Below are 230686 nucleotides of genomic sequence, written 5' to 3'. Positions count from 1 at the left end.
GCGGTGCGCTAGCGCTTGTTGTGGCACACTACTGCCTCTGCAAAATAAAGAGGTAGTCCCATGTCCCGCCGCAACGCCAATCCGATCAAGTCGCCCGAACAAATCGTCATGGCGCGCGTCGCCGCCCAGCTGGCGGCCGACGTGCTGACCATGATCGCGCCGCACGTCAAGCCCGGCGTCAGCACGGCCTACCTCGACAAGCTGTGCAACGACTACATCGTCAACGTGCAGCAGGCGATCCCGGCCAACGTCGGCTACGGCGGCTTCCCGGCCACCGTGTGCAGCTCGGTCAACCACGTGGTGTGCCACGGCATTCCGTCGGAAGCGCTGATCCTCAAGGAAGGCGACATCATCAACATCGACGTCGCCGTCATCAAGGATGGCTGGCACGGCGACACCAGCCGCATGTACTACGTCGGCGAGCCGTCGAAGTCGGCGCGCAAGCTGGTCGAGACCACCTATGCGGCGATGTGGGCCGGCATCCGTGCCGTCAAGCCGCGCGCGACCTTGGGCGATGTGGGCTTCGCGATCCAGACCGTGGCCGAGAAGGCCGGCTACAGCGTGGTGCTGGATTACTGCGGCCACGGCATCGGCATGGTCTACCACGAAGAGCCGCAGGTGACGCACTATGGCCGTCCGGGCCAGGGCATCGTGCTGAAGCCGGGCATGCTGTTCACGATCGAGCCGATGATCAACGCCGGCAAGGCGGCGACCAGGGAATTGAGCGACGGCTGGACCGTCGAGACGCGCGACAAATCGCTGTCGGCGCAATGGGAGCACATGGTGGCGGTGACCGAAACCGGCTTCGAGGTGCTGACGCTGGCGCCCGGCGAGACCGGCGCCAGGTCGCAGATCCCGAACGCCGTGCCGGCCGGCACCGCCCCGGTTAGCGCAGCGTAAGCTTCAGGGCCGGCTTCTCGCCGTAGTCGTCATAGCGCTCGTTGATGCCGGCCACGCAGTAGGTCACCTCTTCCAGGATGTCGGGGACGGCGGCCTTCATGGCCCCGGCATCCTTGATGACGATCTCCAGCACCTCGTTCGGCTTCAGGCGGAACTGGCTCATGCCGTCTTCGTCGCGCAGGTAGCTCAGGCAATCGACCCAGGCGTCCATGGTGTTGCCGTACGTTTCAGGGAAGCCAAGCGCCGCCTTGCAGGCCGCGTGGAAGGTGGTGAAATCGGTGATCGCCGCGCCGTTCAATTCTGCGGTTGCCATATTATTTTTTCTCCCTGGGATCGGTGACGAAGCCCAATTTCGTTAATCCATGCGCCTGCGCCGCCGCCATCACCTGGGCCACCACTTCATAGCGGGTGTCCTTGTCGGCGCGCAGTTGCAGTTCCGGCTGCGGGTCCAGTTTAGCCGCATCGACCAGCCGCGCTTCCAGCGCGTCCCGCTCGACCGGATCGTTATTCCAGAAGATCTTGCCCTTGCCGTCGATCGACAGCGTGACCGTGGCGGCCGGCTGCGCCGGCGCGCTTTGCGCCTGCGCCTTCGGCAGCTCCAGCTGGACCGCGCTGGTGAACATCGGCGCGCTGAGGATGAAGATCACCAGCAGCACCAGCATCACGTCCACCATCGGCGTGACGTTGATGTCGGCCATCGGGCCCGGATTGCGGTGGTGGTTGAATGCGCCAAAGCTCATGCTTGCTCCCGGCAGTGATTTACTTACTCAGTTACTTGGTCAGATACGCGTGCAGGTCGTGCGCGAAGGCGTCCAGCTCGGACAAGGTCAGCCGGTTGACGCGGTTGAAACCGTTATACGCCAGCACGGCGGGTATCGCCACCGCCAGGCCGATGGCGGTCATGATCAGCGCCTCGCCCACCGGGCCGGCCACCTTGTCGATCTGCACCGTGCCGTGCGCCGACACGTTGGCCAGCGCGTGGTAAATGCCCCAGACCGTGCCCAGCAGGCCGACGAAGGGCGCGGTGGCGCCGATCGACGCCAGCAGCGTCAGGCCGCCTTCGAGGCGGTTGGTCGACGCCTGGATCGCCACGCGCAACACGCGCGTGACTTGCGCCGCGTGGTTCATTTCGCCGCCCAGCGACGGCCGGTCCGCCACCTTCAGCTGGGCCGCGCCCTGCTGCGCCAATGGCGTGTAAATTTGCTCGGGATCGGCCAGCGACAGCGCGGCGACGCCGTCCTGCATGGTCGGCGCCTCCCAGAAGGCCTGCACCGCCGGCGCGCTGCGGCGGATGCGCCAGGCCGCGTAGGCCTTGGCCAGGATGAAGAACCAGCTCACCAACGACATCGCCAACAGTATGAAAGCCACGGCGTGGCTGATGCTGTCGCCCTGCTCCCAGAAACGGGACAGGGTGAATTGGCTGTCGAGGACGGGATTCATCAGTTGTTCAGCCCCAGCACGTCATACATATCGAACAGGCCGGCCGGCTTGTCGGCCAGGAAGCGGCAGGCGCGCAGCGCGCCGTGCGCGTAGGTCACGCGGCTGCTGGACTTGTGGCTGATCTCGATGCGCTCGCCGATGCCGGCGAACAGCACGGTGTGGTCGCCGACGATGTCGCCGCCGCGGATGGTGGCGAAGCCGATCGACGAAGGATCGCGTTCGCCGGTCACGCCTTCGCGCGCGTAGACGGCACAGTCCTTCAGGTCGCGGCCGAGCGCACCGGCGATCACTTCGCCCATTTTCAGCGCGGTGCCGGACGGGGCGTCGACCTTGAAGCGGTGGTGCGCTTCGATCACTTCGATATCGTAGCCGGTGGACAGCGCCCTGGCGGCCTGCTCCAGCAGCTTCATCGTGACGTTGACGCCGACGCTGAAGTTGGGCGAGAACACGATCGCGGTCTTCTTGGCCGCTTCGGCGATGGCGGCCTTGCCGGCGTCGTCGAAACCGGTGGTGCCGATCACCAGCTTGATGCCGTGTTCGGCGCAGTAGGCCAGGTGCTGCAAGGTCGCTTCCGGACGGGTGAAGTCGATCAGGTAGCGGGCGCCGGCCAGGCCCTTGGCCAGGTCGGACTCGACCGGCACGCCGGCCGGCTTGCCGAGGAAGGCGGCGGCGTCGGCCGCTTCACTGCCTGCGCGGTCGAGGGCGCCGGACAGGCGCGCGTCGTCGGCGTTCTGCACCGCTTCGATCAGGATGCGGCCCATGCGGCCGCCGGCGCCGGCGATGGCGATGTTCAGTTCGGTCATACGTACTTCCTTGTTATTTCTTGTCGTTGGTCACCGTCACGCCCACCGGGGAAGCGGCGGCGTTGTCGCTGCCGGCCGGGATAGGCGAGGTATTGCCCACCGGCTTGGCGTCCGGCACGCTCAGGTCCTTCTTCACTTTCGGCGCCGGGCCGGCGATGCGGGCGATGTATTCTTTTTCGGTCGGCAGGTTGCCGCCTTCCCAGCGCGCCACCTTGCCTTCCTTGTCGAAGAACACGATCACGCGGCTGGTGGTGATTTCGCCGTTGCCCTTGGCCAGGCGGAAGGCGTAGTCCCAGCGGTCGCCGTGGAACGGGTCGGCCAGCAGCGCGGTGCCGAAGATGAAGCGGACCTGGTCGCGCGTCATGCCGGCTTTCAGTTGCGACAACATTTCTTCGGAAACAAAGTTACCTTGCTGAATGTCCGGACGGTATGGCGAGAAGAACCACATGAACTTCTGCAGCGGCGTGATGGTGGTGGTTTGCGCGCCCTTGTTGGCGTCCAGCGTGGTACCGGTTTCCTTCACTTCGGTCGATTTCTCGCCCAGGGTGGTATTGGAGGCACAGCCGCCCAGCGCCAGCGCGACGCACACAGCGCCAGCGACGGGAGTAAAACGGTGCAACAAAGACTGCGATAAAGCCTGGGTGACGCGCATAAGTGTCCTCAATCTGGTCGAGCGGAAGTGCCGAAAAACGCTATATCATAAAGCACAAGGTACGAAGCAGGGCATTATCCCGTAAAACCGCCGATATGTCCTTGTTTTACAAAGCACAAATGTAAAACATTGCAAAGCCCGGCGGGCGGGCACAGGGAGAATAGGAGGTGCGGCGCTCCCCGGAGTGCGTTAAACTGTGGGCTAGCTACCGCCAACTACATCTAAGAGTCTCCAATATGGGTAACAATCCGACCGATCTGAAGGCCAGCGGCCTGAAAGCCACGCTGCCACGCCTCAAAATCCTGGACATCTTCCAGAACAGCGAAGTGCGCCACCTGACCGCGGAGGATGTCTACAAGATCCTGCTGGCGGATAATATGGACGTCGGCCTGGCCACCGTCTACCGCGTGCTGACCCAGTTTGAACAGGCCGGCCTGCTGAACCGCAACCACTTCGAAACCGGCAAGGCCATCTTCGAGCTGAACGAGGGTTCGCACCACGACCACCTGGTCTGCCTCGATTGCGGCCGCGTGGAAGAATTCTTCGACGAGGAAATCGAAACCCGCCAGCAGATGGTGGCCAAGGAGCGCGGCTTCAAGATCGCCGAGCACGCGCTGGCCATCTACGGCAACTGCACCAAGACGGCCTGCCCGCACCGGCCATAAAAGCAATCCGGGGTCAGGTCCAAAAAACGGACACGGGCTCTACCGTAGCAGCCGCTACGGTAGAGCCCGTGTCCGTTTTTTGGACCTGACCCCGGAGTTTAGTTGTGGCTTAGCGCATTCGACAGCAGCTTGGCGGTGATGTCGACGATCGGTATCACCCGCTCATACGCCATGCGCGTCGGGCCGATCACCCCCAGCGTGCCGACGATCTTGCCGTTGGCCGTGTACGGCGCGGTGACCACGCTCATCTCGTCCATCGGCACCAGGCTCGACTCGCCGCCGATATAGATCTGCACCCCGCTGGCCTTGCTCGAGACGTCGAGCAGCTGCATCAGCCCCGTCTTCTGCTCGAACATGTCGAACATCTGCCGCAGCGACGTCATGTTCGACGACAGGTCGCTGACCGACAGCAGGTTGCGCTCGCCGGAAATGACCATGTCCTCCGAATTGTCGGCCATCGCCTCGCTGCCCGCCTCCACCGCCGCCTGCATCAGCCGGCCCATGTCGTCGCGCAGCTGGCGCACTTCGTTCTGCAGGCGCGTGTGCACCTCGTCGAAGGCCAGGCCGCCGTAGTTCTGGTTGATATAGTTGGCCGACTGGATCAGCTGCGCCGGGCTGTAATCGACATCGGTCAGCAGCAGGCGGTTCTGCACGTCGCCGGTCGGGCCGACGATCACCAGCAGGATGCGCTTCTCGCCCAGCCGCAGGAACTCGATCTGCTGGAACACCGATTCGCGCCGCGGGCTCAGGACCACGCCGGCGAACTGCGACAGCGACGACAGCATCTGCGCCGCGTTGGAAATCATCTTCTGCGGCTGCGGGGCCTGCAGGCGCATGCGGCCTTCGACCGATTGCTCATCCAGGTGCTGCACCGTCAGCAGCGTATCGACGAAGATGCGGTAGCCGCGCGGCGTCGGCACGCGGCCGGCCGAGGTGTGCGGACTGGCGACGTAGCCCAGTTCCTCCAGGTCGGCCATGATGTTGCGGATGGTGGCCGGCGACAGGTCGAGGCCGGAGATCTTGGAAAGCGCGCGCGAGCCTACCGGCTGGCCGTCCGCGATATAGCGTTCCACCAGGGCTTTGAGCAGGGTTTGGGCGCGAGTGTCGAGTTGCATTGCTGTGTGGGTAGCGCTGTTGATTTCTGCTTATTATGCACGCTCCGCGCCCGCCGGGGGCCGCCGCGTGGCCTCAATGCCGCAATTGCTCTTTTATCCAGGCCAAAAGTTCGTCAAATGTCGTGCAGATCGCGTCCGGCGCCACGCCGGCCGCCAGGTGGGCGTCGCTGCCGTTGCGGTTCATCCAGACCGCGCGCAGGCCGGCGCCCTGGGCGCCCTGCACGTCCAGCCGCAGGTCGTCGCCGACATACACGGCGTCCCGCGGTGCCACCCCCATCGCTTCGCAGGCGGCCAGGAAGATGGCCGGGTCGGGCTTGGCGCGGCCGAACGTGGCCGACGCCAGCGCATAGTCGAAATGGTGGTGCAGGCCGATGACTTCAAGATCGGCATTGCCGTTGGTGATGACGCCCAGCCGCAGCATGCCCTGCAGCAACGGCAGCACCGGCAGCACGTCGGCAAACGGCGTGACGGCGTTGCGCAGCACGTGGAAGTGCTGCATGGCGCCGTCAATGTGGGCCGGATCCTCGCCGGTTTCGGCGAACACCGCCTCCAGCGCCACGCGGCGCAGCTTGTACAGGTCCGCCACCAGCTCGGGCCGCTGCTCCAGCAGCGCCATGCGGCGGGCTCGCAGCTCGGCGACGCTGAACCGCTGCGCCACCCCGGGCGCATGCTCGGCCAGCCAGGCGTGCCAGCTGAGCTCAGCCGCCGCGATCACCGGGCCGATCGGCCACAGGGTATCGTCAAGGTCGAACAGCAGGGCGAGCGGGCGGCGTGGGGTCATGGCGGTCGGGGAAAATGTGGAATCCCTGTATTGTCGCACCGATCGCCTTGCCATGACGGCATGGTAAATTATCGGATTCCCCTGCTGGAGCTCCTGTGCTATCGACTAATTCTTGCCGTTGGGCCGCGCTGGCCGCCCTGCTGGCCGGCTGCGCCACCGCCCCGTCCGGCCCGCCGCCCGCCTTTGCCTCCTTCGTCGTGCTGGGCGAGAACGGCGCCGCCGTCGCCCGGGTGCTGATCGACGCCCCCGCCTGCCCGGCCATCGAGATCGACCAGCGCAGCCAGGCCATGACCCTGCGCGCGCCGGCCGCGACGATCCCACTGCGCGGCACGCCGTCCGCGCCGGCCGACTCCAAGCCGGCCGCCTTCCCGTTGCTGACCTGCGAAGCGCCGCTGCCGGCCGGCGCCGCCAGCGCCTCGGTGCTGGGCCGTGCGCTGCCGCTGCCCAAGGCCGAGCCACAGCGCATCGTCGTCATCGGCGACACCGGCTGCCGCCTGCAAAAGAGCAGCAACAGCTACCAGCCCTGCAACGACCCGGCCCAATATCCGTTCGCCACCGTCGCCGAGCAGGCCGCCGCATGGCAGCCCGACCTGGTGATCCACGTCGGCGACTACCATTACCGCGAGAATCTCTGCCCCGAAAGCAACACCGGTTGCGCCGGCAGCCCCTGGGGCTACGGCTGGGACGCCTGGGACGCCGATTTCTTCGCCCCCGGCGCCCGGCTGCTGCAGGCGGCGCCGTGGATCATGGCGCGCGGCAACCATGAAAGCTGCACGCGCGGCGGCCAGGGCTACTGGCGTTTCCTCGACCCGCGCCCGCTGCGGGCCGGGCGCGACTGCAATGCCGACGCCGACGACGCCACCGGCAACTACAGCGATCCCTACGCGGTGCCGATCGGCCAGGCCACCCAGCTGCTCGTAATGGATACCGCCGCCACCACCTGGAAAGGCTTGCAGCCGGGCGACCTGGGCTACGACAAGTACCGCGACCTGTACCGCAAGCTCGATGCGCTGTCGCAGCAGGCGCCGCGCAACATCGGCGTGGTCCACCACCCGCTGCTGGGCATGGGCGCCGACCGCAAGAACGGCGGCCCGATCGTGCTGCTGCCGGGCGACGCCGGCCTGCAAGCCAGTTTCGGCTCGCTCAATCCGCAGTTGCTGCCGGCCGCCGTCCAGACCGTGCTGTCCGGCCATGTACATCTGTGGGAGCAGGTCAGCTTCTCCAGCGGCCATCCGAGCCAGTTCATCGCCGGCTTTTCCGGCACCGCCGAGGATACCGTGCCGCTGCCCGAGCGCCTGCCGCCGGGCGCGACGCCGGCGCCCGGCGCGGTGGTCGACAGTTTCAGCTCCTGGGTCGACGGCTTCGGCTTCATGACCATGGAACGGCGCGGGCCGGAGCAATGGCACGTGCTGGTGCACGACCTGCAGGGCAAGGTCCGCAACAGTTGCCGCATCGACGGCCGCCGCTCGTCATGCATCATGCCGCAGGTCAAATAAGCGGGACGGACACAAGCTGTTACATCGCTCAGCGGCCCACAGGTTGCAAATGCACTAAAATACGGCCGACACCGTGTATCATGCTGGACCCGCGCGTGCAGCCGGCCCTATTCGTTTTGGAGAGAGATTTTTATGAAAAGTTTGTATCTGCGTTCGGGCCTCGCCCTGCTGTGTGCCGTCATTCTCAGCGCCTGCGGCGGCGGCGACGGCAGCCTGCAGCTGACCGTCAGCCTGAGCGGCGTGACCAAGGACGGCCTGGTCCTGACCAACACCAACACTGGCGAACTGCTGCCGGTGCCGATCGGCACCAGCATCATCGCCTTCACCAAGCTGGCCGGCACGGATGAGCAATTCAACATCCAGATCAAGACCCCGCCGGCCAATGCCACTTGCACGCTGACGGACAACACCGGCAAGGCCAACGCCTATACCGCCTACCGCATCGTGGTCAGCTGCACCAACGACCCCTACACCCTGGGCGGCGTGGTCTACGGCCTCAAGAGCAACGGCCTGGTCCTGGCCAACGGCCCGGACACGGTCGGCGTGGTGGCGAACGGCGGCGCCGACGTGGCCTACACCTTCCCGACCAAGGTACCGAATGGCTCGCCGTTCGGCGTCACCGTGCTGTCCCAGCCGGCCGGCCAGACCTGCACCGTCGATCCCACCAAGGCGGTCGGCAACATGCCAGCCACCGACGCGCTGCAAATGTATGTCACTTGCAAATAATCGCGTACGTCCGGTTTAATTTTTGGAGAAATACATGAAATTTTCGTATGCAAGCGCCGGTGCGGCGATGGCGCTGGCGGCAGCGCTGGCAGGTTGCGGCGGCAAGGCCCAGTTCACCGTGCAAGGTCTTGTGAGCGGCCTGAACAACTCCGGCCTGGTGCTGGCCAACGGCGGCAACACCGTGACCGTGCCGGTCGGCGCGACCACTTTCGCCTTCGCGCAGCAGATCGACTACGGCACCGAGTACAACATCACGGTGCAGACTAATCCGGCCCACATGACCTGCAGCGTGGTCAACGGCAGCGGCTCGGCCGGCCATACGGTCACCATCCAGGCAGGGGTGACTTGCAGCCAAAACACCTACACGCTGGGCGGCCAGTTCACCGGCCTGACGGCCGACAGCGCCGGCGTCGCGCGTGCCGTGACCCTGCTCAACGGCACCGCCGGCGGTGCGGTGACGATCAGCAGCGCCAACGCCACCACCGCCGCCACCGGCACCGGCGACTTCACGCTCGGCACCGTGGCCGATGGCCAGGCTTACGGCGTGACGGTGCAGTCGCAGCCGACCGGCCTGACTTGCACTATCGCCAACGGCACCGGCGTGATGCACGAAGCCGCAGTCAGCAACCTGGTGCTCACCTGCGTGCCGACACCTGCCACGCCGTAACAGGCCAGACCGCCGCGCGCCGCCACGGCAAGCGGCGGGTAGTGGAGAGATATTCGATATCGAAATGATCGATATTGGAAAAATAAAGTGGCGTTATATGCCGCGACGCAGCATACTGCACTTGTCTCCTCCACTTCTTGCAAGAGAATTGGATTTAGCCCGCTTTAACCAGCGGGCTTTTTTTTGCCTATGCGCTTGGGGGCACGGCTTTGAGCAGGTTCGCCAGCGCGACGTACTGGGCCAGGCCGACGGCTTCCGGGCGGTCGGTCGGGTCGATGCCGGCGGCGACGATCTGCTCTTCGGTGAACATGCCGGCCAGGCAGTTGCGGATCACCTTGCGGCGCTGCGAGAACGCTTTCAGCACCACCGCTTCCAGCGTCGGGCCGTCGCACGGCAGCGGGTTGGCGACCGGGATCATGCGCACGATCGCCGATTCCACCTTCGGCGGCGGATCGAACGCTTCCGGCGGCACCACGAACAGCAGCGACATATCGTAGCGCCATTGCAGCATCACCGACAGGCGGCCGTAGGTCTTGCTGCCCGGCCCGGCCACCATGCGCTCCACCACCTCTTTTTGCAGCATGAAGTGCTGGTCCCGCACCTGCGGCGCGAACGTCGCCAGGTGGAACAGCAGCGGGCTGGAGATGTTGTACGGCAGGTTGCCGACGATACGCAGCTTCTGGCCGGCCGGCACGGGAATCGTGCCGAAGTCGAACTTCAGCGCGTCGCCGGCGTGGATGGTCAGCTTGGCCGGGTTGTAGGTCTTTTCCAGGCGCGCCACCAGGTCGCGGTCCAGTTCGACCACGTGCATCATCTTCAGCGTGCGCATCAGCTGCTCGGTCATGGCGCCCAGGCCGGGGCCGATTTCGACCATGGCGTCGTCCGGCGCCGGATCGATGGCTTCGGTGATGCTGGAGAGGACGTATTTATCGTGCAGGAAGTTTTGGCCGAAGCGTTTGCGGGCGACGTGTTTCATGGTTGTTCTTGTTTGAGAGGGTAATTAGGAGGCGGCGCGGCTGGCGGCATCGGCCATGGCGACGGCGGTGTCGATCGCCGTTTCCATGCTGCCGCAGTCGGCCAGACCCAGGCCTTGGGCGGCCAGGTCCAGCGCCGTGCCGTGGTCGACCGAGGTGCGTATCAGCGGCAGGCCCAGCGTGATGTTGACGCCCTGGCCGAAGGTGGCGTACTTCAGCACCGGCAAGCCCTGGTCGTGGTACATGGCCAGCACGCAGTCGGCGTCTTTCAGGTATTTGGGCTGGAACAGCGTGTCGGCCGGATACGGGCCGCGGGCATCGATGCCGCGCGCCTGCGCCGCCGCGATGGCCGGGGCGATGACATCGATGTCCTCGCGTCCGAGGTAGCCGCCCTCGCCCGCGTGCGGGTTCAGGCCGCACAGCAGGATGCGCGGCGCGGCGATGCCGAACTTGGTTTTCAGGTCGCGGTCGATGATGTCGAGCACGCGCGCCAGTCCATCCTGGCTGAGCGCGGCGGCGACGTCCTTCAGCGCCAGGTGGGTGGTCGCCAGCGCCACCCGCAGCGGCGGCGCCCCCGGCGGCGAGGCCGGCTGGCCGGCCAGCATCATCACCACTTGCGGGGTTTGCGTCTGGTCGGCGAAGTATTCGGTGTGGCCGGAGAATTTGACGCCGGCATCGTTGATGGTGCTCTTTTGCAGCGGCGCGGTGACCACGGCCTCGAACCAGCCGGCCCGCACGCCTTCGATGGCAGCGTCCAGCGTGGCCAGCACGCTGCGGCCGTTTTCCTGGTCCAGCTTGCCGGGCACCACGTGCGCGGCCAGCGGCACGTCGATCACGCTGATGCGGCCCGGGCCGAAATGCGGCAGGCCGCCGTTGCGCACCGCCTGCAGCGACAGCGCCGACAGCTTGATCTCGGGGTCGATGTAGCCGGCCGTCATGGCCAGGAAGGCGGCGTCGCCCAGCAGCACGCAATTGACGTCGTTGCGGCGCGCCCAGGCGGCGCGGATCGCGATTTCCGGGCCGATGCCGGCCGGCTCGCCGACGGTGACGGCGATGGCGGGGCGCACTCCTGTGCGCCGGGTTGTCAGATTGGCGCTCATGAATGCTCCCCTGTCCGCTTACTTGGTGGCGTTGACGCCGTCGTCGGTACGGTACTCGACGTAGGCGCGGTCGCGCACTTCGCGCTGCCAGCTCTCGGTCGCTTCTTCCATCTTGCGTTCGCGGATGGCCTGGCGCGCGTTGTTGCGCTCGCGCTCCTTCGAGACGTCGTCGCTCTTACGCTCCAGCACTTCGATCAGGTGCACGCCGAAGCTGGTTTCCACCGGCTGGCTCACTTCGCCGATCTTCAGGTTGTTCATCGCCGCCTCGAATTCCGGCATGGTGTCGCCCGGATACAGCCAGCCCAGGTCGCCGCCCTTGGAGGCCGAACCGTCGTTCGACACCAGGCGCGCCAGGTCTTCGAACTTGGCGGCGTTGTTGTCCAGGCGTTCCTTCAGCTCCATCAGCTTGCGCTTGGCGTCGGCCGCGCTCATGGTCGGCGTCACCTTGATCAGGATGTGGCGCGCGTGGGTCTGCTGCACGGCGGCCACGGCTTGCGCCTCGGCCAGGCTGCGGCGGTCGACCACCTTCAGGATGTGGAAGGCGCCGGTGCTCTTGATGATCGGCGTGACCTGGCCGGCCTTAAGCTTGGCCAGCGCTTCGGCGAACACCGGCGGCAGGCGCTCGGGCTGGCGCCAGCCGACCACGCCGCCCTGCAGCGCGTCGGAAGCGTCGGAATAGGTGCCGGCCATCTTGGCGAAGTCGGCGCCGGTGCGCAGCTGGCGCATCACTTCCTCGGCGCGCGCGCGGCGCTGGGCGATCACTTCGGCGGTGGCGTTGTCCGGAATGCGCACCATGATCTGCGAGATGTTCACTTCGAACTGCTCGGCGGCGGCGGCTTTTTCGGCGGCCATGAAGCTGTCCACCTCGGCCTCCGAGATCTGCAGCTTGGCGTCGACCTCATGCTCGCGCAGGCGCTGCATGATGATCTCTTCGCGGATTTCCTCGCGGAAGGCGGCGAAGGTGGTGCCGTCCTTTTCCATCTGGTTGCGCAGGTCCTGCACGCTGAGTTTTTGCGCTTCGGCGATGCGGGCGATGGCGCGGTCCAGTTGCAGGTCGTCGACGCGCACGCCCATTTCCTTGGCCATCTGCAGTTGCGAGCGCTCGACGATCATGCGTTCGAGCAGCTGGCGGCGCAGGTCGGCCGCTTCCGGCATCTGCACGTTCTGCGCCTTCATGCGGGCGATGGCGGCCTTGATGCGGTTGGCCAGCTCGCGCTGGGTGATGACCTCGTCGTTGACGACGACGACGATGGAATCGATGGCGACGTTGCCGCTTTCGCCTGGCGGCAGGAAGCCGGCGCCGTCGGCCTTGGGCTTGGCCGGCGCCGCCGGGGTGGTGTTCAAGGCGGCGGCAGCGGGCGCCACCGCGGGCGCCGGCTCAGGTTTCTTTTTCGACGAGAACAGGCTGCAACCGCCCAGGGCGGCCGTGCACAACAGGACTGCGAGGATTTTCATTTGGAATTTCATCTGATACATACTGGCATTACGCATGGTAGAACGCTCTTGAGTCAGGTGTAAAAAAATCAAAAAACGCCCGCTGCCGGTGTTGCGCGGCGGACGCCAGGATGCCTTGCTTTAGCGGGCGTAGCCCTCGTTCAAACGCTGATAACCGGGAATGCTGCTCTTCATCGCTTCCAGCGGGCTGCCCACGCCCAGGTGCGACAGGCCGTTCAGTTCCAGCTGGAAGAAGATCTGCGTCGACGCCTTGGTCGAGGTGGTCACGAAGCGCTGCGCGCCGGTGCGGAACACCCAGCAGTCGGCGTTGTATTCGAGGCCGAGCAGGCTTTCGAGGATCTTCTTGTCCTGCACCGAGTAGCTGACCCGGCCGACGCCGTACCAGCGCTGGAAGATCGGCCACTGGCTCGACAGCTCGATATTCTTGAAACTGTCGCGCAGGTAGCGGTAGCCCAGGTTCAGCACCTTCTTCGAGCCCGGCACCCATTGCGCGGTATAGCTTTCCGACACCACCCGGCTCAGGCTCGGGTTGTACTGCACCGCGCTGTCGAAGGTCCAGGTCTCCGAGATGCGGCCGGTGGCGGCCAGCAAGATGTCCGAATGGGCGTCCACCACCGGCGTCGACGAATCGAGCTGCACCTTCTGGTCGCGGAAGTAGAAGCGCTGGCCGAACGCCAGGCGCAGCGCCTCGGCGCCGTTGGCGTCGAGGAAGCGCGAGGTCAGCGCGGCGGTCAGCTGGTTGGCGTCGCCGATGCGGTCCGAGCCGACGAAGCGGTTTTCGCTGAAGATCTGGCTGAAGTTGAAGGTGGCGGCGTCGGTGTCGAAGGTCGGGAACTTGCTCTGGTCGCGGTACGGCGTGTTCACGTAGAACAGGCGCGGCTCCAGCGTCTGCGTCATGGCCTTGCCGCCCCACTTGATGTCGCGCTCGAACACCAGGCCCGAGTCCAGCGAGAAGGTCGGGACCGCGCGCGACAGGTTGCCGGACGGATCGGTTCCAAACGCGTCCATCTGGTAGCTGGCCATGTTGACCATCACCTTGGGCGTGATGAAATAGCTCGGCCCGATGATCGGATAGCTCAGCTGCGGTATCGCCACCAGCCGGGTGCCGGTGATCAGCGTCGGGTGGTAGAAGCGCGTCAGTTCGCTGTCGAAGGCCCAGTCGAAGCCGCCGGCCACGTCGTACTGGGCGGCGTGGAAATTGATCGCCGGCAGGCGGTCATACGGGCGGGTCACCGTCAGCGACGGATCGACCACCGATTCCGGATCCTGCAGCACCTGGTACTTTTGCACGCGGGCGGTCAGCGTCCAGTAGTCGCCGTGGTAGTCGGTGCGCAGCTCGCGCAGCAGCTGGCGCTCGGTCGAGCTCGACACGGTCTTGGAGAAATCGTTGGGGTAGTTGTCATCCGACGCCGCGCGGATGCTCCAGCCGTACGACCAGTCCTTGCTCAGGTCCTGGGTATGGTTGCTCTTGATCATCCAACGGTCGCTCTTGACGTCCGGGTTGGCCTTGGCGTACTCGCGGTCGTGCGGCAGGTACTCCAGGTACGTTTCGCCCTGGTACAGGCCGCCGTCGGTCTCGCCCAGGTAGCGGGCGTTGGCGCCGATCTGGATGCCGCGGTTGGCGATGATCTTCGGGTACAGCGTCAGGTCGCGGTTGGGCGCGATGTTGAAGTAGTACGGCACCACCAGCTCGGCGCCGTTCTTGGAGCCGAAGCCCGGCGTCGGCGACAGCCAGCCGGAGCGGCGCGCGCCCGACAGCGAGAACGACAGCGCCGGCGTGCCCAGGATCGGCACGTCCTTGAAATAGATGATGGTGGTGCCGGCGGTGCCGACGTCGCGGCCGGAATCGAGGTTCAGCGTGCTCGAGCGCAGATACCAGTCCGGGTCGTAGCCCTGGCAGGTGCTGTAGGTGCCGTTGACCACCACCGCCTCGTCTTCATTGATGAAGTTGATGCGCTCGGCCTTGCCCTGGCCGCTGTTCGCTTCCAGCTTGTAGGTCGGGTTGAGCATGTAGCCCTTGCCGGTGTCCAGGTTCAGTTTCAGCTCGTCGCCGGTGAAATAGTCGCCGAAGCGCCAGATTTTCACATTGCCCTTGGCCTCGACCTCGTCCTCGACCTGGCGGTAGCAGGCCGTGTCGGCGTTGATCTTGGTCTTGTCCTTGACCAGCTCGGCGTCCCGCTCCAGCGTCACTTCACGCTCGGGACGGCCACCGATGTCCTCGGCCTTGACCGTGGTGACGGCGTTCTTGTCCTCCACGCGCGGCGGGCGCTGCTTGAGCTGGCTCTGGGCGTGGGCGGGCACTGCCGAAACAGTGACGATGGCAGTCAGGGCGTACGCCCAGCTTTGCGTGGTGGTGGGGGGGGCCAGAAGCCAGCGCATGCGACTCATGAAAAGAAGGGAGGAAACACCATGAAAGGCGATTTTTTAATTTGAATCCCTTATTATATGGGAATCTTCACCTCACACCGGTTTCCAAGGCCCGCATCAATGTCTTTATTACAGAATTTAACTTCAGATACATCTCCCGCGCAGTCGGCGGACCTGCGGCTGGCGCTGCTCACCGGCTGGCTGTCCACCCTCGACGTGGTCGATGTGGCAAGTGCGCGCCCGGCTTCGGCCGACGCCAGCTTCCGCCGTTACTTCCGTGTCAACGTTTTGCCTGAGCATCAAACCAGCCTGGGCGAGACCCTGATCGTCATGGACGCGCCGCCCGAGCGCGAAAACGTGCTGGCCTACGTCAAGCTGGACGAAATGCTCACGCATGCCGGCGTCTCGGTGCCGCGCATCGTCGCCACCGACTACGAGCGCGGCTTCATGCTGATGTCCGACCTCGGCGTCACCACCTATCTGCAGGTGCTGGACCACGACAACGCCTCGACCATGTACGCCGAGGCGCTGGAGGCGCTGGTCAAGTTCCAGGCCACCAGCCAGCCGGACGTGCTGCCCGAATACGACCGCGCCTTCCTGCTGCGCGAAATGAACCTGTTCCCCGAGTGGTACATCGGCAAGCACCTGAACGCCACGCTGAGCGACAAGCAGGCCGCCGAGCTGCAGGCCGTGTTCGACGCCATCCTGGCCAACGTCACGGCCCAGCAGCAGGTGTATGTGCACCGCGACTTCCATTCCCGCAACCTGATGTGGATGGACGCCGGCAACCCGGGCGTGCTCGATTTCCAGGACGCGCTGTACGGCCCCGTGACCTACGACCTGGCCTCGCTGCTGCGGGACGCCTACGTGCAGTGGGACGAGGAGCTGGTGCTGGACTGGGCCATCCGCTACTGGCAGCACGCCAAGTCGGCCGGCCTGCCGGTCAACCAGGACATCGACGCCTTCTACAAGGACTTCGAATACATGGGCCTGCAGCGCCACCTGAAGATCCTCGGCCTGTTCTGCCGCCTCAACTACCGCGACGGCAAGGCCCAGTACCTGGACGACCTGCCGACCGTGATGGACTACGTGCGCAAGACCGCCGGCCGCTACAAGGACCTGAAGCCGCTGGTGCGCCTGCTGGACTTGCTGGAAGACAAGAAGCCGCAAGTCGGCTACACCTTCTGAACGGGGCCGCAGCCATGAAAGCCATGATCTTCGCCGCCGGACGCGGCGAGCGGATGCGTCCCTTGACCGACACCACGCCCAAGCCGCTGCTCAAGGTGCGCGGCCGGCCGCTGATCGTCTGGCACATCCTCAACCTGGTGCGGGCCGGCATCACCGAGATCGTCATCAACCACGCGCACCTGGGCGACCAGATTGAAGCGGCGCTGGGCGACGGCAGCCAGTTCGGCGCCCGGCTGATGTACTCGCGCGAGGAAACCGGGCTGGAAACGGCCGGCGGCATCGCCACCGCGCGCCACCTGCTGGGCGAGGAGCCGTTCGTCGCGGTCTCGGGCGACATCTATGTGCCCTACTTCGACTTCGAGCAGGTCAAGGATGTGTTGCACGACAAGGATATGTGGGGCAATCCCTACCCGGCCGACCAGCGCGACATCTGCTGGCTGTACCTGGTGCCGAATCCCGACTTCCATCCGGACGGCGATTTCGGGCTGACCATGTACTCGGTGAGCAACGAGGGCGCGCCGAAATGGACCTTCGGCAACATCGGCGTCTACCGCATGGAAATGTTCGACGGCATCGCGCCCGGCGCATACGCCAAGCTGGGGCCGCTGATCCGCCAGTACGCCGACAGGAAACAGGTTGGCGGCGAAGTCTACGAAGGCGAGTGGCACAACCTCGGCACCGTGCGGCAGCTCGACCTGCTGAACGCGCCGCCGGCCTCGCGCCTGGCGGCCGCCAAGGGCGTGCAGTGATGTCGGCCTACGCCGCGCGGCGCGCGCGCCTGCTGGCGCAGATGCCGCCGGGCGCGGTGGCGGTGCTGCCGACCGCGCCGGAAGTGGCGCGCAACAGCGACAGCGACTACCTGTACCGGCACGACAGCTATTTCTACTACCTGACCGGCTTCACGGAACCGGACAGCACGCTGGTGCTGGTGGCGGCGCGCGGCGATGCGCCGGCGCGCGCCATCCTGTTCTGCCGCCAGAAAAACCCCGAGCGCGAAATCTGGGAAGGCTTCCGCCACGGCCCGGACGGCGCGCGCGCGGCCTTCGGCTTCGACGCCGCCTACGCCATCGAAGAACTGGACGGCGAAATCAGCAAGCTGCTGGCCGACGCGCCGGCGCTGTACTACGCGCTGGGCAGCAACGCCGCGCTCGACGCCCAGGTCAAGCTCTGGCTGGGCAATGTGCGGCGCCTGGCGCGCAGCGGCGTGACACCGCCGGCGTCCGCCGTCGACCTGCTGCCGCTGATCGATGAAATGCGCGTGATCAAGGACGACGGCGAGCAGGCGCTGATGCTGCGCGCCGCCGCCATCTCGTCGCAGGCGCACGCGCGGGCCATGCGCGCCGCGCGGCCCGGCATGTTCGAATACGAGCTGGAAGCGGAACTGCTGTACGACTTCCGCCGCAACGGCGCACAGGCGCCGGCCTACAATTCCATCGTCGCGGCCGGCGCCAACGCCTGCGTGCTGCACTACAGCGCCAACAACGCCCGCTGCAAGGACGGCGAGCTGGTGCTGATCGACGCCGGCTGCGAGTTCGACGGCTATGCCTCCGACATCACGCGCACCTGGCCGGTCAACGGCCGCTTCAGCGCGCCGCAAAAGCGCTTGTACGAACTGGTGCTGGCGGCGCAGTCGGCCGCGCTCAAGGCCATCGCCCCCGGCCTGCCCTACGCCGGCGCCCACGAGGCGGCCGTGCAGGTGCTGGCGCAGGGCATGCTGGACCTGGGCCTGCTCGACAGGAACAAGCACGGCAATGCGGCCGACGCCATCGCCGACAAGCGCCACCTGCAGTTCTACATGCACGGCACCGGCCACTGGCTGGGCATGGACGTGCACGACGTCGGCCAGTACCGCGACACGGCCGCCGCCGGCAAGCCCTCGCGCGCGCTGCAGCCGGGCATGGTGGTGACGGTGGAGCCGGGCATCTACGTGCGCCCGGCCGAAGGCGTGCCCGAGGAATATTGGAACACCGGCATCCGCATCGAAGACGATGTGCTGATCACCGCCGGCGGCCACACGATACTGAGCACCGCGCCCAAGACCGTGGCCGACATCGAACAACTGATGCAATGACAGAAACGACTCATTTCGACGTCGCCATCTGCGGCGCCGGTCCGGCCGGCATGGCGCTGGCCGCGCTGCTGGCCAGGCGCGGCGTGCCGGCCGCCCGCATCGCGCTGGTCGACGCCAAGACGCTGGCGCAGGCAGGCAAGGACCCGCGCTCGATCGCGCTGTCCTGGGGCAGCCGCCAGATACTGGAAGACATCGGCGCCTGGCCGGTGGCCGCGACCGCCATTCATGAAATCCACGTCTCGCGCCGCGGCCAGTTCGGCCGCAGCCTGATCACGCGCGACGAGCACCGGCTGCCGGCGCTCGGCTACGTCACCCGCTACGGCGACCTGGTGGCGGCGCTGGGCGCGGTGTGCGAACGCGCCGGCGTCGCGATGCTGCGGCCGGCCCGCGTGGCGGCGCTCGACGAGCTGGCCGACGCAGTCGCGCTGACCACGGCCGGCGACGCGCCGCGTGTGCTGCACGCCGCCATCGTGGTGCAGGCCGAAGGCGGCCTGTTCAGCGATCAGGAAAGCAAAGCCCAGCGCCGCGACTACCAGCAGACCGCGATCATCGCCCAAGTGCGCGGCAGCCGCGCCATCGCGCACCGCGCGTTTGAACGCTTTACCGAGCAGGGCCCGCTGGCGCTGCTGCCGCAAGGCGAGGAATATTCGCTGGTGTGGTGCGTGCGGCCCGACACGGCCGCGCATCTGCTGTCGCTGGACGATGCGGCCTTCCTGCAGGAACTGGGCGCCGCTTTCGGCGAGCGCGTCGGCCGTTTCACGCACGCCAGCGCGCGCCTGGCCTTCTCGCTGGGATTGAATGCCGATCCGCGCAGCACCGCGCGCACCGTCGCCATCGGCAACGCCGCGCAAACGCTGCATCCGGTCGCCGGCCAGGGCCTGAACCTCGGCCTGCGCGACGCCACCGTGCTGGCGCGCCTGCTGGCGCAAGGCGCCACGCCCGCCATGCTGGCGCAATTCACCGCCTTGCGCGCGCAGGATCGCGGCACCACGGTACGCCTGACCGACACCATGGCGCGCGTGTTCGCCAACGATTCCCCCGCGCAAGCGCTGCTGGGCCTGTCGCTGGCCGCGATCGACATGATCGGCCCGGCCCGCGGCGTGCTGGCCGAGCTGATGATGTACGGCCGCCGCTAGCCCGCATCAAGTCCGCGTGATCGACGCGCCGCCGTCGACCAGCGACGCGGTGCCGGTGACGAAGGACGCATCGTCCGACGCCAGGTACAGCACCGAGCGCGCCAGTTCTTCCGGTTGCGCCACGCGTTTCAGCGCATGCAGGTTGGTGACGAAGGACGCCGATTCCGGCGTGTTGTTCATGTCGCGGTACATCGCGGTGTCGACAGCGCCCGGCAGCACCGCGTTCACGCGCACGCCTTGCGGGCCGTATTCCGCCGCCAGCGCCTGCGTCAAGCCGATCAGGCCGGCCTTGCTGGCTGCGTAGGCGGCCACGCCCGGGAAGGCGAAGCTGTAGCCGACAAAGGTCGAGGTGAAGATCACCGAACCGCCGCCATGCTTGATCATTTCAGGGACTTGATGCTTGGCGCCGAGGAAGGCGCTGGTCAGGTTGGCGGCCAGCGTGTCGTTCCAGCCCTGCTCGGAGACGCCGCTGGTCGCGCCCATTTCGCCCAGCGTGCCGGCGTTGTTGTAGGCGATGTCCAGGCGGCCGTAGGCTTCGACGGCCGCCGCAACCAGTTGCGCATTGAACGCTTCGGACGTGACGTCGCCGGACAGCGCGATGGCCTTGCCGCCGTCGGCGACGATCTCGGCGACCAGCGTATCGAGCTCGGCCTGGCGGCGCGCGGCGACCACGACCTTGGCGCCTTCAGCGGCGAACAGTTTGGCGGTGGCGCGGCCGATGCCGGAAGATGCGCCAGTGACGATTGCAACTTTGTTTTGTAAGCGGTTCATGGTGAGGCTCCTTGTGTGGGTGAGTGCAGCCATCTTATGCTTCACCAACACCACCGACAATCGGCCCAAACCTAATGTGACATTCACAAATTGTGAATTGTATTGATGCCTGAGGCGGCCCCCTTCCCTTCCGTGGCTACCAAAAATGTAGCCTCAGGCGCGAAATCCATGCCACTTTGACACGCAACAAGGTCGAGATACCCTGCTCGCGTACATTCGTCCGTGCGCTGCACGCGCATCCCCCTTGTTCGATCACGACCGGACCGACGTCCCGCCGACACTATGCGCATGCTCCCTATCCTCCATCTGAATTCCCGGCCGCAGAACGCGGCCACTCCTCCGCATTTCCCCCCCATTCTTTTCCTCGCCAGGGGCGCGCCATGAAGATCCTGTGGATCGGATCCCGCCTCTGGGGTTCCGCGCAGCGCGCAAATGCCTGCGTCAGGCTGGGGCACCAGGTGGAACTGCTCGATCCCCGGCAACTGCTGCCGCGTTCCCCTTGGGTCGATCGCGTCGCCTGGAACATCGGCGGCGAACTGTTCGACGCCACGGTCAGGCAACGCCTGCTGCGCCGCATCGGCGAGGCGCGCTACGATCTCTGCATCGTGGACCAGGGCGAGCTGATCGGGCCGGTCACCGTGTCCGCCCTGAAAAAAAATTGCGCCAAGGTCATTTCTTACGTGAATGATGATCCCTTCGGCGGCCGCGACAAGGGCCGCTTCAGGCTCTATCTGCGGGCCTTGCCGGAATACGACATCAACGTCGTGATACGGGAAGTGAATGTCGCCGAGGCCTATGCCGGCGGCGCCAGATCGGTTTTCCTGACCTGCCTCTCGTCGGACGAGGTCGCGCATGCGCCGCTGCCGCTTAGCGACCTCGACCGGCAGAAATGGGCTTCCGAGATCGTCTTTGTCGGCACCTGGATGGAGCAGCGCGGCGCCTTCCTGGCCGCGCTGGTGGAGGGCGGTTTGCCGCTGTCGATTTACGGCAACCGCTGGCACAGGGCGCCGGAATGGCCGCGCCTGCGGCAGGCCTGGCGCGGCCCCGGCCTGGAGGGCGAGGACTACGCCAAGGCCATCCAGTGCGCCAGGATCAGCCTGGGGCTGCTGTCGAAAGGAAACCGCGATCTCTGGACCAACCGCTCGGCGGAAATTCCGGCGCTGGCGGGATTGCTGTGCGCGGAGCGGACCAGCGTCCACCAGCGTTTCTACGTGGAGGGCGAAGAGGCGATCTTCTGGCGCGACGCCGACGAATGCATCGAGCAATGCAAGCGCCTGCTGGGCGACGAGGCCAGGCGCCTGGCGATCGCCGAACGGGGCCGGCTGCGCGGTCAGCGCAACGCCATCACCAATGAAAAGGTCATGCATTCCATCATCGCGGCGGCGACCGGCTCGGACAGCGCCGCCCGCCATGCATATCCGGCCGACTTTGCCCGCAATCGCCTAGACAGCCATCCCCAACATTAAGCCTCCCCGCTCCACCAGCCCGGACAATTCTTTCACCGCACGCAAACAAGGAGAATGCGATGTCGTTAGTGAGCCTATTGAAATTCATTACCAGCCATCCCCTGAATCAGGATGCAAAGCTCGAGGCGATTGTTCGCTTTGGGAAATGGCAGTTGGGTAGCCGCCTGATCGATAGCGAGATCGTTTATGAGTGGGTCAACGATTCGAAATTTCTGGTGCGCACGGGTGAAACCGGGCTCACCGGAAATATTTACACGGGACTGCATGATTTTCCCGATATGGGCTTCCTGCTCCACGTGCTCAGGGATGACGATCTATTTATCGATATCGGCGCCAATTCGGGGTCGTACACCATACTCGCGTGCTCCGCCGTAGGCGCCAGCGGCTACGCCTTCGAGCCCATCCCGGCGACCTTCGCCAAGCTGGTGAACAATATCCGGCTCAATCACCTGGGCAGCCGCGTCACATGCCTCAATGTCGGACTTGGCAGCGAAAAGGGAACCATCGAATTCACCAGCGATATGGACACCGTCAACCATGTGGTCGCGCAAAGCGAAAAACATGGCAATACCATCGCCGTGGATTTATTGACTCTGGATTCGGTGCTTGAAAACGAAGCGCCGACGCTTATTAAGATCGACGTCGAAGGCTATGAAACGCCGGTCTTGGGCGGCGCGGTCGAGACATTAAAAAAACCCAGTCTTCATTCCGTGATTCTCGAATTAAATGGAAGCGGCAACAGATATCGCTACGATGAGTCGCGCATATTGGAAATGATGTTCGACCACGGTTTTAAAACATATTCCTACGATCCATTCCGGCGCAGCCTCACCAATCTCAATGGAAAGAATCTAAGCTCAGGCAATACCTTATTCATCAGGAACGAAGCCGCAGTGATGGAAAAGATCAGGAACTCCCCTCTGGTGACCGTGCACGGCAAGCAGTTCTAAGCCCCTCCCCGGCCTCCCGGACCCGGAATCGCCATCCGGGTGCTGGCTAGCGCCACAGCTCGCCTGAATAAAACAATCAGTTACCATATCAATAAAAACAGTAATCTCATTGAAAATATTTTCATATATCCATGGAGAATTTGCACCGCGTCGCAAATACTCATAAATTCACGGAAAAATAAATTTCTTAGCGTAAATTTTTTTATTCGCGATTATATAAGAAGATAAAGATTATTGTTATTCCATGGAAATTTCACAATGCGAAATTTCTCTTGAATATTCAAAATTTAAAACCTAGAATCCCCTACTCGTTTTGGATAGAGATATTTTGATTCAACTCAATGCCACTTCATTAACAGAGGGATTCAATGGATAACTTTATATTTTATAATTCGACATGTGCCAGCATATTACTCGCCGGCGTATTGGCGGCGCTGACAGCCTGCGGCGGGGGCGATAAGGCGGGCAAAAACCAGATCAGCGCGGAAAAGACGGCGTTGCTGGCGGCGGCCGTCACCGCCGCTGACACCACCACATGGACGCCTTGCGCCTCGGAGGGCGGAACCTGCACCTTCTCCGGCACCCGGCAAGTACGCTATGGCAACAATGGCACTTACTTCACCAAGACCGCGACCGGATCGATAGCGTGCACCAATGCCGTATTCGGCGACCCCTTGCCGACCCTCACGAAGTCCTGCTCCTACGGCCCGGAGATCGCGCCGGCGCCGGCGCCTACCCTGACCTGGACACAGTGCGCGTCCGAGGGCGGCGTGTGCTCCTTCTCGGGCACCCAGCAAGTGCGCTATGGCAACAACGGCACTTACAACACCAAGACCGCGACCGGCAGCATCGCTTGCACCAACGCGGTATTCGGCGACCCCTTGCCGACGCTGGCAAAGTATTGCTGGTATGCGTCGGCGGCGACGCCTCCAACGCCCACCTGGACGGTGTGCGCGACGGAAGGCGGACAGTGCAACTTCCCCGGCACCCAGCAAGTACGCTACGGCAACAACGGCACCTACTTCACCAAGGTCGCCACCAACACCATCGCCTGCACCAACGCGGTCTTCGGCGATCCCCTGCCGACGCTGGCGAAGTCGTGCTCCTACTCGGCGGTAACGACCAGTCCCACGCCACCGCCGCCACCGCCCCCTTCCGGCGGCGTTCCCGCCGTGGCATCGGCCGCGGGCTTCAACCAGCTGATTTTCTCGGATGAATTCAATACGGCGAATATCAGCCCCGACGGCGGCGGCACCTATCGCTGGTACAACGGCATCTGGTATGAATCGCCATCGCCCATGTCCCGCTACACGGTCGCCAATTCGGTCTTGACGGCGACGGTGCTGCCGACCGACGAACACGAATCCTGGCTGACCACGCTCAACCGCAAGGGCGGACCCCACACCTTGTTCAACCTCGGCTATTTCGAGGCGCGCATCAAATGGAATAACGTGATGGACAATTTCTCCGCCTGGTGGCTGGAAAGCAGCGAACACGCCCTGGTCAACGAGAACAACTTCTGCGAAATCGATATCTTCGAGGCCTATCCGAACTACGGTTCGGTGTTCGCCGGCTCGGTGGTCGATTGGCGCTGGCCCGACAGGACCATCAACAGCAACAATGTCGACCAGACGCCCGGTGTTGATTACTCGCAGTGGCATACCTATGGCTTGCTCTGGACCACCAACACCATCACCTGGTATCTCGACGGCAAGGCCATGCACTCGTGGCCGACCCCGAACGTCTGCAAAACCCAGAAGCTGTTCATGATCATCGGCGCGCAGCAGCACGGCCACACCCAGCAGGTCAATGTGGACGTCGACTACATCCGCGTCTATCGATAAGCGCGCGGAGAACCACGCCGCTTGACGAAAAAAAGGCCGGCCCGCTGTAGCGGGGCCGGCCTTTTTCACTTGGCGAAGGCGGTTTATTCGACCGCTTTGACCATGTCCTCGATGACCTTCTTGGCGTCGCCGAACACCATCATGGTGTTGGCCTGGTAGAACAGCTCATTGTCCAGGCCGGCATAGCCGGAAGCCATCGAGCGCTTGTTGACGATGATGCTCTTGGCCTTGTACGCCTCCAGGATCGGCATGCCGGCGATCGGCGATTTCGGATCCTTGGCGGCCGGGTTGACCACGTCGTTGGCGCCCAGGATCAGCACCACGTCGGTCTGGCCGAACTCGCCGTTGATGTCCTCCATCTCGAACACCTGGTCGTACGGCACCTCGGCCTCGGCCAGCAGCACGTTCATGTGGCCCGGCATGCGGCCCGCCACCGGGTGGATCGCGTACTTCACGGTCACGCCCTTGTGCGTCAGCTTCTCGACCAGTTCCTTCAGCGAGTGCTGCGCGCGCGCCACGGCCAGGCCGTAGCCCGGCACGATGATCACGCTTTCGGCATTGGCCATGATGAACGAGGCATCGTCGGCCGAACCGGACTTGACCGGGCGCTGCTCCTTCGAGCCGCCGCCGGCCGCTTCCGCCGGGGCGCCGCCGAAGCCGCCCAGGATCACGTTGAAGAACGAACGGTTCATCGCCTTGCACATGATGTACGACAGGATCGCGCCGGACGAACCGACCAGCGAACCGGCGATGATCAGCATCGAGTTGTTCAGCGAGAAGCCGATGCCCGCCGCCGCCCAGCCGGAGTAGGAGTTCAGCATCGACACCACCACCGGCATGTCGGCGCCGCCGATCGGGATGATGATCAGCACGCCCAGCACGAAGGCGATCGCGGTCATGATCAGGAACGGCGTCCATGCCGGCTCGGTGCCGCCGGCGAAGCAGAACACCAGGCCGAGGCCGACCATGACGATGGCCAGGATCAGGTTCAGCATGTGCTGGCCGGCGAAGCTGACCGGCGCGCCCTGGAACAGGCGGAACTTGTACTTGCCCGACAGCTTGCCGAACGCGATCACCGAACCGGAGAACGTGATCGCGCCGACGAAGGTACCGATGAACAGTTCGATGCGGTTGCCGAACGGCAGCGCCTCGCCGGCGGCGGCGATGCCGAAGGCGTGCGGCTCCGACACCGCCGCCACCGCGATACACACGGCGGCCAGGCCGATCAGCGAGTGCATCGCCGCGACCAGTTCCGGCATCTTGGTCATCTCGACCTTTTTCGCCAGCACCGCGCCGATGCCGCCGCCGACGATCACGCCCACGGCCACCAGCGCCAGCCCCATGCCGCCGCCGGTGCCGGCGGCCGCCGCTTCCGACTTCAGCTTCAGGATCAGGGCGATGGTGGTGACGAACGCGATCGCCATGCCCGACATGCCGAAGGCATTACCGGTACGCGCCGTGCCCGGCGACGACAGCCCTTTCAAGGCCTGGATAAAGCACACCGATGCGATGAGGTACATCATCGTCACCAGGTTCAGGGAGATGAAATTCATGCTTCCTCCCCCGCCAGCTTGGCCGCCGCCGCAGGCTTGGCCTTCGGTTCTTTTTTCCTGAACATCTCCAGCATGCGCTGCGTGACCAGGAATCCGCCGAACACATTGACGGCGGCCAGCGCCACCGCGACGGTGCCGGCGATCTGGCCGACCGGTCCTTCGGTCAGCGAAGCGGCCAGCATGGCGCCGACGATGATGATCGCCGAGATGGCGTTGGTGACGGCCATCAGCGGCGTATGCAGCGCCGGCGTGACGGTCCAGACCACGTGGTAGCCGACGTAGATGGCCAGCACGAAGATGATGAGGTTGATGATGGTGTGGCTGATTTCCATGATGTTCTCCTTCTTATTTTCTTAAGAGCTCGCCGCCGGTGCACAGCAGCGTGGCCTTGATGATGTCATCTTCGCGGTCGATCACCAGCTTGTCTTCCTTGTCGATGATCAGCTTGAGGAAGTCCAGCACGTTGCGCGCATACAGCGCCGACGCGTCGGCCGCCACCAGGGTCGCCAGGTCCGGCTCGCCGACGATGTGCACGCCGTGCTTGACCACGGTTTTGTTCAGTTCCGACAGCGGGCAGTTGCCGCCCTGCGACACGGCCAGGTCGACGATCACGGAGCCCGGCTTCATCGCCTTCACCGTCTCTTCGGAAATCAGCACCGGCGCCGGACGACCCGGGATCAGCGCGGTGGTGATGATGATGTCGGCCAGCTTGGCGCGCTCGTGCACCAGCTCGGATTGGCGGCGCATCCAGTCGGCCGGCATCGGCCGCGCGTAGCCGCCCACGCCCTGCGCGATTTCCTTTTCTTCATCGGTGATGAAGGGTACGTCGATGAACTTGGCGCCCAGCGACTCCACCTGCTCCTTCACCGGCGGCCGCACGTCGGACGCCTCGATCACCGCGCCTAGGCGCTTGGCGGTCGCGATCGCCTGCAGGCCGGCCACGCCGACGCCCATGATCAGCACGCGCGCGGCCTTGACGGTGCCGGCCGCCGTCATCAGCATCGGCATGAAACGTTGATAGGTGTTGGCCGCCACCATCACCGCCTTGTAGCCGGCGATGTTGGCCTGCGACGACAGCACGTCCATCGACTGCGCGCGCGTGATGCGCGGCACGGCTTCCAGCGCGAAGGCTTGCAGCCCGGCCGCCGCCATGGCCGCGTTGTTTTCCGCATCAAATGGATTGAGCATGCCGATCACCACCGTGCCCGGCTTGATCTGCGCGCGTTCTTCCGCATTCGGGGCACGCACCTTAAGAATGACATCGGCGCTCCAGGCTTCCGCCGCCGCGACGATCTGGGCCCCGGCCGCCGCGTAAGCCTCGTCGGTGACGGAGGCCGTCACGCCGGCGCCCGACTGCACCACCACCTGGTGCTTGGCGGCGAGCTTCTTGACGGTCTCGGGCGTTGCCGCCACCCGGGTCTCTCCCGGCCTGGTCTCGGCCGGTATGCTTATTCTCATGTTGCCTCCAAATGATTGATAAACTGACTAGAATCTAACACGGAAATGCTGGGCCTGAACCGCCCCTCGTTGGCCCCATCATACTTAATACTTATTTATCAATAAATAGCGGTTTTATCACTACAACTATTACTATTTATCATCAATTGGCATTTAAAGTGCTGCGCTAGCGCAATGTGGCCTGCTGGTTTCAAACCAAATGGCTGGAACAGGCTAAAATGTCGGCTCTTTCAAGGATGACTCATGCCGCGTATCTGGAAACCCTCTGTTACTGTTGCCGCCATCGTCGAAAAGGATGGCAAGTTTTTGCTGATCGAAGAAGAAACCAGCGACGGCATCCGCATTAACCAGCCCGCCGGCCACCTGGACCCGCACGAATCGCTGGAACAGGCCGTGATCCGCGAAACGCTGGAGGAGACCGCCTACGACTTCACGCCGACCGCGCTGGTGGGCATGTATATGTCGCGCTACACCTCCAACCGCACCGGCGAGGAAGTGACGTATCTGCGCTTCACCTTCTGCGGCGTGCCGGGCGCCCTGCACGACCGTCCGCTGGATGAGGGGATTTTGCGCACCATGTGGCTGACGCGCGACGAATTGGCCGCCTGTGCCGACCGTCACCGCAGCCCGACCGTGCTGCAATGCGTGGACGAATACCTGGCCGGGCGCCGCGCCCCGCTGGAACTGATACAAACACACGCTTCCGTCTTCAAGGAGGCGGTGAGCACCGCCAATGGATAGAAGATAGGAAAAGTAATGGGCAAGAAAAAAGTCGTGATCGGTATGTCGGGCGGGGTCGATTCCTCGGTCGCGGCGTGGATGCTCAAGGAGCAGGGCTACGACGTGGTCGGCCTGTTCATGAAGAACTGGGAAGACGACGACGATTCCGAATACTGCTCGACGCGCCAGGACTGGATCGACGCCGCCAGCGTGGCCGACGTCATCGGCGTCGACATCGAGGCGGTCAACTTCGCCAGCGAATACAAGGACCGCGTGTTCGCCGACTTCCTGCGCGAATACCAGGCCGGCCGCACGCCGAACCCGGACGTGCTGTGCAACGCCGAGATCAAGTTCAAGGCCTTCCTCGACCACGCCATGCACCTGGGCGCCGACCTGATCGCCACCGGCCACTATGCGCGCGTGCGCCGGAACGGCGACCGGCACGAACTGCTCAAAGCCGTCGACCACACCAAGGACCAGAGCTACTTCCTGCACCGCCTGAACCAGGCGCAGTTGTCGAAGACGCTGTTCCCGCTGGGCGAGATCCCGAAGACCGAAGTGCGCCAGATCGCTGAAAAGCTGAAGCTGCCGAACGCGGCCAAGAAGGACTCGACCGGCATCTGCTTCATCGGCGAGCGGCCGTTCCGCGAATTCCTGAACCGCTACCTGTCGTACAAGCCGGGCCCGATGAAGACGCCGGACGGCAAGGTGGTCGGCGAGCACGTCGGCCTGTCGTTCTACACGCTGGGCCAGCGCAAGGGCATCGGCGTCGGCGGCATGAAGGCGTACAAGAACCCGGACGGCAGCAGCGACGCCTGGTATGTGGCGAAGAAGGACGTGGCCGAGAACACGCTGTACATCGTGCAGGGCCACGAACACCCGTGGCTGCTGTCGTCGACCTTGCGCGCCGACCAGGCCAGCTGGGTCGCCGGCGAAGCGCCGTCGCCGCGCGCGATGGCGGCCAAGACCCGCTACCGCCAAGCCGACGTGGCGTGCGAGATCGCGCCGGAAGGCGATTCCGATTTCGCGCTGAAGTTCATGGATGCCCAATGGGCGGTGACGCCGGGCCAGTCGGCCGTGCTGTACGACGGCGACGTCTGCCTGGGCGGCGGCATCATCGACAGCTCGACCTTCGTCGCTGGCTGATCTTATGTGAGCGCTTAGTCGGCGGCGGATTCTCCGTCGCCGCCTTCCGGCGCATCGGTTGCGCCGTTCTCCTTGGCCATGGCCGCGCGCTGGCGCTTGACCATCGCGATCACCACGTTGCGTATCGTATTGAGCACGGTGTCGGCCTTGAACGGCTTGACGATGAAACCGCTCACGCCCATCGCGTGCGCCTGCTGGATGGTGGTGGCGTCGAATTCGCTGGAGACCATGAAGATCAGGGTCTTCGGCCAGTTGGTCTTGATTTCGCGCACCACGTCCTCGCCGCTCTCCATCTGCTCGCGGGCGATGCAGACGATGTGCGGCTGGTACTTGATCAGCAGCGCCATGCCGTTGGCGCAGGTGTGGGCCTGGCCCACCACGTCATAACCGCCGTCGATCAGCACGGTGTTGAGCAGGCCGCGGGCGACAGCGCTGGAATCGATAATGACCGCTTTTAACATCTTGCAAACCTTGTATCAGTGGCGCGCGCTTATTTTTCCCAAGCCAGCATGTTCCAGGTCACGCCGACCCGCACGTCCGTTTTTAATTGCACCAATTGTCGAGAAAGATACAGCATTTCGCGTTCTTTTCGTAGTGTTTCGCCCAGCGTATCCTTCAGAATGCCGGCGCCGGCCATGATCCCGTCCAGAGTGCCGTATGTACGCAACAGTCGGGCGGCGGTTTTCACGCCGACCTTGGAGACGCCCGGTATCGAGTCGGTGACGTCGCCCATCAGCGCCAGCAGGTCCGGCAGCTGGTCCGGCGGCACGCCCCATTTCCGCTCGACCCAGGCCTGGTCGTGCCATTCGCTCTTGAAGTGGTCCCACACGCGCGCGCCCTGCGCGATCAGGCCGTGCAGGTCCTTGTCGGTGCTGGCGACGGTGGCTTCGCCGCGGCCGTCGGCCAGCCAGCGCAGCACCACGGTGCCGATCACGTCGTCGGCCTCGACCTCGGGCAGCGACACCACGTGCAGGCCGAGGCCGCGCAGCTTGTCATAGAAATCGGGCAGCGCCTCGCGCAGCGGCGACGGCATCGGCGCGCGGCCTTCGCGGTAGCCGGCGTACAGCGCGTGGCGCCAGGTGCGGCCGCCGAAATCGAAGGCAGGCAGCACATGGGTCGGTTCGTGGTCGTTGACCAGTTTGCGGAAGGAGGACAGCGCGTGGCGCAGCGCGATCTCGGCCTTTTCAGGGCTATCGGGTTCGGGGCTGGCTTCGTAGACGCGGCGCACGATATTGAGGCCGTCGATGGCAAGGAGTCTACCCATGTTCAACAATCATCCGGGCTTGTTCAAGCCGCCATTCTACCCGACCTGCCTCAAGTCTTGGCTGAATCGGCATGGCATCCGCGGCGTGATACTGAACGAAGGCGACATCGTCGCCCCCTACCTGGTAACGGCCGATTACTGGCCGGCGCCGCCGGGGAACAGCTGGTCGACCAATTCGCGGATCTTGTGGTCGGCGTTGATGAATTTTCCGGTGTTCATGCCGGCGCGGTTGGCGTCGTAGATGGCTTCGCCGATCGGCTTGCCGCCGTTGTAGACCTTGATGTTCGCGTAGGTCATGTACATTGCCAGGTCCCAGCGCCAGTTGGCCGTGTAGGTCGACGTGATCGGGCATTCGACGATGGACGCACTGGCAGGCATCTGCTGCGCCACATACCCTTTCGATTCGAGCGCCTGCTTATAGGAGACCATGAAACCTTCCTTCACCGCCGGGTTGTCGATGATGCAGACCTTCTTGTCGGTAAAGCGCTCGACCGGCTTGACGGTCTGCTGGATCGCACAACCCGTAAACAACATGGAGAAAACAGCGAGCAACGCGAGACGCTTGAGCATGGGCAAACCTTCAGATGTTTATGATTAGATAAACATCTTACCTCGTCAGAATGCTTCCAGGAAATTATTTCAGCAACTCGTAGGGACCGCCGCGCTCCAGCGCGCGCTGGAAGGCCGGGCGGCTGTGGATGCGCTTGAGGAAGGCGGTCAGGTTCGGGCGGTTCGCGTCCAGGCCGCCGCGCGCGGACGCCGCCTCCAGCGGAAAGCTCATCTGGATGTCGGCCGCGGTGAACTCGGCGCCGGCAAACCACGGCGTCTTGCTCAACTCGGACTCCAGGTAATTCAAATGCGCCTCGATCTGCGGCAGGATATAACTGCCCTTGACCTTTTGCGCGATGCCGCGCGCGATCGGCTTGACGAAGAACGGCGCCGGGCTGGTCTCCACACGGTCGAAAATCAGTTTCATCAACAGCGGCGCCATCGCCGAGCCTTCCGCGTAATGCAGGAAATAGGTCCAGCGGCGGCGCTCCGCCGTGCCGGCCGGCGGCACCAAGCGGCCATTGCCGTAAGTCTCGATCAGGTACTCGACGATCGCGCCCGACTCGGCCACCACGATCCCGCCGTCGCTGATCACCGGCGACTTGCCCAGCGGGTGGATCGCCCGCAACTCCGGCGGCGCCAGCATGGTCTTCTTGTCGCGCTGGTAGCGCACGATCTCGTATTCCAGGCCCAGCTCCTCCAGCAGCCAGAGCACACGCTGCGAACGCGAATTATTGAGATGGTGGACAACGATCATGTGGATATCCCGAAAAAAGAACGGCCGTGCGCCGCAATCCCGCTAGCTTAGCATTGTTGCCCCTGTTGCGTGGCCTCCCGACAGACTGATGGATTCCATAAGGAAACAGCAGTACACTCATCCCCAGCCTGCCGCCAACCGGAGTGTCCATGAACTTGTTTTCACCGCGTTACCTCACCTTTATCGCCGCCGTCGTCACCTTGCTGGCCTCGCTGGTCCTGGCCGCCCCCTGGTGGATACCGGTGATCGCCGGCGCGCTGACCATCGTCGGCATCACCGACCTGCTGCAAACCAAGCGCGCCCTGCGCCGCAACTACCCGATCCTGGCGCACTTCCGCTTCTTCTTCGAATCGATCCGCCCGGAGATCCGCCAATACCTGCTGGAGGACGACACCGTGGCCGCGCCGTTCTCGCGCAACCAGCGCAGCATCGTCTACCAGCGCGCCAAGATGGACACCGACAAGCGTCCCTTCGGCACCCAGCTCGACGTCTACGCGGCCGGCTACGAATGGATCAACCACTCGATCAGCCCGGCGGCCGAACAGAACCACGACTTCCGCATCGAGATCGGCAACCACCCGGACTGCCCGCGCGCGCAACCGTATTCGGCCAGCGTGTTCAACATCTCGGCGATGAGCTTTGGCGCGCTGTCGGCCAACGCCATCCTGGCGCTCAACGGCGGCGCCAAGGCCGGCGGCTTCATGCACGACACCGGCGAAGGCAGCATCAGCCCCTACCACCGCCAGAACGGCGGCGACCTGGTGTGGGAGATCGGCTCCGGCTACTTCGGCTGCCGCAACGCCGACGGCTCGTTCTCGGAAGCGAACTTCATCGCCAACGCCACCACGCCGCAAGTCAAGATGATCGAACTGAAGCTGTCGCAGGGCGCCAAGCCCGGCCACGGCGGCGTGCTGCCGGGCGCCAAGGTCACGATCGAGATCGCCACCACGCGCGGCGTCACGCTCGGCCAGGACTGCATCTCGCCGTCGACCCACTCGGCCTTCAGCACGCCGCTGGAAATGCTGGCCTTCATCGACAGGCTGCGCACCCTGTCCGGCGGCAAGCCGACCGGCTTCAAACTGGCCATCGGCCACCCGTGGGAATTCTTCGGCATCGTCAAGGCCATGCTGGCGACCGGCATCACGCCGGACTTCATCGTGGTCGACGGCGGCGAAGGCGGCACCGGCGCGGCGCCGGTCGAGTTCACCGACCATATCGGCACGCCGCTGCAGGAAGCGCTGCTGCTGGTGCACAACACGCTGGTCGGCGCCAACCTGCGCGACAAGGTCAAGATCGGCGCCTCGGGCAAGATCATCACCGCCTTCGACATCGCGCGCACCATCGCGCTCGGCGCCGACTGGTGCAACTCGGCGCGCGGCTTCATGTTCGCGCTGGGCTGCATCCAGTCGCAAAGCTGCCACACCGACCACTGCCCGACCGGCGTCGCCACCCAGGACAAGAACCGCCAGCGCGCGCTGGTGGTGCCGGACAAGACGCGGCGCGTGGCCAACTTCCATGAAAACACCTTGAAGGCGCTGGCGCAGCTGATCGCCGCCGCCGGGCTGACGCATCCGTCGCAACTGAAGCCGCGCCACCTGGTGCGGCGCATCTCGGCCAACCAGGTCAAGCTGGCGTCGGCGCTGCTGCCGTATCTGGAGCCGGGCGAGCTGCTCGACCCGAGCCAGCTCGCGCGCCTGCCGCCGGTGTTCGGCCTGTACTGGCCGATGGCGCAGGCGGAGTCGTTCAATCCGCTGTGTTAGTCAGGGAAAGGCAGGTAGCCGCGGCGAATGGCCCACTCTCGCAGTACGGCGTTCATGCCGACTTCCCAACCCTCGCCGGTGCTCTTGAAGACGTCGATCAGATCCGCGTCGTAGTCGATCGTCAGCGATACTTTCGGCGATCCCGGTGGCGGTAGCAGCCGCAAGCGCCAAGGTCGGAACTGCGCCAATTGCTCCTCGGTCAACGGCTGCGCATCGGGGTCGGATAACGCCGCAGCAGTGATTGCCGCGTCCTCTTCCGGCGTCACCAAAATAATTTTACTTTTGTCCAACATAACGAAACTCCTCGACAGCGTTCGCCTTGCGTAGACTAATGATGCGCCGTTTATTTCCATGATCAACGAAAGTCACGTGATACAAGCGATATCCAATAAGACCTATCGCGCACTCACGAAGTTCTGAATAGTGATAACGCTGATCTGGCCAGATCACCGCAGCATCCCATTGAAACGCGGCTGCGGCGGACAGCGGGATCCCGTGCTTCTGCCGGTTGATCTTGTCTTTCTTGGGATCAAAGCTGATCTCCATAATTAATCTTATCCGCAGAAATTGAAAAATCAATCATCCGCAGAAAAGACTAAACGAGCTGGAGGTCGCGGCTTAGCGCCGCCGCAGGGATCAGCGCTGCACGTGCAGCTTGATGACGCGCTTGAGCGGCGCGTTGGCGTCGGAGGATGGCGCGGCGGCCGGCGTGGTTCCGCACGAGCCGCAGCTGCCGCAGCCGTCGCCGCAGCTCGATTTCGTGTTAAACAGTTTCGCTGTTTTCTTCTCGTCGAAGCCGCGCTGGGCCAGGAAATAGACGATCTGCCGGCGCCACGCCGCCGGCAGATACTTGGTGCAGAAGTGCAGCACCGCCGCCGCCACAATCACCGCCACGATCACTTGCTGCCACATATCAGCCTCCCATCGCCAGCGCGACGCGGTACGTCAGGAACGACGCCGCGTAGGCCAGCGCAAACATATAACCGGCCATCAGCAGCGGATAGCGCATGCTGTTGGTCTCGCGGCGCACCACCGACAAGGTCGACATGCACTGCGGCGCAAACACATACCAGGCCAGCAGCGACAAGGCGGTCGGCAGCGCCCAGGTCGAGGCGATGATGGGCGTCAGCGACTGCGCCAGTTCGTCGCCGCTCTGCGACAGCGCGTACACCGTGCCCAGCGCGCCAACCGCCACTTCGCGCGCGGCCAGGCCCGGCACCAGCGCGATGCAGATCTGCCAGTTGAAGCCGATCGGCGCGAACACGTATTCCAGGCCGCGGCCCAGGATGCCCGCCATGCTGTAATAGATGGGCGGATGCGTGGCGCCTTCCGGCGCGCCCGGGAAGGTGCTGAGGAACCACAGCAGTATCATCAAGGTCAGGATGATGGTGCCGACGCGCGACAGGAAGATCTTGCAACGCTCCCACAGGCCCAGCGCCAGGTTCCGCAGGTGCGGCCAGTGATAGGCCGGCAGTTCCAGCATCAGCGGCTGCTGGTGCCTGGAGCCCAGCGTGCGCTTGAAGAACCAGGCCACCGCCATGGCCGAGGCGATGCCGGCGAAGTACAGCGCGAACAGCACCAGGCCCTGCAGGCTCAGGAAGCCGCCCACCTCGCGCTCGGGAATGAAGGCGGCGATGATCAGCGCATACACCGGCAGGCGCGCCGAGCAGGTCATCAGCGGCGCGATCATGATGGTCACCAGGCGGTCGCGCGGGTTCTGGATGGTGCGCGCCGCCATGATGCCGGGAATCGCGCAGGCAAAGCTGGACAGCAGCGGAATGAAGGCGCGGCCCGACAGGCCGACGCCGCCCATCAGGCGATCCAGCAGGAAGGCCGCGCGCGGCAGGTAGCCGCAGTCTTCCAGCACCAGGATGAAGAAGAACAGGATCAGGATCTGCGGCAGGAACACCAGCACGCTGCCGGCGCCGCCCAGCACGCCCTCCACCAGCAGGCTGCGCAGCAGGCCGTCGGCCATCGCGCCCTTGACCAGCTGGCCGACGCCGTCGACGCCGTCCTTGATCATGTCCATCGGCACATTGGCCCAGCTGAACACCGCCTGGAACACCAGGAACATCAGCACCGCCAGGATGACCGGGCCGACCACCGGATGCAGCACCACGTTGTCGATCTTTTCGGTCAGGTTGCCGGTATCGTTGGCGTCGCTGCTGACCAGCGCCAGGATGCGGCGCACTTCGCGCTGCGTCTCTTCCACGCCGACCGCGTCGATCGCCGACAGCGGGTTCGGCTGGGCCACATGCAGCGGCCACATGCCGTCCAGCGCGCGCAGCAGCGACTTCTCGCCGCCGGCCTGCACCGCCACGGTTTCCACCACCGGCATGCCCAGCTCCTGGGCCAGGCGGTCGGCGTCGATCGTGATGCCGCGCTTCTTGGCGACGTCGACCATGTTCAGCGCCAGTATCATCGGCAGGCCCAGGCGCTTGATCTCCAGCACCAGGCGCAGGTTCAGGCGCAGGTTGGTGGCGTTGACCACGCACACCACCAGGTCCGGCGCCGCGTCGCCGGGGCGCAGCCCGGCCACCACGTCACGCGTGATTTCCTCGTCCGGCGTATGCGCCGACAGGCTATAGGCACCCGGCAGGTCCAGTACGCGGAAGCTGTGGCCGTCCGGCGAGTGGAACGAGCCTTCCTTGCGCTCGATGGTCACGCCGGCGTAGTTGGCCACCTTCTGGCGCGCGCCCGTCAGGCGGTTGAATAGGGCGGTCTTGCCGCAATTCGGATTGCCCAGCAAGGCCACCATCGGCGTCTTGGATTGGACTGGCGCCTCCGGCACCGCTTTTTCTACTGCACCCATTATTTATTCCGGTTGAATCGAGATCAGCGCCGCTTCGAAGCGGCGCAATGCGAAAGTGGAGTTGCCGACTTTGATCGCCAGCGGCTCGCCGCCCGGCATGCCGCGCTTGAGCATGCGGATTTTTTCGCCGGGCACAAAACCCAGTTCCATCAGGCGGCGCGCCAGGGCGGCGCCGTCATCTGCGACGTCGCCCGGCGAGACGCGCACCACGGTGGCGTAGGCGCCGACGTTGAGGGCGTCCAGGGTAATCAGGGGAACAGCATGCGTCATGAGCAAATCCGGTCAGAGCCGGCGAACTGCAAGAGCGCGTTCTCGCCGGAAATAAGATACTAGCATTATAAACGGTAATGCGAATTACTTCTATTTGCGCTTGCATCCCGCCCAAAAATCGGGCAGTATACAAATAATGATAATGATTCGCATTAAGTAGCAGGCAATCATGTCATTCAGACTTGTAGTCTCTTTTATCAGCCTAGCCAGAAGGTGCATCAATGATTGTTTGTGTTTGCAACAACATCTCTGATCGTGAAATCCGTCAAGCCATGGAATTGGGATCGACGACGATGGAAGAACTGCGCCGCGACTTGGGCGTTGCGACCTGCTGCGGTCAATGTTTTTCCTGCGCGGAAGACATCCTCAACGAGCACCTGGCCGCCATCGCGGCGAGCGCCGAACTGAAAGCCACCGAGCTGAAACGCCCGGTCTTCACCAGCTAATATGAACACAATGACCTACGGCCGGACAGCCGCCGCGCTGTCCGACGACGATCGCGGCCTGGCCCGCAAGCTCACCGCGCAATGGCGCAGCAACGGCCGCAGGTTTGCGCCGTTTGCGGCAATCGTCCTGGGTCATGCCGTGCTGTTTTACCTGATCAACTCCGGCATGCTGCGCAACGTCACGCACGCGATCCTGCCGCAAGTGGTCAACATCACCTTTGTCGCCTCGCCGGAACCGCTGAAGCAAACGCCGCCACCGCCGCCGAAGACCGTGCCGGTGGTGCAGAAGACGCCGACCTTCGTGCCGCCGCTGCCGCAGCTGAACATCGTCCAGACCGAACCGACCATCACGCTGCCGCCGCCGACGCCGCGCACCGCCGACGCCACGCCGTCGACCGCCGCACCGTCGCCGGTCGCGCCGCCGGCGCCGCCCGCGCCTTCGTCGCCGAAGACCGTCTCTGGCGTGGAATACATCCGCGCGCCGCAACCGGTGTACCCGAGCATCGCCCGCCGCATGGGCGAAACCGGCACCGTCACGCTGCGCGTGCTGATTGGTGAAAAAGGATTGGCCGAACAGGTGGTGGTGCAGAAGTCGTCCGGCTCCGCCAACCTGGACGAAGCCGGCCGCCAGGCCGTGCTGCGCGCGCTGTACAAACCGCACATCGAAGATGGCAAGCCGGTCGCCGTGTACGCGCTGGTGCCGATCAATTTCCAGCTGGGTTAAAGGCTCACCAGCCTCACAGGTCCAGCCTGCCCTCGATGGAGTCGTCCATCGTCTTGCCGATCACGGCGCCGATCAGCATCTTGACGCTGGCCACCGCGCGGCCATGCTTGGTATCCCAGTAGTAGCCGTAGGTCGGCGCGAACTTGATCACCGTGATGCGCGGATCGTCCTCGCCGCCGGTGAACCAGGTCTTCATCGTAAAACTCCACAATTCCTTGATCTTGACCGGATCGCGCGTCACCGTGGCGATGCCTTCCAGGTGCATGAACTCCGCGTGCGCCGAGCCCTGGAAGTACAAGGTCGCCGACGGATCGGCCGCCAGCTCCTGGTTCTTCAAGCTGTCGCCGGCGCTGATGAACCACAGGTTGCCCAGTGCGTCGACCTGCAGCGCCGTCATCGGCCGCGCGTCGCCGGGGCCGCCCGCCGCATCGCTGGTGCAAAAGAAGCAGCCGGGCGTACTGTCGACGAACTCCTTGATTTTCTTGACGGCGTCTTCGCCGATAAGATCCTGGTGATGGGTTTCTGTCTGCTGGGCGTTGATCGAATCCATGGCGGGCTCCTGTAGGGTGAACTGCCATCCTAGTCCCGCCGGCCTCCACGCTCAGTGGGTTGCCTCACACAGGCGGCGGCAAGGAGTGATGCGAACGTTAATTGTTTTCATTTGCACCACTCGTCTCAGTCCGGGGATATTGGTACGCTTTGGACGGAATTCCGCTGCAATCGCTACACGTTGCCGTCCTGTTCGTGGCAAAATGCGGCTATTCCCGCAACCATTGTAGAAAGCCTCCCATGAAGGGCGACCAAGAAGTTATCCGCTTGCTGAATGCTCAGCTGACCAACGAACTCACCGCTATCAACCAGTACTTCCTCCACTCGCGCATGTACCGCCACTGGGGTCTGGAAAAGATCGCCAAGAAGGAATACGAAGAATCGATCGGCGAAATGAAGCACGCCGACAAACTGATCGACCGCATCCTGATGCTGGACGGCCTGCCTAACCTGCAAGCCATGCACAAGATCATGATCGGCGAGAACACCGAAGAAATGATCGGCTGCGACCTGAAGCTGGAAAAAGGCGCGCAGATCACCGTCAAGGAAGGCATCGCCGCCGCCGAGAAGGCAGCCGACTACGTGTCGCGCGACCTGCTGCTGATGATCCTGGAAGACACCGAAGAGCACATCGACTGGCTGGAAACCCAGCTGGACCTGATCGGCAAGATCGGCATCCAGAACTATCTGCAAAGCCAGATGAACGAAGGCTAAGCCATTAGCCAGGAATCACGTTGCAATGCGCCGGGCCCAGCCCGGCGTTTTTTTTATGGAGTTGCATGGAAAAGTTGACGATGGTGGAGATTCCGCCCGGGACCATCGCCATGCGCGATGACCGGACCGGCGCGGCATGGGTGGTGGAATTGCAGCGCTATGCCATGGCCAGCCACCCGGTCACGCAGGCGCAATTTGCGGCACTGGCTGGGCAATGGCCGTCGCCGTCGCGGGCCGGCGACCATCCGGTGGTCAACGTGTCATGGCTGGACGCCGTCACATTCTGCAACCTGCTGTCGGCGGCGAGCGGCCTGACCGCCTGCTACCGCCTCGATCCCGGCCAGGATGACGCCGCGCCCATCCCGGCCGGCACCGGGTACCGCCTGCCGACCGAAGCCGAGTGGGAATACGCCTGCCGCGCCGGCAGCCAGGGCGCGCGATACGGCGACCTTGAGCAGATCGCCTGGTATCGCGACAACGCCGGTGAGGGAACGCGGCCGGTCGGCCTGAAGCAGGCCAATGACTGGGGTTTGCACGACATGCTCGGCAACGTCTGGGAGTGGTGCCACGACCAGTACGACCCCGCCGTGTATGGCAGCTACCGGATCTTTCGCGGCGGCGGCTGGTCCGATACGGAACGCGGCTGCCTGGCCACCAACCGCCGCCGCAGCCACCCGACATTCGCGATCGACGATCTTGGTTTTCGGGTGGTCAGGTCAGCCGGCGATCATGGCGCTGAAACAGCCGCTGGCTGAACGGCCGCCGCCTGCGGCCTTTTTATCCTCACCATCAGCACGGCCACCGCGCCGCAGATCATCAGGCCGCCGGCCAGGCGGATCACGTTTTCCGGATTCCCGCCCAGCAGGCTGCGGTAGTACAGCGGCAGCGTGAAGATCTGGATGATCATCGGGATCACGATGAACATATTGAAGATGCCCATGTAGACGCCGGTGCGTTCGGGTGGAATGCAGCCCGCCAGCATCACATACGGATTGCCCATGATGCTGGCCCAAGCCAGGCCGATGCCCACCATCGGCACGAACAGCAGCGCCGGCGTGTGGATCAGCGGGATGCTCAGCATGGCGGCGCCGGCCAGCGCCAGGCAGGCGCTGTGCGTCAGCTTGGGACCGTAGCGGCGCGTGAACGGCACCAGCGCCAGCGCGCCGATGAACGCGATGAAGTTGTAGAAGGCGCCCACCTGCCCCGCCAGCAGGCCGGCGTCGCGGAAGCCCTGCGACGCCTGGTCGGTGGTGCCGTACAGGGTGGTCGACAGCGACAGCATGATGTACTGCCAATAGCAGAACATCGCATACCACTGGAACAGCTTGACCCACGCCAGTTGGCGCATGGTCGGCGGCATCTCGCGCACCGCGCTGGCGATGTCGCCCAGCGTGTGGCGCCAGCCGGCCGGCCGCGCGCGGATCTCGCGCAGCTCTTCGGCGCCGAGCGGATTTTCCGGCGTGGTCTTCAGCGTCCACAGCACGGAGCTGATCGAGAACACCGCGCCGATCAGGAAGGCGACGATGACGATGTGCGGAATATGGCTGCCGTTGACGGCGTCCTTGTTCATGCCCAGCCAGACCAGCAGCGACGGCGTCAGGTAGGCCAGCGTCTGCCCCAGTCCCGTGAAGGCGCTCTGCGTCAGGAAGCCGACCGAATGCTGCCTGGGCGCCAGCTTGTCGCTGACGAAGGCGCGGTACGGCTCCATCGTCACGTTGTTGGCCGCGTCCAGTATCCACAGCAGGCTGGCGGCCATCCACAGCGTGGGGCTGAACGGCATCGCCAGCAGCCCGAGGCTGCACAGGATGGCGCCGATCAGGAAGTACGGCGTGCGCCGGCCCCAGCGCGTCACCGTGCGGTCGCTCATGGCGCCGATCAACGGCTGCACCAGCAGGCCGGTCATCGGCCCCGCCAGCCACAGGTAAGGCAGGCTGGCCTCGTCCGCGCCCAGGTACTTGTAGATGGGGCTCATGCTGCTCTGCTGCAGGCCGAAACTGAACTGGATGCCGAAGAATCCGATGTTCATGTTGACGATCTGCCAGAACGACAGATGCGGTTTCATGACGCGGCTCCCGGCAGCACGCCACCCGCCCGCCAGCAGGCGAGCCACGGCGCGTAGAACGCCACGTCGTCCGGCACCGCGCCGGACACGCCGCAGATGGCGCCGGCAAAGGCGTTGGCGCGCGCCAGCGTCAGCGCCAACGGCCAGTCCAGCGCTTGACCGAGCAGGAACACGGCGGAGAAGGCGTCGCCCGCGCCGACCGTGTCGACGATGCGCGCGGGCGTGTGGCATGCGTGGTTCGCGGTGACCGTGCCGTCGGCGGCGAAGTGCAGCGCGCCGCGCTCGCCCAGCGTGACGATCAGGCCTTGCAGCGAGAAGATGCGCATCAGCGTCAGGCAGGCGTCGGCCATCGCCGGGTCGCCGGCAGCCGCGGTATCCGGCTTGGTGTGGGTGTACCAGCTGAACAGGTCTTGCAGCTCGTCCTCGTTGACCTTGACCACATCGGCCAGGTGCAGCGATTCGTGGGCGATGCGCTCGGTGACCTGGCCGTCGCGCACATTCAGGTCCAGATAGCGCTGCGCGGTGGACGCCTCCAGCATCGCGCGCAAGCTGCCGCGCGAACGCTCGTGACGCTGCGCCATGGTGCCGAAGTAGATCACGCCCGGTTGCGCGGCGGCCAGCGCCGCCAGCGCGGGCGCGGTCTCCACATAGTCGTAGGCCTGGTCGGGCAGGATGATGAAGCGATGGCCGTCGGCGTTGCGCTCGACCACCACGCGGCCGGTGGCTTCGCGCGGATCGATCTGCAGGCCGGCCTCGCTCATGCCGAAGCGTTCGAACTCGCCGCGCATCAGCGCACCGTTCTTGTCCTCGCCGACGCGCGTGACCATCAGCGTGGCGACGCCGAACGCCGCCAGGTTGCGCGCCACGTTGAACGGCGCGCCGCCGACCACCTGTTCGGTGATGAAATCGTCCACCAGCGCTTCGCCGAATACGGCGATGGTTTGTTCGCTCATGCTGTCGCTCCACGTTCCAGCCAGTGCATCGCATACGGCGCCAGCGTCACCAGCCCTTCCAGTATGCGGCTGTCTGTGCAATCAGTCCAGCGGCCTTGCAACGCATACGATTGCGGCTGGCCGGAGAAATTCATCAAGGTCAAAAAGCGCTCGCCGCGCGCCAGCGCCAGCATGCCGTCGGGCGCATCGGCCAGCAAGGTGCGCGGCGCGTCGGCGGCCAGCGCCTCGTGCTGCCGGCGGATGCGCAGCAGTTGCGCCAGCCGCTGGTGCATCTGCCCGGCCACGCTGCCGGCGTAGTCGCGTTCTTTCCAGCGCGCGCGGTCGAATGCCGGGCGTTGCAGCCAGCGGCTGTCCATCGCATGCTGCGGGCGGTGCAGATAGCTGTAGTCGTTTTCCATCGCCAGCTCGTCGCCCATGTACAGCACCGGCAGCGCGCCGAAGCTCAGCGCCAGGCCGTGCAGCAGCAGCATGCGGCGCAGCGCCAGCGCGCGCTCCTCCTCGGTGTCGGCCGTCTGCAGGCCGGTCAGCGATGCCGCCATGCCGTTGCTGCCGTGCGCAGCGTTCGGGTCGCTGCTCTGGAAAGCGGCGCCGGACGCATAACTGCCTTCGGCGCCGCTGAAGAAGCGCGCCACGCGCGCCAGCCGCGCGGCGCTGTCCCGGCCATCAGCGGAGGCTTCCGCGCGCAATACGTTCCAGCCGATGTCGTCATGGCAGCGCACATAGCTCAGCCACGTCGCGGCGGGCGGCAGTTGCGGCGTGTTGCGGATCACCTCGCGCAGCACGCCCGTGCCCTGCTCCGCCAGCGCCACCCAGCCGGCCGCCATCAGACTGCTGTGATAGGCGATGTGGCATTCCGGCGCGTCGGCGCTGCCCAGGTAGGCCGGCAGCTCGCGCGTCGGCACGATGGCTTCCGCCTTCAGCAGCACGCCCGGCGCGACGATGTCGACGATCGCGCGCAAGGCTTGCAGGATCTGGTGCGCCTCCGGCTGGTTCATGCTGTTGCTGCCTTCGCGCTTCCACAGGAAGGCGGTGGAGTCGAGGCGGAATACTTCGATGCCGCGATTGGCCAGGCGCAGCAGCGCGGCGGCCATCTCGGCGAACACCGCCGGGTTGGCGTAGTTCAGGTCCCACTGGTAGGGATAGAAGGTGGTCCACACCCAGCTGTCCAGCGCTTCGACAAAACTGAAATTGCCCGGCGCGACCTGGGGAAACACCTGGCCCAGCGTGCGCTCATGGCGGTCCGGCATGGCGCGGTCGGGGAAGGTCAGGAACATCGCCTTCGCCTGCGCATCGCCGGCCTTGGCGGCCAGCGCCCAGGCGTGATCGTCGGCAACGTGGTTGAGGATGAAGTCCGAGCACAGGCTGACGCCCGCCGCGCGCAACTCCGTCGTCAAGGCGTCGAGATCGGCGTTGCTGCCCAGCGCGGGTTCGACGTCGTCGAAACTGGAGACGGCGAAGCCGCCGTCGTTCTCGCCGGCCCGCGCACGCAGGAACGGCAGCAGGTGCAGATAGCTGACCCCCAGCTCCCGCAGGTACGGAATGCGCGCCGCCACGCCGTTCAAGTCGCCGCCGAAGTTCTGCACATAGGCGCAATAGCCCAGCATGCGCTGGCTGAGGAACCACTCCGGCTGCGCCGCGCGCTGTTCATCCAGCGCGCGCAGCTCCGCCGGCCGCGCCGAATACAGCGCGCCCAGCGACGCCATCAGCTCGCCCAGCCACGCGTCGAAATCGGCGCGCCCGCCATACAGGCCGGCCAGCAGCCGGCGCAGCACCGGCTCATGGATCGCCAGGCGCCGCGCGGCTTGCGGCCGCAGGGCATCGGAAAGGACCGCGAGCATACGGTCCGACATGACTTTAGAAGGCATAGGACAGGCTGACTTTGGCGGCACGGCCGGTGATGGAGCGCGCGGCGTGGCCGTCGCCTTCCACCTCGGTGTAGCCGATCTTGTTGAACAGATTATTCACGCTCAGCGACACGGTGGCTTTCTCCGTGAGCTGGTAATTGGCGAAGGCGTTCACCACCGCATAGGAAGGCAGCACGATGGTGTGCGCATCGTCGCCCCACGACTTGCCGGTGCCGATCAGGCTGGCGCCGATCGTGGCGTCGCCGAAGCTGTAGGTCGGCGCGATCTGGTAGATCACCTTGGCCTGGCGGCGCGGCGTCTTACCGATATTGGCCACGTCCGCGGCGGCCGTGCCGGTGATCTTGGCGTCGGTGTAGGTCATGCCGCCGGTGACGCGGAAGCCGCCGGCATTGTAGGCGCCTTCCAGCTCGACGCCCTTGGCGTCGTACTTGTTGGAGGTGCTGCGCTGCGTGGTCGCTTCGTAGTTGCTCTCGTCGGTCTTGGCCTGGAACAGCGTCACGAAGGTGCTGACGCCGCCGCTGCGCCATTTGACGCCGCCCTCGATCTGCTTTACGGTGTTGATGTTGATCGGCGCGCTGCCGTCCAGCGGGGTGCCGAACAGGATGCGGTCGGCGTTGAAGGAGACGCCGTCGCTGACGCGCGCAAACGCCGCCAGGTTGCTGGTCACGCGGTAGTTGCCGCCCACCGAATACGAGGTGTGGTTGATCTTGTAGTCGACCAGTTGCTCGGTGGCCGGATCGTAGCGCAGCGTGCCGCCGCTGCTGCTGGCGATATTGGCCGTGCCGCTGGCTTGCTGGCGGTCCTGGCGGATGCTGGCGTCCAGGTTCAGCGGACCGGCTTCATAGCCCAGGTTCAGGTAAGGCGAGGTCAGTTTGTATTCCATGTCGACCGCACGCGAACAGCAGCCGCCGAAAGCCGGGCCGACCAGGCCGGGCGTGGCGCTCGCCGTCTGCAGCAGCGCCGGTTTGTCGCCGGTGGCCTGCATCAGGTACTCGTTGAAGTTCCAGGTCAGCGCCAGCTTCTGCGTCGACAGGTACAGCCCTGCGGTGGTGGTCAGCTTGGCGCCGTCGGCCAGCTTGAAGGTCTTGGCCAGCTTGGTGTCGTTCAGCGTATTGCCGGCATCGTCGATCGAGGTGTTGAACACCACGGCGGAGAAGGCGCGGCCGTTGTAGGCCTTGCCCTTGTTCGGACCGGTCGCGAACACATAGCTGCCGACCGTGCCGTTGTTACCGGCGAAGACGCCGGTGAAGCGGCCGCTGTTGTCGGAAGTACGGAACTTGTCGCTCAGGTTCCAGCCGTCGCCCAGGTCGAACGAGCCTTCCAGGCCGATCGAATCGCTCTTCACGCGCAGGCCGTCGTTGACGTTGGTGGAGACCGGCGTGTTGTTCTTGCCCAGCGTGACATCGCGCACCCAGTACGGCGAATAGAACGTCACCTTGCGCGGATCGATGCCGGGGATTTCCTGGATCTGCTGGTTTACCACCTGTACCGGCACCGGCAGCGCGGTCGGCGACTGGTCGTCCAGGTGCTTGAACGACAAACGGATAAAGCCATTGTCCAGTTGATGCGTCAGATTGCCGCGGATCTGGCCGCCGCTCTCGGTGCTCATGCCGGTATCGCGCACGCCTTCGCCGGTGCGGTAGCTGCCGCCGATGAAGAAACGGGTCTTGTCCGAGATCGGCGCGCCGTAGTCGAAGTCGTAGCGCGTCTGGTCGTAGCCCAGGCCACGGCTGATGCCGACATGGCCGCCCTTCTCTTCGCCTGTCTTGGTGATGAAGTTGACGATGCCGCCCGGCGCGTTGGTGGCCAGCGTCGACGCCGAACCGCCGCGCACCACTTCCAGGTGGTCCAGCGTGCCGTCGATCTTCACATAGCTGTCCGGCGTGATGAAGTTGAAATCACCCGATTGCAGCACCGGCAGGCCGTCCTCCTGGATTTGCACGTAGCGCGCGCCGCCGGCCGAAATCGGCACGCCGCGCACCGTGATGTTGGCGTTGCCCTCGCCGCCCGACGATTCCGAGCGCACGCCCGGCACCGAGCGCAGCACTTCGGCCGCGCTCATCGGCGCGCTGTTCTTGATCACGTCGCCGTCCAGCGTGCTGATGGAGACGCTGGATTTCATTTTCGACGAGCCGCCGGTGCTGCCGGTGACCACCACGCGTTCCATGTTGAGGCCGTCGGCCGGCGGGGTTTCCTGCGCTGCGGCGCCGCCCATGTGCAGGATTGCCGATGCGACGGCGGCAGCGATGCCGCCCAGTTTGATGGTGCGATATTCCATTGTCGTCTCCAGATTATTGTCGTTTTGAACTGCTCTTTTATTGAGCAGATGCGCCATTATTCACTGAAAACACATTTAATGCAATCGATTGCATAACTTTGCAAAAAGACTTTACATTGCTCTCTATGAGCCAAATGCAAACGGTTGCATAAATCAGACAGAACTGGCGCGGACGATCAGCTGGGTAGGGAGTTGCAGCGAAGGCGCGGGACGGCCTTCGGTCAATCCAAGCAGGGAGGCCACCAGCGCCCGGCCGGCCTCGCGGATGGGCTGCCGCACGGTGCTCAGCGGCGGATGGAAGTAGCTGGCCAGCTCGATATCGTCATAGCCGACCACCGCCACCCGGCCGGGCACGTCCATGCCGAGCTGGCGCAGGGTGTTGATGGCGGTCATGGCCATCAGGTCGCTGCCGGCGAAGACGGCGTCGAACGGGACGTCGCGGCGCAGCAGTTCCTGCACGGCCTCGCGGCCGCCCTCCGGCAGGAAGGACACGGAAACCTGCAGGCGCGGATCGACGCCGATGCCGGCCGCCGTCAGCGCCTTGCAAAGGCCGGCGTAGCGCTGGCCCACTTCCGGCAGGTTGATGTCGCCGAAGAAGGCGATGTTCTTGCGGCCCTGCGCGATCAGGTGCGCGCCGGCCAGCTCGCCGCCGGCCAGGTTGTCGCCGCCGACGGTGCAATACAGCTGCTGCGGCAATTGCGCGCCCCACACCACGATCGGCACATGGCGCGCCGCCAGCTGGTTCAGTTGTTCATGGTGGCGCCACTGGCCGATCAGCACGATGCCGATCACGCGGCCCGTATCGAAGGGCGCGGCGGCCGCGTCCAGCTCCTCGGCGTCGACCCGCGAGACCAGCATGTCGAAACCCTGCTCGGTCAGCGCATCGGCCAGGCTGCCCAGCATGGACAGGAAGAACGGATCGGACAGGTGCTGGCGCGTGGCCGAATCGTAGGGCACCACCACGCCGACCGTGCGGTTCTGCTTCATGCGCAGGTTTTGCGCGCCGATATTGATGTTGTACTTGAGCGAACGCGCCAGCTCCATGATGCGCACGCGCGTCTCTTCGCTGATCAGCTTGCTGCCCGCCAGCGCCCGCGACACGGTCGAGGTGGAGACCCCGGCCAGCCGCGCGATGTCGGCCATCTGCAAGCGCCGCTGCTGGGCGGAGCTATCCGCGTCGGGCGGCGTGGTCTTGGGCATCGGCTTACGCGGACGGAACGGTGTCCTTGAACGACTGGCGTTCGGACAGCTTGTCGTACAGGCGCGCCAGGTTGGCGTAATCGTCGCGCCAGGTGATTTCCGGGAAGCGGAACGACAGCCAGCCCAGCGTGCAGCCCACCGCCACGTCGGCCAGCGAGTAGTGCACGCCGGCGCAGTATGGCTGCTCGCCCAGCTTGGCCGACAGCGCGGCCAGGCCCAGCTGCACCTTGCGCATCTGGCGCGCCATCCATTCTTCGCTTTGCTTCTCGACCGGGCGCATGACGCGCTCCAGGCGCACGCTGACGGCGGCGTCCAGCATGCCGTCGGCCAGCGCTTCCCAGCACTTGATGTCGGCGCGGTCGCGGCCGTTCGGCGGCAGCAGCTTGCAGACCGGCGTCAGCGTATCGAGATATTCGACCATGACACGCGAATCGATCATCACGTTGCCGTCTTCCATGATCAGGCTGGGCACCTTGCCCAGCGGGTTGAGCTGATCGATCGTGGTATCCGCAGCCCACACGTTTTCCAATTCAAACTGGTAGTCGAGCTTTTTTTCCGCCAGGACAACGCGAACTTTACGGACATAAGGACTGGCGAGGGAACCGATGAGTTTCATAGAGACTTATAGAGGAAGAACAGGCCACAGTATAACATCGGCGGGTCGGCGGCCCGCCAATGGTAAAATCTACCTTTGCGCAATTTTAACCCTGCCCTCTTCCCATCATGACCACTACTCCTTACTCCACGCTGTCGGCGCTGTCGCCGCTGGACGGCCGCTACGCCGGTAAAACCGACCTGCTGCGTCCCATCCTGTCCGAATCGGGCTTCATGCACCACCGCGTCAAAGTAGAAATCTCCTGGCTGCAGGCGCTGTCGCTGGCCGGTTTCGCTGAAATCAAGCCGTTCTCGGCCGCCGGCTCCGCCCTGCTGGACAAGATCGCCAGCGACTTCACCGAACAAGACGCCGCCCGCATCAAGGAAATCGAAGCCGTCACCAACCACGACGTCAAGGCCGTGGAGTACTGGCTCAAGGAGCAGGTCAAGGACGTGCCGGAACTGGTGGCCGCGTCGGAATTCATCCACTTCGCCTGCACCTCGGAAGACATCAACAACACTTCGCACGGCATGATGCTGAAGGCGGCCCGCGACAGCGTCATGCTGCCGTCGCTGCGCAACGTCATCGCCAAGCTGACCGAGATCGCCCACGCCAACGCCGACCTGCCGATGCTGTCGCGCACCCACGGCCAGACCGCCAGCCCGACCACCCTGGGCAAGGAAATGGCCAACGTCGTCGCCCGCCTGCAGCGCGCCATCAAGCGCATCGAGCAGGTCGAGATCCTCGGCAAGATGAACGGCGCGGTCGGCAACTACAACGCCCACCTGTCGGCCTACCCGTCGTTCGACTGGGCGGCGTTCTCGCAGAAGGTCATCGAGCAGCGCCTGGGCCTGGTGTTCAACCCGTACACCATCCAGATCGAACCGCACGACTACATGGCCGAGCTGTTCGACGCCTTCGCCCGCGTCAACACCATCCTGCTGGACCTGAACCGCGACATCTGGAGCTACGTCTCGCTGGGCTACTTCAAGCAAAAGCTGAAGGCCGGCGAAATCGGTTCGTCGACCATGCCGCACAAGGTCAACCCGATCGACTTCGAAAACTCCGAAGGCAACCTGGGCCTGGCCAACGCCGTGCTGAAGCACCTGTCGGAAAAACTGCCGGTCTCGCGCCTGCAGCGCGACCTGACCGACTCGACCGTGCTGCGCAACATCGGCGTCGGCTTCGGCTACACGCTGCTGGCCTACGACAGCTGCCTGCGCGGCCTGAACAAGCTGGAAGTCAATCCGGCCCGCCTGGCGGCCGACCTCGACGCCAACTGGGAAGTGCTGGCCGAGCCGGTGCAGACCGTGATGCGCCGCTACGGCATCGAGAACCCGTACGAGCAGCTGAAAGAGCTGACCCGCGGCAAAGGCATCTCGAAAGACGCGCTGCGCGACTTCATCACCGGCCTCAGCATTCCGCAAGACGCCAAGGACTTGCTGCTGGACATGACCCCGGCCAACTACATCGGCATCGCCGCGTCTCTGGCAAAAGCCATCTGATGTAAAAAAGCAATCTCGCTTACACTAGCCCCCGACGACGCCAGTCCCGGGGGCTTTTTTTCGCCCGGCAAGCAAGCCTTACATTTCTTTGGTATATTAGTCCTAACACGTACTATTTTTCCGGAGCCGCTTTATGCCACGCTATACCAAAACCGCGATGTTGCTGCACTGGCTGACCGCCGTGCTGATCATCGCCACCTTCTGTCTCGGGCTGACCATGGTCGGCATCCCCGGCTTCTCGCCGACCAAGCTCAAGTACTTTTCCTGGCACAAATGGCTGGGCGTGACGATACTGGGCATCGCCGTGCTGCGGGTGCTGTGGCGCCTCACCCATAAGCCGCCGCCGGCGCTGGTCAGCATTCCGCCGCTGCAGCACAAGCTGGCCGAGGGCATGCACTACCTGCTGTACTTCCTGATCTTCGCGGTGCCGGTCTCCGGCTACCTGTACAGCTATGCGGCCGGCGTGCCGGTGGTCTACCTGGGCCTGTTCCAGATGCCGGCGCCGTTCGAGCCGAACACCGAGCTTAAGCCCATCTTAAAAACCGTTCATTATGTTCTCAACATGACGATGGCAGCCGCAGTGGTCGCCCACGCGCTGGCGGCACTCAAGCATCACTTTATCGACCGCGACGTCACGCTCAAACGCATGCTGCCGCTGTAATCACCCACTGGAGCCCACCATGAACAATATGAAAAAAATCGCCCTCGTATCGCTGCTGGGTGTCGCCTTTGCCGCCAGCGCCGCCGCCCTGAAGACCGATCCGGCCAAGAGCACCGTCTCGGCCACCTTCAAGCAAATGAACGTGCCGATCGAATCCAAGTTCAAGAAATACACGGTCGCCATCGACTACGACGCCGCCAAGCCGGACGCCTCCAAGGCCAGCGTCGAAGTGGACACCGCCAGCCTGGACATGGGCGATCCGGAGTACAACAAGGAAGTCGCCAAGAAGGAATGGTTCAACTCGGCGCAATTCCCGAAAGCCACCTTCGTCTCGACCGCGATCAAGAGCGCCGGCGCCGGCAAGCTGACCGTCACCGGCAAGCTGACCATCAAGGGCAAGAGCGCCGACATCACCTTCCCGCTGGCGGTCAAGACCGAAGGCGGCAAGCAAGTGTTTGACGGCGCGCTGCCGATCAAGCGCCTGGCCTACAACATCGGCGAAGGCGAATGGAAAGACACCAGCATGGTGGCCGACGACGTCACCATCAAGTTCCACGTAGTAGCAGGCCAATAAACCACAAGGGAGACCCACGAATGAAACTGCAGATCCTGATCGCAACGCTGCTGGCCGCCTCGGCCACGTCCGCCATCGCCGCCACCTACAACGTCGATCCGACGCACACCTACCCGAGCTTCGAGGCCGACCACATGGGCCTGTCGGTATGGCGCGGCAAGTTCGACAAGACCAGCGGCACCGTCACCATGGACCGCGCCGCCAAGACCGGCGCGCTGGACCTGGCCATCGACCCGGCCTCGATCGACTTCGGCTTCGACAAGATGAACAGCCACGCCAAGGGCCCGGACATGTTCAACGTCGAGAAATTCCCGACCATCACCTACAAGAGCAAGTCGTTCAAGTTCGAGGGTGACAAGCTGGTCGCTGTCGACGGCGAGCTGACGATGCTGGGCGTGACCAAGCCGGTCGCGCTCAAGGTCGACAAGTTCAACTGCATCATGCATCCGCGCTACAAGAAGGAAGTCTGCGGCGCCAACGCCACGGCCGAATTCAAGCGCACCGACTTCGGCCTGAACTACGGCACCCCGGCCTTCGCCCCCGAAGTCAAGCTGGCGATCCAGATCGAAGCCATCAAAGCCGACTAAGCCCCTCCCGCCTCGCCCCGAACTCCGGGGTCAGGTCCAGAACGCGGACACGAGCTCAACTGCCAATAGCAGAGCCTGTGTCCGCGTTCTGGACCTGACCCCGGATTTTTTTATTGCTATACTCCTCGGCGCTGTTCCCCTCACTACCACGAGAGACAATACAAAAATGCATAAGACACTGATCGCGCTCGCCATCCTGAGCACCGCAGCCCATGCCGATGAAGGCATGTGGATGCCACAACAGCTGCCACAAGTAGCCAAGCAATTGAAAGCCGCCGGCCTGAAGCTGGATCCCGCCACGCTGACCAAGCTGACCGAGTTCCCGGCCGGCGCCATCGTCAGCCTGGGCGGCTGCTCGGCTTCCTTTGTGTCGCCGCTGGGCCTGGTCGCCACCAACCACCACTGCGTCTACGGCAGCGTGGCGCACAATTCCACGCCGGAGCGCGACCTGCTGGCCAACGGCTTCCTGGCGCATAACCTGGCCGAGGAGCTGCCGGCAGCGCCGGGCAGCCGCATCTTCGTGACCAAGGCCGTGACCGATGTCAGCAAGCAGGTCATCACCCCGGAGGTCGCCAAGCTGACCGGCAAGAAGCGCAGCGACGCGATCGAGAAGAACCAGAAATCCATCCAGGCCGAGTGCGAAAAAGACGCCGGCCACCGCTGCACCGTGTCGTCGTTCTACGGCGGCCTGGAGTTCTACCTCAGCAAGCAGCTGGAAATCCGCGACGTGCGCCTGGTGCACGCGCCGCCTGAAGGCGTGGGCAAGTTCGGCGGCGACACCGATAACTGGATGTGGCCGCGCCACACCGGCGATTACGGCTTCTACCGCGCCTACGTCAGCAAGGACGGCAAGGCCGCCGACTACAGCAAGGACAACGTCCCCTACGTGCCGCAGCACTTCCTGAAGCTGGCCAAGGAAGGCGTCAAGGAGGGCGACTTCATCATGGCGCTGGGCTACCCCGGCCGCACCAACCGCCACCGCCTGCCGTCGGAAGTGGCGTTCACCTTCGACTGGAACTATCCGGCCTTCGTCAAGGCATCGGGCGAGAGCCTGGCCATCATCGCCGAGGCCACCAGGGACAACAAGGACACCGCGCTGAAGTACGCTTCGCAAGTGGCCAGCATCAACAACTACTACAAGAACCGCCAGGGCATGCTGGACTCGTACGCCGGCAGCGACCTGCTGGCGCGCAAGACCGCCGAGCATGAGGCGCTGAAGACCTGGATCAACGCCGACGCCAAACGCAAGGCCGAGTACGCCGCCGACATCGAGGCGGTGGAAAAGCTGATCGCCCAGCGTGATGCCGACGTCAAGCGCGATTTCGACCTGGATCGCTCCAAGCCGCGCCTGCTGAACACCGCGCGCATGCTGTACCGCCTGGCCAACGAAAACACCAAGCCTGACGTCGAGCGCAAGTCCGGCTACCAGGTGCGCGACGTGCCGCGCATCAAGTCCTCCGTGGCCGCGCTGGTGCGCAACTACGACGAAAAAGTCGACAAGGCGCTGGTGCTGAACTTCCTGGCCAAGTACGCGGCGCAGCCTGCCGCCTCGCGCAACGCCGCCTTTGACGCCGTGGTCGGCATCAAGGATGGCATGGGCAAGGCCGACCTGCAGTCGGCACTGGATAAGCTGTACGCCGGCAGCAAGCTGGGCGACGCCGCCGAACGCAACAGCTGGATCGAGCGCAAGCCGGAAGACTTCAAGGCCAGCAACGACAGCTTCATCAAGGCCGCCGTCGCGCTGTACGAGGCAGACCTGAAGTCGGAAGCGGAAGAGGAAGAACTGGGCGGCAAGCTGCAGCAAGCCTACGGCAGCTATATGAAAGCCAAGATCGCCTACATGCACGGCAAGGGCCAGGCCGTCTACCCTGACGCCAACAGCACCCTGCGCGTGACCTTCGGCCAGATCGCCGGCCGCGATCCGGGCGCCGACGGCACCACCTGGAAGGCCTTCACCACCGTGGCCGGCGTCGCCGCCAAAGCCACCGGCCAGGGCGAGTTCAACGCCCCGGCCGCGCAGCTGAAAGCGATCAAGGCCAAGGACTTCGGCAAGTACGCCGATCCTAAGCTGAAGTCGGTGCCGGTGGCCTACCTGGCCACGCTGGACATCACCGGCGGCAACTCCGGCTCGGCCGCGCTGAACGCCAAGGGCGAGTGGATCGGCCTGGCCTTCGACGGCACGCTGGACTCCATCATCTCTGACTGGGACTTCAACAAGGCCATGACCCGCGACATCCAGGTCGACCTGCGCTACATCCTGTGGAATATGAAACACGTCGACCACGCCGACAACCTGCTGAAGGAAATGAACGCCGAATAAGCGTTCATCGCCTCTGCCAAAAGGCCATGCCCCGGAAACGCGGCGTGGCTTTTTTCATGGATCGGTTACATTAACGTTTCCGCTCAACCACCGTAAGGAGTTGTCATGCCCGCCAAGAAAATCGCCGTAGTGATCGGCAGCCTGCGCAAGGATTCGCTCAACCGCAAATTCGCCCACGAACTGATCGCGCTGGCGCCGCCGTCGCTGACCTTCGAAATCGTCGAGATCGGCGAGCTGGCCCTGTACAACCAGGACCTGGAGGAAAACGGCGCCATCGCGCCGCAGGCGTGGACCCATTTCCGCCAGCGCATCAAGGATGCCGACGGCGTGCTGTTCTTCACGCCGGAATACAACCGCTCCGTGCCGGCGCCGCTGAAGAACGCCATCGACGTCGGCTCGCGCCCCTACGGCAGCAGCGCCTGGAGCGGCAAGCCGGCCGCCATCGTCAGCGTCTCGCCGGGCGCGACCGGCGGTTTCGGCGCCAACCACCACCTGCGCCAGTCGATGGTGTTCCTCGACATGCCGTTGCTGCAGCAGCCGGAAGCGTATATCGGCGGCGCCGCCAACCTGCTCGGCGCCGACGGCAAGCTCAACAACGATAGCACCAGGCAGTATCTGAAGAAATTCGCCGACGCCTTCGCCGCCTGGGTGGAAACCAACGCCAGGAAGTAAGCGGTGCGGGGGAAGCGGGCGCGCGGCCGGCAGCCAGCGCCGCTCAAAAATCGGGCACGAATGATACAATTCCGCCCTCGACAGCGCACTTACCCAGTGCGCCATTCCCCCCAATTCCCTCTGAGATCCAGACCGCCATGCACCCAGACATGCCAACGCCTTATGAAAAAGGCAATCAAAATCAAACCACCCTGTGGACCGAATGCATCGCGTTCTACCAGGAGCTGGCGCAGCGCTTCCCGCAGGTGCTGCGTTTTGAGCAGATCGGCGTGTCCGACGGCGGCATCCCGGTGCACGCCGGCGTGGTCAGCCCGGACGGCGTGTTCGACCGCGCCCAGATCAAGGCCGAGGGCCGCACCGTCTTCTTCAACAACAACGGCATCCACCCCGGCGAACCCGAAGGCGTGGATGCCTGCATGGCCATCGTGCGCGACCTGTGCTTCGATCCGGCCCGCCTGGCGGCGCTCGGCGACACCGTGCTGCTGTTCGTCCCGCTGTACAACGTCGACGGCGCGCTGAACCGCGCCGACACCTCGCGCGTCAACCAGGACGGCCCGGAGCAGTTCGGCTTCCGCGGCAACAGCCGCCACCTGGACCTGAACCGCGACTTCATCAAGTGCGACACGCTCAACGCGCAAATGTTCAACCAGCTGGTGACCAGCTGGGATCCGGACGTGATGGTCGACACCCACACCTCGAACGGCGCCGACTACCCGTACACGATGACCCTGATCCACACGCAGGCGGACAAGCTGGGCTACGGCCTCGGCCCCTTCCTGCGCGAGACCATGCTGCCGCACATCTACGCGCAGATGGAAGCGAAAGGCTGGCCGACCTGCCCTTACGTCAACCCGGTGCGGGACACGCCGGACGACGGCATCGCCGAGTTCCTGGAAGTGCCGCGCTTCTCGACCGGCTTCGCGGCGCTGCACCACGTGATCGGCTTCATGCCGGAGACGCACATGCTCAAGCCCTTCAAGGACCGCTACGACTCGATGCGCGCGCTGCTGGACGTGACGATGGCCTTCACCGTCGCGCACGGCGGGCAAATCCGGAAGCTGCGCGCCGAGGCCAAAGAGCAAGCCGCCAGCGCCACCGAGTGGGCCGTGAACTGGAAGATGGATGAAGCCAATCCGTCGACCTTCCGCTTCAAGGGCTACGCCGCCAAGCGCAGCGCCAGCCTGCTGGGCAACTATCAGCGCCTGTCCTACGACCGTTCGCAGCCGTGGGAAAAGGACATCGCCTACTACAACAGCTTCGTGCCGTCCGTGACAGTGCGCGCCCCGAAAGGCTATATCGTGCCGCAAGCCTGGCGCGAAGCGATCGAGCGCCTGCAGTGGAACGGCGTCGAGATGGCCCGCTTCGACGAAGCCTCGACCGTCGAAGCCCAGTACTATCACATCGCCGCCGTCACCTCGCGCCCGAACGCCTACGAAGGCCATATGTACCACGACGTGGTGGAACTGGAGGCGCGCACCGCCAGCTTCACCGTGCAGCCGGGCGACTATTTCATCCCGCTCAAGCAGGCCAATGCCCGCTACGCCGTCGAGACGCTGGAACCGCAAGGCCATGACTCCTTCTTCCGCTGGGGCTTCTTCAACAGCGTGCTGGAAAAGAAGGAAGCCTTCTCCGACTACGTGTTCGAAGACCTGGCGATGGAGATGCTGGAAACCGAGCCTGAGCTGAAAGCGAAGTTCGACGCCTGGAAGGCCGCCAATCCCGCGCTGCTGTCGGACCAGGAAAAGGTACTGGGCTTCATCTTCGAAAACGGCAAGCGCCACGCCGAGCCGGAATGGCGCCGCTATCCGGTGCTGTCGGTCTTCTAAAAAAGTAAAAACTGCGTTACCCACATGCCTGCCTCGGCGATCCCGAAGCAGGCATGCCAGCTTGCCCACAAGGTCACAGCCATGCACTACGCGCTCAATCCGCGAACCTTCTTTTACAGCCACTACTTCTACCTTGGCCTGCGCTTTGCCGCGGGCCTGGTCGGCGTCACCGTCATCACGCTGCAATTCTCCGGCATGGCCACCGCCATGACGGTCTGCATCGGCGCGCTCTGCACCGCGCTGATGGACATGCCCAGCCCACTGCGCCACAAGTTCAACGAGATGAGCGCCTCGGTACTGCTGTGCAGCGCCGTCACGCTGCTCATCAGCTTGTCCGCGCAGCTGCATTGGCTGCTGATGACGATGCTGGTGGTGATCAGCTTCCTGGCCTGCATGATGGTCGTCTACGGCAAGAAGTCGATGCCGCTGCAACTGGCCACGCTGTTCATCATGACCATGTCGATGGAACACGATATGTCGGTGCGCGAGTCCTTCATCCACACCGGCCTGTTCACGCTGGGCGCCGTGGCCTACCTGGCCTACGCGATGGGGATCTCGTGGATACTGCGCCACCGCATCAAGCAGCAGGTGCTGGCGGAGGCCCTGTTCGAGCTGGCCGCCTACATCGACATCAAGGCCGACTTCTACGACACGCGCTACAACCTGAGCGAACAATTCAACAAGCTGATACGCCATCAAAGCCTGCTGGCCGACCGCCAGCAGGCCTCGCGCGACCTGATCCTGCGCGCGCACCAGAACAGCAAGGACGCGATCGTGGTGCAGGTCCACGTCTGCATGCTGGACCTGTATGAACTGATCCTCTCGACCCACACCGACTACGCGCAGCTGCGCATGCACCTGGCCGATTCGCCGGTGCTGAAAACGCTGCACGACCTGGCCTACAAGGCCGCGCGCGATATCGAATCGGTGGCCTACGACGTCACGCGCAAGAAGGCCTCCTACGCCGAGATCACCTACGAGCCGGAACTGGACGCCATCGAGGCGGAGCTGGCCGCGATCCAGCTGCGCATCGCCGAAGGCAAGCCGCAACAGGAAGCGCTGGCCGTGCTGCGCGCGCAGCGCAACAAGATCCGCGCCATCATCAAGATGATCGGCGAGCTGCACCAGGCCAGCCAGAAGGCCTACGACACCACGCCGTTCTGGATCGACGCCGACATGGGTCCCTTCCTGTCGCAGCAGAAGTACGAGCTGCGCATGATCCTGTCGCACCTGCGCATGGATTCGCCGATCTTCCGCTTCTCGCTGCGGGTGGCGATGGCGATCTCGGTCGGCCTGGCGGTGGCGGCCTGGCTGCCGTATGCGGCGCACAGCTACTGGATCGTGCTGACCATCGTGATCATCCTCAAGCCCAGCTTCAGCATGACCAAGCAGCGCCGCAGCGACCGCATCATCGGCACCATCATCGGCTGCGTGATCACGGCGCTGATCATCAAGTTCCTCAACTACCCGGCGGTGATACTGGGCTTCCTGATCTTGTCGACGGTGGCCACGCCGACCTTCATCTACCTGCGCTACCGCTACGCGGCGATCGCGGTCAGCATCATGATCCTGCTGCAGATGCACCTGATCGCGCCGGGCAACCAGGACCTGATCATGGAGCGCCTGATCGATACCTTCATCGGCGCGGCCGTGGCGACCGCGTTCAGCTTCGTGCTGGCCAGCTGGGAGTACCAGACCTTGCCGCGCCTGATACGCGAAGTGCTGGACGTGAACCTGCGCTACATGCAGGCCAGCTTCGATCTGCTGCAAGGCAAAGGCAAGGACGATTTCGCCTACCGCATCGAACGCAAGCGCCTGATGGACAGCCTGGCCTCGCTCAGTTCCGCGCTGGTGCGCATGCTGGACGAACCGGCCCGCAAGCAGCGCGCGGTGGAGGACATCAACCTGTTCATCGTGCAGAACTACCTGCTGGTGGCCCACGTGGCGGCCCTGCGCGCAATCCTGCGCCGCCATGCGAAGGAGTTGCCGGCCGGTCCGGTCAACGCCATGCTGGGCGAGAGCCACGACCAGGTGGTCGGCATCCTGACGCAGGCGCTGGCGCCCCAGGCCGCGCTGGCGCGCCAGACTGGTGCCGGCACGCTGGCCGCGGCTACGGCTACGGCCCCGCAGGCCGCCGCTGCGGCAGCCGATGCCGCCAGCGTGCCGTGGTCCGGCTGGCCGCTGGTCCAGCGCCGCATCCGCCTGCTGCAGGCGGACGCCGTCAAGATCATCGTCCACAGCGAGGCCATCGTCCGCGACGTCGCATAGCCTGATACCATAGCCGGCATGAGCGCAAACACCTCTCCCGCCGGCTTCACCACACGCGACCTGGTCTCCGCCCTGTTCGTCGTCGTGATCTGGGGCACCAACTTCGTCGCGATGAAAGTCGGCCTGCGCAACCTGACGCCGTTCCAGATGGGCGCCGCGCGCTACGTGTTCGCCGTGCTGCCGCTGATTATCTTCATCCGCCCGCCCAAGCTGCCGCTCAAATGGCTGGTCGCCTACGGCCTGTGCCAGGGCGTCGGCCAGTTCGGATTGCTGTTCCTGTCGCTGAAGGTCGGCATGTCTGCCTCGCTGGCCTCGGTGATCCTGCAGACGCAGGTTTTCTTCACCGCCTTCTTCGGCTTCGTGCTGCTGCACGAACGCGCCAGCCGCGCCTTGCAGGCGGGCTTGCTGCTGGCCGCCGCCGGCCTGGTCTGCTTCGGCATGAACTATGTGGAGCCCGGCCACGCGGGCGGCACCACGGCCGGCGGCTTTGTGCTGTGCCTCGCCGGCGCCGCCATGTGGGCCGCGTCGAATATCGTGGTGCGCCGCGCGCAGCAGGCCACGCCGCAATTCGACGTGATCAGCTTCATGGTGTGGTGCAGCCTGGTGCCCGTCATCCCGTTCATCCTGCTGTCGCTGGCGTTCGACGATCCGTCCACGCGCTGGCAATGGACCGCCGCACCCTTCACCACCTGGGTCGCCGTCGCCTACCTGGGCTGGATGGCCACCATCCTCGGCTACGCCATGTGGACGCGGCTGTTGAAGCGCCACCCGGTCAACCGCGTCGCGCCGTTCAGCCTCGGCGTGCCGGTGGTCGGCATCAGCGCCGGCATGCTGGTACTGGGCGACACCATCACCGGCTGGCAGTGGGCCGGCATCGCGCTGATCGTGCTCTCGCTGATGTGCACCATGTTCGGCGGCCGCTGGCTGGACCGCAAGTAATCAGACGAAGCAGACGCGGTTGCGGCCTGTCTGTTTGGCGCGGTACAGCATCGCATCGGCCTTCTGCAGCATCGCCTCGGCCGTGCCGGCGGCGAGATCGGCGTACACGCCCATGCTCATCGTCACCTTCAGGTCGGGATGCAACTGGTGCCAGGGGAAGCCCTCGATCATCGCCCGCAGCTTGTCGCACAGCGCGGCCGCTTGCGGCAGCTCGGTCTCGGGGAAGGCGATGACGAACTCCTCGCCGCCGTAGCGCGCCACCAGGTCGCTCAAGCGCATATGGCTGCGCAGGATCTCGCCGACCTGGCGCAGCACCAGGTCGCCGGTGGCGTGCGAGAACTGGTCGTTGATGCGCTTGAAGAAATCGATATCGCCGATCACCACGCTGAAGGGCCGCTTGTGGCGCACCGCATGGCTGAACAGCGTGCTGGCCTGCTCGTCGAAGTGGCGGCGGTTGTGCAGCTTGGTCAGCGCATCGCGCACGCTCAGCTCCCGCATCTGCTCGGCCTGCGCCAGGATGGTCTGGTGCGATTCGTTCAATTCCTCGTGGCTGCGCGCCAGCTTCTCGCTCATGTCGTTGAAGGCGATGGCCAGCGCCGCCACTTCGTCCTTGCCCTCGACCGGCACGCGCTGCAGCAGCGAGCCGCCGTGCATGGCGCGCACCGCGCTGGTCAGGTGGCTCAATGTGCGGCTCAAGCCTCGGCTCAATAGAAAGCCCAGTGCCAGCGCGACCACCGCCGCGCCGGTCACGCCGGCCAGCAGCGCATCGCGCATCGCGTCCAGGTATTGCTGCTCCTGCTTGCTCGGCGTGAGCACGCCCTCGGGAGAGACATAGGCGACGATGCGGCCGCCGACCGTCACCGGGCGCGCTTCCTTGCGCGCGGCCTCCGGCAGCACCTCGTCGTGACGATAGACGCCGGCGCCCAGCAGCACACGGTAGTTCTGGTCGGCCAGGATGAAGCGGAACGGCGGCTCGCCGCCCGGACCCGGTCCCGGCGGCGGTGGGCGATGGCCCTCGCCTCGCGGTGGCGGCGGCGGACGGTCGTTGCCCCTGCGGGCGCTCATGAATTGATCGAACGGCTCCGCGTCCTGCCCGGCGCGCCAGTTGCCGTACTTTTGCAGGTAATCGGTGACGGCGCTGTGGAAATGCTCGGCCGCCATCTCGCGCCGGATGGTGTCGACCTTCTTGGTCATGCCGGCGTAGGCCAGCCCGCCCACCATGGCCACCGCAGCCAATCCGGTCAACAGCAAAGCCAGCATGAATTTCGTGCGCAGGGACATCCGGACTCCATTAAATCATTGCTAAATGGACAGCGATCATACCTGAATGATGCTATCCGGTAAAAAATATCCGGCCCAAATAGTTGCCTTAAAGAACTGCGACTTCATAGGGGAAACACTCAGTTATATAAAAAACTTATGGCACGTATCATAAATCAAAAGTTTTCTTATTACTGAAATCCGCGCATACTGCAACGCAACAAACAAACATTTATGGAGCTTCTGATGAGCGCAACGAACAACCTGACCTACAACGACTTCGCTACCCCTAGCTACGCAAGCAATGTTGCCACCGCTGTCCGCCAGCTGGTCGCCGCACTGTTCGCCGTCAAGCCACAAACGGCTGTTGCCGCCGAGCCAGTTGTATCGCAGCGCAACAAAGAAGAAACCATCTGGTGGCTGAATCGCCTGGCAAATGACTGCGAGCGCCACTCGCCTAGTCTGTCCGCCGAATTGCGCTTCTTCGCATCCCGCGGTTAATTGAATTTCACTTACTGGAGATCACCATGCTGACCATCATCGAAAACCTGCCTGCCGCCATCGCCCTGTCCGGCCTCGTCCTGCGTCTGTACCTGGGCGCCAAGCCTGAAAAAGACGAAGCATAAGCTGCACAGTCACAGAGCAAAATGGCAAAAAAGCCCCGGCGCGCGCAAGCGGCCGGGGCTTTTTTTACCTCCGAAACTGCTTACTGCGCCTGGTTCAGCCGCGAATTGCGCATGCCGTACAGGAAGTAAGTCAGGATCGCGGCGCTCATCCAGATGATGAAGATGGTGTAGGTCGTCATCGACAGGCCAAACATCAAATACAGGCAGGCGCCGATACTCAGGCCCGGCACGAAGTAGGGACCGAACGGCACGCGGAAACCTTTGACACCGGAAGCGCCTTCCTTGTGGCGCATCACCGGCACCGCCAGCGACACCACGATGAACGCCGTCAGCGTACCCATGCTGACCATATCCCACAGGAAGGTCGCGTCCACGAAGCCGGCGACCAGGCCGACCACGATCGACACGATCAGCGTGTTCTGCACCGGCGAGGCGGTACGCGCGTTCACTTTACGGAACGCCGGCGAGATCAGGCCGTCTTTCGAGATCGCGTACAGGATGCGGGTCTGGCCGTAGATCGTCACCAGCGTCACGCTGAACACCGAAATCACCGCGCCCGCCGCCAGCACCAGCGCGGGCCAGGTCTTGCCGGTGACGTTTTGCAGGATCACGGCCAGGCCGGCTTCCTGCCCGGCGAACTTGGACGCCGGCTGCGCGCCCATCGCGGCCACCGCCACCAGCATGTAGAACAGCGTCACGATACCCAGCGCGGCAAGAATGCCGATCGGCACGTTGCGGGTCGGGTTGCGGACTTCTTCGCCGGCGGTGGCCACGGTGTCCAGGCCGATGAAGGAGAAGAACACGGTCGCCGCCGCCGCCGTCACGCCGGCCATGCCGGTGATGTGCGCGCCGTTGTCCGGGCTGAAGAACGGATGGAAGTTGTTGATGTCGAAGCCGGAGAAGGCGATCACCACGAAGAAGATCAGGATCGCCAGCTTGATCAGCACCATGACGGCGTTGGTGGTGGCCGATTCCTTGGTGCCGCGGATCAGCAGCAGGCAGCACAGGCACACCAGCAGGATGGGCGGCAGGTTGACGTGGCCGCCGCGGATCTCGATGCCGTGCGCGGTCGACACGATCATCGGCGAGCGCAGCATCTCGGGGATGTGCCAGCCGAAGGCGTTGTTGAGGAAGTTGTTCAGGTAGTCGGACCAGCCGATCGCTGTCGCGCTGGCGGCCAGGCCGTATTCCAGCAGCAGGCAGGCGGCCATGATGAAGGCCAGGAATTCGCCGACGGTCGCGTACGCGAACGAATACGAGGAGCCGGACGCCGGAATGCGGAACGACAGCTCGGCGTAGCACAGCGCGGTCAGGCCGGCGGTGATGGCGGCGATCAGGAACGACAGGATCACGGATGGACCGGCTTTTGGCACGGCTTCAACCATCGTGAAAAAGATGCCGGTGCCGATCGTGGCGCCGACGCCTATCATGGTCAGGGGAAACAGGCCTATCGAGCGGTGCAGGCCATTGCTGCTGGGAGCTTGTTCTACTGTATTAACGACCGGCTTGGTACGGGTCAGTTTCTGGACCAGCGTTTGGTTCACAGGCTATCCTTGTGGGAAATTGTTCGGGCAAAAACACAGGGATTATAGGGCTTTCCAGCCCATCGCCATAAAGTAATTTTGTGCCAGAAAAACAACTCGGAAGCCAAGCCCCGTAAGGGCTGCGTTACAGTTGCTTACTTTTGATACAGCGGCGTGTATAGATGGCAAAGACCCAACAAGATACTCTTGAGGCAAGTGTTACTTACAGCCAAGAAGGAGCCCGCCATGCCGATCAAAAAAATCCCCACCGTATCCCGCCGTTTTCATCCCGCAGTGGCGGGCGCCGCTGTGATCCTGATCGGCCTGGCGGCAACCATCACCGCCCTGATGGTGCGCGCTTAAGCGGCGAACGGCCCGAGATAGTCGCGCTTGCCGACCGGCACGCCCTGATTGCGCAGGATGTCGTGGGCGGTGACGATGTGAAAGTAGAAGTTCGGCAGCGCGAAGGTCAGCAGATATTCGTCGCCCTTGAACTCGGGCGCGAACGAACCAAAATTAAGTTGGATCGCGCGCGCCTCGCTGCCGTCGAACCGCGCGGCGTCGACGCTGTTGAGATAGGCGATGGTATTGGCGATGCGTTCCTGCAGCTGATCGAAGGACGTCTCGTTATCTTCGAACCTGGGCGCCGGCACGCCGCTGAGGCGCTCCACCGACATCTTCGACGTATCGCTGGCGCGCTGCACCTGCGCCGACAGCGGCAGCATATCGTCGGCCAGCCGCGCCGAGATCATGGCATCCGGCACCGAGCCATGCTGCTCGACATAGGCCTCCGCCTTCTTCAGCAAATCCGCCAGCACATTCAACCCGCGCACAAACACGGGCACCGAAACCTGATGCATCGATAGCGACATCGCAAACTCCAAACGGTTAGGAACAGAACTGCGAGTGTAGCGCAAGCGCGATCAAGCCATCGGCTGATACTCGAAACCGTTGCCGATGATGGTCGCCAGCGCAGCGTGGTTCTCCGGGCTTTCGGAGAAGTAGGCCAGCGCCGCCGCGCGCGTGGTGTCGCTGGCCAGGTGCCCGGTCCAGAACTTCATGCCGTCGGCATCCGGCGCGCGATGCAGCACGTTGGCGTACAACTTGGTCACGAACTCCTGGTCGGTCGTGACGCCATACTTGGCGACGAACTCCGGGCTGTTCAGGAAGAACGCCGCGGCCTGGTTCAGGGTCGTGTCCGTATCCATGTGCGAGATCCAGAAGCCCAGTCCGCCCTGGTCCGGGGCGCGGTCGAACGCGGCCTGGTACAGGCGGTAAGCCTGGCCGGCGACGCCGTCGACATCCAGCGCCATGGTCGCGTCGCTGAAGACCAGGCGTTCGACGTTGACCAGCTTGTCGCTGCCCAGCACGCCGCTGTTGTCCTTGACGGTAAAGGTCGTGCCGCTGTGGCTTAGCGTGAAATCGGCGCGCTTGCCGGCGTAGCTCACCGTGTCGACGCCGCCCTGGCCGTCGAAGGTGTCGTAGCCGCTGCTATTGGCGGTGAACTTGTCGGCGCCGGCCGTGCCGCCCAACTGCAGGTCGGCGCTGCGGGTTTTCAGCTCGAAGCTGCCCGAGGCGGCCAGCGGATTGCCGGCCAGGTCCTTCACCAGCCCTTCGGGAATCTCCAGCGTGAAATCGGAATCGGGATCCAGCGTATCCGGCATGTGCCAGGTCAGGACATTGCCGTCCACCGAGAGATTCGTGTAGCCCGGACCGTAGCTGCGGAAGTGGGTGCCGTCGTAGAGTATCATGCCGCCGATCTCGGCCCTGATGGCTTCATTGAAGGAGATGACGATGTCGCTGCCCGGCTGCCAGAAGCCGCCTTCCGTCGCAATCTTGACGGAGACCAGTTTCGGCGCCGTCGTCTCCGGCTCGATCGTCTGCGCCGACAGGCTGTATTTCCCGGTCGAGCCGTCGGTGCTGGCGAGCTGCACGAAAAGCGTGCCGGATTTCTGCGCGGTGTAGATCACCTGCCCCGTGTCGTCGGCGGACCGCACCGAGGTGCTCTGGCCATGGTAGTCGCTGTCGTACACGGTCATGAAGGCATGGCCGGCATCCTTCAGCGAGATCAGGTACTGCTGCCCCGCCTGCACCTCCATCCTGAAGGCGTCGACGTCGCCTGGATGGCCAAGCGTCCCCTTCAGCGTGGCGCCGACCGCCAGCCTGGCCGCCTGTTCATTCAGGTCGCCGGCATAATCGTCGACCGGCACCTCGGTCACCCTGACCGTATAGCTGCCGCCTTGATCATGGAGCCAGTCCATGCTTTCCACATCCACGATATAGTCGCCGCTGGCCGCGGCGGTAACGTACAGGGTCGGATTGCCTTGGGGGCTGCCCACGCTGCCGATGCTGCCAAGATCGGCCTGCGCCGGCGAGAACAGCTGCAAGTAGAGCGCGTCGTTCGGCCCCAGTGTGCCGCCGCCGCCCTCCTTGCCCAGCAATTCGATGATGTAGCTGTGCCCTTTCTGCAGCGTGGTCTTGAACCAGTCGATATCAAGCCCTGTTTGCAGCGTACCGGTGGCCTGGCCGTTGACCGCGATCTTGCCGCTGGTGGCGACCGTGTTGGGATAGTCGTCGGTCATGCCGTGAACCGCCTTCACCGCATAATTTCCGACATTGGCGCCCATGACGTCGCTGACGTCCAGGTAGTAATCGCCGGCCGATGGCGCGGTGAAGTTGAAATACCGCGTGTGCGTAAACACCGAGTGCGCGCCGACGTTGGAGGCGACCGCGTTGCCGGCATAGTCATACAGGACCAGCGATGCGTTGCCCGACTGCGTAGACAAATCATCCGGGCCCCTGTCGCCGCTGTTCAGGTAGAAGCTGTATGTTTGCCCGGTGATCAGGGTGACCTTGAGCCAGTCATGATCGCCGAAAGTGTCTATCCGTCCCGGCACATAGCCACCGTCGACCACCAGCGTGCCGGTGGTCGTGGAGTTGTTTGGGAAGTCGTCGTTCGTGGTGGCCATGGTCGGTCTGCGTATCGAAAAAAATTAACGGCGCAAGCCTACCTTGTGTTTGCCAATTTTACAAGCCTAGCCGATGCGGACGACCATCAGGCCGGCGCGCAGGCCGACGCGGACGTCGGGATTGGGAAACACCACCAGCTCCTCGGGATGCTGGACTGTATAGATGGTGTCGCCGTCGCGGGCGATTTCCTCGCCCTGCTTGAGGGCGGTGAAGTTGTGCGTGTCCTTGCCGAAGGCCATCTGGAACTGGTCGCTCAACTTGATGATCTGGCGCGCGGTGCTGAAGACGTGCGGCGATTGCATCGCTTCGCGCCTGGGCGCGCCGCGCAGCAGATCGTCCAGCGCCAGCGACGCGTCGGCAAATTGCGACAGGTCGTTCTGGCCCAGCGTGCCGATGCGGCCCAGCTCCACCGTGGTGCCGGCGGCGGCGTGATGTTCGGCGGAGTAGTAGCTGTAGGTGCCGACCGACGCCGGATTCATGATCACCGCGCCGATGCCGGCCAAGCCGAGCCACTCGATCAGCGTCCGGCGCGGCGCGTCGGCGATGATCTCGGGGACGATGGCAAACATCGGATACACGGACGGCCGGATCGCCGTATGCAGGTCCAGATGCCAGCGCACCGGCCCCGCGTCCGCGAAGAAGGCGGCGGTCGCCGCGATCATCGCATCGGCGCGCGCCGCCTCGGCGGCGCCGGCCAGCGTGCCCCGCTCAACGCGGAACATGCGGTTCAGGTCCGCATCGATGAAGCGCTTGCCGGCGCGGATCGCGCCGATATTGCCGACGCAAAGCATCAGGTTGACCGCCAGCGCGGACGCCTGGCGCGACAAGGCGTCCAGCAGGTACGCGACCATCTCGATCGGTCCCGTCTCGTCGCCATGCACGCCGACCGAAATCAGCACGCTGGAACGATCGCCCGCAGCCTTGATGGTGAGAATACCGTCGGCCGGCTGCGTCACCGCAAAACCGGCCGCCGTAAAGCGCGCCGCGACGGCGCTGAAATCCGCTTCGGCGAGTGCGCGTACCTCTTCCGGCAAAGCTGCAGGCAACTGGCTCACAGGATCATCCCGTCAAGCCGCCAGCGGCGCGGTGCCGGCGCTGGTCGCCTCGGACAAGGCCCAGACATCCAGCATCGCCTGCTCCAGGTCCGTCGCCGCCGCATAGCCCGACAGGCCCAGCGTGTTGGCGACGACTTCCACCGCTTCCGCCGCCGTATGGCCGCCGGTCGCATGCTGCAGCACCTGCGACAGCAGGCGTTGCTGCGTGCGGCGCAGCGCGTTCTGCGCGTAGCTGCGCAACTGCTCCTGCGAACGGCTGGTGGCCGGCAGTTTCAGGCCGCGCTCCAGCGTATCGATGCCGACTTGCGCGCGCAGCGCCAGGCCGACTTGCAGGAAGGCCGGCAAATCCATGCCTTGAGGACGCGATACCGACAAGGCGGCAAACACAAACGCCGCCACCGATTCGATCGCGTCGACCGCTTTCCACGCCTGGCCGAATGCAGCGCGCAGGCCGGCGGTGATGTCCGCATCCGACTGGCCGTCGGCCGGCGTCAGTTGCGCCAGCGTCTCCGGCTTGGCGAACAGGCGGGTCAACTCGCCCACGCCGTTGTTCAGCTGCTCGGCAGGCACCGACAGCGCGCCTTCGATGACCGCCTTCTGCAGCACGCGGGTGCGGCCGTCGACCTTGATCGATACGGCGCGCGGCACTTTCAATGCATCGGCATCCAGCGCGGTGAAGATCGGCGCCAGGTTCAGCGCCGACCAGGCCTGGCCCCACGCCAGGATCACATCCGATTCATCGACGCCATGTTCGCCGGCCAGCTGGCGCAGCATCAACGGACCGCAGCGGTTGACCGATTCATTGGCCAGCACGGTCGCCAGGATGGCGTTGGCCAGCGGGTGCGCCAGCGCGGGACGGGTCGCCACCAGCAGGTCCGGGAAGTACGGCTTCAGCACCGACTCGGCCCAGCTGTTCTCCGTCAGTGGCAGCGCCGACAGGATGCGCTTGTAGCGGTTCTTGACGTTGGCGATGACCACCGCCAGTTCCGGCGTGGTCAGGGCGCGGCCGTCGGCCTTGCGGCGCGCCAGCTCGGCCACCGACGGCAGCTGCTCCAGTTCGCGCGACAGCGCACCCTCTTCTTCCAGGAAGGCGATCAGCGAGGCGTAGCCGTCTTGCACGGCGGCGTCGGTCTGCGCCTGCGCTTCGCGCACCAGCAGCTGCGTTTGCAGCGTGTTGTCGCGCAGGACCAGGCGTTCGATGTCGGCGGTCATTTCGTTCAGCACGCGGTTGCGGTCCGCTTCGCTCAGCTGGCCGGCGTTCATTTCCACGTCCAGCCACATCTTCGCATTCACTTCATGGTCGGAGCAATCCACGCCGGCCGAGTTGTCGATCGCATCGGTGAAGATGCGGCCGCCCGACAGCGCGAACTCGATACGGCCGGCCTGGGTCGCGCCCAGGTTGCCGCCTTCCGCCACGACCTTGCAGCGCAACTGGTTGCCGTCGACGCGGATGTTGTCGTTGGCGCGGTCCTTGACCTGCGCGTGCGATTCGGTCGAGGCCTTGATGTAGGTGCCGATACCGCCGTTGTAGAACAGGTCCACCGGCGCCAGCAGGATGCGGTGCATCAGTTCCTCCGGCGGCAGCGAGGTTTCCTCGATGTCCAGCGCGGCGCGGATCTGCGGCGACAGTTCGATGCTGCGTGCGGTACGCGGATACACGCCGCCGCCGGCCGAGATCAGTTCCTTGTTGTAGTCGTCCCACGAGGAGCGCGGCAGCGCGAACATGCGCTCGCGTTCAACGAAGGATTTTTCCATGTCCGGATTCGGATCGAGGAAGATATGGCGGTGATCGAAGGCCGCGACGATCTTCAGTTTGCGCGACAGCAGCGCGCCGTTGCCGAACACGTCGCCCGACATATCGCCCACGCCCACCATGGTCACCGGCGTGGCGTGGATATCGTGGTCCATTTCGTAGAAGTGGCGCTTGACGGCCTCGAACGCGCCCTTGGCGGTGATGCCCATCTTCTTGTGGTCGTAGCCGTTCGAGCCGCCCGATGCGAACGCGTCGCCCAGCCAGAAGCCGCGCTGCACGGCGATGCCGTTGGCGATGTCGGAGAAGGTCGCGGTGCCCTTGTCGGCGGCCACCACCAGGTACGGGTCGCTGCCGTCGTAGCAGATGGTGTCCGCCGGCGAAACGATCTTGCCCAGCACGCGGTTGTCGGTCAGTTCCAGCAGGCTGGCGATGAACAGGCGGTAGACTGCTTCGCCTTCGGCAGCGATGGTTTCGCGCACGGCGTCCTTCGGCATCTGCTTGCAAACGAAGCCGCCCTTGGCGCCGGCCGGCACGATGACGGCGTTTTTCACCATTTGCGCCTTCACCAGGCCGAGGACTTCGGTGCGGTAGTCTTCCATGCGGTCCGACCAGCGCAGGCCGCCACGGGCGACCGGGCCGCCGCGCAGGTGCACGCCCTCGAAGCGGCGCGAGAACACGAAGATCTCGCGGAACGGACGCGGCTCCGGCACCAGCGACAGATTGCTGGTGTCGAACTTGAAGATGATCTTGTCGCCCTTCTGGTCGTTCTGGAAGTAGTTGGTGCGCAGCGTTGCGGCGATCAGGTCGATCATCGCGCCCAGCACTTCTTCACTGTCGGCGTGATTGATTTCCGGCAGGCGGTTCTTGATGCCGGCCAGCGTATCCAGCGCGGCGGCGCGGGTGGCGTCGTCCAGCGCAGGGTTGAAGCGCTGCAGGAACGCGTCCACCAGCTCCTTGACGATCACCGGCTGCTTGCGCAGCGTCTCGGCGATGTAGCGCACCGAGAAGCGGGTGCCGGTCTGGCGCCAGTAGCTCATGTAGGCGCGTACCAGCTGCACTTCGCGCACGCTCAGGCCGCCCTCGATGACCAGGCCGTTCAGGCGGCCGTCTTCGGCTTCGTTGTTGAACAGCGCGGCAAACAGTTCCTGCGCGACCGGCACGATTTCCGGCTTGGCCAGGTTGGCGCCGCTGGCGGTGTCCACCGACAGGCTGGTGACAAAGTGACGCTGGCCGTCCATGCGGATCGAGTGCGCCTGCTCGCGGTCGATGGAAACACCGGCGTTGTGCAGCGCCGGCAGGATGGTCGACAGCGACGGCACGCGGTCGACGGAATACAAGCGGATCGTGGTGGCGTCGGCCACGGTTTCCACACGCACGTCCACGCGCGATGGATCGGTGTTGGCCAGGATCGCCTGCAGGTCGTGGAAGGCGGCCTGCGGCGCGGTCGAGGCGACATAGTCGGTCGGCAGCGTGGCGCACATGCGGCGCAGATGCGCGCGCACCGGCACGTTCGGCACGGCGTCGGCCAGTTCGGAGAATTGCGTGTGCCAGCCGTCCAGTACGGAGGTCAGTGGTTGCTGGATGTCGGTTTCCAGGTCCAGCGGATAGCGCGCGCCGTGGGCGATCAGGTAGACGCGGGCCAGCGGGCCGTCGGCCACCAGCGTTTGCGAACTGACGTGCTGCGCGCCGGAGCTGGCTTGCAGCGTCTTGGCCAGCGCGGAGGCGACGCTTGCGCTGTAACGTTCGCGCGACAGATAAACCAACACGTTCAGGTGGCGCGCATAAACGTCGCGGCGGGCGAACACCTTGGTGCGCGGCTGCTTGTAGAGCGACACGACGGCGCCGCAGACTTCGGCCAGCCATTCAGGTTCCGCTTCCAGCGCTTCGGTGCGCGGCAGCGACTCCAGGATCTCGATGAATTTCTCGGCACGGAAACCTTCCTGGCGCACGCCGGCGATGCTCAGCACCTTGGCGACGCGGCCGCGCGCGAACGGCAGGCGGTTCAGCGGCGTGGCGGTGGCGGCCCGGGTGAACAGGCCGACAAAGCAGTATTCGCCGAGGATCGCGCCTTGCGCGTCGGTGTGGCGCACGCCGACAAAGTCCAGCTGCTGGTCGCGGTGCAAGGTGCCTTCGACGTCGGCCTTGACAATGGACAGCGTGTGGGCGCGTTTGGACAGCGTGTCGAAATCGCCGGGGATGTTGGCCAGGCAGGTGCCGTAGACCGGGTGCGAGGTATCCTGCAGCACGCCGATGCGGCTAGGGATGTCGCGTTCCAGCTCGCGCACGCCCGGCTTGACTTGATAGTAGGCGTAGCCGAACGGCTCGAAGCCTTCGGTCTTGGCCCATTCCAGGAAAGCGGCGACTTCCTTGCCTTCTTCGCCATGCGTGGCGGCTTCGGCGCCGATGCGGCTGAAGTGCGCCTGCATCGCTGCCTTGTCGCGGCGGACCACGGCGGCGTCGCGCGAGACCATCTCGATACGCTCAACCAGCATGCCCAGCTCGGAGTCCTGCAAGTCTTCGGACAGCAGGCACAGGACGTAGGATTCGAGCTTGTCGCCGGCGTTGCCGACCGCGGTGACCACGCCGTCCGCATTGCGCGCGACCGGCAGCACCGAGTTCAATACGCCGTTGGCGGAAACGTGCAGCTTGCGCATGGCCATGACGATGGAGTCGACCAGGTAAGGCGCGTCGTCGTTCAGGATCAGCAGCGCGGTGGCCATGCCGCCGCGGCCGTCCGCGTAGCGCAGCTTGGCGATCTGCGCGCCGGAGCCGGTGCGCTTGGAAGCAAAGGTGAAACCGTCCCACAATACCGGCGCCAGGCTATCGGGCGAGGTGCCCGCCAGGTCCTCGTCGTCCAGGGAACCGAGCCAGGCGCTGATCAGCGCCGCGACCTGGGTGCCGTCGCTGGCGGGCTTGCTTGCGTTGACCAAATCCAGCGTCTGTTTGCGCAGGTCTTGTGGCATTTGTTTCATCTTTGCTTCTCCAATACGTTATGAGTATTTTATGTTGCAGCGCCGCGCCGGCTTGTGGCTACGCGGCGGAGGTCGAGTGTTATTAGACACCAAATCGCCAGATGGGGGCGAAAATCCGGATTACAAATCGTACAGGCCGGGCAGGCCCAAAATGCGGCTCAAATCTTCCAGCGCGGTGTGGACTTCGATCGCCAGCGCGGGATCGGCCAGGTCGGACGGTTCCAGCCGGTCGCGGTAGTGTTTTTCCACCCACGCCACCAGCGTGTGATACAGCGCCTCGGTCATCACCACGCCTTGATGCATGGCTGCCGCTTCGGCGTCGGTCAGCGCCACGCGCAGGCGCAGGCACGCGGGGCCGCCACCGTTGCGCATCGACTGGCGCAGGTCGAAGTGAATCAGTTCGTCGACCGCGTCGCCGCTGGCGACCAGGCCTTGCAGGTAAGCCTCCACCGCGGCGTTCTCCTGGCATTCCTGCGGAATCACGAGCGCCATCTTGCCGTTGTCCTTGGACAGCAGCTGGCTGTTGAACAGGTAGCTGGCCACCGCATCGGCCACCGACACCGCCGACGTATCGACGCGGATCGCATTCAACTCCGCACCGACGCCGCCCATCGCGCGGCGCAGCTGATCGAGGCCGCCCGCTTCGTCGGCGAACGCCTGCTCATGATAGAACAGCACATCGCCGTTGCCGACAGCGATGACGTCGTTGTGGAACACACCCTGGTCGATCACGTCCGGATTCTGCTGGATGTAGACGGTGCGCTCGGCCGACAGGCCATGCAGGCGGGCCACGGCCTGCGACGCTTCCAGCGTCTGGCGGGCCGGGTATTTTTTCGGCGCGGAAGCCGACGCATCGAACTCGGTGCGGCCGTAGACGAACATCTCGACGGCGGCGCTGCCATGGTCCTTGCACAAGCGCGTGTGATTGGCGGCGCCCTCGTCGCCGAACGCCGGCGTGCCTGGCAGCGCATCGTGCACGGCGAAGTGTTTCTCGTCCTTGAAGATGGCGCGCAGCGAACGTGCCGACTGCGCGTGCTCGAAAGCGCGGTGCAGCTTGTTATTCAGGTTGGCGGCGGTGAAGTGCGCGCGGCCGTCGGCGCTGTCGGCGGACGGGCTGACCGTCGCCGCGTTCGCGGTCCACATCGGCGAAGCCGAATACGCGCACGCCAGGATCACCGGCGCTTCCCTGGCGGCCTTGGCCAGCACTTCGGCGTCGCTGCCGGTAAAGCCGATGCTGCGCAGCAGACGGAAATTCGGACGATCCTGCGGCGGCAACAGCGCCTGGCCGAAGCCGCGCGCAGCCAGCGCGCGCATCTTGGCCAGGCCTTGCAGCGCGGCCAGCTTCGGATTGGACGCGCTCTTGACGTTGCTGAACGAGGCCACGTTACCGAACGACAGGCCGGCGTAGTTGTGCGATGGGCCGACCAGGCCGTCGAAGTTGAATTCGCGTGCGCGCATGAAGCTATTCCTTAGAAGTGCATGCCCGGCGAAAGCTTCGCAGGCATTTCAAGTACGTTGTTTTCAATCGATGCGACCGGGTAGGCGCAGTAGTCCGCAGCGTAGTAGGCGCTCGGGCGGTGGTTGCCCGATTTGCCCACGCCGCCGAACGGCGCGCTGCTGGCGGCGCCGGTGGTGGGACGGTTCCAGTTGACGATGCCGGCGCGTGCGCGCACCTGGAAGATCTTCCACAGGTTTTCGTCGTTGGAGATCAGCGCCGAGGCCAGGCCGAACTCGGTGGCGTTGGCGGCCTTGATCGCGCTGTCGAAATCGGCGACGCGTATCACCTGCAGCAACGGGCCGAACCACTCCTCGTCCGGGATGCCCTTGGCGTTCGTGACATCGACGATGCCGGCGGAGACGAAGCCGCTATTGACCTCCAGGTGACGCATCTCCAGCAGGCTCTTGCCGCCCTTGGCGATCATGTCGGCTTGCGCCTGCACCAGACGCTTGGCCACGGCGGACGAAACCACAGGGCCCATGAACGGCGCGGGTTCCGCAGCCGACGCGCCGATGGTCAGGCGGCTGGCCACATCGACCAGGCGCTTGACGATCGCATCGCCCTCGGCGCCTTCGCGCACGATCAGGCGGCGCGCGCAGGTGCAGCGCTGGCCGGCCGAGATGAAGGCCGACGAAATCGCCATGAACACGGCGGCGTCGATATCCTTGACGTCCCACACCACCAACGGATTGTTCCCGCCCATCTCCAGCGCCAGCATCTTGCCCGGCTGGCCGCCGAACTGCTTGTGCAGCGCGGAGCCGGTCTGGCAGCTGCCGGTGAACAGCACGCCGTCCAGCAGCGCGTTCTGGCCCAGCGCGACGCCCGCGTCGCGGCCGCCGTTGATCAGGTTGATCACGCCCTTGGGCAGGCCAGCCTTCTCCCACAGCTGCACGGTCTTGACGGCGGTGCGCGGCGCGTACTCGCTCGGCTTGAAGATCACGGTGTTCCCGGCGATCAGCGCCGGCACGATATGACCGTTCGGCAGGTGGCCCGGGAAGTTGTACGGGCCAAACACGCCGAACACGCCATGCGGACGATGGCGCAGCACGGCCTCGCCGTCGGCCACTTTGTTCTGCGTCTCGCCGGTGCGCGCGCCGTAGGCCTGGACCGAGATATCGATCTTGTTGGCCATGGTCGTGACTTCGGTGCGTGCCTCCCACAGCGGCTTGCCCACTTCTTCGGAGATCAGCAGCGCCAGCTCCTCAGCATCCTGCTTCAGCAGGTCGCGGAAGCGGGTGCAGACGGCGATACGGTCGGCCAGCGGCATCAAGGCCCAGGCTTCGAACGCGTCGCGCGCGGCTTCGCATGCGCGACCCACGTCCTGCGCGGTCGATTCCTTGCTGGCCCAGGTCTGCTTGCCGTTCGATGGATCGATGGTCACCAGTTCGGCGCCGCTGCCGGCGAGCCATTCGCCGTTGATGAAGTTACTGTGAACGTTAGACATGGGGATTCTTCCTCAGATTGAGAGTCAAGGTGCGCACGGTGTCGCCGGTGTGGCAACGCAGGAGCTGCTGCTCCGCCTCCGGCAGCGCGACGGTGCCGTTGACCGGCACCGACTGCGACAGGATCATGCGAAAATCTTTCAGCACGGTGTTCGACACCAGCATCGGCTCGGCGGCCACCGTCTCCGGCGCGCAGGCAGAATCCCAGTCGGTGGCCGGGCCGATCTCGGCCAGCGTGCTGTCGCGCATGGCGCGCAGTTCGGACACGCGGGCTTGCAGCACCGGGCCGGCGTCGAAGATATCGACATAGCCTTCGAAGTACATGCCTTCCTGCTCCAGCAGGCGGCGCGCCGGCGCGGTCGAGGTGTGGACCTTGCCGATCACCTGCTGCGCATCGTCCGGCAGGTAAGCCACGTACAGCGGCTGGCGCGGCATCAGCTCGGCGATGAAGGACTTCTTGCCGACCGCGGTCAGGTCGTCGACGTGGTCGAAATCCATCTTGAAGAAATGGCGGCCCAGGCCTTCATAGAACGGCGAACGTCCGCCCTCCTCCTGATAGCCGCGCATTTCCGCGATCAGCTTCTCGGTGAACAGGTGCGGGAACTGCGCGATGAACAGGAAGCGGCTCTTGGACAACAGCTTGCCGTTGTTGCCGGTGCGGTAGTCGGGATGCAGGAACAGCGAGCACAGTTCGGTGCTGCCGGTCAGGTCGTTCGACAGGTACAGCGTTTCCATGCGCGTGAACACATCGAGCTCGCGGCTGGAGTGCACCAGCGTGCCGATGCGGTAATTGTAGAACGGCTCCGTCAGGCCGACCGCGCCCTTGATGGCGCACACGCCGGCCAGGCGCCCCGTGTCGGTATCCTCCATCACGAACATATAGTCGCGCTTTTCCGGCGCGATGGTTTCGGCGAACGAGGCGACGGCGATGGCGACGCGGTCGCCCATCATCTTCATGTCCGGCTTGAGGGTGGTCATGCCGCTGCCGACCTGCGTGGCCATCACATAGAGGGCGTCGAGGTCATCGGCTTTGATTGCGCGTACTACTAGCATAGGTTGTCCACTCTTAGATTCTGACGCAGATGACGGTGTCGCCTTCGGCGACTTGCAGCGCTTCCTGCACGTCGACAGGCAGCGCCGCGCTGAGTTGCGATTCCAGCGACGGGCAATGCGTGATCACCGCGCGGAAGTTGTGTTCGGAGCCGGACGACACGGCGTAGCGCAGTTGCGGCTCGCGGCCGCGGTCCGGCTGCTCCACCGACGTCGCCACGCGGCGCTGCAGCGCGCCGGTGAAGGTGCGCAGCGAATTCTTGTGCGCCTGCAGGATCGGGCCGCCGTCGAAGATGTCGATGTAGTCGTCGGCTTCGAAGCCTTCGGCCGTCAGCAGGTTGAACGCCAGCTCGCCCGATGGATGGATCTGGCCCATCGCCGCCTGCGCGTCGCCCGGCAGCAGCGGCACGTAGACCGGATAGTGCGGCATCAGCTCGACGATCAGCGTGCGGTTGCGCGCGCCGCCGATGACGCGCTCGGCGTCGAGGAAATCCATCTGGAAGAACTTGCGGCCCAGCGCGTCCCAGAACGGCGAGCCGCCGTCGCCGTCGGTCACGCCGGCCAGTGGTACGAAGAAGCGGTCGGCGAAGCGGTGCGGCGCCAGCACGGCGAACATCAGGCGCGCGCGCGACAGCAGCGCCGCTTCCGGCGTGCCGTGTTCGCGTTCGCCGACGTAGAAGCTGGACAGCTGCGAATAGCCGGTCAGCTCGGAGCACAGCGTCAGCGCGTGCACGCTGTGGCTGATGTTCAGGTCGCGCGAGACCTGCTGGATCACGTCGTTGCGGAAGGAGAAATAGGTGCCGTTGGAACCGGCGGCGGCGAACATCGCGGCGGTGCCGACGATGGTTTTGTCGGCCGGCGATTCGAGCACCAGCACGTAGGCTTCCTCGCTGGGGATATCGACGTGCGCGGCGAACGACGCGATCGAACGCTCGATCATGGCGAGGATCTTCTCGCGCGTCTTCGGCAGGGTATGCACTCCCGGCATGGGCACTGCGGCCAGCGCTTCGAGGGCAGCAATATCCGCAAGTTCAACCGGACGGACTACATACATGAGAACTCCTTGAGAATGCGAACTGGCCCGGCGCCTATGCTTCGATATGCGCGGGCCGAAATGAAAGGCGGCGGATCGTATCCGCCGCCGGGTGCTTCTTAGGCCGCCTTGATCATGCCGTCCAGCGACAGGCGCAGGATGCGGTCGGCTTCGGCGATCTGCGCGTCGGTCACGATCAGCGCAGGCGCCAGGCGCACCACGTCCATGCCGGCGATCAGCACCATCATGCCGTTGGCTTCAGCGGCTTTCTGGATATCCTTCGAACGGCCTTTCCAGGCGTCGGTCACGACCATGCCCAGCAGCAGGCCGGCGCCGCGCACTTGCGTGAACACTTGCGGGTAGTCGGCGATCAGCTTTTCCATGGTCGAACGCAGCTTGGCGCCGGCTTCCTTCACGCGGGCCAGGAAGGCCGGCTGGTTGATGGTGTCCAGCACGGCCAGCGCCACGCTCGTGGCCAGCGGGTTGCCGCCGTAGGTGGTGCCGTGCGAACCGACGCCCAGCGTCGCGCCCAGTTCGTGGGTGGTCAGCATGGCGCCGATCGGATAGCCGTTGCCCAGCGCCTTGGCCGAGGTCAGCACGTCCGGGGTGATGCCGTAGGTCATGTAGTGGAACAGGTCGCCGGTGCGGCCCATGCCGCACTGCACTTCGTCGAAGATCAGCAAGGCGCCGGTCTTGTCGCACAGGTCGCGCAGCTCTTGCAGGAAGGCCTTGTCGCCCGGCACCACGCCGCCCTCGCCTTGCAGCGGTTCGACGATCACGGCGCAGACGTCGTCGCCGATGGCGGCGCGCGCGGACTCAATATCGTTATAGGTGATGTGGTCGATCGACGGCGGCAGCGGCTCGAAGCCTTCGGTGTACTTCGACTGGCCGCCGACGGACACGGTGAACAGCGTGCGGCCGTGGAACGACTGGTAGCACGACACGATGCGCGACTTGTGCGCGCCGAACTTGGTGTGGGCGTACTTGCGCGCCAGCTTCAGCGCCGCTTCGTTGGCTTCGGCGCCGGAGTTGCAGAAGAAGGCGCGGTCGGCGAAGGTCGCTTCGGTCAGCGCCAGGCCCAGGCGCAGCACCGGCTCGTTGGTGTAGCCATTGCCCAGGTGCCACAGGGTGTTGGCCTGGCGGGTCAGCGCCTCGACGATGATCGGGTTGCAATGGCCCAGCGCGGCGACCGCGATGCCGGAGGTGAAGTCCAGGTAATGCTTGCCACTCTGGTCCCACAGGTCCAGGCCAGCGCCTCGGACTGGAACCATGGCCGCAGGTGCGTAAGTAGGCACCAGGACTTCATCAAAGGTCTGACGAGTCACAGGACGGGTGGTTACGGTCGTATCGAGCTTGGCGTTCATGGCATTCCCTATCAATGTTGGGTACGGTGCGGCACAGCGCCGCGTAGACCCATTATAAAAAGCGGCATGCTAAAACTCTTTTCTAATGGCGACAAGGATTTTCACTTTTAGCCGCAAAGTAAGCTTGTCGAAAACATCAGAAGGTGTGCAGGATACCCATCTGGACGCCACGGAGGTCGCCGCCCGGCAGCGGCGAGCGGATTTGGGCGCCGGGCGCCACCACCGCCGCGCCCACCAGCGCGAAACTGTTGCGCCGGCCCTGCTGGTTGAGATGGGCCAGCGCGCCATACAAGGTGGTGCGGGTCGACAGCAGGTACAGGTACAGCGCGCTCAACTGGTCGGCATCGCCGTGGCCGGGGCCGGCCAGGCGGTCGCGCAGGCCGGCCCAGCCTACCGACACCGAGTGGGGTCCGGCGGCCCGGTAGCGCAGCGAGAGCGAATACACGGCGCTATGCTGGCTGGCGTCGGAGCGGGTTTCGCGTCCGGCCGCGGCAAACAGGGTCCAGCCATGGCCTGCATCCCACGAACCGCCCATGCTGCTACGGCGCGCGCTGTAGGGCAGGCCGGCATTCTTCACCAGTTGATAGTTGGCGCCCCAGTACCAGCCCTCGCCCACGGCTTCGGCGGCCAGGTGCGTGCTCTGGTTGGCCGCCACCTCGGCGGCGGGAGCCGCGCCGCCGCTGGCGCCGCGCGCCACCAGCGCCTGCAAGGTCAAGCCATGCCAGGCGGGGGAGAAATAGCCGATCGCATTGTCGATCCGGGGCGGCGCGCCGAACAGATTGTTCCAGCCCGAAGCCTGGGTGGCGCTGGTGAAGGCGTCAAACTTGCCATTCATGTAAAACTGCGGGGTGTTCTGCCGTCCCAGGCGCAACTCGCCCGGCGCTCCCGCCAGGCCCAGCCAGGCCTGCCGGTTGAACAGGCGGTTGCTGTCGGCCTGGCCGCCGACATCGCCGTCCAGTCCCGCTTCCAGCAGGAACTGGCCACGCCAGCCGCCGCCCAGCTCCTCGCGCCCGCGCAGGCCGATCCGGCTGGCCAACAGGCCGCTGGCGTCGAGGCGGACCACCGGTTCCAGGCCGTCGGCATGCAGGCGGGTGGCAAAGGTATCGAGCACGCCGAACACGGTCAGCTGGGCCTGTGCCGGCAGCGGCAACAGCGCCGCACCCACGACGGCCAGGCAGGCGGCCCGGCGCCATCGTCCATCGGTGAAGATACGCATAGGTCCCCGCTCGGCGGCGCAGTCATCGGCTAGCTGCAACTATTCTCTGACTGCAAACTCAGTTATGCTTGGATGAAACGCTTTGCAACCTCCAAGGTTACCCGCTAAATGCCCTACGCGACAGCATTGCTGACCGCCCTTTGCACCACTGTCGCGCTGTGCTGCGTCCTGCCCGTGTGTGCGCAGCCGGCATCGGCCGGCCCCCATGTGGCACTGACGCAACAGGAACAGGACTGGCTGCAAGCCCATCCGGTGCTGAACATGGCCCTGGACCAGCACAACCCGCCCATGATCTTCCGCCGCGCCGATGCCGACGGCGCCTCCTATGCCGGCGCCTGCTTCGAGTATGCGGAGCTGGTAGCGCGCTACACCGGCCTGCGCTTCCGCTATGAGGGCTCGAGCTGGAACGAGGCGCTGACCAAGGGCATGGAACACAAGGTCGACGGCGTGCTGTGCGCGCGCGACCGGCCCGAACGCAGGGGCCAGCTGAATTTCTCGGCGCCCTATCTCGAATTGCCCATCGCCATGGCAACCCGCAGCGACCATGCCGACGTCCATAGCCTGAGCAGCCTGGGCACGCAGCGCGTGGCCGTGGTGCGCGGCACGGTGCGGGTGCCGGTGCTGCGGGCGCGCTGTCCGAGCTGCACGGTGATCGAGGTCGACAACCCGCAGCAGGGCATGGAGCGCTTGCTGCAGGGCCAGGCCGATGGTTATTTCGACGACCTGCCGGTGGTGCAGCGGGCGCTGGGCACGGCGAGCGCGCCGCTGAAGATCGCGCTGCTGTACTACGATTCGGAGGCGGCCACGATCCGCCTGGCGTTGCGCAACGATGCGCCGGAACTGCTGTCCATCGTCAACAAGGGCGTGGCCGCCATTCCGGCCGCCGACCATGAACGGATACGGGCGCGCTGGCTGGGCGGCGCCGAGGGCGCCAGCGTGCAGCGCGAACTGGCGCTGACGCCGGCCCAGCGCAGCTGGCTGGCGGCCCACCCGGTGATACGGGTCGGGGTCGATATCGGCCGCGCCCCGGTTGAATTCCTGGGCGAGGATGGCAAGCCGGGCGGCATCGCGATCGAGTTCCTGCGCCGCGTGGAGGAAATGCTGGGCGTGCACTTCACGCTGGTGCAGGGCAAGAGCGTGGCCGAACTGGTCGGCCAGGTCGAGCGGCGCGACGTCGACATGATGTCGGCGATTTCCCAGACCCCGAACCGCCAGCGCTTCATGCTGGTGACCGAGCCTTACCTGAGCACGCCCGTGGTGCTGTACACCGTGGGCGGCGCCATGGCCACGGGCGGCCTGAGCGCATTGGCCGGCAAGCGGGTCGCGGTCAGCTCGCGCGCCAGCATCGTCGAGGCCATGCAGCGCGACTGGCCGACGATACAGGCGGTCCCGACCGATAACTTCCGCGAAGCGACCAAGCTGCTGCGCCAGGGCCAGGTCAGCGCCGTGGCCGGGCCGCTGCTGACCGGCGCCCACCAGTTGGTCGAGCTGGGCAGCGGCGATATCCGCGTGTCCGGCGAAACCGACTATACCTACCGCATCGGCATGGGCGTGCGCAGCGACTGGGCCGAGCTGCTGCCGATCCTGAACCAGGCGCTGGCCGCGATACCGAAAAGCGAGCGTGACGGATTCCGCCAGAAATGGGCCGTGGTGCGCTACGACCATGAGACCGACTACCGGCCGCTGTACGCGCTGGGGCTGGCGATGCTGTTCGCGCTGCTGTTCATCTTGCAGCTGCGGCGGATGGTCAAGCGCCGCACCGCCGAGCTGCACGGCGAGGTGCAGATGCGCCGCGCGCGCGAGGAGGAAATCCAGCAGCTGAACGCGGCGCTGGAACTGCGGGTCCGGCAGCGCACCGCCGAACTGCAGCAGGCCAACGAGGATTTGCGCACCGCCGCCGACCAGCTGGTGCAGACGGAAAAAGTGGCGTCGCTGGGACGGCTGGTGGCCGGCATCGCGCACGAGCTGAATACACCGCTGGGCAGCACGCTGACCGCGTCCACCACCCTGAAGGCACACCTGACAGCGTTCCGCCATGGCTTGTCGGCCGGCACGCTGAAGCGTTCCAGCGCCGACGATTTCATCGGCCAATGCCTGCAGGCCTGCGACATCATCGAGCGCAACGCCTACCGCGCGGCCGGGCTGATCGACAATTTCAAGGAACTGGCGGTGGACCAGGCCAGCGCGCGGCGGCGCCGTTTCCCGCTGCGGCGCACGGTGGAGGAAGTGATCGCCACCCACCACAACGCCTGGAAAAGCACGGCCCACCGTATCGAACTGGAGATCGACGACAGCCTGGCGCTGGACAGCTTCCCCGGCCCGCTGGCGCAAGTCGTCTCCAACCTGCTGGAGAACACGCTGGTGCACGGCTTCGCCGGCACCGCGAACGGGACGGTGCGGATACAGGCCCGGTTGCACGGCGACCGCATCGAGCTGCACTATGCCGACGACGGCGCCGGCATCCCGGCCGAATTCCGCAACAAGATCTACGATCCCTTCTTCACCACCCGGCTCGGCCAGGGCGGCTCGGGACTCGGCCTGTACATCGTGCAAACCCTGGTGACCGGCGTGCTGGGCGGCCATATCGTGGTGCATAGCGACGCCGGCCAGGGCACCGCTTTCCACATGACGCTGCCGGTGTGCGCGCCCGACCTGACCGACAGCACGGCGGTCGCCGCGCACGGCATGGTGCCGGTGCGGGAACACGCCGCGCTGGCCCATGCCGAGGTCCCGCTGCCGCCGCAGTAGTCAGCCGGCCGGCGGCATCAGCTTGCGCTGGCGTTCCTCGCGCGGCGTATTGCCGAACAGCGCGCCGAAGGCGGTGGAAAAATGCGAGCCGGACGAGAAGCCGCACATCAGCCCCACCTGCACGATCGAATGATTCGTCTCCAGCAGCAGCTGGCGCGCGCGCTGCAGGCGCAGCTCCAGGTAGTAGCGCGACGGCAGGCTGCCGAGGTATTGCTTGAACAAGCGCTCCAGCTGGCGGCGCGACAGGCCGACCAGGTTGGCGATGTCGTCGGTGGACAGCGGTTCCTCGATATTGGTTTCCATCAGCGTCACCGCCTCGGACAGGCGCGGCTGCAAGGCGCCGAAGCGGGCCTGCAGGGCGACCCGCTGACGCTCCTCGTGGCCACGCACACGCTCGATGCACAGGCTCTCCTTGATGGCCGCCTGCGCGGTGGCGCCGAACAGGCTCTCGATCAAGGTCAGCGAGAAATCGATGGAGGCGGCGCCGCCGCAGCAGCTCAGGTGGCGGCCGTCCAGCTCGAACAAATGCGGGGTCAGGATGGCGCGTTCGCTGATGCCCTCGGTATCGGCGTACAAGGCCCACGGCAGCGCGATGCGCACGCCGGCCATCAGCCCGGCGGCGGCCAGCCACAGCACGCCGGCGCCGACGCCGCCCCAGTAGTCGGCCGAGCGGCAGCGCTCGATGACGGCGCGGCTCAGCTCGGGCGCCAGCGGCGCCTGTTCCTCGTCGGCCACCAGCAAGGCCAGATGCCAGCCCGGCTGGGCCAGCACCACTTGCGCGGGGGTCATGGTTTGCAGCTGCAGCACATCGCGGCCCAGCGTGGCGGCGGCCAGGCGCAGCGGCTGCACCAGGCCGGCCCAGGTGATCGCGTCCGCCTCGCCCGCGTTCACCAGCAGCACGCGCAAAGGCCGCTGCTGGGCAAGACCGGAAAGATTAGCGAAGGACATCGGGCGACAAAGGCATCTTTATAGTTAAGTGCGGCCCGGCTACTCCGGCGCCAGGGCGGCGGCGGGACGTTCGGTGCTCCACTGGCTCACTATCATACCGGAGATCAGCAGCGCCGCGCCGAGCAGGCCGTTCCATGCCAGCGTCTCGCCCAGCCAGAAATAGGCGAAGATCGCCGCGCAGCCCGGCTCGAAGGCGTAGATCACGGCCGCCTCGTTGGCGCTGCTGCGGCTCTGGCCCCAGGTTTGCAGCGAGATGATGGCCGCTGTCGCGATCACGCCGAGGTAGATCAGGTTGACGCTGTACATCTGCAAGCCCTTGGAAATGTAGGCGATGTAATCCGGCAGATCCTGGCTGCGCTCGGCCACGCCCAGCGGCACCTCGCGTATCAGCAGCCAGCCGGCGGCGCACAGCGCCACCGTGACGATCTGCGAGGCGGTCAGCACCATCAGTTTCTCGACCTTGCGGGTGGTGGTTTCCATCAGCTTGACGTAGATGCCGAAGAACAGCGCGCACAGCAGCGCCAGCGTATCGCCGCGGCCCCAGGTGAAACTGCCCTCCCAGCACAGCGCGAACAGGCCGGCCAGCGCCAGCACCAGCGCGTAGAGGATGCGGCGCTCCAGCTTCGCCCCCAGCAGGACGCCCAGCAGCGGCGGCACCAGCACGTTGAGGCCGGTAACGAAGGCGTTGCGGTTGGAGCTGGTCAGCGCCAGCCCTTCGATCTGGAAGACGTAGCACAGGAACAACACAAAGCCGGCCGCGGCGCCCCAGCGCAGGTCGCGCCAGCGGGCGCGCCACAGGAAAGGCAGCAGCAACAGGCTGGCCAGCGCGAAGCGGCACAGCACGATCCAGCTGGCCGACAGATAGCCGGTCATGTCCTTCATGGCGGGGAAAGTCGTGCCCCAGACCAGGGTCACGATCAGCAGTGCGGCGATGCCGCGCAAGTGTTGAGGCATGGGTTTTCTTGTCAATATTGTAGTCCGGCATATCTTACCTCGCCGGGGGCCGCTAGTGCGAACCGGCTATAATCACGGTCTATGGGTGAACGATTCTTGAAAAGTATCCGGCTGCTGGCCGAATGCATGCAGGGCTATGAACGGCTCTCCGGCGAATACGTGCGCCGGAGCGGCTTGACGCACGCCCAGTTCGACATCATCGCCACGCTGGGCAATACGCCCGGCATGTCTTACAAGGAATTGGGCGACAAGACGCTGATCACCAAGGGGACGCTGACCGGCGTGATCGAGCGGCTGGAACAAAAAGGCCTGGTGGAACGTCAGCGCAGCGACTGCGACAAACGTTCCTTCTTTGTCCGTTTGACCCGCGAAGGCGAGCAGGTGTTTTGCACGGTGTTCCCTCACGTCATCGCGGAAAGCGGCAAAGCGTTTGCGCAATATAGCGACGACGACTTCGCCGACCTTGAAAAAAGCCTGTCCAAGCTCAAAACTGTGATTATGAACGGCGGACCCGGATGCCCGTCCACCCTCGACTCAACCAAGGAAATCATTTGAAAACGACTCTGCTCGAAGGCAAAAAGCCTGCCAAGTTCGACAAACACATTATCGGCAACCTGCTGCTCAACGTCGCCACCCCGGACGAAGTGCGCCAGGAAAAACTGCTCATCGGCGTCCGCAATGAAGCCGGTGAAATCTATCGCCTGATCGGCGCGACCAAGCACAACAGCTTCATGAACGCCATCGAAGAGCTGTTCGACCTGGGCCTGGTCGACGAATTGCAAGACACCGACGCCACCCAGGACGGCTGCGACGCCATCTTCAGCGAGCAGTAAAAACCCGCCGAAGGCGCGCGTTGCGTCGCAGAAAAGTATTTTCAGAAAAAGTGCCTATGGGCAATATTCGAGAGTATAATTTTTTTGCATGGACAGACTCGACGCCTTCAAGACTATCGCTGCTCAGGCGAGCCGGGGGGAACTGACGTTCCCGGCCAACGTCAACGCTTCGCTGCGCCTGCAGCAGGCGCTGAGCGATCCCGACTGCCATTTTGAAGCGGCGGCCAAGCTGATCCAGGCAGACCCGTTGCTGGCGGCGCGCAGCGTCGCCATCGCCAACTCGGTCGCCTACAACCGTTCCGGTACTGAAATTTCCAGCGTGCGCGCGGCGGTGCAGCGGCTCGGCGTGCGCACCTTGCAATCGCTGGTCGCGGCGCTGATCGTGCGCCAGATCGGCAACCAGGTCACCGATCCCAAGCTGCTCGCCAAGGTCAACCAATTGTGGGAGCACACCGCGCATGTGGCGGCGCTGTCGCAGGTGATCGCGCGCCGCGTCACCCACGTCGATCCGGATACCGCGCTGTTCGCCGGCATCGTGCACGAGGTGGCGGGCTTCTACATGCTGTCCTGCGCCGGCGAGTATCCGGAAGTGATGGAAGGCGAACCGGAGGATTGGGTCGAGCATGGCGAGGTCGAGATCGGCCGCGGCGTGCTGACCAAGCTGGGCGTACCGGACGGCGTCTACAAGTCCCTTGAGGCGATGTGGGTCGGCCTGCGGGCGCTGCCGCCGGAAACGCTGGGCGACACGCTGCTGCTGGCCAACGACCTGGCGCCGGTCCATTCTCCGCTGCACCAGCGTCCCGGCGCCACCACGCTGCAGGGTGCGCGCACCATCGACTTCGTGGTCGGCGAAGGCACGCTGCACGCCATCATGACCGAATCGGCGCTGGAAGTGCAGTCGCTGTACTCGGTGCTGATGCTGTAGGCAAAAAAAAGCCCGCTAGGCAGCGGGCGAAGTCCAAAACTAGGGATCTCCTCCAGAGGAGACAAGTCCAGAATACCCGCCCTGCCCCGTCCGCTCTGTGCGCCAGTTCACATAACTGCATCTTTTTTTCAACATTACCAAACCGGCACGGTTTGCTTCCATGCGTCCAGTTGCTGGATGCGGCCATACCACGCCATCAGCTTCGGGTACTGAGTGACCGGCAACTTAGCTTGCTCGGTGTACATCAGCGATGCGGCCACCGCGAAATCGGCCAGACTGAGCTGGTCGCCGACCAGCCAGTCGCGGCCGGCAAGGTGCTGCTCCAGCACGGCGGCAAACTGCGCCACCTGGCGGCCGGCGCGATCGATCTCCTGCTGATCGGGACCGCCGTTGCCGGTCAAGCCCTTCCAGATGTTTTCATAGACGATGACGCCCAGCGCCGGCGAGAAATGCTGGCAGGTCCACAACATCCAGCGGTTGATGTCGGCACGCACCAGGATGTTGTCGGGATACAGCTTCTGGCCGTGGGTGCGGTCGGCCAGGTACTGCATGATGGCGCAGGATTCCCACAGCGTGAACTCGCCGTCCTGCAGCACCGGCACCTTGCTGTTGGGATTGAGCGCTACCAGCCGGCGGCGGTCTTCCTGGTTCATCAGGTTGACTTCAGTCAGCTCCAGTTGCGAGCCCATATGGATGGCGGCCAGCATCACGCGGCGGCCGTTGGAAGAAGCGGGGTGGTGATATAAGCGCATGTGAAGTCTCCGATGAGTGGGTTGAGGACTTCATCGTAAGACCAGGCCGCGACAGTTTTTGTCAGTAGTCTTCGCGGATATTGTGTTCCTTGCGCCAAGTCTTCAACAGATCGTGCCGACGCGCCGGATAGCGCTGCCCCAGCGACTCCACGGAGGCGATGCGGTCGATGCGGAAGTGGCGGAACGCCATGCGCATCTCGCACCACGCGGCCAGCAAGCGCTTGCCCTCCAGGAAAGCCAGCGCGAACGGCCAGACGATACGGTCCGACGGCTTGCCGTGTTCATCCTGGTAGGCCATGCGCAGCCGGTGCTGGTAGCGGATCGCCTCGCGCACCGGGCGCACGTGGACGTCGCTCGGCGCCGACTGGTCCATTCCCATCGGCACCCACAAGCTGGTTTCCGCCATGTCGTCGCGCAGGTCTTTCGGCGTCGCGGCGGCGATCTTGGCCAGGGCGCTGTTGGCGGCGACGGCCAGCGATTCATCGCCCTGTCTTCGCACCCAGCGCGCGCCCAGCACCAGCGCCTCCAGTTCGTCGGCGCCGAACATCAGCGGCGGCAGGAAGAAGCCCGCCTTCAGCATGTAGCCCACGCCCGCTTCGCCTTCCAGCGGTGCGCCAAGGCCGGTCAGGGTCTGGATGTCGCGGTAGATGGTGCGTTCGGAGACGCCCAGCTGTTCGGCCAGGCGGGCGGCGGTGACGGGACGGCGGTAGCCGCGCATCGCGTCCATCAATAGGAAAAGTCGGCCGGTGCGGCTCATCGTTAAGGTCTCACTCCAACAGGAAGTTGCGCGGTGGCGCCTCCAGTTGGGCGCTCTCGTCTGCAGTTTCGTCCTTCAGCGCGACGCCGGAGAGCTGGCGTTTGCGCGACTCGGACAACAGGTAGTGAAGCTTGAACGCTGCGGCCTCGCAGGTCAAGCCCGCCGGCCGCACATTCGAGATGCAATTGCGGCTGGCGTCGGTGAGGCCGGGGCGCGGCGCCCAGGTCAGATAGAGGCCCATGCTGTCCGGCGAGCTGAGGCCGGGGCGTTCGCCGATCAGGACGACGACGGCGCGTGCCCCCAGCAAATGCGCGACCTCGTCGCCAACCGCGACGCGGCCTTGCCGCACGATGGCCAGCGGCGCGATGTTCCACTGCTCGGCCGACAGGCGGACCATCAGCGCGCGCAGCAAGGGCAGCGCGTTCTGTTCGATGGCCAGCGCCGACAGGCCGTCTGCTACGACAAGTGCGAGGTCGTAGCCCGGCAACGGCGACCCGGCGGGCGCGGAGACGAGCAGAGGGCCAGGCGCGGCGGCGCTCGCGCACTGCAATGCCTCCAACGTTTGCCGCGACGCGTCGTCGAGCTTGCGGCCCAGGTCAGGGCGCTGCAGGTAGACGTGGCGGTTCTCAGCAGCGCTGTGCAGGCTCACGCAAGGCTGGCCGCATGCCTCGCTCAGCTTCGCCGCCAGCGCCTTGTGATCGAGCGCCAGATGCACAGCGTCGCGCGCACGCGCATGCGCCAGCTGGAACGCCAGTTGCGACGCGGTCGGCTGGCTCACGCCACTGCGTCCCAGCGCGATGCGCGCCGCCGTAAAGCGCCGCAGCGGCAGCCAGGGATTCTCCGTCACGCCCAGCGCCGCAGGTCCGTCCGCGCGTCCGCCCGCCGGCAGATCGCTACTCATGTGCCTTCAACCGCAGCAAGGCATTGCTGAACGCCGCTGGCAGCTTGCCGCTCGGCCGATCGCCTTCGAAGATGTCCATCGCCTGCAGCCACGCCTCAAACTCCGGCGCCGGCTTCAAGCCCAGCACGCGCCGCGCATACAGCGCGTCATGGAACGACGTGGTCTGGTAATTGAGCATGATGTCGTCCGCGCCCGGCACGCCCATCACGAACGTGCAGCCCGCCGCGCCGAGCATGGTCAGCAGCACGTCCATGTCGTCCTGGTCCGCCTCGGCGTGATTGGTGTAGCAGACATCGCAGCCCATCGGCAGGCCAAGCAGCTTGGCGCAAAAATGATCCTCCAGCCCGGCCCGCGTGATCTGCTTGCCGTCGTACAGATACTCCGGCCCGATGAAGCCCACCACCGAATTCACCAGCAGCGGCTGGAAGCGCCGCGCCACCGCGTAGGCGCGCGCCTCGCAGGTCTGCTGGTCGACGCCGTGGTGCGCATTGGCAGACAGCGCGCTGCCCTGCCCCGTCTCGAAATACATCACGTTATCGCCGACCGTGCCGCGCTTCAGGGACAGCGCCGCCTGCCGCGCCTCGGCCAGCAGCGACAGCGTCACCCCGAAGCCCGCGTTGGCCGCCTCGGTGCCCGCGATCGACTGGAACACCAGATCCACCGGCGCGCCGCGCTCGATGGCGGCAATGGTGTTGGTCACATGGGTCAACACGCAGGACTGCGTGGGGATGTCGTAGCGCGCGATGATCTCGTCCAGCATGGAGACGATCCTGATCACCTGCGGCACATTGTCGGTGGCCGGATTGATGCCGATGACGGCGTCGCCGCTGCCGTACAGCAGGCCGTCGAGCAGGCTGGCCGCGATGCCGGTCGCATCGTCGGTCGGATGGTTGGGCTGCAGGCGCGTGGACATCCGCCCCGGCAGACCGATGGTATTGCGGAAGCGCGTCGTCACGCTGCACTTCCTGGCCACCAGCACCAGGTCCTGCACGCGCATGATCTTGGACACGGCCGCCGCCATCTCCGGCGTGATCCCCGGCGACAGCGCCATCAGCGCTGCGGTGTCGGTCTCGTCGCTTAGCAGCCAGTTGCGGAAATCGCCCACGGCCAGATGCGCAATGGGCGCGAAGGCGGCCGCATCATGCGTATCGACGATCAGCCGCGTCACCTCGTCCTGCTCGTAAGGAATCACCGATTCATTGACAAAGGTGGTCAGCGGCAGCGTGGCCAGCGTCATCTGCGCCGCCACGCGCTCCTCGGCGCTGGCCGCGCCGAGGCCGGCGAGATAGTCGCCCGAACGCGCCGGCGTCGCCTTGGCCAGCAAGTCCTTCAGATCGCGGAACTGATACGTCCTGCTGCCGACCGTGTGCGAAAAGCTGCCCATCGCTCCCCTTTCGATTACGCTGCCGCGCGCTCCAGGCGTTTGGCTTTTGTGGTCAGGAAGAAACCATAACCACAGGCCAGGAAGATCGCGAACAAGCCGAATATCAGGGGATTGTAATAGATCATGGTCGCCATGCAGACAATCGCGCCCACCAGTGCGAACGCCGGAAACACCGGATAGAACGGCGCCCGGAACGGCCGCGCCATGTCCGGCTCAGCGCGGCGCAGCTTGAAGAGGCTCAGCATGCTGATGATGTACATCGTAATCGCGCCGAACACCGACATCGTCACGATATTCGCGGTCAGCGTCTGGCCGCCGATCTTGATCAGCTCATCGCTGTAGATCGCCGCGATGCCGACCACGCCGCCGGCCAGGATGGCGCGATGCGGCGTCTTGAAGCGCGGGTGTATCTTCGCGAAATACGACGGCAGGTAAGCCTCGCGCGCCAGCGCATAGATCTGCCGCGAGTAGCCGAGGATGATGCCGTGGAAGGATGCGATCAGGCCGAACAGCCCGAGCCACACCAGCATGTGCAGCCAGTTGCTGTTTTCGCCGACGATGGCCTTCATCGCCTGCGGCAGCGGGTCGTTGATGTTGGACAGCCTGGTCCAGTCGCCCGCGCCGCCGGCAAACACCATCACGCCGACCGCCAGCAGCACCAGCGTGATGATGCCGGCGATGTAGGCGATCGGAATGGAGCGCTGCGGATCCTTGGCCTCCTCCGCCGCCATCGCCACGCCCTCGATCGCCAGGAAGAACCAGATCGCAAACGGAATCGCCGCGAACATGCCCGGTATCGCGGCCATGCTGAAATGATCCTGTCCCGCCCAGCCGCCCTTGACGAAGTTCGCCGCCGAGAAGCCCGGCGACACCACGCCCATGAACACCAGCAGCTCGAAGATCGCCAGCAGGGTCACCAGCAATTCAAACGTGGCCGCGACCTGCACACCGAGGATATTCAGCGCCATGAAGACCAGGTAGGCGCCGACCGCCGCCAGCTTGGGATCGACCGTTGGAAACTGCACGTTCAGGTAGGCGCCGATGGCCAGCGCGATCGCCGGCGGCGCGAACACAAACTCGATCAGCGTCGCCGCCCCGGCCAGGTAGCCGCCGGCCGGCCCGAACGCCCGCTTGCTGTAGGCGAATGGTCCGCCGGCGTGCGGAATCGACGTGGTCAGTTCGGTGAAGCTGAAGATGAAAGTCGCGTACATCGCGGCGATGAACAGCGCCGTGACGGTAAAGCCCAGCGTACCGGCCGAAGCCCAGCCGTAGCTCCAGCCGAAATATTCGCCCGAAATCACCAGCCCGACCGCGATGCCCCACAGTTGAAACGTGCCCAGCGTTTGCTGCAAAGTTGGTTTCATAGTTCGCTCCTCCGAAGTATTAACCATTATGCAAGCAACATGCCAGCAGGCGCCAGGGCAGAGTCCTGCAGCGCCGCACGCGAATGGTGCGGCAAGGACTACGGTTGCGCCATCCCCAGCGCGGCGCCTGCGGCGATCAGCAGCACGGGATTCAATTTGGTGCGCAACAGGATCACGGCGGACACGACGGTCAGCAGGCCCGCGCGCCAATCCGCGTTGGACATCTGCGCAAACAGCCAGCCGGTGGCGGCCAGAAAGCCTATCGATATAGGAGCGAACGCGCTGCTCAACGCCGCCGACAGGCGGCCGCTGATGCGCGCGGTATTCATGCGAACCGCCGTCAGCGTGAGCAGCGTCGATGGCACCAGCACCGCCAGCGTGGTCATGATCGCACCGGACCAGCCGGCGACCAGCCAGCCGACCAGCGAAATGAACAGCAGGTTGGGCCCCGGGGCCGCCTGCGCGATCGCATATGCGGCGGCAAACTGTTCGTTGGTCAGCCAATGCTGGCCTTCGACGACGTAGTGGCCGACCTGCGGGCCGAGCAGCACCACGCCGCCGCCCACCGCCGTCAGCGACATCACCGCGATGTGCAGCGACAGTTGGCCAACCGGAGATTGCTCATTCATTTTTTTCTCCCATCAGATATGCGGCCGCCGTGCCCAAGGGCGCCAGCAGGCAAAAGACAACGAGCAGCTTCCACTGCAGCAGCCCCAGGCCGATAAAGGCCAGCACCAGCAACGCCGCCTTCAGGCGATAGCGGCGGTCATGCCAGTCGGCCTTGGCGAACAAGGACATCGCCATTTTTGCCGCCGTCGCCAGGATCAGTCCCGACGCCACCGCAGCCATGCCGCCGATGGCGTGCCGGAACAGCGGCAACTCGCCGAAGCGCTGGTACACGATGCCCAGCCCGAGCACAATGAAGAACGGTCCGATGATCAGGCCGCTGATCGCGGCCAGCGCGCCGGCGATACCCGCATAGCGGTTGCCCACCATCAGGGAGACGTTGCAGATGCTGGGCCCCGGCAGCATCTGGCTCACGGCGAGGTAATGTGCAAACTCCTCCGCCGTCAGCCATTTTTGCTGTTCGACCAGTGCGCGGTAGGCGAACGGCATCACGCCGCCAAAGCCCATCAGCGCCAGTTTGGAGAAGACCAGGAAGATGGTCGGTAAGGTTGGCTTGTTCACGGGACGAATTTTCGTCCCTGGTGAAATATAAGTAAAATGAGTTTATTTAGACTATTCATTCATTTTACTAATGAAAATCGACATACTCGGCGTGCAGGCATTTGTCGCGATTGCGGACCAGGGCGGCTTCCAGAAAGCGGCGGAAACGCTGCACGTCACGCAAACCGCCGTCACGCAACGCCTGCGCAACCTGGAGGATTTCCTCGGCGTCAAGCTGGTCGAGCGCACCACGCGCTCGATCGCGCTGACCAGCATCGGCAAGGATTTCCTGCCGCAGGCGCGGCGCCTGCTGCAGGAACTGTCGTCGACGCTGAACGAAATCCGCGAGACCGGCAAGGCCCGGCGCGGCGACGTGACGATCGCCTGCGTGCCGACGGTGGGCATACAATACCTGCCGCAGATCATCCAGGAATACTCGGCGCGCTTCCCCGACAACCGCATCAAGATTCTCGACCACGCCTCATCGCGGGTGGCCGAGACGGTGCTGCGCAGGGAGGCGGAATTCGGCATCAACCTGGCCGGCTCCAATCACCCGGAACTGACCTCGGTGCCGCTGCTGGAAGACCAGTTCGTGCTGGTGTGCCGCGACGATCATCCGCTGGCGCGGCGCCGCGCGCTGACCTGGGCGCAGATCCAACCCTATCCGCTGATCTTCTCCGGCGACGTCAACGGCAACCGCGCCGTGCTGGACAGCTACCTGGGCAGCAAGAGCCTGAACCTGACGCTGCACTTCCAATATGAGGTCCAGCGCAGTTCCACCGCCGTCGGCCTGGTGGCGTCGGGCATCTCGGCCGCCATCGTGCCCAATCTCGGCATACAAAAGGGCAGCTATCCGCGCCTGCGCATCATCAAGCTGAAAGACCCTGTCATCTCGCGCCAGCTGGCGCTCATCACGCGCAAGGCCGGCCACCTGTCGCCGGCGGCGCAGGCGCTGTACGACATGGTCGTGCGCACCAAATAAAGAAAAATCCCTCCCGGGCGCGAACGCCGGGGAGGGATTTTTTTGCGAAGCCGGAGATGCTTAGACTACAGCGCCATCCGTTTCGTCTTTTTCCTTGATCGGCTTGATCAGGTCTTCGCGCTTCACGCCCAGCCACATGGCCACTGCGGCAGCCACGAACACCGACGAGTAGATACCGAAGCAGATACCGATGGTCAGCGCCATCGCGAAGTAGTGCAGCGTCGGACCGCCCAGGAACAGCATCGACAGCACCATCATCTGCGTGCAGCCGTGGGTGATGATGGTACGCGAGATGGTCGAGGTGATCGCGTTGTCGATCACTTCATGCACCGACGCCTTGCGCTGCTTGCGGAAGTTTTCGCGGATACGGTCGAAGATCACCACCGATTCGTTGACCGAGTAGCCCAGCACCGCCAGCACACCGGCCAGCACCGTCAGCGAGAACTCCCACTGGAAGAAGGCGAAGAAGCCCAGGATGATGACCACGTCGTGCAAGTTCGCGATAATCGCCGCCACTGCGAATTTCCATTCGAAGCGCACGGCCAGATAGATCATCACGCCGATGATCACCATCACCAGCGCATTCAGGCCGTTCTGCGTCAGCTCGTCGCCGACCTGCGGGCCGACGAATTCCACTTTCTGCAGCGACACCAGTTCAGCGCCGGCAGCATCGCTGCACGATTGCTTGACCACGTGCTCGCCCTTGGCGGTCACGTTGTCGACCTGCTTCAGCGCGCCGCTTTCGGCCTTGCACAGCGCATCGAACACCAGCGCCGAAGCATCCTTGGAGGTGATGTTCTTGACCACCGGCAGACGCAACATCACGTCGTGCGCGGTGCCGAAACCGGTGGCTTCAGGCTGCTCGTAGCCGATGGTCTCCAGCGTGTGGCGTATCTTTTCCAGATTCGCCGCCTGTTGGTACTTCAGCTCCATCACGGTGCCGCCGGTGAATTCCACCGAGAAATGCAGCCCGCGATGCAGCAGGAAGAACACGGCCGCCACGAAGGTCAACGCCGAAATGACGTTGAACACCAGCGCGTGGCGCATGAACGGTATGTCTTTTTTAATGCGGAAAAATTCCATGTCGTGAGCCTCTGAGTTATTTCGTCAGGCCAGGCACCCAGACGGTGCCGATAGCGATCGATTGCAGCTTCTTCTTACGGCCGTACCAGAGGTTGACCACGCCGCGCGAGATAAACACAGCGGAGAACATCGACGTCAGGATACCCAGCGTGTGCACCACGGCGAAGCCGCGGATCGGACCCGAGCCGAACACCCACAGCGCCACGCCGACGATCAGCGTGGTGACGTTGGAGTCGATGATGGTGGCCCATGCGCGGTCGAAGCCGGCGGCGATCGCGCCCTGCGGCGTGGCGCCTGCGCGCAGCTCTTCGCGGATACGCTCGTTGATCAGCACGTTGGAGTCGATCGCCATACCCAGCGCCAGCGCGATAGCGGCCATGCCCGGCAGGGTCAGGGTCGCCTGCATCAGCGACAGCAGCGCCACCAGCAGCAACAGGTTGCAGGCCAGCGCCAGCACGCTGAAGAAGCCGAACATCATGTAGTAGGCGATCATGAAGATCGCGATCGCGGCGAAGCCGTACATGGTCGAATGCAGGCCCTTGTCGATGTTTTCGGCGCCCAGTTGCGGGCCGATGGTGCGTTCCTCGATCACTTCCATCGGCGCGGCCAGCGCGCCGGAGCGCAGCAGCAGCGCCAGTTCGGCCGAGTTCTCCGCATTGCCCATGCCGGTGATCTGGAAGCGGCTACCCAGTTCGCTCTGGATGGTGGCAACCGACAGCACTTCCGGCTTGCCCTTTTCCTTCAGCACGATGGCCATTTTCTTGCCCACGCGTTCGCGGGTGGCGTCGCGCATGCGTCGGCCGCCGTCGCCGTTCAGGTCGATACCGACGGCAGGCTGACCATTCTGGTCCAGGCTGGCGGTGGCGCTGGAGATGTAATCGCCGGTCAGCACCACATCCTTGGTCAGCACGACCGGCACGCCTTTGCCGACGGTGAACAGCTCGGAGTTAAATGGAATCGCTGCCGACAATTCGGTGCCCGGGGTCACCGATTCGTCGACCATGCGCACTTCCAGGGTCGCGGTGCGGCCGATCACGGCGCGCGCGCGGGCCACGTCCTGCACGCCAGGCAGTTGGACCACGATGCGGTCGGGGCCTTGCTGCTGGATGATAGGCTCTGCCACGCCCAGCTCGTTGACGCGCTTGGACAGGGTGGAGATGTTCTGCTTGACGCCCTCATCGACGGTCTGCTTCAGCGCGACAGGCTTGAGGCTGACGACGGTCTTGAGCGCGTCGCCGCTGCCGGAATCGACGAACAACAGGTCGGAAACCTGGCCGGCCAGCACATCCTTGGCCTTCTGGCGGGTGGCATCGTCGCGGAATTTGATTTCGATGGTGTCGCCGACCAGGTCGATGCCGGCGTGGCGCACGTTCTTGTCGCGCAGCGAGCTGCGGGCCGCGGCCTGGATGCCCTGCACGCGCTTGGTCAGCACGGCCTTGGCGTCCACCTGCATCAGGAAGTGCACGCCGCCGCGCAAGTCGAGGCCGAGGTACATCGGCAGCGCATGCAGGCTTTGCATCCATTTAGGGGTGTCCGATTGCAGGTTCAACGCCACCAGGTAGGTCGGATCGGCCGGATCGGCGTTCAGGCCTTTTTCCAGCACGGACTTGGCGCGGAACTGGATGTCGGGCGTGGCGAAACGGGCGCGCACGGAAGCGTAGGTGCCGCTGCCGTCGAAGGCGATGCCGTTGTTGGCGATGCCTTCCTTGGTCAGCACGTCGGCCACCTTGGCCGCCATGTCGGACGTCATCTTGACGGTCGACTTGCCGCTCGTGACCTGCACCGCCGGCGATTCGCCGAAGTAGTTAGGCGCGGTAAACAGCGCGCCCAGCAGGATGGCTACGGCGATAAGGATGTATTTCCAGACTGGATAGCGATTCATATTGTTCTAGCGTTCGATAGCAGACGTCGGAGGGCCCGCGCGGACGCGGGCCGGCGGGATTACAGCGTCTTCAGGGTGCCCTTAGGCAGGACCAGGGTGATCGAGTTCTTCTGAACCACCAGTTCCGCACCGCTGGAGATTTCCAGGGTGATGTACAGGTCGGCGATCTTGGTGATCTTGCCCAGCACGCCGCCGGCGGTCACCACTTCGTCGCCCTTGGCCAGCGCTTCCATCATGGCCTTTTGTTCCTTGGCGCGCTTCTGCTGAGGACGGATCATCAGGAAGTACATCGCCACGAACATCAGAATCAGGAAACCATACTGGCCCAGGAAGCCGCCGGCGCCGCCGAGCGCTTCGAGTGGATTGGATTGGGCATAAGCATTGGAAATGAACACAGGTGACTCCGATAGGTATAGTTTGAAAAAACAGCGCTGTATTCTAGCACTGGCAAGAAGCCGTTAGGACTTTTACACCCCACGTGCCCTCTCTGCGTGAAATTGCAAGGTCCAGGCGTGAAAACGGTCCTCATCCAGCGCCTCGCGCATCTGGCGCATGATGTCCAGGTAGTAGTGCAGGTTGTGGATGGTGTTCAGGCGCGCGCCCAGGATTTCCTGGGTACGGTTCAGGTGGTGCAGGTAGGCGCGCGAGAAGTTGCGGCAGGCATAGCAGGAGCAGGTGCTGTCCAGCGGTTCCTTGTCTTCCTTATAACGGGCGTTCTTGATCTTGACGTCGCCGAAGCGGGTGAATATCCAGCCGTTGCGGGCGTTACGGGTCGGCATCACGCAGTCGAACATGTCGACGCCGTTGGAGACGCCGGCCACCAGGTCTTCCGGCGTGCCGACGCCCATCAGGTAGTGCGGCTTGTTGGCCGGCAGGCGCGGACCGACGTGCTGCAGCATGCGCATCATGTCTTCCTTCGGCTCGCCCACCGACAGGCCGCCGATGGCGATGCCGGGGAAGTCGATCTCCTCCAGGCCGGCCAGCGATTCGTCGCGCAGGTTTTCGAACATGCCGCCCTGGACGATGCCGAACAGCGCGTTCGGGTTCTCGCCGCGATGGAACTCGTCATGCGACCGTTGCGCCCAGCGCAAGGACATGCGCATCGACCTTGCCGCCTCATCAAGAGTGGCCGGGCGGCCATCGATTTCGTACGGGGTACATTCGTCGAACTGCATGACGATGTCGGAATTCAGCACGCGCTGGATCTGCATCGACACTTCCGGCGACAGGAACAGCTTGTCGCCGTTGATCGGCGAATTGAAATGCACGCCCTCTTCGGTGATCTTGCGCATCGCGCCCAGCGAAAACACCTGGAAACCGCCGGAATCGGTCAGGATGGGCTTGTCCCAGCCCATGAAATCGTGCAGGCCGCCGAACTTGGCCATGACATCGTTGCCCGGGCGCAGCCACAGGTGGAAGGTATTGCCCAGGATGATCTGCGCATCGATTTCCTTCAGTTCCAGCGGCGACATCGCCTTGACCGAACCGTAGGTGCCGACCGGCATGAAAATCGGGGTCTGGACCACGCCGTGGTTCAGTTTCACCTCGCCGCGGCGCGCCTTGGTCAGGCCGCTGCTATCGGTCTTGTGTAATGTAAATTCCAGCATGTAGTTCCTTATTTTGCTCGTGCTTGCGTCGTCAGCAGCATGGCGTCGCCATAGCTGAAGAAGCGGTATTCATGGTCGATCGCGTGGGCGTAGGCCTTGCGGATCTCTTCAAAACCGGCGAAGGCCGACACCAGCATCAGCAGCGTCGATTTAGGCAGGTGGAAATTGGTGATCAGGCGGGTCACCGTCTTGAACTGGTAGCCGGGCGTGATGAACAGCGCGGTATCGGCGCTGCCCGCCTCCAGCTGGCCGCTCTGCGAGGCCGACTCCAGCGCGCGCAGGCTGGTGGTGCCGACCGCCACCACGTCGCGGCCGGCGGCGCGGGTGGCGCGCACGGCGTCCACGGTTTCCTGCGGCATGGTGTACCACTCGGTATGCATCTTGTGCTCGGCCAGCACCTCGGCGCGCACCGGCTGGAAGGTGCCGGCGCCGACGTGCAGCGTGACGTAGGCGAAGTTGACGCCCTTGGCCTTCAGCTCGGCCAGCAGCTTCTCGTCGAAGTGCAGGCCGGCGGTCGGCGCGGCCACCGCGCCCGGCACCTTGTTGAAGACGGTTTGGTAGCGGGTCTCGTCGAACGAATCGGCGTCATGCTCGATGTAGGGCGGCAGCGGCAAACGGCCGTGCGCCTCGATCAGGTCGAACACGTCGGCATCGAAGTGCAGCGTGAAGAACTCGCCGGCGCGCGCGCCGACCGTGACGTCGAAGGCATCGGCCAGGCGGATCTTCACGCCCGGTCCCGGCGACTTCGAGGCGCGCACCTGGGCCAGCACGGTGCGGTTGTCCAGCACGCGCTCGACCAGTGCCTCGATCTTGCCGCCGCTGTCCTTCACGCCGAAGAACCGCGCTTTCAGCACGCGGGTATCGTTCATCACCAGCAGATCGCCGGCCTGCAGCAGGCCGACGATATCGGCGAACTGGCGGTCGATGATCCGCTCGCCGTCCAGATGCAGCAGGCGGGAGGCGCTGCGGTCCGGCAGCGGGAATTGCGCAATGCGTTCTTGCGGCAAGTTAAAATCAAAATCGGAGAGCGAATACATGGCTAACTTCTAAATACTGTTTAAAAACCCAGTTGAGGGCCTAAAGCCTTACAATACCGGCGTTGCTGCCGTCGCTTAATCGCGGCCAACCCTCTATTTTACGCTAGTGCTCGAAAAACGCTCCAATATGCCCGTTTCAACGCCGAAAACCGTTAAAAAGACCGTCAGTCCCGAAGCCAAGCTGGCCAAGCTCGGGCTGCACACGGACATGGACCTGGTGCTGCACCTGCCGATGCGCTACGAGGATGAGACGCAAGTCATCACCATCGAGGAAGCGCGCCTGCACGGCGGCGACACCTCGCAGGTCGAGGGCGTGGTCATCAAGAACGAGATCACCTACAAGCCGCGCAAGCAGCTGCTGGTGCATATCGCCGATGAGACGGGGGACTTGCAGCTGCGCTTCATGAACTTCTACGGCAGCCAGGTCAAGCAGCTGGCCGAGGGTACGCGGGTGCGCGCGCGCGGCGAGCTGAAACACGGCTTCTTCGGCGCCGAGATGGTGCACCCGGCCTACAAGGTGGTCAACGAAGGCGCGCCGTTGCCGACCTCATTGACGCCGGTGTATCCGGCGGGCGAAGGGCTGTCGCAGCCGATACTGCGGCGCGCCATCGGCGACGCGATGAAGCGTGTCGACTGGACCGACACGCTGCCGGCGGAGTTGCGCGCTTCGATGCAGCTGTCGGACTTCGAACCGGCGGTGAAGCTGCTGCACTACCCGCCGCAGCAAGTGGACGAACACGCGCTGGCCGACCGCTCGCATCCGGCGTGGACGCGGGTGAAATTCGACGAGCTGCTGGCGCAGCAGTTGTCGTTGAAGCGCGCACAGCGCGCGCGCCGCTCCAAGGGTGCGGCGGCGTTGAAGGTGGTCGGCGCGCTGTCGGAGAAATTCCAGGCGGCGCTGCCGTTCCAGCTGACCGGCGCGCAGCAGCGCGTACTGACCGAAATCCGCGCCGACCTGCGCCATCCGTATCCGATGCAGCGGCTGCTGCAGGGCGACGTCGGCAGCGGCAAGACCGTGGTCTCGGCGCTGGCCGCCGCGCAGGCGATCGACAGCGGCTTCCAGGCAGCGCTGATGGCGCCGACCGAAATCCTCGCCGACCAGCATTTCCGCAAGATCGCCGCGTGGATGGAGCCGCTGGGCGTCAAGGTCGCGTGGCTGACGGGCAGCTTGAAGAAAAAGGACAAGCTGACCGCCTACGCGCTGATCGAATCGGGCGAAGCGCAGCTGGTGATCGGCACGCACGCGCTGATCCAGGAAGCGGTGATCTTCGCCAACCTCGGCCTGGTCATCGTCGATGAGCAGCACCGCTTCGGCGTCGGCCAGCGCCTGACCTTGCGCAACAAGGGCAACGAAGGCGCGGTCCCGCACCAGCTGATGATGTCGGCCACGCCGATCCCGCGCACGCTGGCGATGACTTATTACGCCGACCTGGAAGTGTCGGTGATCGACGAGCTTCCACCGGGCCGCACGCCGATCGTCACGCGCGCCATCGACCAGAACCGCCGCGACGAAGTGATCGAGCGCGTGCACGCCGCAGCGCTGGAAGGCAAGCAGATTTACTGGGTCTGTCCGCTGATCGAAGAATCGGAAGCGCTGCAGCTGCAAACCGCGACCGACACGCACGCCCTGCTGGCCGAAGCCCTGCCCGACCTTAACGTCGGCCTGGTGCACGGCCGCCTCAAGCCGGCGGAAAAGCAAACGGTAATGGACGCCTTCAGCGCCAACGAAATGCAGGTGCTGGTCGCGACGACGGTGATCGAAGTCGGCGTCGACGTGCCGAATGCGTCGCTGATGGTGATCGAACATGCGGAGCGTTTCGGGCTATCGCAACTGCACCAGCTGCGCGGCCGCGTGGGCCGGGGCTCGGCGGCCAGCGTGTGCCTGCTGCTGTATCAAAGCCCATTGGGCGGTATCGCCAAGCAGCGCCTGATGACGATGCGCGAAACCACGGACGGTTTTGAAATCGCGCGTCGCGACCTGGAAATCCGCGGCCCCGGTGAATTCCTCGGCGCCCGCCAGTCGGGCCAGGCCATGCTGCGCTTCGCCGACCTGGAAACGGACGGCTGGCTGGTCGACCAGGCGCGCGACGTCGCCCACGACCTGCTGCACGCCGACAGCCCCGAAAAAGCCGCCACCGTCGAAGCCCACCTCGCCCGCTGGCTAGGCGGCCGCGAAGAGTTCCTCAAAGTCTAAACTCCGGGGTCAGGTCCAGAATCCGGACACAGGCTCAGCCGTTATCGAGATAGTGCAGAGCTCGTGTCCGGGTTCTGGACCTGACCCCGGATTTAAAAGCACATGTAGAAGCGGTTGGCCAGGTCGACCAGGAAGTCGGGCTGCAGATAGCCTGTGAACGCCAGCGCCAGCACCAGGGCGCCGGCCGCTCGCAGCAGCCAGGTTTTCATGATCATGCCGCCTTCAGTTCGCCGCGCACCAGCGCGCGTTCGTTGATCGGCAGGTTGACCAGCCCCGCCATCACACCCAGCGCAATCGCGATGCCCCAGACGATGTCATAGCTGCCTTGCTGCGCATACAGATACCCGCCCAGCCACACGCCGAGGAAGCTGCCCAACTGGTGCGAGAAGAAGACGATCCCCGCCAGCATCGACATGTGCTTGACGCCGAACACCCCGGCGATGATCCCGTTCGTCAGCGGCACCGTCGACAGCCACAGCACGCCCATCGCCGCCGCAAACACATAGACCGAGAACGGCGTCAACGGCGCCAGCAGGAACAGGCTGATGACCACCGCGCGCGAGAAGTAGATCGACGACAGCAGGTAGCGCTTGGGCAAACGCCCGCCCAGCTTGCCAGCGTAGTAGGAGCCGAAGATGTTGAACAAGCCGATCAACGCCAGCGCCAGCACGGCGACGCTTGGATTGATGATGCCCTTGTCCTTGAGGTAGGCCGGCAGGTGCACGCCGATGAACACCACCTGGAAGCCGCAGACGAAATAACCCGCCACCAGCAGCAGGAAGGAGCGGTTGCCCAACGCCTCGCTGGCCGCCTCGCGGATGCTTTGCTGCGGGCCATGGCCATGCTCGACCGCCGGTTCACGCAGGTAGAAGGCCATCGGCACCATCAGCAGCACCAGCAATCCGCCCAGCACGAAGAAGGCGTTCTCCCAGCCGACCGCCGAGATCAGCTTCTGCTCGACCGGCATCATCATGAACTGGCCGAAGGAGCTGGCCGCGCCCGAGATGCCGAATGCCCACGAGCGCTTTTCCGCCGGCGCCACGCGGCCGATGATGCCGCTGACCGCGCCGAACGCGGTGCACGCCAGGCCTAGGCCGATGAAGATGCCGGAGCCCACCACGAACAATGTCGGGTTGGTCATCGTCGCCATCCACACCAGCCCGACCGCGTAGCTTGCCGCGCCGACCAGCACCACGCGCATGGTGCCGAAGCGGTCCGCCGCCATGCCGGCGAACGGGCCGATGGCGCCCCACATCAGGTTTTGCATCGCCTGCGCCAGCGAATAGGTTTCGCGCGTCCAGCCGTTGGCGGTGGAGATGGGTTGCATCCAGAAGCCGAAGCCGTGGCGCACGCCCATGGCCAGCGTCAGGACGACGCCGGTGGCGATCAGCACGGTTTTCAGAGAGGGTGCGCGGGTGGCGACGAACATGGTGTATCCCTGGTTATTAGAATGATATCCGACGATTTTAACCAGTTCCGCGCACCCGCGCTTGGCGCGGCTTAGTTGTCGGCGCTGTAGCGCAGGCCGATCTGTGCGCGGATCTCGTCCAGCGTGCCCATGATGGACAGCGTTTCCCCGTGCGGCATGACCGGGCTTTCGATCAGGCCGGCGCGGATGCAACGGCCGACTTCCTGCGCTTCGTGCGTGTAGCCGTTGCCGCTGCGCGGCAGCGTCAGCGTGCGTTCATTGCGCGCGGCGCCGTCCACCACCGTGACCGTGATGGTCTCGGTATTGTGGAAGCGGTCGTGCAGGCGCACGAAGCCTTTGGAACCGGAGATCGTCAGCTCGGTCGGCGTGCGCGAACGCAGGCTGCAGGCACACGACGATACGCCGCCGTCCTTGTGCGACAGCGTGAACGCGGTCTGCATGTCGACGCCGGTCGGCCCCATCTCGGCCTGCGCCTTCACGGCGGTGACCGGGCCGAGGAAGAACGACGACATCGACAGCGGGTAAATGCCGAGGTCCAGCAGCGCGCCGCCGCCCAGCTCCGGCGCGAACAGGCGGTGCTCGGGACCGGCATCCGAGGTGAAGCCGAAATCGGCGGTGACGTTGGCCGGCACGCCGATCTCGCCACTGTCGACGATACGCTTGGCTTCGACCACGGCCGGCATGAAGCGCGTCCACATCGCCTCCATGACGAACAGCTTCTTCTGGCGCGCCAGGTTGATGATGTCCTCGGCCTGGCGGCGGTTCATGGTGAACGATTTCTCCACCAGCACGGCCTTGCCGCCGTTGAGGCACATCAGCGCGTTCTCGTGGTGCATGGGGTGCGGCGTGCCGATGTAGATGACATCGACCTCGGGATCGTCGGCCAGCGCCTGGTAGCTGCCGTGGAAGCGCTCGGCGCCGTACTCCTGGCCGAATTTGGTAGCGCTATCCACAGTGCGCGAGGCAACGGCAGCCAGTTTTGCGTCAGGCGTATCTTTCAGTGCGGCGGCGAAGGCCTTGGCGATCTTGCCCGTACCCAGAATACCCCAGCGAATTACCTGCGTCATGGCGTGCTCTTTCTGCCGCGTCGGCGGCCAATTGGTTGAAATCGAAGCTGTTATTTTACTGCGGACACCCGCTTTGGGCGGAACACCGTTGCATCGTTGTAGAAATCGTCGTCCTGGCCGGGCCACCAGCCCGGCACGCCCAGCACCTGCATCGGCGTGAAGTCGGCTGTGCTTAAACCATGCGTCGCCAGCCCCTGCGCGACCGTCTGGTCCAGCCATGCAAGCCGCTCATCGTGACCCAGCGCGAAGAAATCGTCGCCAGCCACCACCACGCGGGTATGCGCGGTGATCGCCTTGCGCGGCGCGACCAGCTTTTCCATCAGCGCGTGGCCGAACAGCCAGACCTGGGCATCAGGACCGAAGCTGGCGCGCCGGCCGACAAAGGCCTCATGCCATTGGTGATCGCGCAGCGCCTCCGTCAGCATATGGCCTGCGGCGCAGTCGCGCACCACCAGCAAGGCGGCGTTTTCGTCGAAGATGGTGGCGCCATCGCGCGCGGGACCGCGCGACTTGCCGACGCCGTCCAGCGCGATCTGCGCCGCCTGCAAGGCGTTCAGCTGCACCTTGATGCGCGGGAAGCTGAGCCACACCAGGCCATTGAAGAAGTCGTGCAGGTTGTCGCGGGTAGGCACGCCGCCGGTGGCGCCGATGAAGGCTTCGTAGGCTGTGCCTTCAGGAAGGGCTTCCTGCGGCACGAAAGACAGCGGCAGGCCTTGGTGATTGCGCAGGCCCAGTGCGGCGGCCTGCGTATTGAAATCATCGCGGAAGTGGACATCCGCTGACAACTGGCCGGCCGCGGTCCGCACAGACTCGTACCACGGGTGCGACCAGTCTATCGTTTGCAGCACTGCTTATACCATTTTCCAGTTGATGGTTTCGCCGGCGTTGAGCGGCACCACCTGCTGGTCCGCCAGCGGCAGTGTTTCCGGCAGCGTCCACTGCTCGCGCTTGAGGGTGATGGTGCCCTCGTTGCGCGGCAGGCCGTAGAAAGCCGGGCCGTTGAAGCTGGCGAAGGCTTCCAGCTTGTCCAGCGCGCCGGCGCGCTCGAAGGCTTCGGCATACAGCTCCATCGCGTGCAGCGCGGTGTAGCAGCCGGCGCAGCCGCAAGCGGCTTCCTTGGCGCCCTGTGCATGCGGCGCGGAGTCGGTGCCGAGGAAGAAGCGTTCGTCGCCGCTGGTGGCGGCGGTGACCAGCGCCAGGCGGTGTTCTTCGCGCTTCAGCACCGGCAGGCAGTAGTAGTGAGGACGGATGCCGCCCTTGAAGATGTCGTTGCGGTTGTACAGCAGGTGATGCGCGGTGATGGTCGCGGCGATCGGGCCTTCGGCTTCCGCCACGTACTGCGCGGCGTGCTTGGTGGTGATGTGTTCGAAGACGATGTTCAGCGCCGGGAAGTCGCGGCGCAGCGGGCGCATTACGCGCTCGATGAAGACGGCTTCACGGTCGAACAGGTCGATGTCCTGGTCGGTAACTTCGCCGTGGACCAGGAAAGGCATGCCCACTTCCTGCATCATCTCCAGCGTCTTGTAGCAGTTGGAGAGGTCGGTCACGCCGGCGTCCGAATTGGTGGTGGCGCCGGCCGGATACAGCTTGACCGCGTGGACGATGCCGCTTTCCTGCGCACGCAGGATTTCGTCCGGCGGCGTGTTGTTGGTCAGGTACAGCGTCATCAGCGGCTCGAACTTCATACCAGCCGGCAGCGCGGCCAGGATGCGGTTGCGATACGCTTCGGCGGCGGCGGTGGTGGTGACCGGCGGTTTCAAATTTGGCATCACGATGGCGCGGCCGAACTGGCGGGCGCTGTGCGGCAGCACGCTGGCCAGCGTCGCGCCGTCGCGCAAATGCAGGTGCCAGTCGTCCGGGCGGGCGATGGTGATGCTGTCGGGAGTTTGTTCGATGTCGGACATGGCTGCAGGCTTTCAAAGGTCGAATACCGGCATTTTACCCTTTTGCGCCGGTCGCTTGACTGCTCGTACGCAAAAGCGTACGTTTAAATCACCATTCTCAGGGAGCCGTCATGGATACCATCTCCGCCAGCGATGCGCGCGCACAACTTCATAATCTGATCGACGAGACTGCGGCCAGCCACGTACCTGTGACCATCACCGGCAAGCGCAATAACGCCGTTCTCGTATCGGCAGAAGACTGGTCAGCGATTCAGGAAACTTTATACCTGTTGTCTGCTGGATATCCTGGTCAACGATCCATTCACCCGCCCACCGCCATTTGAAAAACTGGTTGGCGATATGGCGGGCACCTATTCACGCAGGATCAACATACATCACCGCCTCGTCTACGAGGTTTTCCCGGATCAGCATATCGTTCGCATTCTGCGCATGTGGTCTCACCACGAATAGTTATGGCGCGGTCGTCTGCGCAGCCCAGGCCTTGGTTTCGGCCAGCATCTTGTCGAGATGCGCGCGGTCGTAGACGGTGCCGCGGCTGACGACGGTGCGGATCTTGCGCGTGGCGGCGATGTCTTGCAGCGGGTTCGCGTCCAGCACCAGCAGGTCGGCCGACTTGCCGGCCTCCAGGCTGCCGTAGCGATCCAGCTTGCCGAGGAAGCGCGGGCCATTGACCACCGCCGTTTGCAGCGCCTGCACCGGCGTCAGGCCGTACTGCACGTACAGGCCGATTTCATCGTGCAGCGCCTGGCCCGGATAGTCGTACGAATTCAAGAAGCCCGCGTCCGTGCCGGCAATGATGCTGACGCCTTCCGACGCCAGTATCGGCAGCAGCGACGCGGATTTCTCGAACACCGCCTTGCGCTGCGCGATCGCCGCGGCATCGTCCTGCGCCGCGCGCTGCACGCGCCATTCGTAGGTCGCGCGCAGGCCTTTGCCGATGTACTGCAAGGCCGGATCCTTCGAATGATCGTCGCGGTCCAGGTAGGCCACCACACGCGACACCGACAGCGTCGGCACTACCGCAGTCCCCTTGGAGGCCATATAGCGGAACGATGCGCGCGCGGTCGCCTCGTCATAGCTTGCGAGGCTCTGCTTCATCGCTTCCTTGCCGGTCAGCGTGCCGGCAGCCACCTGTTCGGTCAGCGCTTTTTCCTTGGGCGTCGAGGAACGCAGCAGATACGACTGATGCTCCACCGTGCCCAGCCCCGCATCGAACATCTGCGCCAGTGTCAGCTGCACCGGGATGTGGCCGGATGTGCGCATGCCGCGCTCCTTGGCCTGGCGCAGCGCTTCCAGGTAGATCTCCGGCTTCAGCGTGTTTTCGGTGATCTTCACAAAGTCCACCTTCTGCGCCTGCAGGCCATCCAGCGCCTTGCTCACCTCTTCAGGCGTGCCGACTTCGATGGTCCCCTTCCACAGCGGCTTATAGCCTTCCAGCTTGGCGCCCGAGGTGAAGATGGTTGGGCCTTCCAGCTGGCCGTTCTTGATCTGGTCGCGCCATTGCAGCACGGTGTCCGGCAAATCGCCCGCGCAATCGCGCACGGAGGTGATGCCGTTGGCCAGGTACAGCGCCAGCAGATGCTTGTTCTCTTCGATCAGCGCGGGACCTCCGCCGAAGTGCACATGCGTATCCCACAGGCCCGGCATCAGGTACTTGCCCGGCAGGCGGATGGTTTTCCTGGCCGAGTAATCGGACAACTTGCGGTCGTCGACCACGGCGATGATGGTGTCGCCCTTGAGCACGACGGACTTGCCCTTGACGGCCTTGCCGCCCGCGACGTCGATCAGCGTCGCTTGCGTCAGCACCAGGTCCGCGGCGATTTTGTCGGCGGCGTGCACGCCGGAGAGGAGGCCAAGCGCCAGCATGGCGCCTGCTATTTTTTTCATGGATGGCATGCGATGTCCCCGTGTGAATTATTCGGTGGCGAGGATACTATCAGAGTCTAGCGCACGATGGCGACACGCTTTTGCAGCTGCCTTGCCAGCCATGAAAGCAAGCAGCACAACACAAAGTAAACCAGCGCCACAAAGGTGTACATTTCCACAAGCCGGCCGTCGCGCTGCGCCACTTTGCTGGCCGCGCCGACGAAATCCGGCACCGACAGCACATACACCAGCGACACGTCCTGGAACAGCACGATGGTCTGCGTCAGCAGCACCGGCAGCATGTTGCGGAAGGCTTGCGGCAGCACGATGCGGCCCATCACCTGCCAGTAGTTCAGGCCCAGCGCCTGTGCCGCCAGCACTTGCCCGCGCGGGATGGACTGTATGCCGCCGCGCATGATCTCGCAGTAGTACGCCGCCTGGAACAACGTGAAGGTAATCAGCGCCGACCAGAACGTGCCGACCTTGACCGGCTCCGCCGCGCCGATCACCCACGCAGCCAGATACGGCACCAGGAAATAGAACCAGAAGATCACCAGCACCAGCGGCACCGCGCGTATCAGGTTGACGTAGGCGGCGGCCACCAGCGCCAGCGGCCTGAAGCTAGACATGCGGCCCAGCGCCAGCAAGGTCCCCAGCGCCACGCCGCCGATCATGGCCAGCACCGTCAGCTCCAGCGTGAACGCCATGCCGACCTGGAACAGGTAGACCCACGAGCGGCCGATGACGTCGAAGTCGAAGTGCGTGAACATCAGCGCGCTCCCAAGGTGCCGGGCAGCGCCAGCCGCCGCTCCAGCAGGCGCATGGCGGCGATCACCACCAGGTTGGCCAGCACGTAGATCAGCGTGGCGGCGGAAAACGCCTCGAACACCTGGAACGAAAACTCCTGGATCGCGCGCGCGCTGGCGGTCAGCTCCATCAGGCCGATGGTCAGCGCGACGGAACTGTTCTTGATGATGTTGAGGAACTCGCTGGTCAGCGGTGGCAGGATGATGCGCAGCGCCAGCGGCAGCAGCACGAAACGATAGGTCTGCGGCAGGTCCAGCCCCAGCGCCAGCGCGGCAAGACGCTGTCCGCCGGCCAGCGCCTGTATGCCGGCCGTCACCTGCACCGCCACCCGCGCCGACGTGAAGAATCCGAGGCACACCACCGCCGTGACGAAAGGCGCGTTCGGCAACGCCTTCAGCCAGTCGCCCGCCGCCTGCGGCAGCAGCTCGGGCGCGACGAAGAACCACAGGAACATCTGCACCAGCAGCGGCACGTTGCGGAACAATTCAACATAGGCGGTGCCCAGCAACGGCAGAACGCGCCCCGGCAGCGTGCGCAGCGCGCCGACGGCGAATCCCAGCACCAGCGCCATCACCCAGCCGGCCAGCGAGGTCGCCAGCGTCCACGCCAGGCCGGACATCAGCGTGTCCCAGTAGGTATGAACACCGTCCGGCGACAGCTCGCCGAAGATGCGCCAGTTCCAGTGATAGTTCATCGCGCCGCGGTGCTTGCGGAATACGCGGCCGGATCAGGCGAATCGGTGGGCTTGGCGATGACGGCCTTGAGCTGCTCCGGCATCGGGAAGTTAAGGTTGATGCCCTTCGGCGGAATGGGGCTCTGGAACCACTTCTGGTAAAGCTTGGGAAACTCGGCCGACTGGTAGACCTGCACCAGCGCCGCATCCACCACCGCCTTGAAGGCCGGATCGCCGCGCCGCATCATGATCCCGTAAGGCTCGACCGACAACGCCTCCTTGCCGATCACGTACTCGCCCGGATTGCGCGCGCTGGCGACCTGGCTGGCCAGCAGGATATCGTCGTTGGCCTCGGCGGCGGCGCGGCCGGTTTCCATCATCAAGAACGATTCCGGATGGTCCTTGCCTACCACGATGTTCATGCCCAGTTTTTTCTCGGCGTTCAGCATGGTCATCTGCTTGAGGGTGGTGGTGCCGGCGGTCGCCACCAGGGTCTTGCCCTTCATGTCGGCCAGGCTGCTGATGTTGGACGATTTCTTCGACAGCAGCCGGCTGCCGATCACGAACATGGTGGGCGCGAACGCCACCTGCTTCTGGCGCTCGGCGTTGTTGGTGGTGGAGCCGCATTCGAGGTCGATGGTGCCGTTGGCCATCAGCGGGATGCGGTTGGCGGAGGTGACCGGATTCATCGCCACCTTCACCGTGGTGCCGAGGTGCTTCTGCACCGCCGCCACGATCTTCATGCACAGGTCGACCGAGTAGCCCTGGTACTGCTGCTTGTCGTCGAGGTAGGAGAAGGGAATCGAGCCGTCGCGCACGCCGAGCGTGATGGCGCCGGTGCGCTTGATCTTGGCCAGCGTGCCGCCGGCGTCCTGCGCTGCGGCCTGGCCGCCGAGACAGGCCAGGATCAGAAGAATGAGTACTCGCGGTAATGACATGATTCCTCCCTAAGCAGAAAAAATGCACCGAGCGCCAAGCTACTACATTGCTAGTGGATGATCCTCGCCAGGAAATCGCGCGCGCGCTCGGAACGCGGGGCGCCGAAGAATTCATCCTTGCCGCAGTCCTCCAGGATACTGCCCTTGTCCATGAAGACCACCCGGTTCGCCACTTTCTTTGCGAAGCCCATTTCGTGCGTCACCACCATCATGGTCATGCCTTCTTGCGCCAGGCCGACCATCACATCCAGCACCTCGTTGATCATCTCCGGATCCAGCGCAGACGTCGGTTCGTCGAACAACATCGCAATCGGATCCATCGACAGCGCGCGGGCGATCGCCACGCGCTGCTGCTGGCCGCCTGACAGCTGGTTCGGATACTTGTCCTGCTGCGCCAGCAGGCCGACCCGGTCCAGGTACTGCAGGCCGCGCGCGTTGGCCTCGTCTTCGCTGCGGCCCAGCACCTTGGTCTGGCCCAGCGTCAGGTTCTGCCGCACCGACAGATGCGGGAACAGCTCGAAGTTCTGGAACACCATGCCGATGCGCGCCCGCAGCTTGGGCAGATCCGTGCCCTTCGCGCCGACCGAGACGCCGTCGACCAGTATCTCGCCCTGCTGGAACGGCTCCAGCCCGTTGACGGTCTTGATCAGCGTCGACTTGCCCGAGCCGGACGGACCGCAAATCACCATGACGTCGCCCTTGGCCACGTTGGTGTTGCAATCAGCCAATACCTGAAACTGGCCGTACCATTTATTAAGATTTTTTATCGCGATCATATATACTGCGGAACTTGCTTAATGTTTCATCAGCTTACAAGGCTAACATTGGCAGGATCATACCCCCACATAGATGGGAAATGACATTATTTTGTACCAGATTGCGCTACCGCAGACTACCCTGCGTCAGCCTGCGTCCAAAGAGACACTACCACGGGAATTCAGAACATGCAGAAAAAAAGCCGATTGACCACTTACATCCTCCTGGGCCTGGCGCTGGGTATCATTACCGGCTACTTCGCCCATGACCATCTGGCCAACCCGGTCGGCTTTGCAGAGACCCTGTCGCTGGTCACCACGCTGTTCCTGCGACTGATCAAGATGATTATCGCACCGCTGGTGTTCTCGACGCTGGTGGTCGGCATCGCCCGCATGGGCGACGCTTCCGAAGTGGGCCGCATCGGCATCAAGACTCTGGGCTGGTTCTTCCTGGCCTCGCTAATGTCGCTGAGCCTGGGCCTGATCCTGGTCAACCTGTTCCGTCCTGGCGACGCGCTGCTGGGCCACATGGCCGCCACCGCCGCCAAGGCCGACCTGGCCACCTCCAGCCTGAGCCTGAAGGACTTCGTCACCCACCTGGTGCCGTCCTCCATCGTCGACGGCATGGCCAAGAACGAGATCCTGCAGATCGTCATCTTCTCGCTGTTCTTCGGTTCGGCCGCCGCCGCGGTCGGCGCCAAGGCCAACCCGCTGGTCGAAGCGCTGGACGGCGTGGCCCACGTGATGCTGAAAGTAACCGGCTACGTGATGAAGTTCGCGCCGATCGCCGTGTTCGCGGCAGTGGCCGGCGTGATCGCCAAGAGCGGCCTGGGCGTGCTGTCCACCTACGGCGTCTTCATGGCCGAGTTCTACTTCGGCATCGCGCTGCTGTGGTCGCTGCTGGTGTTCATCGGTTTCCTGTTCCTCAAGGGCCGCGTGTTCGGCCTGATGAAGGAGATGCGCGGCCCGGCGCTGCTGGCGTTCTCCACCGCATCGAGCGAAGCGGCGTATCCGAAGACGCTGGAAGGCCTGGAGCGTTTCGGCGTGCGCAACCGCATCGCCGCGTTCGTGCTGCCGATAGGCTACTCGTTCAACCTCGACGGCTCGATGATGTACTGCACCTTCGCCACCGTGTTCATCGCGCAGGCTTACGGCATCGAGATGTCGCTGGGCCAGCAGATGACCATGATGATGGTGTTGATGCTGACCTCCAAGGGCATGGCCGGTGTGCCGCGCGCCTCGCTGGTGGTGATCGCCGCGACGCTGAGCCAGTTCAACATTCCGGAAGCGGGCATGCTGCTGTTGCTGGGCATCGACCATTTCCTGGACATGGCGCGCTCCGCCACCAACGTCATCGGCAATGGCGTCGCCACTGCGGTCGTCGCCAAGTGGGAGGGTGAGCTGGTCGATCCGCTCAAGGTCGAAGAACTGGCGGACGCACCGCTACCGTAAGCGGCGCCACCAAACAGAAGGCCACCTCGCGGTGGCCTTTTTTTCGTCACAACCAAGTGCGCTTGCCCTCCGGCTTGGCCCCCATCTCACGCAACCTGCGCCGCAAACGCGCGTTGTCCACAAGGACTGACACCAGTGTCACCAATATGATGACGTTGAAAGCCTCGTTGCCGAAAAACCTGAAGAACAGCGCTGCGCCCCCCGCGCAAAGCAAGCCCGTAATCAGTAGCAGTAACCCATCCTTCACTTTCATCTCCCCGCCTGCGCGATGCGGCGCTTCCTGTAAATCTCGGGATGACGGATCATGACGGCAGGTAGCCAAGGGCGATGCAGATGATTCATCTGTGCGTTAAGCAGGACATCGGAGAGAGAAGTTCCTCCTGACAGACTGCGCCCCGTAGCAACAGCGATACTCCCGATCACAGCGCCGACGTAATAGGAAGCGCTCATCGCCCCAATAACCATCAACTTAATCTGAATAGTCATGATGCGCCTTGCGCCACCTCACGGCAAGCAACCGCAGCCGTAATTGTGTGGAATCATTATTCGGATTGGTGAGTTTCATAATTGCATGGCCCTGCACGACGGGGCACCATTTGCGTCATCAAACTTATACGCGGGGACACAATGAAATCAACACGGCGCACTGCGCTGAAGACGCTACTGTCGGGCGCCGCACTGGCGCCGCTGGCGGCCCACGCCAAGCCCACCTGGGGACGCGGCATCGAAGGCCAGCGCAAGGCGGACCTCGGCAACGGCACTTTCCTCAACCCGATCCTGTCGGGCGACCATCCCGATCCGACCATCCTCAAGGACGGCGACGATTACTACATGACGTTTTCGTCCTTCCTGTCCTACCCCGGCGCCATCATCTGGCACTCGCGCGACCTGGTGAACTGGGTGCCGGTCGGACCGGCGCTGACCAAACCGATCGGCAGCGTCTGGGCCATGGACCTGGTCAAGCACAACGGTCGTTATTTCATCTACATCCCCGCCACGCCGAATGGCAAAGGCACCATCTTCGTGATCTGGGCCGACAACATCAAAGGCCCGTGGAGCGAGCCGATCGACCTGCATATCGACGCCATCGATCCCGGCCACGCGGTCGGCGAGGACGGCAAGCGCTACCTGTTCGTCAACGGCGTGCGCCGCATCGGCCTGACCGACGACGGCCTGGCGACTGTCGGCACGCTGGAGAAAGTCTACGAACCATGGCGCTATCCGTCCGACTGGGTGGTGGAAATGTTCGCGCCCGAGGGACCGAAGCTGTTGCGGCGCAACGGCTGGTTCTACCTGGTGCTGGCGGTCGGCGGCACCTCCGGCCCGCCGACCAGCCACATGGTGATCGCCGCGCGCTCGCGCTCCATCCACGGCCCGTGGGAGAACTGCCCGCAAAATCCGCTGGTGCGCACTAAAAGCGCCGACGAGATGTGGTGGTCGCGCGGCCACGCCACGCTGGTAGAAGGGCCTGCCGGCGATTGGTGGATGGTCTATCACGGCTATGAAAACGGCTATCGCACGCTGGGCCGCCAATGCCTGCTCGAACCGATCGAATGGACGGCGGACGGCTGGTTCAAGCCCAAGGGCGGCGACCTGTCCTCGCCGTTGCCGATGCCGAAGAAAGGTGTCGCCGGGCCGGCAGGCTTCGCCAAATCGGGCGCGCTAACGAAAGAAAAATTCGGCGTGCAATGGTGCTTCTTCAATCCGGGACCGGACGAGATGAAACGCGTGCGTTTCGAGAAGGGCTCAGCGAGCATCACCGGCAAAGGCACGTCGCCCGCGGACAGTTCGCCGCTGTCCTGCATCGTCGGCGACCGCAGCTACGAAGCGACCGTCACGCTGGAGATCAGCGGCGCAGGCCACGGCGGCCTGCTGCTGCACTACAACGAGCATATGTTCGTCGGCGTCGGCTTCAGCACCACGCATATGCTGACCTATCACTACGCGAGGGAGCAAAGCTGGATGCGCGAAGCAGTGAAAGCCTCCACGGTGCGCATCCGCGTCAGGAACGACCAGCACATCGTGACGTTCTTCTACGCGCTGGACGACGGCAAATGGATCCAGCACCCGTGGCAGATGGAAACCTCCGGCATGCACCACAACGTCTTCGGCGGCTTCCTCAGCCTGCAGCCGGCGGTGTACAGCGCCGGTGAAGGCGCTGTACGCGTGCTGGACTTCCAGTACCGCGCGCTGGCCTAGATCTGCTCGGCGTAGGTCTTGACCAGGTCGTGCAGGAAGATGCGGCCTTCCATCAGCGACTGCACGCCGATGTATTCGTTCAGGCCGTGGATATTGCCCAGGTCCGGCGTCAGGAAGATGCCGCTGATGCCGTAGGTCGGAATGCCGGCCGCGTTCAGGAACTGGCCGTCGGTGGCGCCTGACTGCAGGATAGGCATCACCGGCACGCCTGGCCACATCTTCGCGGTCAGCTTCTCGACCGGCTCCAGGATCGCCTTGGTCAGCTCGGGCGGCGCCGAGTTTTCGCCGCGAATCTCCAGCGTTTCCACCTTCACCGCCGGATCGTTGATCGCCTTGGCCAGCGCCTCGCGCACGGTCTCCTGCGTCACGCCCGGGAAGATGCGGCAGTTGACGTTGGCGCGGGCGCGCTGCGGCAGCGCGTTGGTGGCATGGCCGGCATCCAGCATGGTCGCCACGCAGGTGGTGTGCAGCATCGCCGCCCAGCTAGGATCGCTGGACGACACCAGCGCCACCGCCTTGGTGTCGGCCGGATCCTTCACCACCGCCAGCATCGCATCGGCGATATCCTTGTGGCCCGCCGCGGCCTGGATCTTCGACATGCCCTTCAGGTAGCCGCGGCTGCCGTCGGCCAGCTGGATCGGGAACTCGAACGCCTCGATATTCTTCAAGGCGCCGGCCAGGTGGTAGATGGCGTTGTCCTTCATCGGACGCGAGCTGTGGCCGCCGCGATTGATCACTTCCAGGCGATAGTTCTGCGCCACCTTCTCGCCCGCCTGCACCGTCATCGAGACGCGCTTGCCGGCCGCATTCAGTTCGCCGCCCGCGCCTTCGTTCAGCGCATAGCCGGCGTCGATCAGTTCGCGGCGGTTCTTGGTCAGCCACTCGGCGCCGTTGAAGGCGCCGGCGGTCTCCTCGCCGCAGGTCAGCGCCATCTTCAGCGTATGGCGCGGCTTGTAGCCTTCCTGCTTGAAGCGCACGAAGCTGTCGGCCCAGATGGCCGCCTGCGCCTTGTCGTCCAATGCGCCGCGCGCGTAGAACTTGCCGTCTTCCTCGACCAGCGTGAACGGATCGCGCACCCAGTCTTCGCGCTTGGCTTCGACCACGTCGATGTGCGCCAGCAGCAGGATGGCCTTGGCCTTCGGATCGCGGCCCGGCAGGATCGCGACCAGGCCGCCCTCCTTCGGATGCGCCGGATCGGCGAACGGATGCAGGTCCGCGTCCGGGAAGCCTGCCGCCTTCAAGCGCGTGGCGATGCGCTCGGCGGCCAGCGTGCAGCTGCCGGCGGACAAGGTGGTATTGGTTTCGACCAGCTCTTTGTAGAGGGAGCGGAACTGCTGTTCAGTAGGATCGGCGGCGTAGGCGCTTTGCACGCAGGCCATCAAGGCGGTAACGGCACCCAGGACAAAACGAGACTTCATGGTCGATTCCTTATGTGGAAAGATATTGGAAATTAAACTGCATTCATCACTTCATCTTCGTCAGCCTTGGCTTGCTGGCGTTCCCACATTTGAGCATACAAGCCGTCCGCTGCCAACAGCGATTGATGCGTGCCGCGTTCGACGATGCGGCCGTGATCGAGCACGATGATCTGCTGCGCGTCGGCCACCGTGGACAGGCGGTGCGCGATCACCATCGTGGTGCGGCTCTTGGCGATTTCCTTCAACTGCGCCTGGATCGCCTGCTCGGCCTTGGAGTCCAGCGCCGACGTGGCTTCGTCGAAGATCAGGATGGCGGGATTCTTCAGCAGCGTGCGGGCGATCGCCACGCGCTGCTTCTCGCCGCCGGACAGCTTCAAACCGCGCTCGCCGACCATGGTGGCGTAGCCGTCCGGCAGGCTGTCGATGAAATCGTGGATCGACGCGGCGCGCGCGACGGCGACGATCTCCTCGTGCGTGGCGCCCGGCTTGCCGTAGGCGATGTTGTATTCGATGGTGTCGTTGAACAGCACCGTATCCTGCGGCACGATGCCGATCGCGTGGCGCACCGAATCCTGGGTCAGCGAGCGCAGATCCTGGCCGTCGATGGTGATGCCGCCGGCGTTGACTTCGTAGAAGCGGAACAGCAAGCGCGACAAGGTCGACTTGCCCGAACCGCTATGTCCCACTACCGCCGTCGTGGTGCCCGGCGCGATGGTGAAGTCGACGTCGAACAGGATCTGGCGCTTGGATTCGTAGCTGAAGTCGACGCGGTTGAAGCGCACCTGCGCGCCATGCGTGACCAGCGGCTGCGCGTCCGGCGCGTCGGCGATTTCCTTGTTCTGGTCCAGCAGCGCGAACAGCTTCTCCATGTCGGCCAGGCTTTGCTTGATCTCGCGGTAGATCACGCCGAGGAAGTTGAGCGGAATGTACAGCTGGATCATGAAGGAGTTCACCAGCACCAGGTCGCCCAGCGTCATCTGGCCGGCGATCACGCCCACCGTGGCGCGCCACAGGATCAGCGTCACGGCGACCGCGATGATCATCGACTGCCCGGTATTCAGCAGCGACAGCGACGTCTGCGATTTGACGGCGGCGCTCTCATAGCTCTGCAAGCCCTCGTCGTAGCGCTTGGCCTCGTAATCCTCGTTGCCGAAGTATTTGACGGTCTCGTAGTTGATCAGCGAATCGATGGCCTTGGTGTTGGCCTTGGAATCCAGCTCGTTCATGGTGCGGCGGAAGTGCGTACGCCAGTTGGTGATGACGATGGTGAACGTGATGTAGGACACCAGCGCCACGAAGGTAATCACCGAGAACCAGATATCGTAGTGCGTGACGAGGTAGCCCAGCACCAGCGTGATCTCCACCAGCGTCGGCAGGATGTTGAACAGCGTGTAGGAGATCAGCGAGCCGACCGCGCGCGTGCCGCGTTCGATATCGCGCGTCATGCCGCCGGTCTGGCGGTTCAGGTGGAAGCGCAGCGACAGCGCATGCAGATGGCGGAACACCTGCAGCGCGATGGTGCGCACGGCGCGCTGGGTCACGCGCGCGAACAGGAACTCGCGCAGCTCCGTGAACAGCGTGGTCGACACGCGCAGCACGCCGTACGCCACCAGCGCGGCCAGCGGCAGCACCAGCAGCGCCTGCGGATGGGACGGCGAGATGGTCAGCGAGTCGATCAGCCGCTTCATCACCACCGGCACGCCGACGTTGGCCAGCTTGGCGCCGACCAGGCAAGCCAGCGCCAGCAGCACGCGCCACTTGTAGACCCACAGGTAGGGGATCAGGGTTTTCAGGGTGGCGGTATCGCTGCGGGTGGGGGCGGACGGTGCAGTGCCGGCGGAGGCGGGCGGGGAGTTCGGGTAACGGCGCATGGCGGATATCGGCTTTTTATGGTTCAATCCCGGTAATTGTAGCCCCTGAAGAGAATTCACGATGACCACGCCCGAAAATCCAACGCCAATCGCCATCAATACCGTCAACCGCGGCCTGCCGGCCGGGAAAATGCCGGAACTGCGCATGATGCCGTCGCCGTCCGACGCCAATGTGTATGGCGACGTGTTCGGCGGCTGGATCATGGCCCAGGTCGACATCGCCGGTTCGCTGCCGGCCACGCGCCGCGCCAATGGCCGCGTCGCCACCATCTCGGTGAACTCCTTCGTGTTCAAGAACCCGGTGTTCGTCGGCGACCTGCTGTCGTTCTATGCTGATATTGTCAAGGTTGGCAATACGTCCATCACCGTCAACGTCGAGGTGTACGCCGAGCGCAACCGCCTGCAGGCCGATACCGTCAAGGTGACCGAGGCCACGCTGACCTATGTCGCCACCGATTCCGACCGCAAGCCGCGCAAGGTGCCGCCGATCGAAACGCTGATGAATACCTGATCCGCCGCGGCCCGCCCGGATGGACGACCAGCGCCGCATCTTCCTCGCCACCGCCGCACGCCTGGGCGCGCTGGCTGCGTTCACCAGCGCCAGCAACAGCGCCCTCGCGCAGAAGGCCGGCGCGACGTATCCGTTCAGCCTCGGCGTCGCCTCGGGCTCGCCGCTGTCGGACGCGGTCGTCATCTGGACCCGCATCCTGCCCGATCCGCTCAACGCCGCCGCCATGCCGCAACTGGCCTACAGCGTGCGCTGGGAGATGGCCGAGGACGAGCGCTTCAGCCGCATCGCCGCCAAGGGCACGGCCAGCGCGCCGCCCGAACTGGCGCACAGCGTCCACGTCGACATCACCGGCCTCAAGCCGGACCGCTGGTACTGGTACCGCTTCATGCTGGGCGACGCCGTCAGCCCGGTCGGCCGCACCCGCACCGCGCCCGCCGACAACGTCATGCCGGAGCGCCTCAAGCTGGCCGTGGCCTCCTGCCAGCACTGGGAATTCGGCACCTATGCCGCCCACCGCCACATCGCCGCCGCCGCGCCCGACCTGGTGGCCTTCCTGGGCGACTACATCTACGAGTGGGGGCCGTACCAGCTGCAGCACCCGAAAGGCGCCGTACGGACCGCTGAAAGCTTCACGCTGGCCGATTACCGCGCCCGTTACGCCCAGTACAAGACCGATCGCGATTTGCAGGCCGCCCACCTGGCCGCGCCGTGGATCGTCACCTGGGACGACCACGAAGTGGCCAACGACTACGCCAACGACCGCGACGAGCGCCTCGACCCGCAATTCCTGCAGCGCCGCGCGGCCGCCTACCAGGCCTTCTACGAACATATGCCGCTGCGGCTGTCCGTGCCCAGGGCCGGCGACTTCGCCCGCATGCGCATCTACCAGCGATACGACTGGGGCCGGCTGGCGCGCTTCCACGTGCTGGACGACCGCCAGTACCGCGCCTACGAAGCCTGCTCGCCTGCCGCGCGGGGCGGCTCCAGCTCGGTCATGCTGCGCGACTGCCCCACGCTGCGCGACGCCGGCCGCAGCATGCTCGGCAACGAGCAGCAGCAATGGCTGGCGCAGGGACTGTCGTCATCGCAGGCGCGCTGGAACATCCTGGCCCAGCAGACGCTGATGGCGCAGAACAGCCAGTTGCCCATCCTCAAGCCGGGCGACGGCCGTTTCTGGACCGATGGCTGGGACGGCTATCCCATGGCGCGCCAGCAGCTGTTCGATGCGCTGCACACCAGCCGCGCCAGCAACCCGCTGGTGCTGTCCGGTGACGTGCACAGCTTCTTCGCCTGCGAGCTGAACCGCAATCCCACGCGGCCGAGCTCGCCCACCAATCCAGTGCTGGCGACGGAATTCTGCGGCACCTCGGTGACCTCGCCGTCGCGTCCTCAGGCCCGCACCGAGCAATATGTATCGATGAACCACGGCATCAAGTATGGCCGCAGCGACAAGCGCGGCTTCATGTTGCTCGATATCACGCCTGCCGAGACCACGACGCTGTTCCTGGCGCTGGACGATGTCCATGACAACGCCAGCGCGATCGCCACCGCCGCCAGTTTTGTGGTCCGCGACGGCAAGCCAGGCTTGAATTGAACGGACCGCAGCCTATACTGGATTGGCAACATCAAACAGGAGGCGCTCCATGTTGAAAGTCACAGAGAGTGAGATTGCGCAGGAGCTCGATAGCTATCTGCATCGCGCGCTGACGCAAACCATCGTCGTGGAAAAGCCTGACCATGGGCAGGTGGTCATGCTGTCGCTGGCCGAGTTCGAGCGGCTGCAGGAAGTGGACGACGAGCACTGGGCAGCTTGTGCCCGCCGCGCCAACAAGGAAGGTTATCTCGACCACGATCACGAAGTACGGCAGCGGCTGGCCGCCGCGCTGCGGCAAAAGCGGCTGGCCTGCGCACAAAAAAAATCGCCTGGCTAGCAGGCGATTTTTTATACCGGGCTGTTGACCCCGCTTTGATCAGGCGGCGGCTTTTTCGTCGCGCAGCTGGCGGCGCAGGATCTTGCCGACGTTGGTCTTCGGCAGCTCGTCGCGGAACTCGATGTACTTCGGCTTCTTGTATGCCGTCAGCTCGTGCTTGCAGAAGTCCAGGATCTGCTCGGCCGTCAGGTTCGGATCCTTGCGCACCACGAACAGCTTGACCGCTTCGCCGGAGTTCTTGTCCGGCACGCCGATGCACGCCACTTCCAGCACGCCAGGGTGCGCCGCCACCACGCCTTCGACTTCGTTCGGATAGACGTTGAAGCCGGAGACGATGATCATGTCCTTCTTGCGGTCGACGATCTTGGTGTAGCCGCGCTGGTCCATGATGCCGACGTCGCCGGTCTTGAAGAAGCCGTCTGTCGTCATCGATTTGGCGGTCTCGTCCGGACGGTTCCAGTAGCCGGCCATCACCTGCGGGCCGCGGATCGCGATCTCGCCGGTCGAACCCAGCGGCAGCGGATTGCCGTCGTCGTCCAGGATCGCCACTTCGGTCGACGGGATCGGCAGGCCGATGGTGCCGGTGAATTCCTTGATGTCCACACGATTGGCGGTGGCCACAGGCGACGTCTCCGACAGGCCGTAGCCTTCGATGATCGGCGTGCCGGTGATCTTCAGCCAGCGGTCGGCCACGGCCTGCTGCACGGCCATGCCGCCGCCGTTGCAAATCTTGTAGCTGGAGAAGTCCAGCTTCGGGAAGTCCGGATTGTTCAGCAGCGCGTTGTACAGCGTGTTCACGGCCGGGAACACCGCCACCTTGTACTTGGCCAGTTCCTTGACGAAGCCCGGAATGTCGCGCGGATTCGGCACCAGCAGGTTCAGGCCGCCCATGCGCATGCCCATGAAGGCGCTGATGGTCAGCGAGTAGATGTGGTACAGCGGCAGCGCGCACACGAACACGACCTGGTCGGCCTGCGGCTTCATCTGCAGCCAGGCTTCGTTTTGCAGCACGTTGGCGATCACATTGCGATGCAGCAGGATCGCGCCCTTGGACACGCCCGTGGTGCCGCCCGTGTATTGCAGGAAGGCGATATCGTCGTGGCCCTGCTTGGCCGGCTGCAAGGTCATGCCCGCGCCTTCGGCGATCACCTGCTTGAAGGACACCGAGCCAGGCAGCGAGAACGCCGGCACCATCTTCTTGACCTTGCGCACCACCAGGTTGACGATCGCGCCTTTCAGCATGCCCAGCATGTCGCCCATGGTGGCCACGATCACGTGCTTGACCTGGGTCTGCGCCACCACCTGCTCCACCGTGGTGGCGAAGTTTTCCAGCACGATGATGGCTTCCGAGCCGGAGTCCACCAGCTGGTGCTGCAACTCGCGCGGCGTATACAGTGGGTTGACGTTGACCACCGTGTAGCCGGCGCGCAGGATGGCCGCCATCGCCACCGGATATTGCAGCACGTTCGGCAGCATGATCGCCACGCGCGCGCCCGGCTGCAGGCCCTTGCTCTGCAGCCAGGCGCCCATCTTCTGCGACAGTTGATCCAGCTCGCCGTAGGTCAGGAACTTGTCCATGCACACGAAGGCGTTGCGGTCGGCGAACTTGCGGAAGGACTCTTCCAGCAAGTGCGTGACCGAACGATATTGCGTGCTATCGATTTCCGTGGGGACGCCTTCGGGGTACGACTTCAGCCAAATCTTTTCCATCTTTATGCAGCCTTTTTCTTATCGCCGGGTTGTTCGTCGCGCAGCATGCGGCGCAGGATTTTCCCGACATTGGTTTTTGGTAATTCCTCGCGGAACTCGATATATTTCGGCTTTTTATAGCCGGTGAATTGTTCCTTGCAATACGCCATCAGCTGCTCGACGGTCAGGTTCGGATCCTTGCGGACCACGAACACCTTGACGGCCTCGCCCGAATGCTCGTCCGGCACGCCGATACACGCGCACTCCAGCACGCCCGGGTGGGCCGCGATCACGCCCTCCAGCTCGTTCGGATAGACGTTAAAGCCGGACACCAGGATCATGTCCTTCTTGCGGTCGACGATCTTGACGAAGCCGCTGGCGTCCATCACGCCGACGTCGCCGGATTTGAAGTAGCCGTCCGGCGTCATCACCTTGGCCGTCTCGTCCGGCCGGTTCCAGTAGCCGGCCATCACCTGCGGGCCGCGGATCGCGATCTCGCCCGGTTCGCCCAGCGCCACTTCGTTGCCGTCGTCATCCAGGATGGCGATGTCGGTCGACGGCACCGGCAAGCCGATGGTGGCCGTGAACGTCTTGTTGTCGGCGCGGTTGCAGGTGGCCACCGGCGAGGTTTCGGACAAGCCATAGCCTTCGATGATGGACACGCCGGTGACCTTCAGCCACTTGTCGTTGACGGCCTGCTGCACCGCCATGCCGCCGCCGTTGCAGATCTTCAGCTGCGAGAAATCCAGATGGACGAAATCCGCATGGTTCAGCAACGCGTTGTACAGCGTGTTCACCGCCGGCAGCATGTTGAACTTGTACTTCGCCAGCTCCTTGATGAAGCCGCCGATGTCGCGCGGATTCGGGATCAGGATATTCAACGCGCCGACCCGGGTGCCCCACATCGCGCAACAGGTCAGCGCGAAGATGTGATACAGCGGCAGCGCGCAGACGATGGTGGTCTGCTCGCTCGATCCGCCCAGCGCCGGCTGCGACCACGCCTCGCTCTGCAGCAGGTTGGCGACGATGTTCTTGTGCGTCAGCGTCGCGCCTTTCGAGACGCCGGTCGTGCCGCCCGTGTACTGCAGGAAGGCGGGATCGGCCTCGTTCAGTTCCACCGGCGTCAACTTCATCGCGCCGCCCTGCGACAGTGCATCCTTGAAGCGCACCGCGTTCGGCAGCGAGAACGGCGGCACCATCTTCTTGACGTTGCGCACCACGAAATTGACCAGCGGGCCCTTCAGGCCGCCGAGCATCTCGCCCATGCTGGCCACCACGATGTGCTTGACCTGGGTCTTGCCCAGCACCTGCTCCAGCGTCGTCGCAAAGTTCTCCAGGATCAGGATCGCCTCGCTGCCCGAATCGTTCAGCTGGTGCTCCAGCTCGCGCGGCGTGTACAGCGGATTGATGTTGACCACCGTGTAGCCGGCGCGCAGGATGGCCGCGATCGCGATCGGGTACTGCAGCACGTTCGGCATCATGATGGCCACGCGCGCGCCCTTCTTCAGCCCGCGGCTTTGCAACCAGGCGCCGAGCCGCTTGGAATACGCGTCGACCTCGGCATAGGTGAGGAATTTGTCCATGCAGACGTAGGCGTTGCGGTCTGCAAACTTGTGGAAGGACTCTTCCAGCAGCTGCACCAGCGAGCGGTACTGACTAGTATCGATCTCGGTTTGCATGCCGGGCGGATACGACTTCAACCAGATTTTCTCCATCCTGTGCCTCTTTGTCTCGAATATTATCGTTGTAAGGTCCGGCGCACAGTGCCGGTTCAGGGTGCGGTCTTTCGTCTATGCGAAGGATCCTAGCCTACTTATGATGCGATGCTATCGGGCAGCAAGCTCGGACGCAAGCGCATTTAACCATATTTAGAACGCCCCTTCTAACGGGTTTTTATGCTGCGCCGCAGCATCAATGCGTGCCTTCCGCCGGCGCCACCGCTTCCTTGCCGGTCTCCGCGTTGAGCATTACCGGGCGACCCAGTTGATCCAACTGCTGCCGACGTTGAACTAGATCAAGAGTTGCTATTTTTTGCACTGCACCATAAAATCGCACGAACGTTCGTTCTTGCTTTAGCAGCGCGCGGAAGGCAGGCAAATAATCGTGGTAAGTTGCCACAGCACTGAGGTGAGCGTTGGTTAAGGGCTCGGCAAACCAACGGTCGTAGCCGGCGTAGCCGCCCCAGCTTTCCTTGAGTTTGGCGTAGTCCGATTTCAGGTGGGCAAAGATGCGCACCTTTTCCGCCCGCTTGTGGCGGGTGCTGGTCTTGCCGGCGTACAGGTCGGCCAGCATCTTGCGGTGGCGCACCAGCAGCTCGAGGAAATCCTGGCGCCGCGCGTTGTAGCGGATATAGCCCTCGCGCATCGGATCGGTGCCGTACAACTCCAGCCAGCGCGCCACGCCGGCCTCCTCCACCGCCGTCGCGAAGCCTTCGTTGAATTGCGAATCGCCCTGCACATACACCACCTGGTGCGCCAGCTCGTGGAACACCATGCGCGCCAGTTCGGCGTCGGAATAATTGATGAAGGTCGACAGCAGCGGATCGCTGAACCAGCCCAGCGTCGAATACGCCGGCACGCCGCCCACCTGCACGTCGTTGCCCTCCTTGCGCAGTTCATCGGCATAGGCCATCGCGTCGTCCTTGCTGTAGTAGCCGCGATAACTGACGCAGCCGGCGATCGGGAAACACCACTGGATCGGCCGCAGCGACAGTTCCGGCGTCGCCACCACGTTCCACAGCACGAAGGGCCGCGACAGGGCGGCGTAGTTCTTGTAGCTGGCGTTATCGGGCAGGCCCAGTTCCTTGACCGCGAACTTGCGTATCAACAGGGCCTTCTCCAGGCGGGCCTTGAGCTGGGGATCGGTGCTTGGATCGCCCAGCCAGTCGTCAATCGGACGGGCGTCCGACCACAGCGCATACTGGCCTTGCGCGGCCTGCATGTAGTACCTCAATTGCGCGCAACCCGCCAGCAGTAATACTGCACAGCCCGCCGCCAGCCAGTACCTGGCGCGGATGATACTGCGGACAAGATTGCGCATACATTACCTTCAAGCAGCGACTCTTTCGACTTGTACCAGTGTATCGTAAAAAGTTGGGGCGCGGCCCATATCGGTTAACTGTTGGCTGGTGACCTCATTGGCGTTCTTGCCATCCCTGGCCAGCTTTTTCCACCACACCGACAAGCCGACCACCAGCCCCGCGCGCGCCTTGTCCGTCACGCGCGCCTTGGCGATGAAGGTGCCGCGGTCATTGAAGATACGCACCATGTCGCCGTCGGCGATGGCGCGCGCCGAGGCATCGTCCGGATGGATGTCCAGGTGCGGCTCGCCCTCGGCCGAACGCAGGCTCTTGACGTTGACGAAGGTGGAGTTGAGGAAGTTGCGCGCCGGCGGAGAAATCATCGCCAGCGGATAGCGCGACGCCAGCTCCGGATTGCTGGCCACCGATTCATACGGCGGCAGATAGGTCGGCAGCGGATCGAGTCCGTCGGCTTGCATCTGCGCGGAATAGAACTCGCACTTGCCGGACGGCGTAGGGAAGCCGCCCTGCGCGAACGGCGCGTCCGGCATCGCCAGTTTTTGCCAGCCCTTGAGCTTCAGCGATTCCCAATCGAAGTGGATCGCGCGCGCGTCCTGCTTGTTGAAGGCGATGGCGGCCAGCTGGTCGTCGCTGTCCTTGAAGCACGGATCGTCGAAGCCCATCGCCGCCGCCAACAGGCGGAAGATCTCGGTGTTGGCCTTGGCCTCGCCCATCGGCGCGATGGCGGCGTTGTTGGCCATCATGTACAGGTGGCCGTAGGAGGTGTGGGCGTCGACGTGCTCCAGCTGCGTGGTGGCCGGCAGCACGATGTCGGCATAGTCGGCGGTGTCGGTCTGGAACTGCTCCAGCACCACCGTGAACAAATCCTCGCGCGCAAAGCCGGCCATCACCTTCGACGAATCGGGCGCGATCGCCACCGGGTTGGCGTTGTAGACGATCACCGCCTCGACCTCCGGCCCGAACTCCGGCGAGCTGGCGCGCAGCAGGTCGTCGCCGATGGTGGTCATGTTGATGGTGCGCGGCAGTTTCTTCAGCAGGTCGGGTCGCTGCAGGGCCGCCTTCTGGGTCGGGAAGGAACCGCTGGACGACAGCTGGATGCCGCCGGCCGCGTGGCGCCAGGCGCCCACCAGCGCCGGCAGGCAGGCGATATTGCGCACCGACATGCCGCCGCCGCGCACGCGCTGCACGCCGTAGTTGGTGCGGATCGCCACCGGCTCGCCGGCCTTGGCCATGCCGCCGTACAGGCGCGCCAGGTCGACCACTTCGGCCACCGTGATGCCGCAGGTGTCGGCGGTGCGTTCCGGGGTCCATTCGGCCGCGCGCTGTTTCAATTCCTCGAAGCCCAGCGTGTAGCTGGCGATGTAGTCGTGGTCCAGCAGGTCCTCGGCGATCAGCACATGCATCATGCCCAGCGCCAGCGCGGCGTCGGTGCCCGGCAGCAGCGCGATGTGCTGGTGGCATTTCTCCGCCGTCAGCGAACGATAGGGATCGATGGCGATCAGCCGGGCGCCGTTGCGCTTGGCTTCCTGCGCGCGGGTCCAGAAGTGCAGGTTGGAAGCGATCGGGTTGCCGCCCCAGATCAGGATCAGCCTGGCGTTCTGGAACTGCTCCATGTCGGTGCCGACCGAGCCGCCGATGGTGTACTTGTAGCCGGTGAAACCGGCCGTCGCGCAGATGGTGCGGTCCAGCAGCGAGGCGCCGATCTTGTTGAAGAAGCGCGACGACATCGACTCGCCCTGCACCAGCCCCATCGTGCCGCAGTAGCTGTATGGCAGGATCGCTTCCGGCGCCCGTTCGGCGATCGACTTGAGCCTGGCGGCGACGGTGGCCAGCGCCTCCTCCCAGCTGATGCGCTCGAAGTTGCCCTCGCCCTTTTTGCCGACGCGGCGCAGCGGGTGCAGCAAACGGTCTGCGTGGTAGGTGCGCTCGGTGTAGCGCGACACCTTGGTGCACAACACGCCGGCCGTGGTCGGGTGGTCGGGGTCGCCCTTGACGGCGGTGGCCACGCCATCCTCGACCGTCACCAGCAGCGCGCAGGTATCGGGACAGTCGAGCGGACAGGTCGCGCGAACTTGTGTGGTTGTCATCTCTCGGATCCAAAAAGCATTTACTGAAGACCGTATCGTAAACGATTCCGATCAAGCGTACTGCGCTGGCTTAACTTGTACGACAAGGGCTACAATGGCTATTCTCGATGCTTAAAAAGCAAGCGAACCCAATACTGGAGAAGCAGCATGAAACTGGTAGATCCTATTATTGCATTTCAATCCGAATTGCAGCAGATCAGGCGCGACCTGCACGCCCACCCCGAACTTTGCTACGAAGAACAGCGTACCTCCGACGTCGTCGCCGACAAGCTCAGCGAATGGGGCATCCCCGTCATTCGCGGCCTCGGCCTGACGGGCGTAGTCGGCATCATCAAGAACGGCAAGTCGCCGCGCGCCATCGGCCTGCGCGCCGACATGGACGCGCTGCCCATGCAGGAAATCAATACCTTCCCGCACGCTTCGCGCCATCCCGGCAAGATGCACGCCTGCGGCCATGACGGCCACACCGCGATGCTGCTGGGCGCGGCCAAGCACCTGGCGGAAAACCGCAACTTCGACGGCACCGTCTACCTGGTGTTCCAGCCGGCCGAGGAAGGCGGCGCCGGCGCCAAGCGCATGATCGAGGACGGCCTGTTCGAGCAATGCCCGATGGACGCCATCTACGGCATGCACAACTGGCCCGGCATCCCGGCCGGCCACATGAGCGTGGTCGAGGGGCCGATGATGGCTTCCAGTAACGAGTTCTATGTCACCGTCAAGGGCAAGGGCGCACACGCGGCCCAGCCGCACAAGGGCATCGATCCGGTGATGACGGCGGTGCAGATCGCGCAAAGCTGGCAGACCATCATCAGCCGCCAGAAGAGTCCGCTGGATACCGCCGTGCTGTCGATCACGCAGATCCATGCCGGCAGCGCCACCAACGTGATTCCCGACGAAGCGAAAATGGTCGGCACCGTGCGCACCTTCACCACGACGGTGCTGGACCTGATCGAACAGCGCATGGAAGAAATCGCCACGCACACGGCGGCCGCGTTCGGCGCCGAAGTGGAATTCAAGTTCCGCCGCAACTATCCGCCGCTGGTCAACCATCCGAAGGAAACGAAATTCGCGGTCGAGGTGATGAAGGCCGTGGTCGGCGCCGACAAGGTCGACGACAACGTCGAGCCGACCATGGGCGCGGAAGACTTCGCTTACTTCCTGCAAGCCAAGCCGGGCTGCTACATCTTCATCGGCAATGGCGAAGGCGACCACCGCGACGGCGGCCACGGCCTCGGCCCGTGCGTGCTGCATAACGGCAGCTACGACTTCAACGACAACCTGCTGCCGGTCGGCGCCAGCTTCTGGGTGCGGCTGGTGGAAACCAGCCTGCCGCAGGGTTAAGCCAGACGGTCCGGGGCGGCGCCCACGCGCTGCCCGGGATTCAGCTGCTCCAGCCCCAGCAGCGCCGCCGAATGATCGGCTTGCGGAATGGTCTTCGCCAGCGTCTGGTAGCGCGCCGTCACCAGTTCCGTCAGCGGCAAGGTCACGCCGGCCGCATCGGCCGCCGCCAGGATATTGCGCTGATCCTTCAGTTGCGTCGCCACCTTGCCGCCGGCGACGAAATTCCGCTCCAGCATGCGCTGTCCATGCACCTCCAGGATCTTGCTCTCCGCGAAACCGCCGCGTATCGCCGCGCGCATCGCCGCCGGATCCGCGCCCGCGGCCTGCGCCAGCAGCATCGCCTCGGCCACGATATTGATGGTGGCGCCGACGATCAACTGATTGCACAGCTTGGCCACCTGGCCGCTGCCGGCCGGGCCGACCAGGGTCGCGCGGCCCATCGCCGCCAGCACCGGTTCCGCCTCGGCGAAATCAGCCGCGCCGCCGCCCGCCATGATCGCCAGCGTGCCCGCCGCCGCGCCGCCGACGCCGCCGGACACCGGCGCATCGACAAAGCGCCGGCCCTGGTCCGCCAGCAGCGCATGGAAGGCCTGCGCCTCGGCCTGCTGCGTCGAGCTCATGTCCACCCATAGCGCGTCGGGCGCCAGCGCCGGCAAGGCGTCCCGCAGCACTTGGCCGACGGTGGGGCCGGCCTCCAGCATCGAAATGACGATCCGCGCATCGCGCACCGCCTCGCCCAGCGCGGCCACCGGCTGCGCGCCGGCCGCCGCCAGTGCTTCGGCCTTGGCAAAGGTACGGTTCCATACCGTCACAGGAAAACCGGCGGCCAGCAACCGGCGCACCATCGGCTCCCCCATCAAGCCAATACCCAGAAAAGCGATTCGCGTAGACAATTCCTGCTCCTGACATAATCAATTAACAGCCCGCCGGAATTTTTTCAAGAACCCCGGTACAATCTCGGCAGCCGTATAAAACTGAGATATACAGCACTAACATTGCAAGGATACTATGTTCAATAAAAAAATGATTGCGGCAGCCGCCGCGCTGCTGGCCACCCAGGTTGCGTTTGCCGATGACAAACTGGTCGACTCCGTATCGGTCGACGTCGCCGCCGGCGAACACGTGCAAATGGTGCGCTTCAGCGCCGCCAAGGATTGGGATACCAAATGGTTCCAGTCGAACGGTACCAATCTGAGCGGCTACTGGGAAGCCAGCACCGGCATCTGGCAGGAAAACCGCTACATGAACCAGCTGGGCGTAGAACACAAGCTGTGGGATATCGGCTTCACCCCGGTGTTCCGCTTCCAGAACGACAACAAGAAGGGCATCTACTACGAAGGCGGCATCGGCGTGCACCTGCTGTCCAAGCTGTACAACAACAGCGACAACCGCCTGTCGACCCACTTCCAGTTCGGCGACCACATCGCCATGGGCTATGTGTTCGACAACAACTGGGAAGCCGCGGTCAAGCTGCAGCACTTCTCGAACGGCGGCTACAAAAAGCCGAACTCGGGCGTGAACTTCCTCGAACTCAAAGTGGCCTACCACTTCTAAGAACTCCGGGGTCAGGCCTGACCCCGTTTTTTAGACGTTCGATTCGGCGACGATCTTCCAGTTCTTGCCTTCCTTGGCCCAGTACTGTTTCTTGCGCACCGCGTGGCGGTATTTGCCGACCACGGTCTGTTGCGTGAAATTGCTGACGATGACTTCTTCCTGGCTAGGCTGGCGGAAATAACTGGTATCGCTGACCTTCACCACGATCTTCTTCGCACCCGGCAGGAATTGATTCTTGGCCAGCCAGGTCGCCACATCCTCATCGGCCGCCGACTTGAAGCGCGGCGAATACAGCGCCTTCAGGCTGGCGTCGTCGCGGTTCTCGACATCGCGCCGCCAGGACTCCACCAGCGAGCTGGCCACGCGCAGGTCGCGCTCCATCTGCTCCTTGCTGACAAACTCCACCTGGTCGCCGATCAGGATCGGCGTCTTGCCGATCTCCACCGTGCGGGTCAGGAAGTTCAGGTCGTCATTGCTGACCACCACGCAGCCGTCGGTCGACAGCGGCGGACGGCTGAAGGTTTCCGGCGGCGTGCCGTGCACCCAGATGCCGGAACCGCTGCGGCCCTGCACCTTGTCCCAGTCGTTCGGATAATCCAGCGGCAGCGCGCCCTTGCCATACATGTCGGGCAGCTTGATGCCGGGCAGATGGCCGATGATGTAGTACACGCCGACCGGCGTGCGCATATCGCCTTCCTTGAGCTTGTTGATGCCCAGCTTGCCCTGGCTGACGTAGAAGTCCTGCAGCAGGCGCAGCTGGTCGTTGCGGTTCTCGTACAAATACAGGCGCGAATGCTTGGCGTCGACGATCAGCGCATGCCGCTGGTCCTTGCGCATCTGCAGCAGCGCGCGCGGCAACAGCGCCTCGGAGGGACGGCCGGGCTCTGCCTGCAAGCGCACCGCCGCCTCGCGGCGCAGGTCCGCCAGCTTGCCGTCCGAGCCCGGCGGCACGGCGGCGCCCAGCATCGTCACCGAGCGGGTATGCATCAGCAGGATGTCGCCGCGCACCAGGTGACCCAGGCGGAAACTCGGATAGGCCTCGACCAACGCATCGGCCTTTTTCTGGGCCACGCGCAGGTTGTTCTGCGACAGCTCTTTGTAGATGTCGGAGAGTTGCTCCTCCGGGCCGGCTTTACGGACGGCTTGCGCCCGTACCGGCTTTTTTGCGGCGTAACTGGCCTCCCCTCCCAATAAACTGAGAAGAACCGCGCACAGCACGCTGCCGGCGCGCCATCGTTGCATAAATCTAAAGTATGACATCAGCTACCCGAGGACTCCTGCTTGATCTGCCATTTTCCACCATTTCTGATCAGCACGAGCGTCTTCCGGCTTCTGGCCGTCAGGCGGTCCGACTCATAGGTCTGGCGGAAAGTCACTTTCGCCGTGTTCCCGTTCACCACCACTTCAGGCGAGCCCACTTCCACGCGGATGCGGCCCTTGCCTTCGATACGGGCGCGACGTTCGTCCGCCCACGCCTTGCGCGACAAGCCCTTCGGCGGCTCGAACTGCTGGCTGTAGTAGCCCAGGTAGGAATCGACGTTTTGGGCGGTCCAGGCCTTGGCCCAGCCGTTTACTTGCGCCATGACCTCATCGCGCTCGGACGTGTCCGGCTTGGCCGGCTTAGGCGGCTCCACCTTGACTGGTTTCGCCGGCTCGGCCTTGGCGACGACAACCGGCGCCGGCTTGGCCGGTGCGGCGGCGACCGGCGCTGGCGCAGGAACGGGCGCAGGCGCGACCTTGACCGGTGCGGGCACAGGCGCCGGCACGGGCGCTGCGGCAATCTTGACTGGCGCTGGCGCGGGTGCCGGAACCGGCGTCGGCAGCGGCTTGGCCGCCAGCGGCGCTGGCGTTGGCGCAGCTACGGGCGCAGCTGCCAATTTAGGCGGAGCGGGCGGCGGCGGCGATACCGACAGTGCCGGGATGCGTTGCGGCGCATTCGGTTGTGCGGAGGCCGGCGGAATCTTCGAAATCAAAGGCGGTTGCGTGCTGGCGACAGCCGGACGGGCGGGCACCGATGCAGCCACCGCAGCCACCGAGGTCTCCGGCGCGGCGCTCTTGGCGCCGGTGCTGCTGGAGAACGTACGCAGCAAGGTCAGCTTGGACTGCGCCGGCGCATTGTTGGCACCCAGCGCCAACGCCTTGTCATACGCCTGGCTGGCCATCTTGCCGTAGATGTCGCCCAGGTTCTCGTAGGCGGTCATATAGCTCGGATTCGTACGGATGGCTTTTTCCAGCGTCACCCGCGCCTTGTCGTAATCACCCTTGGCCGCATACAGCACGGCCAGGTTGTTATACGGTTCCGGCAAATCCTTGTAATCTTCGGTCAGCTTGCTGAAGATGGCGATGGCCTCTTCCGACTTGCCCTGCTCCGCCAACAACACGCCCCTCATGAAGCGCATCTGCGGATCGGCCGGGTGTTTGGCCAGGTACTCATTGGTTTTGTTCAGTGCTTCGACCACCTTGCCGGACTTGGCCAGCTTGCTGACGTCGGCCAGTTCATCGGCACGGGCCGGCGACCAGATCAGGATGGATGCAACGACGCCCGCGGACGCCAGGGCGCGATACAGCATTGGTTGGGCTGTTTTATTTTTCATTGAGGTTTGAAGCATGCGCGAAAGGACACATGGTACACCTTTAGTTTCCACAGATCAAAAGCAAAGGTGTATCTAAAATGTCGCGTAGCTTTTTGATACTGCAAATAAATTTTAGACGCAAAAAAGCCCCGACCGGATCACCGGAAGGGGCTTTTTCTAATAACTAGCTTGACGATAACCTACTTTCACACTGGTTGCAGCACTATCATCGGCGCAGAGTTGTTTCACGGTCCTGTTCGGGATGGGAAGGGGTGGGACCAACTTGCTATGGTCATCAAGCTTTGACTTGTACAGGCGTCGCGTCTTTTTCCGCGCCGCCAAGAATCTGGAGGAAGTATTATAAACGATTTATATCGTTTATGCAGTAAATTTGTTTGGTAATGAAGTTGTATCAACGAACGTTCCAACGTACTTCTCATTCTCTATACCCTGCTAAGGTTATAGGGACAAGCCGTACGGGCAATTAGTATCAGTTAGCTTAATGCATTACTGCACTTCCACACCTGACCTATCAACGTCCTGGTCTCGAACGACCCTTCAAAGAGCTCAAGGCTCTGGGAAATCTCATCTCAAGGCAAGTTTCCCGCTTAGATGCTTTCAGCGGTTATCTCTTCCAGACTTAGCTACCCGGCAATGCCACTGGCGTGACAACCGGTACACCAGAGGTCTGTCCACTCCGGTCCTCTCGTACTAGGAGCAGCCCCCTTCAAATTTCCAACGCCCACGGCAGATAGGGACCAAACTGTCTCACGACGTTTTAAACCCAGCTCACGTACCACTTTAAATGGCGAACAGCCATACCCTTGGGACCGGCTACAGCCCCAGGATGTGATGAGCCGACATCGAGGTGCCAAACTCCCCCGTCGATATGAACTCTTGGGAGGAATCAGCCTGTTATCCCCAGAGTACCTTTTATCCGTTGAGCGATGGCCCTTCCATACAGAACCACCGGATCACTATGTCCTACTTTCGTACCTGCTCGACTTGTCAGTCTCGCAGTTAAGCACGCTTATGCCATTGCACTATTAGCACGATGTCCGACCGTACCTAGCGTACCTTCGAACTCCTCCGTTACACTTTAGGAGGAGACCGCCCCAGTCAAACTGCCTACCATGCACTGTCCCCGACCCGGATAACGGGCCAAGGTTAGAACCTCAAATGAACCAGGGTGGTATTTCAAGGTTGGCTCCACGAGAACTGGCGTCCCCGCTTCAAAGCCTCCCACCTATCCTACACAGATTGATTCAAAGTCCAATGCAAAGCTACAGTAAAGGTTCATGGGGTCTTTCCGTCTAGCCGCGGGTAGATTGCATCATCACAAACACTTCAACTTCGCTGAGTCTCGGGAGGAGACAGTGTGGCCATCGTTACGCCATTCGTGCAGGTCGGAACTTACCCGACAAGGAATTTCGCTACCTTAGGACCGTTATAGTTACGGCCGCCGTTTACTGGGACTTCAATCAAGAGCTTGCACCCCATCATTTAATCTTCCAGCACCGGGCAGGCGTCACACCCTATACGTCCACTTTCGTGTTTGCAGAGTGCTGTGTTTTTATTAAACAGTCGCAGCCACCAGTTTATTGCAACCCGTTCACCCTTCTGGCGCAAGCCAGTCAAGCTACAAGGGCGTACCTTTTCCCGAAGTTACGGTACCAATTTGCCGAGTTCCTTCTCCCGAGTTCTCTCAAGCGCCTTAGAATACTCATCTCGCCCACCTGTGTCGGTTTGCGGTACGGTCTCGTATGACTGAAGCTTAGAGGCTTTTCTTGGAACCACTTCCGATTGCTTCAGCACCTAAGTGCCTCGTCCCAGTCCCTTGAATCCCGCGCCCGGATTTGCCTAAGCGCCTTCTATGAACCAGAAACTGCCTATTCCAACAGGCAGACAACCTTCCGCGATCCGTCCCCCCATCGCATCATACGACGGTGCAGGAATATTAACCTGCTTCCCATCAGCTACGCATCTCTGCCTCGCCTTAGGGGCCGACTCACCCTGCTCCGATGAACGTTGAACAGGAAACCTTGGGCTTACGGCGTGGGGGCTTTTCACCCCCATTATCGCTACTCATGTCAGCATTCGCACTTCTGATACCTCCAGCATCCTTTACAAGACACCTTCGCAGGCTTACAGAACGCTCTCCTACCATATGCTTACGCATATCCGCAGCTTCGGTGACTGGCTTAGCCCCGTTACATCTTCCGCGCAGGACGACTCGATCAGTGAGCTATTACGCTTTCTTTAAATGATGGCTGCTTCTAAGCCAACATCCTGACTGTTTTAGCCTTCCCACTTCGTTTTCCACTTAGCCAATCTTTGGGACCTTAGCTGGCGGTCTGGGTTGTTTCCCTCTTGACGCCGGACGTTAGCACCCGACGTCTGTCTCCCAAGCTCGCACTCATCGGTATTCGGAGTTTGCAATGGTTTGGTAAGTCGCGATGACCCCCTAGCCATAACAGTGCTCTACCCCCGATGGTGATACTTGAGGCACTACCTAAATAGTTTTCGGAGAGAACCAGCTATTTCCAAGTTTGTTTAGCCTTTCACCCCTACCCACAGCTCATCCCCTAATTTTTCAACATTAGTGGGTTCGGACCTCCAGTGCGTGTTACCGCACCTTCATCCTGGCCATGAGTAGATCACTTGGTTTCGGGTCTACACCCAGCGACTATCGCCCTGTTCGGACTCGATTTCTCTACGGCTTCCCTATATGGTTAACCTTGCCACTGAATGTAAGTCGCTGACCCATTATACAAAAGGTACGCAGTCACGGAACAAGTCCGCTCCTACTGTTTGTATGCACACGGTTTCAGGATCTATTTCACTCCCCTCCCGGGGTTCTTTTCGCCTTTCCCTCACGGTACTGGTTCACTATCGGTCGATTACGAGTATTTAGCCTTGGAGGATGGTCCCCCCATATTCAGACAGGATTTCTCGTGTCCCGCCCTACTTGTCGTACGCTTAGTTCCACACATCGCATTTCACATACGGGGCTATCACCCGCTATGGCTCCAATTTCCAGTGGATTCTGTTATGCGTCATGCTAAAACGTACAGGCTCTTCCCATTTCGCTCGCCACTACTTTGGGAATCTCGGTTGATTTATTTTCCTGCAGCTACTTAGATGTTTCAGTTCGCCGCGTTCGCTTTGCATGCCTATGTATTCAGCATGCAATGACCCAAAGGGCCGGGTTTCCCCATTCGGAAATCTGCGGATCAAAGCTTGTTTGCTAGCTCCCCGCAGCTTATCGCAAGCTACTACGTCCTTCATCGCCTGTAATCGCCAAGGCATCCACCATGTGCACTTATTCACTTGTCCCTATAACGTTAGCCCCTGCGACTAAACAAGGAGCGTTTATAGGAATAAGAAGTACTACGTTGTTGCGTTTGTTGATACATACAATCATTACCCATCGCACCACCTGTCGGTGTTGCGATCAATAAAAATTTACTTACTTCTTCCAGATTGTTAAAGAACGAGAACTGCTCTTACCTAAACCTGATCGGCTTACGTAAAAGCATTTGGTGGAGGATGACGGGATCGAACCGACGACCCCCTGCTTGCAAAGCAGGTGCTCTCCCAGCTGAGCTAATCCCCCCAATGGGTACCACTGGTAGGGCTGGTTGGACTCGAACCAACGACCCCCGCGTTATCAACACGGTGCTCTAACCAGCTGAGCTACAGCCCCAATATTGCTGTTCTCTTCTATATTGACAGTCGATAAGTGTGAACGCTTGATGAATGATGATTTGCATCATCGTGCGACTCTAGAAAGGAGGTGATCCAGCCGCACCTTCCGATACGGCTACCTTGTTACGACTTCACCCCAGTCACGAATCCTACCGTGGTAAGCGCCCTCCTTGCGGTTAAGCTACCTACTTCTGGTAAAACCCGCTCCCATGGTGTGACGGGCGGTGTGTACAAGACCCGGGAACGTATTCACCGCGACATGCTGATCCGCGATTACTAGCGATTCCAACTTCATGCAGTCGAGTTGCAGACTACAATCCGGACTACGATACACTTTCTGGGATTAGCTCCCCCTCGCGGGTTGGCGGCCCTCTGTATGTACCATTGTATGACGTGTGAAGCCCTACCCATAAGGGCCATGAGGACTTGACGTCATCCCCACCTTCCTCCGGTTTGTCACCGGCAGTCTCATTAGAGTGCCCTTTCGTAGCAACTAATGACAAGGGTTGCGCTCGTTGCGGGACTTAACCCAACATCTCACGACACGAGCTGACGACAGCCATGCAGCACCTGTGTAATGGTTCCCTTTCGGGCACTCCCCAATCTCTCGGGGATTCCATCCATGTCAAGGGTAGGTAAGGTTTTTCGCGTTGCATCGAATTAATCCACATCATCCACCGCTTGTGCGGGTCCCCGTCAATTCCTTTGAGTTTTAATCTTGCGACCGTACTCCCCAGGCGGTCTACTTCACGCGTTAGCTGCGTTACCAAGTCAATTAAGACCCGACAACTAGTAGACATCGTTTAGGGCGTGGACTACCAGGGTATCTAATCCTGTTTGCTCCCCACGCTTTCGTGCATGAGCGTCAGTTTTGACCCAGGGGGCTGCCTTCGCCATCGGTGTTCCTCCACATATCTACGCATTTCACTGCTACACGTGGAATTCTACCCCCCTCTGCCAAACTCTAGCCTTGCAGTCTCCATCGCCATTCCCAGGTTGAGCCCGGGGATTTCACGACAGACTTACAAAACCGCCTGCGCACGCTTTACGCCCAGTAATTCCGATTAACGCTTGCACCCTACGTATTACCGCGGCTGCTGGCACGTAGTTAGCCGGTGCTTATTCTTCAGGTACCGTCATTAGCAGGGGATATTAGCCCCCACCGTTTCTTCCCTGACAAAAGAGCTTTACAACCCGAAGGCCTTCTTCACTCACGCGGCATTGCTGGATCAGGCTTGCGCCCATTGTCCAAAATTCCCCACTGCTGCCTCCCGTAGGAGTCTGGACCGTGTCTCAGTTCCAGTGTGGCTGGTCGTCCTCTCAGACCAGCTACTGATCGATGCCTTGGTGGGCCTTTACCCCACCAACTAGCTAATCAGATATCGGCCGCTCCAGGAGCACAAGGCCCGAAGGTCCCCTGCTTTCATCCTTAGATCGTATGCGGTATTAGCGTAACTTTCGCTACGTTATCCCCCACTCCAGGGTACGTTCCGATATATTACTCACCCGTTCGCCACTCGCCGCCAGGTTGCCCCGCGCTGCCGTTCGACTTGCATGTGTAAGGCATGCCGCCAGCGTTCAATCTGAGCCAGGATCAAACTCTTCAGTTTAATCTCTGTTTATTTGACACTTTCGTGTCACCGTCTTTCGACGGGTCGCTCACTCAAAATACTGACAGGCCACTACTTGCGTAGCGCCTATTTCATTACTTCTTGTGAACATTTGATATTTTAAGTATCGCGGAACCGAAGCTCCGCGTGCACTCTCATCAAACGTCCACACTTATCGACTGTTAATTTTTAAAGAACTCAATTCGGTACTGCTTGCTGAAGAAGCGTTGTGTTCATCAGCGAAGAGGCAAGATTATGAGGCGTTTCGTACATCTCGTCAAGCTCTTCTTTTTCCTCGCTCACTTCGCATTTGCATGCACCGTTTTGCGGGGAGGCGAACTATAGCAAAGGCCCATCGATATCCGCAAGGCTTATTTTCGAACTGCTACAATCGCGCCCTTTCGATCCACCAGGAAGCAGCAATGAGTAACATCACAATCAAGCGGGGAGGCTTTAGTTCCAGCTTCGGCGTGCTGGCGGCGACGCTGGGTTCGGCCGTCGGCCTCGGTAATATCTGGAAGTTCCCGTATCTGACGGGCGCCAATGGCGGCGCCGGTTTCCTGCTGATTTATCTGCTGGCCACATTGCTCATCGGCCTGCCCGTCATGATTGCGGAGATCACATTGGGTCGTACCGCCAAAGCTAATCCCATCACCGCGCTGCAAAACCTCGCACCGAAAAAATCGTTGCCGTGGTGGCTGGTCGGCGTCGCCGGCATGGCCGCCGCCTTCCTGATCCTGTCCTTCTATTCCGAAGTCGTGGCCTGGGTCTTTGCGTATGTATTCAAGGCCATTGGCGGCTCCATCCTCAGCAGCGATCGCCACGTCACAGAAAGCGCATTCGGCACGCTGATCAGCGACCCGCTGCAATCGCTGCTGTGGCAATGGGCGGTGCTGGTATTCATCGGCGGCATCCTGCTGATGGGGGTGACCAAAGGCATCGAGGGCATCGCCAAGAAACTGATGCCCGTCCTGTTCCTGCTGTTGCTGCTGCTGTGCGCCGTCAGCCTGTCGCTGGACAAGGCGGCCGACGGCCTGGCCTTCCTGTTCCGTCCCGACTTCAGCAAGATCACGTCCGGCGTCATCCTCACCGCGATGGGCCTGGCCTTCTTCAAGCTATCGCTAGGCATGGGCACGATGATGACTTACGGCTCCTACTTCCGCGACGATCAGAACATCCCGCAAACCACGGTGCGCGTGATGGCCGCCGACCTGTGCGTCTCCATGCTGGCCGGCATCGCCATCTTCCCGGCGGTGTTCACCTTCGGCTTCGAACCTGCTGCCGGTCCCGCGCTGGTGTTCATCACCATCCCCGCCGTGTTCTCGCAGATCCCCGGCGGCCAGCTGCTGATGATCGCCTTCTTTGTGCTGGCCTCGGTCGCCGCCACCGGCGCCATGCTGTCGCTGATGGAAGTGCCGGTCGTGATCCTGCACGAGCGCCTGGGCATGAGCCGCGCAAAGGCGACGCTGATGACCATCGCCGGCCTGATGCTGCTGGGCTCGACCTGCGCGCTGACCAACAACGTGCTGGCCGGCTTCAAGCTGTTCAACATGAATATGTTCGACCTGTTCGACTTTGTCTCGTCCAACGTGCTGCTGCCACTGGGTGGCATTTTGCTAGCCGCGTTTGTGAGCTGGGTATGGGGCGCCGACCAGTTCATCCGCGCCGTCTCCAACAACGGCACGCTGGCCAATGCCGGCACCGCGCGTGTAGTGCTCTTCCTGCTGCGCTATGTGTCGCCGCTGCTGATCCTGGCGGTCATGCTCAAGGGCCTGGGGCTGTTCTAAAAGACAACGCTGCCGCTGCTTTTTTCACCACGTGCCGGACAGTATGAATATACTGTCTCCACCGTGAAAAGCTCGGGTGCGCGATGAATCATAGAGATGTCCCCGCTGTGCCGATGCCGACGATCCTGATCGTCGATGACTCCCTGTCATATCTGGCGGCGCTGCTGGATAGACTGGAACGGCACGGCTTTCTGATCGTGCTGGCGCAGACCGCGGCCGAAGGCCTGATGCGCGCAGAGTTCGCCGAGCCGGACCTGATACTGCTTGACGTCGTCATGCCCGGCATCGACGGCTTCGAAGCCTGCCGCCGCCTCAAGGCCGGCAAGACCACCAAGGATATCCCGGTCATCTTCATGACCGGCCTCACCGATCCCAAGCAGAAAGTCACCGGCTTCGACGCCGGCGGGGTCGACTACATCACCAAGCCGTTTCAAATCGAAGAAGTGCTCGCGCGGATCAACACGCATCTGGCGCTGCGCCGCGCCAACCGCGAACTGCAGGACATGATCGCGACGCTGGCGAAGGCGCGCGAAGACCTGGTGCGCAACGAGAAGCTGGCGGGCCTGGGCGCGCTGGTGGCCGGCATCGCGCACGAACTCAACACGCCGATCGGCAACAGCCTGATGGCGGCCACCACCTTTGAAATGCAGACCGAGGATATCGGCCAGCACCTGGGCACCGAGCGCGGCGTGACGCGCAAGGAGTTCGAGCACTACATCGAGAACGCGCGCCTGTCGGTCGACATCCTGAGCCGCAACCTCCATCGCGCGGCCGACATCGTCACCAACTTCAAGCAGGTCGCGGTCGACCAGACCAGCTCGCAGCGGCGCAGCTTCTTGCTGACCGAAGTCATCGCCGGCAATCTGCTGACGCTGCAGCCGACCATCAAGCGCACGCCGTTTGTGATCCAGCAGCGGGTGCCGGCCGATCTGATGATGGAGAGTTATCCTGGTCCGCTGGGACAGGTCGTCACCAACCTGATTAACAATGCCATCCTGCATGGCTATGAAGGACGCAGCGAGGGCTTGATCGCGGTGGCGGCGCAGCTGTCGGCGCAAGGGTGGGTGACGCTGAGCGTGGAAGACCACGGCGTCGGCATTGCGCCCGACGATGTGCCGCGCATCTTCGATCCCTTCTTCACCACCAAGATGGGGGTCGGCGGCTCCGGTCTCGGCCTGAACATCGTCCACAACATCGTCACGGAAATTCTCGGCGGCAGCATCAACGTCAGCAGCGAAGTGGGTGGCGGCACCCGCTTCACGCTGACGCTGCCGATGGCCGCGCCGCTCAAATAGACGCCGCGCTTATTCCTGCGCCCAGACGGCGATCACGCCGTCGCTCACCGCCGTCAGATGATTACCCAGATGCTGGACGATGGCGTAGCCCACCGTGCTGTCGGCGCGGGTGTAACGGTAGGCGGAAAACACCAGGTACTTGCCGGTGGACACATCCACCAGCACCTGGCCGTTCAGCGCGGCGGTCACGGACTTGGCGTCAAAGGTCAGTGTTCCAGACGCGGAAGTGAACGTGCCATTGCCGGCGGCGTCGAACACGAAGGACTGCACATGGCTGCCGCCGGTGACGCAATCTTCGCGATAGACGGACAGCGTCTGGCTGGCCAGTTGCGTGGCGTCGAGCAGTTGGGTGGCATAACGCGAGACCAACACATCCGTCGACTTGGTCACGCTGCCATTGGCGCCTGGCACCGCCGTGCACAGCATGGTAAGCGTTGGCGGAAAAGCCGTCGCCGGCAGGTTGACGCTGGCGACGACGGGCGCGGCGAAAGTCAGCACGCGCGCAACAGGGTCGCGCGACCAGGTGACCGTTTGCGGCGTCACGCCGTAGGTCAGCTTGCCGTTGTTGGCCGGCCCCACAATACCGCCCGAGCTATAGCTGAAGCTGGCGGCGTAAGCCGGTGCGTTGCTCATGTCCTGCAGATAGTGGTAGCCGACGTAGCGCGTTACGGCCGGGAATGGAAAGTCGCTGCCGCCCAACGACGCGATGAACGCATCGATGTCGGCACGGAAGGCCGCCATGTCGGTGGTCGCTGTGATGGTACCGAGCAGCGCGCGCGCCGCCTCGTTCATCTGATCACCGCTGTAGTTGTGGATTATCAACTCAGTGTTAAGCAAGGACGTCAATGTCGTGGCGGCCTGTACTTTTTTGAGCCCCACAACGGCATCGTCATTCTGTCCGCCGCCCAGTATCCAGAGCACCGCCTGGGCGCGGGAAATCTCGCTGCGATCCAGGAAGCCAGACCAGAATTCACGACCGCCCGCTTCGGCGTTCCGGTTAAAGATATTCAAGTACACGGCGTTGATAAACGATGCATTATTGGCGACATACAGTCCCTTCGATTCCGCGCTGTTGGCAAAGGAATCGACGACGGTTCGGATATCCGCATTACTGGAATAGCCGGCGAGTAGTTCAGGGATCGTCGCTGGTAAATTCTTGTTCTTGAGCGCGGTGACCCAGAAGGTCAATCCTGGAGAATCGGCTGGGCGCCCAAAAAAACCGACATAAAGACTTTGCACAACGGCCACATAGGAAGCGTCCGACGCAGTGGTCGCGGCACTACGCATTGCTTGCGGAGGGCTCTTCAGCGCCGGCGATTCGGTATTCGAGCCGCCGCAGGCGGCGAGCAGCACAGCCAGGGAGCAGAGAGATGCAGCTTGCAAGGTAGTTTTCATTGCCATCCTCGATTACAAAGAAGACAATAATACATTCTTTATAAGCGTTTGAACGCAAAAAAGCCCCGACCGGATCACCGGAAGGGGCTTTTTCTAATAACTAGCTTGACGATAACCTACTTTCACACTGGTTGCAGCACTATCATCGGCGCAGAGTTGTTTCACGGTCCTGTTCGGGATGGGAAGGGGTGGGACCAACTTGCTATGGTCATCAAGCTTTGACTTGTAAGAGCGGCGCGTGGCGCCATCTCGGAATCTGGGAGAAGCAAGTAAATGGGTAATGAAGTTGTATCAACGAACGTTCCAACATACTTCTCATTCTCTACACCCTGCTAAGGTTATAGGGACAAGCCGTACGGGCAATTAGTATCAGTTAGCTTAATGCATTACTGCACTTCCACACCTGACCTATCAACGTCCTGGTCTCGAACGACCCTTCAAAGAGCTCAAGGCTCTGGGAAATCTCATCTCAAGGCAAGTTTCCCGCTTAGATGCTTTCAGCGGTTATCTCTTCCAGACTTAGCTACCCGGCAATGCCACTGGCGTGACAACCGGTACACCAGAGGTCTGTCCACTCCGGTCCTCTCGTACTAGGAGCAGCCCCCTTCAAATTTCCAACGCCCACGGCAGATAGGGACCAAACTGTCTCACGACGTTTTAAACCCAGCTCACGTACCACTTTAAATGGCGAACAGCCATACCCTTGGGACCGGCTACAGCCCCAGGATGTGATGAGCCGACATCGAGGTGCCAAACTCCCCCGTCGATATGAACTCTTGGGAGGAATCAGCCTGTTATCCCCAGAGTACCTTTTATCCGTTGAGCGATGGCCCTTCCATACAGAACCACCGGATCACTATGTCCTACTTTCGTACCTGCTCGACTTGTCAGTCTCGCAGTTAAGCACGCTTATGCCATTGCACTATTAGCACGATGTCCGACCGTACCTAGCGTACCTTCGAACTCCTCCGTTACACTTTAGGAGGAGACCGCCCCAGTCAAACTGCCTACCATGCACTGTCCCCGACCCGGATAACGGGCCAAGGTTAGAACCTCAAATGAACCAGGGTGGTATTTCAAGGTTGGCTCCACGAGAACTGGCGTCCCCGCTTCAAAGCCTCCCACCTATCCTACACAGATTGATTCAAAGTCCAATGCAAAGCTACAGTAAAGGTTCATGGGGTCTTTCCGTCTAGCCGCGGGTAGATTGCATCATCACAAACACTTCAACTTCGCTGAGTCTCGGGAGGAGACAGTGTGGCCATCGTTACGCCATTCGTGCAGGTCGGAACTTACCCGACAAGGAATTTCGCTACCTTAGGACCGTTATAGTTACGGCCGCCGTTTACTGGGACTTCAATCAAGAGCTTGCACCCCATCATTTAATCTTCCAGCACCGGGCAGGCGTCACACCCTATACGTCCACTTTCGTGTTTGCAGAGTGCTGTGTTTTTATTAAACAGTCGCAGCCACCAGTTTATTGCAACCCGTTCACCCTTCCGGCGCAAGCCGGTCAAGCTACAAGGGCGTACCTTTTCCCGAAGTTACGGTACCAATTTGCCGAGTTCCTTCTCCCGAGTTCTCTCAAGCGCCTTAGAATACTCATCTCGCCCACCTGTGTCGGTTTGCGGTACGGTCTCGTATGACTGAAGCTTAGAGGCTTTTCTTGGAACCACTTCCGATTGCTTCAGCACCTAAGTGCCTCGTCCCAGTCCCTTGAATTCCGCGCCCGGATTTGCCTAAGCGCCTTCTATGAACCAGAAACTGCCTATTCCAACAGGCAGACAACCTTCCGCGATCCGTCCCCCCATCGCATCATACGACGGTGCAGGAATATTAACCTGCTTCCCATCAGCTACGCATCTCTGCCTCGCCTTAGGGGCCGACTCACCCTGCTCCGATGAACGTTGAACAGGAAACCTTGGGCTTACGGCGTGGGGGCTTTTCACCCCCATTATCGCTACTCATGTCAGCATTCGCACTTCTGATACCTCCAGCATCCTTTACAAGACACCTTCGCAGGCTTACAGAACGCTCTCCTACCATATCCTTACGGATATCCGCAGCTTCGGTGACTGGCTTAGCCCCGTTACATCTTCCGCGCAGGACGACTCGATCAGTGAGCTATTACGCTTTCTTTAAATGATGGCTGCTTCTAAGCCAACATCCTGACTGTTTTAGCCTTCCCACTTCGTTTTCCACTTAGCCAATCTTTGGGACCTTAGCTGGCGGTCTGGGTTGTTTCCCTCTTGACGCCGGACGTTAGCACCCGACGTCTGTCTCCCAAGCTCGCACTCATCGGTATTCGGAGTTTGCAATGGTTTGGTAAGTCGCGATGACCCCCTAGCCATAACAGTGCTCTACCCCCGATGGTGATACTTGAGGCACTACCTAAATAGTTTTCGGAGAGAACCAGCTATTTCCAAGTTTGTTTAGCCTTTCACCCCTACCCACAGCTCATCCCCTAATTTTTCAACATTAGTGGGTTCGGACCTCCAGTGCGTGTTACCGCACCTTCATCCTGGCCATGAGTAGATCACTTGGTTTCGGGTCTACACCCAGCGACTATCGCCCTGTTCGGACTCGATTTCTCTACGGCTTCCCTATATGGTTAACCTTGCCACTGAATGTAAGTCGCTGACCCATTATACAAAAGGTACGCAGTCACGGAACAAGTCCGCTCCTACTGTTTGTATGCACACGGTTTCAGGATCTATTTCACTCCCCTCCCGGGGTTCTTTTCGCCTTTCCCTCACGGTACTGGTTCACTATCGGTCGATTACGAGTATTTAGCCTTGGAGGATGGTCCCCCCATATTCAGACAGGATTTCTCGTGTCCCGCCCTACTTGTCGTACGCTTAGTTCCACACATCGCATTTCACATACGGGACTATCACCCGCTATGGTTCCTATTTCCAGAGGATTCTGTTATGCGTCATGCTAAAACGTACAGGCTCTTCCCATTTCGCTCGCCACTACTTTGGGAATCTCGGTTGATTTATTTTCCTGCAGCTACTTAGATGTTTCAGTTCGCCGCGTTCGCTTTGCATGCCTATGTATTCAGCATGCAATGACCTAAAAGGCCGGGTTTCCCCATTCGGAAATCTGCGGATCAAAGCTTGTTTGCTAGCTCCCCGCAGCTTATCGCAAGCTACTACGTCCTTCATCGCCTGTAATCGCCAAGGCATCCACCATGTGCACTTATTCACTTGTCCCTATAACGTTAGCCCCTGCGACTAAACAAGGAGCGTTTATAGGAATAAGAAGTACTACGTTGTTGCGTTTGTTGATACATACAATCATTACCCATCGCACCACCTGTCGGTGTTGCGATCAATAAAAATTTACTTACTTCTTCCAGATTGTTAAAGAACGAGAACTGCTCTTACCTAAACCTGATCGGCTTACGTAAAAGCATTTGGTGGAGGATGACGGGATCGAACCGACGACCCCCTGCTTGCAAAGCAGGTGCTCTCCCAGCTGAGCTAATCCCCCAATGGGTACCACTGGTAGGGCTGGTTGGACTCGAACCAACGACCCCCGCGTTATCAACACGGTGCTCTAACCAGCTGAGCTACAGCCCCAATATTGCTGTTCTCTTCTATATTGACAGTCGATAAGTGTGAACGCTTGATGAGCTGGTCATTGCTGACCGTGCCACTCTAGAAAGGAGGTGATCCAGCCGCACCTTCCGATACGGCTACCTTGTTACGACTTCACCCCAGTCACGAATCCTACCGTGGTAAGCGCCCTCCTTGCGGTTAAGCTACCTACTTCTGGTAAAACCCGCTCCCATGGTGTGACGGGCGGTGTGTACAAGACCCGGGAACGTATTCACCGCGACATGCTGATCCGCGATTACTAGCGATTCCAACTTCATGCAGTCGAGTTGCAGACTACAATCCGGACTACGATACACTTTCTGGGATTAGCTCCCCCTCGCGGGTTGGCGGCCCTCTGTATGTACCATTGTATGACGTGTGAAGCCCTACCCATAAGGGCCATGAGGACTTGACGTCATCCCCACCTTCCTCCGGTTTGTCACCGGCAGTCTCATTAGAGTGCCCTTTCGTAGCAACTAATGACAAGGGTTGCGCTCGTTGCGGGACTTAACCCAACATCTCACGACACGAGCTGACGACAGCCATGCAGCACCTGTGTAATGGTTCCCTTTCGGGCACTCCCCAATCTCTCGGGGATTCCATCCATGTCAAGGGTAGGTAAGGTTTTTCGCGTTGCATCGAATTAATCCACATCATCCACCGCTTGTGCGGGTCCCCGTCAATTCCTTTGAGTTTTAATCTTGCGACCGTACTCCCCAGGCGGTCTACTTCACGCGTTAGCTGCGTTACCAAGTCAATTAAGACCCGACAACTAGTAGACATCGTTTAGGGCGTGGACTACCAGGGTATCTAATCCTGTTTGCTCCCCACGCTTTCGTGCATGAGCGTCAGTTTTGACCCAGGGGGCTGCCTTCGCCATCGGTGTTCCTCCACATATCTACGCATTTCACTGCTACACGTGGAATTCTACCCCCCTCTGCCAAACTCTAGCCTTGCAGTCTCCATCGCCATTCCCAGGTTGAGCCCGGGGATTTCACGACAGACTTACAAAACCGCCTGCGCACGCTTTACGCCCAGTAATTCCGATTAACGCTTGCACCCTACGTATTACCGCGGCTGCTGGCACGTAGTTAGCCGGTGCTTATTCTTCAGGTACCGTCATTAGCAGGGGATATTAGCCCCCACCGTTTCTTCCCTGACAAAAGAGCTTTACAACCCGAAGGCCTTCTTCACTCACGCGGCATTGCTGGATCAGGCTTGCGCCCATTGTCCAAAATTCCCCACTGCTGCCTCCCGTAGGAGTCTGGACCGTGTCTCAGTTCCAGTGTGGCTGGTCGTCCTCTCAGACCAGCTACTGATCGATGCCTTGGTGGGCCTTTACCCCACCAACTAGCTAATCAGATATCGGCCGCTCCAGGAGCACAAGGCCCGAAGGTCCCCTGCTTTCATCCTTAGATCGTATGCGGTATTAGCGTAACTTTCGCTACGTTATCCCCCACTCCAGGGTACGTTCCGATATATTACTCACCCGTTCGCCACTCGCCGCCAGGTTGCCCCGCGCTGCCGTTCGACTTGCATGTGTAAGGCATGCCGCCAGCGTTCAATCTGAGCCAGGATCAAACTCTTCAGTTTAATCTCTGTTTATTTGACACTTTCGTGTCACCGTCTTTCGACGGGTCGCTCACTCAAAATACTGACAGGCCACTATTTTCATAGCGCCTATTTCATTACTTCTTGTGAACATTTGATATTTTAAGTATCGCGGAACCGAAGCTCCGCGTGCACTCTCATCAAACGTCCACACTTATCGACTGTTAATTTTTAAAGAACTCAATTCGGTACTGCTTGCTGAAGAAGCGTTGTGTTCATCAGCGAAGAGGCAAGATTATGAGGCGTTTCGCACATCTCGTCAAGCTCTTCTTTTTCCTCGCTCACTTCGCATTTGCATGCTCCGTTTTGCGGGGAGGCGAACTATAGCAAAGGCCCTGTGAGCTGGCAAGGGTAAAATAGCCGCTTCATCGATTTTATTAAGCAGCCCATGTTTATTCCAACAACCGATAACCCGGCGCTCAGCGCCCTGCTCGACAAAGCCATTAATAATAAGACCAAGCCATTGGGCAGCCTGGGCGTATTGGAATCATTGGCTAAACAGATAGGCTTAATACAGAACACGCGCGACGTCGCATTGATCCAGCCTGCCATCCTGGTCTTCGCCGCCGATCACGGCATCGTCGCGGAAGGCGTCTCCGCCTATCCACAGGATGTGACCTGGCAGATGGTCGAGAATTTCCTCGCAGGCGGCGCCGCTATTAATGTCTTCGCCGCCCAGAACCATTGCGAGCTGCGCGTGATCGACGCCGGCGTCAATCACGACTTCGGCCCGCGCGACGGCCTGACCGACCGCAAGCTGGCAAACGGCACACAGAACTTCGCACAGCAACCGGCCATGAGCCGCGCCACCTGCGAAGCCGCGCTGGCTGCCGGGATGGCGCTGGCTGCTGAACTGGATGGCAACGTGGTCGGCTTCGGCGAGATGGGCATCGGTAATACTACCGCCGCCGCCGCGCTGATGCACAAGCTGACCGGCATCCCGGTTGCGCAATGCGTGGGCGCCGGCACCGGCCTTTCCGCCGACGGCATCCTGCACAAGCAGCGCGTGATCGAGGCCGCCGTCGCCCGGCACGTCGACATCAGCGAGCCACTGGACGTGCTGGCCACCTTCGGCGGATTGGAAATCGCGATGATGGCCGGCGCCATGCTGAAAGCGGCCGAGCTGCGCAAGGTGCTGCTGATCGATGGCTTCATCGTCACCAGCGCGCTGCTGGTTGCGGCGCGTATGCAGCCGGCCATCCTCGACTACTGCGTGTTCTCGCACTGTTCCGACGAGAGCGGCCACAAACAGATGCTGGCCGCGCTGGGCGCCAAGCCGCTGCTGCAACTGGGCCTGCGCCTCGGCGAAGGCACCGGCTGCGCGCTGGCACTGCCGCTGCTGCACGCGTCGGTCAACTTCCTGAACCAGATGGCCACGTTCGAGTCGGCCCAGGTCAGCGAAAAGTCCGAGTAAGTCCCATGCACCAGCTCCGCCTGTTCTTCACCGCGCTGCAGTTCTTTACCCGCCTGCCGATACCGGGCTGGGTGGGCTTCGATCCCGCGTGGCTGAACCAGGCGTCGCGCTACTTCCCGCTGGTCGGGTTGGTGGTCGCCGTCATCACCGGCGCAACGTATGCGGCGGCGGCGTGGTTCCTGCCGGCGCCGGTCGCCGTCATCCTCTCCACCGCCGCCGGCATCTACGCCACCGGCGCCTTCCATGAAGACGGCTTTGCCGATATGTGCGACGGCTTCGGCGGCGGCATGACGCCGGAGCGGGTGCTGGAGATCATGAAGGATTCGCGCATCGGCGCCTATGGAGCGATCGGCACCATCTGCCTGCTCGCGCTCAAGCTGGCCACGTTGTCCATGCTGCCTCCGCTGGCCGCCATCGGTGCGCTGTTCGTCGCACATCCGCTGTCCCGGCTGATGGCGACCGCGCTGATCTGGCGCCTCGACTACGCCCGCGCAGAAGGCAAGGCCAAGCCGCTGGCGCAACAAATGAGTAACGCCGAGTTCTCGATCGCCGCCATCACCGCCGCCATTCCCGCGCTGGCCATGGTGTCGATGCGTTGGCTGACCTGGAATGCGTTGATCGCCGGCGTGATCGTCGCCGCCATCGCCACCATCTGGCTGGCCCGCAAGTTCGTCCGCCGCATCGGCGGATATACGGGTGACTGCCTGGGCGCCGTACAGCAGGTCAGCGAGGCGATGTTCTACCTGTGCGCGCTGGCCAGCCTGCACCACAGTGCGCTGCCGATATAAACCATGCAGCTGATACTGGTCCGCCATCCGCAGCCGCTGGTCGCATCGGGCGTGTGCTACGGCCGCACCGATCTCGCCGTCGCGCCGGCACAACTGGAGCAGACCCTGGCCGCACTGCGCGTCTCGCTGCCGCCCGGACTGCCGCTCTACGCCAGCCCCCTGCGCCGCTGCGCCGAACTGGCCGACCGCCTCTCTTCCGCACCTATATACGACGCCCGCCTGGTCGAAATGGATTTCGGCACATGGGAGATGCAGCCGTGGGACGCCATTCCACGCGCCGGCATCGACGCCTGGGCCGAGGACGTCGTCCACTACCAGCCCGGCGGCGGCGAGAGCGTACTGCAAATGGCGGTCCGCATCGCAGCCTTTCACGCCGACCTCCAGCGCCAGCTGGGCGAACGCAGCGCCATCGTCGTCTGCCACGCGGGAGCCATGCGCTTGCTATCCGCCTGCCACAGCGGCCTGGCGCCGGTCGAAATGGCCCTGCATGCGGCGCAGGCCGCCCACAACATCCCATACGGGTCGACGCTGATCCTGCCACACTAAGCACACCGCAAACCCGTATAATGGCGTCGTTTTGGTGCCCGCGCGTCTGTCCAGACGCGCAGTTAAACGGGAAACACGAAGCCTCCGACTCAATAGAGGGCCCACGTGTGCTGCCCCCGCAACGGTAAGCAAGTGTCGCCGATCACGCGACAAACCACCTCTGACAACCACTGTGCTTTGCATGGGAAGGTGAGGCGGTCTAACTTGCCAGCCCGGATACCGGCCAAATCAGGTGGAAGTGAGCGAACGGGATGTGCGCGACACGGACCAGCGGGCCGACAGGCGCCGCCCCGGTTCTGCGTCCCTCCCTGTTTTCCGCTTCTGTTCACAATTGGCCTACGGGGACGTCGGCCGGTTGCTACTTACAGAAAAATGATCATGACCCTTCGTATCTCCCGTCCGGCGGCCTTGTCGTCGCTGGCGCTGGCCTTGGCCGCCTGCTACGCCCACGCTGAACCAACCACCTCCGGCACCGTGCTGGTCACCGCCACCCGCTCGCCGCAGCCGCTGGCCGATGTCATCAGCGACAGCGTCACCATCAGCGCTGAACAGATCTCGCAATCCGGCGCTGGCTCGATCATCGACCTGCTGCAGCGCCAGCGCGGCATCGAGATCGCCCGCAACGGCGGCGCAGGCACCTCGTCCAGCGTCTACATCCGCGGCGCCAACAGCAACCAGAACATCGTGCTGGTCGACGGCGTGCGTATCGGCTCGTCCACCACCGGCGCCGCCAACTGGAGCGCCATCCCGCTGACCGCCATCGACCATATCGAGATCGTCTACGGCCCATTGAGCTCCCTGTACGGCGCCGACGCCATCGGCGGCGTGATCCAGATCTTCACCAAGAAGGGCCAGGGAGCGCCTGCGGTAACCGCCTTCGCCGGCTACGGCAGCGACAAGACCCGCGAAGCCGACGCCACGCTGTCCGGCGCCACCGGCGGTGCGCACAGCTTCAGCTACGCCATCAGCGCAGGCAAGGAAAAATCGGACGGCTTCTCGGCCACCCGGCCGGGCAGTTCCTCGTACAACGCGGACCGCGACGGCTACGACAAGGAAAACGTCTCCGGCCAATTCAGCCTGCAACTGGCCCAAGGCTACGAAGCCGGCGCGCTTTTCCTGCACAGCAAACTCGATTCGCAGTACGACGGCGGCGCTTCCGCCTACGACGTGCGCAGCGAAGCCAAGATCGAGAACGCCTCGATCTACGGCAAGGCGCAGTTCCTGCCGTTCGTGAACACGCTGTTGCAGTACTCGCAAAGCAAGGACGAAGGCGCCAACTACAGCAGCGCCGCCGCATCGGGCTATTCGCAGATCAACACCAAGCAGACCGACATCACGCTGCAGAACGACGTGCAGATCGGCGACGACGTGCTGCAACTGCTGTACGACCACCGCAAGGAAGAAGTCCAGACCAATGGCTCCATCGCCTTGAACCGCGATCGCACCACCAACTCCTTCGCCGCCTCGTACAACGCCCGCCGCGGCGCCAACCTGTTCAACGCCAGCGTGCGCCGCGACAAATCGGTGTACGGCTCGAAGAACACCGGTTCGCTGGGCTACGGCTACAACTTCACGCAGCAGCTGCGCGCCACCGCCAGCTACGGCACCAGCTTCCGCGCGCCGACCTACAATGAGTTGTACTACCCGGCATACGGCAACCCGGCCAACAAGCCGGAGCTGGGCAAGAACGCGGAAATCGGCCTGCGCTACGACAACGGCGTCAACGCGCTGAGCGCCAGCTACTATCACAACCGCCTGACCGACCTGCTGGTCAACACCACGCCCTGCCCGTTCGGCACGGTGGACTACAAGAACGGCTGCGCCTACAACGTCAACCACGCGCTGCTGGAAGGCCTGACCATCGGCGGCGCCACCAAGCTGGCCGGCGTCAACCTGACCGCCAGCATCGACCTGCAGGATCCAAAGGATGAAACCACCAACAAGCGCCTGGCCCGCCGTTCGAAAAAGCACGGCAACCTCACCGCCGATTACGGCATCGGCGCGCTGAAGGCCGGCGTGGAGCTGGAACTGTCCGGCGACCGTTTTGACGACGCCGCCAACAAGAACCGCCTGGGCGGCTACGGCCTGGTGAACCTGTACGCAACCTACGCCTTCACACGCGACTGGTCGGCGCTGGTCCGCTGGAACAACGTCGGCGACAAGCAGTACGACCTGGCGCGCAACTACGCCACGCCGGGATCCAAGGTATTTGCCGGGATCCGCTACGGCTACAAGTAAGAGTATGGTGTAACCTGCCGGAAGTGGACTTTCCCGCTTCCGGCGGATTTTTTTGAAAGTAGTGCATGCATTCTTTCTCACGCAACCTGCGACAGCGCGCCACCGTCACCCTGACCGGGTTGGTCCTGTTCGCGCTTGCCAGCCTGGTTTTCTCGGGCATGACCGGTTCGGTCTCGATTCCGTTTTCCGATATTCCCGCAGCAGTCAATGACCTGCTGCATGGCCAGTCCTCATCGCTGGCCTCCACCTTGGTCGAGCTGCGCATCAGCCGCGCCACCACCGCCTTCGTCACCGGCGCCGCCCTGTCGCTGGCCGGCGTGATGATGCAGGCGCTGCTGCGCAACCCGCTGGCCGACCCCTACGTGCTGGGCATCTCCGGCGGCGCCTCGGTCGGCGCGCTGGCCGCGCTGATGTTCATGTGCGCCGCCTGGGTGGTCGACGCCTCCGCCTTCGCCGGCGCGGTGATCGTCTCGATGATGCTGTACATGCTGGCCCGGCGCGACCTGCGCGGCGGCACCGCCGCCGAAGGCGGCGCATCCCTGTTGTTGTTGACCGGAGCGATCCTGCTGTCCGCCTGCATGGCGCTGGTGACGCTGATGCTGTCGATCGCGCCGGAAAGCCGTTTGCGCAGCATGGTGTTCTGGATGATCGGCGACCTGTCCGGCGCGCCGCTGCGCTGGCTGCCGTGGGTGGTGCTGGGTGCCGCCATGGCCTTCGCGCTGCGCAGCGCGCGCGCCATGAACGTCATGGCCTTGCACGCCGAAGCCGCCTCCACGCTGGGCATCCGCGTCGGCGCCTTGCGCAAGGGACTGTTCTTCACGTCCGGCCTGCTGACCGCCAGCGCCGTCACCAGCGCCGGCAGCATCGGCTTCGTCGGCCTTATCGTGCCGCACGCCTGCCGCTTCGCGGTCGGCCCGGATCACCGCGTACTGATTCCTGCTGCGGCGCTGGCCGGCGGCACCTTCCTGCTGCTGGCCGACACGCTGGCCCGCACCATCATCGCGCCGCAGCAGCTGCCGGTGGGCGTGGTCACGGCGCTGATCGGCGCGCCGGTCTTCCTGTATCAACTACATCGGCTGCGCAAATAATGATCGCCACTCATCACCTCTCCCTGAAAATCGGCCAGCGCCAGCTGATCGCGGACCTGAACTGGCAAGTGCGGGATGGCGAATGCTGGAGCGTCATCGGCCGCAACGGCGCCGGCAAGAGCACCTTGCTGCGCGCCCTGGCAGGCCTGCGCGCGCCGGACGGCGGCCACATCGAGATCGGAAAACGCCCGTTGGCCGAATGGCCGCTGGCCGAGCTGGCGCGCCAGCGAGCCTTCCTGGCGCAGAGCCGCAGCGACGCCTTCGCCTACAGCGTGATCGAGACCGTGCTGTCGGCGCGCCATCCGTACCACAGCAACCGCTATTGGGAAGACAGCGACGACCATGCCATCGCCGTCAAGGCGCTGGAGGCGATGGAAGTCTCAGACCTGGCCGAACGCGACGTGCGTACCCTGTCCGGTGGCGAGCGCCAGCGCGTGGCGATTGCAGCCATGCTGGCGCAGGACACGCCGCTGCTGCTGCTCGACGAACCGGCCAACGCGCTGGACCTGGCGCACCAGGTCAGCGTCATGGGCCTGCTCGCGCGCCTGTGCCGCCAGCAGGGCAAGACCGCCGTCATGGTCGGCCACGACCTGACGCTTGCGCACAGCGTCTCCACCCACGCGCTGCTGCTGATGGGCGATGGCCGCTGGCTGGCGGGAACCACCGAAGAAGTCATGCGGGCCGGGATCCTGAGCGAGTACCTCGGCCATCCTATCGACATCATCCGGCACGGCAAGCGCAGCATCTTTATTCCCACCGAGGACACCGCATGAACGACCTGAATCCAGAAGAACAGAATGCACTCAATGCCCTGAACGAACGGCACCGCGTGCGCATGGAACGCAAGAAAGCCATCATCGACGCCAAGATCGCCGCCGCCGACAAGCAGATCGGCATCATCATCGTCAATACCGGCAACGGCAAGGGCAAGAGCTCCAGCGGCTTCGGCATGGCGATCCGCGCGATGGGCCATGGCATGAAGGTCGGCGTGGTGCAGTTCATCAAGGGCGCGATGCAGACCGGCGAAGAGAAATTCCTGCGCCGCTTCCCGGACGAGATCAGCTTCCACGCGATGGGCGAAGGCTATACCTGGGAGACCCAGAACCGCGAACGCGATATCGCCAAGGCGCAGCTGGCATGGGAACAGGCGAAGAAGTTCCTGGCCGATCCCGAAGTCGGCCTGGTGCTGTTCGATGAACTGAACATCGCGCTGAAGTACCGCTACCTGGATGTGGAGACCGTCATCAACGACCTGCTGGCGCGTCCGCCGATGCAGCACGTCGTCATCACCGGCCGTGGCGCGCCGCCGGAACTGATCGCCATCGCCGATACCGTCACCGAAATGGAAGTCGTCAAGCACGCCTTCAAGTCCGGCATCGTCGCGCAAGCGGGGACCGAGTGGTAATGGCGACGCACGTTGAAGTGAAAGCATTGCTGGTGGCGGCCGTGGCTTCAGGCCAGGGCAAGACCACCGTGACGGCGGCGCTGGCGCGCAAACTGGTCCGCATGGGCAAGCGCGTGCGCGTGTTCAAGTGCGGTCCGGATTTCATCGACCCCATGCTGCTGGAACGCGCCAGCGGCGCGCCGGTGCGTTCGCTGGACCTTTGGATGGTCGGCAAGGACCTGTGCCGCGACCAGCTGGCGCAAGCCGCCGCCGAAACGGACGTGATCCTGCTCGAAGGCGTGATGGGACTGTATGACGGCACGCCGTCGTCAGCCGACCTTGCGCGCGAGTTCGGCGTGCCGGTGATGGCGGTGATCGACGCTTCCGCGATGGCGCAAACCGCCGGTGCGCTGGTGCACGGCCTGCGCGACTACGGCCCGGTCGAGATGGCGGGTGTGATCGCCAACCGCGTCGCCAGCGAAGGCCACGCGAAAATGGTCGCCGCCTCGCTGCGCGATATTCCGCTGTTTGCCACGCTGCCGCGTCAGGCCAGGTCGCTGCCGGAACGGCATCTGGGCCTGGTGCTGCCGGGAGAAGTCAGCGATATCGATGCACTGCTCGACAACCTGGCCGACCAGCTGGTATTCGACGAGGCGGCCTGGGAGCAGCTTCGTCCCGTGCGCATCGAGATCCCTCCAGCGCCAGCCGCGCCAGCACCGCTGCTGGCCGGGAAAACCATCGCCGTCGCGCGCGACCCGGCGTTCATGTTCATCTATCCGGCCAACCTGGACACGCTGCGCTCGCTCGGCGCGACGCTGAAATTCTTTTCGCCGCTGGCCGACGAAGCGCTGCCTGCGGAAGCCGACGCCGTCTACCTGCCGGGCGGCTATCCCGAACTGCATGCGGAGGCGCTGTCGCGGGCCGCCGCATGGCGGTCGTCCATCCGTTCCGCACACGCCGAAGGCATGCCCATCGTCGCCGAATGCGGCGGCATGATGGCGCTGGCCGATACGCTGGCCGACCAATCCGGCGCCGTATGGGACATGGCCGGCCTGCTGCAAGGCGCGGTGGCGATGCAGCCGCGCCTTGCCGGCCTCGGCTCGCAAGGACTGCCGACGGAGCAAGGCATCTTGCGCGGCCACACCTTTCACTATTCGAAGCTGGAGACGGCGGTCGCGCCGGCGGCACACACCGTCAAGCATCCCTCCGCTATACAGGGAGAGGCCTGGTATCGCGTCGGCTCGTTGACGGCTTCGTATTTTCACGCTTACTTTCCATCCAACCCGGCGGCGGTCGCCGCCTTGTTCTCAAGGAGTGGGTCATGACACGTACACTGGTTCTGGGCGGTGCGCGCTCGGGCAAAAGCGCCTATGCCGAGCGGCTCGCCGCCGAATCCGGCAAGGAAGTCGTCTACATCGCCACGGCCACCGCCGGCGACAGCGAGATGGCGGCGCGCATCGCGCATCACCGCGCCGGCCGGCCGCCGGAATGGATCACCGTCGAGGAACCGCTGGCACTGGGCAACCAGCTGCTGCGCTGGTCCTCGCCGGACCGCGTCATCATGGTCGACTGCCTGACGCTCTGGCTCAGCAACCTGTTGTTCAGCGGCGGCGAGGAGTACCCCGATGTCGGCGAGATCGTGCTGCCCGCATTGTTCCACGAACAGCATGACATGCTGGCCAGCGCGCTGACCAAGTGCGCCAGCGACGTGATACTGGTATCGAACGAAGTCGGCCTGGGCATCATGCCGATGGGGGCCGTATCGCGCTGCTTCATGGATGAACAGGGGCGATTGAATCAATCGGTCGCGGCGATCTGCGACCGCGCCGTGTTTGTCGCCGCCGGCCTGCCGCTGGTTCTCAAAGGCGCGCCGTGCTGAGTGACTTGAGCTTTTTCGCGATCGCCTGGCTGATGGTCGCCGGCGTGCTGCTTGACCTGATGTTGGGCGAAGCGCGGCGCTGGCATCCGCTGGTCGGCTTCGGCAACCTGGCCATCGCGCTGGAAAAACGCCTCAATCGCGGCAAGCTGCGTTTCTGGCGCGGCGCGCTGGCGTGGATGCTGGCCGTGCTGCCGCTGACTGCATTGTCGGCACTGGTGGTCTGGATGCTGGCCCGGCTTGTGCCCGGCCTTGCCGCGCAAGCCGCCGCCCATGCCGTCATGCTGTACTTCTGCCTCGGCCTGCGCAGCCTGCGCGACCACAACCTGCCGATCGCCGATGCGCTCGCGCAGAACGACCTCCCCAACGCCCGCCTGCTGACCGCCCGCATCGTCAGCCGCGACACCACCAGCGCCAGCGAAGTCGAACTGACCAAGGCCAGCGCCGAATCCCTGCTGGAAAACGGCAACGACGCCGTCTTCGGCACGCTGTGCTGGTTCATCGTCGCCGGCGGTCCCGGCGCGGTGCTGTTCCGCATGGCGAACACGCTCGACGCGATGTGGGGCTACCGCACTGCGCGCCTGCTGCAATTCGGCTGCACCTCCGCCCGTGTCGACGATGCCCTCAACTATATTCCCGCGCGCCTGACCGCACTATCCTACGTACTGCTGGCGCCTGGCCTCGAAGGCAAGCGCCGCGCATGGCAATGCTGGCGCGCGCAAGCGCCGGCATGGAGCAGCCCCAACGCCGGTCCGGTCATGTCCAGCGGCGCCGGCGCGCTCGGCGTGCAACTGGGCGGCGCCGCCATCTACGACGGCGAGGTCGAACACCGTCCACCGTTGGGAGCAGGCCTGCCTGCCACCGGTGCGGACATCCGCCGCGCATGGCATCTGGTGGTCCACACCACCACGCTATGGCTGGCGGTGGCCTGCGCCTGCGCGGCACTGGCGAGGTATACCCATGCTTGAACACGGCGGCAACCTGCGCGACGCCGCACAGCGCTTCGGCCGCGACGACTGGCTCGACCTGTCGACCGGCATCAACCCGCACTGGTATCCGGCGCCCGCGCTGCCGGGCAACGCCTGGCACCGGCTGCCGGAACCCGATCCCGAACTGGCGGCAGCCGCTGCCGCCTACTACGGCGCGCCGCTGATGCTGCCCGTGGCCGGCACGCAGGCGGCGATACAAGCCCTGCCCCGGCTGCGCAAGCCATCGCGCGTGACGGTCTCCGCGCCATCGTATGCGGAACACGCGCACCACTGGAGCAGCCACGGTCACACGCTGACGCAAACGCCCTACCCGGAACTGGATGCGGCGGTCGCCCACAGCGACGTCATGGTGGTTATCAATCCCAACAATCCTACCGGCGCCGTGGTGCCGGCAGCGCAACTGCTGCAATGGGCCGAACAACTGGCGGCGCGCGGCGGCTGGCTGGTGGTCGACGAAGCCTTCGGCGACACGGAGCAGCACAACAGCATCGCCGCGTACAGCAACCGTCCCGGCCTGATCGTGCTGCGCTCTGTCGGCAAGTTCTTCGGCCTGGCCGGCATCCGCCTCGGCTTTGTCGCGGCACATGCCGATCTGCTGCACGCCCTGGCCGACCAGCTGGGTCCCTGGACCATCAGCGGCCCGGCCCAGCACATCGCGCTGGCCGCGCTACGCGACGAGGCATGGCAGGCCGATACGCGCCGCCAGCTGCATGCCGGCGGCGAACGGCTGCAAGCGCTATTGGCCGCGCACGGCATCCTATCGACCGGCACGCCGCTGTTCCAGTGGTGGGCGGAGCCGCGCGCAGAGGAATTCTGGCGGCACATGGCCGAACGCGGTATCTGGATCCGGCTTTTCAAACACGCGGCACGCGGCGTCCGGCTTGGACTGCCGCCCGACGAAGCAGGCTGGCAGCGCCTGCGAACAGCACTCACTGAATGGACCGACAAATGAATAAACTGACGATCATGAAACTGGCCGCGTGCGCAGCCATCGCGACGGCTGCGACAACGGCCAGCGCCGCCATCACCGTGCGCGATGACGACGGCAACACCATCACGCTGCAAAAGCCTGCCCAGCGCGTCCTGGCGATGGCGCCCCATGTGACGGAACTGCTTTTCGCGGCGGGCGGCGCAGACAAGATCGTCGGCGCGGTCACCTACAGCGACTACCCTGAAGCGGCGAAAAAAATCCCGCGCGTGGGCGACAACCGCCAGATCGACATGGAGCGCGTGATCGCCATGAAGCCGGACCTGATCGTCATCTGGATGCATGGCAGCGCCGAGCGGCAAATCGAGATGCTGCGCCAGCTCGGCATACCGATCTACCACAGCGAGCCGCTCAAGCTTGACGGCATTTCCGAGAACCTGGTGCGACTAGGCCAGTTGATGGGAACCGAAAAAGTGGCGCAACCCGCCGCCGACGAAATCCGCAGGCAATTCGCGGCGCTGGCCAAGCAGTACTCGGCGCGCCCACCGGTAAAGCTGTTCTATCAGGTATGGGACAAGCCGCTTTACACGCTCAGTAACAAATCCATCGTCAGCGACGCCATCCGGCTGTGCGGCGGAGTCAACATCTTCGGCGACCTGAAAGTGACTGCGCCGGTGGTCAGCGTGGAAGCCGTGCTGCAAGCGGACCCGGAAGCGATCTTCGGCACCAGCGAAAAAGACTACGGCAGCATCGACCTGTGGCGGCCCTACCCCAATATGCTGGCGGTCAAGAACGACAACCTGTTCCGGCTGGACGGCGAGCTGCTGAACCGCGCCGGCCCGCGCATGGTCGCCGGCGCCACGGCCCTGTGCCAGAAACTCGAACAGGCGCGCCAGCACCGCAAGAACTGATATGCGCTTTCCCTACTCCACCCTGATGGTACAGGGCACCACCTCCGACGCCGGCAAGAGCACCGTGGTCGCGGCCCTGTGCCGCCTGCTTAAACGGCAGGGCGTGCGCGTGGCGCCGTTCAAGCCGCAGAACATGGCGCTCAACAGCGCCGTCACCGCCGACGGCGGCGAGATCGGCCGCGCGCAGGCGCTGCAGGCGATCGCCGCCGGCCTGGCGCCGCACACCGACATGAATCCGATCCTGCTCAAGCCATCGAGCGACATCGGCGCGCAAGTCATCATCCACGGCAAGGTGCGCGCCGAGATGAACGCGCGCGACTATCATCAATACAAAACCGTGGCGATGCAAGCCGTGCTGGAATCGCATGACCGCCTGCTGGCGCAATACGACAGCATCATCGTCGAAGGCGCCGGCAGCCCGGCGGAGATCAACCTGCGCGACCGCGACATCGCCAATATGGGCTTCGCCGAAAAAGTCGACTGTCCCGTGATACTGGTGGCGGACATCGACCGTGGCGGCGTGTTCGCCCACATCGTCGGCACCTTGTCCTGCCTGTCGGATAGCGAGCGCGCACGCACCATCGGCTTTGTCATCAACCGCTTCCGTGGCGACATCAAGCTGCTGGAGCCGGGACTGGAATGGCTGGAACAGCAAACCGGCAAGCCGGTGCTGGCGGTGCTGCCCTACCTGCACGGCCTGTTCCTCGATGCGGAAGACGCGGTGCAGCCGGTGCAGGCCGAGCGCGGCGCTTTCCGCGTGGTGGTCCCGAGCCTGCCGCGCATGAGCAACCACACCGACTTCGACGCCTTGCGCGCGCATCCCGACGTCGACCTGCATTTCGTGCGCCAGGGCGAACCTATCCCCGCCGCCGACCTGATCATCCTCCCCGGCAGCAAGAACACTCGCGGCGACCTCGATTGGCTGCGCGTCCAGGGCTGGCCGGAAGCGATCAGCCGCCACCTGCGCTACGGCGGCAAGGTGATCGGCGTGTGCGGTGGCTTCCAGATGCTGGGCCGCAGCGTCACCGACCCGCTGGGCATGGAAGGCAAGGCCGGCGTCTCACCGGCCCTCGGCCTGCTCGACATGACAACCGAAATGACCGCCGACAAGCGGCTGGTGCAAGTGCACGGCAGTTGCGCCTTCGACGCTGACGGCGCCGCCGTCAGCGGCTACGAAATCCATATGGGTATCTCCACCGGCAGCGCGCTCGCAGCGCCCGCCTTCGTCATCGACGGCCGGCCGGAGGGCGCGCTTTCGGCCGACGGCCAGATCCTCGGCACTTACCTGCACGGCCTGTTCGACACGCCGCAAGCCTGCAGCGCGCTGCTGCGCTGGGCCGGCCTGAACACGCACAACACCGTCGACACCAGCGCGCTGCGCGAAGCCAGCCTGGATCGCATCGCCGACGCCACCCAGCCGCTGCTGGACGCACTGGTCGCACTGAAGAGTAAAAAATGAATCCGCACGCCTTTACCGACGCCGAAATAGCAGGCGTCTACCGCGCCATCCGCGAGCGCCGCGATGTCCGCCATTTCAAACCCGGCCCGCTGGCGCCGGGTCAGCTGCAGCGCTTCATCGAAGCCGCCCACAACGGTCCCAGCGTCGGCTTGATGCAGCCGTGGCGTTTCATCCGCATCGCCGATGCGGCACTCCGCACGCGCATCCACCAGCATGTCAACGCAGAACGCATCAAGACCGCCGAAGCGCTGGGCAAGCGCGCCGAGGAATTCATGCAACTCAAGGTCGAAGGCATACTCGCCTGCGCGGAGGTGCTGGTGGTCGGCCTGGTCGACAAGCGCGACCAGTACGTCTTCGGCCGCCGCACCATGCCGGAGATGGACCTGGCCTCGGCCTCCTGCGCGCTGCAAAACTTCTGGCTGGCCGCGCGCGCGGAAGGCATCGGCGCCGGCTGGGTATCGATGTTCGATCCGCAGCAGCTGCGCGAGATCTGCGGCATGCCCGATGGCAGCCAGCCCATCGCCGTGCTGTGCGTCGGCCAGGTACACGAGTTCTACACCGCGCCGATGCTGGAACTGGAAAAGTGGGACCAGCGCCGCCCGCTTAGCGACATCCTGTTCGAAGACCACTGGGACCATCCCGCCGCGACGCTCTAAGCGCCGGCGCACTCCTCTATCCTGCGGTTGCCCGGCCCCGGCAAGGTGCGCAGGCTGCGCTCCGTCGCCGCCGTGAATTCGTGCTTGAGGACCGTATCCACAAACCGCCAGTCGCAGCGCACCTGCTCATGGCTGGCGGTGACGATCATGTAGCCACGCTTGCTGGTCTGCGCGTAGTACAGCGGCGCGATCAGGTCGACCATCATGTTGGCCACATCCTCCGGATCGCGGTCCGGGTATGAACCTTCCATGCCCGGCGACGACACCGACGCCGTCGCGAACTCCACGCCGACCTGCCGGCCCTGCGCATCATGCAGGTCGCTGGCCCAGGCGTTGTGCGTATCGCCCGCCAGCACGACCAGGTTTTTGCGGTGCTTCCGCATCATCTCGAAAACCTGCTCGCGGTCGCTCTGGTAGCCGTCCCACGAATCCAGGTAGCAGGGCAAGGTCGGCGCGGCCAGCCACCGCTTCTCTTTGTCGTTGATGCAGGATGGATCCGCGGCCGCGCGCTGCTTCAGCGCGGAGTAGTCGGTGCAGTTGCACTCGCCCATGACCACGGCGGTCGGATACTCCATGCGCGCCATCAGCACCTGCTGGCCCAGCATCTGCCAGCGCGCGCTGGAGCTCTCGACCCGGTTCTCCAGCCACGCCATCTGCTCGCGGCCTATCATCTGGCGGCGCGGCGAGCACACATCCTGCTTGTACTTCTCCACGTCGAAATGCTTGTTCTCGTCGTAGTAGGAGGACATCATCAGCTGCTGGTCGCGCGCGATCAGGCGCGTATCCAGCATATGCAGCGATACCACGCCACCGAAGTCGAACGAGCGATAGATCTTGTCCGGCGTCGACGCATCCGGCACGCGGATCGGCATCCACTCGTGATAGGCGGTCAGCGCCGCCAGCTTGCGCAGCTCGAAGGGACCGAACACGCCGGCCTTGTGGTCGACCGAGCCGTCGCGCCAGGTGTCGTCGGCAAATTCGTGGTCGTCCCACACGGTGATGAAGGGCATGGCGGCGTGCACCGCCTGCAGGTCGGGATCGGAGCGGTACTGCGCGTAGCGGCGGCGGTAGTCGTCCAACCGCAGCAGCAGCTCGCGCGGCTCCGACACGCGCCCCAACGCCTCCGCATTGCCGCAGGCGTAGCCGGTGCTTTCGTATTCATAGATGTAGTCGCCGATGTGCAGCGCGGCGTCGATATCGTCCTGGCGCGCGGCATCGGCGTAGACGTTGAAGTACCCGGACGGATAGTTCGAGCAGGAGAACACGGCCAGTCGCACCTGGCGCGCATCGGCGCGCGCCAGCGTCTTGGTGCGGCCCACCACCGACTTCCCGCCGTCGATCGAAAACTGGTAGTAGTACACATGCCCCGGCAGCAGGCCCGCCGCATCGACCTTGACGGTGTAATCCTTGCTCGCCGACGTCGCCAGGCTGCCGCTGGCCACCACCATCTGCATCGCCGGGTCGGTCGCCATCTGCCAGCGCACCGCGATGTCGGCCGTCTCGTCGTTGCGGCGCGGCGTCACGCGGGTCCACAGGATCACGCGGTCGCTCAGTGGATCGCCGCTGGCCACGCCATGGTGAAAACCGAAAGCGGCACCGTCCCCCATGCCGGCGGCGGTGCTGGTGCAGCCGCCCAGGCCCGCCGCACCGGCGCCCAGCAGCGCGGTGGAAGCGGCCATACGGCGGATAAAGGTGCGGCGTCCCGGCGGCATAGGCGGAACAGGTGGTTTAGCATCCATGTCAACTCCCATCGGCCATATCGATGTGCGCAACTTACGCCCGGTAGATGACGCCCATATGACCGTCCCATATCTTTTGTGTGACAATCACGGGTATGAACCCATCCGCCGCCAAGAGCTACCTGCCCTGGGTAGTCGCCACCGCGCTCTTCATGGAGCAGCTGGACTCCACGATCGTCAACACGGCGATCCCCGCGATGGCGGCCAGCCTGCATGTCACGCCGCTCAGTTTGAAAGCCGTGGTCACCAGCTACATCCTCAGCCTCGCCGTCGCGATCCCGGTCAGCGGCTGGATGGCGGACCGCTTCGGCACGCGGCGCGTGTTCATGAGCGCCATCGCGATCTTCACCTTCGCCTCCGTGCTGTGCGGCCTGTCGGTCAACTCGCCGATGCTGGTCGCCTCGCGGCTGCTGCAGGGCGTCGGCGCGGCGATGATGATGCCGGTCGGACGCCTGACCATCATCCGCACCTTCCCCAGGAACGAACTGCTGGCGGCGATGAACTTCGTCATCATCCCCGCCCTGATCGGCCCCCTGCTCGGCCCCACGGTCGGCGGCCTGATCGTGCACTGGCTGTCGTGGCGCGAGATCTTCTTCGTCAACGTGCCGGTGGGGCTGGCGGCGATGTTCCTGGCCCACCGCTACATGCCGGACTATCGCGGCGACAGCGTCCGGCCGCTGGACCTGATCGGCCTCGTATTGTTCGGCACCGGCATCGCGCTGCTGTCATGGCTGCTGGAGGTATTCGGCGAACACAAACTCGACGTGACCTCGGCCTCGGTGCTGCTGCTGATCTCCTGCTGCCTGCTGGCCGCCTATGTATGGCATGCGAAGGAGGCGCCATTCCCCTTGCTGCGCCTGGCCTTGTTCAAAATCCGCACCTTCCGCGTGTCGGTCGCGGGCGGCTTCATCACGCGCATCGGCGTCGGCGGCCTGCCCTTCCTGCTGCCGCTGTTGTACCAGCTGGGTCTCGGCCTGCCGGCCTGGCAATCGGGCTTGCTGATGATGCCCGCCGCCGCCGCCGCGATGGGCATGAAGTTCATCTCGGTGCGGGTGCTGGCGCGCTTCGGCTACCGCCAGGTCCTGACCATCAACACGCTGCTGATCGGCCTGACCATCGGCCTGTACGCCTTCGTCGGGCAAGGCACGCCGATCTATGTGATCGTGATGATCGGATTGTGCCTGGGCTTCTTCAACTCGCTGCAGTTCTCCAGCATGAACAGCATCGCCTACGCCGACGTCGAGAACGCCGATTCCAGCATGGCCAGCACCATCGCCAGTTCGATGCAGCAGCTGTCAGCCAGCTTCGGCCTGGCCGCTGGCTCGCTGATCACCGGCTGGTTCCTCGGCGACCTGCCGCAGTCGGACCGCCTGGCGCTGACCTCGGCCCTGCACCATGCCTTCATCGCGCTGGCGATACTGACCCTGCTGTCGTCGCTGACTTTCTGGACCCTGCGCAAGGAAGACGGAGAATCGATCAGCAAAGGCAAGGCTAGCCCGCCTGTCGAACGATCAGACGGTTGACGTAACGGTCCAGCGCCAGCGGCCCGTCATAGGATTCCGGCGCATAGCGGTAGGCATAGCTGGGCAGCAGCGAATACTGGATCTGCAACATCAGCCGGGGCTGGCGCGACGGCGCCGTTCCCTTGTGGATGCCGGCGGTGTCGACCGCGAAGCAAAAGCCGCACTTGCCGATCGCCGTCAACAGCTTGTCCGCACCATAGGTGTCGGCAATTTCGCGGTCGCTATAAAACCGCAAGCGCACCGGTGCCCGCGTCAAATGACTGCCATGCAGGTACACATGCGGCCCGGCATGGTCGTCGACATCGGTCAGGTAGACCAGCACCTTCAGGTAGCGCCAATCTTCCGAGTCGCGGTGAAACGCCTGCAGGACGCTGCTCTCGCTCAGTTGTGGAAACGACCAGCGCAAGCCCAGCGCGGAAATCGTCGGCTTGCACGCCATGTAGCGCGCGGCCAGGCCCAGCAACGGTGGACTGTTGGCCAGCGCCAGGACATGCGGACAGGCGACCACGTCGCGCAAATGGTAATCGGCCACGCGCACGCCGTCGGGCGCCTGCGCCAGCCGGAAGCCTTTGCGCACGCGGTCGCGGTCGAACAGCGGCTTGTCGTCGAGAAAGGCGCGGATATCGCCGCACTGCCCGGGGTCGAGCAGGTTGCCCAGTGGAGCGTAGCCGGTCCGGCTCAGGTCCAGCAGGGAGGCGTCTTCGGCGGCGGTGGCGGCCCACAAGTCTTTTCCCGATCCCTGACGCAGCCGCAGCGCGCCGCTCAGCGCACGCACCACCAGCCGGCGCACCGACGGTTGGGTGACGATGCGCTGGCTGTAGTACAACAAGCTATGGAGGGGGGCAAAACGGCGGCCAGGTGTCAGCTGGGCATATTCCATCGGTAGTTCCTTCCAAGGTCATCCCTGAGAAGGTAGCAACCCGGCAGAACAACCGCCTTGACGTGCGCTAAACAATGCGGCGGCGGCGCATGATCGCCGCCACCAGGCCGAGGCCCGCAAACAACATCGCATAGGTGGCAGGCTCAGGTACTGCGGCCGCCACCGCGCTGACGGCGGTGTAGGTGCCGTCAAAGCTGTAGCGGGCCGACAGGCCGTCGATATGGGTGGAACCGAGCAGCAGCAGGAAGGCGGCGTCCGACGAATAATCGCCCAGCAGGCGGAAGGCGTAAGCGCCCGAGGCCGCTTCAGTGAACGACAGCGTCTTGCCGCCGACGATGGCGCCCAGCGCGCCGAAGGTCAGAGACGAGCCGCCCAGCAGCACCGAGGAATCGTCGGTCAGCGACAGGCTGGCGAAACCCTGGCCGTTGGCGCCGCCGGCGTTGGTCAGGCGCAGCGTGCCGCCGTTCAGCAGCAGCGCGCTGTCGGCGGACAAGCGGTTGGCGCCGTCCAGCGTCAGCACGCCGCCGCTCAGCTGCGTCGCGCCGGAGTAGCTGCTCACGCCGGACAGGGCCACGTCGCCGCTCGCGATCTCGACCTTGCTGAAGTTGGAAATCGAGCCGGCGTAGGCAAAGCTGTTGCCCGCGCCCGGATTGACCACCATGGTGTTCGCGCCGCCGCTGCCGCCGTTGATGCTGCCGGTGATGCTGCCGCCGGTGATGGTCAGGCTGTTGACGCCGCTGCCCATCTCGATCGCCTTGCCGCTGCTGGCGCCGTTGATGATGCCGGCGGTGACGATGACGGTATTGTCGGCGCCGGTCTTGATGGCGGCGTTGGCCGCGCCGCCGCCCTGGATGGTGGCGCCGGCGTTGTTATTGATGGTGACCTTGTAGCCGCTGGCTGCGCCGACGGTGACGATGGCCGAATCGCTCTGGCCGCGGATCAGGCCGCCGGCCTGGTTGGTGATGGTGGCGTTGGCGTACAAGCCTTCGCGCGTGCCGTTGCTCAGGTCGTTGCCGGCCAGCGTGATGCCACGTCCGACCGCGTTGTTGTTGCCGGCCTTGACCAGTCCCTCGATCGTGCCCGAGTTGACGATGGTGCCGCCGCCGACGCTGATGCCTTCGCTGTATGCCAGGCCGTCGGCCAGCGCGCTGTAGGCGTTGACCGAGCGGATGATGCCGGTATTGGTGATGTTGGCGATGCCGTCCACATCGAGGCCATCGCCGTCGCCGGTCACGCCCTCGCCGGAGATCGTGCCGTGGTTGACGATGGTGGCCGACTGCTTGCCATTGAAACCGTCCAGGTTGATGCCGGAACCGTTGATGCCGCGAATAATGCCGCCGGCATTGTTGGTCACGCTGATGGCAAAGTACGACGAGGCATCCAGCTGGCCGCCGGTGATGCCGTGACGGCCGCCTTCGATCAAGCCGGTGGCGCCGTTGACGATCTGCGCGCCGGAATTGTTTTGCGCGTCGATGGCGTCGCTGCTGTTGCCGGTGGTGGTGACGGACCGGATGGTGCCCAGGTTATTCACCACGCCGTTCACGCCGGTGCGCACGGCATCCGCCTCGGTGGCCTTCAGCACGCCGCCGGCGTAGTTGTTGACGATGTTCGCGCCCGAAGTGATCGCCGCGAAATCCACCGCCTGCGCGCCGCCCGCGCTGGCGTTCACGGAAATCAGCGAACCATAGTTGTTCAGCGTGACGCTGGCGCTAGCCTTGTTCATCTGGATCACGTCGGCGTCGGCCGCCTGCATCAGCGCGGTGGCGTTGACGGTGCTGCCATTGTTGATGACCAGGTTGCTCACGCCGGTATTGTCGCGGACCACGCGGCCGGTGCCGGTCTGCTTGATCGCGCCCAGGTTGTTCAGCGTCGCGCCATTGCCGGTGATCGTGACCGCCACCTTGTCGCCGCCGATGGTCAGCGTGCCGCCGCTGGCGACGGTGCCGGTCTGGCCGGCCGCCAGCGTTTGCACCTTGGTGTTGGCATCGCTGATCGTGCCCGGGAAATCCGCTGCGGAGGCCGCCATCGGCAGTGTTGCCGCGAGCAACAGGAATTGAATGGCGGAAGAAGATTTCGGCGAGGCGATCGGCATGGTTTGTCCCGTTTGTTATGTGAGCAAACTTTCAATATCTCATAAAATTATTACAAGCTTGTGACGCTGTTGCCTGGCTGTCGCGTGCCTGTGCGCGGCGCCGGGAAGCTGATAAGCTGCCGGGCACTTTGATCATCGGGGAGTCTTCATGCAGAAAATAGCGGCCGCCATCACGGCCATCAGCAGCGTGGTCATTGCCGCCGCCGCGTGCAGCATCGCGTTCGGCCACAAGGCGCCGGAACTGGACACGCCGTACCAGGCGGTGGCGCTGGCAAACGGCCAGATGTTTTACGGCCGCATGGAAGGGAGCGGCAGCGACTATGTGACACTGCGCGATGTGTTCTATATCCAGGGACGGCAGAATCCGGAGACCAAGGCAGTCACCAGCGTGCTGATCAAGCGCGGCGGCGAGGCGCACAACCCGGACCGCATGCAGATCAACCGCCAGCAGGTGCTGCTGATCGAACCGGTGAAGACCGATTCGCAGATCGCCAGGCTGATCGCCGAGCAGAACGCGACGACGCGCTAGTCGTCATTCCCGCGCAGGCGGGAATCCATGCCGCCGCTGCTTGCCTGCGGCGTATGGATCCCCGCCTGCGCGGGGACGACGGCTCAGAACGAAGTCAGCGCCTTGGTGAACTTGATCAGCCACAGGCGGCTAGGACGCTCAAGGTCCGTGCCGCGTGCGACGCGTATCGTGTTCCCCGCCGTGCAGCCCGCGCTGCTGCTGGTGATGATGGCGCCGCTCGCATCGATATTGCACTTGGTGACATCGGCATCCTCCACCGCCACGCCGGCGGCGGTATAGACCTTGGTCTTCAAGCCGAAGTCGTTGTCATTCGCCAGTGCCAGCGTATTGCCATCGACGATGGTCAGGCCCTCGGCCTTTTCCGCCAGCCAGCCGATCGCGTTCAGATCCAGCAGCAGGGTTTTCTTCAGCGTCGTCACCGACTTCCAATCGGCGCCGTTCACCGCCACGCCGCCCATGCTGCTTTTCTCCAGGTCGGAGGTGGTCACGTTGTAGGCGGCGCCGGCGATATCGGTCGCCGTGCCGATCTCCACCAGCATCAGCTTGTTGAACACCTTGCCGCCAGGCGCCGCGCCCTGCTCGATCACGATGAACTTGCCATTGCCCAGCGCGACCACATCGCCCAGCTTGGCGTTGCCGGTGCGGCCGTCCTGGTAGTCGGCGGCGTCCAACGGATACGCGTACATCTTGCCGGAGGTGCCGGTGCTGGGATCGAATTCCACCCAGCGTGTGAAGCGCGCAAAGCGTTCGACCGCCTCGCTCTTGCCGGTCACCGAATAATTCGCGTTACCGTCGGTCAGCGGGCTTTGCAGGAAGCCATGCAGCTTGTCGGTCGTGGTGTCCAGCGCCAGGCCTTCCATGCCGCGGTTGGCGCGGCGCTTCAGGAAGATGTCCGGCAGGCCGCTGCCCGGTGCGTACTTGTTCAGGATGATGCCGGTGGCCGGATCGATCTTGACGATGAACGGGCCGTATTCGTCGGACACCCACAGCACGTTGCGCTTCTTGTCGACCACGATGGCTTCGCTGTCGATGCCGCCGGCGTTGAAGGTCGCCTTGCTGGTGGCATCGTATTTCATCGTATCCATCACCGGCAACTCGGACGAATTGCCGACCGCGCCAGGCGCCACCGGCAGGCCGGACGCGTTGACCGTGGCCGAGACCTTGATCGGCGTCGACGCAGTCAGCACCGCGCCGTTCTTGCCGACCGTGATCACGCCGAAGGCCGGAGCAAAGCTCGGCGACGGGAAGATCTTGGCGCCGGTGACGCCGCTGCCGCTCAGCGCCGGCAGGTTCGGGCCGTCGCCGTTAGGGCCACGGTCGGTCAGGCCGTAGAACTCCAGGTCGCCGTTGGCGTTGGTGCCCTTGAAAGCGATCGACGAACCGTAGGATGGCAGGAAGCCCAGCGGGAAATCTTCCTTCACCTTGGCGTTCGTACCTTCGTATGGAATGTAGTAGCTGTTCGCCGCCTGCATCTGGTAGCGCGTCACGGTGACGGCGACGGCGCCCAGCGGCGTGGTCTGGCTGAAGGTCTCGTTGACCGGCGTGCCGACCTTGGAGGCCAGCGTATCTTCAAAGTGTTCACGCACCAGCGCGCGGCGGCTGTCGTCCACGGTGCGGGCGGCGTACTTGGCGCCGGCGGCGGCCAGGTTGCCGCTCATCGCGGTGTTGAAGGTGGCGGCGGCGGCGTTGAAGTCGGCGCTCTTGGCGGCCAACGCGGTTTTCACATCGGCGGTCAGCTTGATGCCGTTAGCCGGGTCGCTGTCGTCATCCAGCAGTTGCAGGGCAAGCAGGCGGTTGACCACTTTGGCATCCTTGACGTCGGTAACGCCGGCCAGCTGCAGCGGCGTGATGGTGGCGGCGCAAGCGGCGCTGCCCAGCGCAATGCCGCCGACGCTAAAGGTGACGGTGTCGCCAGCGTAGCATGTGAACTCGCCCTTGGCATTTGTGCTGGCCTTCGCGGCGGTGCCGGCGACATAGTCCAGATTCTCCACCGCGCCGTCCAGGAATACACCGGTCATCGGCGTCTTGGCGGCTTCGGCCGGCGCATTGTCGCTGCTGCCGCACCCGGCGAGAACCGAGAATACAGCCAGCGACACCAAGGAAAGTTTTTTCATGTTATCAAGTCCCCAATTAGAAATTGGGCAAGTCTAGCGACAACACGTTACATGCTTGTGACAGACGCAAAAAAGCCCCGACCGGATCACCGGAAGGGGCTTCTTTATATAACTAGCTTGACGATAACCTACTTTCACACTGGTTGCAGCACTATCATCGGCGCAGAGTTGTTTCACGGTCCTGTTCGGGATGGGAAGGGGTGGGACCAACTTGCTATGGTCATCAAGCTTTGACTTGTAAGAGCGGCGCGTGGCGCCATCTCGGAATCTGGAGAAGCAAGTAAATGGGTAATGAAGTTGTATCAACGAACGTTCCAACGTACTCCTCATTCTCTACACCCTGCTAAGGTTATAGGGACAAGCCGTACGGGCAATTAGTATCAGTTAGCTTAATGCATTACTGCACTTCCACACCTGACCTATCAACGTCCTGGTCTCGAACGACCCTTCAAAGAGCTCAAGGCTCTGGGAAATCTCATCTCAAGGCAAGTTTCCCGCTTAGATGCTTTCAGCGGTTATCTCTTCCAGACTTAGCTACCCGGCAATGCCACTGGCGTGACAACCGGTACACCAGAGGTCTGTCCACTCCGGTCCTCTCGTACTAGGAGCAGCCCCCTTCAAATTTCCAACGCCCACGGCAGATAGGGACCAAACTGTCTCACGACGTTTTAAACCCAGCTCACGTACCACTTTAAATGGCGAACAGCCATACCCTTGGGACCGGCTACAGCCCCAGGATGTGATGAGCCGACATCGAGGTGCCAAACTCCCCCGTCGATATGAACTCTTGGGAGGAATCAGCCTGTTATCCCCAGAGTACCTTTTATCCGTTGAGCGATGGCCCTTCCATACAGAACCACCGGATCACTATGTCCTACTTTCGTACCTGCTCGACTTGTCAGTCTCGCAGTTAAGCACGCTTATGCCATTGCACTATTAGCACGATGTCCGACCGTACCTAGCGTACCTTCGAACTCCTCCGTTACACTTTAGGAGGAGACCGCCCCAGTCAAACTGCCTACCATGCACTGTCCCCGACCCGGATAACGGGCCAAGGTTAGAACCTCAAATGAACCAGGGTGGTATTTCAAGGTTGGCTCCACGAGAACTGGCGTCCCCGCTTCAAAGCCTCCCACCTATCCTACACAGATTGATTCAAAGTCCAATGCAAAGCTACAGTAAAGGTTCATGGGGTCTTTCCGTCTAGCCGCGGGTAGATTGCATCATCACAAACACTTCAACTTCGCTGAGTCTCGGGAGGAGACAGTGTGGCCATCGTTACGCCATTCGTGCAGGTCGGAACTTACCCGACAAGGAATTTCGCTACCTTAGGACCGTTATAGTTACGGCCGCCGTTTACTGGGACTTCAATCAAGAGCTTGCACCCCATCATTTAATCTTCCAGCACCGGGCAGGCGTCACACCCTATACGTCCACTTTCGTGTTTGCAGAGTGCTGTGTTTTTATTAAACAGTCGCAGCCACCAGTTTATTGCAACCCGTTCACCCTTCTGGCGCAAGCCAGTCAAGCTACAAGGGCGTACCTTTTCCCGAAGTTACGGTACCAATTTGCCGAGTTCCTTCTCCCGAGTTCTCTCAAGCGCCTTAGAATACTCATCTCGCCCACCTGTGTCGGTTTGCGGTACGGTCTCGTATGACTGAAGCTTAGAGGCTTTTCTTGGAACCACTTCCGATTGCTTCAGCACCTAAGTGCCTCGTCCCAGTCCCTTGAATCCCGCGCCCGGATTTGCCTAAGCGCCTTCTATGAACCAGAAACTGCCTATTCCAACAGGCAGACAACCTTCCGCGATCCGTCCCCCCATCGCATCATACGACGGTGCAGGAATATTAACCTGCTTCCCATCAGCTACGCATCTCTGCCTCGCCTTAGGGGCCGACTCACCCTGCTCCGATGAACGTTGAACAGGAAACCTTGGGCTTACGGCGTGGGGGCTTTTCACCCCCATTATCGCTACTCATGTCAGCATTCGCACTTCTGATACCTCCAGCATCCTTTACAAGACACCTTCGCAGGCTTACAGAACGCTCTCCTACCATATGCTTACGCATATCCGCAGCTTCGGTGACTGGCTTAGCCCCGTTACATCTTCCGCGCAGGACGACTCGATCAGTGAGCTATTACGCTTTCTTTAAATGATGGCTGCTTCTAAGCCAACATCCTGACTGTTTTAGCCTTCCCACTTCGTTTTCCACTTAGCCAATCTTTGGGACCTTAGCTGGCGGTCTGGGTTGTTTCCCTCTTGACGCCGGACGTTAGCACCCGACGTCTGTCTCCCAAGCTCGCACTCATCGGTATTCGGAGTTTGCAATGGTTTGGTAAGTCGCGATGACCCCCTAGCCATAACAGTGCTCTACCCCCGATGGTGATACTTGAGGCACTACCTAAATAGTTTTCGGAGAGAACCAGCTATTTCCAAGTTTGTTTAGCCTTTCACCCCTACCCACAGCTCATCCCCTAATTTTTCAACATTAGTGGGTTCGGACCTCCAGTGCGTGTTACCGCACCTTCATCCTGGCCATGAGTAGATCACTTGGTTTCGGGTCTACACCCAGCGACTATCGCCCTGTTCGGACTCGATTTCTCTACGGCTTCCCTATATGGTTAACCTTGCCACTGAATGTAAGTCGCTGACCCATTATACAAAAGGTACGCAGTCACGGAACAAGTCCGCTCCTACTGTTTGTATGCACACGGTTTCAGGATCTATTTCACTCCCCTCCCGGGGTTCTTTTCGCCTTTCCCTCACGGTACTGGTTCACTATCGGTCGATTACGAGTATTTAGCCTTGGAGGATGGTCCCCCCATATTCAGACAGGATTTCTCGTGTCCCGCCCTACTTGTCGTACGCTTAGTTCCACACATCGCATTTCACATACGGGGCTATCACCCGCTATGGCTCCAATTTCCAGTGGATTCTGTTATGCGTCATGCTAAAACGTACAGGCTCTTCCCATTTCGCTCGCCACTACTTTGGGAATCTCGGTTGATTTATTTTCCTGCAGCTACTTAGATGTTTCAGTTCGCCGCGTTCGCTTTGCATGCCTATGTATTCAGCATGCAATGACCCAAAGGGCCGGGTTTCCCCATTCGGAAATCTGCGGATCAAAGCTTGTTTGCTAGCTCCCCGCAGCTTATCGCAAGCTACTACGTCCTTCATCGCCTGTAATCGCCAAGGCATCCACCATGTGCACTTATTCACTTGTCCCTATAACGTTAGCCCCTGCGACTAAACAAGGAGCGTTTATAGGAATAAGAAGTACTACGTTGTTGCGTTTGTTGATACATACAATCATTACCCATCGCACCACCTGTCGGTGTTGCGATCAATAAAAATTTACTTACTTCTTCCAGATTGTTAAAGAACGAGAACTGCTCTTACCTAAACCTGATCGGCTTACGTAAAAGCATTTGGTGGAGGATGACGGGATCGAACCGACGACCCCCTGCTTGCAAAGCAGGTGCTCTCCCAACTGAGCTAATCCCCCCAATGGGTACCACTGGTAGGGCTGGTTGGACTCGAACCAACGACCCCCGCGTTATCAACACGGTGCTCTAACCAGCTGAGCTACAGCCCCAATATTGCTGTTCTCTATCTATTGACAGTCGATAAGTGTGAACGCTTGATGAGCTGGTCATTGCTGACCGTGCCACTCTAGAAAGGAGGTGATCCAGCCGCACCTTCCGATACGGCTACCTTGTTACGACTTCACCCCAGTCACGAATCCTACCGTGGTAAGCGCCCTCCTTGCGGTTAAGCTACCTACTTCTGGTAAAACCCGCTCCCATGGTGTGACGGGCGGTGTGTACAAGACCCGGGAACGTATTCACCGCGACATGCTGATCCGCGATTACTAGCGATTCCAACTTCATGCAGTCGAGTTGCAGACTACAATCCGGACTACGATACACTTTCTGGGATTAGCTCCCCCTCGCGGGTTGGCGGCCCTCTGTATGTACCATTGTATGACGTGTGAAGCCCTACCCATAAGGGCCATGAGGACTTGACGTCATCCCCACCTTCCTCCGGTTTGTCACCGGCAGTCTCATTAGAGTGCCCTTTCGTAGCAACTAATGACAAGGGTTGCGCTCGTTGCGGGACTTAACCCAACATCTCACGACACGAGCTGACGACAGCCATGCAGCACCTGTGTAATGGTTCCCTTTCGGGCACTCCTCAATCTCTCAAGGATTCCATCCATGTCAAGGGTAGGTAAGGTTTTTCGCGTTGCATCGAATTAATCCACATCATCCACCGCTTGTGCGGGTCCCCGTCAATTCCTTTGAGTTTTAATCTTGCGACCGTACTCCCCAGGCGGTCTACTTCACGCGTTAGCTGCGTTACCAAGTCAATTAAGACCCGACAACTAGTAGACATCGTTTAGGGCGTGGACTACCAGGGTATCTAATCCTGTTTGCTCCCCACGCTTTCGTGCATGAGCGTCAGTTTTGACCCAGGGGGCTGCCTTCGCCATCGGTGTTCCTCCACATATCTACGCATTTCACTGCTACACGTGGAATTCTACCCCCCTCTGCCAAACTCTAGCCTTGCAGTCTCCATCGCCATTCCCAGGTTGAGCCCGGGGATTTCACGACAGACTTACAAAACCGCCTGCGCACGCTTTACGCCCAGTAATTCCGATTAACGCTTGCACCCTACGTATTACCGCGGCTGCTGGCACGTAGTTAGCCGGTGCTTATTCTTCAGGTACCGTCATTAGCAAGGGATATTAGCCCCCACCGTTTCTTCCCTGACAAAAGAGCTTTACAACCCGAAGGCCTTCTTCACTCACGCGGCATTGCTGGATCAGGCTTGCGCCCATTGTCCAAAATTCCCCACTGCTGCCTCCCGTAGGAGTCTGGACCGTGTCTCAGTTCCAGTGTGGCTGGTCGTCCTCTCAGACCAGCTACTGATCGATGCCTTGGTGGGCCTTTACCCCACCAACTAGCTAATCAGATATCGGCCGCTCCAGGAGCACAAGGCCTTGCGGTCCCCTGCTTTCATCCTTAGATCGTATGCGGTATTAGCGTAACTTTCGCTACGTTATCCCCCACTCCAGGGTACGTTCCGATATATTACTCACCCGTTCGCCACTCGCCGCCAGGTTGCCCCGCGCTGCCGTTCGACTTGCATGTGTAAGGCATGCCGCCAGCGTTCAATCTGAGCCAGGATCAAACTCTTCAGTTTAATCTCTGTTTATTTGACACTTTCGTGTCACCGTCTTTCGACGGGTCGCTCACTCAAAATACTGACAGGCCACTATTTTCATAGCGCCTATTTCATTACTTCTTGTGAACATTTGATATTTTAAGTATCGCGGAACCGAAGTTCCGCGTGCACTCTCATCAAACGTCCACACTTATCGACTGTTAATTTTTAAAGAACTTCAATTCGGTGTTGCCTGCTGAAGAAGCGTTGTGTTCATCAGCACAGAAGCGAGATTATGAAGTGTTTCGTTTATCTCGTCAACCCCTCGCTTTACTTCACATTTCGATGCGTTGTTCTGCGAGGGGCCGAACTATAGCAAACCCACTGACGAACACGCAAGAAGTTTTTAATTGTAGGTAAACTACATCAAACAAAACGGTAAACATTGACTTAAAAATACCACAAGCGTAGATTCTACCTACTCACCTTGCTATCCGAGTGACTATCAAGGTAGCTGAAGTACACCACTGGACACATCCCCTCTTTGTTTTGAATCGCACCGGTCCGCGAGGCGCAGCTACGCCTATCCAATTTTGTTGTGCGCAGTACTTATGTAGTCAAAACTAAAAAGGAGATATGGACCATGCAACTTCGTAAAAAACCGCTGGCGCTCTGCCTCGCGGGCTTGTTTGCCACCGGCTTCCCCGGCCTGGCGTCGTCCGGCACCATTCCGGCGGCCCATGTGTATCACAACCATATGCCGAACTTCTGGCCGTTCTATGCGGTCGACGTCACGGCCAAGTACAACGGCACCGCCGTCGGCGCGCCGATCCGCTATACCTATGACGGCGAAGTCATCAACCTGAAGACCAATCCGCCGTCCGGCTACAGCTATTACCTGCCGGCCTCGCTGGGCGGCGGCATCATGCCGCACGACGACCTGGTGACTTATTACACGCCGGACGCCAAGACCGGCGCCTACCAGTACTGGCCCATGCAGGTGGCCAACGAGATGCAGAGCTGGTCCGGCGCCAAGGGCCAGGTGCACGTGACCATGTCCGGCGCCGTGATCAACAACGTGCAGAGCCTGGCGACGCTGCAGAACGTGCCCGGCTACAGCAACCCGTCCTGGGGACAGTCGTGGGCCAATACCTTCAGCACGCTCAAGACCACCAATAACTACCGCACACTCGATACGGTCCACTTCACCGGCCACCACACGATGGGACCGCTGGTCGGACCGGACTACTTCCTCAAGGATCTGATCTACCAGAACGCCACGCTGGCCCAACCGTATTTCCTCGGCGGGAACTTCGTCTCGTCCAAGGGCTTCTTCCCCACCGAGCTGGGATTCTCCGAGCGCCTGATCCCGACGCTGGCCAAGCTGGGCGTGCAATGGTCGGTGCTGGGCAATAACCACTACTCGCGCACGCTGAAGGATTATCCGTACGCCACCTACGACGCGACCGGCGACACCATCGTCTCGCCGCCCAACCGCGCCGACCTGCAAAACACCTCCACCACCGGCAGCTGGGTCGCGGCCGGCATGGCGCATGAGCAGCAGGTCATCGTCAACAAATTCCCGTTCGCCTCGACGCCGCACTGGGTGCGCGCGGTCGATCCCGCCACCGGCGCGGTCAGCAAGATCGCCGGCATCCCGGTCAGCCAGAACGGCTCCTGGCTGGAAGGCTGGGAAGGCTCGACCACGGTCGACGAGATCGCGCCCTATGCGGCACTGGAGCCGCGCCAGTTCTTCGTGGTCGCGCACGACGGCGACAATTCCGGCGGCCGCGCCGGCGCGCTGTCGACCTGGCAGGCGGGCCACAACACCACCTGCTCCGGCAACGGCTACTGCCTGGGCATCGACGAATACCTGAAAGCCAAGCCGATTCCGGCCAGCGACGTACAGCACGTGCAGGACGGCTCCTGGGTCGACACGCGCGACTCCTCGTCGGATCCGACCTGGTATCACTGGCGGCTGCCGTTCCTGATCTGGAAAGGCCAGTTCGCCGATTTCAACCGCGTCAATGGCCTGAGCCTCGCGCCCAAGGTCAACCTGAAGGGCCTGCAGGAAGGCGCCACCGTATCGTTCGAATATGGCTGGCACTATTTGGAGCGTAACTTCGCGCTGCTGCAGGCGTCCATGAACTACGCCAAAACCGCCGAGCAAATCTGGCTGGACGGCCACCCGAATCATTGGTCGCCAAGCACCACGCTGGACAACCAGGTCACCTATCCTGGCAACCAGCTCAATCCGTGGATGATGTCCTATCCGGTCAAGGGCAATGCCGCCGCCGACTATGCGGGCGGCGCCAATCCGGCCGAACTGGCGTGGTACTTCCTGCTGCCGGCGATGGATTCCGGCTTCGGCTACTACGACGAGAACAAGGACGACAGCGTCAAGCCTACGCTGGCCTTCAACAACTCGCTGGCCTTCTCCAAGCCGTATGTGCAGGCGAACCTGGCGCAGGACCATACCGGGCCATCGGTGTGGTGGCCGCAACGCTATCCGTACAATCCCGGCTCGGTCAACGCTTCCAAGGCGGAAGGCTGGACCATCCAGCACTACAGCAACGACTTCGCCATCTACACCTATGCCTATGACGTCTCCGGCATCAGCAGCGCCAAGGTCAAGGTGCGGGTCCACAGCAGCAACACCATCAATGCCAGCGACGACACCTACAAGGTCTACGATCCGGCCGCGATGGCGGGCGTAGCCGGCCTGTCCATCGCGCCCGGCAATGTCGGCGCATGGGACGAGTACAACATGCAGGTGCGCGACCTGCAGGCCGACATGAACGGCGTGGCCTGGAACGCCACCACCAAGGACACGCTGGCCGTGCTGCCGGCGCAGGAGATCGGCGACCTGTATTACACCTACCTGTCGAACTACCGCAACCAGCTGCTGGACTACTACGTCGAGGCGACCGACAGCAAGGGCAATGTCACGCGCTCGGAAATCCAGCAGGTCTACGTCGGCGCCGGCAAGTACACGCCGACCACCACCGGCTCGGGCTTCGTGGAAGACGCCAACGGCACAGTGGCCGGCGTGTATCCATTCCTGGTGATCGACTCGACCGCGCCTGGCGCGCCGGGCGCGATCACGGCGTCCACCATTACCGACCGTTCGGTCACGCTGGCCTGGCCGGCCGCCACCGACAACGTCGGCGTCACCGGCTACAAGATCTTCCGTAACAGCGTGCAGGTCGGCACCAGCGCCACCGCCAGCTATACCGACAGCGGCCTGGCGCCTTCCACCGCCTATACCTACGCGGTGGTGGCGTATGACGCGGCAGGCAACCAGTCCAGCGCCAGCCCGAACAAGGCCGTCACCACGCAGGCGGCCGACACCGTCGCACCTGGCGCACCGGGCACGCCGGCCGCCTCCGCCATCACGTCCAGCAGCCTGACGCTGGCGTGGGCCGCCGCGACCGACAACTACGGCGTGGCGCAGTACCAGGTGTTCCGCAACGGCGTGCAGGTCGGCGTCAGCGGCGGCACGAGCTTTGCCGACAGCGGCCTGACGCCGGCCACCGCCTACAGCTACACGGTCAAGGCGCTGGACGCGGCGGGCAACGTCTCGGCGGCATCGGCCGCGGCATCGGTCACGACGGCCGCCGGCAATATCGCCAAGGTCTACTACCGCCTGCCGACCGGCTGGACCACCGCCAATATGCACTACGCGCCGACCGGCGGCACCTGGACCACGGTCCCCGGCGTCGCCATGGCGCTGGCCTGCACCGGCTGGACCACCTACACCGCCAACCTGGCCAGCGCCACCGGCCTGACGGCGACCTTCAACAACGGCTCCGGCACCTGGGACAACAACGGCGGCAAGAACTACACACTGGGCACCGGCATCGTCGACGTGGAGAACGGCGCGGTCACCAGCGGCGTCAATCCCTGCGTCGCCGACACCACGGCGCCAGCCGCTCCGGCCGGCCTGGCTTCCAGCGCGGTGGGCGCCAACAGCGTCACGCTGAGCTGGACGGCGGCCACCGACAACGTCGGCGTCACCGGCTACTATGTCTTCCGCAACGGCACGCAGATCGCCAGCGTGGCCAGCGGCGCCAGCTACACCGACGCCACCGTCGCGGCATCGACCACCTACAGCTACACGGTCAAGGCCTTCGACGCGGCGGCCAATGTCTCCGCGGCCAGCACGGCGCTGAGCGTGACCACCACGGCGATCGTCAACAACAGCGCCACGGTCTACTACAAGAACAACGCCAACTGGAGCGCGGTCTACCTGCACTACGCGCCGACCGGCGGAACCTGGACCGTCTCGCCCGGCGTGGCGATGGACAGCGCCTGCACCGGCTGGAAGTCGAAAGTGGTATCGCTGGGCGCCGCCGCTGGGCTGGCGGCGACCTTCAACAACGGCTCCGGCACCTGGGACAACAACGGCGGCGGCAACTACGCGCTGGCCGCCGGTGTAGCGGCCGTGAACGCGGGCGCGATCACCACCACCAACCCGTGCGCCGGCGTCGAGAACGCCGCGCCGACGGTGCCGGATGGCCTGGCGGCCAGCAACGTCACCGCGTCCTCGCTCACGCTGTCGTGGACCGCGTCGACCGACAATGTCGGCGTCACCGGCTACAAGGTGCTGCGCAACGGCGCGCAAGTGGGCACCAGCAGCAGCACCAGCTACGCCGATACCGGCCTGGCCGCGTCGACCACCTACAGCTACACGGTGCAGGCCTATGACGCGGCGGGCAATATCTCGGCGGCCAGCGCGGCGCTCAGCGTGCCGACGCCGGCGGCGAGCGGCTGCCAGGTCAAGTTCACCATCGCCAATGCCAGCACGGTGACCGGCCAGAACCTGTACCTGGTCGGCAGCCAGGCGGCGATCGGCAACTGGACCCCGGCCAGCGGCTTCGCGCTGGCGATCCAGGGCAGCGGCGCCAACGTGCCATGGAGCGGCACGGTGACGCTGCCGGCCGGCACGGCGGTGCAGTACAAGTACGTCAAGTGGAACGGCAGCACGGCGGCCTGGGAGAGCAACCAGGTCACGTCCTCGGGCAACCGCGAGCTGACCACACCGGCCACCTGCAGTGGCGTAACCGACCGTAACGACGGCAACTTCAAGCTGTAAAACCACGGCGCGACGGGGGACAGGCGTAAAATACGTCCTTTGCCTGTCCCCCACGCCGTGCCATGACCATCCTGCTGACCACCCTCAACGCCCGCTACACCCACGCTTCGCTGGGGCTGCGCTATCTACTAGCGAATATGGGATCGCTGCAGGAACAGACGCGCCTGCAGGAATTCGTCATCGGCGCCAAGACCACCGAAATCGTCGAACGCATCCTGGCGCATGCGCCGAAGATCGTCGGCTTCGGCATCTATATATGGAACGTCGAGGAAACCACCAAGGTCGTCGCCATGCTGAAGCGCGTCGCGCCGCAGGTGACGGTGGTGCTGGGCGGGCCGGAGGTGTCCTACGAATCGAACGAGCAGGAAATCGTCAAGCTGGCCGACTACCTGATCACCGGCTGGGGCGATGTGACCTTCCCCAAGCTGTGCGGCGAGATCCTCAACGGCCCCAAGCCGCTGATGAAGATCCACGCCGGCGTTCAGCCGCCGATGGCCGAGATCAAGCTGCCCTACTCGCTGTACAGCGACGACGATATCAAGAACCGCACGATCTATGTGGAGGCTTCGCGCGGCTGCCCGTTCAAGTGCGAGTTCTGCCTGTCCGCCCTGGACAAGACGGCGTGGCCGTTCGCGCTGGAGAGCTTCCTGGCGGAGATGGAATCGCTGCATGCGCGCGGCGCGCGGCTGTTCAAGTTCGTCGATCGCACGTTTAACCTGAACATCAAGACCAGCCTGAAGATCATGCAGTTCTTCCTCGATAAGCTGGAGGCCAATCCGGACGATCCGGTGTACGCCCACTTCGAGCTGGTGCCGGACCATCTGCCGGACGCACTAAAAGAGGGCATCAGCAAATTCCCGCACGGCGCGCTGCAGTTCGAGATCGGCATCCAGAGCTTCAACCCGGAAGTGCAGACGCTGGTCAGCCGCAAGCAGGATAACCAGAAGGCGGCCGACAATATCCGCTGGCTGACCGAGCAATCCAACGCGCACATGCACGTGGACCTGATCGCCGGCCTGCCGGGTGAGACGGTGGAGAGCTTCGCCATCGGCTTCAACAAGCTGTGGGCGCTGAATCCGCACGAGATCCAGTTCGGCATCCTGAAGCGGCTGCGCGGCACGCCGATCATCCGCCATACGCAGGAGTTCGGACTGGTGTTCGAGCCGTATGCGCCGTACACCATCCTGGCCAACCGCGACATCGACTTCCCGACCATGCAGCGGCTGGTGCGCTTTGCACGCTACTGGGACCTGGTGGCCAACTCGGGCCGCTTCGGCCACACGCTGCCGGTGCTGCTGGGCGATTCGGCGTTCGAGCGCTTCATGGCGTTCTCCGACTGGCTGTACGCGAATACCGATGCGACCCACCGTATCGCGCTGGAACGGCTGGTGGCGATGGTGTCCCGATACCTGCAAACCCAGGGCATGGAGAAGGATGCCGCCGACGCCCTGCTGGCCAGCGATTATGCGGGGCCGAAACCAAAAGTCGTCGAGACGCCGGCGCCCAAGCGCCAGGCCCGCAGGCTGGCCGCCTGAGGCACCGCCCCGCCCTTCCGCCTTTTGCCAGAGCGCGGCAGCGCACCCCGGGCATGAACATTGGTAGCGGTCAGGCGCAAACTCCCTTAAACTGGCGGTATGCCTACTGCCCAAGAGCCTACCCTGACCCTCAACTCCGGTGCCGTCGCCGCTGGCGGCACCTGGCAAGTCCATGCGCTGGCGCAGGGCAAGGCCATGGCCACCATTACCGCGGTACTGAAATCCATCTCCGCCGATAACATCAAGTGGGACTTGTCGGCCATCGACAGCATGGACCACATCGGCGCCCAGTTGTTCTGGAACGCCTGGGGCAAGGCCCGCCCCGCCAGCCTGCAGCTGGCGCCGGGCCAGGAAGAATTCTTCAAGCGCCTCGAAACCACCGGCAAGCTGGAACTCCCGCGCCCGCGCCAGCAGCGCCTGACGTGGGTGATGAAGCTCGGCTTCGCGATGCTGCTGTTCTTCGAGCACATGGCCGCCTTCATCCGCCTGATCGGCCAGGTCACGCTGGACACGGGCCGCTTCATCCGCAACCCCGCGCGCGGGCCGTGGAAGGAAATCTCCGCGAACATATTCCACGCCGGCTTCCAGGCGCTGGGCATCACGGCGCTGGTCGGCTTCCTGATCGGCGTGGTGTTTTCCTATCTGTCGGCGCAGCAGCTGCGCGCCTTCGGCGGCGACGTCTTCCTGGTCAATCTGCTCGGCATCAGCATTATCCGCGAACTCGGGCCACTGCTGGCCGCCATCCTGGTGGCTGGCCGCTCCGGCTCCGCCATCACCGCGCAGTTGGGTGTGATGCGCGTAACCGAGGAACTCGATGCGATGCTGGTGATGGGCATCTCGCACGGCTTCCGCCTGATCATGCCGAAAGTGCTGGCACTGGCGATCGCCATGCCGCTGTTGGTGATCTGGACCGATACGATGGCGCTGATCGGCGGCATGATATCGGCCAAGGCTGAACTGAACATGTCTCCGCAATACTTCATCGGCAAGCTGCCCGACGCGGTGGCGCTGGCCAATTACGTCATCGGTTTGGGCAAGGGCGTCGTGTTCGGCATCCTGATCGCGCTGGTGTCCTGCCATTTCGGCTTGCGTATCAAACCGAACACGGAAAGCCTGGGGCGCGGCACCACCACCTCGGTGGTCACCGCGATCACCGCAGTGATCCTGGCCGACGCCGTGTTCGCGATCATCTTCAGCGGCGTGGGGTTCAAATGAGCGAATACGAAAGCTCCTGCGGTCCCGGCACCGGCGAACTGACGCTGGACGGCAGCGTGCCGGTGGTCGAGATCACCGGCCTGTGGACCAAGTACGGCCGCACCGTGGTGCACCAGGATCTGAACCTGGAGATCGAGCAGGGCGAGATCATGTCCATCGTCGGCGGCTCCGGCACCGGCAAGACCACGCTGGTGCGGCAGATGCTGGGCCTCGAACGCCCGGCGCGCGGCTGCGTGCGCGTGTTCGGCGAGGACATCAGCGAAATCGATTCCGACCAGCTGCAGCAGCTGCGCAATCACTGGGGCATGCTGTTCCAGCAGGGCGCGCTGTATTCCGCGCTGACGGTGTTCGACAATATCGCCCAGCCGATGCGCGAGCTGCACACGCTGCCGGAAGACCTGGTCCGCGACGCCGTGCTGCTGAAGATGAACATGGTCGGCCTCGGCCCGGAGCACGCGAACAAGATGCCGTCCGACCTGTCCGGCGGCATGGTCAAGCGCGTGGCGCTGGCGCGCGCGCTGGCGCTCGAACCGAAACTGCTGTTCCTCGACGAGCCGACCGCCGGCCTCGATCCCGATTTGTCCGAAGCCTTCGTCGCGCTGATCAAGTCGCTGCACCGCGAACTGGGGCTGACGGTGGTGATGGTCACGCACGACCTCGACACGCTGTTCGCGCTGTCGACCCGCATCGCCGTGCTGGCCGAAAAACACGTGATTGCGCTCGGTCCCCTGCAGGACGTGCTGAAGGTCGATCATCCCTTTATCAAGGAGTTCTTCCTTGGCGACCGCGGCCGCCGCGCGCTGGAAGCGCTGGACCAAAAAACACCAACGGAGCACTGATGGAAAACCGATCTCACGCCCTCACCACCGGCTTCTTCACGATCACGCTATTGATAGCGGCGATCCTGTTCGGGCTTTGGTTCAACCGCGACCGCGTCGAACGCATTCCCTACGTGATCGCCACCGCGCAATCGGTGCCGGGCCTGAATCCGCAGGCGCCGGTGCGCTACCGCGGCCTGGAGGTCGGCAAGGTCGGCGACATCGCCTTCGACCAGCAGGTCACCGGCCAGATCCTCGTCACGCTCAACATCAACACCGACGCGCCGATCACCAAGACCACCTTCGCCACGCTGGGCTACCAGGGCGTGACCGGCATCGCCTTCATCCAGCTGGACGACGACCAGGTCGGCTCGCCGCTGCTGCCCACCAGCGCCGACAAGCCGGCCCGCATCCCGCTGCGCCAGGGCTTCTTCGACCAGCTGGAAAAACGCGGCAAGGAAATCCTGACCCAGACCGAGGAAGTCACGCGCCGGCTGAACACGCTGCTCAGCCCTGAAAACCAGAAGACCATGCTGGCCGCCTTCTCCGACGTCAGCGAAACCGCCAACGAATACCGCGAGCTGCCGCAGAAGCTGAAGCCGACCATCGACAAGCTGCCGGCACTGGCCGAGCAGACGCAAAAAACGCTGAACTCCGTCACCGCGCTGGCCAACGATGTCAACAAGCTGACCACCAGCCTGCAGGCTCCGGGCGGGCCGATAGCCCGCATCACCGGCACGGTGGAACGCATCGGCGGCTCGGTCGAGGCGGTGGCCGGCGGCCTGGAACTGGACACGCTGCCGCAGGTGAACTCGCTGTCCGACGACACCCGCTCGTCGATGCGCGCGCTGCGCAAGACCATGAACAAGATCAACGACCGTCCGCAAAGCCTGATCTTCGGCGCCCCAGGCGCGCCGCCGGGTCCCGGCGAAGAAGGCTTTACCGCTCCGACCAAATAAGGATAACCAGATGATTCCTGCCATCCGCACCCGCATCGCCGCCACCGCCATCGCGCTCCTGCTCGGCGCCTGCGCCAGCAAGGGTCCGTCGACCGCGCAGTACGATTTCGGCCCGCTGCCGGCCGCTTCGGCCTCCGTTCAGACCACCAATCCGGCCGCCATCATCGTCGCCGACATCAGCGGCCCGGCCGCGCTGGATTCGGAGCGCATGCACTACCGCCTGCTGTACGCCGATGCGCGCCAATCGCGCCCCTACGCCTACAACCAGTGGACCAGCACCCCGCTGCAGCTGCTGACCCAGCGCATGAAGGCGCGCATCGCGCAGGCCGGCGTCAAGGTACTGTCGACCACCGACGCCGCCGCCAGCACCAACCTGCTGCGCATGGAGGTGGAAGACTTCACGCAGAACTTCGACACGGCCACCAGCAGCAGCGGCGTGCTGCGCCTGCGCGCCTCGGTGTTCCGCAGCCACAAGCTGATGGACCAGAAGACCTTCAGCCGCAGCGTGCCCGCCGCCAGCGCCGATGCCGCCGGCGGCGCCAGCGCGCTGGCCGACGCTGCCGACGCGGTGGCCGCCGACGTGCTGGCATGGCTGGCGGCGCTGCCGCCTTCGAAGGAATGACGGAAGCCGCGCCCGACCAACCGCCGGCACCGGGTCCACTGGCCCCGGCCGGCAAGACGTCGCCGTTCACGCGCGCGGCGCTGCTGGCCTATCTGTTCCTGATCGTCTACGCCAGCTGGTTCCCGTTCTCCGGCTGGCACAACCAGGGCTTGTCGCCGCTGATCTTCCTCGAGTCGACCAGCATGCCGCGCTACTGGACCAAGTTCGACGCCATCATCAACATCGTCGGCTACGTGCCGCTCGGGGTCCTGATCGTCTACGCGCTGTACCCGCGCGTCAAAGGCGTGTGGGCCCTGCTGCTGGCCAGCGTGTGCGGCCTGCTGGTGTCGGGCACGATGGAGGCGGTGCAGACCTACCTGCCCAGCCGCGTCTCGTCCAACCTGGACTTCTACACCAACGCCGCCGGCTGTTCGCTGGGCGCGTTGATCGGCGTGCTGACGGTGCGCCGCCTGCTCGACCAAAGCCAGCTGCAGCGCCTGCGCCAGGCTTGGTTCGCGCCGCACGCCAGCCAGGGCCTGGTGCTGCTGGCGCTGTGGCCGCTGGCGCAGATCTATCCGCAAAGCTTTTTGTTCGGCCTCGGCCAGCTGCTGCCCATCCTGTCGGACTGGCTGTCGGAACTGCTGGACATGGACATCGACCTGGCCAGCTTCGTGCGGCCGGACGCGGTGCTGACGGTGGAGCAGTACTGGCTGTCCGAAACCATCATCACCGCCTGCGGCATGGTGGGCGCGGTGCTGACCCTGCTGTGCCTGCTGCGCAGGCCGGCCCCGCGCGGCCTGCTGGTGGGCGCCATGATCGCCGCCGCCATCGTGGTCAAGGCGCTGGCGACGGCGCTGCTGTTCTCGCCGGAAAACGCCTTCGCCTGGATCACGCCCGGCGCCCAGGGCGGCTTCCTGATCGGCGCCATCATGCTGGCCGGCCTGGCGTTCGCGCCGCACGTGGCGCAGCGGCGGCTGGCGATCGCCACCCTGCTGCTGAGCCTGATCATCGTCAACACCACGCCGGCCAACCCGTATTTCGTGGCCACTTTGCAAACATGGGTACAGGGCAAGTTCCTGAACTTCAACGGCGCGGCGCAATTCCTGTCGCTGCTGTGGCCGTTCTTCGCCGTCTGGTTCCTATGGTTGCCGGCCCACAAGCTCAACGCCGCGAGCCAAGCACGGGTATCATAGCGGCTACGACTTTCCAGAGGTAATGCCATGAGCGACACCCCCTATTTCAAGCACCACGTCTTCTTCTGCATGAACAAGCGTGACGACGGCCGCAACAGCTGCGGCGACCACGGCGCGGAAACCGCGCAAAAACACGCGAAGAAGCGCTGCAAGGAACTCAACCTGAACGGCGCGGGCAAGGTCCGCATCAACCAGGCCGGCTGCCTCGACCGCTGCGAAGAAGGCCCGGTGCTGGTGGTTTATCCGGAAGGCACCTGGTACACCTATGTCGATACCAGCGACATCGACGAAATCATCGACACCCACCTGGTGCAGGGCAAGGTTGTCGAACGTCTCAAGATCTGACCCTATGAACAAAAGCGAAAAATTTACCCTGGCCGGCGCCGCCGGCCAAATGGAAGGCTTGATCGACCAGCCGGCCGGCGCGCCGCGCGGCATCGCGCTGGTGGCCCACCCGCATCCGCTGTACGGCGGCACGATGGACAACAAGGTGGCCGTCACGCTGATGCGCACCTTCGTCAACCTCGGCTACGTGGTGGCGCGCATCAACTTCCGCGGCGTCGGCGCCTCGGAAGGCGTGCATGACCACGGCATCGGCGAGACCGACGACATGGCGCTGCTGCATGCGTGGATGACGGCCACATATCCGGGCCTGCCGGTGGCGCTGGCGGGTTTCTCGTTCGGCACCTTCGTGCAGTCGCACCTGGCGCAGCGCCTGGCCGCCGCCGGCAACCCGGCCGAGCGCCTGGTGCTGGTCGGCGCCGCCGCCAAGAAGTGGGAAATGGCGGCCATTCCGGCCGACACCATCCTGATCCACGGCGAGCAGGACGACACCATCCCGCTGGTCGACGTGCTGGACTGGCTGCGCCCGCAGGACATCCCGGTGATCGTGATTCCCGGCGCCGACCACTTCTTCCACCGCAAGCTGCAGCACATCAAGAGCTGGGTCGTGCAGCTGTGGCACCGCCCGACCGATGTTGCCGAAGATGAAACGGACACCGCAACAGCGGACTAAAGCCCTATAATTCCCACGCTTTTAACTTTCCACCGAACACGACCACATGAAAAAAATTATCGCGGCTCTGGCCACCAGTGTGATGTTGATGAGCGCCGCCGTCGCGCAAACGCTGCCGGCCCCGACCATCGCCGCCAAGTCCTGGCTGCTGCTGGACGCCACCAGCGGCCAGATCATCGCCTCGCAGGATCCGAACGCCCGCATCGAGCCGGCCTCGCTGACCAAGATCATGACCGCCTACGTCACCTTCGGCGCGCTGCGCGACAAGAAGATCGACCTGAAGCAGATGGTCAACGTCTCGACCAAGGCCTGGAAGGTCGATTCGAGCAGCTCGAAGATGTTCATCGACCCGGCCACGCCGGTCAGCATCAACGACCTGCTGTACGGCCTGATGGTGCAATCGGGTAACGACGCCGCCGTGGCGCTGGCCGAAGCCGTCGCCGGCGACGAGTCCGCCTTCGTGGCGCAGATGAACAAGGAAGCCCAGCGCATGGGCCTGACCTCGACCCACTTCGCCAATCCGCACGGCCTGCCCAGCCCGGAAAACTATTCGACCGCGCAAGACCTGTCGGTGCTGGCCAAGCGCGTGATCCTGGACTTCCCGGAGTTCTACAAGATCGATTCGGTCAAGAGCTTCACCTACAACAAGATCACCCAGCCGAACCGCAACCGTTTGCTGTGGCTGGATCCGACCGTGGACGGCATGAAGACCGGCCACACCGACGCCGCCGGCTATTGCATGATCGCCTCGGCGCACCGCCCGAACGGCGCCAGCGAGCGCCGCCTGATCTCGGTGGTGCTGGGCACCTCGTCCGACCAGTCGCGCACGCAGGAAAGCCAGAAGCTGCTGAACTGGGGCTTCCAGAACTTCGACACGGTCAAGCTGTACTCGAAGGGCCAGGCGATCGCCGAGCCGGAAATCTGGAAGGGTTCCAAGAGCACCGTCAAGATCGGCTTCCCGAACGACGTGCTGGTGACCGTGCCGAAGGGCGTGGCCGCCAAGATGAAGCCGGCGCTGGAACGCAAGGATCCGCTGGTCGCGCCGCTGGCGCAGAACAGCCGCGTCGGCACGCTGAAGATGGTGGTGGACGGCAAGCCGCTGCTGGAACTGCCGGTGGTGGCGCTGGAGACGGTGGACCAGGCCTCGATCTTCGGCCGCGCCTGGGATTCGATCCGCCTCTGGCTGAAATAAACGCATGAAAAAGCCCGCGTGACCGTGCGGCGGCCTTGGCCGTCGCAGGGCACGCGGGCTTTTTTAATCTTCCGCGTTGGTGTGGTGCATCGACTCCTGCGCCCACTTGAACGCCGCCTGGCCCACCGCGCCCAGCCCATCGACATCGATCCCCAGCTTCTCGGCGATCTCGATCGCGCGCTCGACCTTGTCGCGCTCCAGCAGCATCACCATCATCAGGTAAGGGCCGTAGACGCCCTCGCTGCCCAGCAGCACGTCGCGGATCTCGTCCGACAGATGCATCTTGCCCACCAGGCTGGCCATCGGCACGCCCAGCAGCGCATCGAACAGCGACAGCAAACCCACCAGGAACAATTCATCGCGCTTGGCCTGCGGCAGCGCGCTGCAGGTCTCCAGGAAACGCGCGCGCGTCAGCGCCACTTCCAGCAGCGACTCGTCGCGGTCCTTGTTGGCGCCGCCGCCCAGGCGGAACATCGATACCGTCAGCCCGCGATACAGCTGGTTACGGCCCAGCACCATGAAGGCTTGCTGCAAGCTGGTCACCTTGGTGCTCTGGCCGTTGCTCGGCGCGTTGGCCCAGTTCAGCACCTGATAAGTCATGCCGGGATCGCGCTTGGCCACCTCGATCAGCGCCGGCAGCTCGGCATCGGAGCGCAGCAGATTCAGCAGCTCGATCGAGGTCATGCGGCTTTGGTCGACCTTGGCGTCCGGATCCACCTTGTCGCTGGTGGTCAGGAAATGGCCCATGAAGTAATTGCAGCCCCACGACATGCACATGCGCTGCTCGTCCCACGACTCGACGCCGTCGACCGCCAGCTTCATGTCGGGATAGCGCATGCGCAGCTGCTTGGTCAGCGACTGGAACTCGGCCAGCGTATGTTCATTCAGGTACAGCATGGCGACGTCGCACAGCGCCATCAGCGCCGCATCCTCGGTATCCAGCGACACGCCGCGCAGCGCCACCTTGCAGCCGGACTCGCGCAATGCCGCCATGCGGCCGGCCAGTTGCTCCACCGGCAAATTGGCGCTCTTGCGGTCCAGCATGAAGATGGTGTGCGGCGCGACCAGCGGCAGGTGGCGGTTGAACACCACCGCGTCCGGGCTGATCTGCACCAGCGCGATGCGCTGCTGCGCAAACTCCGGCATATGCGCGGCGACCAGGGTTTCGATGAATACGGTTTCCGGCAAGGGCGCGCGGTTGCCGCCGAAGGGCACGGAGAAACGGTAGCCGCACAGGCGGTGGCGCTCGTCGACGATCTCGGAGCGCACCACGATGGCGGCGCTGTCGCCGCCCGGCGCCGGTGCCGGAGCGGATACCGGCGCGGACGCCGCGGCGGGGGCGGCGGCGACGGTTTCAGGTTCCGGTTTTGATTTCAGAAACGATAAAAATCCCATTGATTCCTCCGTCCGGTGCCGCATTGTTTTACCGATCATACAATGAAATCCCGGCCCGAAAACATTCCTGCCGAAAAAACCACTAGCATTGAAAGTAACTAAAGTACAAGCTTGTCGTTATAATCTCCGCATTCCTTCAACCCTGAAAGTCCGCTCATGAGCACCGTTGCAACGACCGATCTGTCCTGCCCGTCCATCGCCACCAGCAAAGGCGGCCCGACGCTGTCGCGCATCGTGGCCGGCATGTGGCGCATGAATGAATGGAAGCTGACGCCGCAGCAGCGCGTGACCTGGATAGAACAGGCGCTGGCGATGGGCGTGACCAGTTTCGACCACGCCGACATCTACGGCGGCTATGGCGTCGAAGCGGTGTTCGGCGAGGCGCTGGCGCTGCAGCCGTCGCTGCGCGCGCGCATGCAGATCGTCAGCAAGTGCGGCATCAAGCTGGTCAACGCGGCGCGCCCGGAGCATACGATCCAGCACTATGACACCAGCGCCAGCCACATCATCGCGTCGGCGGAAAACTCGCTGCGCCAGCTGGGCACCGACCACCTCGACCTGCTGCTGATCCACCGCCCGGATCCGCTGATGGACTTCGACGACATCGCCGGCGCCTTCCAGCGCCTGCGGCAGGACGGCAAGGTCAAGCATTTCGGCGTGTCAAATTTCAGCCGCCACCAGTTCGAGAGCCTGAACCGCCGCATCACGCTGGCCACCAACCAGGTCGAGTTCTCGCCGCTGAATGTGGCGCCGATGTTCGATGAAACCTTCGATGGCCTGCAAGACTTGGGCGTGGCGCCGATGATCTGGTCGCCGCTGGCCGGCGGCCGTTTGTTCAGCAGCGGCGATGCGGACGGCGCGCGCGTGCGCGCGGCGATCCAGAAGGTGGCCGACGAACTGCAGCGCCCGTTCGGCAGCGTGGTGTTCGCGTGGATTATGCAGCTGCCGAGCCGCCCTGTCCCGTTGACCGGTTCGGGCCGCATCGAGGCGGTGGCGGAAGCGGTGCAGGCGACCCAGTTCAGCTTGAGCCGCAGCCAGTGGTTCGAGATCCTGCGCGCGGCGCGCGGTCACGAAGTGGCGTAATGGAAGCTTAGTCCTTAGTCTTCATACACGGCTGGCGGGGCGACGCCCTTCCAGCCGCTTTTCCAGGCCAGGTTCAGCGCCAGCGTGCCGGCGATATAGACGGCGAAGAACAGCACGAAATAACTGGCCTGCAGCCACGCCAGCAATCCCAGGTTGACCAGCAGCGCGGCCAGCGCGCCCCAGCTTTTCTTTTGCTTGGAGCTGGGAAAGCGCACGGTCGACACCATCAGGCCGCCGACCACGAACAGCAGCAGCACGATCAGGCCGGCATGCAGCATCGACGCCGCCGGATCCGGCCACGCCACCACCACCGAAGCCACGCAGGCCGCGCCCGCCGTGATCGGCATGCCGACGAAGTAGCGCGGATCGGTGCGCCCCACCATGACATTGAAGCGCGCCAGCCGCAGCGCCCCGCAGGCGACAAAGAAGAAGCTGGCGATGCCGCCCATGCGCAGCAGCGTCGGATGGTCCACGCCCAGTTGCACGAAGCCGTAGCAGTACAACAGCAGCCCCGGCGCGCAGCCGAAGTTCATCACGTCGGCGATGGAGTCGAGCTGCATGCCGAATTCGGAAGCGGTGTTGGTGGCGCGCGCCACGAAGCCGTCGAGCGCGTCGAACACGCCGGCCAGCACCAGCAGGATGGCGGCCAGGCGGTAGTCCTGCGCCGAGCCGACCAACGCGTTATCGACCGAGATGACGATGCTGCCGAAACCGCAGGCGATCGACATCAGCGTGACCATGCTGGGCAAGGCGAATTTGGCGCGCTGCATGCGCTGTTGGTGTAAGGGCTTCAAATTGGACGCAATCAAAAAAGGCAAGCTTACCATTTTACCCCGCGTGGTTCGCATCTAACGAGTGCTGCCGATTTGAAATCCGTCCTAAAATCGGGGGCACTACACAGGAGTCCATCATGATGAAATGGCGACTACCGCTGGCCGCGCTGCTGGCAACGCTGCTGCTGGCCGCTTGCGGCGGAGGCGGCGGCAGCGACACCACCGCCGTGACCGGCCCGACCACCACGCCGTCGGCACCGATGCAGGAACCGGGCGCGCCCACGCTGACCGGCAACAACGCGCTCGACGGCTACAACTGGATCAACTATCGCCGCGCCCAGCTGGGGCTGTCGGTGCTGGTGCGCAACAGCAGGATCGATGCGGCCGCGCAGGGACATTCCGACTACCAGCGCACCAACAACACCATCACCCACGAGCAGACGCCCGGCCAGCCCGGCTTTACCGGCGTGACGCTGACCGACCGGCTCACCGCCGCGAACTATGCGCTGATCCGCCCCTATGCGCTCGGCGAGGTGATTTCCGCCACCTCCAACAGCACCGGCTTTTACCAGGCCGAGGAATTGATCGCCGCCATCTACCACCGCTTCGTGATCTTCGAGCCGATCTTCAAGGAAATCGGCGCCGGCGCGGCCACCACGTCCAACGGCTATACCTATTTCACCGCCGACTTCACCGTGGTCAACGGCTACAGCGGCCTGGGCGCCGGCCAGTTCGTCGTCTATCCGGTCAACAACCAGGTCAACGTGCCGACCAATTTTTTCAGCGACAGCGAATCGCCCGATCCGGTGCCGGGGCAGAACGAGGTCGGCTACCCGATCAGCGTACACGCCGACAACGGCGGCAGCGGCGTGACGGTGCAAAACTTTAGCGTGGCGCCGCGCGGCGGCAGCACGCTCGCCGTGCGCCTGCTCAGCAACGCCACCGACGGCGACACGGGCAGGAGCGGCGCCGCCATCGTGCCGCTGGCGCCGCTCAGGAACGCCACCATCTACGATGTCAGCTTCAGCGGCACGGTGTCCGGCATGGCCGTCACGCGCAACTGGTCGTTCACCACCAAATAAAGGCCTCCGTTGTTGCATGACGCCAACTACCAGCGGCGACGGGTCTGCTATCGTATCGGCATGACACTGACCATTCCCGACGGCGGCCATATCCTGCAGGTAGAAACCGGCTTGCAACAGCTGATGGGCGACCACGCCCTGTACCTGCAGATCCTGGGCCGCTTCCGCCAGCGCTATCCGGACAGCGCCGGACAGGCGCGCCAGGCGCTGGCCGCCGGCGAGGCCGGCCATGCGCAGCGCATCGTCCACACGCTCAAGGGTGCGGCCGGCATGATAGGCGCGCAGCAGGTGTACCTGCTGGCGACGGCACTGGAAGCGGCGTGCGCCGGTCCGCCCAGCGTGTATTCGGCGCCGCTGGCCCAGCTGGAGCAGGCGCTGCGCAACCTGATTCCCGTGATCGACGGCTTGCTGGAGGACGAACAGCAACAGGCGCTGGCCCATCTTGCGCAGACGCAGGCGCCGGCCTCGCCGGTGCCGGAAACGCGCATGCTGCTGCAGCACCTGGCGCGGCTGCTGGAAGAAGGCGACGGCGCGGCGATCGACGTGCTGGAGCAGTCGGCCACGGTGCTGGCGGCCAGTCTCGGGGTGGCGGTGTTTCAGGAGATGACGGAAGCGGCGCACCAGTTCGATTTTGAAACGGCGCTGGCCACGCTGCAGGCGGCGACCGCGTAACACCCCTTAGCGGGTGTATTCCTTTTCTTCATCGAAGGCGTCGGCGCATTCCTTGTCGCAAAAGCGGCGCACATTGTCGAGCGGCTTTTCGCAATACCAGCATGAACCCTTGGGCGGCAATGCCTGCCGGGCGCGCGCGGCGATGCCGGGCGCGGCGGCGGTGGCGGACGGCGGAACGCCGGCGCCGTCATCCGGTACGCTGTCTTGTGTCGGTTCCACGATCCCCTCCTTTCCAGGCAGTGCTCAGGTCAGTTGCAAGGTTACTTCAGCGGAATTGCCGCACGCATGAGAATTCTCAATACAGTGAGGTTTCCAGCGACGTTGCCTGAAACCGCACAATGATTTGCGACGATCAATAATAGCAGGTTCGGCGCGACGCCTACATCCGCCCCTCCGGCAAAAAATGCCCGTCTGGCGGCAGTTACGCCGCTCTCCCGAATGAGGAAATATTTTTTAATCAAAAAGCCGGGAATGATAGTGCGGTGCAAGTTGGTCAAACGCTTATAATCGTGTCACGATAATTTTTCCCTGCAGGAAAGCTCGCATGCAAGAAAACGCCCTCGCCCCTCAACTGCCTGCCACCAGCCACGCCCACTTGTCGGGCCGCGTGCTCGGACTGGCGAAGCTGGGCTTGATCGTACTCGATGCCAACCAGCGCATCGTCCTGTGGAACCAGTGGATGGCCAGCCACTCCGGCCTGTCCGCGCACCGCGTGCATACCAGCGAACTGTTCGACCTGTTCTCCGAGCTGCGCGGCCACCGGCTGGAGCAGGCGGTGCACAGCGCCATGCAAAGCAACCTGCCGCAGCAGCTGTCGCCGTCGCTGAACCCGTCCCCCTTCCCGCTGTATCCGACCGGCACCTGGGGTGGCGAGCGCATCGAGCAGGCGGTATCGGTGACGCCGTTCACCGAAGGCAAGGAGCGCTACTGCCTGATCGAAGTCAGCGACATCAGCACCACCGTGGGCCGCGAGCGCCAGCTGCGCGGCCAGGCCGAAGCGCTGCGCGCGCAATCGTATGTGGACGGCCTGACCGGCATCGCCAACCGCCGCCACTTCGACGTCGCGCTGGACCGGGAGCTGCGCCGGGCGATCCGCAACGACGGCCAGCTGTCGCTGCTGCTGATGGATATCGATTCGTTCAAGGCGTATAACGACCACTTCGGCCACCAGCAGGGCGACGCCTGCCTGATACACGTGGCGGAGGCCTTCGCCGCCGCGCTGCAGCGCCCGGCCGACCTCGCGGCGCGCTACGGCGGCGAAGAGTTTGCCGCCGTGCTGCCGGACACCGCGCAGGAGCAGGCGGCGCAGGTCGCCGAAACCATCCGCGCCAGGATCGCCTCGCTGGCCATCACCCACTCGCCGGCCGCCGCGCGCCCGCATGTGACGATGAGCATCGGCGTGGCCAGCTTCGACAAGGACCGCCTGTGCGACGCCGCCGCCATGCTGGCCGCCGCCGACAGTTGTTTGTATGCCGCAAAACACGCCGGTCGCGATTGCGTGATCGTCCATAAACCTGAAGAAAGCGTCAATGAAACTGCGTAATCTCGTCATCACTTTGGCGGCCGTGCTGGCCGTGCCTTCGGCCTTCGCCGCAACCGCCGCCTGCAAGGGCGCAGCGCCGTCGGGCGAACTGGCGGCGACGCGCATCGTCGCCGCCAACGCCACCAGCAAAGAGCCCGGCCTGTACGAAGGCCCGGTATGGATCAAGGACGCGCTGTACTTCTCGGACTTCACGTTCGGGCCTGGCTTCCCTTCGCGGATCCGTAAACTGGATGCAAGCGGAAACGTTACCACCGTGATCGAGGACAGCGGCAGCAACGGCCTGGCGGTGGATGCCGACGGCAACATCCTGGCGGCCACGCACAAGTACAAGAGCGTGTCGCGCTACACGCTGGACGGCAAGCGCAGCGACGTGGTCGGCAAGTACAACGGCAACGTGTTCAACTCGCCGAACGACATGGCGCTGGCCGCCGACGGCACGCTGTACTTCAGCGACCCGGACTTCCAGCGCACCGCCGCGCCGGGCGGGCAGGACAAGACCCGCGTGTACCGCGTGGCCAAGGACGGCGGCGTGACGGTGGTGGATGACACGCTGAAGAACCCAAACGGAGTGTCGTTGTCGCCGAAGGGCGATGTGCTGTATGTGAACGGCATGGTCGATGACCACGGCGTGCTGCGCGCCTACAAGATCGTCGGCGGCAAACCGCAAAAGGGGCACGACCTGGTGGCCAGGCTCGGCATCCCGGACGGCATGGCGGTCGATTGCCACGGCAATATCTACGTGACCGAGCACACCGACCAGCGCCTGCGGGTGTTCACGCCGGCCGGCAAGCAGATCGCCACCATCAAGGTGGACGCCAACGTCACCAACGCCGCGTTCGGCGGCACCGACGGCAAGACGCTGTACATCACCGGCGCCGGATCGGTCTGGAAGCTGGACCTGGACGTGACCGGTTCACCGTATTGATCGTCAGTGCAGCGCTTTCAGCTGCTTGATGATGTCCGACAGGCGGTATGGCTTGTTGATCACGCCATACTGCATCGCCCCCTCGCCATGCTTCTCGAGGGCGGAAGCGGCGTAGCCGGAGGTCAGCAGGATCTTGATGTCCGGCAGGTGGGCGGAGGCCTGCCTGGCCAGTTCGATGCCGCTCATGCCCGGCATCACGATGTCGCTGAATAAAATGGCGATGTCGGGATGGCGATGCATCAGGTCCAGCGCCTCCGTGCCATTGTTCGCCGGCAGTACCTCGTATCCGAGGCTGGTGAACAGGTGCACCGCCACTTCCAGCACTTCCGGCTGGTCATCGACGACCAGCACTTTCTCCATGGCGTCGGCGCCCGGGAGGGTGTCCTCGCCCAAGGCCATCGCCGGGAAATACAGGGAGATCTCGGTCCCCTCGCCCAGTGTCGACTGGATGCGCAGGTCGCCCTCGGCCTGCTGCGCCAAGCCGTAAGCCTGGCTGAGTCCCAATCCGGTGCCCTTGCCGACGTCCTTGGTGGTGAAGAACGGCTCGACCGCCCGCGTGATCACTTCCTCCGTCATGCCCTCGCCGGTATCGCGCACGCGCAGCCGCACATAGCTGCCGGGCGGACGCCCGCTATCCGGAATACCGTCGGCGACATCGACCGTGATGGTGATCGTGCCGTTGGTGCCTATCGCGTCGCGGGCATTGACGACCAGATTGAGCACGGCGGCCTCAAGCTGCGTGACGTCGGCCATGATGTCGGGCACGTTCGGCCCAAGGCGCAAGTCCAGTTGCATCGAGCTGGGTATCGCCCGGCGCAGCACCGCCTCGAACCCGGTCAGCGTGCGGTTCAGGTTCATCACGCTCGGCTTCAGCGGCTGCTGGCGCGCGAAGGCCAGCAGCTGTTGCGTCAGGTTGGCGCCGCGGTCGGCCGCGCGTTCCATGCCGGCGATCGCCCTGAGCTGGCTCTCGCGGTCGACGCCGAGGCGCAGCAGCTCGATGCCGTTGACGATCACGCTCAGCAGGTTATTGAAATCGTGGGCGATGCCGCCGGTCAGCTTGCCGATCGCCTCCAGCTTCTGCGACTGGTGCAAGGCGTCCCTGGCGCGCGCCAGCGTCTCCTCGGCGTTGCGCCGTTCGGTCACGTCGCGCGTCACCTTGGCATAGCCGATCAGTTCGCCCATCGAATCGTAGATCGGATCGATGACCACATGGGCCCAGAAACGCTCGCCGCCCTTGCGCAGGCGCCAACCCTCTCTTTCAAACCGCCCCGCCATGCGGGCGGTCTCCAGCGCCCGCATCGGCAGGCCGGCACGCTGGTCTTCCTCGGTATAGAAGCGCGAAAAATGCGAGCCGACCACTTCGTCCGCGGCATACCCCTTGATGCGCCGGGCGCCCTCGTTCCAGTTGGTCACCATGCCGTCCGTGGACAGCATATAGATCGCGTAGTCGGTGACGCCCTGCACCAGCAGGCGGAAGCGCTCCTCGCTGGCGTGCAATTCCTCCTGCGCCTTGCGGCGGTCGGTGATGTCGCGCGTGATCTTGGTAAAGCCCAGCAGCACGCCGTGCTCGTCGCGGATCGGGTCGATCAGGACGCTGGCCCAGAACCGGGTGCCATCCTTGCGCACGCGCCAGCCCTCGTCCTCGAACTTGCCCTCGTTGATCGCCGAATTCAGCGCGAACGCCGGGCGGCCGGCCGCGCGGTCCTCGTCGGTGTAGAAGCGGGAGAAATGTTCGCCGATGATTTCCTCGGGCGTATAGCCCTTGAAGCGCTGGGCGCCGGCGTTCCAGCTGGCGACGATGCCCTCGGCCGACAGCATGTAGATGGCGTAATCGGTGACGCTGGAAATGAACAGCCGCAGACGCTCGGCCTCAACGACAATATTCTGCTTGGGTTCGGTGATCATTGGGTTCGATTCTGCACAGCGTAGTGGACGCCAAAATAGCAGCCCATTGTACCGTCCGCAGAATCGAAACGAAGCCGCCCTCTGGACGTAAAGTGTGTCCAGGACAGGAAGGGGGGGGTATTTGCGAACAAAAAACGGGGTCAGGTCCAGAACGCGGACACGAGCTCAACTGCAAACGGCAGAGCTCGTGTCCGCGTTCTGGACCTGACCCCGGAGTTATTTGCCGATACAGAAGCGGCTGAAGATGACGCCCAGCAGGTCGTCGGAGGAAAAGGCGCCGGTGATGCTCGATAGTTGGACTTGCGCCAGGCGCAGTTCTTCGGCGAACAGGTCCAGCGACTGGTCGTTTTGCGCGGCGTGCTCGCCGGCGCGGGCGAGGTGGGCGCCGGCGTTCTTCAGCGCGATCAAATGGCGTTCGCGCGCCAGGTAGAGCGATTCGCCCGTCTGCTGCCAGCCGGCGATGCGCAGCAGTTCCGCGCGCAGCAGGTCGATGCCGATGTGCTCGTGCGCCGACAGGTAGACGTGCGTGGCGTCTTCCATCGCGTCCACCGCCGGCTTGTGGCCGGATAAGTCGATCTTGTTCCAGATGCGCAGCACCGGTACGCCGGCCGGGAAGGCGGCGACGATGTTTTCGTCGGCGCGCGACGGGCCGTGGTCGGCGTCCAGCAGGTGCAGGATGACGTCGGCCTTGCCGACCTCGCCCCAGGTACGTTCGATGCCGATGCGTTCGACCACGTCCACCGATTCGTCGGCCGCGCGGATACCGGCGGTGTCGATGATGTTGAGCGGTATGCCTTCGATCTGGATGGTCTCGGTGACCTTGTCGCGCGTGGTGCCGGCGATCGGCGTGACGATGGCGACGTCCGTGCCGGCGAGCGCGTTCAGCAGCGACGACTTGCCGACGTTGGGCTGTCCGACCAGCACCACGTTCAAGCCCTCGCGCAGCAGCGCGCCTTGCGCCGCCTGCCGGAACACTTGCTCCAGCGCGCTGACGATGCCGGCCAGCTGGCCGCGCGCGTCGGATTTCTCCAGGAAGTCGATCTCTTCTTCCGGGAAGTCCAGCGTGGCTTCGACCAGCATGCGCAGGCCCGTCACGCCGTCGACCAGATTGTTGACCGTCTTCGAGAACGCGCCCGACAGCGATTGCGACGCGGACTTGGCGGCCGCTTCGGTCGAGGCGTCGATCAGGTCGGCGACGGCTTCGGCTTGCGCCAGGTCGAGCTTGTCGTTGAGGTAGGCGCGGCGCGTGAATTCGCCCGGCTCGGCCAGGCGCAGGCCCATCCCGGCACCCGCTTCCAGCACGCGCGCCAGCAGCAGTTGCAGCACGATCGGGCCGCCGTGGCCCTGCAGTTCCAGCACGTCTTCCCCGGTGTACGAGTTCGGGCCCTTGAACCAGATGGCGATGCCCTGGTCGATGATGGCGCCGTCGGCCTGCTTGAACGGGATGTAGGTGGCGTGGCGCGGCTGCAATGCGGTGGCGCCGAACAAGGCGGCGATCAGCGGTTTCAGGTCTTTGCCGGAGGCGCGCACGACGCCGATGCCGCCGCGCCCAGGTGCTGTGGCGATGGCGGCGATAGGGGAAGAGTCGAGATTCATAGGGAGATTGTAGAGGATATAAAAAAAGCCCGCGATCAACACGGGCTTTTAAGCAACAACAGCGTGAGCCGTTTACGCCTTGGCAGGCTCAGCCACGGCGAATTTCTTCGAGATCACATACTGCTGAGCGATCGACAGCACGTTGTTCACTACCCAGTACAGCACCAGGCCGGACGGGAAGAAGAAGAACATGACCGAGAACGCCAGCGGCATGAACAACATCATCTTCGCTTGCATCGGATCGGCAGGCGCCGGGTTCAGCTTGGTGGTGATGTACATCGAGATCGCATACAGCACCGGCAGGATGCAGTAAGGGTCATGCTGGGCCAGGTCGGTGATCCAGCCGATCCACGGCGCGCCGCGGATTTCGACCGACGCTTGCAGCACCCAGTACAGGGCGATGAAGACCGGCATCTGCACCAGGATAGGCAGGCAGCCGCCCAGCGGGTTGATCTTCTCGGCCTTGTACAGTTCCATGGTGGCCTGGTTCATCTTGGCCGGATCGCCTTTATAGCGCTCGCGGATCGCCTGCATCTTCGGCGTGACCAGCTTGACCTTGGCCATGCTGCGGTAACCGGCGGCCGACAGCGGGAAGAACAGCAGCTTGATCAGGATGGTGAAGGCGATGATGGTCCAGCCCCAGTTGCCCAGCACCGAGTGGATCTTTTCCATCACCCAGAACATCGGCTTGGCGATCACGGTCAGCCAGTTGTAATCCTTGACCAGCTCCAGGCCCTTCGATACCGGCTCCAGCAGCTTCGATTCCTGCGGACCCGAATACAGCTTGGCGTCATTGCTGACGGTGGCGCCCGGCGCCAGCGTGCCCAGCGGCTGCTTGACGCCGATGCCGTACACGTTGGTGTCGATTTTTTCCGTGGTGATTTCACGTTCCAGCTTGTCCTGCGGCACGAAGGCCGAGACGAAGAAGTGCTGCGAAATCGCGATCCAGCCGTTGTCGGCCTTGGTCGCGTGTTCCTGCAGCATCGGCTTGCCGGTCTTGGCGGCCTGGACCGCTTCTTTTTCCAGCGTCTCGAATTTCAGCTTCTCGTAGTGCTTCTCTTCGGTGTACAGGGTCGGGCCGGTGTAGCTGCTGTTGAAGAACGAGTCGCCGGCCGGCTTGTTGCCGTCGTGCGCCAGGCGCAGGTACAGGGTCGGGCTGACCGGCGCCGTGCCGACGTTGGTCACGTCGTGGCGCACGTCGATCACGTAGTCGCCGCGCTTGAAGGTGAAGGTCTTGGTCAGCTTGACGCCGCCCTCTTCCGACTCCAGCACCAGCTGGATCTGGTTGCCGTCGTTCAGCATGCGCGGACCCGGCTTGGCGACGAAACCGCTGATGTGGTTAGGCAGGTTAGGCGCGCCGATCAGGCCGGTCTGGGCCAGATAGGTCTTGCCGGTGGCGGCGTCGACGTCGAACAGCACGACGTTCTTGTTGTTGTCGCCAGGCTTGCAGGATTCGAACAGGCCGAAGCAGCCGTTGAACCAGCCCGGATGGCCGTTTTCCTTGTACTTCAACAGCTCCAGGCGCTTGATCACGCCGCCCTGGGTATCGATATCGGCACGGATCACATCGGTCGTGATGGTGATGCGCTCGCTCTTGAACTGGCTGGCGGTCGCGTCGGCGGCTGCGGTGGCGGCGCCAGGCACGGCGGCGGCGCCTGCGGCGGCAGCGGCCGGCACATCGGATTTCTTGGTCTCAGGCGCCTTGGCCGTCGGCGCAGGCTGCGGAGCGAACATCGACGGATGCCCAGTCGAAACCTGCCAGTTGTTCCAAAGAACGAACAGCGACACGGCAAACACGATCCACAGGATGGTACGTTTATTGATATCCATTAGGTATTTATCAGGAGTGGTTGCAACCGCAAGCGGTCGTTGAAGAATTCGATTTGCCGGCCGGGGGCACCGGATCGACACCGCCGTCATTCCAGGGATGGCAACGGCACACGCGCTTGAGCGCCAGCAGGCTGCCCTTGGCGGCGCCGTGGACTTGCAACGCTTCCAGCGCGTAGTTCGAGCAGCTCGGGTAAAACCGGCAGCTCGGCGTCATCATCGGGCTGATCGCCAGTTGATAGAAACGCAACAGGAAGCGGAGAACTTTTTTCATGGCGCTGTATGTGGTGACGGCGCCGGCGAAGGCAAGGGCGCAGGCTGCCTCGGGTGCAGCTTGGCCGCCTTGGCCTGGGCGAACATGCGTGCCAGTTCCACCCGCAAGGCCGCTTTCAGCTTTGCAGTGGTGGCGGGTCCGTCCTTGCTGTTGACCGGCTTGGACAGGCGCACCAGGCAATCGATGGCCGGCAGGCCGGTCTGGCGGAACAGTTCGCGGGTGACGCGCTTGATCGTGTTGCGCGTCACGGCGCGCGGCGCAAAGCGCTTGGCCACCACGACGCCCAGCCGCGCATGCGGCAAGTCGTTCAGACGGGTGTAGAGCACGAAGTGCGCGCTTTTTTGCGTAGGGCGCAAACGAAAAACGGATGAAAATTCATCCGTTTTAACGATACGCCGAACGCGCGCGAAGTCGTGTGAACCTTCGCCTGTCGAGCCGCTTGAAATACAGCTTTCCACGCGATCAGCTAACAAGCAGTTGGCTTATACAGCCAGACGCTTGCGGCCTTTTGCGCGACGTGCGTTGAGCACATCACGGCCACCACGGGTAGCCATACGAGCGCGGAAGCCGTGGGTACGCTTGCGGCGTACGACGGAAGGTTGGTAAGTACGTTTCATGTTGGTCTCGCTTAAAGCAGAAAAAAATGCAAAATCGGGTTGTGGCCCCGTCAGTTTTTGGTGCCAATGACACTTCGCGCACCTATGCCAACGCTCCGGCACAAGCTGGGTCCATCTCATCGCCCGCTAAATCCACGCTTACTCCATATTGACGTCCATGTGAATAAACAAGGAATACGGGCGGGGAACCCTGAATTATCAGCATTTCGGTCCCGCTTGTCAACAACTGACTGCCCCCGCCCGCCGCCCGGGCCACGCCAAAAGTGAGAAAAATAAGCGTCGTGCCTGTGGATAACTTTGGCGGTCGAGAGTAGAATAGCGCGTTACGTGTGGAGAACCTCGAAGTTATCCCACCCTGATTAGCAGTAAGAACATAGATAAAGATTCATGGAAAATTTCTGGCAGACCTGCTCCGCACAGTTGGAGTTGGAACTGACGCCGCAACAATTCAGCGCGTGGATTAAACCGCTCATCCCCCTCGACTACGAGGCGGGCAAGTTGCGTGTGGCCGCCCCGAATCGCTTCAAGCTGGACTGGGTCAAGAGCCAGTTCGCCAGCCGCATCACCGCCCTGGCCTGCCAGTACTGGGAGGCGCCGACCGAAGTGCAGTTCGTGCTCGATCCGCGCATGTCGACGGCGGTCAAGGCCAAGGCCGTCGTGCCGGCGCCGGAATACAACGGCGGCGTGCCGGACATCAATGTGCGCGCCAACGACCCGGTGCCGTCGGTGCCCGAGCTGCCGGCCTCGGCCGCCCCGCGCCGCGAGCAGAGCCGCATCAACACCGACCTGACCTTCGACAGCTTCGTGACCGGTAAGGCCAACCAGCTGGCGCGCGCCGCCGCCATTCAAGTGGCCAACAACCCGGGCGTGTCGTACAACCCGCTGTTCTTCTACGGCGGCGTCGGCCTGGGTAAGACCCACTTGATCCACGCCATCGGCAACCAGGTGATGGCCGACCAGCCGGGCGCCAAGATCCGCTACATCCACGCCGAGCAGTACGTGCGCGACGTGGTGACGGCCTACCAGCGCAAGGGCTTCGACGATTTCAAGCACTACTATCACTCGCTCGACATGCTGCTGATCGATGATATTCAATTCTTTGGCGGCAAAAGCCGCACGCAGGAAGAGTTCTTCTATGCGTTCGAGGCCCTGATCGCCGCCAAGAAACAGATCATCATCACCTCGGATACCTATCCGAAGGAAATCACCGGCATGGACGACCGCCTGATCTCGCGCTTCGACTCCGGCCTGACGGTCGCCATCGAACCGCCCGAGCTGGAAATGCGCGTCGCGATTTTGCTGAAGAAAGCCAAGCAGGAAGGCGTGACCTTCTCGGACGACGTCGCCTTCTTCGTGGCCAAGCACCTGCGCTCCAACGTGCGCGAGCTGGAAGGCGCGCTGCGCAAGATCCTGGCGTACTCGCGCTTCCACGGCAAGGACATCACGATCGATATCGTGAAGGAAGCGCTGAAGGACTTGCTGTCGGTGCAGAACCGCCAGATTTCCGTGGAAAACATCCAGAAAACGGTGGCCGACTTCTTCAACATCAAGGTTGCCGACATGTACTCGAAGCGCCGTCCCGCGAACATCGCGCGGCCGCGCCAGATCGCCATGTACCTGGCCAAGGAATTGACGCAGAAGAGCCTGCCGGAGATCGGCGAGCTGTTCGGCGGACGCGACCACACGACCGTGCTGCACGCCGTGCGCAAGATCGCGCTGGACCGCACCAAGAACCCGGAATGCAACCACGAACTGCACGTGCTGGAACAGACGCTGAAGGGCTAGCCTGACGCATGGTTTGCCTTTATGATTCAGGCAACCATGCACGACTGCTCACAAGGCAAACTTGCTATAAAAATATCGTTTAATCCGTCTTAATCTTTACTATTGAGGACAATCTATGCAATTGGTCAAAACCACCCGAGATACCCTTCTCCGGCCACTGCAGATCGTGAGCGGTATTGTCGAGCGTCGGCACACTATGCCGATTCTGGCCAATATCCTCATCCGCAAAGAGGGCGAAAGCGTATCCTTCCTGTCGACCGACACTGAGGTCCAGATCACCACCAACGCCGAGATCGGCTCCGGCAGCGAAGTGACCGGCACCACCGTCGCCGCGCGCAAGCTGCTCGACATCCTGCGCGCGCTGCCGGAATCGGGCGACGTCACGATGACCCTGCTGAACAAGCGCCTGACGGTACAGACCGGCAAATCGCGCTTCGCGCTGCAAACGCTGGCCGCCGAAGAATTCCCGACCGTGCAGCAGGCCGAGACCTTCACCGCCAGCGTCACGCTGCCGCAAAAGACCCTGAAGCACCTGTTCAACATGGTGCACTTCTCGATGGCCCAGCAGGACATCCGCTACTACCTGAACGGCCTGCTGCTGGTCCTGGACGGCAAGAACGTGATCGCCGTAGCCACCGACGGCCACCGCCTGGCGTTCTGCCAGGTCGAGACCGAGCAATCGTTCGAGCGCCAGGAAGTCATCATCCCGCGCAAGACCATCATCGAACTGCAGCGCCTGCTGGAAGAAAACGACGAGACGGTCCAGCTGGACATCGCCGCCAACCAGGTCAAGCTGACCTTCGCCGACATCGAGCTGATCTCGAAGCTGGTCGAAGGCAAGTTCCCCGACTACACGCGCGTGATCCCTAAGGGTTACAAGAACGAATTCACGATCGGCCGCGATGAGCTGCTGCGTTCGCTGCAACGCGCCGCCATCATGACCAGCGACAAGTTCAAGGGCGTACGCTGCATCATCACCCCGGGCAGCATGAAGATCAGCTCGACCAACGCCGACCAGGAAGAAGCGGTCGAAGAACTGGAAATCGACTACGGCGGCGACAGCGTCGACATCGGCTTCAACGTGACCTACCTGTTGGATGTATTGAACAACCTGAAATGCGACCAGGTCAACGTCGCGCTCGGCGATTCGAACTCGTCGGCGCTGATCTCGATCCCGGACAATGCCGACTTCAAGTACGTCGTCATGCCGATGCGCATATAAAATCGTAACAGCAGCACCGTCGCCGTCATTCCCGCGCAAGCGGGAATCCATGCTGAGCGTCATAAGATACTCGACATGGATCCCCGCCTGCGCGGGGACGACGGGGAAGTTTCCCAGTAATTCGTCCCATTGAGAAAGCAGCACATGTCCGCCATCCCAGAAGAGAATCCAGTACCAGTACCGGCCAAAACCGAAGAATACGGCGCAGCATCCATTCAGATCCTCGAAGGCCTGGAAGCCGTCCGCAAGCGTCCCGGCATGTACATCGGCGACACCTCCGACGGCACCGGCCTGCATCACTTGGTGTTCGAAGTGCTGGACAACTCGATCGACGAATCGCTGGCCGGCCACTGCACGGAAATCCACGTCACGATCCACTCGGACAACTCGATCTCGATCACCGACAACGGCCGCGGCGTGCCGACCGGCCTGAAGATGGACGACAAGCACGATCCGAAGCGCTCCGCCGCCGAGATCGTCATGACCGAACTGCACGCCGGCGGCAAGTTCGACCAGAACTCGTACAAGGTCTCGGGCGGCCTGCACGGCGTGGGCGTCTCGTGCGTCAACGCGCTGTCCAAGCTGCTCAAGCTGACCATCCGCCGCGACGGCAAAGTGCACTACATGGAATTCGTGCGCGGCGTGCCGCAGAACCGCGAACTGGAAGAGAAGGACGGCTTCGCCGTCTCGCCGATCAAGGTCATCGGCGAAACCGACAAGCGCGGCACCGACGTCCACTTCTGGGCCGACGAAGAAATCTTCACGCACGTCGAATTCCACTACGAAATCCTGGCCAAGCGCATCCGCGAACTGTCGTTCCTGAATAACGGCGTCAACATCAAGCTGACCGACCAGCGCAACGGCAAGGAAGAGATCTTCGCGTTCGAAGGCGGCACCCGCGGCTTCGTCGAATACATCAACAAAGCCAAGACCGTGCTGCACCCGACCGTGTTCCAGGCCACCGGCGAACGCCTGTCGGACCAGGGCACCAACATCTCGGTCGACGTCTCGATGCAATGGAACGACGCCTACAACGAGCAGGTGCTGTGCTTCACCAACAACATCCCGCAGCGCGACGGCGGCACCCACCTGACCGGCCTGCGCGCCGCGATGACCCGCGTCATCAACAAATACATCGACGAGCAGGAATTCGCCAAGAAAGCCAAGGTTGAAATCTCCGGCGACGACATGCGCGAAGGCCTGACCTGCGTGCTGTCGGTCAAGGTGCCGGAGCCGAAGTTCTCGTCGCAGACCAAGGACAAGCTGGTCTCGTCGGAAGTGCGCGGCCCGGTCGAAGAGATCGTCGCCAAGACGCTGTCGGACTACCTGCAGGAAAAACCGAACGACGCCAAGATCATCTGCGGCAAGATCGTCGAAGCGGCGCGCGCGCGCGAAGCGGCCCGCAAGGCCCGCGACCTGACCCGCCGCAAAGGCGTCATGGACGGCCTGGGCCTGTCGGCCAAGCTGGCCGACTGCCAGGAAAAAGACCCGGCGCTGTGCGAACTGTACATCGTCGAGGGTGACTCCGCAGGCGGCTCCGCCAAGCAGGGCCGCGACCGCAAGTTCCAGGCCATCCTGCCGCTGCGCGGCAAGGTGCTGAACGTGGAAAAGGCGCGCTTCGAAAAGATGCTGTCGTCGGAACAGATCACCACGCTGATCGCCACGCTGGGCACCTCGATCGGCCCGGACGAATTCAACGTCGAAAAGCTGCGCTACCACCGCATCATCATCATGACCGATGCGGACGTCGACGGCGCCCACATCCGCACGCTGCTGCTGACGCTGTTCTACCGCCAGATGCCACAGCTGGTCGAGCGCGGCCACATCTACATCGCGCAACCGCCGCTGTACAAGGTCAAGGCCGGCCGCGACGAGCGCTACCTGAAGGATGACGCGGAAGAAGCCAGCTACATGATGAACGTGGCGCTCAACACCGCCGCGCTGATGCCGCGCGAAGGCGCCGATCCGATCGTCGGCGAGCCGCTGGGCGAACTGGTACGCCAGTTCAACCTGGCCAACGTCATCATGACGCGCCTGACGCGCGTGATCGACCGCGCCGCGCTGACCGCCATCATGACCGGCGTGACCCTGAACCTGGACACGCAAGAGCAGGCCGAGGCATCGGCCCGCGCGCTGGTGGCCGAGATCAACGACATCGCGGTCAAGGTCACGGTGATTTCGGACGAGCTGTCCGAGAAGCACGCGCTGCGCATCGAGCGTATGCACCACGGCAACATCAAGGTCAGCGCGATCGACGCCGACTTCGTGCAGGGCGCGGACTACAACGTCCTGGCCAGCGCGGCAGCCACGTTCAAGGGTCTGATCGGCGAAGGCGCGTACGTGCGCCGCGGCGAAGGCGATCGTACCAAGGAATCGGCCGTGGTCGACTTCCACCAGGCGATGCAGTGGCTGCGTGATGAGGCGGAGCGTGTGGTATCCAAGCAGCGCTACAAAGGTCTGGGCGAGATGAATCCGGAGCAGCTGTGGGAAACCACCATGGATCCGACCGTGCGCCGCTTGCTGAAGGTGCAGATCGAGGACGCGATTGCTGCGGATCAGATCTTTACGACGCTGATGGGTGATGATGTGGAGCCTCGCCGAGCGTTCATTGAGAACAACGCGCTGCGTGCTGGCAACATCGACGTTTGAGTTTACAGTGTCTGTCGATACCGCAAAGAAAACTGTGACAGATTGGTAAGGAAATTGTCCAAGTAATGAAAAAAAGGCTCCTAGGAGCCTTTTTTTTCATTCGGTTAAAGCAAGAACAACTTAAGATCTTTCGCCAGCTCGACACTCCAGTGAGTGCAATCAGAACCCAACCTGTTGATTTGCACCGAAAATTGACCCACTTTCCCCAGTAATTTGCAACTGAATCTGACCCACGTGAAGAGCACAATTCGACCTGTCTCATCGGCAGGAGAACGGAGTGATCAACGTGGCGTTACTAGGCATAATTCGACGCTGGCACATTCGTGACCAGATTCCCCTACGGGAGATTGCCAGAAGGCTGGGCATCTCACGTAACACCGTCCGGCGCTACTTGCGTTCGGAGACCACCGAGCCTAGCTATGCGGAACGCCGTATAGCGAGCGGGCTGGATAAATATTCCGTGCAGTTATCAGGATGGCTCAAGGCCGAGACGGGCAAGCCGCGTAAGCAGCGCCGTAGTTTGAAACAGATCCACGCGGACCTGAAGGAGCTGGGATATGAAGGATCCTACGATCGCGTGGCAGCGTTTGCCAGGCAGTGGAAGGCGGGTCAAACTGAGTGGGTCAATTCATCGAGCAAACGAACAGATATCGCAGCCATTGCTACCGTCAGGTCCCCGGTGCGCGTAGCTAATGATACGCTTCCGGACTTCCGCGCGGACCGTGACTGGGTCTGTACCACTCGACCTCGTACTCGCCCCGGTAGGTGAAAGAAGCGCTCATGCAGCCCGAAGATTCCTTCATGCGCGACACAACGATTCAACGTTTTGAATTCACCTATGAGCTGGCGTGGAAGGCACTCAAGCTTTGGCTGGAGACCAAGGACATCACAGTCCTGAACGCACTCTGAATGCGGCGCTTGAACAAGGCCTGCTGGCCGATGGCAATGTCTGGAGCCAGTTACACCGGATGCGCAATCTCACCAGTCACACTTACGATGAAGCCAAAGCGGTGCAGGTTTATCGCTTTATCAAAAACAACGGGATCCAATTATTCCGTGCACTGGCGGAAAAGGCACACATATGGGAGCTTTAGCCAAGAATACATTGACGTTCGGCCTGAGCGCGGAGATTCTGAATGATCTGCGTGAGGTATTTTCGCAGTTTGCCGACATCGATCGTGTGCTGATCTACGGTTCGCGTGCACACGGGGACTTCCGCCCTGGCTCGGATATCGATTTGGCAGTACTGGCTCCGATGATGGAGACGCACGAGTTTTCAAAGCTATGGATGGCGCTCGACGATTTGCCCATCATCTTCAGATTGGACGTGTCGCTGCATCACGAAGTCGCCGACCAGCAGTTGAAGCACAACATGCTGGCTGATGGGATTACGCTGTACCAGGCTGCAACAAACTCCTCTACTTCACCGCCGCCTTCACAGGTGTGAAGGTTAGATCCTTGAAGTCATAGCTGAAGTCCGTCTCGGTCGAAATCGGCGCCATCTTCATGCGCTCGATGCTGCCGTCGGGATTGAGCGCAAAGCTGACGTAGGCGTCGGCGTTGAAGTTGCGCTCCTTCCAGCGGACGATGAAGGTGTCGTGCTGGAAGTGCTCCAGCTCTCCCGTCAGGTCCGACGTGCGCGTGAAGCGCATGATGCGCTTCTTGCCTTCCGCGCGGATCGTGACCTTGCCGTACCACGCGTCCTCATACTCGCCGTCGTAGGCCGCCAGCGGCAGCGATGGCGAAGATTTGGCGGCGCGCGCCGCTACCTCTTTGCCCTGCCGCTCCAGCTCTTCCTTGTGCGCCGCCGCTTCCTGGTCGGCGTACAGCTTGATCCAGTCGCGCGGCGCCACGCTCAGGTACTGATCCAGGATGCGGTAGTAGATCGACGCCATCGCCGGGCTGTTCTCGGCGTTGGTGAGGATGGCGATGCCGAGCTTCTCTTCCGGCACCATCAGCACCGTCGAGTAGAAGCCCTGCAGCGCGCCGCCGTGCATGGCGATCTTGCGGCCTTTGTAGTCGCGCAGGTTGAAGCCGAGGCCATAGGCGTAGAAGTTCGGCTTGGTCGCTTCCAGGCCCGGCTTCGGTTCGCGGATACGCATCGGCGTCTGCTCGGTCCACAGTTCCGCCGCCTGCTTGGCGCTGATCAGCTGTGTGCCGTTTTCCATCTTGCCCTGGTTGAGCAGCACGTTCATCCAGCGCGCGATGTCTTCGGCGTTGGTGTTGATGCCGACCGCGCCGACCGCGTTCGGTACCGGCATCGGCTTGACCACGGCGGCCTTGTCGTTGATCTTGCTGTGCGGTGCGGAGTAGTCGTCCGTGGCCAGCATGTCGGCGACGCTGGTCTTGGTGCCGCTCATGCCCAGCGGCGCGAGGATGCGGTCGTGGATGGCCGCGCCCCATGGCTTGCCGGTCTTCTCGGCGATGATCTTGCCGGCGACGATGTAGAGCAGGTTGTCGTACGCGTAGCTGGCGCGGAAGCTGGTGGCCGGCTTGACGTGGCGCAGTTGGGTGATGATTTCGTCGGTGCTGAAGTTGGTGCTCGGCCACCACAGCAGGTCGCCCGCGCCCAGGCCAAGGCCGCTGCGGTGCGTGAGCAGGTCGCGTACGGTCATGGCGCCGGTGACGTAGGAGTCGTGCATCTGGAAGCCCGGCAGGTGCTTGGTGACCGGATCGTCCCAGGCGATCTTGCCTTCGTCGACCAGCATCGCCAGCGCGGCGGCCGTGAAGGCCTTGGAATTGGAGGCGACTTCAAACAGCGTCTTGCCGTCGACCGGTTTCGGGTCGCCCAGCTTGCACACGCCGTAGCCCTTGGCGACGACGACCTTGCCGTCCTTGACGATGGCGATGGCGATGCCGGGCACGTCGAAGGCCTTCAGGACGCGGTTGACGTCGGCGTCCAGGTTAAACGCGGGGGCGGCGGAGGCTGGCGAGATGACGGCGACAGGGGCGGCGGCAGGTGCTGCAATGGTTGCGCCGACCTCCGTGCCGATGAAGGCCAGCGCCAGCGCGGCCGATACAAAAGTGCGGGAAAATGTCATTATTTTTTAAACTGTTTGTCGACCGATGCCTGCGTTACAGGGTGATAGTGCGTGCGCGCCTTGGCATAGACGGCTTTGGCCCAGTCCTTGTCGGCCGGGTTCTTCAGCAGCGCGGTGTACAGCGGCACGACGAACTTCTGGCGGCCTACGCTCATCAGGAAGGTGTTGAGCGGTTCGCGCACGTTGTAGCCTGCCTTGACGGCGCCCAGGTAGAAGCGGAACGCGATTTCGTTGTTGCCGCTCTTGGCCAGGCCGAATGCCTGGTCCAGCTCCGCCATCTGCGTGGCGTTGGCCTTGCCGTCGATGTCGTTCAGGAAGTGCATCCACTCCAGTGCGATCCAGTTCTTGCCGTTCAGACCAGCGGTCGGCAGCTCGCCCTTGAGCCATGCGGTGCGCTGCTCGTCCAGCGCGGCCAGGCGCGGCGAGGCCGCGTGCTTGGCGGTGGCTGGAATGCCAGGACCGTACAGCCATTCTTCCAGCTCGGCCGGCGCCATGTATTCAGGATGCGCGTCCAGCAGGTTCTTTTTCAGGTAGTCGACGAATTCGTCGGTGGTGGCCGACTTGAAGGCGTGCGAGTCGAACCAGCCGCGCAGGAACGGATCGAACACTTCGCGTCCGGCGCGCTGCTCCAGCGTGCGCAGCAACCATGCGCCCTTCGGATAAATCAGGCCGCCGTCGGAGTAGGCTTTCGGATCGTTGTCCGCGCCGCGCGTGGCCAGTACCTGCTTGGCCGGCGGGATGGCGGGCAGCGACGCCATCGCTTCTTCCTGCTCCACTTGCAGGTTCATCTCGGCGACTTCTTCGCCGTACAGCTTCTCGACGATGCGGGTGGTGACGTAGGTGGTGAAGCCTTCGTTGAGCCACATGTGCTTCCACGAGGCGTTGGTCACCAGGTTGCCGGACCACGAGTGCGCCAGTTCATGCGCGATCAGGTCGACCAGGCTCTTGTCGCCGGCGATCATGGTCGGCGTGAGGAAGGTCAGGCGCGGGTTCTCCATGCCGCCGAACGGGAACGACGGCGGCAGCACGATCATGTCGTATCGGTCCCAGCGATACGGGCCGTACAGGCTTTCCGCTGCAGAGATCATTTTTTCGGTGTCGGACAGTTCGTTGGCGGCGGCTTCGATGCGCGCGGGTTCGGCGTAGACGGAGGAGCGCGGGCCGAGGTTGCGCACTTCGATCTCGCCGATGGCGATCGCCAGCAGGTACGATGGAATCGGCTGCGCCATCTTGAATTTCCAGCCGCCGGCACCGGTGGCGTTCTGGTCGTTCTCGGCGCTCATCACCACGCGCAGGCCGGCCGGCGCGTCGATGCGGGCGCTGTAGGTGAAGCGCACGGCGGGCGTGTCCTGCACCGGCGCCCACGAGCGGGCGTGGATGTCTTCCGACTGGCTGAACATGAACGGCCGCTTGCCGGACATGGTCTGCTCCGGCGACATCCATTGCAGCGCGGCGGCGGACGGCGCGGTGCGGTAGTACACGCGCACCTTCTGCGGCTGGAACGGCAGGGCGATGCGCAGCGCGCGGCCCTTTTCCACATCCAGCTTGTCGAGCATGAAGGAGGCGGCGACCCAGCGGCCGGCGGGGTTCTGCACCTGCACCTTGGAGATGCTCAGCTCATTCGTGTCCAGCACCAGCGTGCGGGCCGACTTGTCGATCCAGTTCAGCGTCAGTTCGGCGTAGCCGCCCAGGGTCTTGTGGCCGAAGTCGGCCTTCAGGTCCAGATACAGGTCGCTGGTGCGCACCTGGTCGTAGCGGGCGTAGCTCAACGGGTCGGCGTGGGCGGCAAGCGACATCAGTGCGGATAGCACGAGCGCGGACATGGTCTTCTTGATAGGCATGGTGATCTTTTCTATGAATTGCACAGGCGCGAAGCAGAATAGCATAGCCATGTATCTGCGATGTGTACAGCGGCTAACCTATGATATGATGCCGCCTGAAATTGGGGAGTAGTCGGCTTGCGTCATCCCTGGCGCGAGAACCTGTGTCAACATAATCGGTCCGCAGACCGTGGTGCAGGTGGTTGAAAAACTTGACGAGACCATGATCACAGCGCGGCCATTCTGGGCCGGAGCCGCGCTTGGATCATTGGTTAATCGTTCCGGCCCGCGTACTTCATACAAACCCAATGGAAGCTTTCCTCGTCTCCACAGGCATCGTCGCTCTCGCTGAAATCGGCGACAAAACCCAGCTGCTCGCCTTCGTCCTGGCCGCCAAGTTCCGCCGCCCGCTGCCCATCATCGCCGCGATTTTCGTCGCCACCATCGCCAACCATGCGTTTGCGGCCGCCATCGGCACCTGGATCACCAGCCTGCTCGGGCCCAATGTGCTGCGCTGGGTGCTGGGCGCGTCCTTCATCGCAATGGCCGCGTGGACGCTGGTGCCGGACAAGATCGACGATGACGACGTCCCGCTGGCCAAATACGGCGTGTTCCTGACCACGCTGATCGCCTTCTTCATCGCCGAGATGGGCGACAAGACCCAGGTCGCCACGGTGGCGCTGGCGGCCCGCTACGACAGCCTGGTGGCCGTGGTCTGCGGCACCACCTTCGGCATGATGCTGGCCAATGTGCCGGCGGTTTACCTGGGCGACAAGATCGCCAACCGGGTCCCGCTCAAGCTCGTACATGGCATTGCAGCATTTATATTTGCCGTGCTGGGAGTGGCTACGCTGCTGGGCGCAGGCGAAAAACTGGGTATGTAACGCCCGAAAATTTACATTTTTTCTGTGCGTTGCCGCACCGACCAATCAACATTAACAATATATTATTATTGTTCTTTGGATACAGATTGCGAGGTTATATGGCATTGATGAGCAAATTGGCGGCGCTGGCATTGTGCGCCGCCGCCATGTTGAACGTTCACGCCAGCCCTGCCGTGATCACCGCGGTAACCCATGTGCAGGCATCGTCCCCATATCAGCAGGCCGCCGTACGGTCTGCCCCCACGCAGGCACAGGCCATGTCCCGTCCTGCGGCAAACGCCCCGGCACCGTCGCCCGTGCCGGAACCCATCCACTACAAACTCATGCTGCTTGGCCTGGCGATGTTGCTAGCGCTTGGCCGACGCGGCGCCACGCCGTCCAAGCCCTGGACCAAGTAAGCGTAAGCCTCAGGCTTACTGCGCGATCAGACTAACGTCATCGATCAGGAAGGACGTCGCTACCGTCGATCCTTCCACCCCTTCAAAGTAGATGCGCACCGTCTGGCCCTTGTAGGCCGACAGGTCGAAACTCTTCTGCACGTAGGCGCTGCCCTTGTTCAGGTTCGAGTAGGTGCCCAGCGTGGCCAACACCGCGTTGGCCGTGCTGCGCACCTGCACCTTCAGCGTGTCGTAGGCGGTGGTGGTCGTGGTTTCGCTGGAGACCACCTTCAGCCAGAACGACAGATTGGCGCTGGCGGCGGACGACGGGATCGTCACCGCTTGGTACAGCGTATCGGTATGCGCGCTGCCGTAGCCGTCCAGCCATGCCTTGTAGGTGCCGCCATGCCCCGCCTGGCTCGCATCCGATGAGATCACGCCGGACGTCGCCGTCCATGACGCGGCGCCCGATTCGAATCCACCATTGACGATCAGCTCCGTCGCCACCGGCGGCGTGGTGCCGCCGCCGCTGGTCTGCGTGACCCAGATCGGCGCCGACCACAGGATATTGCCGTCGTTCTGCGTCAGCTTGGCGTAGTAAAAGTGCTCGCCGACTGCAGGCGTGAGCGTGGTGCTGGCGGTGGTGGAGAGCTGCGTCACCGTGCCGTTGCGGCCCGGTACACCCTCGTAGATCTTCACCGTCGATACCGTCTTGCCGCTGCTGCTGGCGAAGTTGGCGATCAGGTTCAGCGTGCCGCTGTTGGTGAAGCGCTCGCCCATCACATGGCCGTTGGCGGTCAGGATCAGTTGCGAGGTCTTGTCCATGGTCGCGAACACGCGGCGCGCCTTGATGGCGGCGATCATGCTGGCTGACGACAGCGTGGTGCCGGTCGGGATCAGCACACCGGTGCGATTGGTGTACGAGGCGCCCCAGTTGGCGCAGTGGTTATCCTGGTCGGTGGAGAAGGCCACGTGGAAGCCCGCCTCCAGCGCCTTGTTGCAGGCGCCTTCGTAGGTGCTGCGGCTGGTCTCGGTCTCGCTGGTGTTGGTCGAGAAGGCGGAGGTGTTGAGCACCTCGCACAGGGCCATGGCCTGGTCGCCGTCCGCCGTGAAGCCGAACGGCGTGCTGTTGACCAGGAACTGGCCGGAGGTTTCCGGATGATTGAACTGGCCCACCCAGCCGCGCTGGCGCATCAGCGTGTACACGGCGGCATAGTCGTTCTTCGGCGTCAGCGTGTCGGCGATCAGCTGGCCGCTGCTGTTGCTCTCCCAGCCCAGCAGCTCGGTGGTGTTGAAGATGTTCATATGGCCGCCGTTGTTGATGACGCCCCACTCCAGGCCATACATCCCCAGGAAGCCGGGGTGGGCGCTGTTGTAGTTCGCGGCCGCGGTCAGGCCGGACTGGAACAGCGCCTTGGCGACGGCAGGATCGGCCGAGGCGTTGGTGCTGTCGGAACCGTCGTACATGTGATTGTGCTCGGACGCCATCAGGAAATCGAGGCCCCTGCCCTGCGCGTAGGCATAGGCGTCGGCCGGGCCGAGCGCCGCGCTTTGCGGATTCTGCGCGCCGGTGCAGCTGGCCAGCGGACCGCCGCCGTCGCTGTGATTGGTCTGGCTGTGCAGGTTGCCGAGGTAGACGGTGTACGGCAGCGATGCCGTCGCCGCCACCGCACCCTGCACCACCCTGCCGTCGGTACGCGCCGCGCGCGCCACTGGGTGCGACGTCGGCAGCGCCTTGAAGGCGGGCATGGGCTGCGCCTGCGCCTGGCCCACGGAGATGTCCCAGCTTTGCTCGATGGCCTCGTCGCCGGTCACGGCGCGCATGCGCGCCTGGTACACGCCGTCGCTCAGGATCAAGCCGTTGGCGCGGCCGTCCCAGGCGATGGCGACATCGACCGGCTTGCCGCCGATGCGCTGCACACCCTGCCACTGCTGCACCACCACGCCGTCCGGGCTGACCAGTTCCAGCCGCCAGTTCACATCCTGCTCGCTCTCCAGCAGCGGAAAATCGAACGCCAGCTTGAAGGTACGTGCCTCGGGACGATCCTGGCCGCCGCTGGCGTCGGCGGTGAACGGCGCGTGCAGCGTCGCCTCGAATTCATGGTGATCGGCCTTGGACGCATGGGCCACGCTGGTGACCCCGGAGGACAACATTAACGCCATCGCAAGCCGGGACAGCAACTTAGATTTGTTCATTGTTTTCTCTCCTCTCTCTGCGGTTGGGAATGCCAATCTTGGCAACTATGCATGACAGGAAGATGACAAACAAATACGATTATTCTTGGCTATTCAGATGTCTTTCAAATAAATGTGCCGACGCCCGGAGAGTGCGCCGCAACAGCAGGAAGCCTTATGCTACCTGCTGTTGCGGCGATGCTGAAAATGTCCGGAATGGGACAGAATGTTAAGAATGGGACGCCGGCGGCAGCAGCAGTTCGACCTGGTGCACGCTGCCGGTATCGCTCAGTTCTATCATCTGGTCGTGCTGCGGCACGCCGTCCACCGTCAGCAACGGCGCCCCGCCCTCGGCCTTCACCACGCGGATCACATACGTCGAACCGCCATGGCGGTAGCTCAGCGTGAACGTGTTCCAGCCTTCCGGCATGCGCGGCGCCATCGTCAGGTGATGCGCGGTGCGCGTCAATCCCAATAGCGATTCGATGATCAGGCGGTACATCCAGCCCGACGAGCCGGTGTACCAGCTCCAGCCGCCGCGCCCCACGTGCGGCGCCACCGCGTAGACGTCGGCCGTCACCACGTACGGCTCCACCTTGTATTTCGCCGCGCCTTCCGCCGTCCCGCCGTGCATGACCGGATTGATCATGCGCGCCAGTTCCCATGCGCGTTCCGTGTCGCCCAGGCGGGCGAAGGCCATCGCGGTCCAGATCGCGGCGTGGGTGTACTGGCCACCGTTCTCGCGCACGCCCGGCACGTAACCACGGATGTAGCCCGGATTCGGCCCGTTCTTGTCGAACGGCGGATCGAGCAGCTGGATGATCCCTGAGTCACGCCGCACCAGGCGCTGGTTGACCTGCTCCATCGCGCCGCGTACCCGCACCGGATCGGCGGCGCCGGACAGCACGCCCCAGCTTTGCGAGATCGAGTCGATCTGGCATTCCTCGTTGGTGTGCGAGCCAAGCGGCGTGCCGTCGTCGAAGTAGGCGCGGCGATACCATTCGCCGTCCCATGCGTTCTGCTCGACGTTGGCGGCCAGCTTCTTCGCATGGTCGCGGCATTCGGTCGCGAAGTCCACGTCATGGCGCAGCTCCGCCACTTCGGCGAAGCGCTTCAGCACTTCGCACAGGAAGAAGGCCAGCCACACACTCTCCCCCTTGCCATGTTCGCCGACCTTGTCCATGCCATCGTTCCAGTCGCAGGAACCGATCAGCGGCAGGCCGTGCTCGCCGAAGCGCAGGCCGTTGCGGATCGCCCGCACGCAATGGTCGTACAGCGTGCCTTGCTCGCTGGAGCGGGCCGGCATGTCGTAGTACGAATCCTCTTCCGGCTTGACGGGACGCCCTTCCAGGTAAGGCGCCGTTTCATCCAGCACGCCGATGTCGCCGGTGCCGATCACATAGCGCCAGGCGCCCAGCGGCAGCCAGAGGTAGTCGTCCGAGCAGTGCGTGCGCACGCCACGGTCCGACGGCGGATGCCACCAGTGCTGCACATCGCCTTCCAGGAACTGGTGCGCGGCGCAGAGCATCAGCTGGTCGCGCAGCAGCTGCGGTTGCGTGTGGATGGTGGCCATCGCATCCTGCAGTTGGTCGCGGAAGCCGAAGGCGCCGCCGGACTGGTAGTAGCCGCTGCGCGCCCAGATGCGGCAGGCGATGGTCTGGTACATCAGCCAGCCATTGGCGATGACGTCCAGTTCCGGTTCCGGCGTCTGGATCTGCACCGCGCCCAGTGTCTGTTGCCAATGCGCGTGGACGGCGGCCAGCGCTTCCTGTGCGGCGCCGGCGCTGCGATGCTTCTGTACCAGGCTGCTGGCATCCGCATTGCGTCGGCCCGCCACGCCCAGCACGAAGACGATCTCGCGCTCCTGACCCGGCAGCAGGTCGAACGGGGCCTGGATCGCGGCGCAGGCATCGAGCCCGGCGCCGACCTTGCCCGACAGGCGCGAACGGCGCAGCGCGGCCGGCGCGGCCAAGGTGCCGTTGCGGCCCATGAACTCGGTGCGGTCGCCGCTGACGCTGCGCAGCGTGGCGTCGCAATTGAAGAAGGCGACGCGGCCGGTGAACTCGGTGTTGTAGGGGTTCTTGGCGAACATCGCGCCGCTGACCGGATCGACCTCGGTGATGATGTGCATGCCGGACTTGGAGCGCATGTCGCCCAGCACCCACTCGACGTAGCCGGTGGCCGACAGGCGCCGCGTCACCAGCGAATCGTTGCGCACCTTGAGCACCGTGTACTTGATCGGCGCATCGACTGCGACGAAGGTGGTCATCTCGGTGTAGATGCCGGCCTCGATATGTTCGAACACGCTGTAGCCGAAGCCGTGCCGCGTGACGTAGACGCCGTTGCCGCGCGCCGGCAAGGCGGTCGGCGACCAGAACTGGCCGCTCTGCTCATCGCGCAGGTAGAACGCTTCGCCGCTGCCGTCGCTGACCGGATCGTTGTGCCACGGCGTCAGGCGGAACTCGTGCGCGTTCTCGTGCCAGGTGTAGGCCTGGCCGCTTTCAGAGATCACGGTGCCGAACTGCGGATTGGCCAGCACGTTGGACCATGGCGCCGGCGTGCGCTGGGCTTCGCTGGTGGTGATCACGTATTCCTTGCCGTCCCTGGTGAAGCCGCCGATGCCGTTCTCCAGCATCAGCTTGCGCGCGGGATGCGTGACCGGGCCGGCGTCCGCATATTCGCCCCGGCTGTCCGCCATCAACGGCGGCATGCGCATGGCCGGCGGGCCGGGACGCTTGATCTGCTCGGCCAGCGTGCCACGGCTGTCGCTGAGGATGGCGCGCGCCACCGATTGCAGCAGCACGCGGTCTTCGTTGGCGATCTGGTCGGCCAGGCGCACGAAGATGCCGCCAGGGCGGTCGATCGCCTGGGCGTCGATGCCGGAGGCGATCAGGCCCATGATCTGTTCATGCAGCAGCTGGCGGTAGCCCGACTGGTCTTCGTACCAGATGACCAGGTCGACCACCAGCCCCTTCAGGCGCCAATAGGCGTGCGCCTGCACCATCTGGCGCGCCAGTTCGATGTTGGCCGGGTCCTTGATCTGCAGCAGCACGATCGGCAGGTCGCCGGAGATCGCGTACGCCCACAGGCCGGACTGGCCGCGCTGGTTCTTGATCAGCGTGCCGGCGTCGGCGCGCAGCGCGGCGTTCGGGTAGATCACCGAGTTGGCCAGGCGGCCGTACAGCTGGGCGTCCGCTTCGCTGGCGTTCAGCTGGCGCAGCACCACCTGGCTATGGGTCCACGCCAGTTCGAACACGCGGTCGGCCAGATGGCGGTCCTGGTATTTGTCGATCAGGTGCAGCGCGGCGTCGCGCTGCTCCGTCATGCCGGTGACGATGTCGACGATCGCAACCTGGTCGGGCTGCAGCGTGATGGTGTAGCGGATCGCCACCACCGGATCGAGCACCGAACCCTCGCCACCGCTCAGCGGGCCGTCGTCCAGCATGGCGCTTGGCGCCACCGCCGTGTTGCCACGGCCGATGAAGCGCGAGCGGTCGGTTTCGAACGAGACCTTGCTCACCGGCGCGTCGTGCACCATCATCGAGTGCATCAGCCACGGCATCAGGTCATTCGGACCGCGCGGGCGGCGGGTGCAGAGGATGGCGTTTTCGTGCTTCAGAATCTCGGTCTGCACGAACAGCTTGCTGAAGGCCTGGTGCGCATTGTCCGCCGCAGCGGGCGCCATCACCACTTCGGCATAGCTGGTCACTTCGATGGTGCGCACGCGGTCGGACTTGTTGGTGATGCGGGTGCGGCGCAGTTCGATATCGTCTTCCGGCGAGACCACGATTTCCGTGTACAGGTCCAGCCCCCGGTCGGAGCGGCGGAACTCGGCGCGGCCTTCGGAGAAGATCACTTCATGCTTGCGTGGATCGACCAGCGTCGGTTGATAGGTGGTGGACCAGAATTCGCCGTCGTCCAGGTCGCGCACGTAGCAGAAGTTGCCCCAGTTGTCGCGCGTGCTGTCTTCGCGCCAGCGCGTCACGGCCAGGTCCTTCCAGCGGCTGTAGCTGCCGCCGGCGTTGGTGACCATGACGTGATAGCGGCCGTTGGACAGCAGCTGCGTTTCCGGCACCGGCGTCGAATGCTGCGCCAGTATGCGCATCGGCATCGCCTGCTCCGGCGCGCTGGAGCGGATCGCCGCCAGCTCGGTGGTGTTGGAGTAGAAGGCGCCCGCCTGCGGGCTGCGTTCCTGCAGCACCAGCAAGGTCGATTGCAGCAGCGGGTCGGACTCGAAGCGGCGCTGCATCGGCCGGTCGTGCAGCAGGTAGCTCAGCGCCAGCAGTCCCATGCCCTGGTGGTGGACCATGAAGGAACGGATGATGGCGGCGCTCTGCCCGCGCGGCAGGCGCGATGGCGTGTAGTCGATCGCCTCGAAGAAGCCGTAGCGGCCCATATAGCCCATCTCCGCCATCTTCTGCAGGTTGGCGCATGCCGCTTCCGGCTGCACCATCAGGCCCAGCATGGTGGCGTATGGCGCGATCACCAGGTCGTCGGCCAAGCCGCGCTTCAGGCCCAGGCCAGGCACGCCGAAGGCGCGGTACTGGTAATTGAGGCTGGCGTCGACCGTGTTGTAGCCGGATTCGGAAATCCCCCACGGTACGCTGCGGTTCTTGCCGTAGTCGATCTGCGCGTCGATCACCGCATGGTAGGTCTGGTCGAGCAGCGTGCTCGGATAGTTCGGCATCACCAGCAGCGGCATCAGGTACTCGAACATCGAGCCGCTCCAGGACAGCAGCACCGGCTTGCCGGAAACGATGCACAACTGGCGGCCCAACGCGAACCAGTGCTCCTGCGGCAGCTGCCCCTGCGCGATGGCGACGAAGCTGGCCAGGCGCACTTCGGAGGCGAGCAAATCGTAGTAGCTGGCGTCCAGCCTGCGCTCGCTGACGTTGTAGCCGATCGCCAGCAGGTTGGTGGTGGTGTTGTAGAGGAAGCCGTACTCCACCTGCGCGAAGGCGGTGCAGCGCTGCGCCAGTTCGGCCAATGCTCGCATGCGCTCGTGCGCGGCGGCGCTGCCTTGCTCGAACAGCTGCGCCAGCTGCTGCTGACGTTCGCGTTCGGCCGGTGCCAGGTCGCTGACCGGGATCGCGGCGGTGGCGTGCGCCAGGCCGGCCAGTTCGCGCAACGTCGGCATGCGGGTGACGCTGGTGTCGAATACCTCATCGGCGGGCAGCGTGGCCCACGGCGTGAACACAGTCAGTTCATCCATCGCGGCGCGGCATTGCTGCGTCAGCGAGGCTGCCCACATGGCGGCGGCCTCGCCTTGCGCATCGGCGTGCGACTGGAAGGCTTCCGCAGCGGTGGCCACGCGCGTCAGCCACAGGTTCAGCTGCTGCACGTTGGAGGCATCCGGCGCCGGCGACAGCACCGCCAGCAGGGCGTTGAGGTCTTGCGGATCGCTGCGGGCTTCCGCATCCGGCTCGGCTTGCGCCGGGTCGGATGCGGCGCCGCCGGTCTGCGGCGCCTGCGCCGGCGTGGCGCCGCTCAGGGTTTCCTGCAGCACGCGCACGGTGGCGACGATGCCGTCGACGATTTGCGGGCCGAGCACCGGCTGGTCGTACATGCCGGTCAGGCCGGGCTGCAATGTCAGCAGGTGGCCGGCCAGGTTGCCGCTGTCCACGGTCGAGATATAAATCGGATGCAGCGGCTTCAGGGTCTGCGTGTCGTACCAGTTGTAGAAGTGGCCCTGATGACGTTCCAGCTTGTCCAGCGTGGTCAGCGTGTTGCCGGTGCGCGTGATCAGCTGGGCCACCGTGATGTAGCCGAAATCGGTCGCGCTCAGGTTGGCCAGCAAGGCCATGCCGATATTGGTCGGCGAGGTGCGGTGCGCGATCACTTGCGCGGGGTGCTCCTGCATATTATCCGGCGGCAGCCAGTTGTCCTCGGGGCCGACGAAACGGTCGAAGTAGGCCCAGGTGCGGCGCGCCAGCTTGTGCAGGAATTGATTCTGCTCCGGCGTCAGGTCCGCGTGCTTGCGTGCGATAGGACGGCTGATCCAGTCCGCCACGGCGGGCGCCAGCAGCCACGCCAGCAGGAACAGCGAGGCCGGCGCCAGGCTGGCCGGACGCCAGCCCAGCAAAGCGCCGCCGACGAACAGCGCCAGCACCGGCGCCGCCCACATCGTGCGCCAGATGCTGGCGGTGCCGGCGGCGGCGCGCGCCAGGCCGGAGGCGCGCCATTCCAGCAGATGGCGGTGCGAAACCGTCATGCGCCAGATGCTGCGCAGGATCGCGTCCATGCTGAAGTAGGCCTCGTACGGCAGGAACACCAGCATCAGGATCGCGTGCGAGAACTGCAGGCCGGCGCGGCGCATCGAAGCGCGCAGGTGCTGGCTCCACAGCGTGTCCTCCGGACGGCGGAACAGGTCGTGCACGACGCTGACCAGCGGCGGCGCGAAGATCACGGCCAGCACGGCGCCGGTCCACATCCATGGATCCGGCAGCCAGCGCCAGGCGGTGATCAGCGACAGCACCAACGCCGGCGCGGTCAGGCTGCGGCGCAGGTTGTCGAACAGCTTCCAGCGCGACAGCAGCGACAGCGGATTGCGTTCGCGCTTGCCGCTGCCATTGGGCACGCGGCCGAACAGCCAGGACACCAGCTGCCAGTCGCCGCGTATCCAGCGCTGGCGGCGGCTGACGTCGTCGCTGTAGCGGGCCGGGTACTCCTCGTACAGCTGGGCGTCGCTCAGCAGGCCGGCGCGCAGGTAGCAGCCTTCCAGCAGGTCGTGGCTGAGGATCTGGTTGTCCGGCAGGCGGTTGGCCAGCACTTGCCCGAACACGTCGACATCGTAGATGCCCTTGCCGATAAAGGAGCCTTCGAAGAACACGTCCTGGTACACGTCCGACACGGTGCGCGTGTAGGGATCGATGCCCGGTTCGCCGCCGCACAGCTTTTCGTAGCGCGAGGCGTTCTCGCTCGGCAGGCTGACGGCCACGCGCGGCTGCAAGATGCCGTAGCCTTCGACCACGCGACCGCGCGCGGCATCGAAGCGCGGACGGTTGAGCGGATGCTGCATGGTGGCGACGAACTGCGCCGCCGCATCGCGCGGCAGCTGGGTGTCGGTATCGAGCGTGATGACGTACTTGATGCTTTCCAGTTCGCTGGTATCGCCAACCACCAGCGAGAATTTGTCGCGCGCGCCGCCGCGCAGGAAGCGGTTCAGGTCCAGCAGCTTGCCGCGCTTGCGCTCATAGCCCATCCACACGCCTTCCTGCTGATTCCACAGGCGCGGGCGGTGCAGCAGCAGGAACGGCGCAGCCGGGTCGCCGTTCGGATGGGTGGCGTACTTGCGATTCAGGTCCGTCACGCAGCGCTGCATCTGCTCCAACAGCGCTGCGTCGCTGACCAGCGTTTCGGCGGCGGCGTCGGCGAAGTCGGTCAGCAGGCAGAACACCAGGTTGGGATCGCGGTTGGCGAGGAAGCGCACTTCCAGCTGCTCGCACAGGTCGGCGACATTCTCTTTGCTGTAAGCCAGCGTCGGCACCACCACCAGCGCTCGGGCGTCGGCCGGAATGCCTTCCTTGTAGTCCATGCGCGGCAGCGGGTGCGGGCGCGTGACCAGCGTGGCGACCCAGTTCACGAGGCTGAGCGCAAGCTGGCTGCTGCCCAGCAGCGCCAGCACGCCCAGCGCCACCAGCACCACGCCGCTGGCGCCGTGGTTGGAGGCGCGCTCCAGCAGCAACGCGGTCGAGACCAGCGCGATGGCGGCGATGGCGCCGAGATAGGATGTCAGCGGCGACGCGCGCGAGGTTTCCTGCAAGGCCTCCAGCAGCGGGCGGCGCATGCCGGCCTGCTTCTCCAGCGCGGCCTGGCCGCCGCCGATCAGGTAGAAGCCCACGTGGCCGTGGCGCATATTGCCGCCTTCGTAGTTGGCCTGCGCCAACTGCAAGGCTTGCTGCGCGACTTCCACTTCCGTGTAGCGCGAGCGCTTGGCGATTTTCTCGATCGCGTGGCGGTACTGGTCGCGCGTGGCGAATTCCATTTTGCCGTAGATGTCGGCCGGGTCCTGGCGCAAGGTCTGCTCGACCACGCTCATGGTCTCGACGAACTCCTGCCAATCCATGGTGCCGAGGAAGCGCAGGCTGCCGATGCTGTTGGCGATCGAGACCTGCTCGGCCGCCTGCTGCTGGATCTCGGCCTGGATTTGCTGCTCGATGGTCTGGCCGGTTTCCGCCAGGCGGTGCGTGATCCACGAGAGCGCCAGGGTCAGCGCCGGGCTTTGCCCCTGCAGGCGCCGCGCCAGCTCGGCCACGAAGGCGCTGGTGATCGGCGGATTGGAGCGGGCCATGTCGGCCACCATCAAAATCAGGCCGCTGGGATTTTTCTCCGCGACGTCGGTCATCTGGTCGGCCCAGGTGTTGGCCAGGTCGCGGTGGATGCGGTTGTCGGCCACGCGCGCGGCGACGCGGCGCAGGTTCTCGATCAGCGCGAGGCGCAGCATGATCGGGATCGCCCACAGCTCGCCGAGTTTTAGCGTGGCCACCTCCTGGTAGGCGTCGACGAAGCGGCACAGCGATTCGGGATCGACGCGGCCATCGCCGTGCGAGATGATTTCCAGCGCGATCTTGTAGACGCGCGGACAGCCGTCCGGCGCGCCCTTGCCCAGGCGCGGCAATTCCTTGCTGTAGTCCTTCGGAAGGTGACGGCGGGCAATGCGGATCTGTTCTTCGATCAGATAGAAATTATCCAGCAGCCATTCGGAAGCGGGCGTGATCTGACGGCTGGCCTTGACGGCGGCGGTCAGCTCATCGCAGGTGGCATCGATGATGGCGGCGTTTTCCGACAGCCGCGACAACAGGCGGTCGCGGCCGCCACGCTTGCTCAGCTCGTGATGGGTGGCCAGCGTCTTGCCGTGGGCCGCCATCTGGGCGGCGCTGAAGAGCTCCGCGCGCAGTGGCAGGTCTTCGTCATCTTCATCGGATAACAGGGCGCCGGTGGGGGATTCGCGGAAGCCGAGGGTCATCTCGGGCAGCAATGGATTGGACTTGTTCAACTTGGGGCCTCGCTTCGATTCTGCGAATGGGAAATTATGGTTCAAGGCATCGTACGGGGGCGCACGCCACGCGACTGTACGGTGACGAACATAAGGGGCCGGCCATAAAAAAAGGGCCGCATAAGCGGCCCCAAAAGGAAGAAACAAAACTGCGGTGGATCAGGCGGCCATGGCTAGCGGGACGAGCGCGAGGCCGCCGGTCAGGCTGTAGGATTGTTGGTGCCCAAGGCGGCGCAGGCATTGGGCCGCCTTCATGCTGCGGTTGCCGCTGCGGCAGAAAAACACCAGCGGCGCTTGTTCGCCGCGCAGCCATGCACTGGCGTGCTCGGCCAGACGATTCAGCGGTACGCTTTGAGCGATGCGCCCCGCCGGGCCCGGCGTGATTGTGGCGGCAAATTCGTAGGGCTCGCGCACGTCGATCAAGACCGCTTCGGGATGCGCTTGCAGGAAGGCGTCCAGCGCGGCGTTGTCGAGTTGCGCATCGGAAGCGAAGGTTGCTGCTGGATGCGCAATCATGCTGGTGCAGAACTGATTCTGCTCGTCGCGCGTCGGACACAGCAACGTTTGCTCCGCGCTGACCGCGCTCAACATTTGCTGCGCGGGACGGGCGCTGAAGGCGAAGCGCACCGATGCCGCCGGCAAGCGCGCGCCATCGGCGGTGCCCAGCAGGTAGGCGCGCAGCTCGTCGCCGGTGCCGCAGGACACGCTGGCCAGTACCTGGGTGCCGAGCTGGATCGCGCGGACGGCAATGCCGTTTTCCAGCGTCAAGGTCTTGGCGGCGATCGGCCAGCCGTACTCATCCGCTTCCGCGTGGCGGTCGAAGTGGCGGCCCAGCGCATCGACCAGCATGCCGCGGCCGGCGTTGGGCAAGGTGCTGACGATCGCCAGTACCTGGTAGTTCTGGCAACGCACATAGGATTCGATGCGCGAGACCATGTCAGGCAACGGATCGATGACGATGCAGCTGCGGCTGGCGGCGTCCAGCGCCATCCAGCTGCAGGCGCCCTCCACGCCCAGTTGCAGCAAGCCGTCGTGCGGCACGGCGGTGCGTTCGGACGGGATCAGGCAACTGGCGCGCAAGGCGGCGCCGCAGCGCTCGATGCGGGCGCAGGCGGCGCTGATCATGGCGTCGTCGGCCAGCGGGCCGAAGGACATGCGGATCGCGCCGGCGCTGCGCCACAGCGGCAAGCCCATCGCGTCCAGCACGTAGCTCGGCGCGGCCTTGGCCGACGAGCAGGCGCTGCCGGCGCTGACGCGCACCTGGGCGGCGTCGAACACATCCATCAGTTCGCGGCTCGACAAGCCGGGCACGGAAAAGTTCAGCGTGGTCGGCAAGGCTTTGTCGAAGGGATTGTTGAACACCACGCCCGGCAAGGCGGCGCGCAGGCTGTCGGCCAGGCGCGCGCGGAAGCTGCATAGCTCGCCATGGCTGCGGAAGGTGTCGCCCCGCTCCAGCGCGGCCAGCACCACGCCCAGGGCGGCGATGCCGGCCATGTTCTCGGTGCCGGAACGCTGGCCCGCTTCCTGACCACCGCCCATGATCAGCGGCGTGAACGGCGCGCCGGCGCGCACGTACAGCATGCCGATGCCTTTCGGCGCATACAGCTTATGGCCGGAGAACGGCGCGTAATCGATGCGGGTAGACGACAGATGCAGGTCCAGCTTGCCGAGCGCCTGGACGCAGTCGACCAGCCAGTAGGCGGCGCTGTCGGTTTCGGTCAGCACGGTCTCGATGGCGGCCAGGTCGGTGACGACCCCGGTTTCATTATTCGCGGCCATGGTGCAGACCAGCGCGGCCTCACCGGCCAGCTGGCGCAGCATGGACAGGTCGTGCGCGCCGTCGCCGTCGACCGGCAGTTTTTGCAGCGTCAGGTTCAGGCCCAGCAGGCGGTTCCAGTGCGCCAGGCTTTCCGGCACGGCCTTGTGTTCGGTGGCGCCATAGACCAGCAGGCTGCCGATGGCCTCGCCTTTCGACTGGCGCTCGCGCAGGGCGACCAGCGCCGACAGCATCGCGGTCTGGATGCCTTCGGTGGCGCCGCTGTTGAACATCAGGCGCCCATCGCCCACGCCCAGCAGGCGGACGGCGCAGGCGCGCGCCTCGTCCAGCATGGCCTTGGCCTGCAGGCCGGCGGCGTGGGTGCTGCTGGGATTGCCGAAGCGGCGGCCCATGGTGTCGATGGCGGCGTCGATGGCGGCGGGGAGGACGGCGCTGGTGGCGTTGCCGTCGAGGTAGATTTCGGTGGTCATGATTGCAGTAGGTGGTTCGATACACATAGCTTACGCACAGAAGCGGAAATAGTCGTACTAAAATTCTCCTTCCACGCATTACTTGTAGATGTTTTATGCCATTAATGATAAATTTATAGAATGAACTCACTTGACCGCTACGATTACGCTATTTTGTCCGCGCTGCAGGGCGACGGCACGCTGTCCATTGCCCAGCTCAGCGAGAAGGTCGGCCTGTCCACCACGCCGTGCTGGAAACGGGTGCGGCGACTGGAGGAGGAAGGCTATATCGAGAGCCGCGTGGCCATCATCAACCGCCGCAAGGTGGGCTTGCCGGTGACGGTGTTCGTCAGCGTGCGCACCACCCAGCACGACGAGAAATGGTTTGCGCGCTTTGCCGCCGCCGTGGCGGCGCTGCCGGAAGTGCAGGAATTCCACCGCATGAGCGGCGATGTCGACTATCTTTTGAAGGTGGTTACCAGCGATATCGAAGGATATGACCGCTTTTACAAGAAATTGATCAAGTCCGTGCAGCTGACCGGCGTCTCGTCCGCCTTCTCGATGGAACAGATCAAGATCACCACTTCGCTGCCGCTGGAGCTGGTTGCGCACCAATAGAGTGCATAAGCGGACTGGGCATGTGATAATCAATGTCCCATTTCAAATACTTGATTATCCATGCGCGCCTTCCTTGAACGCTGGCTGCCCAGCCCCACCACCGCCAGCCGCCGCGAACAGCTGCGGGCCGCCATCGGCGCCGTGTTCGGCCTGCTGATCACCGCCCTGGTCAGCTATCTGGTACTGCCGCCCACTGGTGTTTCCATCATGATGGTGGCGCCGGTCGGCGCCTCCGCCGTGCTGCTGTTCGCGCTGCCGGCCAGTCCGCTGGCCCAGCCGTGGTCCGCCATCGGCGGCAACGTCGTCAGCGGCCTGGTGGGCGCGGCCTGCGTGCGCTGGCTCGGCGACAGCCTGCCCTTGCCGCTGCTGAGCGGCATCGCCGTCGGCGGCGCCATCGCCGGCATGTTCGTCATGCGCTGCCTGCATCCGCCCGGCGGCGCCGTGGCGCTGACCACCGTGATCGGCGGCCCGGCCGTCCATGCGGCGGGCTTCGCTTTCCCGCTGGTGACGGTGCTGGTCAACACCAGCCTGCTGGCACTGATGGCGATTGCCTACAACAACCTGACCGGGCGCCGCTATCCCCATACGCAGCAGGCCGTGCATCCGAACCTGCACGCGACCAGGGACGCGGCGCCGACGGTACGGCTGGGCTTCAAGCCGGAAGACCTGGATGCCGTGCTCAAGCAATACAACCAGGTGCTGGATATCAGCCGCGACGACCTCGAGTCGCTGTTCATGCAGACCGAGCAACGCGCCTACCAGCGCCGCTTCGGCATCATCAGCTGCGCCGACATCATGTCGCGCGACATCGTCAGCGCCGAGTTCGGCACCAGCCTGGAGGAAGCATGGCAGCAGATGCGCGGACATCGCGTGGCGGCGCTGCCGGTGCTGAACCGCGCGCGGCGCGTGATCGGCATCGTCACCCAGACCGATTTCCTCGAGCATGGCGGACTGGACAACTACGGCAGCATCCGCCAGCAGCTGCAGCGCTTCCTGCGCAAGAGCGGCATCACGCACACCGAGAAAGCCGAAGTGGTCGGCCAGATCATGACCCAGCATCCGACCACCGCGCGGGTGGATACGCCGATCGTCGACCTGGTGCCGATGATGGCCGATTCCGGCTTCCATCACATCCCCATCGTCGACGAAGAGCAGCGATTCGTCGGCATCATCACCCAGTCGGACCTGGTTGCCGCGCTCTACGAGAGCCGTTTCGCCGAAGCGGCGGCCTGATACAAATTTTTTTCCGGCAAGCCGGCGCTATGCCTTATGCTTAGCGCCGCTTGATTCCAACCATATCAACCGGGAAACAAATATGACGCATCCATTCCGCCTTGCCGCCGTCGCCACCGCCCTCACCCTGGCGTTTGCGCCGATCGGCGGCATCGCCGCTACCATACCGGCGGCGCCGCAACTCAGCGCAGCCCCCGCCCACAAAGCGCTGCTGGCCCTTGCCGACCAATACTATGACGCCGCCGCCCGCTTCGAGCCGATCGGCGCGACCGAGAACGGCGACAACCGCTTCGACGACCAGCTGGGCATGAGCATCGCGCCGGCCAGGCGCGCCGCGCAATTCAAGCTGTACCGCGAGTTCGCCGCGCGCCTGAAGACCATCAAGCGCGCGCAGCTGGACACCAGCGACCGCATCAACTTCGACATCCTCGGCTACGAGCTGAAAGGCTTGCTGGCGATGGAGCGCTTCCCCGAGCACTTGCTGCCGATCAACCAGATGGACAGCGTGCCGGTCACGCTCGCCAACTATGCGGGCGGCGAAGCGTCGCAGCCTATCGGCACCGTCAAGGAATACGACGCCTACCTGAGCCGCGTGGCGCAGATGCCGGCCTGGATCGACCAGGCCATCGCCAATATGCGCGAGGGCATGAAGAAAGGCATCACCCAGCCCAAGGCCATCATGATTTCCGGCCTGCCGGCATTCCAGAAGCTGGTCAGCGCGACGCCGGAGGCCAGCATCTTCTACACGCCGGTCACCAAGCTGCCGGCCGCCTTCTCCGACGCCGACAAGCAGCGCCTGACCGCCGCCTACCGCAAGACCGTGGCCGACAAGGTGATGCCGGCGCTGGCGCGCCTGGCGACCTTCCTGGAAAAGGAATACATCCCGGCCTGCCGCACCTCGACCGGCCTCGGCGCCCTGCCGGACGGCGCCGCCTGGTACCAGGCCCGTGTCGCCAACTCCACCACTACGTCGCTTAAACCCGACGAAATCCATGCGATCGGCCTGAAAGAAGTCGCGCGCATCCAGGCCCAGTTCGA

185 protein-coding genes, 6 tRNA genes, 9 rRNA genes, 1 pseudogene and 2 riboswitches (2 of these 203 cut by a window edge) are annotated in these 230686 nt (G+C 63.5%); of the genes and pseudogenes, 89 read left to right on the top strand and 112 right to left on the bottom strand.

Annotation, left to right across the window (positions count from 1 at the left end):
• A protein-coding gene (locus ACEN9F_RS21555) for a VOC family protein (RefSeq protein ID WP_413423166.1) crosses the window boundary here: on the top strand, positions 1 to 12 show its 3' end. Its footprint begins 354 nt before the window's first position; only the last 12 of its 366 coding nucleotides appear in the window; its start codon lies beyond the left edge, outside the window; it ends in the stop codon at positions 10 to 12.
• 48 nt (positions 13 to 60) lie between these two features.
• The gene (map, locus tag ACEN9F_RS21550) at positions 61 to 900 is read left to right on the top strand and encodes a type I methionyl aminopeptidase (protein ID WP_413423164.1); all 840 of its coding nucleotides are present in this window, start codon (positions 61 to 63) and stop codon (positions 898 to 900) included.
• On the opposite strand, the gene ACEN9F_RS21545 is transcribed toward map, so the two are convergent.
• Genes ACEN9F_RS21545 through ACEN9F_RS21525 form a run of 5 tightly spaced genes read right to left on the bottom strand, consistent with a single transcriptional unit; the run spans position 887 to position 3795 of the window.
• Positions 887 to 1213: a barstar family protein gene (locus ACEN9F_RS21545; RefSeq protein WP_413423162.1), complete on the bottom strand. Its 327-nt coding sequence runs from the start codon at positions 1211 to 1213 to the stop codon at positions 887 to 889. The two genes, map and ACEN9F_RS21545, sit on opposite strands and share 14 nt — an antisense overlap.
• A gap of 1 nt (position 1214) precedes the next feature.
• The gene (locus ACEN9F_RS21540) at positions 1215 to 1640 is read right to left on the bottom strand and encodes an ExbD/TolR family protein (RefSeq protein WP_413423160.1); all 426 of its coding nucleotides are present in this window, start codon (positions 1638 to 1640) and stop codon (positions 1215 to 1217) included.
• Positions 1641 to 1671: 31 nt separating this feature from the next.
• Entirely contained in the window at positions 1672 to 2340 is a 669-nt protein-coding gene (locus ACEN9F_RS21535; protein WP_413423158.1) for a MotA/TolQ/ExbB proton channel family protein, read from the bottom strand.
• Entirely contained in the window at positions 2340 to 3143 is an 804-nt protein-coding gene (gene dapB, locus ACEN9F_RS21530) for a 4-hydroxy-tetrahydrodipicolinate reductase (RefSeq protein WP_413423156.1), read from the bottom strand. Before dapB ends, ACEN9F_RS21535 begins: the two co-directional genes overlap by 1 nt.
• A 13-nt stretch (positions 3144 to 3156) precedes the next feature.
• Positions 3157 to 3795, bottom strand: a complete 639-nt coding sequence (locus tag ACEN9F_RS21525) for an outer membrane protein assembly factor BamE (protein WP_413423154.1) — start codon at positions 3793 to 3795, stop codon at positions 3157 to 3159.
• A 236-nt stretch (positions 3796 to 4031) separates the two neighbouring features.
• On the opposite strand from ACEN9F_RS21525, the gene fur reads away from it, so the two are divergent.
• Complete coding sequence (gene fur / locus ACEN9F_RS21520) at positions 4032 to 4460, top strand: ferric iron uptake transcriptional regulator (RefSeq protein WP_413423152.1); 429 nt, start codon at positions 4032 to 4034, stop codon at positions 4458 to 4460.
• 98 nt (positions 4461 to 4558) lie between these two features.
• Here fur and hrcA read toward each other — a convergent pair whose 3' ends face one another.
• Positions 4559 to 5575: a heat-inducible transcriptional repressor HrcA gene (gene hrcA / locus ACEN9F_RS21515; RefSeq protein ID WP_413423150.1), complete on the bottom strand. Its 1017-nt coding sequence runs from the start codon at positions 5573 to 5575 to the stop codon at positions 4559 to 4561.
• 73 nt (positions 5576 to 5648) lie between these two features.
• A complete protein-coding gene (locus tag ACEN9F_RS21510; RefSeq protein ID WP_413423148.1) occupies positions 5649 to 6356 on the bottom strand; it encodes an HAD family hydrolase in 708 nt (235 codons plus the stop codon).
• 95 nt (positions 6357 to 6451) lie between these two features.
• Here ACEN9F_RS21510 and ACEN9F_RS21505 point away from each other — a divergent pair, with 95 nt between their 5' ends.
• From ACEN9F_RS21505 to ACEN9F_RS21495, 3 genes are all read left to right on the top strand, one after another.
• Positions 6452 to 7852, top strand: a complete 1401-nt coding sequence (locus ACEN9F_RS21505; RefSeq protein WP_413423146.1) for a metallophosphoesterase family protein — start codon at positions 6452 to 6454, stop codon at positions 7850 to 7852.
• Positions 7853 to 7984: 132 nt separating this feature from the next.
• The gene (locus ACEN9F_RS21500) at positions 7985 to 8578 is read left to right on the top strand and encodes a hypothetical protein (RefSeq protein WP_413423144.1); all 594 of its coding nucleotides are present in this window, start codon (positions 7985 to 7987) and stop codon (positions 8576 to 8578) included.
• 34 nt (positions 8579 to 8612) lie between these two features.
• The gene (locus tag ACEN9F_RS21495) at positions 8613 to 9245 is read left to right on the top strand and encodes a hypothetical protein (RefSeq protein ID WP_413423142.1); all 633 of its coding nucleotides are present in this window, start codon (positions 8613 to 8615) and stop codon (positions 9243 to 9245) included.
• A gap of 187 nt (positions 9246 to 9432) precedes the next feature.
• On the opposite strand, the gene rsmA is transcribed toward ACEN9F_RS21495, so the two are convergent.
• The 4 genes from rsmA to ACEN9F_RS21475 all read right to left on the bottom strand — a co-directional run bounded on the left by rsmA (position 9433) and on the right by ACEN9F_RS21475 (position 15153).
• Positions 9433 to 10221, bottom strand: a complete 789-nt coding sequence (gene rsmA, locus ACEN9F_RS21490) for a 16S rRNA (adenine(1518)-N(6)/adenine(1519)-N(6))-dimethyltransferase RsmA (protein ID WP_413423140.1) — start codon at positions 10219 to 10221, stop codon at positions 9433 to 9435.
• A 24-nt stretch (positions 10222 to 10245) separates the two neighbouring features.
• Complete coding sequence (gene pdxA, locus ACEN9F_RS21485; RefSeq protein ID WP_413423138.1) at positions 10246 to 11319, bottom strand: 4-hydroxythreonine-4-phosphate dehydrogenase PdxA; 1074 nt, start codon at positions 11317 to 11319, stop codon at positions 10246 to 10248.
• Positions 11320 to 11337: 18 nt separating this feature from the next.
• The gene (locus ACEN9F_RS21480; RefSeq protein ID WP_413423136.1) at positions 11338 to 12774 is read right to left on the bottom strand and encodes a peptidylprolyl isomerase; all 1437 of its coding nucleotides are present in this window, start codon (positions 12772 to 12774) and stop codon (positions 11338 to 11340) included.
• Positions 12775 to 12894: 120 nt separating this feature from the next.
• Positions 12895 to 15153, bottom strand: a complete 2259-nt coding sequence (locus ACEN9F_RS21475) for an LPS-assembly protein LptD (protein ID WP_413423134.1) — start codon at positions 15151 to 15153, stop codon at positions 12895 to 12897.
• A gap of 108 nt (positions 15154 to 15261) precedes the next feature.
• Between ACEN9F_RS21475 and ACEN9F_RS21470 the strand changes: the two genes are divergently transcribed.
• From ACEN9F_RS21470 to ACEN9F_RS21455, 4 genes are read left to right on the top strand one after another with little or no spacing between them, the layout of a single operon-like run.
• Positions 15262 to 16329 (top strand): aminoglycoside phosphotransferase family protein, encoded by a 1068-nt coding sequence (locus tag ACEN9F_RS21470; protein ID WP_413423132.1) that lies wholly within the window; start codon positions 15262 to 15264, stop codon positions 16327 to 16329.
• Between the two features lie 14 nt (positions 16330 to 16343).
• Complete coding sequence (murU, locus tag ACEN9F_RS21465; protein WP_413423130.1) at positions 16344 to 17078, top strand: N-acetylmuramate alpha-1-phosphate uridylyltransferase MurU; 735 nt, start codon at positions 16344 to 16346, stop codon at positions 17076 to 17078.
• Positions 17078 to 18400 (top strand): aminopeptidase P N-terminal domain-containing protein, encoded by a 1323-nt coding sequence (locus ACEN9F_RS21460; RefSeq protein ID WP_413423128.1) that lies wholly within the window; start codon positions 17078 to 17080, stop codon positions 18398 to 18400. The genes murU and ACEN9F_RS21460 overlap by 1 nt, the downstream gene beginning before the upstream one ends.
• Positions 18397 to 19536, top strand: a complete 1140-nt coding sequence (locus ACEN9F_RS21455; protein WP_413423126.1) for an FAD-dependent monooxygenase — start codon at positions 18397 to 18399, stop codon at positions 19534 to 19536. The genes ACEN9F_RS21460 and ACEN9F_RS21455 overlap by 4 nt, the downstream gene beginning before the upstream one ends.
• Before the next feature lie 6 nt (positions 19537 to 19542).
• Here the strand turns inward: ACEN9F_RS21455 and ACEN9F_RS21450 are convergent, their stop codons facing one another.
• Complete coding sequence (locus ACEN9F_RS21450; protein ID WP_413423124.1) at positions 19543 to 20307, bottom strand: SDR family oxidoreductase; 765 nt, start codon at positions 20305 to 20307, stop codon at positions 19543 to 19545.
• A gap of 380 nt (positions 20308 to 20687) precedes the next feature.
• On the opposite strand from ACEN9F_RS21450, the gene ACEN9F_RS21445 reads away from it, so the two are divergent.
• The 3 genes from ACEN9F_RS21445 to ACEN9F_RS21435 all read left to right on the top strand — a co-directional run bounded on the left by ACEN9F_RS21445 (position 20688) and on the right by ACEN9F_RS21435 (position 24567).
• Positions 20688 to 21773 (top strand): glycosyltransferase, encoded by a 1086-nt coding sequence (locus ACEN9F_RS21445; protein WP_413423122.1) that lies wholly within the window; start codon positions 20688 to 20690, stop codon positions 21771 to 21773.
• Between the two features lie 59 nt (positions 21774 to 21832).
• Positions 21833 to 22723, top strand: a complete 891-nt coding sequence (locus ACEN9F_RS21440) for an FkbM family methyltransferase (RefSeq protein ID WP_413423120.1) — start codon at positions 21833 to 21835, stop codon at positions 22721 to 22723.
• A gap of 425 nt (positions 22724 to 23148) precedes the next feature.
• The gene (locus ACEN9F_RS21435; RefSeq protein ID WP_413423118.1) at positions 23149 to 24567 is read left to right on the top strand and encodes a family 16 glycosylhydrolase; all 1419 of its coding nucleotides are present in this window, start codon (positions 23149 to 23151) and stop codon (positions 24565 to 24567) included.
• An 83-nt stretch (positions 24568 to 24650) separates the two neighbouring features.
• On the opposite strand, the gene ACEN9F_RS21430 is transcribed toward ACEN9F_RS21435, so the two are convergent.
• Genes ACEN9F_RS21430 through ACEN9F_RS21420 form a run of 3 tightly spaced genes read right to left on the bottom strand, consistent with a single transcriptional unit; the run spans position 24651 to position 27578 of the window.
• Positions 24651 to 26120, bottom strand: a complete 1470-nt coding sequence (locus ACEN9F_RS21430) for an NAD(P)(+) transhydrogenase (Re/Si-specific) subunit beta (protein ID WP_413423116.1) — start codon at positions 26118 to 26120, stop codon at positions 24651 to 24653.
• Complete coding sequence (locus ACEN9F_RS21425; protein ID WP_413423114.1) at positions 26117 to 26452, bottom strand: NAD(P) transhydrogenase subunit alpha; 336 nt, start codon at positions 26450 to 26452, stop codon at positions 26117 to 26119. Before ACEN9F_RS21425 ends, ACEN9F_RS21430 begins: the two co-directional genes overlap by 4 nt.
• A 13-nt stretch (positions 26453 to 26465) precedes the next feature.
• Positions 26466 to 27578, bottom strand: a complete 1113-nt coding sequence (locus tag ACEN9F_RS21420; protein ID WP_413423112.1) for a Re/Si-specific NAD(P)(+) transhydrogenase subunit alpha — start codon at positions 27576 to 27578, stop codon at positions 26466 to 26468.
• 243 nt (positions 27579 to 27821) lie between these two features.
• On the opposite strand from ACEN9F_RS21420, the gene ACEN9F_RS21415 reads away from it, so the two are divergent.
• Together ACEN9F_RS21415 and mnmA are read left to right on the top strand one after the other, a co-directional pair.
• The gene (locus ACEN9F_RS21415) at positions 27822 to 28319 is read left to right on the top strand and encodes an NUDIX hydrolase (protein ID WP_413423110.1); all 498 of its coding nucleotides are present in this window, start codon (positions 27822 to 27824) and stop codon (positions 28317 to 28319) included.
• A 15-nt stretch (positions 28320 to 28334) separates the two neighbouring features.
• Entirely contained in the window at positions 28335 to 29444 is a 1110-nt protein-coding gene (gene mnmA / locus ACEN9F_RS21410; RefSeq protein WP_413423108.1) for a tRNA 2-thiouridine(34) synthase MnmA, read from the top strand.
• 14 nt (positions 29445 to 29458) lie between these two features.
• Here mnmA and ACEN9F_RS21405 read toward each other — a convergent pair whose 3' ends face one another.
• The 4 genes from ACEN9F_RS21405 to ACEN9F_RS21390 all read right to left on the bottom strand — a co-directional run bounded on the left by ACEN9F_RS21405 (position 29459) and on the right by ACEN9F_RS21390 (position 32014).
• Entirely contained in the window at positions 29459 to 29905 is a 447-nt protein-coding gene (locus ACEN9F_RS21405; RefSeq protein WP_413423106.1) for a response regulator, read from the bottom strand.
• 29 nt (positions 29906 to 29934) lie between these two features.
• Positions 29935 to 30708, bottom strand: coding sequence for a 5'-3' exonuclease (locus tag ACEN9F_RS21400; protein ID WP_413423104.1), 774 nt, complete (start codon positions 30706 to 30708; stop codon positions 29935 to 29937).
• A gap of 135 nt (positions 30709 to 30843) precedes the next feature.
• Positions 30844 to 31278 (bottom strand): Sbal_3080 family lipoprotein, encoded by a 435-nt coding sequence (locus ACEN9F_RS21395; protein ID WP_413423103.1) that lies wholly within the window; start codon positions 31276 to 31278, stop codon positions 30844 to 30846.
• A gap of 64 nt (positions 31279 to 31342) precedes the next feature.
• Positions 31343 to 32014, bottom strand: a complete 672-nt coding sequence (locus tag ACEN9F_RS21390) for a glutathione S-transferase (protein ID WP_413423101.1) — start codon at positions 32012 to 32014, stop codon at positions 31343 to 31345.
• A gap of 149 nt (positions 32015 to 32163) precedes the next feature.
• On the opposite strand from ACEN9F_RS21390, the gene ACEN9F_RS21385 reads away from it, so the two are divergent.
• Positions 32164 to 33774: an FMN-binding glutamate synthase family protein gene (locus ACEN9F_RS21385; protein ID WP_413423099.1), complete on the top strand. Its 1611-nt coding sequence runs from the start codon at positions 32164 to 32166 to the stop codon at positions 33772 to 33774.
• Here ACEN9F_RS21385 and ACEN9F_RS21380 read toward each other — a convergent pair.
• From ACEN9F_RS21380 to ACEN9F_RS21360, 5 genes are all read right to left on the bottom strand, one after another.
• Positions 33771 to 34067 carry a BrnA antitoxin family protein gene (locus tag ACEN9F_RS21380; RefSeq protein WP_413423097.1) on the bottom strand — a complete coding sequence of 99 codons (297 nt, stop codon included), beginning with the start codon at positions 34065 to 34067 and terminating at the stop codon, positions 33771 to 33773. The genes ACEN9F_RS21385 and ACEN9F_RS21380 overlap by 4 nt on opposite strands.
• The gene (locus ACEN9F_RS21375) at positions 34051 to 34320 is read right to left on the bottom strand and encodes a BrnT family toxin (protein ID WP_413423095.1); all 270 of its coding nucleotides are present in this window, start codon (positions 34318 to 34320) and stop codon (positions 34051 to 34053) included. Before ACEN9F_RS21375 ends, ACEN9F_RS21380 begins: the two co-directional genes overlap by 17 nt.
• A 90-nt stretch (positions 34321 to 34410) precedes the next feature.
• A complete protein-coding gene (locus ACEN9F_RS21370) occupies positions 34411 to 34686 on the bottom strand; it encodes a DUF6587 family protein (RefSeq protein WP_413423093.1) in 276 nt (91 codons plus the stop codon).
• A 1-nt stretch (position 34687) separates the two neighbouring features.
• Positions 34688 to 36586 carry a ferrous iron transporter B gene (gene feoB, locus ACEN9F_RS21365; RefSeq protein ID WP_413423091.1) on the bottom strand — a complete coding sequence of 633 codons (1899 nt, stop codon included), beginning with the start codon at positions 36584 to 36586 and terminating at the stop codon, positions 34688 to 34690.
• A gap of 3 nt (positions 36587 to 36589) precedes the next feature.
• Positions 36590 to 36856: a FeoA family protein gene (locus ACEN9F_RS21360; RefSeq protein ID WP_413423089.1), complete on the bottom strand. Its 267-nt coding sequence runs from the start codon at positions 36854 to 36856 to the stop codon at positions 36590 to 36592.
• Between the two features lie 221 nt (positions 36857 to 37077).
• Here ACEN9F_RS21360 and ACEN9F_RS21355 point away from each other — a divergent pair, with 221 nt between their 5' ends.
• On the top strand, positions 37078 to 37302 hold the full coding sequence (locus ACEN9F_RS21355; protein WP_413423087.1) for a bacterioferritin-associated ferredoxin: 225 nt from the start codon (positions 37078 to 37080) through the stop codon (positions 37300 to 37302).
• A gap of 1 nt (position 37303) precedes the next feature.
• Positions 37304 to 38026 carry an energy transducer TonB gene (locus tag ACEN9F_RS21350; protein WP_413423085.1) on the top strand — a complete coding sequence of 241 codons (723 nt, stop codon included), beginning with the start codon at positions 37304 to 37306 and terminating at the stop codon, positions 38024 to 38026.
• Between the two features lie 13 nt (positions 38027 to 38039).
• Here ACEN9F_RS21350 and ACEN9F_RS21345 read toward each other — a convergent pair whose 3' ends face one another.
• The gene (locus tag ACEN9F_RS21345) at positions 38040 to 38576 is read right to left on the bottom strand and encodes a pyridoxamine 5'-phosphate oxidase family protein (RefSeq protein WP_413423083.1); all 537 of its coding nucleotides are present in this window, start codon (positions 38574 to 38576) and stop codon (positions 38040 to 38042) included.
• A 239-nt stretch (positions 38577 to 38815) separates the two neighbouring features.
• Here ACEN9F_RS21345 and bfr point away from each other — a divergent pair, with 239 nt between their 5' ends.
• Together bfr and ACEN9F_RS21335 are read left to right on the top strand one after the other, a co-directional pair.
• Positions 38816 to 39289 carry a bacterioferritin gene (gene bfr / locus ACEN9F_RS21340; protein ID WP_413423081.1) on the top strand — a complete coding sequence of 158 codons (474 nt, stop codon included), beginning with the start codon at positions 38816 to 38818 and terminating at the stop codon, positions 39287 to 39289.
• 65 nt (positions 39290 to 39354) lie between these two features.
• A complete protein-coding gene (locus tag ACEN9F_RS21335) occupies positions 39355 to 40044 on the top strand; it encodes a formylglycine-generating enzyme family protein (protein ID WP_413423079.1) in 690 nt (229 codons plus the stop codon).
• Here the strand turns inward: ACEN9F_RS21335 and ACEN9F_RS21330 are convergent.
• From ACEN9F_RS21330 to ACEN9F_RS21305, 6 genes are all read right to left on the bottom strand, one after another.
• Positions 40017 to 41351, bottom strand: coding sequence for an MFS transporter (locus ACEN9F_RS21330; protein WP_413423077.1), 1335 nt, complete (start codon positions 41349 to 41351; stop codon positions 40017 to 40019). The two genes, ACEN9F_RS21335 and ACEN9F_RS21330, sit on opposite strands and share 28 nt — an antisense overlap.
• On the bottom strand, positions 41348 to 42304 hold the full coding sequence (locus tag ACEN9F_RS21325; protein ID WP_413423075.1) for a PfkB family carbohydrate kinase: 957 nt from the start codon (positions 42302 to 42304) through the stop codon (positions 41348 to 41350). Before ACEN9F_RS21325 ends, ACEN9F_RS21330 begins: the two co-directional genes overlap by 4 nt.
• Positions 42301 to 44142, bottom strand: a complete 1842-nt coding sequence (locus tag ACEN9F_RS21320) for an alpha-amylase family glycosyl hydrolase (protein ID WP_413423073.1) — start codon at positions 44140 to 44142, stop codon at positions 42301 to 42303. Before ACEN9F_RS21320 ends, ACEN9F_RS21325 begins: the two co-directional genes overlap by 4 nt.
• A 16-nt stretch (positions 44143 to 44158) precedes the next feature.
• On the bottom strand, positions 44159 to 46447 hold the full coding sequence (locus tag ACEN9F_RS21315; RefSeq protein WP_413423071.1) for a TonB-dependent receptor: 2289 nt from the start codon (positions 46445 to 46447) through the stop codon (positions 44159 to 44161).
• Positions 46448 to 46600: 153 nt separating this feature from the next.
• On the bottom strand, positions 46601 to 47647 hold the full coding sequence (locus tag ACEN9F_RS21310; protein WP_413423069.1) for a LacI family DNA-binding transcriptional regulator: 1047 nt from the start codon (positions 47645 to 47647) through the stop codon (positions 46601 to 46603).
• A gap of 4 nt (positions 47648 to 47651) precedes the next feature.
• A complete protein-coding gene (locus tag ACEN9F_RS21305; RefSeq protein WP_413423067.1) occupies positions 47652 to 48263 on the bottom strand; it encodes a glutathione S-transferase N-terminal domain-containing protein in 612 nt (203 codons plus the stop codon).
• A 107-nt stretch (positions 48264 to 48370) separates the two neighbouring features.
• Between ACEN9F_RS21305 and purB the strand changes: the two genes are divergently transcribed.
• The 9 genes from purB (at position 48371) to ACEN9F_RS21260 (ending at position 59594) form a co-directional block, all read left to right on the top strand.
• Positions 48371 to 49747 carry an adenylosuccinate lyase gene (purB, locus tag ACEN9F_RS21300; RefSeq protein ID WP_413423065.1) on the top strand — a complete coding sequence of 459 codons (1377 nt, stop codon included), beginning with the start codon at positions 48371 to 48373 and terminating at the stop codon, positions 49745 to 49747.
• Between the two features lie 133 nt (positions 49748 to 49880).
• The gene (locus ACEN9F_RS21295) at positions 49881 to 50408 is read left to right on the top strand and encodes a cytochrome b (RefSeq protein ID WP_413423063.1); all 528 of its coding nucleotides are present in this window, start codon (positions 49881 to 49883) and stop codon (positions 50406 to 50408) included.
• Between the two features lie 19 nt (positions 50409 to 50427).
• On the top strand, positions 50428 to 50982 hold the full coding sequence (locus ACEN9F_RS21290; RefSeq protein ID WP_413423061.1) for a YceI family protein: 555 nt from the start codon (positions 50428 to 50430) through the stop codon (positions 50980 to 50982).
• Positions 50983 to 51002: 20 nt separating this feature from the next.
• Positions 51003 to 51569: a YceI family protein gene (locus ACEN9F_RS21285; RefSeq protein ID WP_413423059.1), complete on the top strand. Its 567-nt coding sequence runs from the start codon at positions 51003 to 51005 to the stop codon at positions 51567 to 51569.
• 166 nt (positions 51570 to 51735) lie between these two features.
• Positions 51736 to 53889 carry a S46 family peptidase gene (locus ACEN9F_RS21280; protein ID WP_413423057.1) on the top strand — a complete coding sequence of 718 codons (2154 nt, stop codon included), beginning with the start codon at positions 51736 to 51738 and terminating at the stop codon, positions 53887 to 53889.
• A 105-nt stretch (positions 53890 to 53994) separates the two neighbouring features.
• The gene (locus ACEN9F_RS21275; RefSeq protein ID WP_413423055.1) at positions 53995 to 54561 is read left to right on the top strand and encodes an NADPH-dependent FMN reductase; all 567 of its coding nucleotides are present in this window, start codon (positions 53995 to 53997) and stop codon (positions 54559 to 54561) included.
• Between the two features lie 149 nt (positions 54562 to 54710).
• Positions 54711 to 56387, top strand: coding sequence for a M14 family zinc carboxypeptidase (locus tag ACEN9F_RS21270; protein ID WP_413423054.1), 1677 nt, complete (start codon positions 54711 to 54713; stop codon positions 56385 to 56387).
• A gap of 81 nt (positions 56388 to 56468) precedes the next feature.
• Positions 56469 to 58655 carry an FUSC family membrane protein gene (locus ACEN9F_RS21265; RefSeq protein WP_413427129.1) on the top strand — a complete coding sequence of 729 codons (2187 nt, stop codon included), beginning with the start codon at positions 56469 to 56471 and terminating at the stop codon, positions 58653 to 58655.
• Positions 58656 to 58673: 18 nt separating this feature from the next.
• On the top strand, positions 58674 to 59594 hold the full coding sequence (locus ACEN9F_RS21260) for an EamA family transporter (protein ID WP_413423052.1): 921 nt from the start codon (positions 58674 to 58676) through the stop codon (positions 59592 to 59594).
• On the opposite strand, the gene ACEN9F_RS21255 is transcribed toward ACEN9F_RS21260, so the two are convergent.
• Positions 59595 to 60875, bottom strand: coding sequence for a GGDEF domain-containing protein (locus tag ACEN9F_RS21255; protein ID WP_413423050.1), 1281 nt, complete (start codon positions 60873 to 60875; stop codon positions 59595 to 59597). It abuts the gene before it with no gap.
• A gap of 225 nt (positions 60876 to 61100) precedes the next feature.
• On the opposite strand from ACEN9F_RS21255, the gene ACEN9F_RS21250 reads away from it, so the two are divergent.
• Entirely contained in the window at positions 61101 to 61355 is a 255-nt protein-coding gene (locus ACEN9F_RS21250; RefSeq protein WP_413423048.1) for a hypothetical protein, read from the top strand.
• Between the two features lie 205 nt (positions 61356 to 61560).
• Here ACEN9F_RS21250 and ACEN9F_RS21245 read toward each other — a convergent pair whose 3' ends face one another.
• The 11 genes from ACEN9F_RS21245 to ACEN9F_RS21195 all read right to left on the bottom strand — a co-directional run bounded on the left by ACEN9F_RS21245 (position 61561) and on the right by ACEN9F_RS21195 (position 79356).
• Positions 61561 to 63024 carry an APC family permease gene (locus ACEN9F_RS21245; RefSeq protein ID WP_413423046.1) on the bottom strand — a complete coding sequence of 488 codons (1464 nt, stop codon included), beginning with the start codon at positions 63022 to 63024 and terminating at the stop codon, positions 61561 to 61563.
• A 338-nt stretch (positions 63025 to 63362) separates the two neighbouring features.
• A complete protein-coding gene (locus tag ACEN9F_RS21240; RefSeq protein WP_413423044.1) occupies positions 63363 to 63875 on the bottom strand; it encodes a DUF1993 domain-containing protein in 513 nt (170 codons plus the stop codon).
• 51 nt (positions 63876 to 63926) lie between these two features.
• Positions 63927 to 65972: a DUF4214 domain-containing protein gene (locus ACEN9F_RS21235; RefSeq protein ID WP_413423042.1), complete on the bottom strand. Its 2046-nt coding sequence runs from the start codon at positions 65970 to 65972 to the stop codon at positions 63927 to 63929.
• Positions 65973 to 66038: 66 nt separating this feature from the next.
• Complete coding sequence (locus ACEN9F_RS21230; RefSeq protein ID WP_413423040.1) at positions 66039 to 67028, bottom strand: succinylglutamate desuccinylase; 990 nt, start codon at positions 67026 to 67028, stop codon at positions 66039 to 66041.
• A 12-nt stretch (positions 67029 to 67040) separates the two neighbouring features.
• Complete coding sequence (locus ACEN9F_RS21225; protein WP_413423038.1) at positions 67041 to 71753, bottom strand: NAD-glutamate dehydrogenase domain-containing protein; 4713 nt, start codon at positions 71751 to 71753, stop codon at positions 67041 to 67043.
• Between the two features lie 120 nt (positions 71754 to 71873).
• The gene (gene astB / locus ACEN9F_RS21220; RefSeq protein ID WP_413423036.1) at positions 71874 to 73211 is read right to left on the bottom strand and encodes an N-succinylarginine dihydrolase; all 1338 of its coding nucleotides are present in this window, start codon (positions 73209 to 73211) and stop codon (positions 71874 to 71876) included.
• Positions 73212 to 73222: 11 nt separating this feature from the next.
• Positions 73223 to 74695 (bottom strand): succinylglutamate-semialdehyde dehydrogenase, encoded by a 1473-nt coding sequence (gene astD, locus ACEN9F_RS21215; RefSeq protein WP_413423034.1) that lies wholly within the window; start codon positions 74693 to 74695, stop codon positions 73223 to 73225.
• Positions 74688 to 75746, bottom strand: a complete 1059-nt coding sequence (gene astA, locus ACEN9F_RS21210) for an arginine N-succinyltransferase (RefSeq protein WP_413423032.1) — start codon at positions 75744 to 75746, stop codon at positions 74688 to 74690. Before astA ends, astD begins: the two co-directional genes overlap by 8 nt.
• Before the next feature lie 13 nt (positions 75747 to 75759).
• On the bottom strand, positions 75760 to 76797 hold the full coding sequence (locus ACEN9F_RS21205) for an arginine N-succinyltransferase (protein ID WP_413423030.1): 1038 nt from the start codon (positions 76795 to 76797) through the stop codon (positions 75760 to 75762).
• 98 nt (positions 76798 to 76895) lie between these two features.
• Positions 76896 to 78140: an acetylornithine/succinyldiaminopimelate transaminase gene (locus ACEN9F_RS21200; RefSeq protein WP_413423028.1), complete on the bottom strand. Its 1245-nt coding sequence runs from the start codon at positions 78138 to 78140 to the stop codon at positions 76896 to 76898.
• Positions 78141 to 78276: 136 nt separating this feature from the next.
• On the bottom strand, positions 78277 to 79356 hold the full coding sequence (locus ACEN9F_RS21195; protein WP_413423026.1) for a porin: 1080 nt from the start codon (positions 79354 to 79356) through the stop codon (positions 78277 to 78279).
• A gap of 108 nt (positions 79357 to 79464) precedes the next feature.
• Between ACEN9F_RS21195 and ACEN9F_RS21190 the strand changes: the two genes are divergently transcribed.
• On the top strand, positions 79465 to 82104 hold the full coding sequence (locus ACEN9F_RS21190) for a transporter substrate-binding domain-containing protein (protein ID WP_413423024.1): 2640 nt from the start codon (positions 79465 to 79467) through the stop codon (positions 82102 to 82104).
• Here ACEN9F_RS21190 and ACEN9F_RS21185 read toward each other — a convergent pair whose 3' ends face one another.
• A complete protein-coding gene (locus ACEN9F_RS21185; RefSeq protein ID WP_413423022.1) occupies positions 82105 to 83052 on the bottom strand; it encodes a GlxA family transcriptional regulator in 948 nt (315 codons plus the stop codon).
• Between the two features lie 39 nt (positions 83053 to 83091).
• Positions 83092 to 84006, bottom strand: a complete 915-nt coding sequence (locus ACEN9F_RS21180) for a DMT family transporter (RefSeq protein ID WP_413423020.1) — start codon at positions 84004 to 84006, stop codon at positions 83092 to 83094.
• 126 nt (positions 84007 to 84132) lie between these two features.
• Here ACEN9F_RS21180 and ACEN9F_RS21175 point away from each other — a divergent pair, with 126 nt between their 5' ends.
• The 3 genes from ACEN9F_RS21175 to ACEN9F_RS21165 all read left to right on the top strand — a co-directional run bounded on the left by ACEN9F_RS21175 (position 84133) and on the right by ACEN9F_RS21165 (position 85764).
• Positions 84133 to 84561 carry a MarR family winged helix-turn-helix transcriptional regulator gene (locus tag ACEN9F_RS21175; protein WP_413423018.1) on the top strand — a complete coding sequence of 143 codons (429 nt, stop codon included), beginning with the start codon at positions 84133 to 84135 and terminating at the stop codon, positions 84559 to 84561.
• On the top strand, positions 84558 to 84839 hold the full coding sequence (locus tag ACEN9F_RS21170; RefSeq protein ID WP_413423016.1) for a hypothetical protein: 282 nt from the start codon (positions 84558 to 84560) through the stop codon (positions 84837 to 84839). Before ACEN9F_RS21175 ends, ACEN9F_RS21170 begins: the two co-directional genes overlap by 4 nt.
• Positions 84840 to 84927: 88 nt before the next feature.
• Entirely contained in the window at positions 84928 to 85764 is an 837-nt protein-coding gene (locus ACEN9F_RS21165; protein WP_413423014.1) for an HDOD domain-containing protein, read from the top strand.
• A 134-nt stretch (positions 85765 to 85898) separates the two neighbouring features.
• On the opposite strand, the gene ACEN9F_RS21160 is transcribed toward ACEN9F_RS21165, so the two are convergent.
• From ACEN9F_RS21160 to ACEN9F_RS21130, 7 genes are all read right to left on the bottom strand, one after another.
• Positions 85899 to 86516, bottom strand: coding sequence for a glutathione S-transferase family protein (locus ACEN9F_RS21160; protein WP_413423012.1), 618 nt, complete (start codon positions 86514 to 86516; stop codon positions 85899 to 85901).
• 61 nt (positions 86517 to 86577) lie between these two features.
• On the bottom strand, positions 86578 to 87273 hold the full coding sequence (locus ACEN9F_RS21155; RefSeq protein ID WP_413423010.1) for a helix-turn-helix transcriptional regulator: 696 nt from the start codon (positions 87271 to 87273) through the stop codon (positions 86578 to 86580).
• Positions 87274 to 87283: 10 nt separating this feature from the next.
• On the bottom strand, positions 87284 to 88174 hold the full coding sequence (gene eutC, locus ACEN9F_RS21150) for an ethanolamine ammonia-lyase subunit EutC (RefSeq protein WP_413423008.1): 891 nt from the start codon (positions 88172 to 88174) through the stop codon (positions 87284 to 87286).
• Positions 88167 to 89558, bottom strand: coding sequence for an ethanolamine ammonia-lyase subunit EutB (locus tag ACEN9F_RS21145; protein ID WP_413423006.1), 1392 nt, complete (start codon positions 89556 to 89558; stop codon positions 88167 to 88169). Before ACEN9F_RS21145 ends, eutC begins: the two co-directional genes overlap by 8 nt.
• 14 nt (positions 89559 to 89572) lie before the next feature.
• Positions 89573 to 90922 (bottom strand): ethanolamine permease, encoded by a 1350-nt coding sequence (gene eat / locus ACEN9F_RS21140; protein ID WP_413423004.1) that lies wholly within the window; start codon positions 90920 to 90922, stop codon positions 89573 to 89575.
• Between the two features lie 98 nt (positions 90923 to 91020).
• Positions 91021 to 91551 (bottom strand): chromate transporter, encoded by a 531-nt coding sequence (locus ACEN9F_RS21135; protein WP_413423002.1) that lies wholly within the window; start codon positions 91549 to 91551, stop codon positions 91021 to 91023.
• Positions 91544 to 92110 carry a chromate transporter gene (locus ACEN9F_RS21130; RefSeq protein WP_413423000.1) on the bottom strand — a complete coding sequence of 189 codons (567 nt, stop codon included), beginning with the start codon at positions 92108 to 92110 and terminating at the stop codon, positions 91544 to 91546. The genes ACEN9F_RS21135 and ACEN9F_RS21130 overlap by 8 nt, the downstream gene beginning before the upstream one ends.
• Before the next feature lie 70 nt (positions 92111 to 92180).
• On the opposite strand from ACEN9F_RS21130, the gene ACEN9F_RS21125 reads away from it, so the two are divergent.
• Positions 92181 to 93071 carry a LysR family transcriptional regulator gene (locus ACEN9F_RS21125; protein WP_413422998.1) on the top strand — a complete coding sequence of 297 codons (891 nt, stop codon included), beginning with the start codon at positions 92181 to 92183 and terminating at the stop codon, positions 93069 to 93071.
• Between the two features lie 60 nt (positions 93072 to 93131).
• Here ACEN9F_RS21125 and secF read toward each other — a convergent pair whose 3' ends face one another.
• The 5 genes from secF to queA all read right to left on the bottom strand — a co-directional run bounded on the left by secF (position 93132) and on the right by queA (position 98680).
• On the bottom strand, positions 93132 to 94154 hold the full coding sequence (gene secF, locus ACEN9F_RS21120; protein WP_413422996.1) for a protein translocase subunit SecF: 1023 nt from the start codon (positions 94152 to 94154) through the stop codon (positions 93132 to 93134).
• Positions 94155 to 94170: 16 nt separating this feature from the next.
• A complete protein-coding gene (gene secD, locus ACEN9F_RS21115; RefSeq protein ID WP_413422994.1) occupies positions 94171 to 96036 on the bottom strand; it encodes a protein translocase subunit SecD in 1866 nt (621 codons plus the stop codon).
• Between the two features lie 59 nt (positions 96037 to 96095).
• Positions 96096 to 96431, bottom strand: coding sequence for a preprotein translocase subunit YajC (yajC, locus tag ACEN9F_RS21110; protein WP_413422992.1), 336 nt, complete (start codon positions 96429 to 96431; stop codon positions 96096 to 96098).
• A gap of 72 nt (positions 96432 to 96503) precedes the next feature.
• Positions 96504 to 97643, bottom strand: a complete 1140-nt coding sequence (tgt, locus tag ACEN9F_RS21105) for a tRNA guanosine(34) transglycosylase Tgt (RefSeq protein ID WP_413422991.1) — start codon at positions 97641 to 97643, stop codon at positions 96504 to 96506.
• Between the two features lie 8 nt (positions 97644 to 97651).
• Positions 97652 to 98680: a tRNA preQ1(34) S-adenosylmethionine ribosyltransferase-isomerase QueA gene (gene queA / locus ACEN9F_RS21100; protein ID WP_413422989.1), complete on the bottom strand. Its 1029-nt coding sequence runs from the start codon at positions 98678 to 98680 to the stop codon at positions 97652 to 97654.
• A 127-nt stretch (positions 98681 to 98807) separates the two neighbouring features.
• Here queA and recG point away from each other — a divergent pair, with 127 nt between their 5' ends.
• On the top strand, positions 98808 to 100874 hold the full coding sequence (gene recG / locus ACEN9F_RS21095; RefSeq protein ID WP_413422987.1) for an ATP-dependent DNA helicase RecG: 2067 nt from the start codon (positions 98808 to 98810) through the stop codon (positions 100872 to 100874).
• Between the two features lie 211 nt (positions 100875 to 101085).
• Here recG and ACEN9F_RS21090 read toward each other — a convergent pair whose 3' ends face one another.
• The 4 genes from ACEN9F_RS21090 to pyrC form a co-directional block, all read right to left on the bottom strand.
• On the bottom strand, positions 101086 to 102303 hold the full coding sequence (locus ACEN9F_RS21090) for an MFS transporter (protein ID WP_413422985.1): 1218 nt from the start codon (positions 102301 to 102303) through the stop codon (positions 101086 to 101088).
• A 71-nt stretch (positions 102304 to 102374) separates the two neighbouring features.
• The gene (locus ACEN9F_RS21085) at positions 102375 to 103370 is read right to left on the bottom strand and encodes a Gfo/Idh/MocA family protein (RefSeq protein ID WP_413422983.1); all 996 of its coding nucleotides are present in this window, start codon (positions 103368 to 103370) and stop codon (positions 102375 to 102377) included.
• Between the two features lie 50 nt (positions 103371 to 103420).
• Positions 103421 to 104218 carry a DUF3025 domain-containing protein gene (locus ACEN9F_RS21080; protein WP_413422981.1) on the bottom strand — a complete coding sequence of 266 codons (798 nt, stop codon included), beginning with the start codon at positions 104216 to 104218 and terminating at the stop codon, positions 103421 to 103423.
• A 3-nt stretch (positions 104219 to 104221) separates the two neighbouring features.
• Positions 104222 to 105274, bottom strand: a complete 1053-nt coding sequence (pyrC, locus tag ACEN9F_RS21075) for a dihydroorotase (RefSeq protein WP_413422979.1) — start codon at positions 105272 to 105274, stop codon at positions 104222 to 104224.
• 110 nt (positions 105275 to 105384) lie between these two features.
• Here pyrC and ACEN9F_RS21070 point away from each other — a divergent pair, with 110 nt between their 5' ends.
• A complete protein-coding gene (locus ACEN9F_RS21070) occupies positions 105385 to 105597 on the top strand; it encodes a type II toxin-antitoxin system Phd/YefM family antitoxin (RefSeq protein ID WP_413422977.1) in 213 nt (70 codons plus the stop codon).
• Positions 105548 to 105724, top strand: coding sequence for a Txe/YoeB family addiction module toxin (locus tag ACEN9F_RS21065; RefSeq protein ID WP_413427127.1), 177 nt, complete (start codon positions 105548 to 105550; stop codon positions 105722 to 105724). The genes ACEN9F_RS21070 and ACEN9F_RS21065 overlap by 50 nt, the downstream gene beginning before the upstream one ends.
• Here ACEN9F_RS21065 and ACEN9F_RS21060 read toward each other — a convergent pair whose 3' ends face one another.
• From ACEN9F_RS21060 to ACEN9F_RS21040, 5 genes are read right to left on the bottom strand one after another with little or no spacing between them, the layout of a single operon-like run.
• Entirely contained in the window at positions 105725 to 107161 is a 1437-nt protein-coding gene (locus ACEN9F_RS21060) for an amidohydrolase family protein (protein ID WP_413422975.1), read from the bottom strand.
• A gap of 56 nt (positions 107162 to 107217) precedes the next feature.
• The gene (locus tag ACEN9F_RS21055) at positions 107218 to 107910 is read right to left on the bottom strand and encodes an amino acid ABC transporter permease (RefSeq protein ID WP_413422973.1); all 693 of its coding nucleotides are present in this window, start codon (positions 107908 to 107910) and stop codon (positions 107218 to 107220) included.
• Positions 107910 to 108641, bottom strand: coding sequence for an amino acid ABC transporter permease (locus ACEN9F_RS21050; protein ID WP_413422971.1), 732 nt, complete (start codon positions 108639 to 108641; stop codon positions 107910 to 107912). Before ACEN9F_RS21050 ends, ACEN9F_RS21055 begins: the two co-directional genes overlap by 1 nt.
• The gene (locus ACEN9F_RS21045; RefSeq protein WP_413422969.1) at positions 108638 to 109558 is read right to left on the bottom strand and encodes a transporter substrate-binding domain-containing protein; all 921 of its coding nucleotides are present in this window, start codon (positions 109556 to 109558) and stop codon (positions 108638 to 108640) included. Before ACEN9F_RS21045 ends, ACEN9F_RS21050 begins: the two co-directional genes overlap by 4 nt.
• Positions 109559 to 109608: 50 nt before the next feature.
• Positions 109609 to 110334 (bottom strand): amino acid ABC transporter ATP-binding protein, encoded by a 726-nt coding sequence (locus tag ACEN9F_RS21040; protein ID WP_413422967.1) that lies wholly within the window; start codon positions 110332 to 110334, stop codon positions 109609 to 109611.
• Positions 110335 to 110502: 168 nt separating this feature from the next.
• On the opposite strand from ACEN9F_RS21040, the gene ACEN9F_RS21035 reads away from it, so the two are divergent.
• Entirely contained in the window at positions 110503 to 111765 is a 1263-nt protein-coding gene (locus ACEN9F_RS21035; RefSeq protein ID WP_413422965.1) for a dicarboxylate/amino acid:cation symporter, read from the top strand.
• Between the two features lie 46 nt (positions 111766 to 111811).
• On the opposite strand, the gene ACEN9F_RS21030 is transcribed toward ACEN9F_RS21035, so the two are convergent.
• Together ACEN9F_RS21030 and ACEN9F_RS21025 are read right to left on the bottom strand one after the other, a co-directional pair.
• Entirely contained in the window at positions 111812 to 112018 is a 207-nt protein-coding gene (locus tag ACEN9F_RS21030; protein WP_413422963.1) for a hypothetical protein, read from the bottom strand.
• Complete coding sequence (locus ACEN9F_RS21025; RefSeq protein WP_413422962.1) at positions 112015 to 112251, bottom strand: hypothetical protein; 237 nt, start codon at positions 112249 to 112251, stop codon at positions 112015 to 112017. Before ACEN9F_RS21025 ends, ACEN9F_RS21030 begins: the two co-directional genes overlap by 4 nt.
• 141 nt (positions 112252 to 112392) lie before the next feature.
• On the opposite strand from ACEN9F_RS21025, the gene ACEN9F_RS21020 reads away from it, so the two are divergent.
• Positions 112393 to 113964, top strand: a complete 1572-nt coding sequence (locus tag ACEN9F_RS21020; RefSeq protein WP_413422960.1) for a family 43 glycosylhydrolase — start codon at positions 112393 to 112395, stop codon at positions 113962 to 113964.
• Here the strand turns inward: ACEN9F_RS21020 and ACEN9F_RS21015 are convergent.
• Complete coding sequence (locus tag ACEN9F_RS21015) at positions 113961 to 115382, bottom strand: M20/M25/M40 family metallo-hydrolase (RefSeq protein WP_413422958.1); 1422 nt, start codon at positions 115380 to 115382, stop codon at positions 113961 to 113963. The two genes, ACEN9F_RS21020 and ACEN9F_RS21015, sit on opposite strands and share 4 nt — an antisense overlap.
• A 32-nt stretch (positions 115383 to 115414) precedes the next feature.
• Positions 115415 to 117253 (bottom strand): ABCB family ABC transporter ATP-binding protein/permease, encoded by a 1839-nt coding sequence (locus ACEN9F_RS21010; RefSeq protein ID WP_413422956.1) that lies wholly within the window; start codon positions 117251 to 117253, stop codon positions 115415 to 115417.
• 61 nt (positions 117254 to 117314) lie between these two features.
• Between ACEN9F_RS21010 and ACEN9F_RS21005 the strand changes: the two genes are divergently transcribed.
• The 3 genes from ACEN9F_RS21005 to ACEN9F_RS20995 are packed head-to-tail and all read left to right on the top strand — an operon-like array spanning position 117315 to position 119695.
• On the top strand, positions 117315 to 117764 hold the full coding sequence (locus ACEN9F_RS21005) for an acyl-CoA thioesterase (protein ID WP_413422955.1): 450 nt from the start codon (positions 117315 to 117317) through the stop codon (positions 117762 to 117764).
• Between the two features lie 19 nt (positions 117765 to 117783).
• Positions 117784 to 119358, top strand: a complete 1575-nt coding sequence (locus ACEN9F_RS21000) for an alkaline phosphatase D family protein (protein WP_413422953.1) — start codon at positions 117784 to 117786, stop codon at positions 119356 to 119358.
• A 49-nt stretch (positions 119359 to 119407) separates the two neighbouring features.
• On the top strand, positions 119408 to 119695 hold the full coding sequence (locus tag ACEN9F_RS20995; protein WP_413422952.1) for a hypothetical protein: 288 nt from the start codon (positions 119408 to 119410) through the stop codon (positions 119693 to 119695).
• 39 nt (positions 119696 to 119734) lie between these two features.
• Here ACEN9F_RS20995 and ACEN9F_RS20990 read toward each other — a convergent pair whose 3' ends face one another.
• The 4 genes from ACEN9F_RS20990 to ACEN9F_RS20975 form a co-directional block, all read right to left on the bottom strand.
• The gene (locus ACEN9F_RS20990) at positions 119735 to 121405 is read right to left on the bottom strand and encodes a long-chain fatty acid--CoA ligase (RefSeq protein WP_413422950.1); all 1671 of its coding nucleotides are present in this window, start codon (positions 121403 to 121405) and stop codon (positions 119735 to 119737) included.
• Between the two features lie 2 nt (positions 121406 to 121407).
• Entirely contained in the window at positions 121408 to 123099 is a 1692-nt protein-coding gene (locus tag ACEN9F_RS20985) for a long-chain-fatty-acid--CoA ligase (RefSeq protein WP_413422948.1), read from the bottom strand.
• 196 nt (positions 123100 to 123295) lie between these two features.
• A complete protein-coding gene (locus ACEN9F_RS20980) occupies positions 123296 to 124423 on the bottom strand; it encodes an aminopeptidase (RefSeq protein ID WP_413422946.1) in 1128 nt (375 codons plus the stop codon).
• Between the two features lie 9 nt (positions 124424 to 124432).
• Positions 124433 to 126511, bottom strand: a complete 2079-nt coding sequence (locus ACEN9F_RS20975) for a molybdopterin-dependent oxidoreductase (RefSeq protein ID WP_413422944.1) — start codon at positions 126509 to 126511, stop codon at positions 124433 to 124435.
• 147 nt (positions 126512 to 126658) lie between these two features.
• Between ACEN9F_RS20975 and ACEN9F_RS20970 the strand changes: the two genes are divergently transcribed.
• Entirely contained in the window at positions 126659 to 127852 is a 1194-nt protein-coding gene (locus ACEN9F_RS20970) for a M20 aminoacylase family protein (RefSeq protein WP_413422943.1), read from the top strand.
• Here the strand turns inward: ACEN9F_RS20970 and ACEN9F_RS20965 are convergent.
• The gene (locus ACEN9F_RS20965) at positions 127849 to 128745 is read right to left on the bottom strand and encodes an NAD(P)-dependent oxidoreductase (protein ID WP_413422941.1); all 897 of its coding nucleotides are present in this window, start codon (positions 128743 to 128745) and stop codon (positions 127849 to 127851) included. The genes ACEN9F_RS20970 and ACEN9F_RS20965 overlap by 4 nt on opposite strands.
• Positions 128746 to 128860: 115 nt before the next feature.
• Between ACEN9F_RS20965 and ACEN9F_RS20960 the strand changes: the two genes are divergently transcribed.
• Complete coding sequence (locus tag ACEN9F_RS20960) at positions 128861 to 129406, top strand: acyloxyacyl hydrolase (RefSeq protein ID WP_413422939.1); 546 nt, start codon at positions 128861 to 128863, stop codon at positions 129404 to 129406.
• A 30-nt stretch (positions 129407 to 129436) separates the two neighbouring features.
• On the opposite strand, the gene ACEN9F_RS20955 is transcribed toward ACEN9F_RS20960, so the two are convergent.
• The 7 genes from ACEN9F_RS20955 to ACEN9F_RS20925 all read right to left on the bottom strand — a co-directional run bounded on the left by ACEN9F_RS20955 (position 129437) and on the right by ACEN9F_RS20925 (position 137297).
• A complete protein-coding gene (locus ACEN9F_RS20955) occupies positions 129437 to 130648 on the bottom strand; it encodes a L,D-transpeptidase family protein (RefSeq protein ID WP_413422937.1) in 1212 nt (403 codons plus the stop codon).
• Between the two features lie 17 nt (positions 130649 to 130665).
• Positions 130666 to 131976, bottom strand: a complete 1311-nt coding sequence (locus ACEN9F_RS20950; protein ID WP_413422935.1) for a tetratricopeptide repeat protein — start codon at positions 131974 to 131976, stop codon at positions 130666 to 130668.
• Positions 131977 to 132166: 190 nt separating this feature from the next.
• Positions 132167 to 132279, bottom strand: a 5S ribosomal RNA gene (gene rrf, locus ACEN9F_RS20945).
• Between the two features lie 163 nt (positions 132280 to 132442).
• A 23S ribosomal RNA gene (locus ACEN9F_RS20940) occupies positions 132443 to 135315 on the bottom strand.
• Positions 135316 to 135519: 204 nt separating this feature from the next.
• Positions 135520 to 135595 (bottom strand) — tRNA-Ala (locus tag ACEN9F_RS20935).
• Between the two features lie 13 nt (positions 135596 to 135608).
• Positions 135609 to 135685 (bottom strand) — tRNA-Ile (locus ACEN9F_RS20930).
• Between the two features lie 83 nt (positions 135686 to 135768).
• Positions 135769 to 137297, bottom strand: a 16S ribosomal RNA gene (locus tag ACEN9F_RS20925).
• The 16S, 23S and 5S rRNA genes sit together here with 2 tRNA genes alongside, the layout of an rRNA operon.
• 422 nt (positions 137298 to 137719) lie before the next feature.
• Here ACEN9F_RS20925 and ACEN9F_RS20920 point away from each other — a divergent pair.
• A complete protein-coding gene (locus ACEN9F_RS20920) occupies positions 137720 to 139084 on the top strand; it encodes a sodium-dependent transporter (protein WP_413422933.1) in 1365 nt (454 codons plus the stop codon).
• Between the two features lie 83 nt (positions 139085 to 139167).
• Positions 139168 to 140379 carry a sensor histidine kinase gene (locus tag ACEN9F_RS20915; RefSeq protein ID WP_413422931.1) on the top strand — a complete coding sequence of 404 codons (1212 nt, stop codon included), beginning with the start codon at positions 139168 to 139170 and terminating at the stop codon, positions 140377 to 140379.
• A gap of 9 nt (positions 140380 to 140388) precedes the next feature.
• On the opposite strand, the gene ACEN9F_RS20910 is transcribed toward ACEN9F_RS20915, so the two are convergent.
• The 6 genes from ACEN9F_RS20910 to ACEN9F_RS20885 all read right to left on the bottom strand — a co-directional run bounded on the left by ACEN9F_RS20910 (position 140389) and on the right by ACEN9F_RS20885 (position 146969).
• Positions 140389 to 141774, bottom strand: coding sequence for a DUF4214 domain-containing protein (locus ACEN9F_RS20910; protein ID WP_413422929.1), 1386 nt, complete (start codon positions 141772 to 141774; stop codon positions 140389 to 140391).
• Positions 141775 to 141877: 103 nt separating this feature from the next.
• Positions 141878 to 141990, bottom strand: a 5S ribosomal RNA gene (gene rrf, locus ACEN9F_RS20905).
• 126 nt (positions 141991 to 142116) lie between these two features.
• Positions 142117 to 144989: ribosomal RNA gene (locus tag ACEN9F_RS20900) — 23S ribosomal RNA — on the bottom strand.
• A gap of 204 nt (positions 144990 to 145193) precedes the next feature.
• Positions 145194 to 145269 (bottom strand) — tRNA-Ala (locus ACEN9F_RS20895).
• Between the two features lie 12 nt (positions 145270 to 145281).
• Positions 145282 to 145358, bottom strand: a tRNA-Ile gene (locus tag ACEN9F_RS20890).
• Between the two features lie 82 nt (positions 145359 to 145440).
• Positions 145441 to 146969, bottom strand: a 16S ribosomal RNA gene (locus ACEN9F_RS20885).
• A 406-nt stretch (positions 146970 to 147375) separates the two neighbouring features.
• Here ACEN9F_RS20885 and cobT point away from each other — a divergent pair.
• The 14 genes from cobT to bluB all read left to right on the top strand — a co-directional run bounded on the left by cobT (position 147376) and on the right by bluB (position 161264).
• Positions 147376 to 148401 carry a nicotinate-nucleotide--dimethylbenzimidazole phosphoribosyltransferase gene (gene cobT, locus ACEN9F_RS20880; protein ID WP_413422927.1) on the top strand — a complete coding sequence of 342 codons (1026 nt, stop codon included), beginning with the start codon at positions 147376 to 147378 and terminating at the stop codon, positions 148399 to 148401.
• A gap of 5 nt (positions 148402 to 148406) precedes the next feature.
• On the top strand, positions 148407 to 149189 hold the full coding sequence (locus tag ACEN9F_RS20875; protein ID WP_413422925.1) for an adenosylcobinamide-GDP ribazoletransferase: 783 nt from the start codon (positions 148407 to 148409) through the stop codon (positions 149187 to 149189).
• Positions 149190 to 149192: 3 nt separating this feature from the next.
• The gene (locus ACEN9F_RS20870) at positions 149193 to 149735 is read left to right on the top strand and encodes a histidine phosphatase family protein (RefSeq protein ID WP_413422923.1); all 543 of its coding nucleotides are present in this window, start codon (positions 149193 to 149195) and stop codon (positions 149733 to 149735) included.
• A 15-nt stretch (positions 149736 to 149750) separates the two neighbouring features.
• Positions 149751 to 149978: riboswitch (cobalamin riboswitch) on the top strand.
• A gap of 135 nt (positions 149979 to 150113) precedes the next feature.
• On the top strand, positions 150114 to 151973 hold the full coding sequence (locus ACEN9F_RS20865) for a TonB-dependent receptor domain-containing protein (RefSeq protein ID WP_413422921.1): 1860 nt from the start codon (positions 150114 to 150116) through the stop codon (positions 151971 to 151973).
• 65 nt (positions 151974 to 152038) lie between these two features.
• Complete coding sequence (locus ACEN9F_RS20860) at positions 152039 to 153061, top strand: FecCD family ABC transporter permease (protein ID WP_413422919.1); 1023 nt, start codon at positions 152039 to 152041, stop codon at positions 153059 to 153061.
• Entirely contained in the window at positions 153061 to 153834 is a 774-nt protein-coding gene (locus ACEN9F_RS20855) for an ABC transporter ATP-binding protein (RefSeq protein ID WP_413422917.1), read from the top strand. Before ACEN9F_RS20860 ends, ACEN9F_RS20855 begins: the two co-directional genes overlap by 1 nt.
• Complete coding sequence (gene cobO / locus ACEN9F_RS20850; RefSeq protein ID WP_413422915.1) at positions 153831 to 154466, top strand: cob(I)yrinic acid a,c-diamide adenosyltransferase; 636 nt, start codon at positions 153831 to 153833, stop codon at positions 154464 to 154466. Before ACEN9F_RS20855 ends, cobO begins: the two co-directional genes overlap by 4 nt.
• Positions 154466 to 155770 (top strand): cobyrinate a,c-diamide synthase, encoded by a 1305-nt coding sequence (locus tag ACEN9F_RS20845; protein ID WP_413422914.1) that lies wholly within the window; start codon positions 154466 to 154468, stop codon positions 155768 to 155770. The genes cobO and ACEN9F_RS20845 overlap by 1 nt, the downstream gene beginning before the upstream one ends.
• A complete protein-coding gene (gene cobU, locus ACEN9F_RS20840) occupies positions 155767 to 156324 on the top strand; it encodes a bifunctional adenosylcobinamide kinase/adenosylcobinamide-phosphate guanylyltransferase (RefSeq protein WP_413422912.1) in 558 nt (185 codons plus the stop codon). Before ACEN9F_RS20845 ends, cobU begins: the two co-directional genes overlap by 4 nt.
• The gene (cbiB, locus tag ACEN9F_RS20835; protein ID WP_413422910.1) at positions 156318 to 157289 is read left to right on the top strand and encodes an adenosylcobinamide-phosphate synthase CbiB; all 972 of its coding nucleotides are present in this window, start codon (positions 156318 to 156320) and stop codon (positions 157287 to 157289) included. The genes cobU and cbiB overlap by 7 nt, the downstream gene beginning before the upstream one ends.
• The gene (gene cobD, locus ACEN9F_RS20830) at positions 157282 to 158262 is read left to right on the top strand and encodes a threonine-phosphate decarboxylase CobD (protein WP_413422908.1); all 981 of its coding nucleotides are present in this window, start codon (positions 157282 to 157284) and stop codon (positions 158260 to 158262) included. Before cbiB ends, cobD begins: the two co-directional genes overlap by 8 nt.
• Positions 158259 to 159149, top strand: coding sequence for a cobalamin-binding protein (locus ACEN9F_RS20825; protein ID WP_413422906.1), 891 nt, complete (start codon positions 158259 to 158261; stop codon positions 159147 to 159149). The genes cobD and ACEN9F_RS20825 overlap by 4 nt, the downstream gene beginning before the upstream one ends.
• 1 nt (position 159150) lies before the next feature.
• Positions 159151 to 160608, top strand: a complete 1458-nt coding sequence (locus ACEN9F_RS20820) for a cobyric acid synthase (RefSeq protein WP_413422904.1) — start codon at positions 159151 to 159153, stop codon at positions 160606 to 160608.
• The gene (gene bluB / locus ACEN9F_RS20815; protein ID WP_413422902.1) at positions 160605 to 161264 is read left to right on the top strand and encodes a 5,6-dimethylbenzimidazole synthase; all 660 of its coding nucleotides are present in this window, start codon (positions 160605 to 160607) and stop codon (positions 161262 to 161264) included. The genes ACEN9F_RS20820 and bluB overlap by 4 nt, the downstream gene beginning before the upstream one ends.
• Here the strand turns inward: bluB and ACEN9F_RS20810 are convergent.
• A complete protein-coding gene (locus tag ACEN9F_RS20810; RefSeq protein ID WP_413422900.1) occupies positions 161261 to 163003 on the bottom strand; it encodes an alkaline phosphatase D family protein in 1743 nt (580 codons plus the stop codon). The genes bluB and ACEN9F_RS20810 overlap by 4 nt on opposite strands.
• Before the next feature lie 95 nt (positions 163004 to 163098).
• Here ACEN9F_RS20810 and ACEN9F_RS20805 point away from each other — a divergent pair, with 95 nt between their 5' ends.
• Positions 163099 to 164526 carry a DHA2 family efflux MFS transporter permease subunit gene (locus ACEN9F_RS20805; RefSeq protein WP_413422898.1) on the top strand — a complete coding sequence of 476 codons (1428 nt, stop codon included), beginning with the start codon at positions 163099 to 163101 and terminating at the stop codon, positions 164524 to 164526.
• On the opposite strand, the gene ACEN9F_RS20800 is transcribed toward ACEN9F_RS20805, so the two are convergent.
• Both ACEN9F_RS20800 and ACEN9F_RS20795 read right to left on the bottom strand, forming a co-directional pair.
• On the bottom strand, positions 164495 to 165406 hold the full coding sequence (locus tag ACEN9F_RS20800) for a phytanoyl-CoA dioxygenase family protein (RefSeq protein WP_413422896.1): 912 nt from the start codon (positions 165404 to 165406) through the stop codon (positions 164495 to 164497). The two genes, ACEN9F_RS20805 and ACEN9F_RS20800, sit on opposite strands and share 32 nt — an antisense overlap.
• 67 nt (positions 165407 to 165473) lie before the next feature.
• Positions 165474 to 167498: a PEP-CTERM sorting domain-containing protein gene (locus ACEN9F_RS20795; protein WP_413422895.1), complete on the bottom strand. Its 2025-nt coding sequence runs from the start codon at positions 167496 to 167498 to the stop codon at positions 165474 to 165476.
• Between the two features lie 148 nt (positions 167499 to 167646).
• Between ACEN9F_RS20795 and ACEN9F_RS20790 the strand changes: the two genes are divergently transcribed.
• Complete coding sequence (locus ACEN9F_RS20790) at positions 167647 to 168027, top strand: hypothetical protein (RefSeq protein ID WP_413422893.1); 381 nt, start codon at positions 167647 to 167649, stop codon at positions 168025 to 168027.
• 83 nt (positions 168028 to 168110) lie between these two features.
• Here the strand turns inward: ACEN9F_RS20790 and ACEN9F_RS20785 are convergent, their stop codons facing one another.
• From ACEN9F_RS20785 to ACEN9F_RS20760, 6 genes are all read right to left on the bottom strand, one after another.
• Positions 168111 to 170141: an esterase-like activity of phytase family protein gene (locus tag ACEN9F_RS20785; protein ID WP_413422891.1), complete on the bottom strand. Its 2031-nt coding sequence runs from the start codon at positions 170139 to 170141 to the stop codon at positions 168111 to 168113.
• A gap of 115 nt (positions 170142 to 170256) precedes the next feature.
• Positions 170257 to 170369, bottom strand: a 5S ribosomal RNA gene (rrf, locus tag ACEN9F_RS20780).
• 125 nt (positions 170370 to 170494) lie between these two features.
• Positions 170495 to 173367 (bottom strand): 23S ribosomal RNA (locus ACEN9F_RS20775).
• Between the two features lie 204 nt (positions 173368 to 173571).
• Positions 173572 to 173647 (bottom strand) — tRNA-Ala (locus ACEN9F_RS20770).
• A gap of 13 nt (positions 173648 to 173660) precedes the next feature.
• A tRNA-Ile gene (locus ACEN9F_RS20765) sits at positions 173661 to 173737 on the bottom strand.
• An 81-nt stretch (positions 173738 to 173818) separates the two neighbouring features.
• Positions 173819 to 175347 (bottom strand): 16S ribosomal RNA (locus ACEN9F_RS20760).
• A 604-nt stretch (positions 175348 to 175951) separates the two neighbouring features.
• Here ACEN9F_RS20760 and ACEN9F_RS20755 point away from each other — a divergent pair.
• The 10 genes from ACEN9F_RS20755 (at position 175952) to ACEN9F_RS20710 (ending at position 188931) form a co-directional block, all read left to right on the top strand.
• On the top strand, positions 175952 to 180403 hold the full coding sequence (locus ACEN9F_RS20755; RefSeq protein WP_413422889.1) for a carbohydrate binding domain-containing protein: 4452 nt from the start codon (positions 175952 to 175954) through the stop codon (positions 180401 to 180403).
• Positions 180404 to 180465: 62 nt separating this feature from the next.
• Positions 180466 to 181938, top strand: coding sequence for a DUF4080 domain-containing protein (locus ACEN9F_RS20750; RefSeq protein WP_413422887.1), 1473 nt, complete (start codon positions 180466 to 180468; stop codon positions 181936 to 181938).
• Positions 181939 to 182037: 99 nt separating this feature from the next.
• Positions 182038 to 183153: an MlaE family ABC transporter permease gene (locus ACEN9F_RS20745; RefSeq protein ID WP_413422885.1), complete on the top strand. Its 1116-nt coding sequence runs from the start codon at positions 182038 to 182040 to the stop codon at positions 183151 to 183153.
• Positions 183150 to 183992, top strand: a complete 843-nt coding sequence (locus ACEN9F_RS20740; RefSeq protein ID WP_413422883.1) for an ABC transporter ATP-binding protein — start codon at positions 183150 to 183152, stop codon at positions 183990 to 183992. The genes ACEN9F_RS20745 and ACEN9F_RS20740 overlap by 4 nt, the downstream gene beginning before the upstream one ends.
• Positions 183992 to 184930 carry an MlaD family protein gene (locus tag ACEN9F_RS20735; RefSeq protein ID WP_413422881.1) on the top strand — a complete coding sequence of 313 codons (939 nt, stop codon included), beginning with the start codon at positions 183992 to 183994 and terminating at the stop codon, positions 184928 to 184930. The genes ACEN9F_RS20740 and ACEN9F_RS20735 overlap by 1 nt, the downstream gene beginning before the upstream one ends.
• Positions 184931 to 184940: 10 nt before the next feature.
• Positions 184941 to 185552, top strand: coding sequence for an ABC-type transport auxiliary lipoprotein family protein (locus tag ACEN9F_RS20730; RefSeq protein WP_413422879.1), 612 nt, complete (start codon positions 184941 to 184943; stop codon positions 185550 to 185552).
• Entirely contained in the window at positions 185549 to 186724 is a 1176-nt protein-coding gene (locus tag ACEN9F_RS20725; protein ID WP_413427125.1) for a VanZ family protein, read from the top strand. Before ACEN9F_RS20730 ends, ACEN9F_RS20725 begins: the two co-directional genes overlap by 4 nt.
• Before the next feature lie 27 nt (positions 186725 to 186751).
• Entirely contained in the window at positions 186752 to 187069 is a 318-nt protein-coding gene (locus ACEN9F_RS20720; RefSeq protein WP_413422877.1) for a (2Fe-2S) ferredoxin domain-containing protein, read from the top strand.
• Between the two features lie 4 nt (positions 187070 to 187073).
• Positions 187074 to 187739, top strand: coding sequence for an alpha/beta hydrolase (locus ACEN9F_RS20715; RefSeq protein ID WP_413422875.1), 666 nt, complete (start codon positions 187074 to 187076; stop codon positions 187737 to 187739).
• A 46-nt stretch (positions 187740 to 187785) separates the two neighbouring features.
• Entirely contained in the window at positions 187786 to 188931 is a 1146-nt protein-coding gene (locus tag ACEN9F_RS20710) for a D-alanyl-D-alanine carboxypeptidase family protein (RefSeq protein ID WP_413422874.1), read from the top strand.
• A 63-nt stretch (positions 188932 to 188994) separates the two neighbouring features.
• Here ACEN9F_RS20710 and ACEN9F_RS20705 read toward each other — a convergent pair whose 3' ends face one another.
• Positions 188995 to 190326: an EAL and HDOD domain-containing protein gene (locus ACEN9F_RS20705; RefSeq protein ID WP_413422872.1), complete on the bottom strand. Its 1332-nt coding sequence runs from the start codon at positions 190324 to 190326 to the stop codon at positions 188995 to 188997.
• 156 nt (positions 190327 to 190482) lie between these two features.
• Between ACEN9F_RS20705 and ACEN9F_RS20700 the strand changes: the two genes are divergently transcribed.
• The gene (locus ACEN9F_RS20700; protein ID WP_413422870.1) at positions 190483 to 191409 is read left to right on the top strand and encodes an aldo/keto reductase; all 927 of its coding nucleotides are present in this window, start codon (positions 190483 to 190485) and stop codon (positions 191407 to 191409) included.
• 14 nt (positions 191410 to 191423) lie between these two features.
• Here ACEN9F_RS20700 and pssA read toward each other — a convergent pair whose 3' ends face one another.
• On the bottom strand, positions 191424 to 192179 hold the full coding sequence (gene pssA / locus ACEN9F_RS20695) for a CDP-diacylglycerol--serine O-phosphatidyltransferase (protein ID WP_413422868.1): 756 nt from the start codon (positions 192177 to 192179) through the stop codon (positions 191424 to 191426).
• A 140-nt stretch (positions 192180 to 192319) separates the two neighbouring features.
• Between pssA and ACEN9F_RS20690 the strand changes: the two genes are divergently transcribed.
• The gene (locus ACEN9F_RS20690; RefSeq protein ID WP_413422866.1) at positions 192320 to 193264 is read left to right on the top strand and encodes a CAP domain-containing protein; all 945 of its coding nucleotides are present in this window, start codon (positions 192320 to 192322) and stop codon (positions 193262 to 193264) included.
• A 60-nt stretch (positions 193265 to 193324) separates the two neighbouring features.
• On the top strand, positions 193325 to 193936 hold the full coding sequence (locus tag ACEN9F_RS20685; RefSeq protein WP_413422864.1) for an Hpt domain-containing protein: 612 nt from the start codon (positions 193325 to 193327) through the stop codon (positions 193934 to 193936).
• Positions 193937 to 193942: 6 nt separating this feature from the next.
• On the opposite strand, the gene ACEN9F_RS20680 is transcribed toward ACEN9F_RS20685, so the two are convergent.
• Positions 193943 to 194155, bottom strand: a complete 213-nt coding sequence (locus ACEN9F_RS20680; RefSeq protein WP_413422862.1) for a hypothetical protein — start codon at positions 194153 to 194155, stop codon at positions 193943 to 193945.
• A 41-nt stretch (positions 194156 to 194196) separates the two neighbouring features.
• Entirely contained in the window at positions 194197 to 194433 is a 237-nt protein-coding gene (locus tag ACEN9F_RS20675; protein WP_413422860.1) for a hypothetical protein, read from the bottom strand.
• Positions 194434 to 194480: 47 nt separating this feature from the next.
• On the opposite strand from ACEN9F_RS20675, the gene ACEN9F_RS20670 reads away from it, so the two are divergent.
• Both ACEN9F_RS20670 and ACEN9F_RS20665 read left to right on the top strand, forming a co-directional pair.
• The gene (locus ACEN9F_RS20670) at positions 194481 to 195479 is read left to right on the top strand and encodes a diguanylate cyclase domain-containing protein (RefSeq protein WP_413422858.1); all 999 of its coding nucleotides are present in this window, start codon (positions 194481 to 194483) and stop codon (positions 195477 to 195479) included.
• Positions 195466 to 196404, top strand: a complete 939-nt coding sequence (locus tag ACEN9F_RS20665) for an SMP-30/gluconolactonase/LRE family protein (RefSeq protein WP_413422855.1) — start codon at positions 195466 to 195468, stop codon at positions 196402 to 196404. The genes ACEN9F_RS20670 and ACEN9F_RS20665 overlap by 14 nt, the downstream gene beginning before the upstream one ends.
• A gap of 3 nt (positions 196405 to 196407) precedes the next feature.
• On the opposite strand, the gene ACEN9F_RS20660 is transcribed toward ACEN9F_RS20665, so the two are convergent.
• The 6 genes from ACEN9F_RS20660 to rpmH form a co-directional block, all read right to left on the bottom strand.
• Positions 196408 to 198309, bottom strand: coding sequence for a PAS domain S-box protein (locus ACEN9F_RS20660; protein ID WP_413422853.1), 1902 nt, complete (start codon positions 198307 to 198309; stop codon positions 196408 to 196410).
• 216 nt (positions 198310 to 198525) lie between these two features.
• Positions 198526 to 199905: a tRNA uridine-5-carboxymethylaminomethyl(34) synthesis GTPase MnmE gene (gene mnmE, locus ACEN9F_RS20655; RefSeq protein ID WP_413422852.1), complete on the bottom strand. Its 1380-nt coding sequence runs from the start codon at positions 199903 to 199905 to the stop codon at positions 198526 to 198528.
• 72 nt (positions 199906 to 199977) lie between these two features.
• Positions 199978 to 201735, bottom strand: a complete 1758-nt coding sequence (gene yidC / locus ACEN9F_RS20650; protein WP_413422850.1) for a membrane protein insertase YidC — start codon at positions 201733 to 201735, stop codon at positions 199978 to 199980.
• A 10-nt stretch (positions 201736 to 201745) separates the two neighbouring features.
• The gene (gene yidD, locus ACEN9F_RS20645) at positions 201746 to 202006 is read right to left on the bottom strand and encodes a membrane protein insertion efficiency factor YidD (RefSeq protein WP_413422848.1); all 261 of its coding nucleotides are present in this window, start codon (positions 202004 to 202006) and stop codon (positions 201746 to 201748) included.
• Complete coding sequence (gene rnpA / locus ACEN9F_RS20640) at positions 202003 to 202452, bottom strand: ribonuclease P protein component (protein ID WP_413427123.1); 450 nt, start codon at positions 202450 to 202452, stop codon at positions 202003 to 202005. Before rnpA ends, yidD begins: the two co-directional genes overlap by 4 nt.
• Before the next feature lie 36 nt (positions 202453 to 202488).
• The gene (rpmH, locus tag ACEN9F_RS20635) at positions 202489 to 202623 is read right to left on the bottom strand and encodes a 50S ribosomal protein L34 (RefSeq protein WP_010401996.1); all 135 of its coding nucleotides are present in this window, start codon (positions 202621 to 202623) and stop codon (positions 202489 to 202491) included.
• A gap of 387 nt (positions 202624 to 203010) precedes the next feature.
• Here rpmH and dnaA point away from each other — a divergent pair, with 387 nt between their 5' ends.
• From dnaA to ACEN9F_RS20605, 6 genes and pseudogenes are all read left to right on the top strand, one after another.
• Positions 203011 to 204408, top strand: coding sequence for a chromosomal replication initiator protein DnaA (dnaA, locus tag ACEN9F_RS20630; protein ID WP_413422844.1), 1398 nt, complete (start codon positions 203011 to 203013; stop codon positions 204406 to 204408).
• Between the two features lie 115 nt (positions 204409 to 204523).
• On the top strand, positions 204524 to 205630 hold the full coding sequence (gene dnaN, locus ACEN9F_RS20625) for a DNA polymerase III subunit beta (RefSeq protein WP_413422842.1): 1107 nt from the start codon (positions 204524 to 204526) through the stop codon (positions 205628 to 205630).
• Positions 205631 to 205774: 144 nt separating this feature from the next.
• Positions 205775 to 208279 (top strand): DNA topoisomerase (ATP-hydrolyzing) subunit B, encoded by a 2505-nt coding sequence (gene gyrB, locus ACEN9F_RS20620; protein WP_413422840.1) that lies wholly within the window; start codon positions 205775 to 205777, stop codon positions 208277 to 208279.
• Between the two features lie 277 nt (positions 208280 to 208556).
• The gene (locus ACEN9F_RS20615) at positions 208557 to 209048 is read left to right on the top strand and encodes a helix-turn-helix domain-containing protein (protein WP_413422838.1); all 492 of its coding nucleotides are present in this window, start codon (positions 208557 to 208559) and stop codon (positions 209046 to 209048) included.
• Positions 209049 to 209059: 11 nt separating this feature from the next.
• Positions 209060 to 209373 (top strand): annotated as a pseudogene (locus ACEN9F_RS20610) (HI0074 family nucleotidyltransferase substrate-binding subunit).
• Positions 209361 to 209726, top strand: coding sequence for a nucleotidyltransferase domain-containing protein (locus tag ACEN9F_RS20605; RefSeq protein ID WP_413422836.1), 366 nt, complete (start codon positions 209361 to 209363; stop codon positions 209724 to 209726). Before ACEN9F_RS20610 ends, ACEN9F_RS20605 begins: the two are co-directional and overlap by 13 nt.
• Here ACEN9F_RS20605 and ACEN9F_RS20600 read toward each other — a convergent pair.
• Entirely contained in the window at positions 209698 to 211320 is a 1623-nt protein-coding gene (locus ACEN9F_RS20600) for a serine hydrolase (protein ID WP_413422835.1), read from the bottom strand. The genes ACEN9F_RS20605 and ACEN9F_RS20600 overlap by 29 nt on opposite strands.
• Positions 211320 to 213161, bottom strand: coding sequence for a M1 family metallopeptidase (locus tag ACEN9F_RS20595; RefSeq protein ID WP_413422833.1), 1842 nt, complete (start codon positions 213159 to 213161; stop codon positions 211320 to 211322). Before ACEN9F_RS20595 ends, ACEN9F_RS20600 begins: the two co-directional genes overlap by 1 nt.
• 91 nt (positions 213162 to 213252) lie before the next feature.
• A riboswitch (yybP-ykoY riboswitch) is annotated at positions 213253 to 213432 on the top strand.
• Between the two features lie 16 nt (positions 213433 to 213448).
• On the opposite strand from ACEN9F_RS20595, the gene ACEN9F_RS20590 reads away from it, so the two are divergent.
• Positions 213449 to 214024 (top strand): TMEM165/GDT1 family protein, encoded by a 576-nt coding sequence (locus tag ACEN9F_RS20590; RefSeq protein WP_413422830.1) that lies wholly within the window; start codon positions 213449 to 213451, stop codon positions 214022 to 214024.
• Positions 214025 to 214122: 98 nt separating this feature from the next.
• Positions 214123 to 214422, top strand: a complete 300-nt coding sequence (locus tag ACEN9F_RS20585; RefSeq protein WP_413422828.1) for a PEP-CTERM sorting domain-containing protein — start codon at positions 214123 to 214125, stop codon at positions 214420 to 214422.
• A 15-nt stretch (positions 214423 to 214437) separates the two neighbouring features.
• Here ACEN9F_RS20585 and ACEN9F_RS20580 read toward each other — a convergent pair whose 3' ends face one another.
• The 3 genes from ACEN9F_RS20580 to ACEN9F_RS20570 all read right to left on the bottom strand — a co-directional run bounded on the left by ACEN9F_RS20580 (position 214438) and on the right by ACEN9F_RS20570 (position 227818).
• Positions 214438 to 216597 carry a CehA/McbA family metallohydrolase gene (locus ACEN9F_RS20580; protein ID WP_413422826.1) on the bottom strand — a complete coding sequence of 720 codons (2160 nt, stop codon included), beginning with the start codon at positions 216595 to 216597 and terminating at the stop codon, positions 214438 to 214440.
• A gap of 208 nt (positions 216598 to 216805) precedes the next feature.
• Complete coding sequence (locus ACEN9F_RS20575; protein WP_413427121.1) at positions 216806 to 225541, bottom strand: GH36-type glycosyl hydrolase domain-containing protein; 8736 nt, start codon at positions 225539 to 225541, stop codon at positions 216806 to 216808.
• A gap of 189 nt (positions 225542 to 225730) precedes the next feature.
• A complete protein-coding gene (locus tag ACEN9F_RS20570) occupies positions 225731 to 227818 on the bottom strand; it encodes an aminotransferase class V-fold PLP-dependent enzyme (RefSeq protein ID WP_413422824.1) in 2088 nt (695 codons plus the stop codon).
• Between the two features lie 120 nt (positions 227819 to 227938).
• Between ACEN9F_RS20570 and ACEN9F_RS20565 the strand changes: the two genes are divergently transcribed.
• From ACEN9F_RS20565 to ACEN9F_RS20555, 3 genes are all read left to right on the top strand, one after another.
• Entirely contained in the window at positions 227939 to 228415 is a 477-nt protein-coding gene (locus ACEN9F_RS20565; RefSeq protein ID WP_413422821.1) for an Lrp/AsnC family transcriptional regulator, read from the top strand.
• Between the two features lie 60 nt (positions 228416 to 228475).
• A complete protein-coding gene (locus tag ACEN9F_RS20560; protein WP_413422819.1) occupies positions 228476 to 229648 on the top strand; it encodes an HPP family protein in 1173 nt (390 codons plus the stop codon).
• 82 nt (positions 229649 to 229730) lie between these two features.
• A protein-coding gene (locus ACEN9F_RS20555) for a DUF885 domain-containing protein (protein WP_413422817.1) crosses the window boundary here: on the top strand, positions 229731 to 230686 show its 5' portion. The gene runs 847 nt beyond the window's last position; the window shows 956 of its 1803 coding nt (coding positions 1–956); its start codon is at positions 229731 to 229733; the stop codon falls past the right edge of the window.

Source organism: Duganella sp. CT11-25 (assembly GCF_047302815.1).
Classification (GTDB): domain Bacteria; phylum Pseudomonadota; class Gammaproteobacteria; order Burkholderiales; family Burkholderiaceae_D; genus Rugamonas.
Note: the sequence above shows the minus strand (reverse complement) of the source record. Positions and strands in the feature narration are given on the sequence as shown.

Bases quoted from the DNA above. Each gene is read 5' to 3' on its own strand.
- ACEN9F_RS21000 (WP_413422953.1), top strand. From the start codon at position 117,784: ATGGACGACCAGCGCCGCATCTTCCTCGCCACCGCCGCACGCCTGGGC.
- ACEN9F_RS21345 (WP_413423083.1), bottom strand. From the start codon at position 38,576: ATGGATTCGATCAACGCCCAGCAGACAGAAACCCATCACCAGGATCTT.
- rpmH (WP_010401996.1), bottom strand. From the start codon at position 202,623: ATGAAACGTACTTACCAACCTTCCGTCGTACGCCGCAAGCGTACCCAC.
- ACEN9F_RS21295 (WP_413423063.1), top strand. From the start codon at position 49,881: ATGCCACGCTATACCAAAACCGCGATGTTGCTGCACTGGCTGACCGCC.
- ACEN9F_RS21160 (WP_413423012.1), bottom strand. From the start codon at position 86,516: ATGCGCTTATATCACCACCCCGCTTCTTCCAACGGCCGCCGCGTGATG.
- ACEN9F_RS20740 (WP_413422883.1), top strand. From the start codon at position 183,150: ATGAGCGAATACGAAAGCTCCTGCGGTCCCGGCACCGGCGAACTGACG.
- ACEN9F_RS20995 (WP_413422952.1), top strand. From the start codon at position 119,408: ATGTTGAAAGTCACAGAGAGTGAGATTGCGCAGGAGCTCGATAGCTAT.
- ACEN9F_RS21290 (WP_413423061.1), top strand. From the start codon at position 50,428: ATGAACAATATGAAAAAAATCGCCCTCGTATCGCTGCTGGGTGTCGCC.
- map (WP_413423164.1), top strand. From the start codon at position 61: ATGTCCCGCCGCAACGCCAATCCGATCAAGTCGCCCGAACAAATCGTC.
- ACEN9F_RS21545 (WP_413423162.1), bottom strand. From the start codon at position 1,213: ATGGCAACCGCAGAATTGAACGGCGCGGCGATCACCGATTTCACCACC.
- ACEN9F_RS20755 (WP_413422889.1), top strand. From the start codon at position 175,952: ATGCAACTTCGTAAAAAACCGCTGGCGCTCTGCCTCGCGGGCTTGTTT.
- ACEN9F_RS21495 (WP_413423142.1), top strand. From the start codon at position 8,613: ATGAAATTTTCGTATGCAAGCGCCGGTGCGGCGATGGCGCTGGCGGCA.
- ACEN9F_RS20805 (WP_413422898.1), top strand. From the start codon at position 163,099: ATGAACCCATCCGCCGCCAAGAGCTACCTGCCCTGGGTAGTCGCCACC.
- ACEN9F_RS20870 (WP_413422923.1), top strand. From the start codon at position 149,193: ATGCAGCTGATACTGGTCCGCCATCCGCAGCCGCTGGTCGCATCGGGC.
- ACEN9F_RS20795 (WP_413422895.1), bottom strand. From the start codon at position 167,498: ATGCCGATCGCCTCGCCGAAATCTTCTTCCGCCATTCAATTCCTGTTG.
- ACEN9F_RS21380 (WP_413423097.1), bottom strand. From the start codon at position 34,067: ATGTTGGACAAAAGTAAAATTATTTTGGTGACGCCGGAAGAGGACGCG.
- ACEN9F_RS21180 (WP_413423020.1), bottom strand. From the start codon at position 84,006: ATGCCTCAACACTTGCGCGGCATCGCCGCACTGCTGATCGTGACCCTG.
- ACEN9F_RS20605 (WP_413422836.1), top strand. From the start codon at position 209,361: ATGGGAGCTTTAGCCAAGAATACATTGACGTTCGGCCTGAGCGCGGAG.
- ACEN9F_RS20920 (WP_413422933.1), top strand. From the start codon at position 137,720: ATGAGTAACATCACAATCAAGCGGGGAGGCTTTAGTTCCAGCTTCGGC.
- ACEN9F_RS20560 (WP_413422819.1), top strand. From the start codon at position 228,476: ATGCGCGCCTTCCTTGAACGCTGGCTGCCCAGCCCCACCACCGCCAGC.
- eat (WP_413423004.1), bottom strand. From the start codon at position 90,922: ATGAAACCAACTTTGCAGCAAACGCTGGGCACGTTTCAACTGTGGGGC.
- ACEN9F_RS21005 (WP_413422955.1), top strand. From the start codon at position 117,315: ATGACCACGCCCGAAAATCCAACGCCAATCGCCATCAATACCGTCAAC.
- ACEN9F_RS21335 (WP_413423079.1), top strand. From the start codon at position 39,355: ATGGAAAAGTTGACGATGGTGGAGATTCCGCCCGGGACCATCGCCATG.
- tgt (WP_413422991.1), bottom strand. From the start codon at position 97,643: ATGCTGGAATTTACATTACACAAGACCGATAGCAGCGGCCTGACCAAG.
- yidD (WP_413422848.1), bottom strand. From the start codon at position 202,006: ATGAAAAAAGTTCTCCGCTTCCTGTTGCGTTTCTATCAACTGGCGATC.
- mnmA (WP_413423108.1), top strand. From the start codon at position 28,335: ATGGGCAAGAAAAAAGTCGTGATCGGTATGTCGGGCGGGGTCGATTCC.
- ACEN9F_RS21260 (WP_413423052.1), top strand. From the start codon at position 58,674: ATGAGCGCAAACACCTCTCCCGCCGGCTTCACCACACGCGACCTGGTC.
- astB (WP_413423036.1), bottom strand. From the start codon at position 73,211: ATGCGCGCACGCGAATTCAACTTCGACGGCCTGGTCGGCCCATCGCAC.
- ACEN9F_RS21240 (WP_413423044.1), bottom strand. From the start codon at position 63,875: ATGTCGCTATCGATGCATCAGGTTTCGGTGCCCGTGTTTGTGCGCGGG.
- ACEN9F_RS21050 (WP_413422971.1), bottom strand. From the start codon at position 108,641: ATGAACTATCACTGGAACTGGCGCATCTTCGGCGAGCTGTCGCCGGAC.
- ACEN9F_RS20665 (WP_413422855.1), top strand. From the start codon at position 195,466: ATGAAACTGCGTAATCTCGTCATCACTTTGGCGGCCGTGCTGGCCGTG.
- ACEN9F_RS20585 (WP_413422828.1), top strand. From the start codon at position 214,123: ATGGCATTGATGAGCAAATTGGCGGCGCTGGCATTGTGCGCCGCCGCC.
- ACEN9F_RS21350 (WP_413423085.1), top strand. From the start codon at position 37,304: ATGAACACAATGACCTACGGCCGGACAGCCGCCGCGCTGTCCGACGAC.
- ACEN9F_RS21225 (WP_413423038.1), bottom strand. From the start codon at position 71,753: ATGAAACAAATGCCACAAGACCTGCGCAAACAGACGCTGGATTTGGTC.
- ACEN9F_RS21355 (WP_413423087.1), top strand. From the start codon at position 37,078: ATGATTGTTTGTGTTTGCAACAACATCTCTGATCGTGAAATCCGTCAA.
- ACEN9F_RS21540 (WP_413423160.1), bottom strand. From the start codon at position 1,640: ATGAGCTTTGGCGCATTCAACCACCACCGCAATCCGGGCCCGATGGCC.
- dnaN (WP_413422842.1), top strand. From the start codon at position 204,524: ATGCAATTGGTCAAAACCACCCGAGATACCCTTCTCCGGCCACTGCAG.
- ACEN9F_RS20915 (WP_413422931.1), top strand. From the start codon at position 139,168: ATGAATCATAGAGATGTCCCCGCTGTGCCGATGCCGACGATCCTGATC.
- hrcA (WP_413423150.1), bottom strand. From the start codon at position 5,575: ATGCAACTCGACACTCGCGCCCAAACCCTGCTCAAAGCCCTGGTGGAA.
- ACEN9F_RS20720 (WP_413422877.1), top strand. From the start codon at position 186,752: ATGAGCGACACCCCCTATTTCAAGCACCACGTCTTCTTCTGCATGAAC.
- ACEN9F_RS20845 (WP_413422914.1), top strand. From the start codon at position 154,466: ATGGCGACGCACGTTGAAGTGAAAGCATTGCTGGTGGCGGCCGTGGCT.
- ACEN9F_RS21375 (WP_413423095.1), bottom strand. From the start codon at position 34,320: ATGGAGATCAGCTTTGATCCCAAGAAAGACAAGATCAACCGGCAGAAG.
- ACEN9F_RS21315 (WP_413423071.1), bottom strand. From the start codon at position 46,447: ATGGAATATCGCACCATCAAACTGGGCGGCATCGCTGCCGCCGTCGCA.
- ACEN9F_RS21445 (WP_413423122.1), top strand. From the start codon at position 20,688: ATGAAGATCCTGTGGATCGGATCCCGCCTCTGGGGTTCCGCGCAGCGC.
- ACEN9F_RS20825 (WP_413422906.1), top strand. From the start codon at position 158,259: ATGAATAAACTGACGATCATGAAACTGGCCGCGTGCGCAGCCATCGCG.
- ACEN9F_RS20700 (WP_413422870.1), top strand. From the start codon at position 190,483: ATGAGCACCGTTGCAACGACCGATCTGTCCTGCCCGTCCATCGCCACC.
- rsmA (WP_413423140.1), bottom strand. From the start codon at position 10,221: ATGAAACACGTCGCCCGCAAACGCTTCGGCCAAAACTTCCTGCACGAT.
- ACEN9F_RS20970 (WP_413422943.1), top strand. From the start codon at position 126,659: ATGAAACTGGTAGATCCTATTATTGCATTTCAATCCGAATTGCAGCAG.
- ACEN9F_RS20600 (WP_413422835.1), bottom strand. From the start codon at position 211,320: ATGACATTTTCCCGCACTTTTGTATCGGCCGCGCTGGCGCTGGCCTTC.
- ACEN9F_RS21020 (WP_413422960.1), top strand. From the start codon at position 112,393: ATGAAATCAACACGGCGCACTGCGCTGAAGACGCTACTGTCGGGCGCC.
- cobT (WP_413422927.1), top strand. From the start codon at position 147,376: ATGTTTATTCCAACAACCGATAACCCGGCGCTCAGCGCCCTGCTCGAC.
- ACEN9F_RS21320 (WP_413423073.1), bottom strand. From the start codon at position 44,142: ATGCTCGCGGTCCTTTCCGATGCCCTGCGGCCGCAAGCCGCGCGGCGC.
- ACEN9F_RS21190 (WP_413423024.1), top strand. From the start codon at position 79,465: ATGCCCTACGCGACAGCATTGCTGACCGCCCTTTGCACCACTGTCGCG.
- ACEN9F_RS21310 (WP_413423069.1), bottom strand. From the start codon at position 47,647: ATGCCCAAGACCACGCCGCCCGACGCGGATAGCTCCGCCCAGCAGCGG.
- ACEN9F_RS21060 (WP_413422975.1), bottom strand. From the start codon at position 107,161: ATGAAAAAAATAGCAGGCGCCATGCTGGCGCTTGGCCTCCTCTCCGGC.
- ACEN9F_RS21030 (WP_413422963.1), bottom strand. From the start codon at position 112,018: ATGAAAGTGAAGGATGGGTTACTGCTACTGATTACGGGCTTGCTTTGC.
- ACEN9F_RS21425 (WP_413423114.1), bottom strand. From the start codon at position 26,452: ATGGAAATCAGCCACACCATCATCAACCTCATCATCTTCGTGCTGGCC.
- purB (WP_413423065.1), top strand. From the start codon at position 48,371: ATGACCACTACTCCTTACTCCACGCTGTCGGCGCTGTCGCCGCTGGAC.
- ACEN9F_RS20855 (WP_413422917.1), top strand. From the start codon at position 153,061: ATGATCGCCACTCATCACCTCTCCCTGAAAATCGGCCAGCGCCAGCTG.
- ACEN9F_RS21085 (WP_413422983.1), bottom strand. From the start codon at position 103,370: ATGACGCAGGTAATTCGCTGGGGTATTCTGGGTACGGGCAAGATCGCC.
- ACEN9F_RS21420 (WP_413423112.1), bottom strand. From the start codon at position 27,578: ATGAGAATAAGCATACCGGCCGAGACCAGGCCGGGAGAGACCCGGGTG.
- ACEN9F_RS20575 (WP_413427121.1), bottom strand. From the start codon at position 225,541: ATGACCCTCGGCTTCCGCGAATCCCCCACCGGCGCCCTGTTATCCGAT.
- ACEN9F_RS20980 (WP_413422946.1), bottom strand. From the start codon at position 124,423: ATGCGCAATCTTGTCCGCAGTATCATCCGCGCCAGGTACTGGCTGGCG.
- ACEN9F_RS21405 (WP_413423106.1), bottom strand. From the start codon at position 29,905: ATGTTAAAAGCGGTCATTATCGATTCCAGCGCTGTCGCCCGCGGCCTG.
- ACEN9F_RS21015 (WP_413422958.1), bottom strand. From the start codon at position 115,382: ATGAAGTCTCGTTTTGTCCTGGGTGCCGTTACCGCCTTGATGGCCTGC.
- mnmE (WP_413422852.1), bottom strand. From the start codon at position 199,905: ATGAATCTCGACTCTTCCCCTATCGCCGCCATCGCCACAGCACCTGGG.
- ACEN9F_RS21255 (WP_413423050.1), bottom strand. From the start codon at position 60,875: ATGTCCCTGCGCACGAAATTCATGCTGGCTTTGCTGTTGACCGGATTG.
- cobO (WP_413422915.1), top strand. From the start codon at position 153,831: ATGAACGACCTGAATCCAGAAGAACAGAATGCACTCAATGCCCTGAAC.
- astD (WP_413423034.1), bottom strand. From the start codon at position 74,695: ATGTCTAACGTTCACAGTAACTTCATCAACGGCGAATGGCTCGCCGGC.
- ACEN9F_RS21440 (WP_413423120.1), top strand. From the start codon at position 21,833: ATGTCGTTAGTGAGCCTATTGAAATTCATTACCAGCCATCCCCTGAAT.
- ACEN9F_RS21145 (WP_413423006.1), bottom strand. From the start codon at position 89,558: ATGGGCAGCTTTTCGCACACGGTCGGCAGCAGGACGTATCAGTTCCGC.
- gyrB (WP_413422840.1), top strand. From the start codon at position 205,775: ATGTCCGCCATCCCAGAAGAGAATCCAGTACCAGTACCGGCCAAAACC.
- ACEN9F_RS21385 (WP_413423099.1), top strand. From the start codon at position 32,164: ATGAACTTGTTTTCACCGCGTTACCTCACCTTTATCGCCGCCGTCGTC.
- ACEN9F_RS20975 (WP_413422944.1), bottom strand. From the start codon at position 126,511: ATGACAACCACACAAGTTCGCGCGACCTGTCCGCTCGACTGTCCCGAT.
- ACEN9F_RS21135 (WP_413423002.1), bottom strand. From the start codon at position 91,551: ATGAATGAGCAATCTCCGGTTGGCCAACTGTCGCTGCACATCGCGGTG.
- ACEN9F_RS20590 (WP_413422830.1), top strand. From the start codon at position 213,449: ATGGAAGCTTTCCTCGTCTCCACAGGCATCGTCGCTCTCGCTGAAATC.
- ACEN9F_RS21400 (WP_413423104.1), bottom strand. From the start codon at position 30,708: ATGGGTAGACTCCTTGCCATCGACGGCCTCAATATCGTGCGCCGCGTC.
- feoB (WP_413423091.1), bottom strand. From the start codon at position 36,586: ATGGGTGCAGTAGAAAAAGCGGTGCCGGAGGCGCCAGTCCAATCCAAG.
- ACEN9F_RS21025 (WP_413422962.1), bottom strand. From the start codon at position 112,251: ATGACTATTCAGATTAAGTTGATGGTTATTGGGGCGATGAGCGCTTCC.
- ACEN9F_RS21415 (WP_413423110.1), top strand. From the start codon at position 27,822: ATGCCGCGTATCTGGAAACCCTCTGTTACTGTTGCCGCCATCGTCGAA.
- ACEN9F_RS20710 (WP_413422874.1), top strand. From the start codon at position 187,786: ATGAAAAAAATTATCGCGGCTCTGGCCACCAGTGTGATGTTGATGAGC.
- ACEN9F_RS20750 (WP_413422887.1), top strand. From the start codon at position 180,466: ATGACCATCCTGCTGACCACCCTCAACGCCCGCTACACCCACGCTTCG.
- ACEN9F_RS21055 (WP_413422973.1), bottom strand. From the start codon at position 107,910: ATGTTCACGCACTTCGACTTCGACGTCATCGGCCGCTCGTGGGTCTAC.
- ACEN9F_RS21235 (WP_413423042.1), bottom strand. From the start codon at position 65,972: ATGGCCACCACGAACGACGACTTCCCAAACAACTCCACGACCACCGGC.
- fur (WP_413423152.1), top strand. From the start codon at position 4,032: ATGGGTAACAATCCGACCGATCTGAAGGCCAGCGGCCTGAAAGCCACG.
- ACEN9F_RS20990 (WP_413422950.1), bottom strand. From the start codon at position 121,405: ATGGAAAAGATTTGGCTGAAGTCGTACCCCGAAGGCGTCCCCACGGAA.
- ACEN9F_RS20730 (WP_413422879.1), top strand. From the start codon at position 184,941: ATGATTCCTGCCATCCGCACCCGCATCGCCGCCACCGCCATCGCGCTC.
- ACEN9F_RS20715 (WP_413422875.1), top strand. From the start codon at position 187,074: ATGAACAAAAGCGAAAAATTTACCCTGGCCGGCGCCGCCGGCCAAATG.
- ACEN9F_RS21450 (WP_413423124.1), bottom strand. From the start codon at position 20,307: ATGAACCGCTTACAAAACAAAGTTGCAATCGTCACTGGCGCATCTTCC.
- yidC (WP_413422850.1), bottom strand. From the start codon at position 201,735: ATGGATATCAATAAACGTACCATCCTGTGGATCGTGTTTGCCGTGTCG.
- ACEN9F_RS20865 (WP_413422921.1), top strand. From the start codon at position 150,114: ATGACCCTTCGTATCTCCCGTCCGGCGGCCTTGTCGTCGCTGGCGCTG.
- ACEN9F_RS20725 (WP_413427125.1), top strand. From the start codon at position 185,549: ATGACGGAAGCCGCGCCCGACCAACCGCCGGCACCGGGTCCACTGGCC.
- ACEN9F_RS20670 (WP_413422858.1), top strand. From the start codon at position 194,481: ATGCAAGAAAACGCCCTCGCCCCTCAACTGCCTGCCACCAGCCACGCC.
- ACEN9F_RS21305 (WP_413423067.1), bottom strand. From the start codon at position 48,263: ATGAAACTCATCGGTTCCCTCGCCAGTCCTTATGTCCGTAAAGTTCGC.
- ACEN9F_RS21270 (WP_413423054.1), top strand. From the start codon at position 54,711: ATGCCAACGCCTTATGAAAAAGGCAATCAAAATCAAACCACCCTGTGG.
- ACEN9F_RS20565 (WP_413422821.1), top strand. From the start codon at position 227,939: ATGAACTCACTTGACCGCTACGATTACGCTATTTTGTCCGCGCTGCAG.
- cobD (WP_413422908.1), top strand. From the start codon at position 157,282: ATGCTTGAACACGGCGGCAACCTGCGCGACGCCGCACAGCGCTTCGGC.
- ACEN9F_RS21475 (WP_413423134.1), bottom strand. From the start codon at position 15,153: ATGCGCTGGCTTCTGGCCCCCCCCACCACCACGCAAAGCTGGGCGTAC.
- ACEN9F_RS21480 (WP_413423136.1), bottom strand. From the start codon at position 12,774: ATGAAAATCCTCGCAGTCCTGTTGTGCACGGCCGCCCTGGGCGGTTGC.
- ACEN9F_RS20955 (WP_413422937.1), bottom strand. From the start codon at position 130,648: ATGCAACGATGGCGCGCCGGCAGCGTGCTGTGCGCGGTTCTTCTCAGT.
- ACEN9F_RS21535 (WP_413423158.1), bottom strand. From the start codon at position 2,340: ATGAATCCCGTCCTCGACAGCCAATTCACCCTGTCCCGTTTCTGGGAG.
- ACEN9F_RS21460 (WP_413423128.1), top strand. From the start codon at position 17,078: ATGTCGGCCTACGCCGCGCGGCGCGCGCGCCTGCTGGCGCAGATGCCG.
- ACEN9F_RS21175 (WP_413423018.1), top strand. From the start codon at position 84,133: ATGCAGGGCTATGAACGGCTCTCCGGCGAATACGTGCGCCGGAGCGGC.
- ACEN9F_RS20820 (WP_413422904.1), top strand. From the start codon at position 159,151: ATGCGCTTTCCCTACTCCACCCTGATGGTACAGGGCACCACCTCCGAC.
- ACEN9F_RS21045 (WP_413422969.1), bottom strand. From the start codon at position 109,558: ATGTCATTACCGCGAGTACTCATTCTTCTGATCCTGGCCTGTCTCGGC.
- ACEN9F_RS21250 (WP_413423048.1), top strand. From the start codon at position 61,101: ATGAGCGCAACGAACAACCTGACCTACAACGACTTCGCTACCCCTAGC.
- ACEN9F_RS20705 (WP_413422872.1), bottom strand. From the start codon at position 190,326: ATGGGATTTTTATCGTTTCTGAAATCAAAACCGGAACCTGAAACCGTC.
- bfr (WP_413423081.1), top strand. From the start codon at position 38,816: ATGAAGGGCGACCAAGAAGTTATCCGCTTGCTGAATGCTCAGCTGACC.
- ACEN9F_RS20910 (WP_413422929.1), bottom strand. From the start codon at position 141,774: ATGAAAACTACCTTGCAAGCTGCATCTCTCTGCTCCCTGGCTGTGCTG.
- ACEN9F_RS20790 (WP_413422893.1), top strand. From the start codon at position 167,647: ATGCAGAAAATAGCGGCCGCCATCACGGCCATCAGCAGCGTGGTCATT.
- ACEN9F_RS21455 (WP_413423126.1), top strand. From the start codon at position 18,397: ATGACAGAAACGACTCATTTCGACGTCGCCATCTGCGGCGCCGGTCCG.
- pyrC (WP_413422979.1), bottom strand. From the start codon at position 105,274: ATGTCCGACATCGAACAAACTCCCGACAGCATCACCATCGCCCGCCCG.
- ACEN9F_RS21390 (WP_413423101.1), bottom strand. From the start codon at position 32,014: ATGATCGTTGTCCACCATCTCAATAATTCGCGTTCGCAGCGTGTGCTC.
- ACEN9F_RS20690 (WP_413422866.1), top strand. From the start codon at position 192,320: ATGATGAAATGGCGACTACCGCTGGCCGCGCTGCTGGCAACGCTGCTG.
- ACEN9F_RS20580 (WP_413422826.1), bottom strand. From the start codon at position 216,597: ATGAACAAATCTAAGTTGCTGTCCCGGCTTGCGATGGCGTTAATGTTG.
- ACEN9F_RS21330 (WP_413423077.1), bottom strand. From the start codon at position 41,351: ATGAAACCGCATCTGTCGTTCTGGCAGATCGTCAACATGAACATCGGA.
- ACEN9F_RS21510 (WP_413423148.1), bottom strand. From the start codon at position 6,356: ATGACCCCACGCCGCCCGCTCGCCCTGCTGTTCGACCTTGACGATACC.
- ACEN9F_RS20570 (WP_413422824.1), bottom strand. From the start codon at position 227,818: ATGACCACCGAAATCTACCTCGACGGCAACGCCACCAGCGCCGTCCTC.
- ACEN9F_RS20800 (WP_413422896.1), bottom strand. From the start codon at position 165,406: ATGGAATATGCCCAGCTGACACCTGGCCGCCGTTTTGCCCCCCTCCAT.
- pdxA (WP_413423138.1), bottom strand. From the start codon at position 11,319: ATGAGCGCCAATCTGACAACCCGGCGCACAGGAGTGCGCCCCGCCATC.
- ACEN9F_RS21280 (WP_413423057.1), top strand. From the start codon at position 51,736: ATGCATAAGACACTGATCGCGCTCGCCATCCTGAGCACCGCAGCCCAT.
- ACEN9F_RS21325 (WP_413423075.1), bottom strand. From the start codon at position 42,304: ATGAGCGAACAAACCATCGCCGTATTCGGCGAAGCGCTGGTGGACGAT.
- ACEN9F_RS20985 (WP_413422948.1), bottom strand. From the start codon at position 123,099: ATGGAGAAAATCTGGTTGAAGTCGTATCCGCCCGGCATGCAAACCGAG.
- astA (WP_413423032.1), bottom strand. From the start codon at position 75,746: ATGCTAGTAGTACGCGCAATCAAAGCCGATGACCTCGACGCCCTCTAT.
- ACEN9F_RS21500 (WP_413423144.1), top strand. From the start codon at position 7,985: ATGAAAAGTTTGTATCTGCGTTCGGGCCTCGCCCTGCTGTGTGCCGTC.
- ACEN9F_RS21200 (WP_413423028.1), bottom strand. From the start codon at position 78,140: ATGAACGCCAAGCTCGATACGACCGTAACCACCCGTCCTGTGACTCGT.
- ACEN9F_RS20595 (WP_413422833.1), bottom strand. From the start codon at position 213,161: ATGCCTATCAAGAAGACCATGTCCGCGCTCGTGCTATCCGCACTGATG.
- ACEN9F_RS20735 (WP_413422881.1), top strand. From the start codon at position 183,992: ATGGAAAACCGATCTCACGCCCTCACCACCGGCTTCTTCACGATCACG.
- pssA (WP_413422868.1), bottom strand. From the start codon at position 192,179: ATGCAGCGCGCCAAATTCGCCTTGCCCAGCATGGTCACGCTGATGTCG.
- ACEN9F_RS21070 (WP_413422977.1), top strand. From the start codon at position 105,385: ATGGATACCATCTCCGCCAGCGATGCGCGCGCACAACTTCATAATCTG.
- ACEN9F_RS21360 (WP_413423089.1), bottom strand. From the start codon at position 36,856: ATGACGCATGCTGTTCCCCTGATTACCCTGGACGCCCTCAACGTCGGC.
- ACEN9F_RS21040 (WP_413422967.1), bottom strand. From the start codon at position 110,334: ATGATCGCGATAAAAAATCTTAATAAATGGTACGGCCAGTTTCAGGTA.
- ACEN9F_RS20860 (WP_413422919.1), top strand. From the start codon at position 152,039: ATGCATTCTTTCTCACGCAACCTGCGACAGCGCGCCACCGTCACCCTG.
- dapB (WP_413423156.1), bottom strand. From the start codon at position 3,143: ATGACCGAACTGAACATCGCCATCGCCGGCGCCGGCGGCCGCATGGGC.
- ACEN9F_RS20745 (WP_413422885.1), top strand. From the start codon at position 182,038: ATGCCTACTGCCCAAGAGCCTACCCTGACCCTCAACTCCGGTGCCGTC.
- ACEN9F_RS21185 (WP_413423022.1), bottom strand. From the start codon at position 83,052: ATGTCCTTCGCTAATCTTTCCGGTCTTGCCCAGCAGCGGCCTTTGCGC.
- ACEN9F_RS21125 (WP_413422998.1), top strand. From the start codon at position 92,181: ATGAAAATCGACATACTCGGCGTGCAGGCATTTGTCGCGATTGCGGAC.
- ACEN9F_RS20810 (WP_413422900.1), bottom strand. From the start codon at position 163,003: ATGGATGCTAAACCACCTGTTCCGCCTATGCCGCCGGGACGCCGCACC.
- eutC (WP_413423008.1), bottom strand. From the start codon at position 88,174: ATGAGTAGCGATCTGCCGGCGGGCGGACGCGCGGACGGACCTGCGGCG.
- ACEN9F_RS21370 (WP_413423093.1), bottom strand. From the start codon at position 34,686: ATGTGGCAGCAAGTGATCGTGGCGGTGATTGTGGCGGCGGCGGTGCTG.
- ACEN9F_RS21430 (WP_413423116.1), bottom strand. From the start codon at position 26,120: ATGAATTTCATCTCCCTGAACCTGGTGACGATGATGTACCTCATCGCA.
- secF (WP_413422996.1), bottom strand. From the start codon at position 94,154: ATGGAATTTTTCCGCATTAAAAAAGACATACCGTTCATGCGCCACGCG.
- queA (WP_413422989.1), bottom strand. From the start codon at position 98,680: ATGTATTCGCTCTCCGATTTTGATTTTAACTTGCCGCAAGAACGCATT.
- ACEN9F_RS20685 (WP_413422864.1), top strand. From the start codon at position 193,325: ATGACACTGACCATTCCCGACGGCGGCCATATCCTGCAGGTAGAAACC.
- bluB (WP_413422902.1), top strand. From the start codon at position 160,605: ATGAATCCGCACGCCTTTACCGACGCCGAAATAGCAGGCGTCTACCGC.
- ACEN9F_RS21470 (WP_413423132.1), top strand. From the start codon at position 15,262: ATGTCTTTATTACAGAATTTAACTTCAGATACATCTCCCGCGCAGTCG.
- ACEN9F_RS21265 (WP_413427129.1), top strand. From the start codon at position 56,469: ATGCACTACGCGCTCAATCCGCGAACCTTCTTTTACAGCCACTACTTC.
- ACEN9F_RS20785 (WP_413422891.1), bottom strand. From the start codon at position 170,141: ATGAAAAAACTTTCCTTGGTGTCGCTGGCTGTATTCTCGGTTCTCGCC.
- ACEN9F_RS21155 (WP_413423010.1), bottom strand. From the start codon at position 87,273: ATGAGCCGCACCGGCCGACTTTTCCTATTGATGGACGCGATGCGCGGC.
- ACEN9F_RS21195 (WP_413423026.1), bottom strand. From the start codon at position 79,356: ATGCGTATCTTCACCGATGGACGATGGCGCCGGGCCGCCTGCCTGGCC.
- cobU (WP_413422912.1), top strand. From the start codon at position 155,767: ATGACACGTACACTGGTTCTGGGCGGTGCGCGCTCGGGCAAAAGCGCC.
- ACEN9F_RS21165 (WP_413423014.1), top strand. From the start codon at position 84,928: ATGGACAGACTCGACGCCTTCAAGACTATCGCTGCTCAGGCGAGCCGG.
- dnaA (WP_413422844.1), top strand. From the start codon at position 203,011: ATGGAAAATTTCTGGCAGACCTGCTCCGCACAGTTGGAGTTGGAACTG.
- recG (WP_413422987.1), top strand. From the start codon at position 98,808: ATGCCCGTTTCAACGCCGAAAACCGTTAAAAAGACCGTCAGTCCCGAA.
- ACEN9F_RS21275 (WP_413423055.1), top strand. From the start codon at position 53,995: ATGCCCGCCAAGAAAATCGCCGTAGTGATCGGCAGCCTGCGCAAGGAT.
- murU (WP_413423130.1), top strand. From the start codon at position 16,344: ATGAAAGCCATGATCTTCGCCGCCGGACGCGGCGAGCGGATGCGTCCC.
- ACEN9F_RS21090 (WP_413422985.1), bottom strand. From the start codon at position 102,303: ATGTTCGTCGCCACCCGCGCACCCTCTCTGAAAACCGTGCTGATCGCC.
- secD (WP_413422994.1), bottom strand. From the start codon at position 96,036: ATGAATCGCTATCCAGTCTGGAAATACATCCTTATCGCCGTAGCCATC.
- ACEN9F_RS20875 (WP_413422925.1), top strand. From the start codon at position 148,407: ATGCACCAGCTCCGCCTGTTCTTCACCGCGCTGCAGTTCTTTACCCGC.
- ACEN9F_RS20660 (WP_413422853.1), bottom strand. From the start codon at position 198,309: ATGATCACCGAACCCAAGCAGAATATTGTCGTTGAGGCCGAGCGTCTG.
- ACEN9F_RS21285 (WP_413423059.1), top strand. From the start codon at position 51,003: ATGAAACTGCAGATCCTGATCGCAACGCTGCTGGCCGCCTCGGCCACG.
- ACEN9F_RS21035 (WP_413422965.1), top strand. From the start codon at position 110,503: ATGCAGAAAAAAAGCCGATTGACCACTTACATCCTCCTGGGCCTGGCG.
- ACEN9F_RS21205 (WP_413423030.1), bottom strand. From the start codon at position 76,797: ATGTATGTAGTCCGTCCGGTTGAACTTGCGGATATTGCTGCCCTCGAA.
- ACEN9F_RS21010 (WP_413422956.1), bottom strand. From the start codon at position 117,253: ATGCGCCGTTACCCGAACTCCCCGCCCGCCTCCGCCGGCACTGCACCG.
- ACEN9F_RS20960 (WP_413422939.1), top strand. From the start codon at position 128,861: ATGTTCAATAAAAAAATGATTGCGGCAGCCGCCGCGCTGCTGGCCACC.
- ACEN9F_RS20950 (WP_413422935.1), bottom strand. From the start codon at position 131,976: ATGCTGTATCGCGCCCTGGCGTCCGCGGGCGTCGTTGCATCCATCCTG.
- ACEN9F_RS21525 (WP_413423154.1), bottom strand. From the start codon at position 3,795: ATGCGCGTCACCCAGGCTTTATCGCAGTCTTTGTTGCACCGTTTTACT.
- ACEN9F_RS21395 (WP_413423103.1), bottom strand. From the start codon at position 31,278: ATGCTCAAGCGTCTCGCGTTGCTCGCTGTTTTCTCCATGTTGTTTACG.